Origin of the sequence: Asanoa sp. WMMD1127 (assembly GCF_029626225.1) — a bacterium.
Taxonomy (GTDB): domain Bacteria; phylum Actinomycetota; class Actinomycetes; order Mycobacteriales; family Micromonosporaceae; genus Asanoa.
In genome coordinates, this window is record NZ_JARUBP010000001.1 from 794,558 (window position 1) to 1,020,084 (window position 225,527).

Annotated in this window: 228 protein-coding genes, 2 tRNA genes and 1 pseudogene (2 of these 231 running past the window's edge); 87 read left to right on the top strand and 144 right to left on the bottom strand. The window is 71.7% G+C overall.

All coding sequences use genetic code 11. The features are described 5' to 3' along the window. Positions 1-427: the final stretch of an aminotransferase class V-fold PLP-dependent enzyme gene (locus O7635_RS03895; protein WP_278079029.1), read on the top strand. 1,313 nt of this gene lie to the left of the window's left edge; only the last 427 of its 1,740 coding nucleotides appear in the window; the start codon falls outside the window, past its left edge; its stop codon occupies positions 425-427. A 303-nt stretch (positions 428-730) separates the two neighbouring features. Next, the gene (locus O7635_RS03900) at positions 731-1,690 is read left to right on the top strand and encodes a trypsin-like peptidase domain-containing protein (RefSeq protein ID WP_278079031.1); all 960 of its coding nucleotides are present in this window, start codon (positions 731-733) and stop codon (positions 1,688-1,690) included. A 57-nt stretch (positions 1,691-1,747) separates the two neighbouring features. Here the strand turns inward: O7635_RS03900 and O7635_RS03905 are convergent, their stop codons facing one another. The 3 genes from O7635_RS03905 to O7635_RS03915 all read right to left on the bottom strand — a co-directional run bounded on the left by O7635_RS03905 (position 1,748) and on the right by O7635_RS03915 (position 5,196). After that, on the bottom strand, positions 1,748-3,322 hold the full coding sequence (locus tag O7635_RS03905) for a choice-of-anchor A family protein (RefSeq protein ID WP_278079032.1): 1,575 nt from the start codon (positions 3,320-3,322) through the stop codon (positions 1,748-1,750). A 95-nt stretch (positions 3,323-3,417) separates the two neighbouring features. Beyond that, positions 3,418-4,788, bottom strand: coding sequence for a cystathionine beta-synthase (locus tag O7635_RS03910; protein ID WP_278079033.1), 1,371 nt, complete (start codon positions 4,786-4,788; stop codon positions 3,418-3,420). Between the two features lie 51 nt (positions 4,789-4,839). Continuing rightward, positions 4,840-5,196 (bottom strand): YkvA family protein, encoded by a 357-nt coding sequence (locus O7635_RS03915; protein WP_278079034.1) that lies wholly within the window; start codon positions 5,194-5,196, stop codon positions 4,840-4,842. A gap of 154 nt (positions 5,197-5,350) precedes the next feature. Here O7635_RS03915 and O7635_RS03920 point away from each other — a divergent pair, with 154 nt between their 5' ends. From O7635_RS03920 to O7635_RS03930, 3 genes are all read left to right on the top strand, one after another. Continuing rightward, positions 5,351-6,457, top strand: a complete 1,107-nt coding sequence (locus O7635_RS03920; protein WP_278079035.1) for an SGNH/GDSL hydrolase family protein — start codon at positions 5,351-5,353, stop codon at positions 6,455-6,457. Continuing rightward, entirely contained in the window at positions 6,454-7,248 is a 795-nt protein-coding gene (locus O7635_RS03925) for an SGNH/GDSL hydrolase family protein (protein ID WP_278079036.1), read from the top strand. Before O7635_RS03920 ends, O7635_RS03925 begins: the two co-directional genes overlap by 4 nt. Positions 7,249-7,309: 61 nt before the next feature. Further along, on the top strand, positions 7,310-8,572 hold the full coding sequence (locus tag O7635_RS03930) for an acetyl-CoA C-acetyltransferase (RefSeq protein ID WP_278079037.1): 1,263 nt from the start codon (positions 7,310-7,312) through the stop codon (positions 8,570-8,572). 218 nt (positions 8,573-8,790) lie between these two features. Here the strand turns inward: O7635_RS03930 and O7635_RS03935 are convergent, their stop codons facing one another. Together O7635_RS03935 and O7635_RS03940 are read right to left on the bottom strand one after the other, a co-directional pair. After that, the gene (locus O7635_RS03935; protein WP_278079038.1) at positions 8,791-9,654 is read right to left on the bottom strand and encodes an ABC transporter substrate-binding protein; all 864 of its coding nucleotides are present in this window, start codon (positions 9,652-9,654) and stop codon (positions 8,791-8,793) included. An 11-nt stretch (positions 9,655-9,665) separates the two neighbouring features. Beyond that, positions 9,666-11,504 (bottom strand): hypothetical protein, encoded by a 1,839-nt coding sequence (locus tag O7635_RS03940; RefSeq protein ID WP_278079039.1) that lies wholly within the window; start codon positions 11,502-11,504, stop codon positions 9,666-9,668. 101 nt (positions 11,505-11,605) lie between these two features. Between O7635_RS03940 and O7635_RS03945 the strand changes: the two genes are divergently transcribed. The 14 genes from O7635_RS03945 to O7635_RS04010 all read left to right on the top strand — a co-directional run bounded on the left by O7635_RS03945 (position 11,606) and on the right by O7635_RS04010 (position 22,538). After that, positions 11,606-11,689: transfer RNA gene (locus O7635_RS03945), tRNA-Leu, on the top strand. Positions 11,690-11,812: 123 nt separating this feature from the next. Beyond that, a complete protein-coding gene (locus O7635_RS03950) occupies positions 11,813-12,619 on the top strand; it encodes a Bax inhibitor-1/YccA family protein (protein WP_278085363.1) in 807 nt (268 codons plus the stop codon). Positions 12,620-12,706: 87 nt separating this feature from the next. After that, complete coding sequence (locus O7635_RS03955; protein WP_278079040.1) at positions 12,707-13,468, top strand: Bax inhibitor-1/YccA family protein; 762 nt, start codon at positions 12,707-12,709, stop codon at positions 13,466-13,468. 10 nt (positions 13,469-13,478) lie between these two features. Further along, on the top strand, positions 13,479-13,799 hold the full coding sequence (locus O7635_RS03960; protein ID WP_278079041.1) for a hypothetical protein: 321 nt from the start codon (positions 13,479-13,481) through the stop codon (positions 13,797-13,799). A gap of 45 nt (positions 13,800-13,844) precedes the next feature. After that, on the top strand, positions 13,845-14,177 hold the full coding sequence (locus tag O7635_RS03965; protein ID WP_278079042.1) for a PadR family transcriptional regulator: 333 nt from the start codon (positions 13,845-13,847) through the stop codon (positions 14,175-14,177). Next, the gene (locus O7635_RS03970) at positions 14,174-15,142 is read left to right on the top strand and encodes a hypothetical protein (RefSeq protein WP_278079043.1); all 969 of its coding nucleotides are present in this window, start codon (positions 14,174-14,176) and stop codon (positions 15,140-15,142) included. Before O7635_RS03965 ends, O7635_RS03970 begins: the two co-directional genes overlap by 4 nt. Before the next feature lie 176 nt (positions 15,143-15,318). Next, positions 15,319-16,017 (top strand): dienelactone hydrolase family protein, encoded by a 699-nt coding sequence (locus O7635_RS03975; protein WP_278079044.1) that lies wholly within the window; start codon positions 15,319-15,321, stop codon positions 16,015-16,017. 9 nt (positions 16,018-16,026) lie between these two features. Beyond that, positions 16,027-16,770 carry a uracil-DNA glycosylase gene (locus O7635_RS03980; RefSeq protein WP_278079045.1) on the top strand — a complete coding sequence of 248 codons (744 nt, stop codon included), beginning with the start codon at positions 16,027-16,029 and terminating at the stop codon, positions 16,768-16,770. A 2-nt stretch (positions 16,771-16,772) separates the two neighbouring features. Next, positions 16,773-17,486, top strand: coding sequence for a DUF4129 domain-containing protein (locus tag O7635_RS03985; protein WP_278079046.1), 714 nt, complete (start codon positions 16,773-16,775; stop codon positions 17,484-17,486). After that, entirely contained in the window at positions 17,483-18,112 is a 630-nt protein-coding gene (locus tag O7635_RS03990; RefSeq protein WP_278079047.1) for a hypothetical protein, read from the top strand. The genes O7635_RS03985 and O7635_RS03990 overlap by 4 nt, the downstream gene beginning before the upstream one ends. Next, a complete protein-coding gene (locus tag O7635_RS03995; protein WP_278079048.1) occupies positions 18,109-19,155 on the top strand; it encodes a MoxR family ATPase in 1,047 nt (348 codons plus the stop codon). Before O7635_RS03990 ends, O7635_RS03995 begins: the two co-directional genes overlap by 4 nt. Continuing rightward, a complete protein-coding gene (locus tag O7635_RS04000) occupies positions 19,155-20,498 on the top strand; it encodes a DUF58 domain-containing protein (protein WP_278079049.1) in 1,344 nt (447 codons plus the stop codon). Before O7635_RS03995 ends, O7635_RS04000 begins: the two co-directional genes overlap by 1 nt. After that, a complete protein-coding gene (locus O7635_RS04005; RefSeq protein ID WP_278079050.1) occupies positions 20,495-21,061 on the top strand; it encodes a hypothetical protein in 567 nt (188 codons plus the stop codon). The genes O7635_RS04000 and O7635_RS04005 overlap by 4 nt, the downstream gene beginning before the upstream one ends. Positions 21,062-21,149: 88 nt before the next feature. Then, positions 21,150-22,538 carry an NAD(P)/FAD-dependent oxidoreductase gene (locus tag O7635_RS04010; RefSeq protein WP_278079051.1) on the top strand — a complete coding sequence of 463 codons (1,389 nt, stop codon included), beginning with the start codon at positions 21,150-21,152 and terminating at the stop codon, positions 22,536-22,538. Between the two features lie 41 nt (positions 22,539-22,579). Here O7635_RS04010 and O7635_RS04015 read toward each other — a convergent pair whose 3' ends face one another. From O7635_RS04015 to eno, 6 genes are all read right to left on the bottom strand, one after another. Continuing rightward, entirely contained in the window at positions 22,580-23,314 is a 735-nt protein-coding gene (locus tag O7635_RS04015; RefSeq protein ID WP_278079052.1) for a VOC family protein, read from the bottom strand. Positions 23,315-23,316: 2 nt separating this feature from the next. Continuing rightward, on the bottom strand, positions 23,317-24,237 hold the full coding sequence (locus O7635_RS04020; RefSeq protein WP_278079053.1) for a Ppx/GppA phosphatase family protein: 921 nt from the start codon (positions 24,235-24,237) through the stop codon (positions 23,317-23,319). 10 nt (positions 24,238-24,247) lie between these two features. Continuing rightward, entirely contained in the window at positions 24,248-24,751 is a 504-nt protein-coding gene (locus O7635_RS04025; protein WP_278079054.1) for an amino-acid N-acetyltransferase, read from the bottom strand. Further along, positions 24,751-25,260 (bottom strand): DUF501 domain-containing protein, encoded by a 510-nt coding sequence (locus O7635_RS04030; protein ID WP_278079055.1) that lies wholly within the window; start codon positions 25,258-25,260, stop codon positions 24,751-24,753. Before O7635_RS04030 ends, O7635_RS04025 begins: the two co-directional genes overlap by 1 nt. Next, a complete protein-coding gene (locus tag O7635_RS04035) occupies positions 25,257-25,862 on the bottom strand; it encodes a septum formation initiator family protein (protein WP_278079056.1) in 606 nt (201 codons plus the stop codon). The genes O7635_RS04030 and O7635_RS04035 overlap by 4 nt, the downstream gene beginning before the upstream one ends. 69 nt (positions 25,863-25,931) lie before the next feature. Continuing rightward, positions 25,932-27,218, bottom strand: coding sequence for a phosphopyruvate hydratase (gene eno, locus O7635_RS04040; protein WP_278079057.1), 1,287 nt, complete (start codon positions 27,216-27,218; stop codon positions 25,932-25,934). 99 nt (positions 27,219-27,317) lie between these two features. On the opposite strand from eno, the gene nudC reads away from it, so the two are divergent. Further along, positions 27,318-28,118: an NAD(+) diphosphatase gene (nudC, locus tag O7635_RS04045; protein ID WP_278079058.1), complete on the top strand. Its 801-nt coding sequence runs from the start codon at positions 27,318-27,320 to the stop codon at positions 28,116-28,118. On the opposite strand, the gene O7635_RS04050 is transcribed toward nudC, so the two are convergent. The 3 genes from O7635_RS04050 to O7635_RS04060 are packed head-to-tail and all read right to left on the bottom strand — an operon-like array spanning position 28,067 to position 31,553. Beyond that, the gene (locus O7635_RS04050) at positions 28,067-28,522 is read right to left on the bottom strand and encodes an ASCH domain-containing protein (protein ID WP_278079059.1); all 456 of its coding nucleotides are present in this window, start codon (positions 28,520-28,522) and stop codon (positions 28,067-28,069) included. The two genes, nudC and O7635_RS04050, sit on opposite strands and share 52 nt — an antisense overlap. Continuing rightward, a complete protein-coding gene (locus O7635_RS04055; RefSeq protein WP_278079060.1) occupies positions 28,519-30,141 on the bottom strand; it encodes a DUF885 domain-containing protein in 1,623 nt (540 codons plus the stop codon). Before O7635_RS04055 ends, O7635_RS04050 begins: the two co-directional genes overlap by 4 nt. A gap of 23 nt (positions 30,142-30,164) precedes the next feature. Next, entirely contained in the window at positions 30,165-31,553 is a 1,389-nt protein-coding gene (locus O7635_RS04060) for a PLP-dependent aminotransferase family protein (RefSeq protein WP_278079061.1), read from the bottom strand. Positions 31,554-31,620: 67 nt separating this feature from the next. Here O7635_RS04060 and O7635_RS04065 point away from each other — a divergent pair, with 67 nt between their 5' ends. Then, positions 31,621-32,592: a DMT family transporter gene (locus tag O7635_RS04065; RefSeq protein ID WP_278079062.1), complete on the top strand. Its 972-nt coding sequence runs from the start codon at positions 31,621-31,623 to the stop codon at positions 32,590-32,592. Positions 32,593-32,600: 8 nt separating this feature from the next. On the opposite strand, the gene O7635_RS04070 is transcribed toward O7635_RS04065, so the two are convergent. Genes O7635_RS04070 through mfd form a run of 3 tightly spaced genes read right to left on the bottom strand, consistent with a single transcriptional unit; the run spans position 32,601 to position 37,903 of the window. Then, on the bottom strand, positions 32,601-33,542 hold the full coding sequence (locus tag O7635_RS04070; RefSeq protein ID WP_278079063.1) for a MazG family protein: 942 nt from the start codon (positions 33,540-33,542) through the stop codon (positions 32,601-32,603). Positions 33,543-33,545: 3 nt separating this feature from the next. Further along, positions 33,546-34,286, bottom strand: coding sequence for a hypothetical protein (locus O7635_RS04075; protein ID WP_278079064.1), 741 nt, complete (start codon positions 34,284-34,286; stop codon positions 33,546-33,548). Between the two features lie 38 nt (positions 34,287-34,324). Further along, complete coding sequence (mfd, locus tag O7635_RS04080; RefSeq protein WP_278079065.1) at positions 34,325-37,903, bottom strand: transcription-repair coupling factor; 3,579 nt, start codon at positions 37,901-37,903, stop codon at positions 34,325-34,327. 332 nt (positions 37,904-38,235) lie between these two features. On the opposite strand from mfd, the gene O7635_RS04085 reads away from it, so the two are divergent. Then, positions 38,236-38,982: a DUF6082 family protein gene (locus tag O7635_RS04085; protein WP_278079066.1), complete on the top strand. Its 747-nt coding sequence runs from the start codon at positions 38,236-38,238 to the stop codon at positions 38,980-38,982. Here O7635_RS04085 and O7635_RS04090 read toward each other — a convergent pair. Beyond that, positions 38,979-39,227: a hypothetical protein gene (locus tag O7635_RS04090; RefSeq protein ID WP_278079067.1), complete on the bottom strand. Its 249-nt coding sequence runs from the start codon at positions 39,225-39,227 to the stop codon at positions 38,979-38,981. The genes O7635_RS04085 and O7635_RS04090 overlap by 4 nt on opposite strands. Positions 39,228-39,354: 127 nt before the next feature. After that, a complete protein-coding gene (gene cysC, locus O7635_RS04095; protein WP_278085364.1) occupies positions 39,355-40,857 on the bottom strand; it encodes an adenylyl-sulfate kinase in 1,503 nt (500 codons plus the stop codon). A gap of 205 nt (positions 40,858-41,062) precedes the next feature. Between cysC and O7635_RS04100 the strand changes: the two genes are divergently transcribed. The 4 genes from O7635_RS04100 to O7635_RS04115 are packed head-to-tail and all read left to right on the top strand — an operon-like array spanning position 41,063 to position 44,454. Beyond that, positions 41,063-41,977: an ABC transporter ATP-binding protein gene (locus tag O7635_RS04100; protein ID WP_278079068.1), complete on the top strand. Its 915-nt coding sequence runs from the start codon at positions 41,063-41,065 to the stop codon at positions 41,975-41,977. Beyond that, positions 41,970-42,839 (top strand): ABC transporter permease subunit, encoded by an 870-nt coding sequence (locus tag O7635_RS04105; protein ID WP_278079069.1) that lies wholly within the window; start codon positions 41,970-41,972, stop codon positions 42,837-42,839. Before O7635_RS04100 ends, O7635_RS04105 begins: the two co-directional genes overlap by 8 nt. After that, entirely contained in the window at positions 42,836-43,744 is a 909-nt protein-coding gene (locus tag O7635_RS04110) for an ABC transporter ATP-binding protein (RefSeq protein ID WP_278079070.1), read from the top strand. Before O7635_RS04105 ends, O7635_RS04110 begins: the two co-directional genes overlap by 4 nt. Beyond that, complete coding sequence (locus tag O7635_RS04115) at positions 43,744-44,454, top strand: ABC transporter permease (RefSeq protein ID WP_278079071.1); 711 nt, start codon at positions 43,744-43,746, stop codon at positions 44,452-44,454. Before O7635_RS04110 ends, O7635_RS04115 begins: the two co-directional genes overlap by 1 nt. On the opposite strand, the gene O7635_RS04120 is transcribed toward O7635_RS04115, so the two are convergent. After that, positions 44,451-45,200: a hypothetical protein gene (locus tag O7635_RS04120; RefSeq protein ID WP_278079072.1), complete on the bottom strand. Its 750-nt coding sequence runs from the start codon at positions 45,198-45,200 to the stop codon at positions 44,451-44,453. The genes O7635_RS04115 and O7635_RS04120 overlap by 4 nt on opposite strands. 37 nt (positions 45,201-45,237) lie before the next feature. Further along, positions 45,238-48,030, bottom strand: a complete 2,793-nt coding sequence (gene ppc / locus O7635_RS04125; protein WP_278079073.1) for a phosphoenolpyruvate carboxylase — start codon at positions 48,028-48,030, stop codon at positions 45,238-45,240. Positions 48,031-48,173: 143 nt separating this feature from the next. Here ppc and O7635_RS04130 point away from each other — a divergent pair, with 143 nt between their 5' ends. Further along, a complete protein-coding gene (locus O7635_RS04130) occupies positions 48,174-49,202 on the top strand; it encodes a S66 peptidase family protein (protein ID WP_278079074.1) in 1,029 nt (342 codons plus the stop codon). 4 nt (positions 49,203-49,206) lie between these two features. Here the strand turns inward: O7635_RS04130 and O7635_RS04135 are convergent, their stop codons facing one another. Both O7635_RS04135 and O7635_RS04140 read right to left on the bottom strand, forming a co-directional pair. Beyond that, the gene (locus O7635_RS04135) at positions 49,207-49,467 is read right to left on the bottom strand and encodes a hypothetical protein (RefSeq protein ID WP_278079075.1); all 261 of its coding nucleotides are present in this window, start codon (positions 49,465-49,467) and stop codon (positions 49,207-49,209) included. 165 nt (positions 49,468-49,632) lie between these two features. Continuing rightward, on the bottom strand, positions 49,633-50,181 hold the full coding sequence (locus O7635_RS04140) for a YciI family protein (RefSeq protein ID WP_278079076.1): 549 nt from the start codon (positions 50,179-50,181) through the stop codon (positions 49,633-49,635). A gap of 97 nt (positions 50,182-50,278) precedes the next feature. On the opposite strand from O7635_RS04140, the gene O7635_RS04145 reads away from it, so the two are divergent. Then, the gene (locus O7635_RS04145; RefSeq protein WP_278079077.1) at positions 50,279-50,602 is read left to right on the top strand and encodes a metalloregulator ArsR/SmtB family transcription factor; all 324 of its coding nucleotides are present in this window, start codon (positions 50,279-50,281) and stop codon (positions 50,600-50,602) included. Position 50,603: 1 nt separating this feature from the next. After that, on the top strand, positions 50,604-51,068 hold the full coding sequence (locus O7635_RS04150; RefSeq protein WP_278079078.1) for an SRPBCC family protein: 465 nt from the start codon (positions 50,604-50,606) through the stop codon (positions 51,066-51,068). Between the two features lie 46 nt (positions 51,069-51,114). Here the strand turns inward: O7635_RS04150 and O7635_RS04155 are convergent, their stop codons facing one another. Further along, positions 51,115-53,085, bottom strand: coding sequence for a hypothetical protein (locus tag O7635_RS04155; protein ID WP_278079079.1), 1,971 nt, complete (start codon positions 53,083-53,085; stop codon positions 51,115-51,117). A gap of 185 nt (positions 53,086-53,270) precedes the next feature. On the opposite strand from O7635_RS04155, the gene O7635_RS04160 reads away from it, so the two are divergent. The 6 genes from O7635_RS04160 to O7635_RS04185 are packed head-to-tail and all read left to right on the top strand — an operon-like array spanning position 53,271 to position 61,236. Continuing rightward, positions 53,271-55,124 carry a Wzz/FepE/Etk N-terminal domain-containing protein gene (locus tag O7635_RS04160; RefSeq protein ID WP_278079080.1) on the top strand — a complete coding sequence of 618 codons (1,854 nt, stop codon included), beginning with the start codon at positions 53,271-53,273 and terminating at the stop codon, positions 55,122-55,124. Then, positions 55,102-56,496, top strand: a complete 1,395-nt coding sequence (locus O7635_RS04165) for a hypothetical protein (RefSeq protein ID WP_278079081.1) — start codon at positions 55,102-55,104, stop codon at positions 56,494-56,496. The genes O7635_RS04160 and O7635_RS04165 overlap by 23 nt, the downstream gene beginning before the upstream one ends. Beyond that, positions 56,493-57,752 carry a hypothetical protein gene (locus O7635_RS04170; protein WP_278079082.1) on the top strand — a complete coding sequence of 420 codons (1,260 nt, stop codon included), beginning with the start codon at positions 56,493-56,495 and terminating at the stop codon, positions 57,750-57,752. Before O7635_RS04165 ends, O7635_RS04170 begins: the two co-directional genes overlap by 4 nt. Continuing rightward, a complete protein-coding gene (locus O7635_RS04175; protein ID WP_278079083.1) occupies positions 57,749-58,621 on the top strand; it encodes a sulfotransferase in 873 nt (290 codons plus the stop codon). The genes O7635_RS04170 and O7635_RS04175 overlap by 4 nt, the downstream gene beginning before the upstream one ends. Then, on the top strand, positions 58,618-60,192 hold the full coding sequence (locus O7635_RS04180; protein ID WP_278079084.1) for a polysaccharide biosynthesis C-terminal domain-containing protein: 1,575 nt from the start codon (positions 58,618-58,620) through the stop codon (positions 60,190-60,192). The genes O7635_RS04175 and O7635_RS04180 overlap by 4 nt, the downstream gene beginning before the upstream one ends. Before the next feature lie 42 nt (positions 60,193-60,234). Continuing rightward, a complete protein-coding gene (locus O7635_RS04185; RefSeq protein WP_278079085.1) occupies positions 60,235-61,236 on the top strand; it encodes a glycosyl hydrolase in 1,002 nt (333 codons plus the stop codon). Here the strand turns inward: O7635_RS04185 and O7635_RS04190 are convergent. Beyond that, positions 61,216-62,151 carry a YafY family protein gene (locus tag O7635_RS04190; protein ID WP_278079086.1) on the bottom strand — a complete coding sequence of 312 codons (936 nt, stop codon included), beginning with the start codon at positions 62,149-62,151 and terminating at the stop codon, positions 61,216-61,218. The two genes, O7635_RS04185 and O7635_RS04190, sit on opposite strands and share 21 nt — an antisense overlap. A gap of 45 nt (positions 62,152-62,196) precedes the next feature. On the opposite strand from O7635_RS04190, the gene O7635_RS04195 reads away from it, so the two are divergent. Further along, a complete protein-coding gene (locus O7635_RS04195; protein ID WP_278079087.1) occupies positions 62,197-62,655 on the top strand; it encodes a hypothetical protein in 459 nt (152 codons plus the stop codon). Here O7635_RS04195 and O7635_RS04200 read toward each other — a convergent pair. Further along, positions 62,652-63,389 (bottom strand): WecB/TagA/CpsF family glycosyltransferase, encoded by a 738-nt coding sequence (locus O7635_RS04200; RefSeq protein ID WP_278079088.1) that lies wholly within the window; start codon positions 63,387-63,389, stop codon positions 62,652-62,654. The genes O7635_RS04195 and O7635_RS04200 overlap by 4 nt on opposite strands. 83 nt (positions 63,390-63,472) lie before the next feature. On the opposite strand from O7635_RS04200, the gene O7635_RS04205 reads away from it, so the two are divergent. The 4 genes from O7635_RS04205 to O7635_RS04220 are packed head-to-tail and all read left to right on the top strand — an operon-like array spanning position 63,473 to position 67,392. Further along, on the top strand, positions 63,473-64,420 hold the full coding sequence (locus tag O7635_RS04205) for a sulfotransferase domain-containing protein (protein WP_278079089.1): 948 nt from the start codon (positions 63,473-63,475) through the stop codon (positions 64,418-64,420). Further along, entirely contained in the window at positions 64,417-65,334 is a 918-nt protein-coding gene (locus O7635_RS04210) for a glycosyltransferase family A protein (protein ID WP_278079090.1), read from the top strand. Before O7635_RS04205 ends, O7635_RS04210 begins: the two co-directional genes overlap by 4 nt. Before the next feature lie 31 nt (positions 65,335-65,365). Then, the gene (locus tag O7635_RS04215; RefSeq protein WP_278079091.1) at positions 65,366-66,166 is read left to right on the top strand and encodes an alpha/beta hydrolase; all 801 of its coding nucleotides are present in this window, start codon (positions 65,366-65,368) and stop codon (positions 66,164-66,166) included. Continuing rightward, positions 66,163-67,392, top strand: a complete 1,230-nt coding sequence (locus O7635_RS04220; RefSeq protein WP_278079092.1) for a hypothetical protein — start codon at positions 66,163-66,165, stop codon at positions 67,390-67,392. The genes O7635_RS04215 and O7635_RS04220 overlap by 4 nt, the downstream gene beginning before the upstream one ends. Positions 67,393-67,801: 409 nt before the next feature. Here the strand turns inward: O7635_RS04220 and O7635_RS04225 are convergent, their stop codons facing one another. Next, positions 67,802-68,254: a helix-turn-helix domain-containing protein gene (locus O7635_RS04225; RefSeq protein ID WP_278079093.1), complete on the bottom strand. Its 453-nt coding sequence runs from the start codon at positions 68,252-68,254 to the stop codon at positions 67,802-67,804. A 59-nt stretch (positions 68,255-68,313) separates the two neighbouring features. Between O7635_RS04225 and O7635_RS04230 the strand changes: the two genes are divergently transcribed. Together O7635_RS04230 and O7635_RS04235 are read left to right on the top strand one after the other, a co-directional pair. Further along, positions 68,314-68,907 (top strand): dihydrofolate reductase family protein, encoded by a 594-nt coding sequence (locus O7635_RS04230; protein WP_278079094.1) that lies wholly within the window; start codon positions 68,314-68,316, stop codon positions 68,905-68,907. Positions 68,908-68,920: 13 nt separating this feature from the next. Further along, a complete protein-coding gene (locus O7635_RS04235) occupies positions 68,921-69,304 on the top strand; it encodes a PPOX class F420-dependent oxidoreductase (protein WP_278079095.1) in 384 nt (127 codons plus the stop codon). Between the two features lie 5 nt (positions 69,305-69,309). Here the strand turns inward: O7635_RS04235 and O7635_RS04240 are convergent, their stop codons facing one another. After that, positions 69,310-69,921, bottom strand: coding sequence for an RraA family protein (locus tag O7635_RS04240; protein WP_278079096.1), 612 nt, complete (start codon positions 69,919-69,921; stop codon positions 69,310-69,312). Further along, on the bottom strand, positions 69,918-71,132 hold the full coding sequence (locus O7635_RS04245; RefSeq protein WP_278079097.1) for an MFS transporter: 1,215 nt from the start codon (positions 71,130-71,132) through the stop codon (positions 69,918-69,920). Before O7635_RS04245 ends, O7635_RS04240 begins: the two co-directional genes overlap by 4 nt. A 136-nt stretch (positions 71,133-71,268) precedes the next feature. Between O7635_RS04245 and O7635_RS04250 the strand changes: the two genes are divergently transcribed. Then, positions 71,269-72,291 carry an aldo/keto reductase gene (locus O7635_RS04250; RefSeq protein ID WP_278079098.1) on the top strand — a complete coding sequence of 341 codons (1,023 nt, stop codon included), beginning with the start codon at positions 71,269-71,271 and terminating at the stop codon, positions 72,289-72,291. Here O7635_RS04250 and O7635_RS04255 read toward each other — a convergent pair. The 3 genes from O7635_RS04255 to O7635_RS04265 form a co-directional block, all read right to left on the bottom strand. Beyond that, entirely contained in the window at positions 72,288-73,757 is a 1,470-nt protein-coding gene (locus O7635_RS04255; RefSeq protein WP_278079099.1) for a metallophosphoesterase, read from the bottom strand. The two genes, O7635_RS04250 and O7635_RS04255, sit on opposite strands and share 4 nt — an antisense overlap. 86 nt (positions 73,758-73,843) lie before the next feature. Continuing rightward, positions 73,844-74,449: a pentapeptide repeat-containing protein gene (locus O7635_RS04260; RefSeq protein WP_278079100.1), complete on the bottom strand. Its 606-nt coding sequence runs from the start codon at positions 74,447-74,449 to the stop codon at positions 73,844-73,846. After that, entirely contained in the window at positions 74,446-75,246 is an 801-nt protein-coding gene (locus O7635_RS04265; protein ID WP_278079101.1) for a methyltransferase domain-containing protein, read from the bottom strand. The genes O7635_RS04260 and O7635_RS04265 overlap by 4 nt, the downstream gene beginning before the upstream one ends. Positions 75,247-75,355: 109 nt before the next feature. Here O7635_RS04265 and O7635_RS04270 point away from each other — a divergent pair, with 109 nt between their 5' ends. Next, positions 75,356-76,027 carry a helix-turn-helix domain-containing protein gene (locus tag O7635_RS04270; protein ID WP_278079102.1) on the top strand — a complete coding sequence of 224 codons (672 nt, stop codon included), beginning with the start codon at positions 75,356-75,358 and terminating at the stop codon, positions 76,025-76,027. A gap of 27 nt (positions 76,028-76,054) precedes the next feature. Here the strand turns inward: O7635_RS04270 and O7635_RS04275 are convergent, their stop codons facing one another. After that, a complete protein-coding gene (locus O7635_RS04275) occupies positions 76,055-77,272 on the bottom strand; it encodes an NADP-dependent isocitrate dehydrogenase (RefSeq protein ID WP_278079103.1) in 1,218 nt (405 codons plus the stop codon). A gap of 240 nt (positions 77,273-77,512) precedes the next feature. Here O7635_RS04275 and O7635_RS04280 point away from each other — a divergent pair, with 240 nt between their 5' ends. Then, a complete protein-coding gene (locus tag O7635_RS04280; protein WP_278079104.1) occupies positions 77,513-78,163 on the top strand; it encodes an MBL fold metallo-hydrolase in 651 nt (216 codons plus the stop codon). On the opposite strand, the gene mdh is transcribed toward O7635_RS04280, so the two are convergent. Both mdh and O7635_RS04290 read right to left on the bottom strand, forming a co-directional pair. Then, complete coding sequence (gene mdh, locus O7635_RS04285; protein WP_278079105.1) at positions 78,160-79,110, bottom strand: malate dehydrogenase; 951 nt, start codon at positions 79,108-79,110, stop codon at positions 78,160-78,162. The genes O7635_RS04280 and mdh overlap by 4 nt on opposite strands. Before the next feature lie 69 nt (positions 79,111-79,179). After that, the gene (locus O7635_RS04290) at positions 79,180-80,229 is read right to left on the bottom strand and encodes a peptidoglycan DD-metalloendopeptidase family protein (RefSeq protein WP_278079106.1); all 1,050 of its coding nucleotides are present in this window, start codon (positions 80,227-80,229) and stop codon (positions 79,180-79,182) included. Positions 80,230-80,731: 502 nt separating this feature from the next. Here O7635_RS04290 and O7635_RS04295 point away from each other — a divergent pair. The 5 genes from O7635_RS04295 to O7635_RS04315 all read left to right on the top strand — a co-directional run bounded on the left by O7635_RS04295 (position 80,732) and on the right by O7635_RS04315 (position 86,518). Then, positions 80,732-82,366, top strand: a complete 1,635-nt coding sequence (locus O7635_RS04295) for an ABC transporter substrate-binding protein (protein ID WP_278079107.1) — start codon at positions 80,732-80,734, stop codon at positions 82,364-82,366. Between the two features lie 119 nt (positions 82,367-82,485). Continuing rightward, on the top strand, positions 82,486-83,412 hold the full coding sequence (locus O7635_RS04300) for an ABC transporter permease (protein WP_278079108.1): 927 nt from the start codon (positions 82,486-82,488) through the stop codon (positions 83,410-83,412). After that, entirely contained in the window at positions 83,405-84,352 is a 948-nt protein-coding gene (locus O7635_RS04305; protein ID WP_278079109.1) for an ABC transporter permease, read from the top strand. Before O7635_RS04300 ends, O7635_RS04305 begins: the two co-directional genes overlap by 8 nt. Next, complete coding sequence (locus O7635_RS04310) at positions 84,352-85,524, top strand: ABC transporter ATP-binding protein (protein WP_278079110.1); 1,173 nt, start codon at positions 84,352-84,354, stop codon at positions 85,522-85,524. Before O7635_RS04305 ends, O7635_RS04310 begins: the two co-directional genes overlap by 1 nt. Further along, the gene (locus O7635_RS04315) at positions 85,508-86,518 is read left to right on the top strand and encodes a dipeptide ABC transporter ATP-binding protein (RefSeq protein WP_278079111.1); all 1,011 of its coding nucleotides are present in this window, start codon (positions 85,508-85,510) and stop codon (positions 86,516-86,518) included. Before O7635_RS04310 ends, O7635_RS04315 begins: the two co-directional genes overlap by 17 nt. On the opposite strand, the gene O7635_RS04320 is transcribed toward O7635_RS04315, so the two are convergent. Next, positions 86,508-86,945 (bottom strand): phosphohydrolase, encoded by a 438-nt coding sequence (locus tag O7635_RS04320; protein WP_278079112.1) that lies wholly within the window; start codon positions 86,943-86,945, stop codon positions 86,508-86,510. The genes O7635_RS04315 and O7635_RS04320 overlap by 11 nt on opposite strands. Before the next feature lie 24 nt (positions 86,946-86,969). On the opposite strand from O7635_RS04320, the gene O7635_RS04325 reads away from it, so the two are divergent. The 3 genes from O7635_RS04325 (at position 86,970) to O7635_RS04335 (ending at position 88,478) form a co-directional block, all read left to right on the top strand. Further along, a complete protein-coding gene (locus O7635_RS04325; protein WP_278079113.1) occupies positions 86,970-87,614 on the top strand; it encodes a formylglycine-generating enzyme family protein in 645 nt (214 codons plus the stop codon). 65 nt (positions 87,615-87,679) lie between these two features. After that, a complete protein-coding gene (locus O7635_RS04330; RefSeq protein WP_278079114.1) occupies positions 87,680-88,006 on the top strand; it encodes a plasmid stabilization protein in 327 nt (108 codons plus the stop codon). Positions 88,007-88,049: 43 nt separating this feature from the next. After that, on the top strand, positions 88,050-88,478 hold the full coding sequence (locus O7635_RS04335; RefSeq protein WP_278079115.1) for a hypothetical protein: 429 nt from the start codon (positions 88,050-88,052) through the stop codon (positions 88,476-88,478). Here O7635_RS04335 and purH read toward each other — a convergent pair. Together purH and purN are read right to left on the bottom strand one after the other, a co-directional pair. Further along, complete coding sequence (purH, locus tag O7635_RS04340; RefSeq protein WP_278079116.1) at positions 88,475-90,031, bottom strand: bifunctional phosphoribosylaminoimidazolecarboxamide formyltransferase/IMP cyclohydrolase; 1,557 nt, start codon at positions 90,029-90,031, stop codon at positions 88,475-88,477. The genes O7635_RS04335 and purH overlap by 4 nt on opposite strands. Further along, positions 90,028-90,651, bottom strand: coding sequence for a phosphoribosylglycinamide formyltransferase (gene purN / locus O7635_RS04345; RefSeq protein WP_278079117.1), 624 nt, complete (start codon positions 90,649-90,651; stop codon positions 90,028-90,030). Before purN ends, purH begins: the two co-directional genes overlap by 4 nt. Before the next feature lie 93 nt (positions 90,652-90,744). Between purN and O7635_RS04350 the strand changes: the two genes are divergently transcribed. Next, positions 90,745-91,053 (top strand): hypothetical protein, encoded by a 309-nt coding sequence (locus O7635_RS04350; RefSeq protein ID WP_278079118.1) that lies wholly within the window; start codon positions 90,745-90,747, stop codon positions 91,051-91,053. 22 nt (positions 91,054-91,075) lie between these two features. Here O7635_RS04350 and O7635_RS04355 read toward each other — a convergent pair whose 3' ends face one another. Further along, entirely contained in the window at positions 91,076-92,617 is a 1,542-nt protein-coding gene (locus tag O7635_RS04355; protein ID WP_278079119.1) for a DUF6350 family protein, read from the bottom strand. A 654-nt stretch (positions 92,618-93,271) separates the two neighbouring features. Between O7635_RS04355 and O7635_RS38110 the strand changes: the two genes are divergently transcribed. Further along, positions 93,272-93,478, top strand: a complete 207-nt coding sequence (locus O7635_RS38110) for a hypothetical protein (RefSeq protein ID WP_347405329.1) — start codon at positions 93,272-93,274, stop codon at positions 93,476-93,478. Between the two features lie 46 nt (positions 93,479-93,524). On the opposite strand, the gene sucD is transcribed toward O7635_RS38110, so the two are convergent. The 3 genes from sucD to O7635_RS04375 all read right to left on the bottom strand — a co-directional run bounded on the left by sucD (position 93,525) and on the right by O7635_RS04375 (position 96,326). Further along, on the bottom strand, positions 93,525-94,412 hold the full coding sequence (gene sucD, locus O7635_RS04365; protein WP_278079121.1) for a succinate--CoA ligase subunit alpha: 888 nt from the start codon (positions 94,410-94,412) through the stop codon (positions 93,525-93,527). A 3-nt stretch (positions 94,413-94,415) separates the two neighbouring features. Then, positions 94,416-95,594 carry an ADP-forming succinate--CoA ligase subunit beta gene (gene sucC / locus O7635_RS04370; RefSeq protein WP_278079122.1) on the bottom strand — a complete coding sequence of 393 codons (1,179 nt, stop codon included), beginning with the start codon at positions 95,592-95,594 and terminating at the stop codon, positions 94,416-94,418. 327 nt (positions 95,595-95,921) lie between these two features. After that, positions 95,922-96,326 carry a cobalamin B12-binding domain-containing protein gene (locus O7635_RS04375; RefSeq protein ID WP_278079123.1) on the bottom strand — a complete coding sequence of 135 codons (405 nt, stop codon included), beginning with the start codon at positions 96,324-96,326 and terminating at the stop codon, positions 95,922-95,924. Positions 96,327-96,673: 347 nt separating this feature from the next. Between O7635_RS04375 and O7635_RS04380 the strand changes: the two genes are divergently transcribed. Next, entirely contained in the window at positions 96,674-97,378 is a 705-nt protein-coding gene (locus O7635_RS04380) for a M23 family metallopeptidase (RefSeq protein ID WP_278079124.1), read from the top strand. Between the two features lie 292 nt (positions 97,379-97,670). Next, the gene (locus O7635_RS04385) at positions 97,671-98,534 is read left to right on the top strand and encodes a M23 family metallopeptidase (RefSeq protein WP_278079125.1); all 864 of its coding nucleotides are present in this window, start codon (positions 97,671-97,673) and stop codon (positions 98,532-98,534) included. A gap of 93 nt (positions 98,535-98,627) precedes the next feature. On the opposite strand, the gene O7635_RS04390 is transcribed toward O7635_RS04385, so the two are convergent. From O7635_RS04390 to pcrA, 4 genes are all read right to left on the bottom strand, one after another. Beyond that, positions 98,628-98,700: transfer RNA gene (locus tag O7635_RS04390), tRNA-Gln, on the bottom strand. A 517-nt stretch (positions 98,701-99,217) separates the two neighbouring features. After that, positions 99,218-100,162 (bottom strand): hypothetical protein, encoded by a 945-nt coding sequence (locus O7635_RS04395; protein WP_278079126.1) that lies wholly within the window; start codon positions 100,160-100,162, stop codon positions 99,218-99,220. Beyond that, positions 100,159-100,503 carry a PadR family transcriptional regulator gene (locus tag O7635_RS04400; RefSeq protein ID WP_278079127.1) on the bottom strand — a complete coding sequence of 115 codons (345 nt, stop codon included), beginning with the start codon at positions 100,501-100,503 and terminating at the stop codon, positions 100,159-100,161. The genes O7635_RS04395 and O7635_RS04400 overlap by 4 nt, the downstream gene beginning before the upstream one ends. A 597-nt stretch (positions 100,504-101,100) precedes the next feature. Continuing rightward, positions 101,101-103,527, bottom strand: coding sequence for a DNA helicase PcrA (gene pcrA / locus O7635_RS04405; RefSeq protein ID WP_278079128.1), 2,427 nt, complete (start codon positions 103,525-103,527; stop codon positions 101,101-101,103). A gap of 196 nt (positions 103,528-103,723) precedes the next feature. Between pcrA and O7635_RS04410 the strand changes: the two genes are divergently transcribed. Together O7635_RS04410 and O7635_RS04415 are read left to right on the top strand one after the other, a co-directional pair. Further along, complete coding sequence (locus tag O7635_RS04410) at positions 103,724-105,550, top strand: bifunctional metallophosphatase/5'-nucleotidase (RefSeq protein ID WP_278079129.1); 1,827 nt, start codon at positions 103,724-103,726, stop codon at positions 105,548-105,550. A gap of 279 nt (positions 105,551-105,829) precedes the next feature. Further along, on the top strand, positions 105,830-106,123 hold the full coding sequence (locus O7635_RS04415) for a chorismate mutase (RefSeq protein WP_278079130.1): 294 nt from the start codon (positions 105,830-105,832) through the stop codon (positions 106,121-106,123). Between the two features lie 266 nt (positions 106,124-106,389). On the opposite strand, the gene O7635_RS04420 is transcribed toward O7635_RS04415, so the two are convergent. From O7635_RS04420 to O7635_RS04430, 3 genes are read right to left on the bottom strand one after another with little or no spacing between them, the layout of a single operon-like run. After that, positions 106,390-108,474: an ABC transporter permease gene (locus O7635_RS04420; protein WP_278079131.1), complete on the bottom strand. Its 2,085-nt coding sequence runs from the start codon at positions 108,472-108,474 to the stop codon at positions 106,390-106,392. Next, positions 108,471-109,142: an ABC transporter ATP-binding protein gene (locus O7635_RS04425; protein WP_278079132.1), complete on the bottom strand. Its 672-nt coding sequence runs from the start codon at positions 109,140-109,142 to the stop codon at positions 108,471-108,473. The genes O7635_RS04420 and O7635_RS04425 overlap by 4 nt, the downstream gene beginning before the upstream one ends. Beyond that, on the bottom strand, positions 109,123-109,665 hold the full coding sequence (locus O7635_RS04430) for a PadR family transcriptional regulator (RefSeq protein ID WP_278079133.1): 543 nt from the start codon (positions 109,663-109,665) through the stop codon (positions 109,123-109,125). The genes O7635_RS04425 and O7635_RS04430 overlap by 20 nt, the downstream gene beginning before the upstream one ends. A 30-nt stretch (positions 109,666-109,695) precedes the next feature. Between O7635_RS04430 and O7635_RS04435 the strand changes: the two genes are divergently transcribed. Then, positions 109,696-110,106, top strand: coding sequence for a hypothetical protein (locus tag O7635_RS04435; protein ID WP_278079134.1), 411 nt, complete (start codon positions 109,696-109,698; stop codon positions 110,104-110,106). A 38-nt stretch (positions 110,107-110,144) separates the two neighbouring features. On the opposite strand, the gene O7635_RS04440 is transcribed toward O7635_RS04435, so the two are convergent. From O7635_RS04440 to O7635_RS04470, 7 genes are all read right to left on the bottom strand, one after another. Further along, positions 110,145-111,182 carry a dipeptide ABC transporter ATP-binding protein gene (locus O7635_RS04440; protein ID WP_278079135.1) on the bottom strand — a complete coding sequence of 346 codons (1,038 nt, stop codon included), beginning with the start codon at positions 111,180-111,182 and terminating at the stop codon, positions 110,145-110,147. Then, positions 111,179-112,261 (bottom strand): ABC transporter ATP-binding protein, encoded by a 1,083-nt coding sequence (locus O7635_RS04445; RefSeq protein WP_278079136.1) that lies wholly within the window; start codon positions 112,259-112,261, stop codon positions 111,179-111,181. The genes O7635_RS04440 and O7635_RS04445 overlap by 4 nt, the downstream gene beginning before the upstream one ends. 19 nt (positions 112,262-112,280) lie before the next feature. Beyond that, positions 112,281-113,273: an ABC transporter permease gene (locus O7635_RS04450; protein ID WP_278079137.1), complete on the bottom strand. Its 993-nt coding sequence runs from the start codon at positions 113,271-113,273 to the stop codon at positions 112,281-112,283. Between the two features lie 90 nt (positions 113,274-113,363). Next, positions 113,364-115,112, bottom strand: coding sequence for an ABC transporter substrate-binding protein (locus tag O7635_RS04455; RefSeq protein ID WP_278079138.1), 1,749 nt, complete (start codon positions 115,110-115,112; stop codon positions 113,364-113,366). A gap of 89 nt (positions 115,113-115,201) precedes the next feature. Next, positions 115,202-116,251 (bottom strand): ABC transporter permease, encoded by a 1,050-nt coding sequence (locus O7635_RS04460; protein ID WP_278079139.1) that lies wholly within the window; start codon positions 116,249-116,251, stop codon positions 115,202-115,204. A 485-nt stretch (positions 116,252-116,736) separates the two neighbouring features. Continuing rightward, complete coding sequence (locus O7635_RS04465) at positions 116,737-117,408, bottom strand: response regulator transcription factor (RefSeq protein ID WP_278079140.1); 672 nt, start codon at positions 117,406-117,408, stop codon at positions 116,737-116,739. Positions 117,409-117,415: 7 nt separating this feature from the next. Beyond that, positions 117,416-118,687 (bottom strand): ATP-binding protein, encoded by a 1,272-nt coding sequence (locus O7635_RS04470; RefSeq protein ID WP_278079141.1) that lies wholly within the window; start codon positions 118,685-118,687, stop codon positions 117,416-117,418. A 150-nt stretch (positions 118,688-118,837) separates the two neighbouring features. Between O7635_RS04470 and O7635_RS04475 the strand changes: the two genes are divergently transcribed. The 3 genes from O7635_RS04475 (at position 118,838) to O7635_RS04485 (ending at position 121,976) form a co-directional block, all read left to right on the top strand. After that, the gene (locus O7635_RS04475; protein WP_278079142.1) at positions 118,838-120,298 is read left to right on the top strand and encodes a PspC domain-containing protein; all 1,461 of its coding nucleotides are present in this window, start codon (positions 118,838-118,840) and stop codon (positions 120,296-120,298) included. Further along, entirely contained in the window at positions 120,295-120,612 is a 318-nt protein-coding gene (locus tag O7635_RS04480; protein WP_278079143.1) for a hypothetical protein, read from the top strand. Before O7635_RS04475 ends, O7635_RS04480 begins: the two co-directional genes overlap by 4 nt. Before the next feature lie 116 nt (positions 120,613-120,728). Then, complete coding sequence (locus tag O7635_RS04485) at positions 120,729-121,976, top strand: phosphatidylserine decarboxylase (protein ID WP_278079144.1); 1,248 nt, start codon at positions 120,729-120,731, stop codon at positions 121,974-121,976. Here the strand turns inward: O7635_RS04485 and O7635_RS04490 are convergent. Genes O7635_RS04490 through O7635_RS04510 form a run of 5 tightly spaced genes read right to left on the bottom strand, consistent with a single transcriptional unit; the run spans position 121,973 to position 126,158 of the window. Beyond that, positions 121,973-122,569 carry an energy-coupling factor transporter transmembrane protein EcfT gene (locus O7635_RS04490; RefSeq protein ID WP_278079145.1) on the bottom strand — a complete coding sequence of 199 codons (597 nt, stop codon included), beginning with the start codon at positions 122,567-122,569 and terminating at the stop codon, positions 121,973-121,975. The genes O7635_RS04485 and O7635_RS04490 overlap by 4 nt on opposite strands. After that, a complete protein-coding gene (locus tag O7635_RS04495; protein WP_278079146.1) occupies positions 122,566-123,255 on the bottom strand; it encodes an ABC transporter ATP-binding protein in 690 nt (229 codons plus the stop codon). Before O7635_RS04495 ends, O7635_RS04490 begins: the two co-directional genes overlap by 4 nt. After that, on the bottom strand, positions 123,252-124,370 hold the full coding sequence (locus tag O7635_RS04500; RefSeq protein WP_278079147.1) for a thiolase family protein: 1,119 nt from the start codon (positions 124,368-124,370) through the stop codon (positions 123,252-123,254). The genes O7635_RS04495 and O7635_RS04500 overlap by 4 nt, the downstream gene beginning before the upstream one ends. Beyond that, positions 124,363-125,574 carry a fatty acid--CoA ligase family protein gene (locus O7635_RS04505; protein ID WP_278079148.1) on the bottom strand — a complete coding sequence of 404 codons (1,212 nt, stop codon included), beginning with the start codon at positions 125,572-125,574 and terminating at the stop codon, positions 124,363-124,365. Before O7635_RS04505 ends, O7635_RS04500 begins: the two co-directional genes overlap by 8 nt. Further along, positions 125,571-126,158: a biotin transporter BioY gene (locus O7635_RS04510; RefSeq protein WP_278079149.1), complete on the bottom strand. Its 588-nt coding sequence runs from the start codon at positions 126,156-126,158 to the stop codon at positions 125,571-125,573. The genes O7635_RS04505 and O7635_RS04510 overlap by 4 nt, the downstream gene beginning before the upstream one ends. A gap of 70 nt (positions 126,159-126,228) precedes the next feature. Here O7635_RS04510 and O7635_RS04515 point away from each other — a divergent pair, with 70 nt between their 5' ends. After that, a complete protein-coding gene (locus tag O7635_RS04515) occupies positions 126,229-126,834 on the top strand; it encodes a TetR family transcriptional regulator (protein WP_278079150.1) in 606 nt (201 codons plus the stop codon). A gap of 211 nt (positions 126,835-127,045) precedes the next feature. Here O7635_RS04515 and O7635_RS04520 read toward each other — a convergent pair whose 3' ends face one another. From O7635_RS04520 to O7635_RS04530, 3 genes are all read right to left on the bottom strand, one after another. Beyond that, entirely contained in the window at positions 127,046-127,924 is an 879-nt protein-coding gene (locus O7635_RS04520; RefSeq protein WP_278085365.1) for a CDP-alcohol phosphatidyltransferase family protein, read from the bottom strand. A 342-nt stretch (positions 127,925-128,266) separates the two neighbouring features. Then, positions 128,267-129,175, bottom strand: coding sequence for an NUDIX domain-containing protein (locus O7635_RS04525; protein WP_278079151.1), 909 nt, complete (start codon positions 129,173-129,175; stop codon positions 128,267-128,269). Between the two features lie 12 nt (positions 129,176-129,187). Then, complete coding sequence (locus O7635_RS04530; RefSeq protein ID WP_278079152.1) at positions 129,188-130,147, bottom strand: NUDIX domain-containing protein; 960 nt, start codon at positions 130,145-130,147, stop codon at positions 129,188-129,190. Between the two features lie 146 nt (positions 130,148-130,293). Between O7635_RS04530 and O7635_RS04535 the strand changes: the two genes are divergently transcribed. Then, positions 130,294-130,653 (top strand): PspC domain-containing protein, encoded by a 360-nt coding sequence (locus tag O7635_RS04535; RefSeq protein WP_278079153.1) that lies wholly within the window; start codon positions 130,294-130,296, stop codon positions 130,651-130,653. Between the two features lie 10 nt (positions 130,654-130,663). On the opposite strand, the gene guaA is transcribed toward O7635_RS04535, so the two are convergent. Together guaA and O7635_RS04545 are read right to left on the bottom strand one after the other, a co-directional pair. Continuing rightward, positions 130,664-132,217, bottom strand: a complete 1,554-nt coding sequence (gene guaA, locus O7635_RS04540; protein ID WP_278079154.1) for a glutamine-hydrolyzing GMP synthase — start codon at positions 132,215-132,217, stop codon at positions 130,664-130,666. Positions 132,218-132,292: 75 nt separating this feature from the next. Next, positions 132,293-133,972, bottom strand: coding sequence for a GMC family oxidoreductase (locus O7635_RS04545; RefSeq protein WP_278079155.1), 1,680 nt, complete (start codon positions 133,970-133,972; stop codon positions 132,293-132,295). A gap of 61 nt (positions 133,973-134,033) precedes the next feature. Here O7635_RS04545 and O7635_RS04550 point away from each other — a divergent pair, with 61 nt between their 5' ends. Next, complete coding sequence (locus tag O7635_RS04550) at positions 134,034-135,167, top strand: LCP family protein (protein WP_278079156.1); 1,134 nt, start codon at positions 134,034-134,036, stop codon at positions 135,165-135,167. Here the strand turns inward: O7635_RS04550 and O7635_RS04555 are convergent. The 4 genes from O7635_RS04555 to guaB are packed head-to-tail and all read right to left on the bottom strand — an operon-like array spanning position 135,164 to position 139,931. Continuing rightward, positions 135,164-136,567: a M1 family metallopeptidase gene (locus tag O7635_RS04555; protein WP_278085366.1), complete on the bottom strand. Its 1,404-nt coding sequence runs from the start codon at positions 136,565-136,567 to the stop codon at positions 135,164-135,166. The genes O7635_RS04550 and O7635_RS04555 overlap by 4 nt on opposite strands. Before the next feature lie 26 nt (positions 136,568-136,593). Continuing rightward, on the bottom strand, positions 136,594-137,241 hold the full coding sequence (locus O7635_RS04560) for a TMEM175 family protein (protein WP_278079157.1): 648 nt from the start codon (positions 137,239-137,241) through the stop codon (positions 136,594-136,596). 17 nt (positions 137,242-137,258) lie between these two features. Then, the gene (locus O7635_RS04565) at positions 137,259-138,377 is read right to left on the bottom strand and encodes a GuaB3 family IMP dehydrogenase-related protein (protein WP_278079158.1); all 1,119 of its coding nucleotides are present in this window, start codon (positions 138,375-138,377) and stop codon (positions 137,259-137,261) included. A gap of 15 nt (positions 138,378-138,392) precedes the next feature. After that, positions 138,393-139,931 (bottom strand): IMP dehydrogenase, encoded by a 1,539-nt coding sequence (gene guaB / locus O7635_RS04570; RefSeq protein ID WP_278079159.1) that lies wholly within the window; start codon positions 139,929-139,931, stop codon positions 138,393-138,395. 115 nt (positions 139,932-140,046) lie between these two features. Between guaB and O7635_RS04575 the strand changes: the two genes are divergently transcribed. Beyond that, positions 140,047-140,472 carry a DUF5319 domain-containing protein gene (locus O7635_RS04575; RefSeq protein ID WP_278079160.1) on the top strand — a complete coding sequence of 142 codons (426 nt, stop codon included), beginning with the start codon at positions 140,047-140,049 and terminating at the stop codon, positions 140,470-140,472. Between the two features lie 220 nt (positions 140,473-140,692). On the opposite strand, the gene O7635_RS04580 is transcribed toward O7635_RS04575, so the two are convergent. Continuing rightward, a complete protein-coding gene (locus O7635_RS04580) occupies positions 140,693-141,517 on the bottom strand; it encodes a response regulator transcription factor (protein ID WP_278079161.1) in 825 nt (274 codons plus the stop codon). Positions 141,518-141,732: 215 nt separating this feature from the next. On the opposite strand from O7635_RS04580, the gene O7635_RS04585 reads away from it, so the two are divergent. Next, positions 141,733-142,140 carry a WhiB family transcriptional regulator gene (locus O7635_RS04585; RefSeq protein ID WP_278079162.1) on the top strand — a complete coding sequence of 136 codons (408 nt, stop codon included), beginning with the start codon at positions 141,733-141,735 and terminating at the stop codon, positions 142,138-142,140. A 55-nt stretch (positions 142,141-142,195) separates the two neighbouring features. Here O7635_RS04585 and O7635_RS04590 read toward each other — a convergent pair whose 3' ends face one another. From O7635_RS04590 to groES, 3 genes are all read right to left on the bottom strand, one after another. Then, positions 142,196-143,749 (bottom strand): molybdopterin-dependent oxidoreductase, encoded by a 1,554-nt coding sequence (locus tag O7635_RS04590; RefSeq protein ID WP_278079163.1) that lies wholly within the window; start codon positions 143,747-143,749, stop codon positions 142,196-142,198. 75 nt (positions 143,750-143,824) lie between these two features. Further along, entirely contained in the window at positions 143,825-145,468 is a 1,644-nt protein-coding gene (gene groL / locus O7635_RS04595) for a chaperonin GroEL (protein ID WP_278079164.1), read from the bottom strand. Between the two features lie 78 nt (positions 145,469-145,546). Next, positions 145,547-145,861, bottom strand: a complete 315-nt coding sequence (gene groES, locus O7635_RS04600) for a co-chaperone GroES (protein ID WP_203700089.1) — start codon at positions 145,859-145,861, stop codon at positions 145,547-145,549. A gap of 211 nt (positions 145,862-146,072) precedes the next feature. Between groES and O7635_RS04605 the strand changes: the two genes are divergently transcribed. Both O7635_RS04605 and ybaK read left to right on the top strand, forming a co-directional pair. Further along, positions 146,073-147,314 (top strand): class I SAM-dependent methyltransferase, encoded by a 1,242-nt coding sequence (locus O7635_RS04605; protein WP_278079165.1) that lies wholly within the window; start codon positions 146,073-146,075, stop codon positions 147,312-147,314. After that, positions 147,268-147,720, top strand: a complete 453-nt coding sequence (gene ybaK / locus O7635_RS04610; protein ID WP_278079166.1) for a Cys-tRNA(Pro) deacylase — start codon at positions 147,268-147,270, stop codon at positions 147,718-147,720. Before O7635_RS04605 ends, ybaK begins: the two co-directional genes overlap by 47 nt. Before the next feature lie 1,455 nt (positions 147,721-149,175). On the opposite strand, the gene O7635_RS04615 is transcribed toward ybaK, so the two are convergent. From O7635_RS04615 to O7635_RS04625, 3 genes are all read right to left on the bottom strand, one after another. Continuing rightward, the gene (locus O7635_RS04615; RefSeq protein ID WP_278079167.1) at positions 149,176-150,450 is read right to left on the bottom strand and encodes an ABC transporter permease; all 1,275 of its coding nucleotides are present in this window, start codon (positions 150,448-150,450) and stop codon (positions 149,176-149,178) included. Further along, positions 150,447-151,271, bottom strand: a complete 825-nt coding sequence (locus tag O7635_RS04620; RefSeq protein WP_278079168.1) for an ATP-binding cassette domain-containing protein — start codon at positions 151,269-151,271, stop codon at positions 150,447-150,449. Before O7635_RS04620 ends, O7635_RS04615 begins: the two co-directional genes overlap by 4 nt. A gap of 97 nt (positions 151,272-151,368) precedes the next feature. Beyond that, a complete protein-coding gene (locus O7635_RS04625; protein ID WP_278079169.1) occupies positions 151,369-152,478 on the bottom strand; it encodes a substrate-binding domain-containing protein in 1,110 nt (369 codons plus the stop codon). A 243-nt stretch (positions 152,479-152,721) separates the two neighbouring features. Between O7635_RS04625 and O7635_RS04630 the strand changes: the two genes are divergently transcribed. Then, complete coding sequence (locus O7635_RS04630) at positions 152,722-152,994, top strand: DUF1707 domain-containing protein (RefSeq protein ID WP_278079170.1); 273 nt, start codon at positions 152,722-152,724, stop codon at positions 152,992-152,994. Positions 152,995-153,004: 10 nt separating this feature from the next. Here O7635_RS04630 and O7635_RS04635 read toward each other — a convergent pair whose 3' ends face one another. Genes O7635_RS04635 through O7635_RS04690 form a run of 12 tightly spaced genes read right to left on the bottom strand, consistent with a single transcriptional unit; the run spans position 153,005 to position 164,160 of the window. Further along, positions 153,005-154,795 (bottom strand): ABC transporter ATP-binding protein, encoded by a 1,791-nt coding sequence (locus O7635_RS04635; RefSeq protein ID WP_278079171.1) that lies wholly within the window; start codon positions 154,793-154,795, stop codon positions 153,005-153,007. Further along, positions 154,792-156,489: an ABC transporter ATP-binding protein gene (locus O7635_RS04640; RefSeq protein WP_278079172.1), complete on the bottom strand. Its 1,698-nt coding sequence runs from the start codon at positions 156,487-156,489 to the stop codon at positions 154,792-154,794. The genes O7635_RS04635 and O7635_RS04640 overlap by 4 nt, the downstream gene beginning before the upstream one ends. A gap of 44 nt (positions 156,490-156,533) precedes the next feature. After that, a complete protein-coding gene (locus tag O7635_RS04645) occupies positions 156,534-156,788 on the bottom strand; it encodes a hypothetical protein (RefSeq protein ID WP_278079173.1) in 255 nt (84 codons plus the stop codon). 11 nt (positions 156,789-156,799) lie between these two features. Continuing rightward, complete coding sequence (tsaD, locus tag O7635_RS04650; protein ID WP_278079174.1) at positions 156,800-157,843, bottom strand: tRNA (adenosine(37)-N6)-threonylcarbamoyltransferase complex transferase subunit TsaD; 1,044 nt, start codon at positions 157,841-157,843, stop codon at positions 156,800-156,802. Continuing rightward, entirely contained in the window at positions 157,836-158,276 is a 441-nt protein-coding gene (gene rimI / locus O7635_RS04655; RefSeq protein ID WP_278079175.1) for a ribosomal protein S18-alanine N-acetyltransferase, read from the bottom strand. Before rimI ends, tsaD begins: the two co-directional genes overlap by 8 nt. Continuing rightward, complete coding sequence (tsaB, locus tag O7635_RS04660; RefSeq protein WP_278079176.1) at positions 158,273-158,932, bottom strand: tRNA (adenosine(37)-N6)-threonylcarbamoyltransferase complex dimerization subunit type 1 TsaB; 660 nt, start codon at positions 158,930-158,932, stop codon at positions 158,273-158,275. Before tsaB ends, rimI begins: the two co-directional genes overlap by 4 nt. Positions 158,933-158,970: 38 nt before the next feature. Then, entirely contained in the window at positions 158,971-159,648 is a 678-nt protein-coding gene (ung, locus tag O7635_RS04665) for a uracil-DNA glycosylase (RefSeq protein WP_278079177.1), read from the bottom strand. Further along, complete coding sequence (gene tsaE / locus O7635_RS04670; protein WP_278079178.1) at positions 159,645-160,130, bottom strand: tRNA (adenosine(37)-N6)-threonylcarbamoyltransferase complex ATPase subunit type 1 TsaE; 486 nt, start codon at positions 160,128-160,130, stop codon at positions 159,645-159,647. Before tsaE ends, ung begins: the two co-directional genes overlap by 4 nt. Further along, complete coding sequence (locus O7635_RS04675; RefSeq protein WP_278079179.1) at positions 160,127-161,191, bottom strand: alpha/beta hydrolase; 1,065 nt, start codon at positions 161,189-161,191, stop codon at positions 160,127-160,129. The genes tsaE and O7635_RS04675 overlap by 4 nt, the downstream gene beginning before the upstream one ends. Then, positions 161,188-162,309 (bottom strand): alanine racemase, encoded by a 1,122-nt coding sequence (gene alr / locus O7635_RS04680; protein WP_278079180.1) that lies wholly within the window; start codon positions 162,307-162,309, stop codon positions 161,188-161,190. The genes O7635_RS04675 and alr overlap by 4 nt, the downstream gene beginning before the upstream one ends. A 10-nt stretch (positions 162,310-162,319) precedes the next feature. After that, positions 162,320-163,795 (bottom strand): NAD(P)H-hydrate dehydratase, encoded by a 1,476-nt coding sequence (locus tag O7635_RS04685; RefSeq protein ID WP_278079181.1) that lies wholly within the window; start codon positions 163,793-163,795, stop codon positions 162,320-162,322. Next, the gene (locus O7635_RS04690; protein WP_278079182.1) at positions 163,792-164,160 is read right to left on the bottom strand and encodes a holo-ACP synthase; all 369 of its coding nucleotides are present in this window, start codon (positions 164,158-164,160) and stop codon (positions 163,792-163,794) included. Before O7635_RS04690 ends, O7635_RS04685 begins: the two co-directional genes overlap by 4 nt. A 157-nt stretch (positions 164,161-164,317) precedes the next feature. Here O7635_RS04690 and O7635_RS04695 point away from each other — a divergent pair, with 157 nt between their 5' ends. The 3 genes from O7635_RS04695 (at position 164,318) to O7635_RS04705 (ending at position 167,288) form a co-directional block, all read left to right on the top strand. Continuing rightward, a complete protein-coding gene (locus tag O7635_RS04695) occupies positions 164,318-164,602 on the top strand; it encodes a hypothetical protein (RefSeq protein WP_278079183.1) in 285 nt (94 codons plus the stop codon). Continuing rightward, on the top strand, positions 164,602-166,212 hold the full coding sequence (locus O7635_RS04700) for an alpha/beta hydrolase (protein WP_278079184.1): 1,611 nt from the start codon (positions 164,602-164,604) through the stop codon (positions 166,210-166,212). The genes O7635_RS04695 and O7635_RS04700 overlap by 1 nt, the downstream gene beginning before the upstream one ends. 302 nt (positions 166,213-166,514) lie before the next feature. Continuing rightward, entirely contained in the window at positions 166,515-167,288 is a 774-nt protein-coding gene (locus O7635_RS04705) for a TIGR03620 family F420-dependent LLM class oxidoreductase (protein WP_278079185.1), read from the top strand. A 230-nt stretch (positions 167,289-167,518) separates the two neighbouring features. Here the strand turns inward: O7635_RS04705 and glmS are convergent, their stop codons facing one another. Then, the gene (gene glmS, locus O7635_RS04710; RefSeq protein ID WP_278079186.1) at positions 167,519-169,417 is read right to left on the bottom strand and encodes a glutamine--fructose-6-phosphate transaminase (isomerizing); all 1,899 of its coding nucleotides are present in this window, start codon (positions 169,415-169,417) and stop codon (positions 167,519-167,521) included. A gap of 813 nt (positions 169,418-170,230) precedes the next feature. Between glmS and O7635_RS04715 the strand changes: the two genes are divergently transcribed. Further along, positions 170,231-171,508, top strand: a complete 1,278-nt coding sequence (locus O7635_RS04715; RefSeq protein ID WP_278079187.1) for an MmpS family transport accessory protein — start codon at positions 170,231-170,233, stop codon at positions 171,506-171,508. Here the strand turns inward: O7635_RS04715 and O7635_RS04720 are convergent. Beyond that, positions 171,505-172,269 carry an ABC transporter permease gene (locus tag O7635_RS04720; RefSeq protein ID WP_278079188.1) on the bottom strand — a complete coding sequence of 255 codons (765 nt, stop codon included), beginning with the start codon at positions 172,267-172,269 and terminating at the stop codon, positions 171,505-171,507. The two genes, O7635_RS04715 and O7635_RS04720, sit on opposite strands and share 4 nt — an antisense overlap. After that, the gene (locus O7635_RS04725) at positions 172,266-173,189 is read right to left on the bottom strand and encodes an ATP-binding cassette domain-containing protein (protein WP_278079189.1); all 924 of its coding nucleotides are present in this window, start codon (positions 173,187-173,189) and stop codon (positions 172,266-172,268) included. Before O7635_RS04725 ends, O7635_RS04720 begins: the two co-directional genes overlap by 4 nt. A gap of 72 nt (positions 173,190-173,261) precedes the next feature. Here O7635_RS04725 and O7635_RS04730 point away from each other — a divergent pair, with 72 nt between their 5' ends. Both O7635_RS04730 and O7635_RS04735 read left to right on the top strand, forming a co-directional pair. Next, on the top strand, positions 173,262-174,017 hold the full coding sequence (locus O7635_RS04730; protein ID WP_278079190.1) for a TetR/AcrR family transcriptional regulator: 756 nt from the start codon (positions 173,262-173,264) through the stop codon (positions 174,015-174,017). A 20-nt stretch (positions 174,018-174,037) separates the two neighbouring features. Continuing rightward, positions 174,038-175,183, top strand: a complete 1,146-nt coding sequence (locus O7635_RS04735) for a pyridoxal phosphate-dependent aminotransferase (RefSeq protein WP_278085367.1) — start codon at positions 174,038-174,040, stop codon at positions 175,181-175,183. Here O7635_RS04735 and glmM read toward each other — a convergent pair. From glmM to O7635_RS04755, 4 genes are all read right to left on the bottom strand, one after another. Beyond that, positions 175,170-176,525 carry a phosphoglucosamine mutase gene (glmM, locus tag O7635_RS04740; protein ID WP_278079191.1) on the bottom strand — a complete coding sequence of 452 codons (1,356 nt, stop codon included), beginning with the start codon at positions 176,523-176,525 and terminating at the stop codon, positions 175,170-175,172. The genes O7635_RS04735 and glmM overlap by 14 nt on opposite strands. Before the next feature lie 93 nt (positions 176,526-176,618). Next, entirely contained in the window at positions 176,619-177,107 is a 489-nt protein-coding gene (gene rpsI / locus O7635_RS04745; protein ID WP_278085368.1) for a 30S ribosomal protein S9, read from the bottom strand. A gap of 23 nt (positions 177,108-177,130) precedes the next feature. Next, positions 177,131-177,574 (bottom strand): 50S ribosomal protein L13, encoded by a 444-nt coding sequence (gene rplM, locus O7635_RS04750; RefSeq protein WP_278079192.1) that lies wholly within the window; start codon positions 177,572-177,574, stop codon positions 177,131-177,133. 128 nt (positions 177,575-177,702) lie between these two features. After that, positions 177,703-178,773, bottom strand: coding sequence for a uroporphyrinogen-III synthase (locus O7635_RS04755; RefSeq protein ID WP_278079193.1), 1,071 nt, complete (start codon positions 178,771-178,773; stop codon positions 177,703-177,705). Between the two features lie 119 nt (positions 178,774-178,892). Here O7635_RS04755 and O7635_RS04760 point away from each other — a divergent pair, with 119 nt between their 5' ends. The 3 genes from O7635_RS04760 (at position 178,893) to O7635_RS04770 (ending at position 182,278) form a co-directional block, all read left to right on the top strand. Next, on the top strand, positions 178,893-179,165 hold the full coding sequence (locus O7635_RS04760) for a DUF6364 family protein (RefSeq protein ID WP_278079194.1): 273 nt from the start codon (positions 178,893-178,895) through the stop codon (positions 179,163-179,165). Then, on the top strand, positions 179,155-179,448 hold the full coding sequence (locus tag O7635_RS04765) for a type II toxin-antitoxin system PemK/MazF family toxin (RefSeq protein ID WP_278079195.1): 294 nt from the start codon (positions 179,155-179,157) through the stop codon (positions 179,446-179,448). The genes O7635_RS04760 and O7635_RS04765 overlap by 11 nt, the downstream gene beginning before the upstream one ends. Positions 179,449-179,518: 70 nt before the next feature. Next, positions 179,519-182,278: an MFS transporter gene (locus O7635_RS04770; RefSeq protein ID WP_278079196.1), complete on the top strand. Its 2,760-nt coding sequence runs from the start codon at positions 179,519-179,521 to the stop codon at positions 182,276-182,278. 82 nt (positions 182,279-182,360) lie between these two features. On the opposite strand, the gene thiD is transcribed toward O7635_RS04770, so the two are convergent. Further along, a complete protein-coding gene (thiD, locus tag O7635_RS04775) occupies positions 182,361-183,185 on the bottom strand; it encodes a bifunctional hydroxymethylpyrimidine kinase/phosphomethylpyrimidine kinase (RefSeq protein ID WP_278079197.1) in 825 nt (274 codons plus the stop codon). 95 nt (positions 183,186-183,280) lie between these two features. Continuing rightward, a complete protein-coding gene (locus O7635_RS04780) occupies positions 183,281-184,225 on the bottom strand; it encodes an aldo/keto reductase (RefSeq protein ID WP_278085369.1) in 945 nt (314 codons plus the stop codon). A 194-nt stretch (positions 184,226-184,419) separates the two neighbouring features. Here O7635_RS04780 and O7635_RS04785 point away from each other — a divergent pair, with 194 nt between their 5' ends. Further along, positions 184,420-185,373: a glycosyltransferase family 2 protein gene (locus tag O7635_RS04785; RefSeq protein ID WP_278079198.1), complete on the top strand. Its 954-nt coding sequence runs from the start codon at positions 184,420-184,422 to the stop codon at positions 185,371-185,373. A gap of 13 nt (positions 185,374-185,386) precedes the next feature. Further along, positions 185,387-186,898, top strand: a complete 1,512-nt coding sequence (locus O7635_RS04790) for a hypothetical protein (protein ID WP_278079199.1) — start codon at positions 185,387-185,389, stop codon at positions 186,896-186,898. Between the two features lie 232 nt (positions 186,899-187,130). Here O7635_RS04790 and O7635_RS04795 read toward each other — a convergent pair whose 3' ends face one another. From O7635_RS04795 to O7635_RS04815, 5 genes are read right to left on the bottom strand one after another with little or no spacing between them, the layout of a single operon-like run. Beyond that, positions 187,131-187,868: a methyltransferase domain-containing protein gene (locus O7635_RS04795; RefSeq protein ID WP_278079200.1), complete on the bottom strand. Its 738-nt coding sequence runs from the start codon at positions 187,866-187,868 to the stop codon at positions 187,131-187,133. Continuing rightward, positions 187,865-189,007 carry a glycosyltransferase gene (locus O7635_RS04800; protein ID WP_278079201.1) on the bottom strand — a complete coding sequence of 381 codons (1,143 nt, stop codon included), beginning with the start codon at positions 189,005-189,007 and terminating at the stop codon, positions 187,865-187,867. The genes O7635_RS04795 and O7635_RS04800 overlap by 4 nt, the downstream gene beginning before the upstream one ends. Before the next feature lie 59 nt (positions 189,008-189,066). After that, complete coding sequence (locus O7635_RS04805; protein WP_278079202.1) at positions 189,067-190,074, bottom strand: lysylphosphatidylglycerol synthase transmembrane domain-containing protein; 1,008 nt, start codon at positions 190,072-190,074, stop codon at positions 189,067-189,069. Positions 190,075-190,093: 19 nt separating this feature from the next. Continuing rightward, positions 190,094-191,773, bottom strand: a complete 1,680-nt coding sequence (locus O7635_RS04810) for an ATP-binding cassette domain-containing protein (RefSeq protein WP_278079203.1) — start codon at positions 191,771-191,773, stop codon at positions 190,094-190,096. Between the two features lie 37 nt (positions 191,774-191,810). Further along, a complete protein-coding gene (locus O7635_RS04815; RefSeq protein ID WP_278079204.1) occupies positions 191,811-192,422 on the bottom strand; it encodes a methyltransferase in 612 nt (203 codons plus the stop codon). 108 nt (positions 192,423-192,530) lie between these two features. Between O7635_RS04815 and O7635_RS04820 the strand changes: the two genes are divergently transcribed. Continuing rightward, on the top strand, positions 192,531-193,274 hold the full coding sequence (locus tag O7635_RS04820; RefSeq protein WP_278079205.1) for a hypothetical protein: 744 nt from the start codon (positions 192,531-192,533) through the stop codon (positions 193,272-193,274). Here the strand turns inward: O7635_RS04820 and truA are convergent, their stop codons facing one another. The 9 genes from truA to O7635_RS04865 all read right to left on the bottom strand — a co-directional run bounded on the left by truA (position 193,275) and on the right by O7635_RS04865 (position 198,622). Then, on the bottom strand, positions 193,275-194,090 hold the full coding sequence (gene truA / locus O7635_RS04825) for a tRNA pseudouridine(38-40) synthase TruA (RefSeq protein WP_278079206.1): 816 nt from the start codon (positions 194,088-194,090) through the stop codon (positions 193,275-193,277). A gap of 69 nt (positions 194,091-194,159) precedes the next feature. Beyond that, positions 194,160-194,735, bottom strand: coding sequence for a 50S ribosomal protein L17 (rplQ, locus tag O7635_RS04830; RefSeq protein ID WP_278079207.1), 576 nt, complete (start codon positions 194,733-194,735; stop codon positions 194,160-194,162). A 32-nt stretch (positions 194,736-194,767) separates the two neighbouring features. After that, a complete protein-coding gene (locus tag O7635_RS04835) occupies positions 194,768-195,790 on the bottom strand; it encodes a DNA-directed RNA polymerase subunit alpha (RefSeq protein WP_278079208.1) in 1,023 nt (340 codons plus the stop codon). 90 nt (positions 195,791-195,880) lie between these two features. After that, positions 195,881-196,507: a 30S ribosomal protein S4 gene (gene rpsD / locus O7635_RS04840; RefSeq protein ID WP_278079209.1), complete on the bottom strand. Its 627-nt coding sequence runs from the start codon at positions 196,505-196,507 to the stop codon at positions 195,881-195,883. 14 nt (positions 196,508-196,521) lie between these two features. Further along, positions 196,522-196,929 (bottom strand): 30S ribosomal protein S11, encoded by a 408-nt coding sequence (gene rpsK / locus O7635_RS04845; RefSeq protein WP_030329919.1) that lies wholly within the window; start codon positions 196,927-196,929, stop codon positions 196,522-196,524. 19 nt (positions 196,930-196,948) lie between these two features. Continuing rightward, entirely contained in the window at positions 196,949-197,329 is a 381-nt protein-coding gene (gene rpsM / locus O7635_RS04850) for a 30S ribosomal protein S13 (protein ID WP_278079210.1), read from the bottom strand. A gap of 153 nt (positions 197,330-197,482) precedes the next feature. Next, positions 197,483-197,596, bottom strand: a complete 114-nt coding sequence (rpmJ, locus tag O7635_RS04855) for a 50S ribosomal protein L36 (protein ID WP_012184307.1) — start codon at positions 197,594-197,596, stop codon at positions 197,483-197,485. A gap of 93 nt (positions 197,597-197,689) precedes the next feature. Next, entirely contained in the window at positions 197,690-197,911 is a 222-nt protein-coding gene (infA, locus tag O7635_RS04860; protein ID WP_007073013.1) for a translation initiation factor IF-1, read from the bottom strand. 180 nt (positions 197,912-198,091) lie between these two features. Further along, positions 198,092-198,622, bottom strand: a complete 531-nt coding sequence (locus O7635_RS04865; RefSeq protein ID WP_278079211.1) for a DUF1707 domain-containing protein — start codon at positions 198,620-198,622, stop codon at positions 198,092-198,094. 41 nt (positions 198,623-198,663) lie between these two features. On the opposite strand from O7635_RS04865, the gene O7635_RS04870 reads away from it, so the two are divergent. Continuing rightward, positions 198,664-199,440 carry a class I SAM-dependent methyltransferase gene (locus O7635_RS04870; RefSeq protein WP_278079212.1) on the top strand — a complete coding sequence of 259 codons (777 nt, stop codon included), beginning with the start codon at positions 198,664-198,666 and terminating at the stop codon, positions 199,438-199,440. A 2-nt stretch (positions 199,441-199,442) separates the two neighbouring features. Here the strand turns inward: O7635_RS04870 and map are convergent, their stop codons facing one another. From map to O7635_RS05020, 30 genes and pseudogenes are all read right to left on the bottom strand, one after another. Continuing rightward, complete coding sequence (map, locus tag O7635_RS04875; protein ID WP_278079213.1) at positions 199,443-200,291, bottom strand: type I methionyl aminopeptidase; 849 nt, start codon at positions 200,289-200,291, stop codon at positions 199,443-199,445. Between the two features lie 69 nt (positions 200,292-200,360). Further along, positions 200,361-201,014 (bottom strand): adenylate kinase, encoded by a 654-nt coding sequence (locus tag O7635_RS04880; protein ID WP_089244899.1) that lies wholly within the window; start codon positions 201,012-201,014, stop codon positions 200,361-200,363. Further along, positions 201,014-202,345, bottom strand: coding sequence for a preprotein translocase subunit SecY (secY, locus tag O7635_RS04885; protein WP_278079214.1), 1,332 nt, complete (start codon positions 202,343-202,345; stop codon positions 201,014-201,016). The genes O7635_RS04880 and secY overlap by 1 nt, the downstream gene beginning before the upstream one ends. A 229-nt stretch (positions 202,346-202,574) precedes the next feature. After that, positions 202,575-203,018, bottom strand: a complete 444-nt coding sequence (gene rplO / locus O7635_RS04890; protein WP_278079215.1) for a 50S ribosomal protein L15 — start codon at positions 203,016-203,018, stop codon at positions 202,575-202,577. Beyond that, positions 203,018-203,200: a 50S ribosomal protein L30 gene (rpmD, locus tag O7635_RS04895; protein WP_203700040.1), complete on the bottom strand. Its 183-nt coding sequence runs from the start codon at positions 203,198-203,200 to the stop codon at positions 203,018-203,020. Before rpmD ends, rplO begins: the two co-directional genes overlap by 1 nt. Continuing rightward, positions 203,200-203,814, bottom strand: a complete 615-nt coding sequence (gene rpsE / locus O7635_RS04900) for a 30S ribosomal protein S5 (RefSeq protein ID WP_278079216.1) — start codon at positions 203,812-203,814, stop codon at positions 203,200-203,202. Before rpsE ends, rpmD begins: the two co-directional genes overlap by 1 nt. A 31-nt stretch (positions 203,815-203,845) precedes the next feature. Beyond that, the gene (gene rplR, locus O7635_RS04905) at positions 203,846-204,235 is read right to left on the bottom strand and encodes a 50S ribosomal protein L18 (protein WP_278079217.1); all 390 of its coding nucleotides are present in this window, start codon (positions 204,233-204,235) and stop codon (positions 203,846-203,848) included. Continuing rightward, positions 204,232-204,771 (bottom strand): 50S ribosomal protein L6, encoded by a 540-nt coding sequence (gene rplF, locus O7635_RS04910; RefSeq protein WP_278079218.1) that lies wholly within the window; start codon positions 204,769-204,771, stop codon positions 204,232-204,234. The genes rplR and rplF overlap by 4 nt, the downstream gene beginning before the upstream one ends. Before the next feature lie 15 nt (positions 204,772-204,786). Then, a complete protein-coding gene (rpsH, locus tag O7635_RS04915) occupies positions 204,787-205,194 on the bottom strand; it encodes a 30S ribosomal protein S8 (protein ID WP_278079219.1) in 408 nt (135 codons plus the stop codon). A gap of 73 nt (positions 205,195-205,267) precedes the next feature. Beyond that, on the bottom strand, positions 205,268-205,453 hold the full coding sequence (locus O7635_RS04920; RefSeq protein ID WP_033342853.1) for a type Z 30S ribosomal protein S14: 186 nt from the start codon (positions 205,451-205,453) through the stop codon (positions 205,268-205,270). A 3-nt stretch (positions 205,454-205,456) separates the two neighbouring features. After that, complete coding sequence (rplE, locus tag O7635_RS04925) at positions 205,457-206,023, bottom strand: 50S ribosomal protein L5 (protein WP_278079220.1); 567 nt, start codon at positions 206,021-206,023, stop codon at positions 205,457-205,459. Further along, positions 206,023-206,343 (bottom strand): 50S ribosomal protein L24, encoded by a 321-nt coding sequence (gene rplX, locus O7635_RS04930; protein WP_278085370.1) that lies wholly within the window; start codon positions 206,341-206,343, stop codon positions 206,023-206,025. Before rplX ends, rplE begins: the two co-directional genes overlap by 1 nt. Continuing rightward, positions 206,340-206,708 (bottom strand): 50S ribosomal protein L14, encoded by a 369-nt coding sequence (gene rplN / locus O7635_RS04935; RefSeq protein ID WP_089244879.1) that lies wholly within the window; start codon positions 206,706-206,708, stop codon positions 206,340-206,342. The genes rplX and rplN overlap by 4 nt, the downstream gene beginning before the upstream one ends. Positions 206,709-206,771: 63 nt before the next feature. Beyond that, the gene (gene rpsQ, locus O7635_RS04940; RefSeq protein WP_278079221.1) at positions 206,772-207,050 is read right to left on the bottom strand and encodes a 30S ribosomal protein S17; all 279 of its coding nucleotides are present in this window, start codon (positions 207,048-207,050) and stop codon (positions 206,772-206,774) included. Further along, complete coding sequence (rpmC, locus tag O7635_RS04945; protein ID WP_278079222.1) at positions 207,050-207,283, bottom strand: 50S ribosomal protein L29; 234 nt, start codon at positions 207,281-207,283, stop codon at positions 207,050-207,052. The genes rpsQ and rpmC overlap by 1 nt, the downstream gene beginning before the upstream one ends. Next, positions 207,283-207,708, bottom strand: coding sequence for a 50S ribosomal protein L16 (gene rplP, locus O7635_RS04950; protein WP_088647000.1), 426 nt, complete (start codon positions 207,706-207,708; stop codon positions 207,283-207,285). The genes rpmC and rplP overlap by 1 nt, the downstream gene beginning before the upstream one ends. Before the next feature lie 5 nt (positions 207,709-207,713). Continuing rightward, a complete protein-coding gene (rpsC, locus tag O7635_RS04955) occupies positions 207,714-208,631 on the bottom strand; it encodes a 30S ribosomal protein S3 (RefSeq protein WP_278079223.1) in 918 nt (305 codons plus the stop codon). 179 nt (positions 208,632-208,810) lie between these two features. Beyond that, positions 208,811-209,218, bottom strand: a pseudogene (gene rplV / locus O7635_RS04960) (50S ribosomal protein L22); the annotation flags it as partial. A 35-nt stretch (positions 209,219-209,253) separates the two neighbouring features. Beyond that, positions 209,254-209,535 carry a 30S ribosomal protein S19 gene (gene rpsS / locus O7635_RS04965; RefSeq protein ID WP_278079224.1) on the bottom strand — a complete coding sequence of 94 codons (282 nt, stop codon included), beginning with the start codon at positions 209,533-209,535 and terminating at the stop codon, positions 209,254-209,256. Between the two features lie 3 nt (positions 209,536-209,538). Then, positions 209,539-210,378 carry a 50S ribosomal protein L2 gene (gene rplB, locus O7635_RS04970; protein WP_278079225.1) on the bottom strand — a complete coding sequence of 280 codons (840 nt, stop codon included), beginning with the start codon at positions 210,376-210,378 and terminating at the stop codon, positions 209,539-209,541. A gap of 12 nt (positions 210,379-210,390) precedes the next feature. Then, a complete protein-coding gene (rplW, locus tag O7635_RS04975) occupies positions 210,391-210,693 on the bottom strand; it encodes a 50S ribosomal protein L23 (RefSeq protein WP_278079226.1) in 303 nt (100 codons plus the stop codon). Then, on the bottom strand, positions 210,693-211,337 hold the full coding sequence (gene rplD, locus O7635_RS04980) for a 50S ribosomal protein L4 (protein ID WP_278079227.1): 645 nt from the start codon (positions 211,335-211,337) through the stop codon (positions 210,693-210,695). Before rplD ends, rplW begins: the two co-directional genes overlap by 1 nt. Further along, positions 211,337-211,996, bottom strand: a complete 660-nt coding sequence (gene rplC / locus O7635_RS04985; RefSeq protein ID WP_278079228.1) for a 50S ribosomal protein L3 — start codon at positions 211,994-211,996, stop codon at positions 211,337-211,339. Before rplC ends, rplD begins: the two co-directional genes overlap by 1 nt. A gap of 13 nt (positions 211,997-212,009) precedes the next feature. After that, complete coding sequence (gene rpsJ, locus O7635_RS04990; RefSeq protein WP_007073037.1) at positions 212,010-212,318, bottom strand: 30S ribosomal protein S10; 309 nt, start codon at positions 212,316-212,318, stop codon at positions 212,010-212,012. A 263-nt stretch (positions 212,319-212,581) separates the two neighbouring features. Further along, positions 212,582-213,775 carry an elongation factor Tu gene (gene tuf / locus O7635_RS04995; RefSeq protein ID WP_278079229.1) on the bottom strand — a complete coding sequence of 398 codons (1,194 nt, stop codon included), beginning with the start codon at positions 213,773-213,775 and terminating at the stop codon, positions 212,582-212,584. 113 nt (positions 213,776-213,888) lie between these two features. Beyond that, positions 213,889-215,985, bottom strand: a complete 2,097-nt coding sequence (gene fusA, locus O7635_RS05000) for an elongation factor G (protein WP_278079230.1) — start codon at positions 215,983-215,985, stop codon at positions 213,889-213,891. A gap of 36 nt (positions 215,986-216,021) precedes the next feature. Continuing rightward, the gene (gene rpsG / locus O7635_RS05005; protein ID WP_203700023.1) at positions 216,022-216,495 is read right to left on the bottom strand and encodes a 30S ribosomal protein S7; all 474 of its coding nucleotides are present in this window, start codon (positions 216,493-216,495) and stop codon (positions 216,022-216,024) included. A gap of 1 nt (position 216,496) precedes the next feature. Then, positions 216,497-216,871, bottom strand: coding sequence for a 30S ribosomal protein S12 (gene rpsL, locus O7635_RS05010; RefSeq protein ID WP_014440718.1), 375 nt, complete (start codon positions 216,869-216,871; stop codon positions 216,497-216,499). Between the two features lie 397 nt (positions 216,872-217,268). Beyond that, a complete protein-coding gene (locus O7635_RS05015) occupies positions 217,269-217,718 on the bottom strand; it encodes a hypothetical protein (protein WP_278079231.1) in 450 nt (149 codons plus the stop codon). Between the two features lie 62 nt (positions 217,719-217,780). Next, the gene (locus tag O7635_RS05020) at positions 217,781-218,128 is read right to left on the bottom strand and encodes a hypothetical protein (protein ID WP_278085371.1); all 348 of its coding nucleotides are present in this window, start codon (positions 218,126-218,128) and stop codon (positions 217,781-217,783) included. Positions 218,129-218,156: 28 nt separating this feature from the next. On the opposite strand from O7635_RS05020, the gene O7635_RS05025 reads away from it, so the two are divergent. The 3 genes from O7635_RS05025 (at position 218,157) to O7635_RS05035 (ending at position 219,887) form a co-directional block, all read left to right on the top strand. After that, positions 218,157-218,858, top strand: a complete 702-nt coding sequence (locus tag O7635_RS05025; protein ID WP_278079232.1) for an APH(3') family aminoglycoside O-phosphotransferase — start codon at positions 218,157-218,159, stop codon at positions 218,856-218,858. Positions 218,859-218,929: 71 nt separating this feature from the next. After that, positions 218,930-219,271, top strand: a complete 342-nt coding sequence (locus O7635_RS05030; protein ID WP_278079233.1) for a hypothetical protein — start codon at positions 218,930-218,932, stop codon at positions 219,269-219,271. Positions 219,272-219,341: 70 nt separating this feature from the next. Further along, positions 219,342-219,887: a dihydrofolate reductase family protein gene (locus O7635_RS05035; RefSeq protein ID WP_278079234.1), complete on the top strand. Its 546-nt coding sequence runs from the start codon at positions 219,342-219,344 to the stop codon at positions 219,885-219,887. Positions 219,888-219,936: 49 nt separating this feature from the next. Here O7635_RS05035 and O7635_RS05040 read toward each other — a convergent pair whose 3' ends face one another. Together O7635_RS05040 and O7635_RS05045 are read right to left on the bottom strand one after the other, a co-directional pair. Beyond that, positions 219,937-223,827: a DNA-directed RNA polymerase subunit beta' gene (locus tag O7635_RS05040; RefSeq protein ID WP_278079235.1), complete on the bottom strand. Its 3,891-nt coding sequence runs from the start codon at positions 223,825-223,827 to the stop codon at positions 219,937-219,939. A 79-nt stretch (positions 223,828-223,906) separates the two neighbouring features. After that, positions 223,907-225,527, bottom strand: the 3' end of a protein-coding gene (locus tag O7635_RS05045; protein ID WP_278079236.1) for a DNA-directed RNA polymerase subunit beta. It continues 1,811 nt past the right edge of the window; 1,621 of the gene's 3,432 nt are visible here — the last part of the coding sequence; its start codon lies beyond the right edge, outside the window; the stop codon is at positions 223,907-223,909.

Consider the following 225,527-nt stretch of genomic DNA (forward strand, 5'->3'; position numbering starts at 1 on the left):
CACCGACGCCGTCTGCCGCTACATCGTCGAGGCGGTGGACCTCGTCGCCCGCGACGGCTGGAAGCTGCTCCCGGACTACCGGTTCGACCCCTATTCCGGGCTCTGGCGGCACCATCGCGGGCTGGCCGAGCCGGCGCTGCGACTGACCGGCCTCACCTTCGACGCGGGCGGCGTCCGCTGGACCGACGCGGCGCCCGCCGCACGCGCCACCGAGGACGTGCTGCCCGGCTACCTGACCACGGCCAAAACGATCATGCAGGGGTACGACGGCAGCGGCTGCTCCGAGGGCGGAGCCGCCGTCTCCCCCGGCTTCGAGGCGCTGCGCTGGTTCGACCTGCCCGCCGTCTGCCTCGCGCCGGCCGGGCCCGCGCCGGCCGAACCCGAGCCGGCTGTGGCGGCGCTGGCCGGGCCTGAGCCGACCGCGTAGGCGCGCGCCAAAACCGCGCCGGCTAGGCCGGCGCCGGCCAGGCCCGAGCCCACCGCGTAGGCGCGCGCCGAAGCCGAGCCGGCTAGGCCGGCGCCGGCCAGGCCCGAGCCCACCGCGTAGGCGCGCGCCGAAGCCGAGCCGCGGCTGGGCCGGCGCTGGCCGCGCCTGAGCCCACCCGGGTAGCGGGCCGAAGCCGAGCCGGTGCTGGCCGGCGCGCCGGGCCCGGGCGCGGCGAGCCGTTCGCTCTGAGCGAATCCGCGCGATCGGCGGCATCACCGCCGGTGACCGCGTGTTGTGGAAGGCGTGGATACCGAACGGACCGAACCGGAGCGCGACGACACCGCCGCGCTCGACGCGTACTCGCGGGTTGTCACGACGGTTGCCGCGCAGATCCTGCCCAGCGTGGCCGCGGTGTCGGTGCGGACCGGCCGCGGCGCCGGCGCCGGATCGGCGGTGACCTTCACCGACGACGGATTCCTGCTGACCAGCGCCCACGTGGTCGAGAGCGCCAGTGGCGGCACCGCCACCTTCGGCGACGGGACCGAGGTCGGCTTCGACGTCGTCGGCCGCGACCCGCTCTCCGACCTCGCCGTGCTCCGGGCCCGCAACCCGGGCGCCCCGCCCGCCCCGCTCGGCGACGCCGACCGGCTGCGGATCGGCCAGCTCGTCGTGGCCGTCGGCAACCCGATGGGGTTGGCCGGCTCGGTGACGGCCGGCGTGGTCTCCGCCCTCGGCCGCTCGCTGCCGGCCCGGGAGGGGCGCGCGATCCGGCTGATCGACGACGTGATCCAGACCGACGCCGCGCTCAACCCCGGCAACTCCGGCGGCGCGCTGGTCGACTCCTCGGGGCAGGTGATCGGGGTCAACACGGCGGTCGCGGGCTACGGCCTCGGGCTGGCCGTGCCGATCAACCGCAACACCCGGCAGATCATCGGGGACCTGATCCAGGACGGCCGCGTACGCCGGGCCTGGCTGGGTGTCGCCGGCGTGCCGGTGCCGCTGCCCCCGCCGGTCGCCGAGCGCACCGGGCAGCGCACGGGCCTGCGGGTCGTCGAGGTCGTGCCGGGCAGCCCGGCCGGGGTCGCGGGGATCTACCTCGGCGACATCCTGCTGACCGCCGGCGGCCAGCAGATCCAGAACGTGCAGTCCCTGCAGCGGCTGATGCTCGGGCCGGCGATCGGCAACCGGCTCTCGGTCACCCTGCTGCGCCGTGGCGCCTTCGTCGACGTGGTGACCGTGCCGGCGGAGCTCAGCACCCGTTGACGTGGTCGAGCCGGCTCCCCCTGCCGCGGGGAGCCGGCTCGGCCGGGTGGTGCCGGGTCAGTGTGCGGCGTGCCGGCGCTTCCGGCGGCGGCCGAGCAGCAGCAGGGCGAAGCTGACCACCAGGATCGACAGGCCGGCGATGGCCAGGCGGACGTTGGACGGCCGGGTCAGCGACTCGCCCGACTCCGCGCCGCCCTGGCCGGGCAGCGGGCCGTAGTTCGCGACCACCGCGGGCTCGGTGCTGGCCGACGGGCTGGCGGCCGGGCTCGCCGACCAGCTGGCCACCGCACCGGACGGCGTGGCCGACGGGCTGACGTCCACGGTGCCGGTGTCGCCGCCCACGACGGGTTCGTCACCCGGCAGCAAAGGCGCCTCGCCGACCGGCGGCAATGGCTCCTCGGTCACCGGCCCGCCCGTCGTCGGTTCGGGAGCGGGATCGATCGTCGGGTACGGCGGCTCGCTCAACCACGCCCACGGCAGCCCGCTGTCCATCGGCGCCGGGTCGGTCGCCGCCGGCGGCGTCACCGAGGGAGCGGCGGGGGAAGCGGCGGCCGTGCTCGGCTCACCCGTCTCGGTCGGCAGCGTCGGCAGCTCCGTGGGCAGCCCCAGCCCCGCGGTCGGCTCGACGCTGGCCGGCGGCGCCGTGGCGGGCGTCGCGGCAGCCGCTTTTCCACACTGGACGGTTGTGTTGAACGGCAGGTCGTGCGTCTCGCCGCCGTTGGTCGCGGCCGTGCCGTGGCGGTAGCTGCTCACCACCAGGTTCCCTTCGTTGTTGGCGGTGTTCACGTCGGTGAACGCGGCCCGCGGCGCGTAGATCGTGCCCTCGGCGGTGTCCGCGCCGACCTGCGTGATCGCGGTGGCGTCCGGGAAGTTCATCAGGATGTACGGCGCCTGCGTGTCGCCGACCCCGGCGAAGTTGGTTGTCCGCCACTCGTAGTCGGCGCCGGTCCGCACGTTGACCAGCACCGGCGTATCGGCGCTGGGCTGGGTGTTGAACGTCAGGTCGGACAGGTTGTTGAACTCGTCGCCGGTCAGGTTGAGCACGTTGGTCTGGTTGGCCGTCAGCGACACGTACGCCTTGGTGCCGGGCGTGCTGACCGGCCGGGCGAGCTCACCGCCGCCGGAGTTGCGCAGCCGCACCGTCTGGGCGCAGGTGTCGAACTGGGCCGAGCGCTCGCGGAAGGTGGCGAACACGCCGGCGAAGTCGAGCGCGTCCTGGGCCTCCAGGCTGGCCTTGCGGTCGCCCGGGACGGGCGCGGCCGGGTCGGTGGCCCGCAGGACCAGGCCGTCGTCGCCCTTACCCAGCACGCCGGCGTCCACCACGGGCGGCGCGTCGAGCAGCGCCCGCCCACCGATCACCAGCGGGCTGTCGCGGTCGCCGACGCGTACGCCCCGCTCGGCCGCGATCCGGTAGTCCGGACCGAACGTGACGTCGCCGCCGATCGCCATCGGGCCTTCGCTCTCGGTGCCGGTCAGCGTCGCGTCCCGCTCGACCAGCACGAGGAAGCCGAGGCCGCCCTCGATCGGGTTGACGGGTCCGGTCGCGGACGCCGGCGTCAGCATCCACAGCGACGCGCCGGCCGCGACGGCGCCTACCGCCGCCGCGGCCACCCAGCTGGCTTTCCTGGCCATGCGAAAACCGCCCCCCGAAGCGAATAAACCTCCAAGAGGTAGTATTCACCGCGAATGGGACAGAGTTCGCGTTTTGCCGTTATTGGATCAAATGCCTAGCGAGCGCCGAGGTGCGCCAGCAGGTCCTGCCGCGTGATGACGCCCTTGGGCTTGCCGTCGATCAGCACCAGGGCGGCGTCGGAGGTCTCCAGCAGCGCCACGGCCTCGCTGACCGGCTGGCCACCACCGATCATCGGCAGCGGGGCGTGCATGTGCTTCTCGACCATGTCGTGCAGGTGCGCCTGGCCGGTGAACAGCGCGTCCAGCAGCTCCTTCTCCACGATGGAGCCGGCCACCTCGCCGGTCACCACGGGCGGCTCCGCCTTGAGCACGGGCACCTGGGAGACGCCGTACTCCCGCATGCGGTCGATCGCCTCGCGGACCGGGTCGGTCGGGTGCACGTGGACGAGCTCCGGCATCTGGCCGTCCTTGCCGGCGAGCACGTCGCCGACGGTCGGCTCCGCGCCGCCGGTGGACAGGAAGCCGTAGCGGGCCATCCACTCGTCGTTGAAGATCTTGGAGAGGTAGCCGCGGCCGCCGTCGGGCAGCAGCACGACGATCACGTCGTCGGGGCCGGCCCGGTGCGCCACCTCGAGCGCGGCGGCGACCGCCATCCCGCACGAGCCGCCGACCAGCAGGCCCTCCTCGCGGGCCAGGCGCCGGGTGATGTCGAACGAGGTCTTGTCGGAGACCTCGACGATCTCGTCGCAGACCGAGCGGTCGTAGGTCTCGGGCCAGAAGTCCTCACCGACGCCTTCCACGAGATAAGGCCGGCCGGTGCCACCCGAGTAGACCGAGCCCTCCGGGTCGGCGCCGATCACCTTGACCGCGCCGCCGGAGACCTCCTTGAGGTAGCGACCCACGCCGGAGATGGTGCCGCCGGTGCCCACGCCGGCCACGAAGTGGGTGATCCGGCCGCCGGTCTGCTCCCAGACCTCGGGACCCGTCGTCTCGTAGTGGGAGCGGGGATTCTCCTTGTTGGCGTATTGGTTGGGCTTCCAGGCGCCCGGGATCTCGCGGCTGAGCCGGTCCGAGACGTTGTAGTAGGAGCGCGGGTCCTCCGGCGCGACGGCGGTCGGGCAGACCACCACCTCGGCGCCGTACGCCCGCAGCACGTTGCGCTTGTCCTCGCTGACCTTGTCGGGGCAGACGAAGACGCAGCGGTAGCCCTTGAGCTGGGCGACCAGCGCCAGCCCGACCCCCGTGTTGCCGCTGGTCGGCTCGACGATGGTGCCGCCGGCCTGCAGAAGACCGGCCTTCTCGGCGGCCTCGACCATGCGCAGCGCGATCCGGTCCTTGACCGAACCACCGGGATTGAAGTATTCGACCTTGGCGAGCACCGTCGCGTCGATGCCGGCCGTGACGCTGCGCAGCCGGACGAGCGGAGTGTTACCGATGAGGTCGACGACGTTGTCGTAGTAGCGCACGGCGTTGTGCCCTTCTGGGTCGGCGGGTCGATCCCAGCCTACGTGCGCAGCTCAGGGCGCCACAGTGCCGGGTATGACCGCCCTCTGCCGCGCCTCCCAGGCGAGGAACCGCTCCGTCTCGGACAGCACGCTGCCGGCCAGCCAGGTCACCATGACCAGGTCGTCGACCAGTCCGAACACGGCCAGGAAGGCCTCCGGGACGAAGTCGAGCGGGGAGACCACGTAGACCGTGGCAGCGGTGATCAGGGCCAGCCGCAGGCCGCCGTCGTACTCCCCGCTGGTGGTTGCCTTGATCATCCGGGGTAGGGCCGCCAGCCGGGTGCCGAGCCCTGGGCCGCCCCGGGCGCCGGCCGTCAACGCCCGGCCGAGGGCGGCGAACGCCGCGGTGCGCTTCAACGTCCTAGCCATGTTTTCGACCTCCTCCGCATCATGATGCCCAGAACGCGCCACCTCGAATCGCCGCGAGGTTTGTTCCTGGGAGGGCCTCCGGGTGCGTGAAGCACCTTTTCGGGCGCATCGGCGTTAGCCTCGTAGCCGTACAACACACATGGGGGGCACGCCAATGGGGGCAGCCGAGGCAATAGCCTGGCGATCCGCCGCCCGGACGGTCGCGCGGTTCACGGCGGTCGGCGCGGGGGTCACGGCGTTCGGAGCGGTGGCCGGCGCCGCGCTCATAGTCGGGCAGGCCGAACAGGCCCGCCGCCGCATCCCGCAGGCGCAGGAGCCGCCGCCGCGCGGTGACGGCGTCTACGGCACCCGGTTCCCGGGCCCGGCGATCGAGATGGTGGTGGTCGGCGACTCGTCGGCGGCGGGGTACGGCGTACACAAGCCACGCGAGACGCCCGGCGCGCTGCTCGCGACCGGGGTGTCCCGGCGGCTGCACCGGGCGGTCCGGCTGCACCGGCACGCCGTGGTCGGCGCGCTCTCGGCCGGCCTGCCGCACCAGGTGGAGGCGGCGCTCGAGCGCACGCCCCACCCCGACCTGGCCGTCATCATCATCGGCGGCAACGACGTCACCCACCGCACCAGCACCCACATCGCGGTGCGGCACCTGGTCAACGCGGTCCGCAAGTTCCGCGCCGCGGGCGCCCGCGTCGTCGTCGGCACCTGCCCCGACCTCGGCACGATCCAGCCGATCCAGCCGCCGCTGCGCTGGCTCGCCGGCCGGTGGAGCCGCCAGCTCGCGGCCGCGCAGACCGTGGCCAGCGTCGAGGCCGGCGCCTGGACGGTCTCGCTCGGCGACCTGCTCGGCCCCCGGTTCGCGGCGGAGCCGGCCCGGATGTTCGGTCTCGACCGGTTCCACCCGTCGGCCGAGGGCTACGCGCTGGCCGCCGCGGCGATGCTGCCGACCGTGCTGGCCGCGTTCGGCGCGCCCGACGAGGAGCGCGTGGCGCTGCGGGCCGGCGAGGGCGTGCGCTCGCTGCCGCAGGCCGCGCAGGAGGCCGCCCGGCAGCCCGGCACCGAGGTCAGCGGCACCCAGGTCGCCGGTCGCGACCGGGGTCCGGCGGGCCGCTGGGCCCAGCTCCGGCGTCGCCCGGCCGCGTGGTTCGGCCCCGTACCCGAGGGTGCTCGTCGCCTGTTCGGGAACCTACGCGGCGCCCCACCAGCATTACCCTTGGAGGCGGCGCGCGACGACGCGCAGCCGTCCACGGTGGAGGAGTTGGCATGACGTCACGCGGTCTGGCCGCCCGCATGGGCCGCACGGCCGCGATGACCATGCTGGCCGGCACGCTCGGCGGGGCCGCGCTGCTGGCCGGCGAGTTCGTCGCGGCCCGCAACCGCCGCTACGCGCAGCCACAGCTCGGCCTGGCGCTGCGCACCTCGGTCGGCCGCGAAGGCGCGCCCGAGGTCCGCATGGTGCTGCTCGGCGATTCCACATCGCTCGGTGTCGGCGTCGACAGCGTCGGCGACACCGTCGGGGGCCAGCTCGCGCGGCTGCTCGCCGACGACGCCGGTGTGCGCGTGCACCTGTCGTCCGTCGGCGTCTCCGGGTCCCGTTCGACCGACCTCGCCACCCAGGTGGCCCGCGCGCTGCTCGGCGAGCGGCCCGACCTGGCGGTGATTCTGATCGGCGCCAACGACGCGGCCGCGTTGCGCCGGCCGGGCGAGTCTGCGGCCTACCTCGCCGCCGCGGTGCGCCGGTTGCGCGACGCCGGCGTCGAGGTCGTCGTCGGCACCTGCCCCGACCTGGGCGCGGCCCGCGCGATCGACCAGCCGCTGCGCGAGCTGGCGGGCTGGTGGGGCCGCCAGACGGCGACCGCGCAGGGCCGCGCGGTCCGCGCCGCCGGCGGCGCCGTCGTCGACCTGGCCGCCGAGACCGGCGCGGTCTTCCGGGCCGACGCCGGCACGCTCTGCTTCGACGGCTTCCACCCGTCGGCCGACGGCTACCGGGTGTGGGCGCACGCGCTGCTCCCGGCCGTGTCGGCGCTGGCCGGCCTGGGGCGCTCACCGGCGTCCTGACCCCGACGGATTGAGACCAATCGCATCCTCGCGGGAGGTTGCGCTCAGGTTAACGTTGGTTATGGCCATCCAGTCGGACCGCGACGCCGTCATTGTCGCCACCGCTCGTTCGCCCATCGGTCGGGCTGTCAAAGGTTCGCTGCGCGAGCTGCGGGCCGACGACCTGACGGCCACGATCGTCCGGGCCGCCCTCGACAAGGTCCCCGAGCTCGATCCGACGACGATCGACGACCTCTACCTCGGCTGCGGGCTCCCCGGCGGCGAGCAGGGCTTCAACATGGCCCGCGTGGTCGCCACGATGCTCGACCTCGACGGCCTGCCCGGCGCGACGGTCACCCGCTACTGCTCGTCGTCGCTGCAGACCACGCGGATGGCCTTCCACGCGATCCGCGCCGGCGAGGGCGACGTGTTCATCTCCGCCGGCGTCGAGTGCGTGTCGCGGTTCGCCCGCGGCTCGTCGGACTCGCTGCCGCCCGAGGCCCAGGAGCTGGTCGGCGGCGGCTGGGAGAACCCGCGCTTCGCCCCGGCCCGGTCGCGCTCCAAGGAGCGGGCCGCCGGCGGCGCCGACGTGTGGCACGACCCGCGCGCCGACGGCGACCTCCCCGACATCTACCTCGCGATGGGTCAGACCGCGGAAAACCTCGCCCAGGTCAAGGGCGTGAGCCGCGAGGAGATGGACGAGTTCGGCGTACGCAGCCAGAACAACGCCGAAAAGGCCATCGCCGACGGCTTCTGGGCCCGCGAGATCACGCCGGTGACCACGCCGAGCGGCACGGTCGTGTCGCAGGACGACGGCCCGCGCGCCGGCGTGACGCTGGAGGGCGTCAGCGGCCTCAAGCCCGTCTTCCGCCCCGACGGCCGGATCACCGCCGGCAACTGCTGCCCCCTCAACGACGGCGCCGCCGCGGTCATCGTGATGAGCGCCGGCCGGGCCCGCGACCTGGGCATCCCTCCGCTGGCCCGAATCGTCTCCACCGGCGTCACCGCCCTCTCCCCCGAGATCATGGGCCTGGGCCCGGTCGGCGCGTCGCTGCAGGCCCTGAAGCGCGCCGGCATGACCATCGACGACGTCGACCTCGTCGAGATCAACGAGGCGTTCGCGGCCCAGGTCATCCCGTCCTACCAGGACCTCAACATCCCGATCGAAAAGCTCAACGTCATGGGCGGCGCGATCGCGGTAGGCCACCCCTTCGGCATGACCGGCGCCCGCATCACCGGCACGCTGATCAACTCTCTCGACTGGAACGACAAGACCATCGGCCTGGAAACGATGTGCGTCGGCGGCGGCCAGGGCATGGCGATGGTTCTGGAGCGGCTGAGCTGAGGGATTCGGGTCTGGATGGCTCGGGTCCGCGGTGGGGCGGTGCCCCTCGGGACCCGAGCCAGGATCAAGATCCGGATGACTCGGGTTCGCGGTGGGCGCGACCGTCGCTCCCGCCAGGCACCGCTTCGCTGCCATGCCCGTCCCCGGTCACGCCGAAAACGTTTGGAAGGGACCCTTCCTATGCGGGATGCGCTAAGAAGGGGCCCTTCCTTCGCCGTTTAGGCGACGCGCGTGATGCGGTTCGGGGGTGGGGTCGGGGCGGCGGTCGGGTGGAGGATCGCCGCGAGGGCTTCGACGCCGTCGATCAGGCGGGGGCCCGGGCGGACGATCAGGGCGTCGGCGTCGATCGCCCAGATCGGAACGTCCCGGAAGTGTTCCGCGATCGTGCGAGCCTGGTCCGCCGCGCCCGGCAGGTCGTAGCCGCACGGGGCCACGACCACCACGTCCGGGGCCGCGGTCTGGATGGCCGGCCAGGTGGTGGCCGTGGAACGGGCGCCGGGGTGCGCCGCCACCGGGGCGCCGCCGGCCGCGGCGATCAGGTCCGGAATCCAGTGGCCCGCCCCGAACGGCGGGTCGATCCACTCGATCAGCGCGACCCGCGGCCGCCGAAGGCCCGACACCGCGGCGGCCACCGCCGACAGCCGCCCGCGCAGCGACGCCACCAGGGCGGCGGCCACCGCCGGAGCGCCCGCGCGTTCGCCGACCGACTGGATCGAGTCGAGGACCTCCGCGAGGGTGTGCGGGTCCAGGGTGAGCACGTCCGCCCGGCAGCCCAGGTGGTCCAGGGCGTCCGCGACCCGGCCGGACGGGAGCGCGCAGACCCGGCACAGGTCCTGGGTCAGGATCAGGTCCGGTTCGAGGTCGGCCAGCGCGTCGGCGTGCAGCGTGTAGAGGTCGCCCGGTGGCGTCGAGCGGACGTACGCGTCGATCTCGGCAGGGGTCATGCCCTTGGTGTCGCGACCGCCGACGATCACCGCCGGCCGCGCGGGGGCGGTGACCTCGCACTCGAAGGTCACGCCGACCAGGTCGTCGGCCAGGCCGAGGGCGTGGACGATCTCGGTGGCCGCGGGCAGCAGGGACACGACGCGCAGGGTCAGCCCACCTTCCACGTCGTGGCGTCGGCGATCCGCTTGCCCGGGCCGAGCAGCTGCTCCAGCGTCTGGCGCAGCGTCGCCTCGTTGACCGTGCCGTCCGCCAGGACCACGCACTGCGCCTTCCAGAACGCGAAGTCCGCCTTGGCCTGGGCCCGCTGGAAGTCGCCGATGCCCGGCACCACGCCCTCGGTCGCGGCCTGCTTGAACAGCTGCGACGTCGGCTGCGAGTAGGTGCCCATCGACGCCGTGCCGTTGGCGCCGTAGGGCGCGATGAAGAAGCCCTCCGGGATCGCGAAGCCCGCGCCGGCCGCGGCCGACCAGCGCATCGGCCAGGGTTCCTTGGGGGTGGCCGGCGGCACCGGGATCATCACGCCGCCCGGTGAGACACAATCGCGCCAGTGGCCGCCGCTGATGAACTCCGGGACCGGCGCGCGGTCGACGACCGGCAGCGGCTTGGGGAACAGCGGCAGCAGGGCGATCGCGACCAGGCCCGGCACCAGCACCCGGCCCACCTGCCACTCGAGCTTGAGGGCGGCGTCGACGGCGACCACGAGGACCGTCGCGATCAGCGGGATCAGCGCCAGCGCGAACCGCATCGGCAGCGCGCCGTCGACCACCGGCAGGCCGAGCAGCAGCCGGTAGGGGCCGACCACGTCGGTGCGGGTGCCGGCGACGACCACCTCGGGGCCGAGGGACAGCGCCGCCATCACGACCGCGGCGATCGTGCACGCCAGCACCAGCGGGCGGCGGATCAGCCAGATCGCGCAACCGACCGCCACCAGGATCAGGGGCCAGCCGAGGAACGTGTTGTATTCGGCCGGGCCGGTGCTCAGCCGCGCGTTCTCGTCGCGGCCGAACAGCGACAGCGGCGAGATCGTCTTGAAGCTGGCCAGGTCGGCCGAGAAGAAGTGCGGGCTGAACACACCGTTGGGCACGCTCTGCGGTCCCTTGAACTGGAACCACAGGGGGTACGCCAGCGCCACCACCGAGAGCGCCACGGCGACGCCCAGACCCGCTGCGGCTCCGCCCAGCACCCGGCGGCTGAACCGCGGCCGGGCGCCGGCGTAGACCAGGGTCATGATCACCAGGGTCAGCGCGGTGAGGAACAGGACCTCCTCGCCGATGAACACCTGGACCGTGACGGTGACCGCCAGCACCAGCGAGAAGATCACGATCCGGCGCCAACCGCGGCGGCCCTCGCGGCCCGCGTTGACCGGGTCGCGCGGGTCCGCCGCCCGCAGGATGCCGACCACCGCCCACACCAGCACCGGCACCAGCCAGAGCGCGGTCATGTGCAGGTGGCTGTTGTTCTGCGAGATCATGCCGGGCGCGAACCCGCAGAACCCGCCGCCGATCGCCGCGGCCAACCGGTGTGCCCGCGCCACCCGGCGGAACAGCAGGTAGAACGCGACCGCGGTGAGGCCTAGCGACAGCGTGGCCAGCAGCGCGAACGTGACCGGCGCGCCGAACAGCAGGGTGACCGGCGAGAACAGCGTGCCGAGCGCGATGACCGTGGTGTTGGCCATCAGGTTGACGCCGTCAGGGGCGTTGAGCCGGTCGGTGAGCAGCGAGAAGTCGCCGTGCAGCACCCGCGAGTCGACGGCCAGGAACCACTCGTAGAGCGTCTGGTCCTCGGGGTTGAGGCCGAGCACCTTGCCCGTCGGCGAGGGCCACAGCCCGTGCATGACCCACACGGCGAGCAGCAGCAGACCGAGGCAGATGGCCAGGTCGGGCAGGTCGGGGCGGAACCGGGCCGGCGACCAGCGCGCCGACCGCCCGGGCGCCGGTGGCGGGTCGGCGGGGTCGGCCTGCTGCGCGGCGCGGGCAGTGCTGGTCACGCGCTAGACCCTAGTATGCGAAGTGGCGTGGCAGGTGCCGCCTCCACCGTAGCCGTGCGCGTCCGGTTACCGTGACAGGCAGTTACCGTGAGAGTGACGCTGCCCGGGTGGTGGAACGGCAGACACGGCTGCCTTAAAAGCGGCTGCCGAAAGGCGTGCGGGTTCGAGTCCCGCTCCGGGCACCAGCGTCCACATCGGCGCCGCGGGCGCATATGCGGCGACCGGAGGCGGCCGAACGTGATTCTCCACTTGGCGGCGCATTGCCAGTACCCTTTGGGGACCTAATTCTTCCTCAGGGAGGCGTGACTGTGAAGACGTCCAACCCGGTGCTGGCGGGGCTGGGCCGGGAGGCGGAGCGTTCCGCCACCGGACCTTACGGCCAGCCGGGGCACGCACAGCCGTACCCCGCGGGCACGGGGGCCTACCCGGCCGCACCGCCCGCGGTACGACCGATGTCGATCGACGACGTCGTCATCAAGACTGTCGCACTGCTCGCGATCGTCGGCGTCGCCGCCGCCGCCGCGTGGAACCTCATTCCGGATTCGCTGCTGTTCCCGGCCTGGATCGGCGCCGCGGTCGTCGGCCTCGTGCTCGGCCTGGTCATCTCGTTCATGCGCATGGCCAACCCCGCGCTGATCGTCACGTACGCCGTGGTCGAGGGCGTGTTCGTCGGTCTGGTCAGCAAGTTCTACGAGGAGATCGCCGGCTACCGGGGCATCGTCCTGCAGGCCGTGGTCGCCACGTTCGGCGTCTTCTTCCTGATGGCCATGCTCTACAAGGCCAAGGTCATCCGGGCCACGCCGCGGTTCGTCAAGTTCATGGTCGCGGCGCTGGCGGGCGTCTTCGCGGTCATCATGATCAACCTGCTGCTGTCGCTGTTCGGCTTCAACACCGGTTTGCGCGACAACGGCGCCCTGGGCATCGGGTTCAGCCTGGTCTGCATCGTGATCGCGTCGCTGAGCTTCATCCTCAGCTTCCACGAGGTCGAAGAGGGCGTCCGGATGGGCCTGCCCGAGCGCTACTCGTGGGTGGCGGCGTTCGGCATCCTGGTCAGCCTGATCTGGCTCTACCTCGAGGTGCTCCGCCTCCTGAGCTTCCTGCAAGGCGACGACTGACCGCACAGCTCCAAAAGCGCCCCCGCGTCGGCCGGACGCGGGGGCGCTCCCATTTTGGGCGGCTATGGTCGAAGCCGGGGGTACGCCATGCAGAGTTCGAACCCGGTCCTCAGCCACCTCGACGACACGGCCCGCACGGAGCGCCAGGTGCTCGGGCAGGCACCGGCCACCCGGGCGATGACCGTCGACGACGTGGTCGTCCGCACGGTCGCCCTGCTCCTGCTGACCACCGCCGTCGCCGCGGTCGCCTGGTTCACCATCCACGGCGGCGCGGCGCTGCGCTTCGGCATCATCGGCGGCTCGATCGGCGGCCTCGTGCTCGTCCTGGTGATCAGCTTCCGGCGGATCACCAACCCGTGGGTGATCAGCCTCTACGCGATCCTCCAGGGCGTGCTGCTCGGCGTGGCCAGCCGTGGCTTCGAGGAGCTCTATCCCGGCATCGTGATCCAGGCGGTGGTCGGCACCCTGGGGGTGTTCCTCGGCATGGCGGTGCTCTACCGGGCGCGGATCATCCGGGCCACACCCCGGTTCACCCGCTTCGTGATCGGCGCGCTGATCGGCGTCGTGGTGCTCGGCTTCGCCAACCTGATCGTGTTCTGGGTCAGCGGCCGGCAGGGCCTCGAGGTCTACACCCAGTCCGGCGAGGTCGGCTGGATCCCGTACGTCTTCGCGATCGTCTGCATCGGCGTCGGCGCGCTCACCTTCATCCTCGACTTCAACGCCGTCGAGCAGGGCGTCCGCTACGGCCTCCCGCAGCGCTACGCCTGGTACTGCGCGTTCGGCATGCTGGTCGGCCTGATCTACCTCTACTGGCAGATCCTCCGCCTGCTCAGCTACATCCGGCGCTAGATTCGGGGCCGTGACCGATCAGGATCTCGGACGGATCGTCGACCTGCTCACCCGGCAGGTCTCGCACTGGCAGGCGCCCCGCTGGTCGGCGCCGGCCGCGGCCGGGGAGGGCACCCGCGGCGACGCGGTCTACCACCTGGTCCAGCGCCTCGCCGACCTCGCCGCCGACGTGGAGGGCCGGGTCCGCCAGGCGGTCCCCCGGCTCGACAACGACGCGTCGCTGCCCGACCAGCTCCGGGTGGTCGCGGCCGACCTGGTCGCCGCCGACCCGGCCCCGGAACTGCTGGTCGCCGCGGCCGGCGACGTGGCCGCCGTGCGCGCCCTCCTCTAGTTCGCTCTTGACACTACCTCGCATAGCGAAATAGTGTCCTCCACCGTGGACACCACCCAGCTGCTCAAGGGGGTGCTCGACCTCGCCGTGCTGGCCGTTCTCAAGGACGAGGACGGTTACGGCTACGACATCCTGCGCCGGCTGCGTGCCGCCGGCCTCGACGAGGTCGGCGACGCCTCCGTCTACGGCACCCTGCGCCGGCTCTTCCAGGCCGGGCTCCTCACCACCTATGTCGTGCCGAGCGAGGAGGGGCCGCACCGCAAGTACTACGGCCTCAACGCCGCCGGCCGCGACCAGCTGCACCGCGCCGGCAAGACCTGGCGCACCTTCGCGTCCACCATGGACGCCCTGCTCGACGATCGGGGGGTAGCGGCGTGAACGTCGTTGCGGAGCAGGCGGCCTATCTCGACGCGGTGCGGCGGGCACTCACGGACCTCGACCCGCAGGCCCGCGACGAGCTGCTGGAAGACCTTCCCGAGCACCTCGCCGAGGTGGCCGCCGAGGGCGAGGGCACGCTGGCCGAGCGGCTCGGGCCACCGGAGGCGTACGCGGCCGAACTGCGGGCCGCGGCCGGGCTCGGGACGGCCCGGGCGGCGCGTGGCTTCGACGACCGCCTGGCCGCCGCGAGCCGCACCGCCCGGGGCGCCCTCGGCCGCGCCGACCGCAAGCTCGGCCCGGTCGTCGGCTACGGGCGGGCCAGCGAGTTCCTGCGGCTGCTGCGGCCCGCCTGGTGGGTGCTCCGGGGCTACCTGGTCGCGATGCTGATCACCGTCATGACCACGGGCGGCGGGTTCGGCCTGCTGCCCCGGCTCGGCGGCAGCACGCTCGCCGCCGTGCTGCTGCTCGCCGTCTGCGTGCTGGCGTCGATCTGGCTCGGCCGCCGCGAGCCCACACTGCGCCCCGTGCCCCGGGCCGGCATCGCGCTGGCCGGTGTGGGGCTGTTCATCTTCGGCGCGGTGGGCTTCGGCGAGGCCGACCGGGGCCCGGGGGACCGCGAACCGGTGGAGATCGTCTCGGGGAACCCGTACGAGTACATCCAGGACGTCTACGTCTACGACCAGGACGGCCGGCCGCTGACCAACGTCTTCCTCTTCGACCAGGACGGCAACCCGATCCAGCTCGGCGATCCGTACCGCTGCCAGGAGGCCTACCTCTACCAGACGGAACGCGGCATGACGGCGGCCTACCCGTACTGCCCGAACCGACCGCCCTACCAGATCGCACCCCGGCCGGGCATCGCCGAGACTCCGCAGGAGACGGTCGCGCCGGCTCCGGACCCGACGGCAGAACCCTCCGAGTCGGCACCGGCCACCGCCACGCCGGAGCCCAGCGCGACAAGCTGAACACCGTATCGAACATCATCGACGGCGACGGGGCGTGCACCGAGCGCGAAAAGCGAGGTGTTTGCCACGTCGCCGTCGTCTTTCGTTCGCCCGGTAGGCATGGCAAGGTTTTGGCACCGCTACCCGCGGACCGCAAGAGGCAGCCGACGACGTCTGACCCCGACAGGAGAAGGCCCATGGGTACGAAGATCAGCTACCCGAGCCACGGAACCACCGCCGAGGGCTACCTCGCCCTGCCGGCCGGGGCCGACGCCGGCACGCCCGGAGTGATCGTCCTGCACGAGTGGTGGGGGCTCGTCCCGCACATCACCGCGATCGCCGACCGGTTCGCCGAGGCCGGTTTCGTCGCCCTGGCGCCCGACCTCTATCGGGGCGAGTCGACCGGTGACCCCGAGACCGCGCGGCGGCTGGCGTCCAACCTGCCCCTCGACCGCACGGCCGCCGACATCACCGGCGCCGCCGAGTTCCTCGCCGACCGCCCCGAGGTCACCGGCGAGATCGGCGCGGTCGGCTTCAGCATCGGCGGCAGCTTCGCCCTCTGGGCGCCGGCCCTCTCCGACAAGGTCACCGCCGGCGTCGGCTTCTACCCGTCGCTGCCGTGGTCGCTGCTCAACCCCGACTGGTCCCGCTACGCCGGCAAGCACGCGGTCATCCACTGCGCCGAGGAAGACGGCGCGTCGACCGCCGATGGCGTGCGCACGGCCGCCGACGCGATCCAGGCGGCGGGCGGCTCCGTGAAGCTCTACGACTACCCGGGCAGCCGGCACTCGTTCTTCAACGACGACCGCCCCGAGAGCTACGACCGGGTCGACGCCGTGACGTCCTGGGCGCGCACGATCGAGACCGTGCGGAGGTTGGCACCCACGGTGGTGTAAGAACGAGCGGTGGAGGTGCGCTCCCCCGACGAGGTCGTCACACGCGCGGCCGGCTCGGCCGACCTGGCCGCGCTCGACGCCGCCGTGTGTGACTGCTTCGCCTGCCCGCGGCTGGTCGCCTGGCGCGAGGAGGTGGCCGCGACCAAGCGGGCCGCCTTCCGCGACTGGACCTACTGGGGCCGGCCGGTGCCGGGCTTCGGTCCCGCCGACGCCCGGATCGCGATCCTCGGACTCGCGCCGGCCGCCCACGGGGGCAACCGCACCGGCCGCATCTTCACCGGCGACCGCTCCGGCGACGTGCTGTTCGCGGCGCTGCACCGGGCTGGCCTCGCCAACCAGCCGACCAGCGTCTCCGTCGACGACGGGCTCACGCTGCACGACCTGCGCGTATTCGCGTCGGTGCGGTGCGCGCCGCCGGACAACAAGCCCACGCCGATCGAGCGCGACACCTGCGCGCCCTGGCTCTGGCGCGAGCTCGAGCTGGTAAAACCGACGGTGCGGGTCGTCGTCGCGCTCGGGGCGTTCGCCTGGGCCGCGTGGTGGCCCGCCATGAGCAGGGTCTACGGTCGGACGCCGCCCAGTCCGCGCCCGGCCTTCGGCCATGGGGCACACTGGACGAGCCCGGACGGTGGAGTTCCGCACCTGCTCGGGTGTTACCACGTCAGCCAGCAGAACACCTTCACCGGCCGGCTGACGCCCACCATGCTCGACGAGATCTTCGCTCGGGCCAAGGAGCTGGCCGGGGGGGCATAGGCATGGATCTCGCGTCCCTGCGCCGCTGGTGGCCGCTCGCGCTCGTCGTGGGCCTGCTCGGCCTCGCCGCACTGGCCGCCGGCCACTCGTCGCTGCAGATCGGTCAGGTCGAGGCGAGCACCGAGACGCAGCAGGCGCCCGGTGGGCAGGAAGACTTCAGCACCCCGATCGCGCCGACGTTCCCGCCCACGCCCGAAGAGGTCGCGGCGGCCGAGCCCAACGAGCTGCCCGGCTGGCTCGCGCCGGCCGCCGCCGTGCTGTGCGCGGCGGTCGTACTCGCCGTAATCGTGGTGGTGGTCTGGATCCTGGTCCGCGACGGGCTGCGCCGGTTGCGCCGCCGCCCGGTCAAATACCACGAGGACCAGCTGCCGGCCGCGCCCAACGCCGACCAGGTCGTCGCCGCCGTCGACGCCGGCCTGACCGACCTCTCCGACACCGACGGCGACCCGCGCCGCGCCGTGATCGCCTGCTGGCTGCGGCTCGAGCAGGCGGCCGCCGCGGCCGGCACGCCCCGGCAGGTCGGCGACAGCCCCACCGACCTGGTCGCCCGCCTGCTGCACGCCCACCAGATCAGCGCCGACGTGCTGGCCGCGCTGGCCGACGTCTACCGCGAGGCGCGCTACGCCACCCACGCCGTCGACGACCGGATGCGCACCCAGGCCCGCTCGGCCCTGCAGCGCATCCGCACCGAGCTGACCAGCGAAGTGGCGGCATGAGCACGAGTGCCGACTACGACGACGATCTCGACGAGCGGGTCGACGACCAGACGCTGATCGACGACCTCTTCACGTTCGAGGAGGACGACGAGCCGGGCCCGCTCACCGAACGCTCCGGCACCGACCTGCGCTGGTGGATCAAGGCGATCGTGGTCGGCGCCGCGCTGGCCGCGGTGGCGGTGTTCGGCCTGCGGCTGTTCGGCTACACCGTGCCGATCGCGGCGGTGGTCGGGGTGATGGTCGCGCTGATCGCGCTGCGCCGGGTGACCAGTGCGCTGGCCCCCGTCCAGCTCACCCGCAACCGCCGGCGTGCGCCGTCGACCACCGAGGACGGCACCTACAACTTCTCCGATCGCGACGCGTTGCGTACGGTGGTCGGCCGTTGGGAAAGACTGCTCCAGCGGGCCGGCAACGACGCCGGGTCGGCCCGCGCGGTGCACCGCACCATCGTCGAGGTCGCCGACGAGCGGCTGCGCCAGCGACACGGCGTGACCCGCGCCGGCGAACCCGAGCGGGCCCGCGCCCTGCTCGGTGACCAGCTGTGGAGCTACCTCGGCACCCCGCCCACCCGCAACCTGGCGCCGCGCGACGCGGCGGCGTACGTCCAGCAATTGGAGAGGTTATGAAAGACCTGGTGCCGGTGCCCGTCTACGAGGTCGGCCGGTTGGCCCGGGCGGTGCTCGACTCGGTCGGCAACGTGGTGGTCGGCAAGCGCGACGCGCTCGAGCTGGTGCTGGCCGGCATCCTGGCCGGCGGCCACGTGCTGCTCGAAGACCTGCCGGGCCTCGGCAAGACGCTGACCGCCCGGTCCTTCGCGCAGGCCCTCGGCCTCGACTTCCGGCGCCTGCAGTTCACCCCCGACCTGCTGCCCGCCGACGTGACCGGCTCGTTCCTCTACGACCAGCGGCGCGCCGACTTCAGCTTCCGGGCCGGCCCCGTGTTCACCAACCTGCTGCTGGCCGACGAGATCAACCGGACGCCGCCGAAGACGCAGGCCGCGCTGCTCGAGGCCATGCAGGAGAAGCAGGTCTCGGTCGAGGGCGTCACCTACCGGCTGGACCCGCCGTTCCACGTGCTCGCGACCGCCAACCCGATCGAGTACGAGGGCACCTACCCGCTGCCCGAGGCCCAGCTCGACCGGTTCCTGCTGCGGGTCTCGTTCGGCTACCCGACCCGCGACGAGGAGTGGGACGTGCTGCAGCGGCGGATGTCCCGCCGCCAGGAAGAGGCCGAGCTGACGCCGGTCGTCGACGCCGGCACGCTGCGCGGCATGCAGGCCGCGATCGAGGACGTGGCGGTCGAGGACTCGATCGGGCGCTACATCGTCGACCTGACCGCGGCCACCCGCGAGCACTCGTCGGTGCTGGTCGGCGCGTCCCCGCGTGGCTCGCTGGCGCTGCTGCTGCTGGCCCGGGCGAAGGCGGTGCTGGCCGGCCGCGACTTCGTGGTGCCCGAGGACGTCAAGGAGGTCGCGCTGCCCGCGCTGGCCCACCGCATCACGTTGCGCCCGGAGATGTGGCTGCGCCGGGTCGACCCGTCGTTCGTCGTCGCCGAGGTGCTCGACCAGACGCCCGCGCCGGCCAGTGGCGCGCTGCCGAGCTACAACGCGATGACCGACACCAACCCCGGCGTACGCCTGGCCGAAGTTCCGCCGTCCCGGCACGCGTAATGAGCGAGCTGGAGACGCCGGCGGTCCTCGAGGAGGAGCTGGCCGAGCCGCAGTGGGTGCCGACCCGCGCGCTCGGCCGGGCGGTGCTGCTCACCGGCCTCCTGCTGATCGCCGGCGTGCTGCTGGGCCGGGTGGACCTCGTCGTGCTCGCGACACCGTTCGCGATCGGCACCGCGTACGCCCTCCGCCGCCGGCCGGCCGCGGTGCCCAAGGTCCGGCTCGGGACCGACGACAACCACCACGTCGAGGGGGCCGCGCTGACGGCCGGCGTCCAGGTGGTCAACCGCGACACCGTGGGCTATGACCTGGTCGTCGTGCGTACGCTCGTCTCGCCCTGGCTGGCCGTCGAGAAGGCCGACCGGCCACACGTGATCACCGTGGCCCGCGGCGGCGCCAAGGAGATCGAGCTCGACGGCGAGGCCGTGCGCTGGGGCCGGCACCCGCTCGGCCCGGCGTCCGCCCGGGTCACCGCGTGCGACGGGCTGATCGCCGGCCGCCCGGTGGTCAGCGGTGCCCGTAACGTGCGGGTCTATCCGATGACCGAGCCGTTCGACGCCGACGAGGCGATGCCCCGGGCGGCCGGCCTGGTCGGTGGCCACCGCTCCCGCCGGCCGGGCGAGGGTGGCGAGCTGGCCGGCGTGCGCATCTTCGGCCCCGGTGACCGGCTGCGCCGCATCGACTGGCGGGTCTCGCTGCGCACCGAGCGGCTGCACGTCGCCGCGACGCTCTCCGACCGCGACGCCGAGGTCGTGCTCCTGCTCGACGTGCTCAACGAGGCCGGCCGGTCCGGCGGGGTCAAGGGCACCGCGTCGGTGATCGACACGACCGTCCGCTCGGCCGCCGCGATCGCCGAGCACTACCTGCACCGCGGCGACCGGGTGTCGCTGCTCGAATATGGCCCGATCGCCCGCCGGCTCCGACCCGCGACGGGCCGCCGGCAATACCTGACCGTCCTCGAGTGGCTGCTCGACGTGAAGGTCTACCCGGCCGAGTTCCAGCCCTACGACACCGTGTTCGGCTCGCAGGTGCTCTCCCACAACGCGCTGGTCGTGGTGCTGACCCCGCTGATCGACAACCGCTCGGCCGAGATGCTCGCGCGGCTGGCCCGGTCCGGCCGCTACGTGGTCGCGGTCGACACCATGCCCGAACGCGCGGCCCCGCCGGCCCGCGGGCCGTGGACGGAGATCGCGCACCGGGTCTGGCGGCTCGAACGCGACAACATGATCGGCCAGCTCCGCGAGCACGGCGTGCCCGTGGTGGCCTGGGCCGGCGCAGGGAGCCTCGACATGGTGCTGCGCGACGTCGCCCGGCTGGCCTCGGCGCCCAAGGCGGTGGGTCGATGATCGGCGCGCTGACCGACCGCCTCCGGCGGCTGCAGACCACCGTCACGCGGGCCACGCTGGTCCCGCTGCTCGTCCGCGTCGGCATCTTCGCCGCCTTCGTGGCCGCGATGGGCTTCGCGTTCCCACCCGCGCTGTTCTTCGGCCGTACCGTCGCCGCCCTGATCGTGGTGGCCGCGCTGCCGGCGCTGGCCCCGCGCGGCGCCACCACCACGCTGCTCATCGTGGCGATCGTGGTGGGTTGGGTGATCGTGACCGCCGAGTCCGTCGAGGGCATCCAGCTCTGGCGACTGCTGGGCCTGTCGGCCACGCTCTACCTGGCGCACACCCTGGCCGCGCTCGCCGCGGTGCTGCCGAGCGACGCCGTGGTGGCGACCGAGGTGCTGGTGCGCTGGGTGGCCCGGGCCGCCGCGGTGGTGCTGGCGGCGTCGGTCGCCGGAGTGCTGCTGGTCTCGGTGGCCGGGATCGGCGACGACGAGGCGCTCACCCTGGCCGCGCTGGGCGGGTTGGTCGTGGCCGTCACGGTGACGGCGGTGCTGGGGTGGCTGGTGCGGCGCCGGGCATGAAGAGTCATGGAGGTCACATGGTTGTCCTCCATCACAAATCGCCCTTCTGACCGAGCAATTCCGCGCCGAGAAGAGGATCGTTGATGTCGTGAGACCTCAACGGATTCTCGTGGTCGGTGCCGGGCACGTCGGGCTTTACGCCGCTCTTCGCATGTCGAAGAAGCTGCGTGCCCGCGAAGCCGAGGTGACCGTCGTCGATCCGCAGCCGCACATGACCTACCAGCCGTTCCTGCCGGAAGCCTCGGCGGGCAACATCTCCCCGCGGCACTCCGTCGTGCCGCTGCGCCGGGAGCTGCGTAACTGTCACATTGTCGCGGGGACGGTCACCGACGTCTCCCACGAGCGCAAGGTCGCCACGGTGCAGCCCATCGTCGGGCCGCCCCGGGAGATCGAATACGACCACATCATCGTGGCGCCCGGTTCGGTCTCCCGCACCCTGCCGATCCCGGGCCTGCGCGAGCACGGCATCGGCTTCAAGACCATCGGCGAGGCCATCTACCTGCGCAACCACGTGCTCGACCAGCTCGACGTGGCAGCCGCGACCGCCGACCCGGAGGTACGCAAGCGGGCGCTGACCTTCGTGTTCGTCGGTGGCGGCTACGCGGGCATCGAGGCGCTGGCCGAGATGGAGGACATGGCCCACGACGCGGTCAAGCGCTACTACCCCGAGCTGTCCGTCGACGAGATGCACTGGGTGCTGGTCGAGGCCACCAACCGGATCCTGCCGGAGGTCGACCGCGACATGGGCGCCTACACGGTGCAGGTGCTGCTCAAGCGCAAGCTCGACATCCGGCTCGGCACCCGTCTCGAGTCGTGCGTCGACGGCGTCGTCAAGCTCTCCGACGGCGACAGCTTCCCGGCCGACACGATCGTCTGGACGGCGGGCGTCAAGCCGTCGCCGATGCTCGACTTCGTCGACCTGCCCAAGGACCAGCGCGGCCGGCTCACCACCAACGCGGCGCTGCAGATCGTCGACGGCGACAAGGTGGTCGAGGGCGCGTGGAGCGCCGGCGACTGCGCCGCCGTCCCCGACCTGACCGGCCCGCCCGGTGCGATGTGCTCGCCGAGCGCGCAGCACGCCGTGCGCCAGGCCAGCCGGCTCGCCGACAACATCCGCGCGGTCATCCGCGAGCGCGAGCCGGTCGACTACAAGCACAAGCACGTCGGCAGCGTGGCCAGCCTCGGCCTGCACAAGGGCGTGGCCCAGGTCTACGGCGTCAAGTTGACCGGCCCGCTCGCGTGGCTGATGCACCGGGCCTACCACCTCAGCCGAATCCCGTCCTTCAACCGCAAGGTCCGGGTCCTGATCGACTGGGTGCTGGCGTTCTTCCTGCGCCGCGAGGTCGTCTCCCTGGGTCAGCTGCACGACCCGAAGGAAGAGTTCACCGACGTGACGCCGCACATCGACCCGCCGGCGGCGCCGCCGGCCGCCGCTCCGGTCGCAGCGGAACGACAACCGGTAGCCGCTCGCAGATGACATCGGGGCGCCCCCCATTTCGGGGGCGCCCCTTTTCGTGCTCAGGCCGGGGCGAGGAGGCAGAACTCGTTGCCCTCCGGGTCGGACAGCACCGTCCACGTGACACTCTCGTCGAGCTCGATGATGCTCGCGCCGAGGCTGCGCAGCCGGGCCACCTCGACGTCGACGTCGTCGCCGCGGTACGGGCGGATGTCGAGATGCACGCGGTTCCACCCGGTCTTCACGTCGGGCGTGCGCAGGAACTGCAGATAGGGTCCGACGCCTTTGGCGGAGCGCAGCACCGCGTTGTGGTCGGTCACCCGCAGCAGCGTCCAGTCCATCGCCTCGCCCCAGAACCGGGCCATCTCCCGTGGATCCGCGCAGTCGACCACCACCGAGGCGATCGGCCCCGTGTCCTGGATGAGGGGCCCGGGCTTCAGCACGCAGAACTCGTTGCCCTCGGGGTCGGTCATGACCGTCCACTCGGCGTCGCCCTGGCCGATGTCGGCGCGCGCAGCGCCGAGCTCCGTCAGGCGCGCGATCAGCTCCGCCTCGTGCTGGGTCGAGGTGGTGGCGAGGTCGACGTGCACACGGTTCTTCGCCGTCTTGGGTTCCTGCGAGGCCACGAGGTCGATGCAGACCGCGACGGGGTCCGGATAGGCGAAGTCAGGGGGTTCGAGGTTGGTGATGCCGGGTCCCTCGCTGGAGACCTCCCAGCCGAGCACCTGCGCCCAGAAACCACCGAGCGCCGAGTCGTCCCTGGCCTTCATCGTGATCTGCACGAGCCGCGTCGCCATGCCTAGCCTCCGATGCTGTAGGCGATGCCGTCGAGGATGTCGTGCTCCGAGGCGATCACCGACGTCATCCCCGCGCGTTCCATGATGATGCGCAGCACCAGGGCGCCGGCGCCGATGACGTCCGCCCGCCCCGGGTGCATGATCGGGTTTTCCAGGCGCTCCGCCGGGGTCTTGGACAGCAGGTCCGCGGTCACCTTGGCCACGTCGTCGTAGGAGACGCGGGCGTGGTGGATCCGGCCCGGGTCGTAGCCCGGCAGGTCCAGCGCGATCCCGACCACCGTGGTCACGGAGCCGGCCAGGCCGACCAGCGTCGCCGCCGCGCGGCCCGGGACCGCCTCCAGCGCCCGGTCGACCGCCGCAGCGATGTCGGTCTCCGCGGCCGTCACCTCCGCCGCCGTGGGTGGGTTGCTGTGCAGGTGGCGCTCGGTCATGCGGACGCAGCCGATGTCGACGGAGATCGCCGCGTCGGGTCCGGCGTCCGACGAGCCGGTGACGAACTCCGTGGATCCGCCGCCGATGTCGACGATCAGGTACGGCGCCGGCGCGACCAGGCCCCGCACCGCGCCGGTGTAGGACAGCCGGGCCTCCTCGTCGCCGGTCACCACCTCGGGGGCCACGCCGAGCGTGGTCAGCACCATGTCGGTGAAGTCGGCCGCGTTGGCCGCGTCGCGGGACGCCGAGGTCGCGCACATCCGCACCCGGGACGCACCCAGCGCCCGGATCTGGGCCGTGTAGTCCGCCAGCGCCACCCGGGTCCGCTCGATGGCCTCGGGGGCCAGCCGGCCGGTCTGGTCGACGCCCTGGCCGAGCCGGACGATCTCCATCCGGCGGGTCACGTCGGTCAGCCGACCGTCGGCGCCCACGTCGGCGACGAGGAGGCGGATGGAGTTGGTCCCACAGTCGATCGCAGCTACCCGGGTCACAAGGTCGACACTACGAGAGGTGCAGCAACATCCGCGTGTTGCCCAGGGTGTTGGGTTTCACTCGTTCCAGGTCGAGGAACTCCGCGACACCTTCGTCGTACGACCGCAGCAACTGCTCGTAGACCGTCGCCGGCACCGGCGCGCCGTCGATCTCACGGAAGCCGAACCGGCCGAAGAACTCCGTCTCGAAGGTCAGCACGAACACCCGGCGCACACCGACGTCGCGCGCGGCGGCGATCAGCGCGGTGACCAGCTCGTAGCCGATCTTGCGGCCCTGGTGGTCCGGGTCGACGGCGACCGTGCGGATCTCCGCCAGGTCCTCCCACATCACGTGCAGCGCGCCACAGCCCACCACGGTGGACCCGTCGACCGCGACCCAGAACTCGAGCACGTCCTCGTAGAGCGTGACCGTGGCCTTGCTCAGCAGCCGGCCGCCGGTGCTGAACGTGTCGATCAGCCGGCGGATGGCCCGCACGTCACCCGTGCGGGCCCGGCGGACCGCGATGTCGCCCATCAGTCGGCGACCTCGACACACGGCCCACCGTCCCACCAGGAGCCGATCGCCTCGATCGCCTCGTCGCCGAACGGGTTGACCCCTGGACCGACGGCCAGCGCGTGGGCGACCAGGACGTGCAGGCACTTGACCCGGCCCGGCATGCCGCCGGCCGAGATGCCGTCGATCTCCTCGACGTGCGCGACCGCCTCCCGCCGGGCCAGGTAGTCCTCGTGCGCGGCCCGGTAGTGCGCGGCCAACTCCGGGTCGTCGGCGAGCCGGGCGGCCATCTCCTTCATCAGCCCGGCCGACTCGAGCCGGCTGCACGCCGCCGTGGCCCGCGGGCAGGTCAGGTAGAACAGCGTCGGGAACGGCGTGCCGTCGGCCAGCCGCGGCGTGGTCTCGACGACGTCCGGCAGCTTGCACGGGCAGCGGTGCGCGACCGCGCGGATCGCCCGCGGTGGCCGGCCGAGCTGTGCGGCGACGGCGGCCCGGTCCCGGGCGGACGCCGCCTCACCGACGGGCGTCACGGCGTGCTTTCCGCGTTGGCGGCCTCGACGCTCGACCAGAGCGTGTCGTACCACGGATCGGGCTCGGGCGGCGTCGCGCCCGGCGGCGGCAGGCCCGCGTCACGGGCGGCGCCGTCGGGGTCGGAGAGCAGGATCAACAGCTCTTCGCCGGGGAGGACCATGAAGAAGCGGCTCCTCGCCTGGGTCTTGATGTAGTTGGGGTCTTTCCAGAGCGCGGCCTCGTCCTGCAGGCGCTTGATCTCGGCGCGCTGCGCGGACTGGGCCGACTGCATCTCGGCGATGTCGGACTGCTGGTTGAGATAGACCCGGATCGGATAGGTGTACGCGAGAGCCAGCGCGATCAGCACCGCGACGAGCACCGTGGCCCGGCCGGTGAGCCGGCGTGGCTGTGGCGCGGCGGTGCGCCGGGCGGCGGCGCCGGTGGCTCCGGCGCCGGTGCGGCGCGCGGCGGCCGGCCGGTTGGCCGTGCGTGGCGTGGCCGCCGACCGCGCGGCGACGACCGTCTCCCGTGTGCTGGCCCGGGCGGTTGCCCGACCCCGGCCGGCGCTGCTGCTCGGGCGGCGGGAGGGCCCCTGCCCGCTCGGCATGCGGCGCTGCGTCACAACCCGACACCCCCTCCCCCGAGGTCCCGACGCGCCGAGGCCTCCGTGGAGGCCCCGGCACAGGCGGGGTCAGCTAGCCGAACGGTACCTCGGGAACGCGCCCGCGCCGGCGTAGCGCGCCGCGTCCGCGAGTTCCTCTTCGATCCGGAGCAGCTGGTTGTATTTGGCGACCCGGTCGGACCGCGCCGGCGCGCCGGTCTTGATCTGGCCGGAGCCGACCGCGACGGCCAGGTCGGCGATCGTGGTGTCCTCGGTCTCGCCGGAGCGGTGACTCATCATCGTCGCGAAGCCGGCCCGGTGGGCCAGGTCGACCGCGTCGAACGTCTCGGTGAGCGAGCCGATCTGGTTGACCTTGACGAGGACCGCGTTGGCGGCGCGCTCGGCGATGCCGCGGGCGATCCGCTGCGGGTTGGTGACGAACAGGTCGTCGCCGACGATCTGCACCCGGTCGCCGACCCGCGCGGTGAACGCGGACCAGCCGGCCCAGTCGTCCTCGGCCAGCGGGTCCTCGATCGACACGATCGGGTAGTCGGCGACGAGCTTCTCGTAGTAGGCGCTCATCTCGTCGGCGCTGCGCTTCTCGCCCTCGAACGTGTAGACGCCGTCGGCGAAGAACTCGGTCGCGGCCACGTCGAGGGCCAGCACGATGTCGCTGCCCAGCCGGTAGCCGGCCTTCTCGACGGCCTCGGCGATCAGGTCGAGCGCGGCGGCGTTGGTCGGCAGGTTCGGCGCGAAGCCACCCTCGTCACCGAGGCCGGTGGACAGGCCCTTGGCCTTGAGCACCGACTTGAGCGCGTGGTAGACCTCGGCGCCCGAGCGGACCGCCTCGCGGAACGTCGGGGCGCCGATCGGGGCGATCATGAACTCCTGAACGTCCACGTTGGAGTCCGCGTGGGCGCCGCCGTTGAGGATGTTCATCATCGGCACCGGCAGCAGGTGTGCGTTGGGGCCGCCCAGGTAGCGGAACAGGCTCAGCTCCGCCGACTTGGCGGCGGCCTTGGCGATGGCCAGCGAGACGCCGAGGATGGCGTTCGCGCCGAGCTGCGACTTGTCGGGCGTGCCGTCGATGTCGAGCATCTTCTGGTCGATCAGCCGCTGCTCGCTGGCCTCGAAACCGATCAGCTGGTCGACGATTCGTTCCTCGATGTTGGCGACGGCCTTCTCGACGCCCTTGCCGTTGTAGCGCTGCGTGTCGCCGTCGCGCAGCTCCAGCGCCTCGAACGCGCCGGTCGACGCGCCCGACGGCACGGCGGCCCGCGCGATCGTGCCGTCGTCGAGCCCGACCTCGACCTCGACGGTGGGGTTGCCGCGCGAGTCCAGGATCTCCCGGGCGACGATTCCCTCAATGGTGGCCACTGTTCCGACTCCCTGCCGTGTGTTGATGTCGTGGGCTCACGGCCGCGACGCTGCGTCCCGTCGTCCCCGAGGAGCCTATCGGGCGTTACCCTCGGCTCCGTGAGCCGGTTCGTGCCCGACGCCGTGGCGGCGGGGCCGCCCAGCCCGTCCGACCACTGCGTGCTCGTCGCCGGACGCCGCCTGTTGACGCCCTTTCCCCGCCGCGCCGACCTCGACGACCTGCCCGACGACGTGGCGTGGGTGCCGGTCGGTTCCCTCGACGGCGTGCGGGTCTGGGCCGCCGGGCTGCCCGAGCGGATCGACACGCTCGGTGACTGGCGCGGCTGGCCGTCGATCGCGGCCGCCCTCGACGAGCCGCGGACCGCGCTGGCCGGCCGGGCGCTGCAGATCGTCACCTGGCGGCGCAGTCACCGCTACTGCGGCGCGTGCGCGACCGAGCTGGCCGACGTCCCGGGCGAGCACGCCCGCCGCTGCCCCGGTTGTGACCTCTACGTCCCGATGCAGCTCTCCCCGGCCGTGCTGACCGCGATCCGCCGAGGCGAGGAGATCCTGCTGGTCCGGCACACGTACGGGCCGACCGAGCTGTGGGCCCTGGTGGCGGGCTTCGTCGAGGCCGGCGAGTCGCTGGAGGAGGCGGTGCACCGCGAGGTCGCCGAGGAGGTCGGCCTGACCGTCTCGGGCCTGCGCTACTTCGGCAGCCAGCCGTGGGCGATGTCCGGCCCCGGCGTCGTGCTGACGGGCTTCCTGGCCTCGGCCGCGCGCGACGCCGAGCCGGTGGTCGACGGCAAGGAGCTGGCCGAGGCGCGCTGGTGGCCGCTGCGCGACCTGCCGGAGGCGCTGCCGCCGACCTACTCGATCTCGCGCTGGCTGATCGACGCCGCGGTGGCCGAACTGGCCTGAGACACGACCCGGAACCGCTCGGCGACGATCTGCGTGTCGTCGTCAACCGTGAAGCCCGGGTCGCCCAGCTCCGCCCGCACCTCCGGGCTGTGCCAGAACTCCTCGTGGCCCGCCCGCCACTCGGCCACGGACCGGAAGCCCTCGCCCTCGTCGATCGCGTGCTGGAGGTCGACGTCGCCGCAGCGGACGACGCGTACCTCGGTGAGCTCGATCGCCGCCACGCGCCGGCCGGCCGAGTCGACCACCGCCGAGACCTGGCCGACCACGGGCAGCGGCTCGTCGACGTAGCCCGCCAACAGCGCCGACGTCGAGGTCTTGGCGCCACTGAGGATGGCGGCCACCAGCTTGTCGCGCAGCGGGCCCGGGAAGGCGAACTCGGCCAAGGGCAGGTCGTCGAGGTTCATGACCGCGGCGCCAGGCCGAGCAGCTGCGGGAGGTGGCGCGGCGGCGGCGAGCCGTGGGCGATCATCGCGTCGTGCCACTGCCGGGTGCCGGTGCCGGCCGGGCGGCGCAGCGCGGTGTCCAGGATCTCCTGGTAGCCCACGAAGTAGGTGGACAGCTGCGTCGAGGTGAGCAGCGCGCGGCGCCACTTGCCGGCCGCCTCGCCCTCCTCCTGGAAGCCGGGCCCGGTCATCAGCGCCATCGCCTCCTCCTCGGTCATGCCGTCACAGTGGACGGCCTGGTCGAGGATCGCGTTGATGGTCATCCGGAGCTGCATCTTGAGCTGCTGGAGGCGGATCGGCAGGCCGCCGAACCGCAGGCCGGCCATCACCTCCTCGGTGTAGACCGCCCAGCCCTCCGCGAACGGGCCGGAGACGCCGAGCTTGCGGACCCGGGTGGTGCCCTGGAACCGGCGCGAGTGGGCGAGCTGCAGGTAGTGCCCCGGCATCGCCTCGTGCACGGTCAAGTTGCGGATCATGTGGTTGTTGTATTCGCGGTAGAACGACTCCACCCGCTCCGGCGACCAGTCGGCCGGGGTCGGCGAGATGCAGTAGAAGGTCGGCAGCTCGGCCGTCTCGAGCTGGCCGGGCGAATCGCAGTAGGCCACCGCGACGCCGCGGGCGAACTCCGGCATCTCCTGGATCACACACGGGTCGTCGACGAGCGACACCAGGTCGTGCTCGCGTACGAAGTCCGTGCACTCGACCATCGTCTGCCGGGCCAGCTCGACGATCGTGTCGTTGTCGGGGTGGTCGGCGCCGAGCCGGCCCAGCGCCTCGCGCACCGTGTCGTCGTCGGGCCGGCCGCCGGTCAGCTCGGCCGCCGCCCGGCGCAGGTCCTCGCCGACCCGCTCGAGGTTCTCCCGCGCCCGGTCGAGCACCTGCCCGGCGGTCAGCTCCGTGTCGAGGGTGTGCCAGAGCCGGGCCTCCCACAGCCGACGGCCCAGGCGCGGGTCGCGCTCGGCGGCCGGCAGTTGGGCGCGCAGCCAGTCGGCGAACTCGTCGAGGGCGGCGACCGCGGCGTCGGCGGCCGGCTGCACCGTGCCGCGCATCGGCGGCGCCTCCTCGAGCATCGCCGGCACCTCGTCGCGGACCAGCGCGGCCGTGCCGGCGAACTGCCCGATCGCGGTCTCGACGTGGATCCTGGGCATCGCGGCGAGCGTGGACCGGGCGGTGGCCAGCGCGTCCGGCACGGCCTCGAGTCGCTGGGTCAGGCTTTCCAGGCGTACGTCCACCGGGGCGAACGGGCGCGCGATCAGCTCGTGGATCAGGTCGCCCGGATTGTGCGCCAGCGGGTTCCACTCGTGCTCGCGCACCTCGGACAGCTCGAACATGCCCCGCTCGACCCGCGCCGTCAGGATCGCGTGGTCGACCTGCTCCTGGGTGTCCAGCGCGTCGCTGTCGACCTCGGTCAGGGCGCCGCTCGCGTCGCGCAGCATCGCGAACCGCGTCATGACCCCGTCGGCGGACAGGTCGGGCAGCTCGCCGTCGAGGCGGTGGTCGCCGGCCGACGCGGCCAGGTGCGGGTCGCTGTCCAGCAGCGCGTCGACGATCCGCTCGGCGAGAGGCACGAAGTCGGGCATGGGGTCCAACCTAGACGATCAGCTCAGACCAGCTCGCTCAGCCGGCGGATGCTCGCGGTGATCCGGTCGGGGCTCTGGCCGGCGTACCCGATGACCAGACCCGGTGGTCCGCCCGGGCTCAGCCGCGTGGCGCTCAACGGCACCGGGCCGAGCCCCGCGGCGTGCGCCTTGGCGGCCAGCGCGGCGTCGTCGGTGCCGGGCGGCAGTTCGACCACGAGGTGGAGGCCGGCCGCGACGCCGTGCACCCGGCAGCCGGCCAGGTGGGTGGCGAGCGCGGCGACCAGCGCGTCCCGGCGGCGCCGGTGGGCCCGGCGGGCCTGGCGCAGGTGCCGGTCATAGCCGCCGGTGGCCAGCAGGTCGGCGAAGGCGAGCTGTTCGAGCGCCGGTCCGCCGTAGTCGGCCGCCTCCTTGGCGGCGTGGATCGCCGCGCGCCGGTGCCGCGGCGGGCAGAGCCAGCCGAGCCGCAGCGCCGGCGCGAGCGCCTTGCTGGCCGACCCGAGGTGCGCGACGACGTCCGGTGCAAGGCCTTGGAGGCAGCCGACCGGGTCGCGGTCGTAGCGGAACTCGGCGTCGTAGTCGTCCTCGACGATCAGGCCGCCCGTCTCGCGGGCCCAGGCGATCAGCGCCGCCCGCCGGTGCGGCGCGAGCACGACGCCGGTCGGGTATTGGTGGGCCGGCGTGACCAGCACCGCCGGCACGTCGCTCGCCCGCAGCGCGTCGACGTCGAGTCCGTCGCCGTCGACCGGGATCGGCACCAGCCGCAGTCCCTGCGCGGTCATGTGGGCGCGAATGCTCGGGCTGCCCGGCTCCTCGACACCGAACCGGTCCGCGCCGGCTCTCCGCAGGTGGTGGGCGACCAGCGCGAACGCCTGCGCGGCGCCGGTGGTGACCACCACGTCGTCGGCGGTCAGCCGGGCGGCCCGCACGCGACCCAGATAGTCGGCGAGGGTCGCGCGGAGCCTGGGCGCGCCGGCGGCGCCGGCGTAGCCCAGGTCGGCCGCGGTGGCGCCGGCCAGGGCCCGCTCATAGGCGCGGCGCCAGGCGGCCCGCGGGAACGCGGCCAGGTCCGGCTGCCCGGGCCGCAGGTCCACCGGCAGGTTTCCACCGAACGCGCCGACGTGGGTCGGCTCCGCACCCACATACGCGCCGGCGGCCGCGGCCGGCGGGCCGCTGGGGGCGGCCACGGTCGTGCCGGAGCCGCGCTGGGTCAGCAGGCGACCCTCGGCGACGAGCTGCTCGTAGGCGCCGACCACGACGCCGCGGGAGACGCGCAGGTCGGCGGCGAGCCCACGGGACGATGGCAGGCGGGCGCCGGGCGCGAGCCGGCCGTCGGCGATGGCGGCCCGCAGTGCCGCGGTGAGCTGGTCGCCGAGCCCGGGACGGGAGCGGTCGAGGTCGAGCAACGCCTCCATGTGGTCTCCTCATCTGGGCCGTGAGTGGACCTGTTGACCGGACCATTGTGCTCCTAGCGTCTCGTTCATGAGGATCTCGAAGGGCATGGCCGTCGCCTTCTGCGTGCTCGGCATGACGCTGGTCGGCAGCTCCGTCTCCGTCAGCCAACTGCTGCTCGACTATCCGACGCTGACCGCGCAGGCGATCCGGTACGCCGCGGCGGCCGCGGTGCTGTTCCTGATCGCCCACCGCTTTCCACGGCTCGGCGGCGCCCGGCCCGGGGTCCGCCCGACGGCCCGCGAGCTGGGCATCCTGCTCGTGGTCGCGGCGACCGGGATGGCCGGCTTCAACGCGTGCATCATGCTGGCCCTGCACCACGACACCGAACCGGCCGTGGTCGGCACCGTGATCGGCGCGGCGCCGCTGGGCCTGGCCCTGCTCGGCCCACTGATCGCCCGCGGCCGGCCCAGCTCCCGGCTCATCGTCGCGGCCACCGTCGTGGTCGCCGGCACCGCGCTGGTCGAGGGCACGGGCCGGGCCACCACCGTCGGCCTGCTCGGCGCCGCGGGCGCGCTGGCCGGCGAGATCCTGTTCTCGCTCCTGGCCGCGATCGTCCTGCCCCGCCTGGGAGCGGTGCGGGTGGCGGCCTGGAGCTGCGCCCTGGCGGTGCCGCTGCTGGCGGTCGGCGCCCTGGTGGCCGGCGAGCCGGCGGCCTGGCGCCTACCCACGGCGACCGAGGCCGGCGCGCTGGTCTATCTCGCGGGCCTGATGACGGTCGTGGCGTTCGTGGTCTGGTTCATCGGCCTGGAACGCCTCGGCGTCGAACGGGCCGGCATCCTGGTCGGCCTGATGCCGGTCGCCACCCTGGCCACGGCGGCGGTGATGGCGACGGCGCTGCCGGGGGTCGGGCCGGCGCTCGGGGTGCTGACGGTCGCGGTCGGGCTGGCCTTCGGCCTCACCGGCCGGTCACGCACCGAGGCGCCAGCCAGCGCTGAGCAGCCGCCGAGCGCCGAACAATCGCGGGCCCCCGAGCCGGCCGCCCTGACCGCCACGACGTAGTGGGAAGGTCAGGAGCGTTCGGCTGCGCGGACGGTGTCGGCGTAGCGAAGGGCGGCGGCGCGCAGCTCCGCCTCCGGGTCCTCGCCCGCGGCTCGGGCGGCGGCGACGAGGCGGAGCAACCGCGCGCCGAGGTCGTCGCCCTCGGGCAGCGGCACGGACAGGCCCGCGCGCTCCACCCGCTGGAGGAACTTGGCGGCCAGCGCCAGCGCCGGCTGGGCCAGTGCGACACCGTCCATGGCCGAGTCGCGAGACTTCTCGGCCTTCTTGATCTGCTCCCAGTTGGCGATGATCTCGTCGACCGAGCCGACCTCGGTGCCGGCGAAGACGTGCGGGTTGCGACGGATCATCTTGTCGACGAGGTCGCCGGCCACGTCGTCGATGGTCCAGCGACGGTCCTCGGGCAGCTCCTCGGCCAGCCGGGCGTGCAGGACCACCTGGAGCAGCACGTCGCCGAGCTCCTCCCGCAGGCCCACCAGGTCCTCGGCCTCGATCGCGTCGTAGGCCTCGTAGGCCTCCTCCAGCATGAACTGCGCCAGCGACTGGTGGGTCTGGGCCCGCTTCCACGGGTCGCCGCCGGGCGAGGCGAGGCGGTCCATCACGGTGACCGCGTCGAGCAGGCGGGCGCCGGCCGGGTCCCAGGAACCGTAAGTCACTTCCAGCTCGGCCAGGCCGGGCTCACGGGCGAGGCGTACGCCCAGCTCGCGGGCCAGGTCCGGATCGCCCGTCGGGCCAGCCAGCCAGACCACGTCGGTCTCGCGGGCGTGCGCGAGCAGCGTGTCGACCCGCGGCTCGACGAGTGTCACCGCGCCGCCGGCCTGGCGGATGGCGTCGGTCAGCGGGGTCTCGGCCGCGGCCAGCACGGGCTGGGCGCGCACGGCGTCCCACGCGGCCGCCGTCAACAGACCGGCGGGCAGCCGCGGCGACGTGACCAGGAGCAGGATGCGCGGCATACCTCAGGCGCGGTCGTTGACGGTGTCGCTGCCGGCCAGGTAGGGCAGGTCGTAGAAGACGGCGCCGCCCTGCGAGGAGACCACCATCGGGGCCGACAGCGGCAGGTAACGCGGGTTGACCGTGGTGTCGCTGGCCGAGGCGGCCTTCTCCAGGAGCCCGGTCAGCTGGTACGCGGCCGCCACGAACTCGCCGCCGCCGAACGCCTGCTTGATCTGCGGCAGGTCGAAGCCGGGGTCGATCGCGTTGACCTTGACGAGGGCGTCGTACACCCCGCGCAGCTGGTCGTCGGTCACCGCCGGCACGCTGTTGCCGATCTTGGCGAAGATTCCCTGCGAGAGGTTGACCCACTCGGTGTAGTCCTTGGCGTACTCGCTGCCCGCCGGCACCCCGAGCTCGGCCGCCACCTGGTCCTCGGTGACCGCGTTGACCGGCTGCACACCCTGCTCGCTGGCCACCTTGCGACCCAGGTCGAGGCTGACCTCGAGGTCGACGACCTGCTGCCGACTGACGGCCGGACCGGGCGCCTTGGTCGGCTCGGCGCCGGGCTGCTGCTGCTCCTGCGGCGCCGGCGTCGCCGTCGCGCCCGCACCGGCGCCGTCGAAGATCTGCGTGACCTGGTCCTCGGTCACCTTCCGGTCGCCCAGGTAGGCGGCCACGGACGGCTCGGAACGGCAGGCCGCCAGGCCACCCAGGCCGAGGGCGGCGACGACGGCGATCGACGCGATGCGGCGGGCACGAAGCATGGTCGACACTCTCTCACGCCCCGTGCCCGCGCTGCCTGTCACCCCAGGACGTCGCGGACCAGCTGCTCACACCACTCCAGCAGCGCCTGGTCGCGCAGCGGCTCGCCGCCGATCCGCCGCGTCGTCGGGCGCGGCACGCTGACCTGGTCGATCGCCGACTTGTAGACGGCGTCCGGGTGGTAGCGCTTGAGCCGCAGCTGCCGCGAGTCGGGCAGCGGCATCGGCGAGAACCGCAGGTGCTTGCCCTGCACCGAGACGTCGGTGATCCCCCGCGCCCGCATGACCAGCCGGAACCGGGCGATCGCCACCAGGTTGCGGACCGGCTCCGGCGGCTCGCCGTAGCGGTCGGTCAGCTCGGCCACGATCTCGTCGAGCTTCTCGGTGGTGCGGGCCTCGGCCAGCTTCCGGTACATCTCCAGCCGCAGCCGCTCGACCGCGATGTAGTCGTGCGGCAGGTTGGCGTCGATCGGGAGATCGATCTTGAAGTCGAACTCCTCCTCGGGCTTCTCGCCCTTGAACGCCGACACCGCCTCGCCGACCATCCGCACGTAGAGGTCGAAGCCGACCCCCTCGATGTGCCCGGACTGCTCGCCGCCGAGCAGGTTGCCGGCGCCGCGGATCTCGAGGTCCTTCATCGCCACGTACATGCCGGCGCCGAGCTCGGTGTGCTGCGCGATGGTGGCCAGCCGCTCGTGGGCGTGCTCGGTCAGCGGCTTCTCGGGTGGATAGAGGAAGTAGGCGTACGCCCGCTCCCGGCCCCGGCCGACCCGACCACGGATCTGGTGCAGCTGGGCGAGACCGAGCAGGTCGGCCCGCTCCACGATCAGCGTGTTGGCGTTGGGGATGTCGATGCCCGACTCGACGATCGTGGTGCAGACGAGGACGTCGTACTCCTTCTCCCAGAAGCCGACCATGACCTTCTCCAGCGCGTCCTCCCCCATCTGACCGTGCGCCACCGCCACCCGGGCCTCGGGTACGAGCTCCCGCAGCCGACGGGCGGCCCGGTCGATCGACTCGACCCGGTTGTGGAGGTAGAAGACCTGGCCGTCGCGGAGCAGCTCGCGGTGGATGGCCGCGGCCACTTGGCGGTCGTCGTGCGCGCCGACGAAGGTCAGCACCGGGTGCCGCTCCTCCGGCGGCGTCGCGATCGTCGACATCTCCCGGATGCCGGTGATCGCCATCTCCAGCGTCCGCGGGATCGGCGTCGCCGACATGGTCAGCACGTCGACGGACGTACGCAGGGACTTGAGATGTTCCTTGTGCTCGACGCCGAACCGCTGCTCCTCGTCGACCACGATCATGCCGAGGTTCTTGAAGCGGGTCGCCGACTGCAGCAGCCGGTGGGTGCCGATCACGATGTCGGCGGTGCCGGCCGCGGCCATGTCGAGCGTCTGCTCCGCCTCCTTCGGCGTCTGGAAGCGCGACAGCTGGCGGATCTGCACGGGGAACTGGTTCATCCGGTCGGTGAACGTGTTGAAGTGCTGCTGGGCGAGGAGCGTCGTCGGCACGAGCACGGCGACCTGCTTGCCGTCCTGCACGGCCTTGAACGCCGCGCGTACCGCGATCTCGGTCTTGCCGTAGCCGACGTCGCCACAGATCAGCCGGTCCATCGGGATCGACTGCTCCATGTCGTGCTTGACCTCGTCGATCGCGGACAGCTGGTCGGGCGTCTCCGTCCACGGGAAGGCGTCTTCGAGCTCGCGCTGCCAGGGCGTGTCGGGACCGAACGCGTGCCCCTTGGACGCCTTGCGGGCGGCGTAGAGCTGGATCAGCTGCGCGGCGATCTCGCGGACGGCCTTGCGTGCGCGGGCCTTGGACTTCTGCCAGTCGGTGCCGCCCATCTTGTGCAACGCCGGCGTCTCGCCACCGACGTAGCGGGAGAGCTGGTCGAGCTGGTCGGTCGGCACGTAGAGCCGGTCGCCGGGCTGGTTGCGCTTGCTCGGTGCGTACTCGATCACGAGGTATTCGCGGCTCGCGCCGTTGACGACGCGCTGCACCAGCTCGACGTATTTCCCGATGCCGTGCTGCTCGTGCACGACGAAGTCGCCGTTGCGCAGCTCCAGCGGGTCGATCGTGTTGCGCCGCCGCGACGGCATCTTGCGCATGTCACGCGTGGTCGCGCCGCGCCCGCCGGTCACGTCGTTGCCGGTCAGCACGACCAGCCTGGCCGCCTCGTCGACGAACCCGTGGTTGAGCCCACCGCAGGTGACCAGCACCTCGCCGGGTCGCGGGGGTTCGTCGATCGTCTCGGTGAGGGTGGCGCCGAGGCCGGCGTCCCGCAGCACCTCGACGGCCCGGTTGGCGGGCCCGTGCCCCTCGAAGACGAGCGCGATCGCCCAGCCCTCGGTGCGCCACTGCTCGACGTCCTTGATGACCTTCTCGGTCTCGCCGTGGTAGAGCGTGGTCGCCTGGGCCGCCAGCGCGATCGCGTCGCCGGTGTCGGGGGTGACGGTGACCGCCTCGACCGGGTCCTCCCACGGCTGCGGCTCGGCCTCGACGACGCTCTCGACCAGGCCGAACGGCGACACCGACCACCAGGGCTGGCGCAGTTCTTCGGCCGCGTGGCGTACCTCGGCCAGGGTCTTGAACGCGGCGGCGCCGAGGTCGATCGGCGCCTGCCCACCGACGGCGGCCGCGGACCAGGAGGCCTGGAGAAACTCCTCGCTGGTACGCACGAGGTCGTGCGCCCGGGTGCGGATGCGCTCGGGGTCGCAGAGGAGGACGTGGGTGTTGCTCGGCATGCAGTGCACGAGCAGCTCGAGCTGGTCGGCGCCGACCAGCGCCGGGGCGAGCGACTCCATGCCCTCGACCGGGATGCCCTCGGCCAGCTTGTCGAGGATCTCGAGGAGCTCGGGGTGCTTCTCGCTGAGCGCTCGTGCCTTGCGTTTGACGTCGTCGGTCAGCAGCAACTCCCGACACGGCGGGGCGAACATGCTCTCGACCTTGTCGATCGTCCGCTGGTCGGCGACGGCGAAGGTGCGGATCTCGTCGACCTGGTCGCCCCAGAACTCGACCCGGGAGGGGTGCTCGTCGGTGGGCGGAAAGACGTCGAGAATCCCACCGCGCACGGCGAACTCGCCGCGCTTGGTGACCAGATCGACCCGGGCGTACGCCATGTCGTTGAGGCGGCGCGCGATGTCGTCGAGCTCGGCCTCCTCGCCGGCCTTGAGCTCGACCGGCTCGAGGTCGCCGAGCCGCTTGAGCTGGGGTTGCAGCATGCTCCGGACGGGGGCGACGACGACCTTGACCGGATTGTCGCCGGGATGGGCCAGCCGCCTGAGGACGGCGAGCCGACGCCCCACGGTGTCGGAGCGCGGCGAGAGGCGCTCGTGGGGCAGCGTCTCCCAGGCGGGGTAGCTCACGATCTGGTCCTGGGGCAGCAGGCTGGCCAGGGCCGCCGCGAGGTCGTCGGCCTCGCGGGAGGTGGCGGTGACGGCCAGCACCGGGCGGCCGCCGCCGGTGTCCTGTGCCGCCACGGCGGCGACGACAAAGGGACGCAGGGCAGCGGGCGCGGTCAGATCGAGCCCGTCGGCGTCAGGGAATCCGGCGCGAGCGAGATCGCGCGCACGGGCCAACCCCGCGTCACCCAGGGCCGCGGCCAACAGACCATGAAGCATGGATGATCCTCTCGGGCACGCATGAAGGCCCCCCAGCCGGCAGGCAGGGGGGTGCGACGTGCAGCTCCAAGAGTACGCCGGAGGCCCGACAACCCGCCTCGCCGTTTCCCATGTCGTCGGCGTCGCGGCGGTGAAGAGTCGACTGCAATGTAGTTAAGTAGCTATTCATTGAAGCGACTGAAGTCGAATTGCAATCAGGGTGCACCGGCTTGATCAGGGAGTTCACTCACGTCTTGTCGCATACGCCGACTCTGGTGTCGTTGGCGTTGTAATGCCAACATCTAGGTATGCGGATCCGGTAGGACGGATTCACTCCGACGGCTGGCGGCGACATGGGCGAGGAAATGGGCAGCCGAAAGGCGCTTTCGCGGGTGCGACGTGTGCTGTCGTGGACAGCCGCCCTAGCGGTGGGCGTGACCCTGGCCTTGATTCTTGGCTTGGGCGCCGTGAGCGCCATCGCCGAAACGGCGACCGGCCAGAGGTGGGCCGAACTCTCCAACGTGGGAGAGTCGTTCGGCCTGCTCAATGCGATCTTTTCCGGTTTGGCGCTGGCCGCCGTGGTGGTGACGTTCTGGATGCAGTTCACGGAGCTGCGGTCGCAGCGATCCGAGCTGGCTGTGCAGCGTGACGCACTGATCCAGACCCAGGCCGAACTGCACCGCACCGCCGAGGCCAGCCTCCGGCATCTGCACGTCGATCTCGTGAAGATGTCGATGAACGATCCGCTGTTGGCGGCCGTCTGGCCCCGGACGGTGAGCTCCGACGTCCGCGACCGCCAATATCAGTACGCCAACCTGATTTTGCAGCATCATGTCCTGCGACTTCAGATTTCTGAATTCAGTGAAGCCGAACTCCAGCGCGTTTTCAGGTATCTGTTCCTCAGTCCGATCATGCGCGAGTTCTGGACGGATACCGCCAACGCACGCGCCGCATTGGCTGCGCCGGGCTCGTTCGAACAGCAGATGCACAAGGTCGGCAACGCGGTCTGCGCCGAATACGAACACCTGCTGCAGACCCAGCGCAGCTGCGCGACCACCCAGGCCGAGTGGGATGAACGACCGCTCGCGGAGGCCGCCTAGTCGGGGGTCTGTGATTTCCTGATATCGCCGAGCGCGGCCAACATCACCTCGCGGGGCAACACCACGATGCGCTCGTGAGCGCCCCGGGCGGCTTCCACGTCGATCAGCTCGCCGTCGAGTTCCTCGGTCGCGTCCAGTCCGATGACAGCGAAGTTGCCGTCCGCAAGCTCGAGCACGTCGGGGCAGCTGATGTTGGTGCTGCAGCGCTCCTTGGGCGACGAACCGTGCCGACGAACGATCTTCATGGGTCCGCCAGCCACCGCCACGCTCCGTCTCACGGGAAGATTCGGACAATTCTGACACGGGCCACCGACGTCACCAACTCGACGCGCCCGGTGATCTTCTCGCAGCGAAGCCGCCGCGACAAGACCGTCAATGCCGGGGTTCGACCCAGCCGCTCTCGGTGAGGTGATGGAGGACCGCGCCTACGGCTTCGTCGACGCTCAGGATGCTGGTGTCGATCGTCAGTTCCGCGTCCAACGGCGTTTCGTACGGGTCGTCGATGCCCGTCATGCCCTTGATCAAGCCGGCTCGCGCCTTCGCGTACAGGCCCTTGCGGTCCCGGCGCTCGCAGACCTCCAGCGGCGTCGCGACATGGACCAGCACGAACCCGGCCCCCGCCGCCGTGGCCATGTCCCGAGCCGTCTTCCGCGCCGCCGCGTAAGGCGCGATCGGGCAGCACAGCGCCATCCCCCGATGCCGCGCCACCTCGGCCGCCACCCAGCCGATCCGGCGGATGTTGAGATCGCGGTCCTCCTTGGAGAACCCGAGACCGGCCGACAGCTCCCGCCGCACCACGTCGCCGTCGAGCAGGGTCACGGTGCGGTCCCCGGTCTCCCGCAGGTGATCAGCGACCCCCCGCGCGACCGTCGACTTCCCCGACCCTGAAAGACCAGTCAAGAACACGACCAGACCCCGATGGCGCCGCGCCGGCCGCGCCCGCGCCAGCTCCTTCGCCACCGCCGGCGGGGTGTGCCACTCCGGCAGCGGAAAGCCACGATCCAGGAGGTCGTCGATCTCCTCGTTGGTCAGCGCCAACCGCCGATTACGCGGCGGGATGTCGTCGCGCCACCGCCACTGCCCGTCGCGGTTGTCGTAGGCCAGCTCCCGCGGCACCAGCACCCGCGGCCCGCCGCCCGACAACATCTCGCCCGTCGACAGCAGGTGGGTCACGCCGTAGGCCGCCGCCACCCGGGCCCGCAGCAGCGCGTCCCGGATCTCGTCGCCGCGCCGCACCAGGGGCACCGCGACCAGCGTCGCCGGCGGCATCCGGTCGCGGGCCGCGAACACCGTGCGGACCAGCACCTCCGGCGGCAGACCGCCCGGGCCCGCATCGCCGACGGGGATCAGGACCAACAGGTGCGCCGCCAACGTGCGCGCCGCGTGCGCGATCTGCGCCAACTGCGGCCGATGCAACGGACGGTCGGCGACCACACCCAGCACCCGGCCCGGCGGCAGCAGGTCGCGCACCTCGCCCGGCGTGCGGCGCAACCGCTGGAACGGCCCGTGCCGGCCGTCGCCGATCTGCCGGACCGTGCCGCCGACTCCGTAGAGGGAACCCCGCGACGGCCAGACGTCGTTGACCTCGATCGCCGCGATGGGGGCGCCCTCCTGGTCGGTGAGCACCACCGAGCGCGCGGCCGGGTCCGACAGCTCCAAGCCCAGGGCGAGCGACTCAGGGATCTCCAGGGTCACCGGCAGCGGCCACGGCGTCCCGTCGGCGAGCCGGCCCCGGCGCTGCAGCGCGGTCAGGTCGGCGCGGCCGAGGAAACCGGTGAGCGGCGCGTAGGCCCCCGAGAGCAGCAGCTCCAGGTCGGCGAGCTCGGACGGCCGGGGGTTGTAGGCCGGCGCGTCACGCAGCATCTCGTCGGGCATCAGCCACCCGCGCTCGCTCAATCGAACCCCCTCGGTCAATCCGCGCCCAAGTCTCTCAGTACGGCACGGGCAGGGTCGAGTCGGACCCGCCCCGGGATTCAGATGGCCGCGGAGCTGAGAGGACGCTGAGAAACGGGCCCCCTAGTGGCGAGATCGGGGGTGCGCCGGATCCACGGTGGTGACGCTAAGTCATACGCTGAGCCGCGTGACACTCATCGCGACCGAGTCGCTCACCAAGACGTACGGCGGCCGGGTCACCGCGCTGTCCGACCTGACGGTCAGCGTCGAGCCGGGGATCATCGGGCTGGTCGGCGCCAACGGCGCGGGCAAGTCCACGCTGATCAAGATCCTGCTCGGGCTGCTCCCACCGACCTCCGGCCGGGTGCACGTGCTCGGGCTGGATCCGACCGTCGACCCCATGGGCGTCCGGGCCCGGGTCGGCTACATGCCCGAGCACGACTCCCTGCCGCCCGACCTGTCCGCGGCCGAACTGGTGACCCACCTCGGCCGCATCAGCGGGCTGCCGAAGACCACGGCCCGTGAGCGCGCCTCCGAGGCGTTGCGCCACGTCGGCCTCTACGAGGAGCGCTACCGCCAGGTGGGCGGCTACTCGACGGGCATGAAGCAGCGGGTCAAGCTGGCCCAGGCGCTCGTACACGATCCCGATCTCCTGCTCCTCGACGAGCCGACCAACGGCCTCGACCCGGCGGGCCGCGACGCCATGCTCGCGCTCGTCCAGCGGATCGGCACCGAGTTCGGCATCTCCGTCGTGGTCTGCTCGCACCTGCTCGGCGAGGTCGAGCGGATCTGCGACCACCTGATCGCGATCGACGGCGGCCGGCTGCTCCGCTCCGACAACGTGTCCGCGATGACCACCTCGACCGACGTGCTGGTCGTCGAGGTGAGCGAGGGCGGCAAGGAGCTCGAACAGCGGCTGCTGGAGATGCGGCTGCCGGTCACCCACGACGGGCACGCGCTGCTGGTGCCGCTCGAGGACGACATGACGTACGACCGGATCCTGACCGCCGTGGCCGATCTCGATCTGCCGCTGCACCGACTCGACCAGCGCCGCCACCGGGTGGCCGAGCTCTTCGCCGACCGGGAGGCCGCGCATGTCTAGCCCCGCGGGTGTCATCCACGACATCGGATACCAGCGGTACGAGGGTGAGCGGCTCGGCCGGCGCGACGTCTTCCTGGCGCTCTACACGCAGAGCCTGCGCACCGTGTTCGGCCTCGGCCGCAACTTCAAGGCGAAGATCTTCCCGTGGCTGATCGTCGGCGTGGTCGCGATCGTCGGCATCGTGATGATGGCGATCCGGGCGCAGACCGGCGAGGTCGTCATGAAGTACTCGGAGCTGCCGCAGTTCCTGAGCACGCTGATGGTGCTCTTCGTGGCCATCGCCGCGCCCGAGCTGGTCTCCCGCGACCTGCACAGCGGCGTGCTGCCGCTCTACTTCTCGCGGCCGCTGCGGCCGATGGACTACGGCCTGGCCAAGCTGGCCGCCCTGGTCACGGGCATCGTCATGGTCTGGGGCGGCGGCCAGCTCCTGATCTTCATCGGCGCGGCGTTCTCGGTGAAGGGCTTCGGCAACGTGGTGAACGAGCTCGCCGACGCGGGGCTCGGAATCATCTACACCGCGCTCTACGCGATCGTCTTCGCCAGCATCGCGGTCCTGGTGGCCTCCCTGCTCAAGCGGCGGGCGGTGGCGGCCGCGGCGATCGTCGGCGTCTTCCTCGTGACGGTGCCGATCGTGGGCGTGCTGTTCACCGTGCCGTCGGAGACGGCCCACCAGCTCGCGCAGATCGTCAACCCGGCCACCCTGGTCGGCGGCGTCGGCGACTGGCTGTTCGAGCCGACCAACGCCGACCCGGACCTGGACATCGGCCCGTTCGGACCGCTCTACGCCCTGGTCACGCTCGGCCTGATCGCCCTGTGCGTGACCCTGCTGATCGGCCGCTACCGGAAGGTGTCGAAGTCATGACTCTCGAAGTCGCGGGCGTTTCCCGCTGGTACGGCAACGTGGTCGCCGTCAACGACGTCACCATGTCGCTCGGGCCGGGTGTGACCGGGCTGCTCGGCCCCAACGGCGCCGGCAAGACCACGCTCCTGCACATGATGGCCGGCTTCCTCCCGCCGTCGCGGGGCACGTTGACCATCGACGGCGAGTCGACCTGGCGCAACCCGGAGGTCTACCGCAAGCTCGGCCTGGTCAGCGAGCGCGAGTCCGTGCACGCGTACCTCACCGCGCACGAGTTCGTGCTCGTCAGCGCCAAGCTGCACGGGCTGAGCGATCCGGAGGCGGCGGCCACGCGGGCGCTCGACCTGGTCGAGATGTCGGAGTTCCAGGACCGGCGGATCGGCACCTACTCCAAGGGCATGCGGCAGCGCACCCGGGTCGCGGCGGCGCTCGTGCACGAGCCCGAGGTGCTGCTGCTCGACGAGCCGTTCAACGGCATGGACCCGCGGCAGCGGATGCACATGATGGACCTGCTGCACCGGCTCGGCCAGGCCGGCCGAACCATCCTGTTCAGCTCGCACATCCTCGAAGAGGTCGAGCAGCTCTCCGGCACGGTGCAGGTCATGGTCTCGGGCCGGCTCGCCGCCTCCGGTGACTACCGCACGATCCGCCGGTTGATGACCAACCGGCCGCACGTGTTCGCCGTGCAGTCGACCGACGACCGCCGGCTCGCGGTGGCGCTCATGCACCAGCCGTCGGTCAACGGCGTCGACCTGACCCGCGACGGCCTGACCGTACGGGCCGGCGACTACGGCAGCTTCACCCGGGCACTCCCCCGGATCGCACTCAAGGAAGGCATCCGGGTGCGCCGGCTCCTGCCCTCCGACGAGTCCCTGGAAAGCGTGTTCTCTTACCTGGTGGAGGCCTGATGTCCACGGTCGCCTGGATCACCACGCGCGGCCTGCTCGGCCGGCGCCGGTTCCTGCTGCTCCTGCCGCTGCCGATCCTGATGGTGGGCATCGCGCTCATCCCCCGGTTCGCCGGCGCGACGCCCGAGGAGTGGACCCAGCCGGTCATCGTCGCGCTCGGGTTCACCACCCTGCTGCCGGTGGTCGCACTGATCGTCGGCACCGGCGTGCTCGGCGCCGAGATCGACGACGGCACGATCACGCACATCCTCTCGAAGCCGATCCCGCGCTGGCGGATCGTGCTGCCGAAGCTGCTGGTGGCGATCGGGGTCACGGCCGCGACCGCGGCGGTCCCGTTCTACATCGTCGGCGCCCTGGCCTCCGGTCCCCGGTTGGGTCTCGGCCTGGTAGTCGGCTCCACGGTGGGCGCGATCCTCTACTCGACGATCTTCGTGGCGCTGAGCCTGGTCTCCCGCCGGCCGGTGCTGCTCGGCCTGGTCTACGTGATCGTCTGGGAGGGCCTGCTGTCCAACCTGGTCAGCGGCACGCGGGTGCTCTCGGTGCAGCAGTACGCGCTGGCCATCGCCGACAAGGCGTCCGCCTCCCCGCTGCTCAACGGCAACGTCTCGGTGACCGTAGCGATCGTGATGAGCATCGTGGTGACGGTCCTGTTCCTGGTGCTGGCCATCCGGAAGCTGGGCTCCTTCTCGGTGACCGGCGAGACCAGCTAAGGGAGCGCGCTGGGGATCAGCCATTCCGGCAGGGCGCGTAGCAGCGCCACCACGATCGAGATGACGATCCCACCGAGGATCAGCAGGCCAAGACCGGTCAGCCCGGAGTACCGCTTCGGCTGGCCGGTCTTTCTGTCCGGTGCCGGGTCTTCGGGCTCGGTCCACGGGCGTTCGGCACGGAGCCAGAGCAACATGCCGATTCCGTACGGGAGCCCGCCGAGGAAGAACCAGAACCAACGCGTGCCCAACTTCGGTGCGGGACCCTGGATGAGGATGGCGAGAGAGAGGAGCGCGATGGTCGCAGCCAAGACTGGTGGGAACCATGGGATCGTCGTGCCCTCGTCGAGCCCGAGCACCTGCTCCAGCTGCCTGGCTTCCGGCGGCTTGCCGTCGAGGGGCATCCCGTTCTCGGGTTCCAGGCGAAGCACCTGCGCATAGTGCACCCGCCCGAAATCGGTGCGCCACACTACGAACTCGGTCAGCACGCCTTGCTGCTCGGAGGTGAGCCTGACTGGTGTGAACCAGAGCGACGACCGGTTGGCGTCACCGATCGTCTCGGCGCTCTGGTGCGCGACGATCCGACCGGCCTGCGCGTCGGCGATCGCCTGCTCGACGGTGGACTCCCGGGGCGCAGTCCACCAGGCGGTCACCGCCCACAGCACCCACCCGCCCAGCAGCGCCCACCGCAGCCACGGCTTCACCCGGGGCCAGGCCCCGGCGCCCTGCAACGCATCGACCCCCGCCATGGTGGTGATGGTCGCAGGCCGCCGCACCTCCCGGCAATCAGCCGGTGTTGCGCATCCCGGCCGCGATGCCGTTGACCGTGGTCAGCAGCGCCCGCTCCAGGGCCTGACCGTCGCTCGGCGCCCGCCGCCCACCGGGCGCCGTCGCCACCGCGCGGCCGGCGGCGCCGGAGTCGCGGTACTGCCGCAGCAGGGCGACCTGCAGGTGGTGCAGCGGCTCCAGATAGGTGTCCCGGACGGCCAGCGTGCGCTGCAGCACCGCGTTGTTCTCCAGCAGCGCGGGCGAGCCGGTGATCGCGAGCACCTCGCGCTTCGTCAGCTCGTACTCCTGCTCGATGACCTCGAAGATCCGCCGCAGGGGCTCGGGGACGAGCGTCTCGACGTACCGCCGGGAGATCGTGAGGTCGGTCTTGGTCAGCATCATCTCGACGTTGGACAGGAACGTGCGGAAGAAGTGCCAGTCGCCGTGCATCTCCTCGAGCACCGGCGCGAGACCGGCGGCGCGGGCGGCCTGCAGGCCCGAGCCGACGCCGAACCAGCCGGGCACGATCTGCCGCGACTGCGTCCAGCCGAACACCCACGGGATGGCCCGCAGCCCACCGAGACCGGCGTTGGCGTTGGGGCGCTTGGCCGGGCGCGAACCGATGTTGAGCGCGCCGAGCAGCTCGGTCGGGGTCGAGGCCCAGAAATAGTCGGGCAGGTCAGGGTCTTCGACGAGACCACGATAGGCCGCGAAGGCGGTGGCGGAGACCACGTCCATCGCGTCGTCCCACTTCGACAGCATCTCCTGCGGCTGGCGCGGCTCGGTGTGCAGCAGCGTCGCCTGCAGCACCGCTGCCACGGTCAGCTCGAGGTTCTCGCGGGCCAGCGCGGGCAGCGTGTATTTGTCGGAGATGACCTCGCCCTGCTCGGTGACCTTGATCGAACCGTCGAGCGTGCCGTAGGGCTGGGCCAGGATCGCCTCGTGGGTCGGGCCGCCGCCCCGGCCGACGGTGCCGCCGCGACCGTGGAACAGCGTGAGGCGCACGCCGTGGCGGGCCGCGACGTCGCGGAGGGCGCGCTGGGCCCGGTGGATCGACCACTGCGAGGTGGTGATGCCGGCTTCCTTGTTGGAGTCGGAGTAGCCGAGCATGACCTCCTGCACGTCACCGCGGGCCCGCACGAGGGCGCGGTAGGCGGGCAGCGACAGCAGCTCGTCGAGCAGCTCGCCGCCGGCGTTGAGCTCGGCCGGCGTCTCCAGCAGTGGCACGAACCCGATGTCGGCGCGGTTGCCGTGCACGTCGACCAGGCCGGCCTCGCGGGCCAGCACGGCCGCGGCGAGCACGTCGTCGACGCCGAGCGTCATCGAGATGATGTAGGACTCGATGACCTCGGGGCCGAACCGGTTCTGCGCCTCGCGGATCGCGGTGAACACGTCGAAGGTCTTGCGCGCGCCGTCGGTCAGGGCCGTGCCGACCGCGGCCAGCGGCCGCCGCCCGGACAGCTCGGTGGCCAGCAGCTTGGTGCGCTCGTCACGAGGCAGGTTGCGGTAGTCGGTGACCTCGCCGACGTGCCCGTAGAGCTGCGCCAGCACCGCGTGGTGGGCCTCCGCGTGCTCGCGGATGTCCATGGTGGCCAGGTGCAGGCCGAACGCCGACATGGTGCGGATCGCGCTCGCGAGCTTGCCCACGGCGGTCAGCTGGCCGGCGTTGCGGGCCAGCGAGGCACGCATCAGCTCGAGATCGGCGATCAGCTCGACCGAGCCGCGGTAGTCGCGACCCGGCACATGCGCGGTGCCGGCGGCGAGCCGCGCCCGGGTGTTGGAGAGCTTCGCCTTCACGCAGCGGGCCTTGAGCCGGTAGGGCTCCTCGGCGTTGACCCGGCGGAACCGCTCGGCGACCTCGGGCAGGTTGTCGAGGTCGCGGGCGAGGCTGGCGGACAGGTCCAGGGAGACCCCGCGCAGCCGGCGCGACACCGAGACCTCGTTGATCAAGTGGTCGAGGGCCTGCTCGGTGGCCTGGATGCCGTGCTCGTACTGGATGAGCAGCACGTCCCGGGTGACCGCCGGGGTGACGAACGGGTTGCCGTCACGGTCGCCGCCGATCCAGGTGCCGAAGGTCAGCGGGCGCGCCGTCGGTGAGGTCTCGATGCCGAGCCGGCGCAGCGTGTCGGCCAGGTCGTCGAGCACCTGCGGCGCGGCGTCGGCGTAGAGGTCGCGCAGGTAGTAGATGGCGTTGCGGGCCTCGTCGGTCGGGTCCGGCCGGTCGAGGCGCAGCTCGTCGGTCTGCCAGAGCAGGTCGAGCAGCTCGGCGAGGCGGCGGTCGTCGGCGTGCGGCGGCGCGCCGTAGAGCACGCTCTCGGCGGCCTCGGCGTCGAGCTCGTCGGCGATGCCGCGCAGCTTGGACAAGATCGAGCGGCGGGCCGCCTCGGTCGGGTGCGCGGTGAACACGGGCCGCACCGCCAGCCGCCGGCCGGCGGCCGCGATCTCCTCGGCTGGCACGCCACGCTCGGCGATCAGCTTGGCCGCCTGGTCGAGCCAGCCGCCCTGGGTGGCCCGCTGGCGGCGCAGCTCCCGGGCGCGGTGCACCTGCTCGGTGATGTTGGCCAGGTGGAAGTAGGTGGAGAAGGCGCGGGCCAGCTTGGTGCCGGTGGTGACGTCCATCGACGACAACCGGCCGGCGGCGGCCTCGGCGTCACTGCGGACCAGGGCGCGGATCTCCTCGACCAGGTCGAGCAGCGGGCGGCCCTCCTGGCGGGCCAGCGTGTGCCCCAGCAGCGTGCCCAGCCGGCGGATGTCGGCGCGGAGGGCGGCGTCGGGGTCGTCGGGGGTGGTCGGACCGGCGGGGTCGGACACGGGTGCGCTCCTTACGGCGGTGCAGGGCGGACAGCGCTGTCCCGTGCTTGATGATGCTACCTGCGTCGCCCGGGCCGGCGGGCAGTGTGGGCCGGGGCTGTGGGGTGATTAATCCCGTTTGCGCGGTTGGCTAGCCTCTCAGCATGGAATACCCGCCCAAGCCTCGCCCTGGGTCGCGCGTCGCGGTGATCTCCCCGTCCGCGGGCCTGCCGCAGATCTTCCCCGAGGTGTACGAGCTGGGCCTGCGCCGCCTGCGCGACGAGTTCAAGCTCGAGCCGGTCGAATATCCGACCACCCGGGTCCTCGGCGCGTCACCCGCCGAGCGCGCCGCCGACGTGCTGGCCGCCTTCGCCGACCCGTCGATCGACGCGGTCCTGGCCACCATCGGTGGCGACGACCAGCTGCGCATCCTGCGCCACCTCGACCCGAAGGTGCTGCGCGCCAACCCGAAGCCGTTCCTGGGCTACTCCGACAACACCACGTTGCTCAACTACCTCAGCGGCCTCGGCATCGTCGGCTACCACGGCGGCTCGATCCTGGTGCACTTCGGCCGGGCCGGCGCGATGCACCCGCTGACCCGCGAGTCGCTCGCGGCGGCGCTGTTCGGCTCGGGTTGGCACGACCTGACGCCGTCGCCGGACTACTCGGACGAGCCGGTCTCGTGGCACACGCCCGACTACGCCGACGTCCCCCAGCCGATGTTCGCGTCAGCGGGCTGGCGCTGGCACGGCACCGCCGCCGGCCCGGTGACCGGCCGCCTGTGGGGCGGCAACATCGAGGTCCTGACCTGGCTGCTCGCCGCGGACCTGGTGACACCTCCGCCGCCCGGCGCCATCTTCTTCACGGAGACCTCAGAAGAGATGCCGTCGGCGACGGAGGTCTACTACATGCTGCGCAACCTCGGCGAACGCGGCTGGCTCACCGACTGCCCGGCGATCCTGGTCGGCCGCGCGAAGTGCTGGGACCGCAACAACCAACTGGCCCCGGACGCGAAACGGGCGTACGCCGACGACCAGCGAGCCTCGATCCTGCGCGCGGCCAGCGAATACGCCCCGGGCGCCCTGGTCGTGCTCGACCTGGACATCGGCCACACCGACCCGCAGCTGGTCCTCCCCTACGGCGGCGAGGCCCGCATCGACCCGGACGCCCGCCGCATCGCCGTCCACTACTGACACCTCAAGCCCAGTAGGCGGGGCGCCGCAGCGCCGGCCCGCTGGGCCGACCGACCCGCGACGGAAGTTGCGCCTGGCGCAGCTTCGCGTCGCCGATCGTGAATGACCCGTCGGCCAGCCGACGCAGGGCGTCCGATCGTCGCCGCGGCGGGAACGCGGCAATCACCCGCTTCCCGCCGCCGACCCGGCGAATCTCGTGAATGGCCGGCGCGCGAGGTCCGTGGTACAGGTTGAAACCATCCACGTACGCGATTACGCGGTACACCATTCCACCTCGGATCCGCTAGACTTGGCCTACCCCGCCAGGGTCTAGTCGCCCTGGCCCGACGGCCCCCGTAAGGGGGCCGTTTCTATTGCGGTCAATGCGCCGGCGACGCTAGTTCCGGCCCCGCCAACGCGCTGCCCCGCGGCAGGCAAACTGCGGACAATTTCAGCGGCGCCCGCCGAAATCCCAAAGGTGGACCTCGACGCCGGCGTAAGCGTCGACAGTGAGCAACGCGGCCGCCTCCGAAGCGGAGTCCGCACGAACCAGCCCCGCCGTCCCCAGCCACCGCTCCCCGTCGTCCGAGAGCAGCGGCCCGTAGGCGACCAGATCACCGTCACCCGCCGACGGCGCGAGATCCACGGCCGGCCCTTCCCCGAGACCCAGCACCAGGTAGCGCTGACCGGCCGCACGATCGCCGGGGAAGTCCCACATCGTGCGGCCCAGCACGTTGCGCCAGCGCCGGAGCAGCACGTCCCGATAGACGCCCGCCTGATAGTTCGGCTCGTCGAACGCGAACGCCCGCGCCGCCGCCGCGTCCGGCAGGTCGACGATGTGCACGCTGCCCGACGGCGTCTCGCCATCGGCCGCGAACGTCGGACCCCGGGCGATCATCCGATCCGCGAACTCGTCCATGTAGGACCAGTGAGCCTCACCCAGCGCCAGGCGCAGCGGCAAAGACCCCGGCCGGTCACGGTGGTAACAGAGGAACTCCATGGCCTAGATCTTGGCCGTTCCGCTTGACACGGGCACGCCCCAAGGAGCATATTCAACCTATAAGTTAATTAACCGAGTGGTTGAGGAAGGCGGAGCGGTGGACCGGTTGAGCGAGGTGTTCAGCGCTCTCGCCGACCCGACACGGCGGGCGATACTCGCCCGGCTCGCGGAGGGCGAGGCGACGGTCAACGAGATCGCCGAGCCGTTCCCGATCAGCCTGCAGGCCGTCTCCAAGCACCTGAAGGTGCTCGAGCGGGCCGGCTTGATCACTCGCGGCAAGGAAGCGCAGTGGCGGCCCTGCCGGCTCGACGCGGCGCCGCTGCGGGAGGTGGCCGACTGGGTCACCACCTACCAGCGCTTCTGGGAAGAGCGCTACGACGAACTGGGTGAATACCTCAAACGCCTCCAGAAGGAGAACTGAGATGGCCGAGAACCTGACCGTGACCATGCCGTCCGACCTCGAGGTCAAGATGGTGCGGGTGTTCGACGCCCCGCGCGCCCTGGTTTTCGAGGCCCACTCGAAGTGCGAGCACCTCAAGCACTGGTGGGGTCGCGGCAACCCGCTCGACTGCGAGGTCGACTTCCGGCCCGGCGGCAGCTACCGCATGGTCGAGCACGCACCCGACGGCGACTGGGCCTTCCGCGGCGAATACCGCGACATCCAGGTCCCGCACCGGATCGTGCAGACCTTCGAGTTCGAGGGCATGCCCGGCCACATCTGCGAGGAGACGCTGGAGCTGACCGAAGAGGGCGGCAAGACGACCATCACCAGCGTCACCCGCTTCGACACCAAGCAAGAGCGCGACGGCATGGTCGAGGCCGGCATGTCCGAGGGCGCCGGCCAGTCCTACGACGCGCTCGCCGCGTACCTGGCCACGCTCTCCTGAACCCGCCGACGGGGTGCCCGGAGGAAAGACCGGGCACCCGCCGACATCACTTCAGGTCCACCTGGAAGGTCGGATCAAGACCCAGTCGCCGGTACGCGGCCAGACCGCCGGACGTACGCGTCACCCGTGAGTCCTTCCCGCTCTGGTCCGCCGGGGTGTCGAAGTAGACCATCGCCTTCATCCGCGGGAACAGCGACATTTGCTTGGCGACCGAGTCGAAGAACTCCGCCTGGTGGCCCGGGTTTCCCGACGAATACCAGACGCCCCACTCGGCGAGCATGAACGGCTTGTCGGGATGCCGCGCCGCCGCGTAGTTGTAGAAGCCCGGCCAGTTCGGCGCGCTGCTCGAGGTGCGGTTCATCATCTCCTCGAAGTCGCCGTAGCCGTAACCGCCGCGCTCGCTGTGCGCGTAGACGTCCCAGGCGAGCCAGTCGACCACGTCGTCGCCGGGATACAGGTCCTCCCACCACGACTTCGTCAACCATGGGATGTACGCCATGTGCACCATCACCGACACGATGTTGGTCACGCCCTGGGCCCGCAGCCGGTTGATCACGTACCGGTACATGTTGCGGTAGTCCGTGGCCGTGTAACCCGAGCCGCTGCTGGCCCGCACGTCGTTCTCCGGCTCGTGGTGCACCGTGAAGAAGAACGGCTCGGTGAAGGTGTCACGGATGTGCTCGGCCAGCCGGTCGAGATAGTCGTCGGTGTCCTCGTCACCGCGGGCGATCTGCGCCCAGCTCGCGCCGGTCGGCTTCCAGTTAAGGAAGAGCAGCCGGGGCTTCGCCGGGTCGCGCGCGATCCGCATCTCCATCGCCGTCGGGAAGAGCTCGGTCCCCCGGTGGTACGCGTGATAGATCGCCTGCGTCCGCCCGGTGTCCGCCTCGAACTCGGCCAACGCCTGGTCGCGCGGCTGGTCCGTGTGCGCGCCGGGCGCCACACCCCAGAGCACCCCACACGTGGGTACGAGCTTCGCCCCGAGCGTGCACCGCGGATCGCCGGGATCCGACGGACTGGTGGTCGGCGTCGGCGACGCGGTCGGCCCAGCGGTCGGCGACGTGGTCGGGTCGACGGTCGGCGTCGGGTCCACGGTCGGCGTCGGGCCAACGGTCGGCGTCGCGGTCGGGCCCACCGTCGGGCCGGCGGTCGGCGACGTCGTCGGCGCGGGCGTCGTCGGGTCCGTGGTGGGCGTCGGATCGGGCTCGTCCGGCTCGTCGGGATCTCCCGGCAGATCAGGGAGATCCGGCAGATCGGGAACGTCCGGCACCCCAGGGAGATCCGGCAGCCCCGGCAGGTCGGGCAGGTCCGGCGGGTTCGGCGGCAGCGGCACATCCGGCAACGACGGCAGGCTCGGCCGCGGGAAGCTCGGCACCGGAATGTCCGGCAGCTGGACGCCGCCCGGCAGCCCGCCGCCACCGACCCACGGCCGCACCGCGTCCTGCCACGACACCCGCAGCCGCGGCTCGACCCGCCCGCGGTCCTGGCTCACCCCGTCCGCGTCGAAGAAGTCGGCGAGCCCACCGCCCGGCGCGGTCACCGCGAACGCGTACGTCCCTCGGCCCTTGATCGCCTTGGACACGTCGAACGTCACCGCGCGGTCGGACCGTCCGGGGCGGGCGCTGGCGATCACCGAACCCAGCCGCGGCGCCGACCGCCGGTCGAGCCTGTCCTCCAGCCACGACGTCCCGGGCACCTGGCTCAGCTCCAGCAAGGGCGGCAGCGCGCCGGCCCGCCGGGTCAAGGTGATCTCGGCCCGCGCCGGTTTGCGCGCGGCACGCCGGCTGTCGACGTCGAACTTGAGGTAGGTCACGGCGGCCCCGCCACCGAGACCACCGGCCACCAACTGCATGCGGCCACCGTGGGGACCGACCCCGGCGGTGGTCGCGTAGCCGTCGGCGCTGGCGGCCAGATGGAGGTCGGGATTGGACCCGAGGGCGCCCCCCACGACACCCAGCAGGATCGCGACACCGGTCAGCCCGGCCGCGACCGCGGTGCGTACTGCGAGTGGTCTGGCCATCAGGTCCCCTCCATCGTGACGCCTGTGTACCGGCGTGGCTGATGGTGCTCTTGACCGACTTTATCCAAAATCAGCTACTTGGGAGCATTAGCCGTTTTTCTGGGTGACGGCGAGCCCAGCTGAATGTACGGTTCGTCCCCCCACGGGCGAGTTACGCGAAACCCCGCCCGGCCGTTGAACCACCCGTGGAAACCACCGGCCCCACCGCGCCCGACCTCTCCGACTACCTCGGCCTGTTCCGCAGGCAGTGGTGGCTGGTTGTGCTGGGGTGCGCGCTCGGCATCGGCGCCGCCTTCGCCGCGACCCAGGTCATGCCGAAGACCTACGAGTCGGTCACCTCGGTTCTCGTGCAGCCGGCCGGCCAGGACACCAACGTGGCCGGCGGCCGGACCAAGGGCGACATCAACCTCGACACCGAGGCCCAGCTCGTCGGCTCGACGCAGATCGCGGTCGGCGCGGCCGACCTGCTCCGCTCCGGTGACGCGCCGGGCGTACTGGCCAAGGGCGTCTCGGTCACCGTGCCGCCGAACACCGCCGTCCTGGAGATCACCTACAAGGCGCCGGACCCGGCCCAGGCCCAGGCGGGCTCGCACGCGTTCGCCGAGGCGTACCTGCGCAACCGCGAGGCCAGCGCGCAGGCCGGCATCGACGCCCAGATCGCGGCCCTGACGAGCAAGGTCAAGCAGCTCAACACCAACCTCGCGCAGATCAACACGAAGCTCGCCGACCTGCCGGAGAGCGCCGCGTCGCGGCCGAGCCTGGAGAGCCAGCGCAGCACCAACCAGAGCCAGCTCAACTCGCTGAGCGGCAAGCTCAACGACCTGACCACCGAGACGGTCAGCGCTGGCAAGATCATCAGTGACGCGCAGCTGCCCAGCGCGCCGACCAAGCCCAACAAGAAGCTCAACCTGGCCACCGGCGCGATGCTCGGCCTGCTGCTCGGGCTCTCCGTCGCCGTCGTCCGGGAGCGGGTCGACCGCCGGGTCCGGGCCGCCGCCGACGTGCAGCGGGCCTCGCGGATGCCGGTGCTCGCCGAGCTGACGGTGGCCAGCGGGCCACAGCTTGACGAGATCTTCCAGCCGTACGCCGCCGGCGGCCGCACCTTCAACCGCCTGCGCAACGAGGTGCTGGCCAGCCTGCGCACCGAGGACCGCGTCGTGGTGGTCACCGGGGCCAGCCGCGGGGTGGCCTCCACCCTGGTCGCGGCGAACCTGGCCGCCGCCATGGCCCGCAGCGGCAGCGAGGTCGTGCTGCTCGGCGCCCACCTGCCCGACAGCCTGGTGGAGACCGCGCCGCTGGCCCGGCTGTTCGGCATCGGCGCCACCCCGGGCCTCGGTGACGTGCTGACCGGCAAGGTCCCGCTGCGCGCGGCCGTGCAGCGGGCGCCCCGGGTGCCGTCGCTGCGGGTCATCACGACCGGCGGCACCGGCAGCGCCGGCGGCCTGCTCCAGTCGCAGGCCCTCCGCCAGGTGCTCGCCCAGCTCCGCCGCCGCGACTGGTACATCGTGATCGACGCGCCGTCCACCGCCACCAGCGCCGACGCGCAGAGCCTGGCCCGCCTCGCCGACGCCGCGATCCTCACCGTCGAGCTGCGGCGCACCCGCCGCCCCGAGGTCCTGGACGCGGTCGCGCAGCTCACCCGGGTCGGCACCCCGCTGCTCGGCACGGTGGTGATCCCCCGGCTCGTGCCGAGCACGGACGGCCACGCCGAGCTCGGCGACGACGACGCCGAGTTCAGCCACGACGAGGACACGCCGGACTTCGACGACCTGCGCGACCTCGACAGCTCCGGCGACGTCCTCCGGGCCGGGCCACGCGACCTGCCACGGGCCCGCCCGGCCAGCAAGGAGGACGACTCCGGCGACCTGAGCGTCGCGGGCGTCAACCTGTCCGGCCTGCGCAGCCGGCCCACGTCGCCGCGCCGCTCGCCCCGCGTCAAGACGGAGGACCCGGACACCGCGGTGCTCCGCCGCCTCGACTCCGAGACCCTCCGCGACATGGATCGCGCCGCCAACAATGGTCAGCACACCGCTTCGTGACCGCGGCCGCCCCGCCCGCGCGTGGCGGCCGCTGACCGCGGAGGCCTGGCTGCCGGCCTGGCCGCTGACCGGCATCCTGGTCCTCTATCCACTGTGGTGGGCCCTCGGCCTCGGTGTGCTGATCTTCCCGTTGGCCGCCGTGCCGATGGCCTGGTACCTCGTCAAGGCCTACACCTCCGGCCGCGTCGTGCGGCTGCCACCCGGGTTCGCGTTCTGGGTCGTCTTCCTCGCCGTGCTGCTCGTCGGCGTGGTGGTCCTGGGCGCCGACCCGACCGGCACCGTGCCCGAGCGCGGGATCGAACGCATCCCGGGCGTGCTGTTCCGGCTCGGCGAGTACGCGGCGCTGACCGTGCTGCTCCTCTACGCCGGCAACCTCAGCGAGCGCGAGCTTCCGCTGGCCCGGCTGGTCCGCCAACTGGCCTGGCTGTTCGTGGTCACCGTGGCCGGCGGGCTGCTCGGCGTCTTCGCCGGCACGTTCGAGTTCACCTCGCCGATCGAGCTCCTGCTGCCCGAGCACATCAGGGACAAGGGCTTCATCCGCAGTTTGGTCCATCCGTACGCGGCCCAGATCCACGACATCCTCGGCGACGACCGGCCCCGGCCGGCGGCGCCCTGGGGCTACACCAACACCTGGGGCAACAACTTCTGCCTGCTGATGGTGTGGTTCTGCGCGGCCGTGTTCGGGGCCGCCAACCGCCGCCGCGTCAAGGTGCTGGCCGTGGCCTGCCTCGCCGTCTCGGTCATCCCCGTGGTGATCTCGCTGAACCGCGGGCTCTGGATCGGCCTGGGCATAGCCGCCGTCTACGCGGCCGTCCGCCTCGCGCTGGCCGGCCGCATCTGGGTGATCGGCGTGCTGCTGGCCGCGCTCGCCGGCATCGGTGCGGCCCTGGCGGTCACCCCGCTCGGCGACGTGGTCGACGCCCGGCTCGACAACGGCAAGTCCAACGGCGTCCGCTCGTACCTCGTCGAACGGGCGGTCACCGGCGCGGCCGAGTCGCCGCTGATCGGATTCGGCTCGACCCGGGTCACCATCGGCGGCCGCAACTCGATCGCCGTGGGCGAGAGCCACGACTGCGAGCGGTGCGGCAACTTCACGATCGGGGGCAACGGCCAGTTCTGGCAACTGATCTTCGCCCACGGGCTGATCGGCACGCTGGGCTACCTGGGCTTCTTCGGCTACGGGATCTGGCGTTTCCGGCGCGACCGCAGCCCGGTCGGCATCGCCGGCAGCTGCGCGCTGATCGGCTCGTTCGCCGCGATGTTCTGGTACAACACGCTGGTCACGCCGCTGGCCTTCATGTTCCTCGCGTACGCGCTGCTCTGGCGCAACGCATCGCAGCCCAGTCCCGACCCACCGCGGAGTGACACTTGAGTCCCGTTGCCACGGCGCCGGCCCACCTCCGCGCGCAGGACGCCACACTGCGCGCCACGTACCTGCGCGAGGTGCTCGACCTTCTCTATCCCCCGCCCTGCTTCACCGACGGCGCGCCAGGTGACGACACCGACGGCCGGGTCGCCGGCACACCGGTGGCCGACTACCTGGTCGTGCCGGACGTGCGGCGGCCCCGGCTGCTGGTGCCGGCCCGGTCGCGCCGGATCGCCGCCGCCGCGGTCCGCCGCTACGCCGAGCCGCAGGGCCGGATCGCCAAGCTCAAGCGGGACGCCGTGGTCACCGCGTTGCGCAGCGGCGCCAGCGGCCTGTTGCTGCGCGACCGGATCCGGGCCTACGGGCCGCCGGCCGAGACGATCGACGGCTACCTGCACCGGGTGCTGGGCGCCGAGGTCGCGCTGAGCATCCACATCGGACCGGCGCGAGCCAACCGCAAGCCGGTGCTCCAGCTGATCTCCCGGGACGGCCGGACGGTGGGCTTCGGCAAGCTCGGCACCGGCCCGCTGACCCGGCGGCTGGTGCGGGCCGAGACCGCGGCGCTCAACGCGCTGGCGCACGCGGTGGTCGAGGACGTCACCATCCCGCGCGTCCTGCACAGCGGCGAGTGGCGCGGCCACCAGGTGCTGGTGCAGAGCGCGCTGCCGGTCTGGCAGCCGCGGGCGCCGTTGGCCGCCGACCGGCTGGCGGCCGCGATGCGCGCGGTCGCCCTGTGCTGCGGCACCTCGAAGGGCTGGCTGTCCACCAGCCCCTACTGGTCGGAGCTGCGCGAGCGGCTGGCCGGGGTGACCGACCGGTCCGACGGGGCCGCGCTGGCCGCCGCCGCCCGCGACCTGGCCGCCCGGGCCGGCGACACCGACCTGCGCTACGGGGCCTGGCACGGCGACTGGTCGCCGTGGAACATGGCGCCGCTGGCCGGCTCCCTGCTGGTCTGGGACTGGGAACGGTTCACCCTCGGCGTGCCGCTCGGCTTCGACGCGCTGCACTACGAGCTCCAGCGCCGGATCCAGACCGACCCCGACGCGGCCGCCGCCGTCGAGCGGACGGTCACCCGGGCCCCGCTCCTGCTCGCGCCGTTCGGCGTGCCGGCCGCCGCCGCCGAGCTGACCGCCCTGCTCTATCTGATCGACCTGGCCGCCCGCTACCTCGCCGACCGGCAGGCCGAGGCCGGCGCCCGGCTCGGCGTGCTCGGCACCTGGCTGCTGCCCGTCCTCGTCCGCCGTGTGGAGGCGTTCCGGTGAAGTCGTCGCATGTCCCGGCCCCGGTCAAGCGGGTCGTCCACTTCGGATCCCGGTCCTACGGCCGGATCACCGCGCCGGCCCGGATGCTGCCGTCGTTCCTCATCTGCGGCGGCCAGCGGTGCGGCACCACCTCGCTCTACCGGGCGCTGGCCGCGCACCCGGTGGTGCTCAAGGCCGTGCTGCACAAGGGCGTGCACTACTTCGACACGTCGTACCAGCGGGGAATGGCCTGGTATCGCGGGCATTTTCCGTTGCAGCGCACCGCCGACAAGGTGACCGAGCGCCACGGCGTGCCGGCGCAGACGTTCGAGTCGAGCCCCTACTACATGTACCACCCGCACGCGGTCGCCCGGATCGCCCGCGACCTGCCCGGCGTCAAGCTCGTCACGCTGGTCCGCGACCCGGTCGAGCGGGCCTACTCGCAGCACGCCCACGAGCTGGCCCGCGGTTTCGAGGCGGAGCCCTCGTTCGCCCGGGCGCTCGCGCTCGAGCCGGGGCGGCTGCACGGGCAGGAGGAGCGGCTCGTCCAGGACCCCACCTGGTACAGCTTCGCCCATCAGCACCACGCCTACCGGGCCCGCGGCGAGTACGCGACCTACCTGTCGGCGATGGCCAACCGGATCGGCCGCGACCGGATGCTGGTGGTGGAGAGCGAGCGGTTCTTCGCGACCCCGGAAGAGGTCTACGACGAGGTGCTCGCCTTCCTGGGGCTGCCGAACCTCGGCTATCCCGTGTTCGAGCGGCACAACGCCCGGCCCCGGCAGTCCGCAATGGACGAACGCACCCGGCGCGACCTGACCGCACACTTCGCGGCGTACGACGACCGCCTGACCGAGTGGCTCGGCCGCCCACCGGTCTGGCGCGCATGACGGCGCCGCCCACACTTGTCATCGAGTCGCCGCCCGGCGCGGCGGCGACGAAGAAGGCGATCGGCGGTGTCGCGCGGGGCGGTGTCGCGGGCATCCTCGGCGCGGGGGTGGCCGGGCTCGCCGGGCTCGCGGTCACCTGGCTGGTCGCGCACCGGCTCGGGCCCGAGCACGCGGGCGCGTTCTTCGCCGCCACCGCCGCCTTCGTGCTCACCTCGACCCTGGCGAAGCTCGGCACCCAGACCGGGCTGGTCTACTGGCCGGCCCGGCTGCGCGCCCGCGGGCACGGCTTCCTGCTCGGCGCCTGCCTGCGCACCGCGTTCGCCCCGGTGGTCTGCGCGGCCGCCGCCGTCGGTGTGGCGCTCTACGTGGCGGCGCCGGAGCTGGCCCACGCGACCGCCGGCGAGGCGCCGCCGGCGGTGCACGCCGAGCTGGTCACCCAACTGCGGCTGCTCGCTGCGTTCGTGCCGCTGGCCGTGCTCTCCGACACGCTGCTCGCGGCCACCCGCGGCTACCGGCTGATCCGGCCGACCGTGCTGCTGGACAAGCTGGTCCGGCCCGGCCTGCAGACCGTCGGCGTGGCGGCGGTGGCGGTCAGCGGCACCGCGACCCCGAGCCTGTTCGCGCTCGCCTGGGCCCTGCCCTACGTGCCCACCGCGCTGCTGGCCGCCTACGCGCTGCACCGGGCGCACACGCGGACGATGGCCGACATCACGCCGACCCGGGTGAAGCGCTCGCACCGGGCCAGCATGCGGCGCGCGTTCTGGCGGTTCACCGGGCCGCGCTCGGTCGCCTCGGTGGCCCAACTCGCCCTGCAGCGGGTCGACGTGCTGCTGGTCGCCGCGCTGGCCGGCCTCGGGGCCGCCGGGCTCTACGCGGTCGCCGGGCGGTTCGTGGTGCTGGGCCAGTTCGCCAACCAGGGCATCTCGCAGGCGGTGCAGCCGCGGCTGGCCGAGGCGCTCGCGGTCAAGGACCGCCCGGCCGCCAACACCCTCTACCAGACCGCGACCGGCTGGCTGATGCTGCTCACCTGGCCGCTCTATCTGCTGGTGATGACGTACGCGCCGGCGTACCTGGGCATCTTCGGCACCGCCTTTCGCGAGGGCGCCCCGATCGTGGTGGTGCTGGCCGCCGCGATGCTGGTCGCCACCGGCTGCGGGATGGTCGACATCGTGCTGTCGATGGCCGGCCGCACCTCGTGGAACCTCGGCAACGTGCTGGTCGCGCTGGGGCTGACGATCGCCCTGGATCTCGCGCTGATTCCGCGGCTGGGCGCCCTCGGCGCCGCGATCGGACTGGCTGCCGCCGTGGTCGCCAACAACGTGCTGCCGCTCGCCCAGGTCGGGCTCGGCCTGCGGCTCCACCCGTTCGGCGCGGGCTGGCTGTCGGCGGCGGCCGTCACGGTGCTCAGCTTCGGCGTCGCGCCGCAGGTCGTCGGCGCCGTGCTCGGTGGCGGCGCGGGCGCGACCGTGACCGCGCTCACGGTCGCCGCGGCCATGTATCTGGCCGGCGTCCGCCTCCTGCGCCGGCCGCTCGCGTTGGACGCCTTGAAGTCGCTGCGCCGGAAGCGTTGATGCGCCCCGGGTTTACGGTCCGTCCGACGAAAGAGGAGAAACGTGGTCGCGCGTATCCCCGCCGCCGTTGTGTCCGTCGCCGTCCTGGCCGTGCTGGCCGCCTGCACCACGACCGCACCGACGCCCGCGCCGTCGGCCGATTTCGAGCGGCATCCGGCCGGGGTGGCGACGCGGACCGGTCCGTTCGAGAGCGGGCCGGTGAAGCCGCCGACGGACAAGGTCTGGGTCGGCGCCTGGGTCAAGCCCGACGTGTGGGGACAGGCCGGCCGGCGCGCCGCGGTCGCCAAGGTGGAGAAGTCGCTCGGCCGCCGGTTCGACGTCATCAACACCTACCGGACGTTCGACGAGAAGTTCTGGACCGAGACCGACAAGGAGTACGTCAAGCGGGGCAGCATCGTAATGGTCAGCTGGGCCTCCGGCGACACGCGGTCCATGCTGGACGGTCGGCACGACGACCAGATCCGGGCCCAGGCCAAGCGGGTCGCGCGGGCGAAGCGGCCGGTGATGATGCGGTTCCGCTGGGAGATGGACCGGCCGAACCTGCGGGCCACCATGTGGTCGCCGGAGGACTACATCGCGGCGTGGAAGTACGTCCGCCGGATCTTCACGCAGGAGGGCGCCACCAACGCCTCGTGGGTGTGGTGCCCGACGGCCGAGGGCTTCGACCGCGGTGACGCGCCGCTGTTCTATCCCGGTGACGACCAGGTCGACTGGACCTGCGTCGACGTCTACGCGAGCAGCGACTACCGCCCGCTCGACGAGCTCATGGGCAACTTCCTGAAGTGGGCAGCGCAGCGGCCCAAGCCGATCATCGTCGGTGAGTTCGGGGTGGCGCGGGAATGGGGATCGCAGCGGCGGAGGGAGTGGATCCGCGATGCGACCCGGGTGTTCAAGGCCAACCCGCAGATCCGGGCGGTCGCCTACTTCGACTCCGACCCGAACGACAACCCGTCGACGCTGCATTTCAAGATCTCGGACGACGAGCCCGCCTTCGCCGCCTTCCGCGAGCTGGCCGACGAGCTGTCAGGCGTACCGCGCGGCTAGGCGGTTCGCGGTCTGGCGCATGCGCTCGCGCAGCTCCGGCGGGTCGAGCACCTCGACGTCGACGCCGAGCCGGAGCAGCTCGCCGTGGGCGTGGTCGACCGACTCGATCGGGATGGTCGCGGTGCACCAGCCGTGTTCGCCCTCGACGGCGTCGTCGACCGGCCACCGTGCGCGGCCGGCCGGGGAGAGGCGGATCGTGGCGTGCCCGGTGACCAGCCGCGCCCGGAAGTCGGCGACGCCCGCCTGCCAGTGGGCGGCGAGGTCGAAGTCGGCCGGACGGGCGAACCGCTCGTCCGTGGTGGTCAACGCGACGATCTGGTTGACCCGGTACGTCGCGGGCCGTGCGCTGCCCGGTCGGGCCGCCACCACGTACCACCGGCCGCCTTTGAGCACCAGGCCGTAGGGGTCGACCGTGCGCTCGACGTCGCGCTCCCACCCTCGATAGTGGATGGTGATCCGACGCTCCTCCCAGACGGCGGCGGCCACGGCCGACAGGTGCGGTGACGGATCGCCGTCGGTGTACCAGTTGGTCGCGTCGAGGTGGAACCGCTGCGCGATCGCCTGGGCCCGCTCCCGCAGGGCGACCGGCAGCGCGGCCTCCAGCTTGAGCCGCGACGCGGCGACCAGCGCCGAGAGGCCGAGCTCCGCGGCCGGGCCCGGCAGGGCGTGCAGCGCGAGCGCCCCGGCCTCGGGCTCGGTCAGGCCGGTGAGCCGCGTGCGGAAGCCGTCGAGCAGCTGGTAGCCGCCGTCGTGCCCGGCCTCGCCGTAGAGCGGGACGCCGGCGGCGTGCAGCGCCTCGACGTCGCGGTAGATGGTGCGGACGGATACCTCGAGCTCGGCGGCGAGCTGGCCGGCCGTCAGCCGGCCGCGATTCTGCAGCAGCAGGAGGAGGGAGAGCAGTCGACTCGCGCGCACTTCGCTGACACTAGCTGCCAGGGAAGAGCCCTTAGCGTCGCGGTCATGAGTGACTTCGCTTTCTTCTCCGGCACGTGGGACGTCGTCAACCGCCGCCTGCGCAAGCGGCACGTCGGCAGCGACGAGTGGGACGAGTTCCCGGGCGTGACCGTGGCGCACACGTTCTTCGGCGGCAACGGCAGCTTCGACGAGATCACCTTCCCGACGAAGGGCTTCTCGGGCGCCACGGTGCGGTCCTACGACACGGCCCGCGCCGAGTGGTCGATCTGGTGGCTCAACAGCCGGGACGGCCTGTTGCAGCCGCCGGTCGCCGGGCGGTGGACCGACGGCGTGGGCCTCTTCTACGGCGATGACGTCGACGAGGGCGTCGCGATCCGGTGCCGCTACACGTGGACCCGCGAGGGCGACGATCGGGCCCGCTGGGACCAGGCCTTCTCGACCGACGGGGAACAGACCTGGGAGACCAACTGGATCATGGAGATGACCCGCCGGCCCGCCGGTTAGCGGCGGACGGCCGTCGCCGCGAGCAGACGCAGGGCGTACGGGGCGTCGTGGCGCAGGTAGCGGCGGGCCAGCCGGCGTGGTTCGCACTTGAGGCGGTGCGCCCACTCCAGGCCGGCCCGCTGCATCCACACCGGAGCGCGGTGCTGCTGGCCGGCCACGAAGTTGACCGCCATGCCGCAACCGAGGAACCAGGCGTTCGGCAGCGCGGCCCGCAGCCGGGTGATCAGCCGTTCCTGCCGGGGGAACCCGATGCCGACGAAGACCACGTCGGGCGCGGCGGTCCGCACCGTCTCGACCGCGGCGTCCACGGCCAGAGGGTCCGCGTCGAAGCCGAACGGCGGCGAGAGGTGGCCGGCGACGGCCAGGCCGGGGCACTGCGCGGTCAGCCGGTCGGCCGCCTGCTCGGCGATGGCCGGTGAGTCGCCGCCGAGCACGAACACCGAACGGCGGTCGGTGGCGAGCCCCGCCGAGAGCGACCAGATGAGACTCGACCCGGCCACCCGCTCGGGCAACGGGGTCCCCGTCAGCCGGCTCGCCCAGACGAGTGGCATCCCGTCGGCGACCACGAGCGTTGCGTCATCGAGGAACGACTGCACCTCCGGGCAGACTCTGGCCTGGCGCACGATGTCGACGTTGGGCGTGAGGATCCGCCCGCCGTGCCCGCGCGCCAGGGCCCGCCGCACCACGGTGACCACCCGGCGTTCGGTGATCAGGTGGAGGCGCGAGCCGTCCAAGTGAACTCGGGCAAATCCGTAATGAAGCGACACTTCGGCTCTCCCGCTCGTTATGTGTGTGAAACGAGCGAAGGTGGGTAAAAGTGGCACGGCTACTCTTCGTCGGCGGGCTGGGCCGCAGCGGCACCACGCTGGTCGAACGGCTGCTCGGCGAGCTGCCCGGGGTCTGCGCGCTCGGCGAGGTCGTGCACCTCTGGCAACGCGACATCCGCTCCGACGAGCGGTGCGGCTGCGGCGAGCGGTTCTCCGGGTGCGCGTTCTGGACCCGGGTCGGCGAGATCGCGTTCGGCGGCTGGGCCAACGTCGACGTCTACCGGGTGCTGGCACTCCAGGCCGCGGTCGAACGGACGCGGCACATCCCGCGGCTCGCCTCGCCCCGCCTACCGGACGACTACCGGGCGCAGGTGCAGGAGTACGCCGGCTACTACACCGCCGTCTACCGCGCCGCGGCCGAGGTGACCGGCGCGACGGTGCTCGTCGACTCGTCCAAGCACAGCGCGCTGGCCCACTGCCTGCGCTGGTCGAGCAGCCTCGACCTGCGGGTGGCGCACGTGGTCCGCGACCCGCGCGGCGTCGCGCACAGCTGGACCAAGGTGGTGCAGCGCCCCGAGAGCGACGGCGAGAGCGAGATGACCCGCTACTCCCCCGGCCGCTCGGCCATGCTGTGGAACGCCCACAACGCCGCGTTCGGCCTCCTCGCCCGGCGAGGTGTGCCGCTGCTGCGGGTCCGCTACGAGCAGTTCGTCGCCGACCCGCGGGCTGGACTCACGGAACTGGCCGACTTCACCGGCCTGCGGCTCGGCGAGTCCGATCTGGACTTCCTCACCGAGTCGCACGCCGATCTGGGCGTCGGGCACAGCGCGGCCGGCAACCCGATGCGCTTCCGGGTCGGCCGGATCCCGCTGCGCCGCGACGACGGCTGGATGCGCGGGCTGCCCGCCACCGACCGCCGGCTGGTCGGCGCCGTCTGTGCGCCCCTGCTGCGCGCGTACGGCTATCCGGTCATGGTGTCCCGCGGGAGCACGCGATGACCCGGTGGCCGTCGGTCGGGGTGGTGATCCCGACCCGGAACCGGCCCGAACTGCTGCGGGCGGCGCTGGCGGCGGTGCGGGCCCAGGACTATCCCGGACCGCTGCGCGTCGTGGTGGCGTTCGACCAGACCGAGCCGGACCTGCTGTTGGCCACCACGGACGGCGTACCCGTGCTGGTCATCTCCAACTGGCGCACGCCCGGCCTGGCCGGCACCCGCAACAGCGGGATCCTCGCCCTCGACACCGATCTGGTCGCGTTCTGCGACGACGACGACCAGTGGGCGCCGGACAAGCTGCGGGTCCAGGTGCCGGCGCTGCTGGCCTCCTCGGCGGAGTTCGCCACGTGCGCGATCGCCGTCTCGTTCCAGGGCCGGGTGACGCCGCGGCTGGCCGGCATGGCCTCGGTCGGGGTGGCCGAGCTCGCGCGTTCGCGGATGGCGATGCTGCACTCGTCGACGTTCCTGATGCGGCGCTCGGCGCTGGTCGAGTCCGACCGGATCGGGCTGGTGGCCGAGGACGCGCCCGGCTCGCAGAACGAGGACTGGGACCTGCTGCTGCGGGCCGCGCGCCGGCACCCCATCGTGCACGTCGACGAGCCGCTCGTGCGGGTGCTCTGGGGGCGCAGTTCCCATTACGCGTACGAGTATCAGACCAAGATCTCGTCCCTGCGCTGGATGATGGAGCGACATCCGGAGATCCGCGGGTGCCCGCCCGGCGCGGCTCGGGTCTACGGCCAGCTCGCGTGCTGGAACGCGGCCTCCGGCAACCGGGCCGAGGCCTGGAAGTGGACCCGCGAGGCCGTGCGGGCCAACTGGCGCGAGCCCCGCACGGCAATCGCGGTCGCGGCCATGACGGGCGCGGTGAAGATGGAGAACGTGTTGTCCACCCTGCACCGGTACGGCCGGGGGATCTGATTCTGTCGGTGGGTGTGGCTACCCTCGGCGCGTGAAGGTTGCGGTTGCCGACGGCGTCGGGCTCAACGTGCGACACACGGCGGGCCCGGCGGCGCCCGCGTTCCTGCTCGTGCACGGCCTGGCGTCCAACGCCCGGCTCTGGGACGGCGTGGCCGCTGCGCTGGCCGCGGCCGGCCACCCCTCCTACGCCGTCGACCTGCGCGGCCACGGCGAGTCCGACCTGCCCGACCACGGCTTCGACACCGCGACCGCGGCCGCCGACCTGTCCACGGTGATCTCGTCGCTCGGCCTCGACCGGCCCGTCGTGGCCGGCCAGTCCTGGGGCGGCAACGTCGTGGTCGAGCTGGCCGCGCGGCATCCGTCCCTCGTGCGGGCGTTGGCTCTGGTCGACGGCGGCTGGATCGACCTGCCCGCCTCGTTCAGCTCCTGGTCGGCGTGCGCTTCGGCACTGCGCCCGCCGGCAATCGACGGGTCCCTCGTCGACGACCTGCGGGCCCGCCTGCGTTCGGGGCATCCCGACTGGTCCGCCGAGGCGGTCGAGGCGACGCTGGCCAACCTGCGGGTCGACGCCGCCGGCCGGTTGTCACGGCGACTGCCGGTCGAGCGCCACATGGAGATCCTGCGCAGCATGTGGGATCACCCGCCGCGCCAGTGGTTCCCGGCGCTGACGATGCCGGTGCTGTTGATGCCGGCCGGCGGGTCCAGCGTCGACGGGGCCTCGGCGGCCATCCCGTCCGCGCGCGTGCGGCGCTACGTCGGTGGCGACCACGACCTGCACGCGCAGCAGCCCGACCGGGTGGCCGCCGACCTGCTCACGTTGGTCTCACCATGAGCCGGCTGCTGGTGGTGATGGGCTCGGGCGAGACGGCGCCGACGATGGTCAAGCCGCACCGGGCGGTGTTCGCGCGGTCCGGTGGCCCCGCCGTCCTGCTCGACACCCCCTACGGCTTCCAGTCCAACGCCGACGACATCTCGGCCCGCGCGGTGCGCTACTTCGACCAGAGCGTGGGCCGCGCGGTGTCGGTGGTCTCCTGGCGGCAGCCACCGGACGACCCGGTCACGCGGGAGCGGGCCCTGGCGGAGCTGCGGGAGGCGGGCTGGGTGTTCGCGGGCCCGGGCAGCCCGACCTACACGCTGCGCCAGTGGCGCGACACCGCGATCCCCGAGCTGTTGGCCGACAAGCTGACCCGGGCGGGCGTGGTCCTGTTCGCCAGCGCGGCAGCCCTGACCTTGGGCACCCACACAGTGCCGGTCTACGAGATCTACAAGGCCGGCATCGCGCCGCACTGGGCCGACGGTCTCAACCTGATCGAGGCGGCGATCGGCTTCCCGGCGGTGCTGATCCCGCACTACGACAACGCCGAGGGCGGCAACCACGACACCCGGTTCTGCTACCTGGGCGCCGAGCGATTGTCCTATTTGGAAGCCTTGCTACCGCCGGGCCAGCTGATCATCGGGGTCGACGAGCACACCGCCGTGGTCTTCGACCTCGACGCCAAGACGGCCACCGTGTCGGGCAACGGGGTGCTGACCCTGCGCCGCTCGGGCGTGAGCGCGGTGTTCCCGGCCGGCTCGGTGCTGTCGTTCGGCGACCTGGCCGCGGGCCCGTCGGCGGCGCCTCCCGCTCCACCCGCGGACGTGGCGGCGCCGGTCGTGGCTGCGCCGTCACTGCGCGGGGCGGCCGACGAGCTCGACGCCGCCTTCGCGGCCGCGCTGGCGGCCCGCGACGTCGACACCTGCGTGGCGACGATGCTCGAGCTGGAGCAGGCGATCGTCGACTGGTCGGGCGACACCGAGACCAACGACGGCGCCGACCACCCACGCTCGATCCTGCGCGGCATGGTGGTCCGGCTGGGCGAACTGGCCCGGCGCGGCGCCGCGGACCCCGCGGAATCGGTGGGCCCGTTCGTGTCGGCTTTGGTCGAGCTGCGGGCGCAGGCCCGGCTCAACCACGACTACGCGACCTCGGACGCGGTCCGCGACCGGCTGGCGGCGGCCGGCGTCGAGCTGCGTGACACCCCTGACGGCACGATCTGGCACCTCACCACGCCAGGCTGAGCTCCCCAGCGACTCCCGCCGTTCCGGCGGGGCAGCCAGTGGTCAACGTCGGGCTTCCACCAGCCAGCTTCCGGTCGCCACCCGCGGTTCAACGTCGCGCCGCAGCCAGCCACCCCCGGTCGCCACTCGCGGTTGAAGGCGGCCCTGCCGCCGGCCACCTTCCGGTCGGCACCCGCGGTTCAACCTCGCCCTGCCGCCGGCCGCCTCCGGATCGACAGCCAGGCCTCACGTCGCTCTGACGCCGGCCACCTTCCGGTCGGCACCCGCGGTTCAATCTCGCCCTGCCGCCGGCCGCCTTCGGATCGGCAGCCAGGGCTCAGCGTCGCTCTGACGCTGCCCGTCTTCGGGTCGGCGGCCCGGATCCCGGCGGCGCGGTGGCCACGGTCGATCGGGCGCCCGCCGCCCCAGGTCAGGCGGCCGCGCCTGGGCCTGGCAGCAGGTCGACGTCGTGGGCGTGCATCGGTTCGCCGCAGTGGGTGCAGCGCAGGCCCGCTCGGCTGATCTCGCCGCAGGCGTGGTGCCGGTAGAGGACCGGTGGGCCGGCTTCGCCGGCCAGCCACGTGTCGCCCCACCGGGCCATCGCCATCAAGACCTCGACCAGGTCGGCGCCCTTGTCGGTCAGGACGTACTCGAAGCGTGGCCGGCGGTCGTAGGGCCGCCGCTCCAGCACCCCCCGCTCGACCAGATGGTTGAGCCGCTCGGTCAGCACCTTTCGGGAGATGCCGAGGTCCGCCTGGATCTGTTCGAAGCGCGTGATGCCGGCCCACACGTCGCGCAGGATCAGGGGCGACCAGGGCTCGCCGATCACGTCGAGGGTGCGGGCGATCGAGCACGCCATGTCGCCGAAGTTCGTGCGCTGCATGTCGCCAGTCTAGCCGACTGAAGTTCCCTTAGGGAACTCCAAGTGCTAACGTCGCAAGCATGAGCAAGGTGATCAGCGGGCATGCGGTGTCGGTCGACGGCTACGTCACGGGGCGCGATCCCGGCGCCGGGCGGGGCCTGGGTGACGGCACGATGCTCTTCGACTGGTACTTCGACGGCGACACACCCAGCCACGTCTTCGACGGCTTCCGGCTGAGCGAGCCCAGCGCGCGGGTCTTCGACGCGCTCGCCGCGCGGGTCGGGGCGATCGTCGCCGGGCGCAACACCTATGACGACTCCGGTTGGGCCACCGGCGGCGGTCCACACCCGACCGCCCCGCTGGTCGTCCTCAGCCACCGACCGGCGCCCGCGCGCCACCCCAACCAGACCTTCGCCACCGACATCGCGAGCGCGATCGCCGCTGCGCGCGAGGCCGCCGGAGGCAAGGACGTCGGGCTCATGGGCGGCGGCGTCGTGACCGAGGCGCTGCGGGCCGGGCTCGTCGACGAGGTGGTCCTCCATCAGGTGCCCATCCTGCTCGGCGGCGGCCGCCCCTTCTTCCAGTCGCTTCCCGCGCACGTGCGCCTCCGCCTGGTCGAGGCCGTGCCGGCGCCCGGTGTCACCCACCTCCACTACGCCGTCGAGCGAGACTGAAGGAGACAAACAGATGCTCGATCAGGACGTACGCCGCGTGCTCGACAGCACCGCGGTCGCCCACCTCGCCACCGTGCTGCCCGACGGCGCGCCGCACTCCGTTCCCGTCTGGGTCGGCACCGACGGCGACCACATCGTCGTCCTCACCGGCCCCGGCTCGCGCAAGGCCCGCAACCTGCGCCGCGACCCGCGCGTGGCGATCTCGCTGACCCCGACCGACAACCCGTTCGAGCCGGTCGTCATCCGCGGCCGCGTCGTCGAATGGGTCGAGGGCGACGAAGCCTGGGAGATCATCGACCGGTTGGCCATGAAATACATCGGCAGCCCGTACGAACGCGGTCCCGAACGGGTCGTCGCCCGCATCGCCGTCGAGCACCAGCGGGTCGGGATGAGCTGAGCCGGTCAGCCGACGCCGTTGTCCCGCAGGATCGCGTCGATGCGGGCGCGGTGGGCGGCTTCCCACTCGTCCAGCGACTCCTCCGCCTCGGCGGCGAGCTTGGCGCGCGCGTCGTCGAGCACGGCGTCCCGGCGACCACCAGGCACCACCACCACCCCCTCCTCGTCGGCCACGACGATGTCGCCGGACAGGACGCGCACCCCCGCGCAGTCGACGGGCTCGTCGAGCGGCGCCACCGCCTTCTTGACGCCGGGCTTGGGGATGACGCCGCGCGCGTACACCGGGAAGCCCATCTCCCGCACCTCGGCCAGGTCACGGATCAGCCCGTCGACCACGAACCCGGCGATGCCCCGGCGCTGCGCCACCGCGCACACGTTGCCGCCGGCCACGGCGTAGTCGAGGTCGCCGGCCCGGACCACGACCACCGACCCGGCCGGCGCGCGGTGGATGGCGGCGTGCAGCATCAGGTTGTCGCCCGCGGGGCAGCGCACGGTGAAGGCCGGCCCGGCGATCCGCGGCACCGGAGTCCACAGTGGGCGGATTCCGAAATCCATCACCTGGGCCCGGTCGAGCAGGTCGGCGAGGGTCGTGGTCGGAATGGCGGCGAACTCGGTCAACTCTGCAACCCCCAGGAAGGCACGCGCCGGCGCAGGGCCCAGCGGACGATGGGTGGATAGGCGACGGCGGCGCCCGCGAAGACAGCGGAGAGGCCGAGCCAACCCGGACCACCCCAGCCTATGACCAGCGCGGTCAGCAGCGGCGGCGCCAGCATGTTGCCGATCTGGCGGCCCGTCTGCAGGGCACCCTGATATTGACCTTGCGCCCAGTCCGGCGCGAGGTCGAAGGCCACGGCGAAGGTCGCGCTCGACAGCCACAGCTCACCCAGCACGTGCACGGCCGCCGCGCCCAGGACGAGCACGCCGGCCACCCGGGCGCCGCGGCCGGCGGTCAATCCGAACAGGACACACGACGCCGCCACCACCAGGGCGCCGCGGCGACTCACCGGCACCGCCGCCACGGCGGTGTCCGTGCCGCGGGACGCCCAGACCTGCAGCGTGACGCACCCGATCGTGTTGACCAGCAGGGCGGCCGACACCAGGGCCGCGGGCGCGTGGGTACGGCTGACCAGCCACAGCGGCAGCGCCAACGCCAGCAGGCCGTTGTAGAGCGCGGCGACCAGACCGTCCACCAGCGCGAAGGCCACGAACGGGCGGTCCCGCAGGGCGACCAGACGCGGCCCGGCGGCCGGGCGGGCGACCCGCGCCACCACGCCGACCCGGGTGAACACGGCGGCGGCGAGCAGATAGGTGACGGCGTTGCCCCACAGCACCGCGAGATAGCCCGCCCGGCTGTCGAGCAGCAGCGGCCCGGCGGCGACCGCGGTGCCGAGCGCGATGCCGGCGTTGTTGGTCGAGCGGACGAACGCACGCGTCCGCACCCGCTGCGCCGGCGGCACCGCCCCGGCGATCAGCGCGCCGGTCGCCGCCCGGACGGTCGCGTCGCCCACCGCCACCACGCAGGCCACCACGACGTACGACCAGAGGTGGTGCACGAGGGTGAGTCCCGCGAAGCAGCAGGCGAGCGTGACCAGCGCCGCGACCGCGACCCGCCGCGGCCCCCACCGGTCGGCAAGCGCGCCCATCGGGGTGGCCAGCGCGATCCCCGCCAGCGCGCCGGCGCTCAACCCGGCCGCCACCTGCCCGGCGGTCAGACCGACCGAGCGCGTGAGGAAGAGCGCCGCCGTGGCCAGGTAGGCGCCGTTGCCGAAGGTGTTGACGAACGTCGCGAACATCAGGACACGCGGCGCGCCCGACGGAGGAAGCAGCACGCGACCGATTTAACAGTACGTACGTACGGTTTGCAATAGCGAGGTCCCCGGCACGACGCCGTACGGGCCGATCATGCAGGTGAGTCGGCCTCAGGTTAGATTGGGGCGCGCGCTTCATGATCAGTTGGAGGTCGGCATGCGCTACCGCAGGCTCGGGTCCACGGGGACCGTCGTGTCGACGCTGTGCCTCGGCACGATGACGTTCGGCAACGAGACCGACGAGGCCGGCTCCCACGCCCAGCTAGACCGGTTCGTCGAGGCCGGCGGGACGTTCCTGGACACCGCCGACGTCTACTCCCGCGGCGTCTCCGAGCAGATCATCGGTCGCTGGTTGCGCGACCGGTCCGGCGCGCGTGACCGCCTGGTGATCGCGACCAAGGGCCGTTTCCCGATGGGCGACGGCGCCAACGACGCCGGCCTGTCGCGCGTGCACCTCTCGCGGGCCCTCGACGCCAGCCTGGCCCGGCTCGGCGTCGACACGATCGACCTCTACCAGGCACACGCCTGGGACCCGCAGACCCCGATCGAGGAGACGCTGCGCTTCTTCGACGACGCCGTACGCGCGGGCAAGATCCGTTATGTCGGTGTCAGCAACTTCGTCGGGTGGCAGCTGCAGAAGGCGGTGCTGCTGGCCCGGTTCGGCGGGCTGGCGCCGATCGTCACCGTGCAGCCGCAATACAACCTGCTGGCCCGCGACATCGAGCACGAGGTCGTGCCGGTCTGCCTCAACGAGGGCGTCGGCATCCTGCCCTGGTCGCCGCTGGGCGGTGGCTGGCTGACCGGCAAGTACCGCCGCGACGAGACCCCCACCGGCGCCACCCGGCTGGGCGAGAACCCGAATCGGGGCGTCGAGGCGTACGCCGGTCGTAACGGCTCCGAGCAGACCTGGCAGGTGGTCGACGCGGTGCGCGAGATCGCCGAGGCCCGCGGCGCCTCGATGGCGGCCGTCGCGCTGGCCTGGCTCGCCGACGCGCCGGCGGTCACCTCGGTGATCCTCGGCGCCCGGACCACCGCGCAGCTCGACGACAACCTGACGGCCGGCGACCTCGTCCTCGACCCGGCCGAGCGGGCCCGCCTCGACGAGGCGAGCGCGCCGCGGGTGGCGGACTACCCCTACGGCCGCGCCGGCGTCGACCAGCAGGCCCGCCGCATTCCCTAACGGCAGGCGGGGAACGTCGTGCCGACGAGGTCGCAGTCGGTGCCGTTGACGCGGTCGCCGGTGCGGTCGAAGAAGCGGACGTTCCAGGTCGTGGTGAGGTCACGGAGCACCGCGTAGCCCCACTCGCGCCGGGTGACCAGCTGCGCGATCGGCAGGTTGTCGACCGGCTTGCCGATCAGTTGGGCGTCGACCCACGTCTGCGGGTCCAGCGTCGTCCCCGACGAGCCGACGGTCAGCTGCGGCGGACGCCGGGTCGCAGGCGCGCTGTCGACCGCCAGCATCTGGTAGAGGTGCACGTGCCCGGACAGCACGAAGGTGACCCGCCGGTCGAGCCGGCCCAGCGTGCTCGCGGCCAGCGCCGTGTCGAGGTTCTGGTCGATCCACTCTGGATTGTCGTTCGGCGTACGGCCGTTCACCGTCCACAGGGGGCTGTGGCTGAGCAGGAAGTTGTCGCCGTCGCGTACGAGACTGTTGTTGATCTCGTTGAACTGCGCGGTGTAGCGCCCGACCAGCCCGGCGTGGTCGCAGCTCGGCGGGTTCTCCTCGTCGGCCGCGCAGGACGTGTCCATCAGCAGCAGCCCGAGCGTGCCGGCGTTGATCCGGGCAGGCGGCGTGTAGTCCTCGGGGTTCGGAGCGTCGCAGGCGGTCGCGCTCGGCGTCGTCGCGAGGTAGCGGAACCACACCGCACCGGCCCGGCCGCAGTTCTCGTGGTTGCCCCGGACGAACACGAACGGCGTCTCGGCCAGCAGCTCTTCGGCCGGCTCGAAGAAGTCGGTGACCAGGCAGCCCCAGGTGTGGGCGTTGTTGCCCAGGCCCTGCGCGCCACACAGCGGCCGCGGCTGCCGGGACGGCGACGACCGGTAGAGGTAGTCGCCGACGTGGATCGCGAGGTCGGGCCGGACCGGCCGGCGGGCGGCGTTGCCCGACACCTGCCGGAACGGCCAGCCCGACGCCGTGCACCGCTGCATCGGCCCCGACTGCGGGATGCGGCAACCGCTGTCACCGAGCAGCGCGATGTTCTCGGGCCGCGGCTTGGTCGCGCCGGGCAGGCTCCAGTCGGGCAGCGGCACGGTCCCGTTGGCGGTCGGCCGGATCCGGATGCCCTGCGTGGTCTGCGGGTCGACCCGCGCGGCGGTGGCGCCGGCCTCCACCATGCGACTGCAGACGGTGGCGGTGCTGGGGTACGCGCCCACGACGCTCGACCGCACCATGCTGCGCCGCACCGGCTGCCCGCCGACGGTGAACTCGAGGAACGGGCAGTCGGTGCCGGGCGTGACGTACCGGATCTGCGCGCCACCGGGCACGAGCTGGGTCCACGCCCAGGCGGTCGGGTTGGGCAGGTTCGGCGGCCCGTACCCGTCCGCGACCACGTCCGGCCTGGCCGTCGCACCCGGCGCCGCCGTGAGAACCGCCGCGAATACGAGCGCCACCGCGACCGCGATCCGCCCTCCAAGCCTCAGATCCACGCCGCGGATCATTCCAGGATGGACACCGCCGATGAGGCAGCGACACCCGCTTTGTCCACATTCGCCGGGCCGGCGACACGCAGCCGTCAGGCCTCGACGACGGCGCCGTAGCAGGAGGCGACCAGGGCGGCCTGGGCCAGGTCGATGCGGACGCCTTTCAGCTCGACCTCGTCGAGGTGGATCTCGCGCAGGTCGGCGCCGCGCAGGTCGGCGTCCTTCAGGGCCGCGTGCCGCAGGGTGGCGCCGTTCAGGTCGGCGCCGCGCAGGTCGCAGCGGGTCAGGTCCGCGTCGGTGAATTCGGCGCCGCGCAGCTTCACGCCGGCCAGGGCCACGCCGCTGAGCTTCGCGCCGCGGGCGACGACGAACGACCAGTCGCCGCCCGTGACCGTCAGGGGGCGCAGGTCGCAGTCGTCGAACGTCGTGCCGGTCAGCTTGCAGTCGTCGAGCCGCGCGTTGAAGAACGGCGACTTGCGGATCGTGCAGCGCAGCAGGGCGCACCGGGTCAGCACCGCGCTGCTGAGCTTGACCATCGACAGGTCGCACTCGATGAACTGGCAGCCGGTCAGCTCCGCCTCGGTGAGGTCGACGTCGTCGAAGGCGCAGCCCTCGAAGGTGACCCGTTCCAGCTCGTCGAGGGCCCAGTCCTCGACCGCGAACCGCTCCCCGGCATATGTCGCACCCGCTTCGATCACCCCGACAGCATGCCAACCGGTCCGCCGCCCCGCACACCCGGCAACGCGCGTGCGGTCGCGAGGTGCACCTCGATCGGGGCGGCCACGGCGCCGCTCGGGCTGACGAACCCGGCGAGCGCGGTCCGGCACTCGTCGACGATCGCGCGCCGCGTCCGGTGGTCGACGGCGTCCGCCAGCGGGAGCAGCTCGGCCGCCAGGAACGTGTCGAGGGAGTCCAGCCGGGTCGCGCTCGTCCACGACCGGAAGCGGTCGACGAGCAGCCCGGCCCGGGTGAACAGGCGGAAGAGGTGGGCCGGCTCGCCGACGCTGAAGTACCCGTTCAGCAGCTCGCTCGCCGCCGGGCCCGCATGCCGCCCCACCACCTCGGCCAGGGCCCGGTAACCGGCGCTGGCCGCGAGCCGCCCCGGCACCTGGACCACCACCCGGCCGGCCACCCGCCCCATCTCGCGCAGCGCCGCCACCGGGTCGCCGAAGAACATCAGGCCCGCCTGCGACACGGCCACGTCGAACGTGCCCGCCGCGAACGGGAGCGCGCACGCGTCACCGAGCCGCCAGCTCAGGTCGGGGCGGAGTCGCCTGGCGACCGCGAGCATCGCGGGGTTCGCGTCCAGACCGACCACAGTGCAACCGCGGTCCGCGGCGGCGCGGGCCACCACCCCGGTGCCACAGGCCACGTCGAGCACCGACCGCCCGGGCGCCAGGCCCGCGACCGCCCGCTCGGCCCACTCGGCGAACAACGCCGGCACGAACGTCGACTCGTAGAACTCGGCCGCCTCGGCCGACAGCGCGTAGGTCATGGGCCCAGCACAGCGCTTCCGGCTCCGGCCCAGAAAGTGCGAATTCTGGACCACCGAGGTACGAAGAACGGACTTCCGCTCCCGCCGCCGCGCCCGGGATGGTGGGCAGATGCGCAGCTACGGCCAGTACTGCCCGATCGCGCTGGCGGCCGAGGTGTTCGCCGAGCGCTGGACGCCCATCATCATCCGCAACCTGCACCTCGGCTGCGCCCGCTACAACGAGATCCTCGACGGCGCGCCCGGCCTGCCGCGCAGCGTGCTGTCCCAGCGCCTCCGCGCGCTCGAACACGCGGGCGTGGTGAGCCGCGTGACCACCGGCCGGGCGACCAGCTATCGGCTGACGGAGAGCGGCCGGGACCTGGCCGACGTCGCGATCGCGCTGGGGGCGTGGGGGCACCGCTGGCGTTCGGCCGTCCCGGCCGACCAGGACCCCTACCTCGCCCTCTGGACGATCGCGCGCCTCATCGCGCCGGCGACCCTGCCGCGGCTCCGGATCGTCGTCGAGTTCCACGTCCGGGACCGCCGGGCACCCGACCGCTTCTGGCTCGTCCTGTCGCGCACCGGCAACGAGGTCTGCGCGCGCTCGCCGGGATTCCCGGTCGACGGCCTCGTCAGCGCCGACACCGCGACCCTGGTCCGCTGGTACGCCGGTGAGATCGCGCTCTCGACCGCCCAGCGCGGCGGTGGCATGTCGGTCAGCGGGCCGCGCTGGCTGGTCGAGCAGCTTCGCGCGTGGGGGCGGCTGAACCCGTACGCGACGAAAGGGCCCACCCGCGCCTAGCGCGAGTGGGCCCCGGAGGAGAAGCGGTCAGGCTCCGAGCTTGCGGGCCAGGTTCTCGTCGAGCGCGTTCATGAACTCGTCGGTGGTCAGCCACGGGGCGTCCCGCGAGATCAGCAGGGCCAGGTCCTTGGTCATCTGGCCGCCCTCGACGGTCTCGATGCAGACCTGCTCGAGCTTGTTGGCGAACTCGGTGACCGCCGGCGTGTTGTCGACCTTGCCCCGGTGGGCCAGGCCGCGGGTCCAGGCGAAGATCGACGCGATCGGGTTCGTCGAGGTCTTCTCGCCCTTCTGCCACTGCCGGTAGTGCCGGGTGACGGTGCCGTGCGCGGCCTCGGCCTCGACGGTCTTGCCGTCGGGGGTCATCAGCACCGAGGTCATCAGGCCCAGCGAGCCGAAGCCCTGCGCCACGGTGTCGGACTGCACGTCGCCGTCGTAGTTCTTGGCGGCCCAGACGAAGCCGCCCTCCCACTTGAGCGCCGCGGCGACCATGTCGTCGATCAGGCGGTGCTCGTAGGTGATGCCGGCGGCCGCGAACTCGTTCTTGAACTCGGCGTCGAAGACCTCCTGGAACAGGTCCTTGAACCGACCGTCGTACGCCTTGAGGATCGTGTTCTTGGTCGACAGGTAGACCGGGTAGTTGCGCTCCAGGCCGTAGCGGAACGAGGCCCGGGCGAAGTCGCGGATCGACTCGTCGAAGTTGTACATGCCCATCGCGACGCCGCCGCCGGGGAAGTCCGCGATCTCGAACTCCATCGGCTCCGAGCCGTCGGCCGGGGTGTAGGTGATGGTGACGCGACCCGGGCCGGGGACCACGAAGTCGGTTGCCTTGTACTGGTCGCCGTGGGCGTGGCGGCCGATCACGATCGGCTTGGTCCAGCCGGGCACCAGGCGGGGGACGTTGGACATCACGATGGGCTCGCGGAACACGACGCCGCCGAGGATGTTGCGGATCGTGCCGTTGGGCGAGCGCCACATCTTCTTGAGGCCGAACTCCTCGACCCGCGCCTCGTCGGGGGTGATGGTCGCGCACTTCACGCCGACGCCGTGCCGCTTGATCGCGTTGGCCGCGTCGACGGTGACCTGGTCGTCGGTCGCGTCGCGGTGCTGGATCGACAGGTCGTAGTACTCGAGGTCGACATCGAGGTACGGCTGGACCAGCTGCTCGCGGATCTGCTTCCAGATGATCCGGGTCATCTCGTCGCCGTCGAGCTCGACGACCGGGTTCGCTACCTTGATCTTGGCCATCGGCCGGCGCTCCTCTCGGACTTCTCGTTAGCAGTACGAGCGTACTGCAGCGGTGCGGGGCCGTCGCGCCGGGCCTCACCGTGGGACCATCGGGCGATGCCCCTCCAGCGCCAGGTCGGAGAAGCCACGATCATCGCCCTGCCTGATGGCGAAGGTCCCTTCTTCGAGCCCCGAACGAAGGCATTTCCCACCGCAACTCCGGATGTTTGGCGCAAAGCCGACGAAACCGATCCGGCCTCGGTGACCGCGGGCGGCGACTGGCTGCTGCGCTTCCGCTGCTTCGCGATCCGCCTCGGCCGCCGCACCGTGCTCGTCGACGCCGGCATCGGGCCGGCCGACTCGCCCGCCGCCGCGTGGGCGCCGGTGCCGGGCCGACTACCCGCCTCGCTCGACGAGGCCGGCATCCACCCCGACGAGGTCGACACGGTCGTGCTCACCCACCTGCACACCGACCACATCGGTTGGGCCGTGCGGGCCGGCGAGCCGTTCTTCCGCAACGCGCGCTACCTGATGCAGCAGACCGAGATCAAGGCCATCGAGGAGTACGCGGCCCCGGCCGGCCCCTACGCCCTCGAACCGCTGCGGGCCGCCGGCCAGCTCGACGCCGTCGACGGCGACCACCGGCTCGGGCCGGGGTTGCGGGTGATCCACACTCCGGGGCACACCCCCGGCCACCAGTCCGTGCTGCTCGAGGACGGCGCCGACACGGTGCTGGTCACCGGCGACCTGCTGGTGCACGCGGTGCAACTCGTCGCGCCCGAGACCGCTTATGCCCACGAGATGGATCCGGATCTCGCCCGCACGACCCGGGTCGCCCGGCTGGCGGAAGCCCGCGAAAAAGGGGCCACCCTGGCGGTTTCCCACCTGGGTGACCCCTTCGTAACGCTCTAGAGGTTGGCGACGTCGCCCTGCTTGGCCCGGACGGCCTCGGCGGCCTCGCCCAGCGCGGCCCGCTCCGACTCGGTCAGGTCGGTCTCGACGACCTTCTTGACGCCGCCGGCGCCGATCTCGGCCTCGACGCCCAGATAGACGCCGGAGATGCCGTACTCGCCGTCGACCCAGGCGCAGACCGGCAGCACCGCGCCGCTGTCCTCGGCCACGGCGCGCGCCATGCGGGCGGCCGCGGCCGACGGGGCGTAATAGGCCGAGCCGGTCTTGAGCAGCGCGACCACCTCGGCGCCGCCGTTGCGGGTGCGGACGACGAGCTCCTCGATCTTGTCGGCCGGCAACAGCTCGGACAGCGGCTTGCCGTTGACCGTGCACTGCGACGGCACCGGGACCATCGTGTCGCCGTGCGAGCCGAGGGTCAGCGTCTTGACGGTGCCGACCGGCACGGCCAGCGTCTCGGCGACGAAGTTGCTGAACCGGGCGGTGTCGAGCATGCCGGCCTGGCCGAGCACCCGGTTCTTGGGAAAGCCGGTGGCGATCTGGGCCAGCGCGGTCATCTCGTCGAGCGGGTTGGACACGACGATCACGACGGCGTCGGGCGCGTGCCGGGCCACCTGCTCCGAGACGCCCCGCACGATCTTGGCGTTGGTCTCCAGCAGGTCCATCCGGCTCATGCCCGGCTTGCGGGGGAGGCCGGCGGTGATCACGACGATGTCCGAGCCGGCGATCTGCTCGTAGCCGGAGCCGTCGGTGCCGGTGGTGACGCCGACGATCTGCGTCTCGAAGCCCTCGATCGGCCGGGACTGGTTCATGTCGAGGGCGAGACCCTCAGGCTTGCCCTCGATGATGTCCGTGAGCACGACGGTCTCGAAGACGTCGTACTCGGCCAGCCGCTGCGCCGTCGTCGAGCCGTAGAAACCGGCACCGACGACGGTGACCTTCTTGCCCATGGTCGCCTCAACTCCCTGTTACCGGCAGATTTCCCGCGACCGTATCAGCGCGCAGCGGGCCGACCGGACCTAGGGGCACCAGCCGTTCAGCGGGTCACTGCGGCCGGTCCAGAGGAACGCGTTGCTGACCCAGCTGCCGTCGGAGAGCTTGTCCCACTGGTTCGTCCGGTAGCCGTCGCGGCCGGTGTGCGTGGTGCCGCGGGCCGAGCACACGATGTCGACCGTCGCGCCGTCCGCCGTCTGCCCGACGGTGGCGTAGTTGGTGCCCGGACCCCGCCGGCGGTTGACCTTCGTGCTGCCGTTGGTGTCGACGACGCCCTGGCGGAACCCGAGCTTGCCGTAGTTGTAGAGGCCGCCACCGACGTTGACCCGCTTCGAGCCGTGTAGCGCGTACCCCGCGTAGTTGGCGGCGGTCTGCCGGATCGCCCACTTGCCGACGTTGAACTTGTCGATCGCGATGTACTTGTTCTTGTAGCGCAGCGAGAAGTGCACGTGCGCGCCCGTCGACGAGCCGCCGCAGGAGACGTCGTTGCCGATGTTGCCGAGGAACGTGCCCTCGTCGACCTTCTTGCCGCTGGCCGCGATGTTGCCGGACAGGTGGTAGTAGTCGGTGGCGAACCCACGGTCGTGGATGACCCGCAGCCAACCCCGGCCGGACGAGCACATCGTGTACGCGAGCCCACCGCGCGCCGCCAGCACCCGCCCGTCACCACCGGCCAGATCGATCGAGCTGCGGATCGTGCCGCTCATCTGGTGCGGCCCGCCGGTGAGCCGCCACGTCTGGCCGAGGGCGTAGGGCAGCCGCAGGCCGGTGCGCCGGTCGAGCGCCGTCGCCTCGGCCCGGTTGCGGTTGACGCCGAAGGCCCGCTTCTCGTCGGCGCTCAGGATCGGCGAGCGCGCGGCCAGGTCCGCGAACGTGGGCTCGCCCTCCAGCGCCGCGGTCCAGCCGCGCCGGTCGCGGTAGGCGATGAAGAGCCAACCGTCGGGGTACGCGCCGGCGGTCGCGGGCGCCGGCAGCACCGCGGTGCCGAAGCCCCACGTGCCGGTGGTCCGCTTGGCGAGGTTCACCTGAGGGTCGGGTGCGGCCGCCCGGCTGCGGGCTAGCAGAATCTGGCGCACGACCTGGATGAGATCGTCTTTGGGGCCGGCGTGCGCGGGCGCGACTCCGGCAGATCCGATCAATGCGGTTAGGACGGCAGATGCGGCTATTGCGATACGGAGTCGCATACCCCGATAATCGGAAATTCGGGCATCTCGGTCACGTCGCCACGCCGATCGCCGGTCCGGCAGCCCGTTCGGCCACTAGTCACAGTGGGTAGTCGCGCGCTCGCCGAACCCACCCTCCATTTCCGACATATCGGTCTGAGGGACGGGCCGTTTCGTTCCGGAACCTGAGGCATAATTTTCCCCGGCCACCCTCGTGACCTTGCGCTGCGTGGCCGCTCCACAACAGACGAAGAGCTTGACCCGCAACACTTGCGGACCGCGTCGTGACCCCGCCGTGACCCGCCGGTTTGGGCTGAGGGAGTCCATTGACTTACCTTTGCCGTCGTTGCACTGCGTCACCCGACCGGTGGCGCGTCGACCCGCGCGCGCGAGCAAGTGCCACCAAGGAGGCTCCATGCAGGTTCGCAGGCTGATCGCCGGAACCGTCGTTCCGCTGGCCATCACCGCCGGTCTGGTCGGATGCAACAGCGGTGACCAGGCGAAGGTCGACCCCACCGGCGTGGTCAGCATCCAGATCGCCGAACCGCAGCACCTCACGCCGGCCAACACCAATGACGCCAGCGGCATCCAGGTGCTCTCGGCGCTGTTCGCCCCCTTGGTGAGCTACGACAAGGACTTCAAGCCCGTCCCCGACGCGGCCGCCTCGATCGAGTCGTCCGACGACCACAAGGTTTGGACCATCAAGCTCAAGGACGGCTACACGTTCCACAACGGCGAGAAGGTAACCGCCGACAACTACGTCAACGCCTGGAACTACGCCGCCTACGGCCCGAACGGCCAGAACAACGGCTACTTCTTCAGCCGGATCGCCGGCTGGTCCAACACCCAGTCCAAGGACGAGGACGGCCCGGAGGGCCCGAAGAAGGCGCCGGCGCCGAAGGCCGAGACGATGAGCGGCCTCAAGAAGGTCGACGATCTCACCTTCCAGGTCTCGCTCGCCGAGCCCTTCACCGAGTTCGAGACCATGCTCGGCTACAGCGCGTTCTACCCGCTGCCCAACGCCGCGTTCGCCTCTCCCGGCGTGCTCAAGGAAGACTTCGAGAGCGCCCCGATCGGCAACGGCCCGTTCATGATGAACGGCAAGTGGGACCACGACGCCAAGGTCGAGGTGGCCAAGTACGACGCCTACCCGGGCACCAAGCCCAAGGTCGGCGGCGTCGAGTTCCGGATCTACCTCCAGCCCAGCGCGGCGTACGCGGACGTGCTCTCCGACAACCTCGACGTGATCCCGCAGATCCCGACCGAGAGCATCCCCACCGCGCCCGACGACCTCGGCGACCGCTTCCAGCGCAGCTCCGCCTCGCAGTTCCAGTTCCTCGCCTTCCCCACCTACGAGGCCGAGTTCTCGAAGCCCGAGGTGCGCAAGGCGATCTCGATGGCGATCGACCGTGACGAGATCGTGCGGTCGGTGTTCAAGGGCTCCCAGCAGTCGGCCCGATCGTTCGTCTCGCCGGTGGTCGCGGGTTACCGCGAGAACACCTGCGGCGAGGCCTGCGAGTTCGACGCGGCCAAGGCCAAGCAGCTCTACGACGCGAACGGCGGCCCGAAGAAGTTGCAGCTGTCCTACAACTCCGACGGTCCGCACAAGGACTGGATCGACGCCACCTGCAACCAGCTCAACGCCAACCTCGGCGTCGAGTGCACCACGGTGCCGGAGGCGAAGATCGCCGACCTGCTGACCAAGGTCGAGGAGCGGACGCCGGTCGGCATCTTCCGGCTCGGCTGGATCATGGACTACCCGTCGATGGAGAGCTACCTCGGCCCGCTCTACAGCACCAGCGGTTCGTCGAACTACTACGGCTACAGCAACGCCCAGTTCGACAAGTTGGTCGAGGAGGGCGCGTCCGCCAAGTCGCCGGACGAGTCGATCGCCAAATATCAGGCGGCCGAGGACATTCTCGCCCAGGAGTTGCCGGTGATCCCGCTGCGCTTCGCGCAGAACAACTACGGCTACTCGACCCGCGTGCAGAACGTCGTGGTCGACCTGTTCAGCCGGATCGACCTCGACCAGATCGAGGTGCTCGGCTGAGCTGGCGCCCGGCACGACCGCCGGTCCCCGCAGGGACCGGCGGTCGTCGGCCGTTCGGGAACCCGGGGTAAGTTCACCTTCCGACTCCACCCCACCCGGCGCACAGAGAACTGGCACGCATGGCTCGTTACGTCATCAGGCGTCTGCTCCAGATGGTCGTCACCTTCATCGGGACGACCTTCGTGGTGTATGCGCTGATGTTCGCGAACCAGAACGACCCGATCCAGGCGTTGGCCGGCGACCGCCCCGTCAACGACAACGTGCGCCAGGTGCTCACCGAGCAGTACCACCTCGACGAGCCGTTCGTGGTGCAGTACGGCTACTACATGCGCGGCCTGCTGACCGGCGACTTCGGCAAGACGCTCACCGGCCGGCCCATCGGCGACGTCATGTCCGACGCCTGGCCCAACACGATCAAGCTGGCGCTGCTCGCACTGCTCTTCGCCACCGCGTTCGGCATCGCCGCGGGCCTGGTCGCCGGCCTGCGCCGGGGCAGCGTCTTCGACAACACCACGCTGGCGCTCACCCTGGTCGTCGTCGGCCTGCCGATCATCGTGCTGGCGCCGATCGCCCAGCTCGTGTTCGGCATCAAGCTCGGCTGGTTCCCGACCACGGCCGGCGCCCGACCCAGCCTCTACGGGTTGATCCTGCCCGCGCTCGTGCTCGGCGCCGCGTCGACCGCCACCATGCTCCGGCTGACCCGGGCGTCGGTGGCCGAGAACGTGCGGGCCGACTACGTGCGCACGGCCCGGGCCAAGGGGCTCGCCGTCCGCCGGGTCGTCGCCGTGCACGTGCTGCGCAACTCGCTGATCCCCGTGATCACGCTGATCGGCGTCGACCTCGGGACGCTGATGGCCGGCGCGATCGTCACCGAGGGCGTGTTCAACATCCCCGGCGTGGGCTCCAAGCTGCTCCAGGGCATCCAGACCGAGGACGGCCCGCTGGTGGTGGGCTTCGTCAGCGTGCTGGTCGTCGTCTTCCTGGTCACGAACCTGCTCGTCGACCTGCTCTACGCCGTACTCGACCCGAGGATCCGGTATGAGTGACCTGGAGATGGCGGCGACCACCGAGCTCGGCGCCCGACCGCCCGCCGACCCGCCACCCGCGGGCGGCCCGACGCCCACGCCGAGGTCGCGCAGCCTGGCCGCCGACGCCTGGTACGACCTGCGCCGAAACTGGATCTTCTGGGTCGCCGCCGCCCTCGTCGTGCTCGTCGTGCTGATGGCCGTCGTGCCCGGCCTGTTCAGCTCGGCCGACCCGACCGCCTGCAACACCCGCCGCCAGTTCGCCGGGCCCTCCGGCGGCGCCCTGTTCGGCTACGACTTCCAGGGCTGCGATGTCTTCTCCCGCACGGTGCACGGCGCCCGCGCGTCGGTGCTGGTCGGCGTGTTCGCCGTGCTCCTGACCGGGGTGATCGGTCTGGTCTTCGGCATGCTGGCCGGCTACTTCGGCGGCTGGCTCGACGCGGTGCTCTCCCGGGTGGTCGACGTCGTGCTCGGCATCCCGCTGCTGCTCGCCGCGATCGTGCTGAGCAAGCGGCTGGCCGCCGACCGGCAGGGCTCCGGCATCCTGACGGTGGTCATCGTGCTCGGCCTGCTCGGCTGGACCACGGCCGCCCGGGTGATGCGCTCGTCGGTGCTGGCCGCGCGCAGCCAGGACTACGTCGCCGCGGCCCGGATGCTCGGCGCCGGCCCGCTGCGGATCATGTGGCGGCACATCCTGCCGAACGCGCTCGCGCCGTTCATCGTCGTGCTGACGATCGCGCTCGGCACGTTCATCGCGACCGAGGCGACGCTGTCGTTCCTCAACATCGGCCTGCGACCGCCGGCGATCTCGTGGGGGATCGACATCGCCACCGCCGGCAAGCACGTGCGCGAGGCGGCCATGCCGCTGGTCGCGCCCTCGCTGTTCCTCACCCTGACGGTGCTCGCCTTCATCATGCTGGGCGACGCCATCCGGGACGCCTTCGACCCGAAGCTGCGCTGATGACCTACTCCTCGTATCCGCCCCCGGACTACCACCAGCCACAGAGCTATCCGCCTGCCGAGCAGCCGTCGACCGCGCCCGTCGTGGCCGGCTGGGGCGACGAGCGCACCGGCTGGGACACGCCGACGGCGGCCTGGTCGACCGCGCCGACCCGGGCCCGGGTCACCCCGCCGCGTTCCGGGGAGCACCTGCTCGACGTGCGCGACCTGTGGGTGGAGTTCGGCATCCGGGACGGCGTCGCGCGGGTGGTCAACGGCGTCTCCTTCCACGTCGACCCCGGTGAGACGCTGGCGATCCTGGGCGAGTCCGGCTCCGGCAAGTCGGTCACGGCCCAGGCCGTCATGGGCATCCTCGACAGCCCACCCGCTGTCGTACGCGGCGGCCAGGTGCGCTTCGGCGGCGAGGACCTGCTGACCGTGGCGCCCGAACGCCGTCGCCAGGTGCGCGGCCAGGAGATCGCGATGATCTTCCAGGACGCGCTGTCGGCGCTGAACCCGGTCTACCCGGTCGGCTGGCAGATCACGGAGGCGCTGCGCTCCCGGCGCGGGATCAGCAAGTCCGACGCCCGTCGCCGCGCCGTCGAGCTGATGGACCTCGTCCAGATCCCCGCGGCCAGCCAGCGGGTCGACGACTATCCGCACCAGTTCTCGGGCGGCATGCGGCAGCGCGTCATGATCGCGATGGCGCTCGCGCTGCGGCCCAAGGTGCTGATCGCCGACGAGCCGACCACCGCCCTCGACGTCACCGTGCAGGCCCAGATCATGGACCTGCTGGCGACGCTGCGCGCCGAGCTCGAGATGGCGCTCATCCTGATCACGCACGACCTGGGCGTGGTCGCCGACGTGGCCGACCGGATCACCGTGATGTACGCGGGCCGCGTCGTCGAGCACGCCGACGTGCACACGCTGTACGGCGCGCCCGCCCACCCGTACACCCGTGGTCTGCTTGCCTCGGTGCCGCGCCTGGAATATCGCGGTCACGGCCTGCACTCGATCAGTGGGACGCCGCCGAACCCGGTGGCCATCCCCGAGGGCTGCGCGTTCCACCCGCGGTGCCCGTGGGCGCAGCAGGTGTGCCGGATGACCGAGCCGCCGCTGACCCGGATCGGCCGGCTCGACCGGGCCAGCGCCTGCCACTTCCCGCCGGAGGCCCTCGATGCCCGTCTCGCATGAGCCGATCCTGCGGGTCGAGAACGCCGTCAAGCACTTCCCGATCACGCGGGGCGTGGTGCTGCCCAAGAAGGTGGGCGCGGTCAAGGCGGTCGACGGCGTCAGCTTCGAGCTGCGGCCCGGCGAGACGCTCGGCCTCGTGGGCGAGTCGGGATGCGGGAAGTCGACGCTGGCCAAGCTGCTGATGCGGCTGGAGACGCCGACCGCCGGCCGGGCGTACCTCAAGGGTCATGACCTGTTCCGGATGCGGGCCGGCGACCTGCGGCGGCTGCGGCGGTCGATGCAGATGGTCATGCAGGACCCCTACACGTCGCTCAACCCGCGGATGACCGTCGCCGACATCGTGGGCGAGCCGTTCGACATCCACCCGGACGCGGCCCCGAAGGGCAACCGCGACCTGGCCGTACGCGAGCTGCTCGAGCAGGTCGGCCTGGCGCCGGAACACGCGAACCGCTACCCGCACCAGTTCTCCGGCGGCCAACGCCAACGCATCGGCATCGCCCGCGCGCTGGCCCTGCGCCCCGAGGTGATCATCTGCGACGAGCCGGTGTCGGCACTCGACGTCTCGGTGCAGGCCCAGGTGGTCAACCTGCTGGAGCGGCTGCAGGACGAGCTGGGGCTGGCGTACATCTTCATCGCGCACGATCTGTCGGTGGTGCGGCACATCAGCGACCGGATCGCCGTGATGTATCTCGGCCGCATCGTCGAGACGGGCACGTCCGACCAGGTCTATTTGCGCCCGACCCACCCCTACACCCAGGCCCTGCTGTCGGCGGTCCCGGTCCCGGACCCGAACGCCCGGGCGCGCCGCCAGATCATCCGGCTGTCGGGCGACGTGCCGTCACCGGCCGACCCGCCCAGCGGCTGCCGCTTCCGCACGCGATGTTGGAAGGCCCAGCCGCGCTGCGCGAGCGAGGAACCACCCCTGTCGCAACGCGCCGTCGACCCGCACCCGTCGGCCTGCCACTACGCGGAACTGCACCACGTCATCGCCTGACCGGGTGGCTGGCCTGATAAGCCAGCCGTCGATCCGCCCCCACGGCGATCGCGTCGAGGACGTCGTCGAGCCCCGCGAAGGCCGCCCACCTCTCGATGCCGCAGCTTTCCGCGAGGCGGGCGGTGACCAGGTCGAGCAGCGCGTGGCCGGCGGGCTCGTGGGCGGAGCCCGGGCCGCTCAGCTCCTCGGGGTGGATCACCTTGCCGATGTCGTGGGTGGCGGCGCCGTAGTGGACGGCTTCGCGGTCGAAGATCAGGGCGGGATAGCGCGCCCGTAGCGCGGTGGTGAGCTGGCAGGCGACGTCGTGGACGGCGCGGAGGTGGGCCGCGAGCCGCGGCGGGGCGTCGAGCGCGACCAGCAGGTCGGCGACCTCGACCGGCAACGGTCGCAACAGGGTGTCGTCAGGGTCGAGGGCGCGCGCGAGCATCGGACAACCTTAGGAGGTCTCCCGGTGGAGCTGGTGCCGGTGCCGGCGGGGACGGTGACGCTGGCGGATCGGCGCACGCAGAGCAGCTGGTCGGTCGAGGTTCGGCCGTTCCGGCTCGGGGTGTTTCCGGTGACGCAGGCGGAGTACGCGGCGGTCACCGGCGAGTGGCCGAGCTCCTCGCGGGGCGATCGGCTGCCCGTCGAGAGTGTGTCGTGGCGGGACGCCGCGCGGTTCTGCGTGGCGCTGTCGCGGCGCGAAGGGCTGCCGCCGGCGTACGCCATCGTCGGTGACGTCGTCTCGTGGGATCCCGCCGCTTCCGGGTACCGGCTGCCGACCGAGGCCGAGTGGGAGCACGCGTGCCGGGCCGGCACGACGGGGCCCCGCTACGGGCCGCTCGACGAGATCGCCTGGTACCGCGGCAACTCGGGCGAGCGGATCCACGAGGTGGGCGGGCGGCGCCCGAACGCCTGGGGCCTGCACGACATGCTCGGCAACGTCTGGGACTGGTGCTGGGACCGCTACGACCCCGAGGTCTACGGCACCTACCGCGTCCTGCGCGGCGGCGGCTGGTTCGACGAGCACTGGAGCTGCCGCGCCTCGGTCCGCCGCCGCAGCCACCCCACCTTCCGCGTCGACGACGTCGGCTTCCGGGTGGCGCGCTCCGGATAGCCGGCACCGGTTTGCCGGGAAGGCATGGGGGAATTTCCTCACCATCGGCACGAAAGGAGGCCGCTATGCCGGCGGGATCGAGCCCCAAGCGGGAGCGGCAGTACGAGCACATCAAGGACAGCGCCCAGAAGCGCGGCGCGTCGTCCGGGCGGGCCAAGGAGATCGCCGCCCGCACGGTCAACAAGGAGCGGGCCAGGTCGGGCGAGTCGCGTACGGCCAGCCGGTCCTCGGTCAAGGACATCTCGTCCGGGCAGCGAGGCGGCAAGCGGTCGCACAGCGGCGCCCAGGGCCGCACCAAGGAGCAGCTCTACAACGAGGCCAAGAAGCGCAACATCCAGGGCCGCTCGAGCATGAGCAAGGCCGAGCTGGAACGAGCGCTGTCGAAGCGCTGACGGGAACCACGACCGGGCGCCGCGGCTCTGCCATTACATGGTCATGAGTGTGCGGCGTCCCGGTGTGCTGCTGGCCGGGCTGTTGTTGGCGGCGGCCGGCTGCTCGGGGGACCGGGACGCCGCCCCACCGCCGACGTGCTCCTCCCCCGTCCACAGCGAGCTGCAGGGCACGGGGTCGCTCTGGGCGCTGTTCTTCCCGCGGCCCGGCCAGACCGCGCCGGTGGTCGCCGGCGAGGAGACGAAGATCGTCTGGAAGATCGGCGGCACCGGCGACTTCACCATCGCCGCGACCGGACCCGACGGCGCCACAGCCGAGCTGGTCTGGGGCCCGACCGGCCACGGCGCCAGCACTTGGGAGCGGCCGGGCACCGAGTACGGCACGGGCTTCCTGTTCCCCAGGGCCGGCTGCTGGACCGTGACGGCCGAACGCACCAGCGGCGAACGCGGCGAGCTCTTCCTGACTGTCGCCTAGTGGAAGAAGTGCCGGGCGCCGGTGAAGAACATCGTGACGCCGGCGGCGTTGGCGGCGGCGATGACCTCCTCGTCGCGGACCGAGCCGCCCGGTTGGACCACCGCGCGGACGCCCGCGTCGGCCAGGATCTGGAAGCCGTCGGCGAACGGGAAGAACGCGTCCGACGCCGCCACCGCTCCCTCGGCCCGCTCCGCGCCCGCGCGGGACACCGCCAGCCGGGCCGAGTCGACGCGGTTGACCTGGCCCATGCCGACGCCGACCGAGGCGCCGTCGTGCGCCAGCAGGATGGCGTTGGACTTCACCGACCGCACGGCCCGCCAGGCGAACGCCAGGTCGGCCAGCACGTCGTCGCCCGCGGCCGGGCCGGCGACCAGGCGCCAGGCCGCCGGGTCGTCGCCCGGCGCGTCGATCGCGTCGCGCATCTGCACCAGCACGCCGCCGGTGATGGGGCGCCACTCGGCCGGCAGCGGCGCGAACGGCGGGGCCTGCAGCAGCCGGATGTTCTTCTTGCGGGTGAGCACGTCCAGCGCGCCCTCCGCGAACGCCGGCGCCACCAGCACCTCGGTGAAGATCTCGGCGACCTGCTCGGCCATCTCGACGGTGACCTCGCGGTTGGCCGCGATCACGCCGCCGAACGCGGAGACCGGGTCGCAGGCGTGCGCCTTGCGGTGCGCCTCGGCCACGTCGTCGCCGACCGCGATCCCGCACGGGTTGGCGTGCTTGATGATCGCGACTGCGGGCGCGTCGAAGTCGTGCGCCGAGCGCCAGGCCGCGTCCGCGTCGACGTAGTTGTTGTAGGACATCTCCTTGCCGTGCAGCTGCTCGGCCTGCGCGAGTCCGGGCGGGGCCGCCGGGTTGGTGTAGAGCGCGGCCTGCTGGTGCGGGTTCTCGCCGTAGCGCAGCGGGGTGTCGGCGTGCAGGTTGAGCCCGGCGAAGGTTGGCCATTCGGCGGGCGCGACGCTGGTGGCGAAGAACTCCGCGACCGCGACGTCGTAGTCGGCGATGTCGGCGAACGCCCGCGCCGCGAGCGTGCGGCGCTCGGCCAGGGTGAAGCCCCCGTCGGCCAACGCATTAACGATCATGGGGTACGCCGAGGGCGACGTCACCACCGCGACCGAGGCGTGGTTCTTGGCGGCCGCGCGGACCATCGCCGGCCCGCCGATGTCGATCTGCTCGACGCACTCCTCGACCGAGGCGCCGGAGGCGACCGTCTCCTGGAACGGGTACAGATTGGACACCAGCAGCTCGAACGGAGCGATGTCCAGCGTGGACAGCTGCTCGAGGTGCGCCGGCACGCGGGTGTCGGCGAGCAGGCCGGCGTGCACCCGGGGGTGCAGCGTCTTGACCCGGCCGTCGAGCACCTCGGGGAAGCCGGTCAGGTCCTCCACCCGGGTGACCGGGACGCCGGCGTTCGCGATCGTGGTCGCGGTCGAGCCGGTCGACACGATCTCCACCCCGCCGGCGTGCAGGGCGGCGGCGAGCTCGGTCAGCCCCGTCTTGTCGTACACGCTGACCAGGGCGCGCCGCAGCGGCCGCCGCGCGTCGTCGTTCATGGGATGGTGACCTTCCTTCCGGTGATGGTCCAGCCCTCGCGGACCAGGCGGCCGACGGTGTCGACGAGTTGCTGGCGCTCGGCCACCTTGATCCGCTCGGTGAGCGTCTCCTCGGTGTCGTCGTCGAGGACCGGGACCGCGACCTGGGCGACGATCGGTCCGGTGTCGACACCCGCGTCGACGAAGAACAGCGTCGCGCCGGCCAGCTTGACCCCGTAGGCGAGGGCGTCGCGGGGACCGTGGATCCCCGGGAACGCCGGCAGCAGCGCGTTGTGGGTGTTGAGGTAGCGGTCGCCGAACGCGCCGAGGAACGTGTCGCCGACGAGCTTGAGGAAGCCGGCCGAGATGACCAGGTCGGGCTTGTGCTCGGCGACCCGGTGGGTCAGCGCCTCGTCCCAGGCCGCCCGGGTCGGATGGTCCTTCACCCGTTCGACGAAGGTCGGCAGCCCGGCCGCGGTCGCCCGGTCGAGGCCGGCGATGCCGTCGCGGTCGGCGCCGACGGCCACCACCGTCGCGCCGTAGCCGGGGTCGGCACAGGCATCGAGCAGGGCGGCCAGGTTGCTGCCGGAGCCGGAGATCAGAACCACGATGCGAGCGGACGCGGGCACGTAGACAGACACTACCGGCCGCCCCGCCCACCCCACGCGACCGGCCTTGACGCAGTGATGATCTTCCAGGAGCATCGGCTGGCTGACTAGCTGGAAGGACGTTCGGTGACCAACCCATACCCGCCCCAGGGCTACGGCCCGCCGGCCCAACCCCAGAACACCCAGGGTCTCGTGTCGATGATCCTCGGCATCGCCTCGATCCCGCTCGCCTGCTGCCGCGGCATCGGCACGCTGCTGGGCATCGCCGCGATCGTGCTGGGCTACCTGGGCAAGCAGAAGGTCGCGCAGGGCCTCGCCAACAACGGCAGCCAGGCCCAGACCGGCTTCATCACCGGGATCATCGGCACCGCGCTCGGCCTGCTGATCCTGATCCTGGCCGTGGTGCTCAGCGTCGTCGACCTGCCCGGCCAGTAGGGTCCGGTCCCTCGCCGGATCCTCAGGGTCCGGCGAGGGCCCTGGTCGCGGCCGCGCCCACGGTCGCGCCGATGGTCATCACGAGCGCGCCGGCCAGCGCGACCTGCCAGGCCACCGGCCCCATCTCGGCCAGCCGTGGCCCGCCGACCGGCCCGCGCGACACCTGCGCGGCCAGGCCGAGCAGCAGCCCCGCCACCGGGCCACCGACCGCGGCGGCGCCGACCAGCGAACCCCACGAACGGTGCCGGCCGTACGCGTCGCCCGCCCGCAACCGCAGCACCCGGCGGGCCAGCAGCCAACCGGCGACCATGCCGGCCAGCAACGGCGCCGCCAGCAGCAGCGCGCCCAGCCCGCCGACCGGGCCCTGCGGGATCCCCGCGGCCAACGGCAACGGCAGCAGCGTGCCGACGTCGACCTCGGTGGTCCGGACGATGGTGTCCACACCCACGGCGAACCCCGGACCCAGGAGGTACGCGGCGGCCCAGATGGCGGCGTTCGGCGCGTACGCGAGGCAGATCAGCGTGATGCCCACCTGGCCGGCGACGCCGGTGCGGTAGGCGCCGAGCACGTCCGCCGCGTCGCCGCCACTGAGGGCGACCGACAGGCCGGCCATCGCGGCGCCCGTGCCGAGCACGAGAACGGCCCCGACCACGCCGGTGCGGATCCCGTCGCGCAGCACCGGCGGCATCCGCACCGCCATGACCCGCAGCGCTCCGGTCACCCGCAGGGCGCCGACCAGCGCCGAGAGCGTGCCGAACACGAGACAGTGGACGAACGCGCGCAGGGCGGAGACCTCGAGCCCGGGCTGGTCCGCCAGCAGCGCGGCGGCCGTGCCGACGACGCCGTAGCCGAGGCCCACGGTGCCGGCCACGGTGGCCGCCTGGAGCGGGGAGCCGCGCTGGGCGATGCCGTACGCCCGGCTGGTGTGCACGCCGGCCCGGCTGACCCGCCACGCGGCGAACGCGGCCACGGCGAGCGGCGGCAGGCCGAGCGGGCCGAGCGAGGTGCCCGGCGGCACGCCGTGAGCGAGGAGCCAGCCGGCCAGGCCGGCCCGGACGGCGTCGCCGAGCTCGCTCACACCGGCGGTCAACTGGGCCAGCGCCAGCGCGGCGGCAACCGGCAGGAACGAGAAGGCGGCCGCGAACAGCGCCGCGACCGCGCCCGCGATCAGCAGCGGGGCGCGGTTGGTGGGTGGGGCCGGGCGCTGCCGCGGCAGCCGCACCGTGGGGCGGTTGCCGACGTCGATGGGCTCGGTCGGCCGGTTGCGGACATCGGACGGGTCGGGCCGGTCGGTCGGCCGGTCGCGGACGTCGATCGGCTGGGTCGGCCGGTGGCGGACGTCGTCGAGTCCGGGTTCGGCCCCCGCTGCCGGGTCTGGATCGGTCTCGGGCTCAGGATCGGGTCGAGCGGCTGCGGTGCGCCGGACGAGCGGCGGGTCGTCGTGGCGCGGCAGGTCGATGCCGATCGCCTCCTGGTCCGTGCCCATGCCGCGGACCGGGCCCGCCGGCGGGTCCCGTCGGTCGTCGGCGGCCGGGGTCTGGCCGTCGGGGGTCGGACTGCGCATCGCCGCCTACTTTTTCACGCCGGCCGCGTGGGCCCGGCGCGACACCACGGACCTCGATCATCGCGTCAAGCTCCAAAGCGGACAAGCTTCGTAAATTAGGGGATAACATACGGCGAACCGTGTAATCGGTCTCGAACGACCGGGAGGCGTCGCATGACCGCCGAGTATCCGCCCCGTGGGCAGGAGCCGGACGAGCCGCACCCACCAGCCGGCTCGCCGCCGCCCGGCGGCCCCACGCGGGATCCGTGGGCGCCGCCGGACCCGACAGGACCGTCGTATCCGCCGGGCGGTCCCGTCACGCCCGCGTCGCAGCAGGACCCGCCGGGCGGATATCCACCGCCGCCGTCGGGGTCGCCCGAGAACTATCCCGGGCAGGAGGCCGGCTATCCGTCGTACCCGCCGCCGGGTCAGGAGCCGCCGCCCGGGGGTGGCTATCCGCCGCCGGGCCAGCAGCCGCCACCGGGGTACGGGCCGCCCGGGGGTTATCCGCCCGGCCAGGAGCCGCCGCCGGGCTACCCACCGCCCGGCTATCCGCCGGTCGGGGGCGGTCCGGGCGGGCCCGGTGGTCCCGGGGGGCCGGGTGGTCCGGGCGGGCCGGGTGGTCGCAATCCGTTCGGTCGCGGTTCCGCCTGGGGCGGTCAGGACCACACCACGCTGTGGGGCTGGCTGGGCATCGTCATCGGCCTGATCTGCTGCGGCATCCTCGGCATCCTCTTCGGCGTGCTGTCGATCCGCGACGCCCGCCGGTTCGGCAAGTCCCAGACGATCGGCTGGGTGGCGATCGTGCTCAGCGTGGTCAACATCGTGGCCAGCCTGGTGCTCAACTTCACCCGGCAGTACCCAGGCGTCTACTACAACTGAGAACGGGGGACGGCGCCGAGCGCCGTCCCCCGCTTTCAGCGACCCGTCAGCGGCTTTGGATGATCTCGCGCATCAGGCGGGCGGTCTCGCTGGGCGTCTTGCCGACGCGTACGCCGGCCGCCTCGAGCGCCACCTTCTTCGCGTCGGCCGTGCCGGCCGAGCCCGAGATGATCGCGCCCGCGTGCCCCATGGTCTTGCCGGGCGGGGCGGTGAAGCCGGCGATGTACGCGACCACGGGCTTGGTCACGTTGTCCTTGATGAACGCGGCCGCGCGCTCCTCGGCGTCGCCGCCGATCTCGCCGATCATGACGATCGCGTCGGTCTCCGGGTCGTCCTGGAACGCCGCGAGCGCGTCGATGTGCGTCGTGCCGATCACCGGGTCGCCGCCGATGCCCACGCTGGTCGAGAAACCGATGTCGCGCAGCTCGTACATCAGCTGGTAGGTCAGCGTGCCGCTCTTGCTGACCAGGCCGATGCGGCCGGCGGGGGTGATGTCGGCGGGGATGATGCCGGCGTTGGAGGCGCCGGGCGACGCGATGCCCGGGCAGTTCGGACCGATGATCCGCGTCTTCTGCCCCTTCTCGACGTTGTAGGCCCAGAAGGCGGCGGTGTCGTGCACCGGCACGCCCTCGGTGATCACCACGGCCAGCGGGATCTCGGCGTCGATCGCCTCGACCACGGCCGCCTTGGTGAACTGCGGCGGCACGAAGATGACCGACACGTCGGCGCCGGTCTCCTTCACCGCGTCAGCCACGGACGCGAAGACCGGCAGCGCGGTGCCGTCGAAGTCCAGCGTCTGGCCCGCCTTGCGCGGGTTGACGCCGCCGACGACGTGGGTGCCGGCGGCCAGCATGCGCCGGGTGTGCTTGGAACCCTCGGAGCCGGTCATGCCCTGCACGATGACCTTCGAGTCCTTGGTCAGCCAGATTGCCATGTCTCAGACCCCCGCAGCCGCGAGCTCGGCGGCACGCTGCGCCGCACCGTCCATCGTGTCCACCCGCTCGACCAGCGGGTTGGCCGCGCCGTCCAGGATCGCGCGACCGGCCTCGGCGTTGTTGCCGTCCAGCCGGACGACCAGCGGCTTGGTGACCGCCTCGCCGCGCTGCTCGAGCAGCGCCAGTGCCTGGATGATGCCGTTGGCCACCTCGTCGCAGGCGGTGATGCCACCGAAGACGTTGACGAAGACGCTCTTCACGCTGGGGTCGGAGAGCACGATCTCGAGGCCGTTGGCCATCACGGCCGCGCTCGCGCCGCCGCCGATGTCGAGGAAGTTGGCCGGCTTGACGCCGCCGTGCTGCTCACCCGCGTAGGCGACGACGTCGAGCGTCGACATGACCAGCCCGGCGCCGTTGCCGATGATGCCGACCTGGCCGTCGAGCTTGACGTAGTTGAGGTCCTTCTCCTTGGCGGCCCGCTCCAGGGGGTCGACCGCGCTCTGGTCGACCAGCGCCTCGTGGTCGGGGTGCCGGAAGCCGGCGTTCTCGTCGAGCGTGACCTTGGCGTCGAGGCAGAGGACGCGGCCGCTGGAGACCTTGGCCAGCGGGTTGACCTCGACCAGCGTGGCGTCCTCGGCGACGAACGCCCGCCACAGCTTGATCGCGATCTCGATGATCTCGTCGGCGGCCTCGGCCGGGAACTGCGCCTTGGCGACGATCTCCTTGGCCACCGCGACGTCGACGCCCTTGTTGGCGTCGATGGCGACCTTGGCGACCCGGTCCGGCGTCTCGGCGGCGACCTGCTCGATGTCCATGCCGCCGGCCACGCTCGCGATGCACAGGAACGTGCGGTTGGCGCGGTCCAGCAGGTAGGAGAAGTAGTATTCCTCGGTGATCTCGGCCGTCTCGGCCAGCATCACCTTGTGGACCGTGTGGCCCTTGATGTCCATCCCGAGGATGTCGGTCGCCCGCGCCACCGTCTCCTCCGGCCCGTCGGCCAGCTTGACGCCGCCGGCCTTGCCGCGGCCGCCGACCTTTACCTGGGCCTTCACGACCACGCGGCCACCGAGGCGTTCGGCGATCGCGCGGGCCTCCTCCGGGGTCTCGGCGACACCACCGGCGAGCACGGGCAGCCCGTGCCGCTCGAAGAGATCGCGCCCCTGGTACTCGTACAGGTCCACGTTTACGCGTCCCGTCCTCGTCTCCGCGGCGCACCCTTGCGCCGCGCCCATTCTGGTGTTTGAGGGGAGCCTATCCACGCCACGCGGGTCGGCAACCCGGCCGGGTCACGGGTGTGCGGCACCGCACAGGGTCCGGCTTCCCGGAAATTTCTGAGATGGCGCGTAACCGCCGGATAAGGGCGTCGTTGACTTCAGTGTCGGCACGGAAGCGACAAAGCCGACGAAGACGGCCGATGCCCTGTCGGTCGAGGGGTGGCGGCGGGGCATCGTGCATAGAGAGGCCGGGCGTGTGAGGGGTGCGTCCGGCCTCTCCCCTTTTCTCGTGCTTTAGCCGACCGGCTGAGCGACGTTTTCGCGTACCCAGTCGACGATTGCCTGCGTAGGCGCTCCCGGCGTGAAGATCTTGGCCACGCCCATTTGCTGCAATTCGGGAATGTCCGCTTCAGGAATAATGCCGCCGCCGAACACGACGATGTCGCCGGCGCCGCGAGAGTCGAGCAGTTCGAGTACGCGCTTGAACAGCGTCATGTGCGCGCCGGAGAGGACGGACAGCCCCACCGCGTCGGCGTCTTCCTGGATCGCGGTCTCGACGATCTGCTCCGGGGTCTGGTGCAGCCCCGTGTAGACGACCTCCATGCCAGCGTCGCGCAGCGCCCGCGCGACAATCTTGGCGCCCCGGTCGTGCCCGTCCAGGCCGGGCTTCGCCACCACAACCCGTACGCGTGAGCTCATGTCGGTCCTCCACAAGGGCTTCGTTGCCTGAACGAACGGTAACCCGGTCGGGCCCCTAGGGGCGACACCGGGTGCGGCGTGCCACATAACAATAAGTAATGCTCGATATCACAGAGAGCTATTAACGAGGCTCCCCACAAAAGGTTACGAAATCAGGCATTCCACTGCGGACGGTCGGACTTAATGTCCGCGAAACACTCGTCCAACTTGAGAGTCGCTTAAGGGTTGGCTACCGTGTCCCACGGCTGCCAATCCGTTCCCCCCGGAATGGCACTGCGGATCACCGGCGTTCACCCCCCGTGACAAACGCCGCGTCCGCCCAACTGTTCCGACAACGGAGGGTGTGCGTGCGCCAGCGCTTGTCGTCTGAGAAGGACCGTTATCGCGGTCGGCGACGCGTCCCTACCCCGCCTCGCAGCCGCTACGCGATCGTCGTCACCGGCGCCTTCGTCGGCGCGGGCGTGGTCGCGATGGGCGCGAGCGCGATGCCCGACGCCAAGGCGGTCGACCCTCAGGTCCTGGCCGGCCTCAACGGCACCTCGGTCGACAACGCTCTCCAGGAGCGTGCCGACCAGGCCAGCAAGGCTTCGCGGTCCGAGCGCACCGACAAGATGGAGACCTCGCTCGCCGAGTCTCCCGACGTCTGGCAGCTCCCGCTCTCCGGCTACACCTTCACCAACCCCTACGGCATGCAGGGCAAGCAGCTGCACGCCGGGATCGACCTCGTCGCCCCCGAGGGCACCCCGTTCGCCGCGGTGCACGACGGCGTCGTCAAGGAAGCCGGCTGGATCGGTGGCTACGGGATGGCCGTGATCATCGACCACGGCGACGGCACCGAGGTCATCTACGGCCACGCCAGGCAGGTTCTGGTGCAGAAGGGCCAGCAGGTCAAGGCGGGCGACATGATCGGCCTGGTGGGCAGCACCGGCCACGCCTACGGGTCGCAGCTCTGCATCGAAACCCAGGTCGACGGGGAGTCTACGGACCCGATCCCGTTCTTCAAGGAGCGCGGAGTGGACATCCAGCTACAAGTCGCCTCAATTTACGGCTGAGTAGCCGCCCCTGCACGCAGGGTATTGTCCGTCGAACCGCCCGTCGCGAATGCGATGGGCGGTTTCTTGTTGCCGTAAGGCCGGCAAAGTTTCCTACGCCACAGTGACCGTTGTGACCCCGGTCACTGATCTTGGTGGCGCCCGTACCGGTAAGTAGCGGTTCAGATCGGGACATAGCCTCCCTCACTCAGCGCGGTCATCGACACGGCATACGCATGGCTGTCGCCGCGTTGAACACGGCTCGTACAACCATTTGCCGGTCCGTGCCGCACAACCACGGAGGTTCCCCCTCGTGCAATCGAACTACCCGTACGACCAGCAGCCGGAGCAGGAGTTTCACGCTCAGAACGGCGAGATCGAGCCGACGCCGCAGGCGCCGCTCGGCTTCCGCGACCGCGTGCGCACGTCGCTCGCCGGCCGCGGTCGCGTGGTCGCGCTGGCCGCCGTCGGCCTGCTCGGCCTCGGCATAGCGGGTGGCGCTGTCGCTACTCTCGGTGACGACGACTCGACGTCCCCCACCACCATCGCGGTAGCCGACCAGCAGGCCCGCATCGACGCGGCCGGCCGCGCCGACCGCTCGCTGCGCTCCCCCGTCGCGATCCCGTCCGTGAGCCCGACCACCGAGACCGCCACCCCCAAGGCCTCGGAGTCGCCCAAGGCGCCCAAGGCGGAGAAGAAGGCGCCGGTCACCAAGAAGGCCGCCCCCAAGGCGCCCGCGAAGCCCAAGACCTCCGGCCCGAAGATCTCGAAGGCCGGCTGGACCTCCCCGATGATCGGCGCCGAGGTCACCTCGTGCTTCGGCATGCGCTGGGGCGTCCCGCACCAGGGCATCGACTTCGCGATGCCCGAGAACACCCCGGAGCGCGCCACCGCCGCCGGCACCGTGACCGCGGCCGGCTGGGCGTTCACCGGCTACGGCATCTCGGTCGTCATCGACCACGGCGACGGCTACTTCACCCACTACGCCCACATGAACCGCACCGCGGTCGAGGTGGGCGACACGGTGAAGGCCGGCCAGATCATCGGCTACGAAGGCTCCACCGGTGACTCCACCGGCCCGCACCTGCACTTCGAGGTGCACCAGGGCGCCATGTGGAACCAGATCGACCCCGCGCCGTTCCTGAAGGCGAAGGGCGTGCCGGTCGACGGCTGCTGAGGCTTACCCCGCCCCCCGGAAACGATGGGTCCGGCTCCTTCGGGAGCCGGACCCATCGTCGTCGTGGCGCTTGGTCGTGGCGCTTGGTCGTCGCGCCCCAGGCAGGAGTCGAACCCGCAATCGGCCGCTTCAGCAGCGGATGCCCGACCCGTCGGGCGGCTGGGGCCTGTTGCCCTCAATTGATAATGACGCGCCAGAGCGGGCTGGCGTTGCACGTGTCACTCAAGTGGGCGCAGAGATCGAGGGCCAAGGGCATGGGGCCGGCTCGGTCACGGCGAAGGGCCGTGGATGCGGCCACGCCGGTCAAGAGCGCGACAGCCACGGCCGCCGATCGGTGGCGCGCCGGCCCGCACGGGGCCGGCCCGGTCACGGCGAAGGCCGTGGATGCGGCCACGCCGGTCAAGAGCACGACAGCCACGGCCGCCGATCGGTGGCGCGCCGGGCCGCACGGGGCCGGCCCGGTCACGGCGAAGGCCGTGGATGCGGCCACGCCGGTCAAGAGCACGACAGCCACGGCCGCCGATCGGTGGCGCGCCGGCCCGCACCGGCCGGCCCGGTCACGGCGAACGCCGTGGATGCGGCGCGCTGATCAAGAGCGCGACAGCCACGGCCGCCGATCGGTGGCGCGCCGGGCCGCACGGCGCCGGCCCGGTCGCGGCGAACGCCTGGTTGCGGCGCGCTGATCAAGAGCGCGACAGCCGTGGCCGCCGATCGGTGGCGCGCCGGGCCCCGCGTGCCAGGCCGAGGCCCGCGAAGGGTGCGGCCAGGAGGAGGAGCGCCAGCAGCGTCGGTGGAGGGTCGGAGATGGCGTTGCTGGCCAGCACCACCGCTGCGACCGGAAGCGCCAGCACCGCGGCCCGCCAGCGGACCCCGCGGCGCTGGGCAAGCACGGCGGCCACCAGCAGCGAGCCGACCAGCGCCGCCGCGAGGAGGCCGAGGCCGCCGGCCTCGTATCGCCAGCCTCGGCCGATCGGCAGCCAGGGGACCGTGGCCGCGAACTCCGCGCGCGGCAGCCACCCGGTCAGGATCCCGATCGCCCCGGCGGCCACGGCGGCCGCCAGCGGCCGGCCGCGGAGTCGGGAGCCGGCGCCCACCAGCCACACCGCCAGCGAGCCGGTGGTCACCACCGCGGCCACGACGGCGATCGGCACGCGCTCAACGCCGAAGATCCACACCCCGAAGGCGGTCTCCCCGACCAGGCCGAGCCCGGCGGCGACGACCGCGAGCCCGCGCCAGCCGGCGACGGCGGCCACCGCCGCCAGCAGCCACAGGCCCAGCTGACCGAAGACCAGCACGACGAGCCAGAACGGGATGGGCAGGCTCGCGTCGAACAGCCCGTGCCAGATCCCGGCGCCGCGCAGCGCGCCCGCCGACATCCCGATCGCGCCGATCGTCCCGACGACACCGGCGGCGGCCGGCCAGGCCGACCCGCCGAGCCGCCCGACCGTGTGCGCGGCGAGGGCGGCGCGGGCCAGGTCGGCAACCTCGCCCCGCCGCGGGAAGCGCTGGCCCTCGTCGGCGGCGGCCAGCAGGGCGGCGAGCATCTCGGCCTCGTAGTCGGCGCGATGGCGGCGCGGGAAGAGGCGGAGCAGGCGCCGGTAGCGCCGCTCGAGGTCGGCGGCCGTCACGCCGGCTCACCGCGGGCCAGCGCGACCTTCAAACGGGCCGCCGCCGCAGTGGCGTGGCGGGTGAGCCGCTCGGTCTCGGCCGCGAGCCGGCGCGTGCCGTCGGCGGTGAGTCGGTAATAACGGCGCAGGCGGGAGTCGACGATCTCCTCGCGGTCGACCTCGATGAGGCCGTCGGCGCGCAGGCGGTCGATCGCCGTGTAGAGGGTGCCGACGCCGATGACGACGCGACCCGCGGAAATGTCACGGACGTCCTCGATCACGGCGTAGCCGTGCCGAGGACCGGCGGCCAGCGAGGTGAGGATGAGGTAGGTCGGCTCACGCAACGGCGCGTCGTCCTTCATGGACGAACAATACATCGGTAGCCGATGTATATCAATCGTTGGTCGCGGTTGGTCAGCGGGCGGTGGTCGCCGGCGGCAACGCACCGGTTGCGGCGACGACCGGCACGGGGTTGGCGCGGACGTGAGCCATCGTCGGGTGGTCTCGCTTCCCCTGGCCGCAAGCCCCGCGGTTGCATTCAGCCGCACGTTCCACGGGCACGAGCGCTCAGCACATCGCGAGAAGATGAGGACGCGGGCCCCCTGACCCAGTGCGTCGCATCAAGTCGACCAGCACCGCCCGCACATGATCGTGTGCGCCTTACCATGACGGCTGGCGGCGTCTCATCCAGACGACGTTCACACGATCGCGCCAGATCCCCACCTCAGGCCGGACCCAGCGCACATGATCACCGGCGAAGCCACGCGCTAACCCGCACTGCCCGGGTCGGCCGCGACAAGCCGCAACGTCGCGACCACCCAAGCACAGCGGGCGGGAATGACGGGAACAAGGCGGAGCGCCGAGCCCGACGAACGACCTCGCCCCCATGCGAACAGCATTGTGCGGTCGAGCGAGGACCGGACGAGGAGGTCCGCCCCGGGGTGAAGCGCAGCCGCGGGCTAGAGCTTCTCCACCGGCGCGTGGCGGAGGACCAGCCACATCGTCTGGTCGCCGAAGTCGATCTGGGCTCGGGCGCTCGGGCCCTGGCCTTCGACGGCGAGCACGCGGCCCAACCCGTAGCGCTGGTGGTTGACCCGGTCCCCGACCGCCACCTTCGGCGCGGCCTGGCGCAGCTCGCTGGCCGTCGACAGCTTGCTGCCGTCGATGCCCAGCCGGGCCGCCAGCGCCGCGGCCTTGGGCGTGCCGCCCGAGAAGCCGCCGCCGCGCGCGGCACCGCCGCCGGACGCACCCACGCCGCGGTTCCCCACGCCTCCACCGGTGCCGGACCAGGACGTGTAGGCCCCCTCCGTGCGCTCCCAGCGCACCAGTTCCTCCGGCAGCTCGGCCACGAAGCGCGACGTCGGGTTGTAGGACGGCGCGCCCCAGGCCGACCGCGTCACCGCCCGCGACAGGTAGAGCCGCTGCCGGGCGCGGGTGATCCCCACGTACGCCAGCCGGCGTTCTTCTTCCAGCTCGGTGTTGTCGCCCAGCGCGCGCATGTGCGGGAACACGCCGTCCTCGAGCCCCGTCAGGAAGACGATCGGGAACTCCAGGCCCTTGGCCGTGTGCAGCGTCATCAGGGTGACCACGCCCTGGTGGTCGGGGTCGTCGGCGGGGACCTGGTCGGCGTCGGCGACCAGGGCCACCTGCTCCAGGAAGCCGGCTAGGGTGGCCTGCTCGTCGTTGCCCTCGACGCGTTCGGTGAACTCGCGGGCCACCGAGACGAGCTCCTGCAGGTTCTCGACCCGGCCCGCGTCCTGCGGGTCGGTGCTCTCCTCCAGCTCGGCCAGGTAGCCCGACCGGGTCAGCATGGCCTCGAGGACCTCCTCGGGCGGCGCCGTGTCGGACAGCTCGCGCAGGCCGTCGAGCAGCGCGACGAAGTCGCCGATGCCGTTGAGGGCCCGGCTGGAGATGCCGGGGGCCTCGCTGGCCCGGCGCAGCGCGGCGCCGAACGAGATGCGGTCGCGGGACGACAGCGCCTCGACGGCTCCCTCGGCACGGTCGCCGATGCCGCGGCGCGGGGTGTTCATGACGCGGCGGATGCTGACCGTGTCGTCGTCGTTGACGATCGCGCGCAGGTAGGCGAGCGCGTCGCGGACCTCGCGCCGCTCGTAGAAGCGGACGCCGCCGACCACCTTGTAGGGCAGGCCGACGCGGATGAACACCTCTTCGAAGACCCGGGACTGCGCGTTGGTGCGGTAGAAGACCGCGACGTCGCCCGGGCGGGCGCCGGCGTCGTCGGTGAGGCGGTCGATCTCGCGGGCGACCCAGTCGGCCTCGGCGTGCTCGGTGTCGGCGACGTAGCCGACGATGCTCTCGCCGGCGCCCTGGTCGCTCCACAGCCGCTTGGGCTTGCGGGACGGGTTGCGGCTGATCACCGCGTTGGCGGCGTTGAGGATGGTCTGGGTCGAGCGATAATTCTGCTCGAGCAGGATCGTGCGCGCGTCGGTGTAGTCGCGCTCGAACTCGAGGATGTTGCGGATCGTCGCGCCGCGGAAGGCGTAGATGGACTGGTCGGCGTCGCCGACGACGCACAGCTCGGCCGGCTCCAGCCCCTCGGTGCCGGAGACCAGCTCCTTGATCAGCACGTATTGCGCGTGGTTGGTGTCCTGGTATTCGTCGACCAGCACGTGCCGGAAGCGCCGCCGGTAGGTCTCGGCGACGTGCGGGTGCGACTGGAACAGGTGCACCGTCGTCATGATCAGGTCGTCGAAGTCGAGGGCGTGCGCTTCCTTGAGGCGGCGCTGATAGAGGGTGTACGCCTCGGCGACCGCCCGTTCCATCGGACCCTTGGCCCGCTCGGCGAAGGTCTCCGGGTCGACGAGCTCGTTCTTGAGGTTGGAAACCTGGGCGGCCAGGCCGCGGGCCGGGTGGCGCTTGGGGTCGAGGTCGAGCTCGCGGGCGACGAGCTGCATGAGCCGGCGCGAGTCGTCGGCGTCATAGATCGAGAACGTCGACTTGAGGCCGGCGTGGTCGTGCTCGGCACGCAGAATGCGTACGCACGCGGAGTGGAACGTCGACACCCACATCTGCCGCGCGCGGCCACCCACCAGCGCGGCGACGCGTTCCTTCATCTCGCCGGCGGCCTTGTTGGTGAACGTGATCGCGATGATCTGGCCGGGGTGCACGTCGCGCGCGGCCAGCAGGTAGGCGATGCGGTGCGTCAGCACCCGGGTCTTGCCCGAGCCCGCGCCGGCCACGATCAGCAGCGGTGAGCCGGCGTGGGTGACCGCGTCGCGCTGCGGGCCATTGAGGCCGGTGACCAGCGCTTCGGGGTCGAGCTGGGGTCGCTTCGGCCGCGCGGCGCCGCCGTCGGCCGCGGAGTCGGCAGCGGCGAGCACGGCGGGCCGGCCGTCGGCATCGGAGATTTCGAAGAGAGCACGCATCGCACCGCGAAGTCTATTCCGACCGTCCGACAACTTCCGGCGGCGGCACTGCGCCCGTACCACCCGCTCGTGTCCCTATCCGACACCCTGTCGTCATCGGCCTGGCCTGGCGTCTTGTCACCCGAAAGAGAACGATGGCCTCTGTCGCGTCTCCCCGTCCGGGTGACGCCCCGTTCGATCACACACAGGATGTGAAATGCCGATCACGAGTCGACCTGGCCGGTGGCTGCGCTACCTCGCGGCGCCGGCCCTCACCCTCGGGGTGATCGTCGCCCTGCCCGGCGCCGCCCCGTCCCCCGCGGCCGCGGCGCCCGCCCTGACGCCCGTCTCGGTGTCGTTCGGCCACGGCGGCACGCTGGCCGAGGGCAACCTGCTCGGGTTCAACGACTTCCACGGCTCCATCGACCCGCCCACCGGGTCCGGCGCCGCCGTCAACGGGGTCCCCGCCGGTGGCTCCGAATACCTCACCACCGCCGTCAAGCGGCTGCGGGCCGAGGCCAAGGCCGAGGGCCGCCTGAGCACCACCGTCGGCGCCGGCGACATGGTCGGCGCGACGCCGCTGGTCAGCGCCGCGTTCCACGACGAGCCGACGATCGAGATGCTCAACGTGATGGGCATGGAGATCACCTCGGTCGGCAACCACGAGTTCGACGAGGGCACCGACGAGCTCAAGCGCCTGCAGTACGGCGGCTGCCACCCCGTCGACGGCTGCCAGGACGGCGACCCGTTCTACGGCGCCGACTTCACGTACCTCGCGGCCAATGTCGTCACCAAGCGGCTCAACCTGCCGCTGCTGCTCCCCTTCAACATCCGCATCGTCGACGGCGTGCCGGTCGGCTTCGTGGGCATGACGCTGGAGGGCACCCCGAGCATCGTGAACCCGGCGGGCATCCAGGACGTCGACTTCAAGGACGAGATCCAGACCGCCAACAGGTACGCCGCGCTGCTGCGGCTGTTGGGCGTGAAGTCGATGGTCCTGCTGCTCCACGAGGGTGGTTCCCAGTCGGGCAGCCCGCAGCCGGTGGACGGCTGCAACAACTTCGCCGGCCCGGTGGTCGACATCGTCAAGGGCCTGCGCCCGGAGTACGGCATCGTCGTGTCCGGTCACACCCACCGCTTCTACTCGTGCGCGCTGCCGAACTCGGCCGGTGCCAATGTGGTGGTCACCAGCGCCGGCACCAACGGCCAGCTGGTCACCGACATCGACTACGCGCTCGACAAGAAGACCGGCAAGTTCGCCTCGATCACCGCCCGCAACGTGATCGCGGAGAACGGCGTCCGCAACCCGGACGGCACCTACCAGACGAACCCGGACGGCACGTTCGTCCGCAACGCGGCGCTGGTCGACCCGGCGGCGAAGCGGCTCGCCGACAAGTACCGGACCGCCGTCTCGCCGATCGCCAACGAGGTCGTCGGGGCCATCTCCGCCGACATCGTCCGGGACGTCCGGCCCAACCAGGAGAGCCCGCTCGGTGACGTGATCGCCGACGCGCAGCTGGCCTGGACCCAGGACGACGGCGCGCAGATCGCGTTCATGAACCCGGGCGGCATCCGGGCGTCGCTCTCGTACGCCAACTCCCCCGGCGGCGAGGCGCCCGGCCAGGTCACCTACGGCGAGGCGTTCACCGTGCAGCCGTTCAACAACCTGGTCGTCACCCAGACCTTCACCGGCGCGCAGATCAAGGACGTGCTGGAGCAGCAGTTCGTCGGGTTCGGCGGGCAGACCACCCAGCGGGTGCTGCAGGTGTCGGCGGGCTTCACGTACACCTATGACACGACGCTGCCGGCGGGTTCCCGGGTGAGCGCGATCGCGCTCAACGGCACCCCGATCGACCCGGCGGCGACCTACCGCGTCACCACCAACGACTTCCTGGCCAACGGTGGCGACGGCTTCACCAACCTCAACGTGCGCACCGACCGCACCACGGCGCCCGGCTTCGACGTCGACGCGCTGGTCGCCTATCTGGGCGAGAACGCCCCAGTGGCGCCCGGCCCGGCCGACCGGATCACCCGCGTCGGCTGACCGTTGGTTGCCCGGCCCGTCCCGCTTGTCGGGATGGGTCGGGCGCCACACCCCGGTGGCTCTTGCGCCGGTTTGGGGGCCGCGGGCATACTTGCCCACGTGATCCAGCAGCCGCGATTTTACTTTTACTACGGCACCGGGAGTCCGGCAGCTGTAGGTCGCGCCTGAGCACAAGACCTGCAAAAAGCCCCGGGCTCCTGGAGCCCGGGGCTTTTTCGGCCTCGGGATCCGGCGGCCGCCGAGACGAGAAGACCTGACATGGCCCCCGAGGAGCATGAGATGAGCACCAACGCCGTCGCCCAGCCGACCACCGGCACCGAAGACGCCGCCGCGGCGCAACGCATCCGCGCGATGCGCGAGCGGATCGACGAGATCGACACCGCCATCATCGAGCTGTGGCAGGAGCGAGCCAACCTGTCGCAGCAGGTCGGCGCGACCCGCGTCGCCTCCGGCGGCACCCGCCTCGTGCTGTCCCGCGAGCGGGAGATCCTGGAGAAGTTCCGCACCGCCCTGGGCGCCGACGGCACCCAGCTCGCGCTGCTGATCCTGCGCGCGGGCCGCGGCGCCCTCTAGCGGCCTGCCCGCGATCGGCTCACGGTCGGCTCGCGGCCGGCTTACGGTCGGCTCACGATCGACCCACGATCGACCCGCGATCGGCCCGCGATCGGCCCGCGACCGACCCGCGAGGCCGCGACCGACCCGCGAGGCCGCGACCGACCCGCGAGGCCGCGACCGACCCGCGAGGCCGCGACCGACCCAGGAGGCCGCGACCGACCCACGATCGGCCCGCGTCGACCCGCGATCGACCCGCGATCGGCAACACACCGACGCTTCGCGGCTCACTCGTAGCGGATCGCCTCGTGCCGCGTGGCCAGGCCGAGCAGCGGGAGCGCGAACGACGCGAACACCAGGGCCGCCAGCACGCCGGCGCCGATCATGCCGAGCACCGGCAGGCCCGGCCACGTCCAGACCAGGTTGTCGCCGCGGGTGGTCGCGTAGGCCGCGACCAGGCCGAGCGCGACCCCGACGAGCGAGGTCACCAGCATCGTCGCCGCCGTCTCGACCAGCAGCACCAGGCGCAGCTCGCCCAACCGCACCCCGGATGCCCGGAGCAGGGCGAACGGTCGCCGCCGCTCGGCCAGACCGCCGATCACGCCGCCGGTCAGGCCGAACGCGCCGAGGACGAGCACGAACACCGCGGCCAGGCCGGCCAGGCGGTCGAAGTCGAGGAAGATCGTCTCGAGGTGGTAGTCGACCGGGTCCCGGTCGGTGTTGATGATCGCGTTGGGGACCAGTTTGGCCGCCTGGGTGCGCACCCGGTTCTCCGCGGGCAGGCTGCCGTCGGTCGGCACGTAGAGCTGGGCCACGGTCATGCCGGCGACGTCCGAGTTGGGCTCCACCGGGCCCCACTCGCTGGCGGGGTGCGGGCAGGTCGCGTACCGCACGCGGGCGAGGTCGGCGCACGAGATCACCGACCGGCCGCCCCACCGTTCGGCCACCGCGCCCGCCGCCAGCAGCGGCGCGACGACGTCCGGCGACACTGGACCGGTGTTGATCTGGACCACTCCCGGCCGCAGCCGCTGGTCTTCCTGGTCCGGCGGCGGTCCGGGCCGGTCGGCCGTGCTGGCGAGGAACGTGGCCGCCATCGCGGCGAGCGCGACGACGCCGACCGAGCGGAACGTCGACCGTGGGTCGTGCGCGATCCGCCGTGCGGCGAGCAGCGCGGGCGCCCGCCGGCTGACTCCCGCGACCGCGCGGGCCGCCAGCAGGCAGAGCCAGGGTCCGATCAGGACCGCGCCGACGACCTGGAGGAGCACCAGGATCGGCTGGAGCTGGTCGACCGTCGTCGCGGGCAGCTCCAGCGGGATCAGGGCGAGCTGGCCGACGACGCCGACGGCGAGGGGCAGGGCGGCCCACCGGGTCGGCGCCGGGCGGATCGTGCGCCGGTGCACGGCCAGCGGGGTGGCCTGCACGGGCCAGAGCGAGGCGAACGTCGTGCCGACGGCCAGCAGCGGCGCGCCGACCAGCACCAGCGCGAGCACCCAGCCGGGCACGGCGAGGTCGGCGAGCCAGAAGTGTCCACGTTGGAACACGACGGTGGCGGCGAGCACCCGGCGGCCCAGCTCGTAGCCGCCCCAGGCGAGCAGCGCCCCGGCCCCGGCGGCCAGCGCCGTCTCGGCCGCGGCCAGCAGCGCCGTCTGCGCGCGGGTAGCGCCGACGAGCCGCAGCATCGCCAGGCGCCGCTCCTGTTGGGCGGCCGCCACCCGGGTCATCAGCACAAGGAAGATCAGCACGGGTACGAGGACGAAGACCGCCACGCCCATGCCGAGGCCGGCCGCCTGCAGCGCGAGGATCCCGCCCCGCGGCGAGGTCCGGTAGAAGCCGTGCACCTCGCCGACCGAGCGCACGCCGCGCAGCTGCTCGGGCGTGCGGCCGATGACGGCGACGAGCTCGTCGGCGTGGGCCAGCCCGGCCGGGCCGATCGTCATCGTCGGCCGGCCCGGGAACCGGTCGTCGAGCTGGTCGTCGGGCGTGTCGGCGAGCAGCCGGCGCATGGCCGGTGACACCGCGATCTCGCCCGCGCCGGGCAACCGGTCGAGGCCCGGCGGCAGCGGCGGGTCAGCGCCGAGCGGGGCCACGTACGCCCGGATCATCGGGGTGCCGTCGAAGTAGTCGCTGACGGCGAGGAAGAGGGCGCCGTCGGCCTTCTCGGCCGGCGGGTCAGGAATCTCGTCGGTGACCGCGGCCGTCGCGGCGTCCTGCCAGCCGACGCGGGCGTCGCGCCCGATGGCCGCGAACGGCGCACAGATGCCGAGCAGCAGCAGCGTCGCGCCGACACCGACGCCGGTGGCGGTGAACGCCCGGCGGAGCCAGTGCTCGCGACCGCCGGCCAGCGCCAGCCGCAGCGCCGTCAGCGGGTTCATCCGGCACCGACCAGCACCGTCTCGCGGCCGTCGCGGACCAGCACCCGGCGGTCGGCGTACGCGGCGACGCGCGCATCATGGGTGACCAGCAGGACGCTGGCGCCCTGCGCCCGGGCGGCGTCCACCAGCAGCTCCATCACCTGGTCGGCGGCAACCGAGTCGAGCGCGCCGGTCGGCTCGTCGGCGAACACCACCGCCGGCCCGGCGACCAGCGCGCGGGCCAGCGCCACCCGTTGACTCTCGCCGCCGGACAGCTCGCCCGGCATGCGCTCCTCGAGGCCGGCCAGGCCGAGCCGGTGCAGCCAGTCCCGCCCGGCCGCGAGGGCGTCCCGGCGGCGGCGACCGGCCAGCAGCAGCGGCAGCGCCACGTTCTCCACCGCGGGCAGCTCCGGAACGAGCTGGCCGAACTGGAAGACGAACCCGAACGCGGTGCGGCGCAGGTGCACCCGCTCGCGGTCGGGCAGGTCGTCGACGCGGCGGTCGCCGAGCCACACCTCGCCGGAGTCCGGCCGCAGGATGCCGGCCAGGCAGTGCAGCAGCGTCGACTTGCCGGAGCCGCTGGGCCCCATCACCGCGACGATCTCGCCCTCGGCCACCGCGATCCCGGCGCCGCGCAGGGCGTGCGCGCTGCCGAACGACTTGTGCAGGTCACGGCCGGTCAACAGCATCGCGCACCTCGTCGGCCAGCACGCCGAGCCGGGCCGAGGTGTGGTCGATCCACCGCAGGTCGGCCTCGATGTGGAAGAGCTGGTAGTCGGCCAGGATCGCGTCCTGGTTGCTGGTGGCGGCGCGCCGCGCCCGGGTCAGCGCGGCCATCGCCTCGAGGTGCAGGGCCCGCTGGGCGTCTAGGTAGCGGTCGGCCGGACGCCCGGAAAGCAGCGCCAGCACCACTTTGGTGAACAGCACCGGCTGCAGCAGTGGCTGCGGGGCCTCGGGCTCGCCGAGCCAGGCGCCGAGGTCGGTGACCCCGTCGTCGGTGATCGCATAGCGCTTCCGGTCGGGACCGGCGCCGGCCTCGACACCGACGACCTCGATCAGCCCGTCGCGGGTGAGCTGGGCGAGCGCGCGGTAGACCTGACCGAACCGGACGGGCTTCACCCCACCGAACCGCTTGTCATAGGACTGCTTGAGGTCATAGCCGTGCCGGGCGGACCGTTCGAGCAGACCGAGCAACGCGTACGAGACAGTCACAGGCGTGACTATACCCAGTGAGTATACACAATGGAAGTAGTCGGGGTTGCATCTCCACCCGCCAACCACCGCCGCTGGGACCTCGCGGCGGTCGCCCGCCTCGACCTGGTCCGGACCCTCCGGGATCTCGGCCTCGACCTGCCGACGATCAAGGGCGTGCTGGCCGAGGACCTGACCGTCGCTGACCATCGAGGTGCGCGACCGGGTCACCGAGGCGATCGCCGCCGGCATCGACCCGGCGACGCCGGCGGCGGCCGCAGTGCTGGCCGACGTGGTCACCCGCTCGCCGAGACGTTCGAGACGGCGGACAGCGTCGACTATCGCGGCACGCTGCTGGAGCGGCTGCGCACCGCGAACGACCCACGGGTCGAGCGCTACGTCCGCCTGATCGGGATCATCAACGACTGGCCGGCCACGCCACCGCCGGCGCCGGTTGGCTGATCACCGCTCTCGGCCACCACCGGCGGCCGTGAGCGGACCTACCTGATGACGCCGTCCTCCGGGAAGTGGCAGGCGGCCGCCGCGCCGTTGGGCTTGATGGTCAGCGGCGGCTCTTCGGTCGCGCAGACCTCCTGCGCCTTCCAGCACCGGGTGCGGAAGCGACAGCCCGACGGCGGGTTCAGCGGCGTCGGGACGTCGCCTTCGAGGCGGATGCGGCCCGATGCGCCCATCTTGGTCACGTCCGGCACCGCCGAGAGCAGCGCCCGGGTGTACGGGTGGGCCGGGCGCTCGTAGATCGCGTCGCGGTCACCGATCTCGACGATCTTGCCGAGGTACATGACGGCGATCCGCTGGCAGAAGTGGCGCACCACGGCCAGGTCGTGCGCGATGAAGACGAACGCGAGGTCGAGCTCGCGCTGCAGCTCGCGGAGCAGGTTGATGACCTGGGCCTGGATCGACACGTCGAGGGCCGACACCGGCTCGTCGGCGACGATGATCTTCGGCCGCAGGGCGAGCGCGCGGGCCACGCCGATGCGCTGCCGCTGACCGCCCGAGAACTCGTGCGGATAGCGGTTGTAGTGCTCCGGGTTGAGGCCGACCAGCTCGAGCAGCTCCTGGACGCGCTTCTTCACGCCACCAGGCGGGTTGATGCCGTTGACCTGCAGCGGCATCGCCACGATCCGGCCCACCGTGTGCCGCGGGTTCAGCGACGCGTACGGGTCCTGGAAGATGATCTGCATGTCCTGCCGCAGCTGCCGCAGGCCGCCGCCCTTCGCGTGGGTGATGTCCTTGCCCTCGAAGGTGATCCTTCCGGACGTGGACTCCAGCAGGCGGACCAGCATGCGGCCGGTGGTCGTCTTGCCGCAGCCCGACTCGCCCACGAGGCCGAGGGTCTCGCCCGGGCGCACCGAGAAGCTCACATCGTCGACCGCGCGCACCAGACCGGTCTTGCCGAACATGCCGGACCGCACCGGGAAGTGCTTGGTGAGGTTTTCGACGACCAGCAACGGCTCGCCGGACGGGCGGGACGGCTCGACCGGCTGCGTGCCGGGCTGCTGGACCAGGGTCTCGGTCATTGCGCGACTCCAGCGGACGGTGCGATGTCTTCGGCGTAGAACTTCTTGCGGTCCGCCTCGGACAGATGACAGGCCACCAGGTGACCGCGTTCCTGCACCTGGTGCAGCTCGGGCACGTCGGTGAACGAGCGGTCGCCGTTGCGGCCCGCGTAGCGGCAGCGCGGGTGGAAGGCACAGCCGCTCGGCAGGTTGATCAGCGAGGGCGGGTTGCCCTTGATCGGCACGAGGTCGGCCTCGGCGTTGCCGTGCAGCGAGGGCACGCTGGCCAGCAGACCCCAGGTGTAGGGGTGCTGGGGGCGGCGCATGACCTGCTCGACGCTGCCGAACTCGACGGCCCGGCCGCCGTACATCACCAGCACCTCGTCGGCGACCTGGGCGACCACGCCGAGGTCGTGGGTGATCATGATGATCGCGGAGTTGAACTCGCGCTGCAGGTCTTCGAGCAGGTCGAGGATCTGGGCCTGCACGGTGACGTCGAGGGCGGTGGTCGGCTCGTCGGCGATCAGCAGGTCAGGGTCGTTGACCAGGGCCATCGCGATCATCGCGCGCTGGCGCATGCCGCCCGAGAACTCGTGCGGGTAGGAGTCCGCGCGGCGTGCCGGCTGCGGGATGCCGACCCGGCCCAGCATGTCGATCGCGCGCTTCTTGGCCTCGCTCTTCGACGCGTTGGGGTGGTGGACCTTGTAGGCCTCGGCGATCTGGGCGCCCACCTTGTAATAGGGGTGGAGCGCGGACAGCGGGTCCTGGAAGATCATCGACATGTCGCGGCCGCGCAGCCGCCGGCTCTGCTCCTCGGACATGCCGACGACGTTGCGGCCGCCGACCGAGATCTCGCCGGAGATGCGGGCCCGCTTGGTGTTGTGCAGGCCCATGATGGTCAGCGACGTGACGCTCTTGCCGGATCCGGACTCGCCGACGATGCCGAGGGTCCGGCCGCGCTCGACCTCGAACGACACCCCGTCGACAGCCTTGACGACGCCGTCTTCGGTCGGGAACTGCACCCGGAGGTCCTTGACCCGCAGGTACGGGCCGGTGTCGTTGGTCGTCGGGCTCTGCGGCGCCGAGGCTGGTGCGGTCACTGTTGTTCTCCCTCGCGCTTCAGCTCAGCCGGACCCGTGGGTCGATCACGGCGTACAGCACGTCAACGATCAGGTTGGCCACGACGATGAACACCGCGGCCAGGAGCACCGTCGCCACCACGATGGGCAGGTTCAGGAAGTTGACCGCTTCGACGGTCTCCTTGCCCAGCCCGCGGAGGCCGAAGATGGTCTCGGTGATGAACGTGCCACCGAGCGACGCGCCGATGTCGAGGCCGGCGATCGTCACGATGGGCGTGATCGCCGCGCGCAACGCGTGCTTGGTGTAGACCCGGCGCAGCGGCAGACCCTTGGAGCGGGCGGTGCGCACGTAGTCCTCGGAGAGGGTCTCCAGCATCTGGGCACGGGACAACCGGGCGTAGATCGCCGAGTTGAGGAAGCCCAGCGTGACCCAGGGCAGAATGAGCCCGCTGGCCCACTTGAGTGGGTTCTCGGTCAGCGGGGTGTAGGACGGGAACGGCAGCAGGCCGGTCGCGTAGACGAACGCGTAGAGCAGGATCAGGCCGAAGAAGAACACCTGCATCGACGCGCCGGTCAGCGAGATGCCGATCGCCACCTTGTCGAACATGGTGCCTCTGCGGAGCGCCGAGATCATGCCCAATGAGACGCCTATCAGCAACCACAGGACGGCCGCGCCGAAGACGATGCTGGCGGTGACCGGCAGGGTCCGGCCCAGGATGGCGGTCACCGACTCGTTGTTGCGGAACGAGAAGCCGAGGCAGGGGGCGTCGCAGCGCTGCTCGAAGGCGGTGCCCTCGGCGTACGTGCGCCCGACGAAGACGCCCTTCATGAAGCCGGTGTATTGCTCGACGATGGGTTCGCGCAGACCGAGGCGCGTCTCCACCGCCGCGATGCTGGCCGGGTCGCAGTTCTTCCCGCACATGACCTTCGCCGGCGACGAAGGCACCGCGAAGAACAGCCCGAAGACGATGATGCTGATCGCGATGATCGTCGTGAGGCCGACGAGCACGCGGCGCGTGATGAACCGGACCATTGGGGGCACCTATCCGATGGAGATCGCCGGCCGGGTGCGGGTGGCTGTCCTGGTGGGAAGCCACCCGCACCCGATCAGTAGCGGAACGGGTTACTGCTTGACGTAGATCTTGTTGAGCTGGATCACGCCGAACGCGTCACTCAGGAAGGCATTGCCGACCTTCGAGCCGAACAGCTCGTGAGTGGCGTCGTAGTAGGCCGGGATCTCGGGCAAGTAGTCAGTCATGATCTTCTTGTCGAGAGCCATCCACGCGGCGTCCTGCTCGGCGGCCGGCAGGGTCTTGATCCGGTCGATCTCCGCGTCGACGGTCGGCTCGGCGAAGTAGGCCAGGTTCTGGTTGCCCTCGTCGACGATCTCGCGGCTGTCGTACAGCGGCGGGATGATCGTCGAACCGGTCGGCCAGTCCGAGCCCCAACCGTGCAGGTACAGGTCGAACGGAGTGTTCTTCCGGCCAACCTCGTCGTAGTAGCTGGTCGCCTCGATCGCCTTGAGCGTCACCTGGAAGCCGGCCTTGACCAGGCTGGCCCGGATCGCCTCGGCCTGCGCCGTGCGAAGCGGGGTGTTGCTGTGGGCGAGCACCAGCGGCGGCGGGGTGGTGCCGCCGAGGATCTCCTTGACCTTGTTGACGTCACCGGTCGCCGGAGCGTTGTAGGCGTCGTACTTCTCGAAGCCCGCGGTGGTCGGGGACATCAGCGTGCTGGCCGGCGTGCCGGCCGAGGTGCCACCGATCGCCTTGAGCGCGGCGTCGCGGTCGAGGCCGTAGTAGAGCGCCTCACGGATCTTCTTGTCCTTGATCCGCTGGTTGTTGACACCCAGGTACCAGACGTACTGCGTCGGGCCCTTGGCGACCCGCTCCGCGACACCAGCGGCGGTGGTGCGAGGCAGGACGGCCGGAGGCGTGTCACCCCAGGTCAGCGACGCCTGGTCGGCCGGCGCGTCGGCGACGAGCCGCTCCGCGATCTGCTGCTGCTCGAGACCGAACGAGAACTTGATGCTGTCCGGGTAAGCGGTGCGGATCGGGTCGGTGTTGGCGTCCCAGTTGGGGTTGCGCTCGAGCTCGAGCAGGTTGTCACGGGTGTAGCTCTTGACCTTGTACGGGCCCGAGGAGAACGGACGCAGGTCGTACTGACCCTTGGTGTCCTTCGCCTGCGGAACCGGCGCGGTCGTCGGCAGCGCGGCCGCGTACGGCATGTCGCAGTGCGGGTCCGCGAAGGTGAACTTGATGGTCTTGTCGTCCGGGGTCTCGACGCCGGCCGGCATCTGGCCACCCTCGTAGGGGCCCTTGTAGGTGGCGTTGTAGGTGCCACCCGGGTAGAGCCACTGCTGGATGTAGTGCGGACCCTCGTTGAGCTCGGGGGCGAAGCTACGGGCCAGGCCGTAGGCGACGTCCTTCGAGGTGACCGCCGAGCCGTCCTCGTACTTCAGGCCGTCGCGGAGCTTGAACTCCCAGACCTTGCAGTCCTTGTTGACGTCGGTGCCCGGGTTGGTGGCCAGGTCGCCGACCAGCGTCATCTTGCCGCTGCCGTCCTCCTGGTAACCGTTGAGCGACCGGTAGATCAGGTTGCCCATGACCTGCTGGACGTTGACGTAGTTACGAGCCGGGTCGAGGTGCTCGACGTCCGACAGCTGCATGACCGTGATGGTGCCGCCCTTGGTGGCGCCATCGACGGCCTTGGCCGGGCCAGTGTTGTCGGCGGCCTCGTAGGAGATCGACCCCGTCTGGGTCTTGGCCTCCGTCGAGCCACCGTTCTCACCACCGGACGTGGTTTCAGAACAACCCGCGGCGGTAATCGCCACGGCAAGAGCGCCGACGATCAGCGCCCCTCCCTTAATTCGCACGATCTTCTCCCTTCCCGCCCGGCTGGGGCTCCCTCAGCTCCCGAGATTTCCGAACGAAACGTGCGTGTGCAAAGACTTGTGGTCGCGGGTTATCGCGTGGACTTCGGGTCCAGGGCGTCACGCAGTGAGTCACCGAGCAGGTTGAATGCCAGGACCAGAATGAAGATCGTCAGGCCGGGCCACAGCGTGTAGAACGGGTCGCTGGCGACGTAGGCGATCGAGTTGAAGATCATCCGACCGAGGTCGGGGGTGGGCTCGATGACACCGATGTTGACGAAGGCCAGCGCGGCCTCGGTGGTGATGAAGGCCGGCACGTTGAGCGACAGCGTGACCAGGATGGGCGCCCAGATGTTGGGCAGCAGCTGCCGGAAGAGGATGTGCCGGGTGCCCGCGCCGGCCGCCCGGGCCGCCTCGACGAACTCGCGCTCGCGCAGGGCGATCACCTGGCCGCGCACGAGGCGGGCGGTGTAGGTCCAGCTGAACAGGCCGAAGGTCGCGATGATCAGGCCGACCCGGAAGCTCGCGGGGATCGCGTCACGCTCGCCGAAGAAGCGGTCCTCGACGATCGGGATGACCGCCAGCGCGAAGATCAGGAACGGGAAGGCCAGCGTCAGGTCGATCACCCAGTTGATCGCGCTGTCGAGCCAGCCCCGGGCGTAGCCCGCCATGATGCCGATCAGCACGCCGATGGTCGACGCGACGATCGCCGAGGCGAACGCGATCAGCAGCGACGTGCGCATGCCGTAGACCAGCTGCATCAGGATGTCGCGGCCGTTGCCGGGCTCGAGGCCGAGCCAGTGGGTGCCGTTCATGCCGCCCGCGTAGCCGAGCGGCATCGCGAACTCGTTGAGCCGGTCGGTGAACGGCTGCGTCGGCGTCATGCCGCGCAGCTTGCCGATCAACGGCGCCGCCAGCGCGATGATGCCGAGAATGGCGAGCGTGATCGCGCTGACCTTCGCCGTATTGTCGCGCTTGAGTCGCAGCCAGGCGAGCTGACCGGGGGAGCGACCGACGAACTCCTTCGCCGCCTTCTCGACGGGGGCATCGACCGGGGAATTGACCTCCAACGCGACGGTGCCACCCAAGCCGTCGGTAGCGCCGGCCGCGGGGACGTCGGGCGCCGAGTCGGTCTTCCTCATGGACGGGGGCCTCCTAGATCGGACGAAGGGTCGCTTCGCCTGTTCGGCAAAAGCTAGCCCGCATGAAGCGAGTTCGGAATAGTCGAATGCATCGTTCAGATAACAGTGACGTCTCTGAACGAGCAGTCGGGTGTAACAGCGAGCCGACTGTGCACATCAGACAGAAGGTCGCGCAAACCGGACCAATCGACCTCGATTAGCGTGGTCGATTCGGTCGGTTTTGCGACCTTCCACATGTGAGCCCAGCGCCACCCGCCATCATTCCGGCACGCTCCGTGCAGATGACGAGACGCGACGGCGGAGATTTTAGGTTGCACGATTGGGGGAACATCAGGGTGGAGTCTTGCGGCCACACGGCGGGTCATGCCACCGCGGTGGGACGTCGATCAGATCAACACAGCCGGCGGCGCGGCGCAAGTCGTGGAGCCGGACGAAACAAAGCCTTCACACGGGCGTACGCCGTGATTGCGGTTAAATCCGGAGATTCAGACTAGGCGGCGGTCGGCAGCCCAGCGGGACAGCTCGTACCGGTTCGACATCTGGAGCTTGCGCAGCACGTTCGACACGTGCGTCTCCACCGTCTTGATGGAGATGTAGAGCTCCTTCGCGATCTCCTTGTAGGCGTAGCCGCGGGCCAGCAGCCGCAGCACCTCGCGCTCCCGGTTGGTGAGCTGGTCGAGCTCGGGGTCGGCGACCGCGGTGTCGGACCGGCTGGCGAAGGCGTCCAGCACGAAGCCGGCCAGCCGCGGGCTGAAGACGGCATCGCCGTCGGCGACCCGGCGGATCGCGGCGGCCAGCTCCTCAGAGGAGATGGTCTTGGTGACGTAGCCCCGGGCACCCGCGCGGATCAGGCCGATCACGTCCTCGGCGGCGTCGGAGACGCTCAGCGCCAGGAAGCGGACCTGCGGATGGGTGCGGCGGACGACCTCGAGCACGGCCCGGCCACCACCGTCGGGCATGTGCACGTCGAGCAGGACCACGTCGGGCTCAAGCGCGCCGATCCGGCTGACCGCCTCGGCCACGGTGCTGGCCTCCCCGATGACGTCGACCCGACCGGCCAGCTCGGCCCGGACCCCGGCGCGGAACATCGCGTGGTCGTCGACGACGAAGACCCGCAACGCCTCGGGCGCGTCGGTCGGCGTGGGGTTCTCGCTCATCAGGGGCTCACCTGTCCTTGCTGCTGGCATTGGCCGACGCCGGCGCCGGCGCCGACGCGCGGGCGATCGGCAGGAACAATCGCACCTCGGTGCCGGTGCCGGGCTCGCTGCGGATCTCGGACCGGCCGCCGTGCCGGGCCATCCGACCGATGATCGAGCCGCGTACGCCGTGCCGGGTCTCTTCCACTGTAGAGGGGTCGAAGCCGGCGCCGCGATCGCGGACGAAGACGCTCAGCTGGTCGGGCTCGACCTCGGCGTAGAGCGAGACGGTCTGGACCTTGGCGTGCCGGGCGGCGTTGACCATGGCCTCGCGGGCCGCGGCGACCAGGGCGCCGACCCGCTCGTCGGTCTCCCGGTCGCCGACCACGACGGTCTCGACCGTGATCGCGAAGGTGTCCTCGACCTCGGCGGCCGCCTGCTCGAGCGCGGCCGCGAACCGTTCGGTCGGCGAGGCGGTGGGCTTGTAGAGCCAGTTGCGCAACGACCGCTCCTGGCCGCGGGCGAGCCGCTGGACGACCTTGACGTCGCCGGCGTTGCGCTGGATCAGCGCGAGCGTGTGCAGCACCTGGTCGTGCACCATCGCGGCGACCTCGGCGCGCTCCGTCTCCCGGATGCGGCCCTCGCGCTCGGCGCGGAGCTGGTTGAAGGTGCGCCACAGGGCGGGACCGGCCACCACCGCGACGCCGAACAGGCCGACCAGCGCGAAGATCACGCCGTTGACCACCGCGCCGATGTTGCCGGCCGGCGCGTAGACGGCGACCACGCCGATGATGCCGGTGGCGACCAGCACGCCGCCGCCGATGAAGCGCAGCAGAAAGGCCCGCCGGTCGCTCTCGTCGACCACGGCGGCCAGCCAGGGCATCCGCGGCAACGTCTCGCTCCACTGGCGGCGGCGTTCCGGGTCCGACTGGTGCCAGATGACGCCGGCGCCGACCGCGACCAGCGCGATCAGCCAGCCGCCGGTGGCCGCGGCCCCGACCGAGTTGAACACGATGCCCTGCGTCACCAGGACGCCTATGCCGATGAGCACGAACGGCAGCACCTGGGCGGCGCCGCGGCGGGTGGTGTCACCGGGCGTGCGCGGCCGCTGGGGCAGCACCGCCCAGAACGCCGCGTAAAGGAGCAGGCCGAGGCCGCTGAAGCCCAGCAGCAACAGGAACGCCAGCCGCACCCGGAACGCCGGCACGCCCAGGTGCTCAGCCAGCCCGGCCGCCACACCGGCGACCATGCGTCGGTCACGGGCGCGGTAGAGGCGGGGTGCGGTCTGCGCGGTGGTCACGGGGCTCCTCTCGGTGATTCCGATCGTCACACGTAGGTCGGCCCGGTGACCACGGGGAGGCCCCCTAACCTGGGACGCCGGATTTCTCAGGGTGGGCTCAGGGTCGGCGCCGGAGGCCGCTCGGGCGGGCGCGCCGCCAGTATCGACGCTATGACCGAGACCCCCGAGACACCGGCCGGCGGCCCGCGCCCGGCGGACGAGGCCGCCGCCCCGCCGCCCGGCCCACCACCGCCGCCACCGCCCGGCGCCGGCCCCGTGCCCGGCACGGCCGGCTTCGCCACCCGCTACGGGCTGGTCCGCCCGCACAACGGGCGCTATCTCGCCGGGGTCTGCGCCGCGATCGGGCGCGCCACCAACACCGACCCGATCCTGTGGCGGGTGTTGTTCGCCGTGCTCACCGTGTTCTTCGCGGTGGGTGTGCTGCTCTACGTGACGGCGTGGCTGCTCACCCCGGCCGAGGGCGACACCGCCTCGCCGATCGAGTCGGTGCTCGGCAAGGGCCGGTCCAGCATGTCGCCGGTCACCGCGATCATCCTCGGCGTGGGCTGCACGGTGCTGTTCGGCTTCCTGGTCACCGACCCGTTCCGCGCCGTCCTGCTCGGCGCCGTGATCCTCGTGGGAGGAGCGTTGCTGCTCAACCGCAACCAGCACGGGCCGCAGCCGGTGCCCTCCGGCGGCCCCGTCGACCAGCGGCTGACCTGGTCGACCGTCTCGCCGTGGGCCGGCAGCGCCCCGTGGCAGTCGACGGCGCAACAGCCGGCCCAGGCCGCGCCCGTCACCGCCCCCGCCGCGGCCCCGCCGCCGGTCGCGGTCGACGAGCCGACCCGGGCGTACGAGCAGCCACCGCCGACCGCGCCGTTCCCGCCCGCCACCGGGCCGTTCCCGCCCCGGCAGCAGCCCGGCTACCAGCCGCCGTTCGCGCCCCACGGGCCGTACGGTGGCCCGCCGCCCCCGCCTCCCCCGGCGCCCGTGCGGCCTCCCAAGCCGCCGAAGCCGCCCAAGGAGCGCTCGGCCCTGGGCTTCGCGACGTTCTCCATGATCTTCGTGGCGATGGGCGTCGTGGCGATGCTCGACCTGCTCAACGTGCTGCGCGTGCGGCCGACGACGTACTTCGCCGCCGCCTTGCTCACCATCGCCCTGGGCCTGCTGGTCGGCGCGTGGCTCGGCCGGGCCCGGTGGCTGATCGCGCTCGGACTGGCCGCCGCCGCGGCGCTGGGCATCTCGTCGATCGCGGAATATCAGGTCGACCACGACCGGCTCGGTGGGCGCGACGTCGTCTGGGAGCCGCGCTCGATGACCGAGCTCCGGCCCAGCTACCGCCTGCCGTTCGGCGACGCTCGGCTCGACCTGACCACCCTCGACTTCACCGGCCAGACCCGCGAGGTCGACGTCACCCTCAACGCCGGCGACCTGGAGATCCGGGTGCCCGAGAACGTCGACGTCGTGGCCGACGTCAACATCGACGCCGGTGACGCGGACGTCTTCGACCGGTCGCTGAGCGGCATCGGCCAGCAGACGACCGTGGCCGACAACGGCGCCGACGGCGTCGGCGGCGGCACGCTGCGCCTCTACGTGCACGTCAACACCGGACGGGTGGAGGTGACCCGATGAAGCCGCACCGCACCGACCTGCTCTCGCTGATCTTCGCGATCATCTTCCTGGCCATCTTCGGCTGGTGGGTGTTCGCCCAGGTCGTCCACGTCGACGTGCCGGCCGCCGGCTGGTGGGTCGCCTTCGGGCTGATCCTTCTCGGCCTGCTGGGCCTGGTGGGCGCCATCCGGTCGGCCCGCAACGCGAACGCGGCCCAACAGCCGGCCGTCGATCCGGACACGTCGATCGACCTCGAGCCGGTGTCACCGGCCGAGCCCACGGCCGACCTCGGGGAGCCGGTCTCGACCCCGCCGCGCGGTCAAAGCCACGCCTAGCGCGCCGAGCCACCTATGCTGGCCGGTGGAGGTTCTGCCTCCGCCGGCCAGCGCCATGTTCCGGTCCTGCCGAGCCGCCGGCCTGTTGATCTCGACTGCTGAGGAGCCAGCCCGTTATGACCGCCTCGCCCGCGCACTCGGCCGACCGCGGCCGCGACAGCTTCGGCCCGCGCGCCGCGCGCACGCTCGCCGCCGAGCTCGCCCGCCACGCCGGCCCGAAGACCGGCCTCGTGGTCGGAGCGGCCCCGGGGTCGGCGGTGCTCCAGGCCGCGTTCGACGCGCTGCTGCCCGGCGACGCGCTGGTCGTCACGCCCGGCGCGGGCACCACCAGCGCCGCGCTGCGGGCCCACGTCCACCAGCAGGGCCAGTGGATCGCCGACCGCGTGCGGGTCGCCGAGTCCGTCGGTGAGGCCGACCCGGCCCAGGCCGTGATCATCGCCGAGCCGCTGACCGGGTCCGCCGAGGACGCCCGGGCCACCGTCGACGGGCTGGCCAAATACCTGGCCGACGGCGGCGTGCTCACCGTCGCCGCGCCCGCGCTGCCAGGATTGACCGGTGGCGCCGCCGCCGAGCTCGACCGGCAGGCCGCGCTGTTCGGTGTCGGCTCCGACCTCGTGCTGGCCAACCGGCCGCCGATGCGGGTGCACCGGCTGCGCTTCTCCCCCGCCGACGTCGCGACGGCCGACCGGCTGGCGCCGGCCTACCGGCCGTCGAGCGTCCCACTGACCCGCACGATGCACATCGACTCCAACGGCGTCGCCGCCGCCGGGATCGCCCTCGGTGTGGCCGCGCTGACCCGCCGGGCCCGGCCGCAGTCCAAGCTGTGGCTGGTGCCGGCGCTGGCGGCGCTGCCCGTGGCGGCGTTCTTCCGCGACCCCGAGCGAGACGTGCCGGAAGATGCGACCGCGGTGGTGGCCGCGTCCGACGGCAAGGTGCTGTCGGTCGACCGGGTCACCGACGAGCGGTTCGGCGACGGCGAGTTCCTGCGGGTCGCCGTCTTCCTCTCGGTCCTCGACGTGCACGTCAACCGCAGCCCGGTGGCCGGCAAGGTGGTCGACTACTTCGTCACCGACGGCGGCTACGCGGCGGCGATGAACCCGGCGGCCGAGCACAACGTGGCGGCCTACACCGTGCTCGACACCGCGCGCGGCACCGTCGTGGTGGCCCAGCGGACCGGCCTGATCGCCCGCCGGATCGTGCAGCGGGCGCCGGTCGGCGCGCTGCTGGCCCGCGGCGAGCGCTTCGGCCTGATCCGGTTCGGCTCGCGGACCGACGTCTACCTGCCCGCCGGCACCGCCGACGCGCTGGTGGCGCCCGGCGACCGCGTGGTCGGCGGCGCCTCGGTGATCGCCCGCTGGCGTTAGTCGATGCCGCGGGCGGTGAGCGCGTCCGCGAGGTCGTCGGAGTGCTTGAGCGCCATGATCAATAGAGGCACGACAAAGGCCAACGGCGCCACGGGTACGCCGCGGGCGCGCTGTGCCTCGCGGATCTGCGCGGCGTAGCCGGCGATGACCGGGATCGTCGTGATGGTCATCGAGAGCATCAGGGCGACCCGGCTCGGGTTGACGCCGAACCGGCGCAACGGCGTCAGCGCCCGCTCGATCGCGTCGACGAGATCCTCGGTGCGGGTGGTCAGGGTGACGAGGTTGGCCAGCAGGATCACCACGACCACCCGCGCGACGTTGGCCGCCACGGTCAGCGCCGGCAGGAAGAAGACCTGGCCGAGCACCATCACCAGCACCACCCAGCGCAGCCGCCAGGCCTGCCGGCCCAGCTCCGGCAGGCCGAGGCCGGCGAGCAGATAGCCGGCGGCGACCGCGGCGGCCATCCCGCCCAGCGTCCACGGGCTGGTCGGAGCCAGCGAGACGGCCAGCGCGACGGCCATCACCACGAGCAGCTTCGGCCCGGCCGGCAGCCGGTGCAGCACGCTGTCGCCGGGGCGATAGAGCGAGATCACGCCGCGTCCTGGTCGCGTTCGTAGCGGGCGATCACCGGGCCCGGCTCGCCCAGGTCGACCAGCTTGCCCTCGTCGAACCGGAGCGCGATGTCGCACCGGGCGGCCAGTCGCAGGTCGTGGGTGGCCAGCACGAGCTGCTGGTCCATCTCGTCGAGCAGGAAACGGGCGATCCGCCGGCTGTTGGCCGCGTCCAGGTAGGCGGTCGGTTCGTCCGCCACGACCAGGCTCGGCTCGCCGATCAGCACCGCGCAGAGGGCGAGCAGCTGCTTCTGGCCGCCGGAGAGCGTGTGTGCCGGCGAGTCCGCGTACTCGGTGAGGCCCATCCTCCGCAGCGCCGCCGCGACGCGCGCGCGGACCTCCGGGCGGGACAGGCCGCGCCCGCGCAGCGAGAACGCCGCGTCCTCCGCGACCGTCGGCATGATGATCTGGGTGTCGGGGTTGCTGAACACGAAACCGACCCGCCGGCGCAGCTGCCGCGACTGCCGGCCGGGGTCGAGCCCGTGCACGCGTACCTCGCCGGTGGTGGGGCTGACCAGGCCGTTGAGCGTGCGGGCGAAGGTGGACTTGCCGGAGCCGTTGGCGCCGATCACCGCGATCCGGCGCTGGTCGAGCCGCACCGAGACGTCACGCAGGGCCGTCCGGCCGGGGTACTCGACCGTGACGCCCGTCAGGGCGATGTCCCTCATCTGACCACCTGGAACAGCGCGGCGACCCCGAGGCCCCCACCGACCGCGGCGGTGGCCAGGCCCAGCGTGCCGGCCGGGGCGCCGCCGCGGACCAGCCGGCTGAACAGCCGCACGACGCTGACCGCGGCGCTGGCGCCCCACGGGTGGCCGAGCGCGAGCGCGCCGCCGTCGGCGCAGACGCGGGCGTCGACGTCGGTGCCGTCGGCCAGGCCGAGTCGGGTGAGGGCGGCCAGCGCCTGCGCGGCGAACGCTTCGACGATCTCGATGGCCGCGACGTCGTCGAGGGTGGTTCCGGCTTCTCGCAGGAGGCGCTCGACGGCCGGCACCGGGCCGAGGCCGGGCAGGGCGGGGTCACACCCGACGGTGGCGGCGGCGACGAGCGCTAGACCGGGGCCGCCGGGCGCGAGCATGACCGCGGCGGCGCCGTCGCTGTCGCGGCAGGAGTTGCCCGCCGTGAGGGTGCCGCCATGCGCGGGGAAGAGGGGCGGAAACCGGTCGAGCATCCCGGGTACGCGGGCCCGCGGGCCCGTGTCGGCCGCGACGTCGCCGAGTGGCACCAGTTCGGCCCGGAAGCCGCCGCTGTCCCGGGTGTGCACGGCGCGGCGGTGGCTGCGGGCGGCGTACGCGTCCTGGCGTGCGCGGTCGATGGTGTCGTGGACGGCCAGGTCCTGCGCGGCCCGGACCATGTCGGGGTCGGGATGGCCGGGCGGCGCGAACGGCGCCCGGGCGTAGGGCCGGCCGTCGGCGATCCGGGTCGGCGCGGTCGAGCAGCTCTCGACGCCGCCGGCGATCCGTGGGCGGTGGTCGCCGGCCTGGATGGCCTGTGCGGCGGTGATGATCGCCGCGAGGCCGCTGCCGCACTGGCGGTCGATGGTCATCCCGGGCACCGCGGTGTCGAGGTCGGCGGCGAGGGCGGCGACTCGGGCGATGTTGCCACCGGGACCCATGCAGTTGCCCAGCACCACGTCGGCCACGTCGCCCGGCGCGTCGTCCACGCAGGCCCGGATCACCGGTGCGGCCAGCTCGGCGGCGGTCAGGTGGGCGAGGGCGCCGCCTTTCGCGGCGATCGGCGTGCGCCGGGCAGCGACGACGACAGCGGTGTGCGGCTCAACCAATCCGGGTCACCCGTCCCTCGATGGCGGCGTGCTTGATCTGCTCGCGGGCCGGCTTGCCCGCCGCGGTGCGCGGCAGCCGGTCGGTCCAGAACCAGCGGCGCGGGCGGTGGCTGCCGGTGAGCAGCGAGCCGGCGCTGGCCCGCAGTTCGGCCACGGTCGGCGGGCGCCGGCCGGGCTCGGTCTCGATCAGGGCAGCGACCAACTCGCCGGTCCGCTCGTGCGGGAGCGCGAACACCACGGCGTCGGCGATGCCGTCGATGCCGAGCAGGGCCGCCTCGACGTCTTCGGGCACGACGGTCGCGGCGGCGGTGAGGATCGCGCCGTCGCTGCGGCCGCGCAGCCGGAGCGGTGCGTCGGTGTCCACGAGATCGCCCACGGTGCCCCAGCCGTCGGCGGTGCGGCGGAAAGGGCCGTCGGCGGTGCCCAGGTAGCCGCTGGCGAAATAGGCGGAGCGCACCCAGAGCACGCCGTCCTCGACCCGCAGCTCCACGCCGTCGAACGGGCGGAGCCCCTGCCCGTCGGGGTCGACGGCGACGAACGACAACTCGGCGGCGCCGTAGTAGCTGATCACCTGGATGCCGCCGGCCTCGGCCCGTCGGCGCAGCGCCGGGTCGAGCCGGGCGCCGCCGATCAGCGCGACCCGCAGCCGATGGGTGGCCCGGGACTCGACGACGTCACGCAGCGCGTACGGGGTGCCGTGCAGGACGGTGGCCTCGGTCAGATCCGATGTGGACACCGCGTGTCGGCGGGGCAGCACCACGGTGGCACCGATGCTCCGGGCGTGCGCGACGGAGAACATCGTCACCGAGGAGACCAGCGGCGACGGCAGGTAGACGACGTCGTCCTTCGTCAGCCCGGTCAGCCGCTCGACGCCGGCGAAGGAGGCGGCCCAGGACGCGGCGGTCCGCACGATCATCCGGGGCGCGCCGGTGCTGCCCGAGGTGAACGTGCCCCACCCCATCCCAGGTACGGGCGCCGCGGCCTCGACCCGCCCCCGCAGGCGGGCCCAGTAGTCGTCGTCCCAACGGTCGTCACCGATCAGCGGCACGCCGCCGGCGTCGTGCACCGCGAGCGCCGTCAGCAGCGCCTCGACCCGGTCCCGCGCGCGGATGGGCACCACCCGCCCCGGCACGTCGACGCCGCTCGCGGCCGTGCTCCGGCCAGGCAGGTCGACGGTGGTGTCTCCACACCGCAGCACGCTCATGCGCCGGCTCGCCGGAAGCCGGTCGGATTGCCGAAAGCACGGGGGTACGCGCGCCAGAGCGCCATCGTTATCACCGTGGCGGCGACGGTCTTGAGCAGGTCGCCGGGGAGGAAGGCGGCGCTGGTGACCGCGGTCTTGGCCACGGACAGGCCGGTGATCGCCGACTGCACCGGGATGCCGATCGCGTACACCACCAGCGCTCCGCCCACGAAGCAGCCGAGCGCGGTGCGCCACCAGACCGGCGGCCGGTTGGCGAGCCGCACGATCAGCCCGACCACGAAAGCGCCGAGGATCCAGCCGATCAGGAAGCCGGCCGAGGGACCGACGAAGACGCCGGCGCCGCCGCGGCCGCCGGAGAGCAGCGGCAGCCCGGCCAGCACGAGCACGAGGAAGACGACCACGGCGGCCGCCCCACGCCAGGCGCCGAGCACCGCGCCGGCGAGCATGACACCGAGGGTCTGGGCGGTGATCGGCACCGGACCGCCGATCGGTATCGCGCCCGGAATACCCAGCACCGCCAGGATGGCCGCGAAGGCCACGATCCTGGTGATGTCGCGCGTCTCGAACCTGCGCGCCTCGTCCATCGGCTCCCTCTCCTTGAACGCCGTTCACCTGAACACCGTTCTCCTGAACGGCGTTCACTATAGTGGCGGCATGCCGAGATCGGATAGCGCCCGCAACACGCGCGAGGATGTCGTCAGCGCGGCTCTAGGAATCCTGGACCAGCAGGGCCTCCCCGACCTGACGATGCGCCACCTGGCCACGACCCTCGGCGTCGCCGCCAGCGCCCTCTACTGGCACTTCCCCAACAAGCAGACCCTGCTCGCGGCGGTCTCGGACCGCATCATCGCGGGCGCCCGCCCGCCGGCCCCGGCCGACGACTGGCGATCCGCGGTCCGCGGGGAAGCCGCAGCGCTGCACGACGCACTACTGGCCTACAAGGACGGCGCGGAGGTCGTGTCGAGCACGCTGGCGTTGGGCTTGGGCGGGTCGGGCCTGCAGCGGCGGCTGGCCGTCGCGATCGGCGGGGGCGGCTTCGACGACCAGACCGCGGACCTGGCGGCCGAGACCATGGTCCATTTCATCGTGGGCCACGCCTTCCACCGCCAGCAGCGCATCCAGGCCGACAGCTTGGGCGCGGTCGCCGAGCCCCACTCCCTGGACCATGCGGATCCGACGGCGCCGCAGGCCTTCGACCTCGGCATCACGCTGCTCGTGGCCGGCCTGGAAAGCCAGGCCCGGTTGGCCGGCGGAGGGTGATTCTCGGAGCCGACATGCTTTGGCATGTACGTACGTGCCGAAGCAGGTGCGCTCCCGCGACGTCACCCCGCCCGCAGGCTGTGGATCGCTGGTGTTGATCAACACCAGCTCGCATACCAAACCCAGGTGCCCACGGGTCACCGCATTCGTGGCGCAACGACCGCGGCCCCCGCCCGAAGAAGGGCGAGGGCCGCGGTGTGCGACGGGAAGGTCAGGCGGCGCGGCGCTGGCGGAGCCAGAGGACCGGGCCGCTCGCCAGGTAGGCGACGACGATCGCGAAGAAGGTGATGCGGATGTCGAGCAGGCCGCCTACGACCGGGAGGAGCAGGACCCACGGCGGGAGTTTCACCAGGCGCGCCAGCTTGGCGTAGGGGAAGCTCGAGACCATCGCGAAGGCCAGCAGCGCCACGCCGGCGACGACCACCGTGCCGGAGACGGGCAGGCCGATCAGGACCGCCAGGGCCAGGACCGCGGCCGCCATCGTGGTCGGGACTCCGCAGAAGAAGCGGCCGTCCTTCGGCGAGACGTTGAAGCGGGCCAGGCGGATCGCGGCGCAACCGGCGACCAGGGCGCACGCCACCGCGGCGGCGGCCGTCGAGACCGTGCCGTGCAGGGACGCGTAGACCACCACCGGCGCCGCCAGGCCGAAGGAGCACATGTCGGCCAGGGAGTCCATCTGGGCGCCGAACGGGCTGGCCACGCCGAGGCGGCGGGCGAGGATTCCGTCGAGGCCGTCGAAGACCACGCAGGCGACCAGGCAGATCGCCGCGATCTGCACGTCGCCCTGCATGGCCAGGAAGATGGCCAGCAGGCCGAGGCCCAGGCTGGCCAGGGTGCAGCCGTTGACCAGGGCGAACTTCGCGCGGCGGGCCGCGGTGCGCTCGCCGGGGAGCAGGGGGATCGCCATGCCCGCGGCGGGTGCCGCCTCGCTCGGGCCGACCGCGGGGCTGACCGGCGCGATCGCCTGGATCTCGCGGACCGCCAGTGGGTCGATCGAGTGGCTGTCGGGGTGCACCACGGTCATCCGGGAACGCCGGCCGACCGCTCGCACTCGCATGACCTGCCGGGCGAGGGTGCCGCTGCGTCGCAGGCCCGGCCACCGGCGACCGCCGGGGCGTGGGCTGTCGAACGCGAGTCGCGGACTATCGGTGGTGATACGCCGACGCCAAGGGGCTCTCGGCACGTGGTCCTCCAGGTCCGGAATCGGATCTCCTTCGCCGCCAGAATCGAGCGACGACCGCCCGATCTTGCGGTCTACACCATCGCACAGATGGGGCTGATTGGCGAGACTCGTACACGGTTCAATCGGATGAACCAGCACGAATGAGACAGTTTTCACTTAGACGGCATAGCCGGCGGTTCGAGCTCTTGGCCCAACCACCGATTATACGGCCTAGGCGGCAACATTGGTGATTTGTGACGTCTGAGCAGCTCAGGCCACCCACGACCGCACCGCCACAGCGGCCACATCGGTCAGCGTCAGCGCCGGCAGCTCCCCGGGCGTGAACCAGCGCGCGTCGACCGTCGATCCCCCCACCTCGGCGACGCGCGGCTCGGTGGGCACGGCGACGTCGACCCGATAGACGACCCGCACCGCGTGCCAGTCGATCGGATAGCCCTCAGGACCCAGCGCACGCGGGTTGCGGTGATCCGAGACCGCCAGCAGCTCGACGATCTCGCCGACCTGGCCCGACTCCTCCGCCAGCTCGCGCAGCAACCCGGCCGCCGGCTGCTCACCGAAGTCGGTGCCGCCGCCGGGCAGGTGCCACTTGCCGGCCCCGGGAAAACCTTCAGAGATCCTGGTCAGGAGTACGCCGCGCGGCGAGGTCACCAACCCGTAAGCCGCGAAGCGCTGGCCGCGGTCGGTCCGCAGCGGTGGAGGCGGCAGCCGCCGGCCGAGCGGGTGTGGCGCGGCGAAGTCCAGCGGCACGACCGGCTGGCCGAGCAGCTCGGCGGTGAACGGCATCACGCGCAGGTCGGCCAGGTCCCGCTCGGCCACCCAGGCGACGTCGTCGCTCGTGCCGGCCACCTCGCGCCGCAGGGTGCCGCGGAGCACGCGGGCCTCGTACACGATCAGGTCGAAATGCCAGGAGACCTCGATGTCCCGGAGCTCGCGGACGGACGCCAGCGCGGTCAGCGGCCGGACGATCTCGATCTCCAGCCCGGTCTCCTCGCGGAACTCCCGGACCAGCGCGTCGGACGGCGCCTCGCCGTGCTCGAGACCGCCGCCGGGGATCTGCCATACACCCGGAAAATAAGACTTGTCGGACGCTCGGGCCAGTAGCACCCGATCTCCGTCCCGGCACAGCCCGTACGCGCCGATCCGGCGCCGTTGCTCCATGATCGGACGATCTTACGGCTGCGGCTGCTCCGGGAAGGCGGCGCGGACGGCGTCGGCGGTCACCTCGGTGATCGCGTCGTCAGGAAGGCCGCGGAGCTCCTCGACCGGGAACCAGCGGGCCGCGTCCGTGGAGCCGCCGACGTCGGCGACCTTGGGGATCACCGGGGTCTCGACGGCGACCCGGTAGAACGCGCGGACACCGTGCCAGTCGATCGGATAGCCCTCGGGACCGAGCGACGCCGCGTCGCGGTGGCTGGCCACGCCGAGCAGGGAGACCAAGCGGCCGGCCTGGCCGGTCTCCTCGACGAGCTCGCGGAGCAGGGCCTCGCCGGGCTGCTCACCGAAGTCGGTGCCGCCGCCGGGCAGGTGCCAGCAGCCGGCGCCCGGGTAGCCCGCGGCGACCCGGGTCAGCAGCACGCGGCCGGCCGGGTCGGTGGCGACCGCGTAGGCCGCGAAGCGCTGCGCGCGGTGCAGGCCGTCGGGACCGGGGGCGGCGTAGAACGACGGGAAGTCGGGCGTCTCGTCGGGGCGCATGTCGATCGAGCCGGGCGGCAGGCCGAGCGCGTTGGCCGTGAACGGGCGCAGCGGCAGGCCCTTGGCCTCGTCGAGGGTGTGCCAGCGGGCCAGGTCGGTGGGCTGGCCGACCCGGTCGACCAGGGTGCCGCCGCGCACCGAGGCGGCGTAGATCAACCGGTCGGTGTGGATGGTGACGCCGCGGTGCGGCAGGGCGCGCATGTCGGCGAGCACGTCGCGCAGGCCGGTCACGGTGATGGACAGGCCGGTCTCGGCGGCGCTCTCGCGGACGACCGTGTGGTTGGGGTCTTCGCCGTGATCGACCGCGCCGCCCGGAAGGGACCAGGCGCCCGGCGTGCCCGACCGGGTGGACGCCCGCACGAGCAGCACGCGGCCGCTGCCGCCGGTGCAGACGGCGTAAGCGGCGATGCGGCGGACAGGCTCGAGCGCGGGGGTCACAGAGGGAGATTCTTCCCGAATCACTCGACACCTCCGGGGCTGGAGTCGGATTGCTGACACTTGATCACCCGCAGGGGTCAAGTTTCAGGGTACGGCTCCGGGCGGTTCCCGAGGTAGGACCGTCCTGTCGGGTGGACCGTAGAAGCATGACGACGAGCGTGAACCCACCGTACAAACAGCTACGCCGGACCAGTGACGACAAGATCATCGCAGGTGTCTGCGGCGGCCTCGCCCGTTACTTCGGCGTCGACCCCGTGCTGATGCGGGTGATCTTCGCGGTCACCGTGGTCCTTACCGGCGGCCTGGCCCTGCTCGCCTACCCGGTGCTCTGGTTCCTGATGCCGGAGGCGCCGCCCGGGGCCGACGTGTGGCCGGGCGCGACCGGGCAGAACTGGCAGACCCAGACCCACGGCGCGAGCCCGTACCAGCCGCCGACCTACCAGCCGCCGGCGCCGGGCCCGCAGGCCGGGACCGGGACGAACGAAGGAGATGCGCCCCGCGCCTGACGGCGTGGGGTCACTCCCACTCGATGGTGCCCGGCGGCTTGCTGGTGACGTCGAGGACGACCCGGTTGACCTCGCGGACCTCGTTGGTGATGCGGGTCGAGATCCGGGAGATCACGTCATAGGGCAGCCGGGACCAGTCGGCGGTCATCGCGTCCTCACTGGACACCGGCCGGAGCACCACCGGGTGGCCGTAGGTGCGGCCGTCGCCCTGGACGCCGACGCTGCGCACGTCGGCCAGCAGCACCACCGGGAACTGCCAGACGTCGCGGTCGAGGCCGGCGGCGGTGAGCTCCTCGCGGGCGATCAGGTCGGCCGCGCGGAGCACCTCGAGCCGGTCGCGGCTGACCGCCCCGATGATCCGGATGGCCAGGCCCGGCCCCGGGAACGGGTGGCGCCAGACCATCGCGTCGGGCAGGCCGAGCGCGGTGCCGAGCGTACGCACCTCGTCCTTGAACAGGGTCCGCAGCGGCTCGACGAGTGAGAAGGCCAGGTCGTCGGGCAGCCCGCCGACGTTGTGGTGCGACTTGATGTTGGCGGTGCCGGTGCCGCCGCCGGACTCGACCACGTCCGGGTAGAGCGTGCCCTGCACGAGGAACTCGACGTCGCCCGCGGCGGCGACCTCGCGGGCCGCCTGCTCGAAGACCCGGATGAATTCGCGGCCGATGATCTTCCGCTTCTGCTCGGGGTCGGTCACGCCGTCGAGGGCGGCGAGGAAGCGGTCGGCCGCGTCGACCACCTTGAGCTTGACGCCCGTGGCGGCCACGTAGTCCTTCTCGACCTGCTCCGCCTCGCCGGCCCGCAGCAGCCCGTGGTCGACGAACACGCAGGTGAGCTGGTCACCGACGGCCTTGTGGACGAGCGCCGCCGCGACCGCGGAGTCGACGCCGCCGGACAGGCCGCAGATGACCTCCTTGTCGCCGACCCGTTCCCGGATCGCGGCGACCTGGTCGTCGATGATGTTGGCGGGCGTCCAGCTCGGCTCGATGCCGGCGATGTCGTAGAGGAACCGGGTCAGCACGTCCTGCCCGTGCGCGGTGTGCATGACCTCGGGGTGGAACTGCGTGCCGGCCCGCCGCCCGGCCAGGTCCTCGAACGCGGCCACCTGGGCGCCTGGCGTCGCGGCGGTGACGGTGAAGCCCTCCGGCGCCGCGGTCACGCTGTCGCCGTGGCTCATCCAGACCGGCAACGTCGACGGCAGGTCACGCAGCAGCACACCGGCCTCGGGGGCCACGCGCAGCTGGGTGCCGCCGAACTCCCGCTTGCCGGTGTGGGCGACCGTGCCACCGAGCGCCTGGGCCATCGCCTGGAAGCCGTAGCAGATGCCGAACACCGGGACACCGGTCTCGAACAGGTCGCTGGCGACCTGCGGGGCGCCCACCTCGTAGACGCTGGAGGGGCCGCCGGACAGGATGATCGCGACCGGGTCCTTGGCCAGCATCTCCGCGACCGGCATGGTGTGCGGCACGATCTCCGAGTAGACCTTGGCCTCCCGCACCCGGCGCGCGATCAGCTGTGCGTACTGCGCGCCGTAGTCGACGACGAGAACCGGGCGAGGCGTGGTCATGTGTCCGGAGTTTACCGACCGTGTCGGTGGCCCCGACGGGCGAGGACGGCGTGCGCACCCGGTCGGTAACCAAGGTCACCGCTCGCGCAGCGCCCCCGGTGCGTCGGCCGGTACGGCGGGGCGCACGGGCCACACGCGGGGCACCTGTGCGTAGTGCGAGCCCAGTGGCGGACGCGCGTCCGGCGAACCCTTGTTGGGCCAGAACGACAGCGCCCGCTCGGCCAACGCGGTGATCGTCAGCGACGGGTTGACGCCCAGGTTGGCCGGCACCGCCGCCCCGTCGACGACGTGCAGACCCGGGTGCCCGTAGACGCGCTGGTAGCCGTCGACGACCCCCGTGGACGGATCGGCCCCGAGCGCCGCGCCGCCGAGGATGTGCGCGGTCAGCGGGATGTCGAACGCCTCGGTCAGCGAGCCGCCGGGCACGCCGCCGATCTCCTCGGCCAGCAGCCGGGCGGCCGTGTTGCCGGCCGGCACCCAGGTCGGGTTCGGCGCGCCGTGCCCGGGCCGGCTGACGAGCCGGCCGCCGAACCGCCCCGCCCGCCAGTCCAGCGTCAGCGAGTTGTCGAGCGACTGCATGACCAGCGCGATCACGGTGCGGCGCGACCAGTCCCGCACCGACAGGGCGCGCAGGTAGGTCAGCGGCCGGGCCGCCAGCGTGGCCACCAGCCGCCGGACCCGGTGCGGGCCACCGTCGACCAGCGCCGACTGCAGCAGGCCCATCGCGTTGGAGCCGCGCCCGTAGCGGACCGGTTCGATGTGCGTACGCCCGTCGGGGTGGAACGAGCTCGTGATGGCAGCGCCCTCGGAGTAGTCGACGGCGCTGCGCCCCGGCACCGTGGCGCCGAGGATCGACTCGGAGTTGGTGCGCACCAGCGCGCCGAGCCGGGGCGACAGACCCGGCAGCGCCCCGCTCGCCCGCATCCGGTGCAACAGCGACACGGTCCCGAGCGCGCCGGCGGCAAACACGACCTGGTCGGCGTGCACAGTGCTCCGGCGCCGGCCACCCGTCCGCACGGTCTCGACCGCGTAACCGCCGGACGCGGGCCGCACCGCCACCACGGTGGTCAACGGCCGCACCTCCGCGCCGAACCGCTCGGCCAGCCACAGGTAGTTCTTCACCAGGCTGTTCTTGGCGCCGAGCCGGCAGCCGGTCATGCAGGCGCCGCAGTGCGTGCACCCGGTCCGCGCCGGCCCGGCACCGCCGAAGTAGGGGTCGGCCACCGTCTCGCCCGGCCGGCCGAAGTGGATGCCGACCGGCGTCGGGTGGAACGTCGCGCCGGCGCCCATCCGGTCGGCCACCGCGCGCATGGCCCGGTCGGCGGCCGTCGTACGCGGGTACGTCGCGACGCCCAGCATCCGTTTCGCCTGGTCGAAGTGGGGCGCGAGCTCGGCCTGCCAGTCCGCGATGCCGTGCCACTGCGGGTCGGCGTAGAGGTCGGGCAGCGGCTCGTAGAGCGTGTTGGCGTAGACCAGCGACCCACCGCCGACACCCGCCCCGGAGAGGACGAGCACCTTGTCGCCCCGCGACCGCCGGCCGGCCGGGCGCAGCACGCTGATCCGCTGGATGCCGAAGCAGCGCAGCCGGGGTGCCCAGAGGAAGCGGTGCAGGCGCCAGGACGTGGCGGGCAGCTCGTCGTCGGCGAACCGCCGCCCGGCCTCCAGCACGAGCACCGAATAGCCCTTCTCCACCAGGCGCAACGCGGCCACCGAGCCGCCGAAGCCCGATCCGATGACGACCACGTCGTACCGCATGCCCTCATCATTACCGACCGGTAACTATTGCGCCATCGCGAACTTCCGTCATCATTTCGGCGTGACAGAGGCGGGGAACGGCGCGATCGGTCAACGGTTCGGCGGACGCAGGGCCCTGCTGGTGGTCGCGGCGGCGGTCGTCGCGGTGCTGCTCATCGGCGGCGTGGTGTTCGCGGTGACCCGCGGCGGCGACCCGGCTCCCCCGGCGGCCGCGCCAGGGACGTCGAACCCGCCGGCCGAGAGCGCGCCGACGCCGAGCCCCACGCCGACCGTCCAACCCGGAGCGGACATCAAGGGACCGCTCGACATCCTGCTGGTCGGGGTCGACACCCGGGTCTCCGTGCCCGGCTGGGAGCCACACGCCGACGCGGTGCTGATCCTGCACGTGACCGAGAACCTCGACCGCGGCTACCTGTTCTCGCTGCCCCGCGACCTGGTCGTCGACATCCCGCGGTTTCCGAAGTCGGGCTACAGCGGCGGGCGGACCAAGCTGACCCACGCGATGAGCTACGGCAGCCGGCGCGGCAAGGGCGAGCCGTCGGCGACCCAGGGTTTCGAGCTGCTGCGCCAGACGGTCAGCCGCTACACCGGGATCAAGACGTTCCAGGCCGGCGCGATCCTCAACTTCGGCGGCTTCTCGAAGCTGGTCGACGAGCTCGGCGGCGTCGACATGTACGTGGACCAGAAGGTGGTGTCGCAGCACCGCCAGCCCAACGGCAAGCCGCGGACGCTGCGCGGGGGTGGCTACGTCGGCCCCCAGGCGACCTACAACCCGGGCAACCGGCACTTCGCCGGCTGGCAGGCGATCGACTACGCGCGGCAGCGCTACACGGCCGGCGGCGACTACACCCGGCAGCGCCACCAGCAGCAGCTCATCAAGGCGATCCTGGCCAAGGCCATGTCGACCGGCCTGCCGACCGACGCGGCCGGGATCGAGCGGCTGTTCAAGGCGCTGGGCAACTCGGTCGACGTGATCGCCGGCGAACGCACCCCGATCGAGTACGGCTTCGCCCTGTCGAAGCTGGGCCCGGCGAACCTGACGCTGGTCGCACTGCCCGGCGCGAGCGTCGGTCGGGGCAGCGGCTACCGCGGCGAACAGCTGACCTCGGTCGGCCGCGGGTTCATCAGTCAGCTCCGGGCCGGCAAGGCCGACGCCTATCTCAAGGCCAACCCGAAGCTGGTGGTCAAGCGCTAGCCGGCGGGCTTCGGCGGGGCGGTTTTCGAGGTCAGCCAGGTCATCAGGAACTCGCGCAGCGGCTTGCCGGAGATCCGCTCAGCCAGGGCGATGAACTCGTCGGTGGTCACGCTGGCGTTGCGCTTCTGGGCCGTCCACTCCTTGAGGATCCGGAAGAACGTGTCGTCGCCGACCTCGAGGCGCAGCGCGTGCACGGCGACGCCGCCGCGGACGTAGACGGAGTTGCCGAACAGCCCCGCCGTGCCCGGGTCGTAACTCGGGTCGGTCCAGTTGACGCTGGCGTACGCCCGGTCGAAGGAGGTCTGCACCGGCGTGCCGGTGTCGTGCTCGGCCCACAGCCACTCCGCGTAGGTCGCGAAGCCCTCGTTGAGCCAGATGTCCTTCCAGGCGCCGATCGACACGCTGTCGCCGAACCACTGGTGGGCCAGCTCGTGCGCGACCACCCACTCACTGCTCGAGGTCGAGAAGAACGAGTCGCTGTAGACCGGCCGCGACTGGGTCTCCAGCGCATAGCGGATCCGGTCGTCGTCGACCACGATGCCGCCGTACGCGTCGAAGGGGTAGGGCCCGAACTGGGTGGCCAGGAAGTCGGCGACCTCGCCGGTGCGGGCCATCGCCCGGTCCGCGTCGGAGTCCTTGGCGATCGTGTTGGCGACGGCGTTGACCAGCGGCTTGCCCGCGTGGGTGCCCGTGGTGACCCGGTAGTCGCCGATCACCATCGTGGTCAGGTAGCTGGCCAGCGGCTCGTTCTCGGTCCACCGCCAGGTGGTCCAGCCGCCCTGCGTGGACTTCTCGCCGGGCACGCCGTTGCTCAGCGCGGCGATCCCGTCCGGCACGGTCATCTCCACCGCGAAGGTGGCCTTGTCGCGCGGGTGGTCGTTGACCGGGTACCAGCTGCTCGCCGACTCCGGCTGCCCGAGGGCGATCGCGCCGGTCGGAGTGGCCAGCCAGCCGCCCGTGCCCAGCTCGGGGCTGGTGATCGGCTGCGGCACCCCGGCGTAGGTCACCACCGTCGTGAACGTGGCGTCCTTGCGCAACCCGCTGCCCGGCGTGACGACCAGCTCGTCGGTCTCGCGCTTCTGCTCGGCGGCGGCACCGTCGACGGTCACGGCGGAAACCTCGGGGCCGCGGAAGTCCAGGTTGAACCGCGACAGGTTCTGGGTGGCGGTCGCGGTGATCGTCGTCGTGCCCTCGAGCCGATCGCTGGCCGGGTCGTAGCGCAGCTTCAGGGCGTAGTTGGTGACGTCGTAGCCACCGTTGCCGTAGGTCGGGAAGTAGGGGTCGCCGATGCCCGCCGCTCCCGGGGAGAAGTCCTCCCCGGCCTGGCCGGAGTCGGTGCAGGCGGCCGCGCCGCCGATGGTCAGGGTCGCCAGGACGGCGATGGCAGCTCGCCTGATCATCATCACCAGAGCCTATTCTTCCGGGGTCACGACCGCGTCTCAGGACGCGGCCTCTGCGCGGAGAAGCGTTGCACCACGAACAGCAAGAGGAGCGAAAGCAGCCCGGCGTTGCGGTTGACCAGCGTCAGCAGGATCGCGAGCGCGAACACGGCGGTGGTGCCGACGGTCGGCAGGATCTGGTCGCGCAGCGAGCGGGGGTCGTCGGGGTCGCGCAGTTCCGGGTGCATGGCGATGTACCACGCCTGGCACAGCATCAGCGCGCCGATGCCGAAGAGCACGAGCAGGTAGAAGATGGCCGCGCCCGCGTCGTTGGCCTCCGTGGAGAACAGCCGGGCGGTCGGGTACGGCAGGAAGACGATCAGCAGCAGCCAGAGCGTGTTGATCGTGAGCAGGCGCTCGTCGAGGTCCACCAGGTAGGCCCACAGCCGGCGGTGCGCGCCCCAGAATTGCGCGATCACGAGGAACGAGACCACGAACCCGAACGCCTGCGGCGCGAACCGGTCGAGCTGGTGGAGGATCGGCTCCTCCGGGTCGTCGGTGGCGATGTCCACCAGCGGCAGCACGAGCAGGGTCAGCGCGATCGACATGACGGCGTCACTGAAGCTGACGGCGCGGTCGAGGGTTCGACCGCGCCGTTCGCGTTCCGAGGCCGGGGTGCCCGCTGGATCGGACATAAGCCCCAGTATGGCGGCTACCGGTCGATGACCAGGCCGACCTTCTGGAACTCCTTGAGGTCGCGGTAGCCGCACTTGGCCATCGCGCGCTTGAGGCCACCGAACAGGTTGAGCTGCCCGTCGGGGTCGTCGGCCGGGCCGAACAGCAGCTGCTCGAGGCTGCCCAGGGGCGGTCCGGCCACGCCGAAGGCGCCGCGGGGCAGCTTCGGGTGGCTCGACACGGAGTGCCACCAGGCGCCGTTGGCCGGGGCCTCGCTGGCCTGGGTGAGCGGCTCGCCCAGCATCACCGCGTCGGCGCCGCAGCCCAGGGCCTTGGCGATGTCGCCGGAGGTCTGCACGTCGCCGTCGGCGATCAGGTGCACGTAGCGGCCGCCGGTCTCGTCGAGGTAGTCGCGGCGGGCCGCGGCCGCGTCGGCGATCGCGGTGGCCATCGGCACCCGGATGCCCAGCACGGTGTCGGTGGTCGACCACTCGTCGGCGCCCACCCCGACGATCACGCCGGCCGCGCCGGTGCGCATCAGGTGCAGCGCGGTCTTGTAGTCGGTGCAGCCGCCGACGATGACCGGCAGGTCGAGGTCGGCGATGAACTCCTTGAGGTTGAGCGGCTCGTCGGTGGTCGACACGTGCTCGGCCGAGACCAGCGTGCCCTGGATGACCAGGATGTCGACGCCCGCGTCGAGGATCACCGGGGCCAGCGCCAGCGTGTGCTGCGGCGAGACCCGGACCGCGACCGTGACGCCGCCCTCGCGGATCTCGCGGACCCGCTCGCCGATCAGCTCGGGGCGGATCGGCTCGGCGTAGACCTCCTGGAGGCGGCGGGTGGCCGGCGAGTCCTCGTCGAGCCCGGCCAGCTCGTCGAGGATCTTGCGCGGGTCCTCGTAGCGGGTCCACAGGCCTTCGACGTTGAGCACGCCGAGACCGCCGAGCTGGCCCAGGGCCACGGCCGAGGCCGGGCTCATCGTGGCGTCGCTCGGGTGCCCCACGCAGGGGATCTTGAAGGGGTACGCGTCGAGCTGCCACGCCGTCGACACGTCGTCGACGTCGCGGGTGCGACGGCTGGGCACGATCGCGATGTCGTCCAGGTGATAGCCGCGCTGCGCGGTCTTCCCCAAGCCGATCTCGACCACGTCACGCACGGGGGCTCCTAGTTGTTAGCGGCTGTGGTAGTTGGGGGCCTCGACGGTCATCTGGATGTCGTGCGGGTGGCTCTCCTTGAGGCCGGCCGCGGTGATCCGGATGAGCTGGCCGCGCCGGTGCATCTGCTCGATGTCGGGGGCGCCGACGTAGCCCATGGCCGCGCGCAGGCCGCCGATGAGCTGGTGGGCCACCCGGGACAGCGGGCCGCGGTAGGGCACCTGGCCCTCGACGCCCTCGGGCACGAGCTTGTCCTCGCTGAGCACGTCGTCCTGGAAGTAGCGGTCCTTGGAGTAGGACCGGCCCTGGCCGCGGGACTGCATCGCGCCCAGCGACCCCATCCCCCGGTAGGTCTTGAACTGCTTGCCGTTGACGAAGATCAGCTCGCCCGGGCTCTCCTCACAGCCCGCCAGCAGGCTGCCCAGCATGACCGAGTGGGCGCCGGCCACGATCGCCTTGGCGATGTCGCCGGAGAACTGGATGCCGCCGTCGGCGATCACCGGCACACCGGCGGGGCCGGCGGCCCGGGTGGCCTCCATGATCGCGGTGATCTGCGGCACGCCCACGCCGGCCACCACCCGGGTGGTGCAGATCGCGCCCGGGCCGATGCCGACCTTGACCGCGTCGGCGCCGGCCTCGACGTGGGCCTTGGCGCCCGCGTAGGTCGCCACGTTGCCGCCCACGACCTCGACCTGGGTCTCGCGCTTGAGCCGGGCGACCATCTCCAGCACGTTGCGGCTGTGGCCGTGCGAGCTGTCGACCATCAGCACGTCGACACCGGCGTCGATGAGCAGCCGGGCGCGCTTGTAGGCCTCGTCGCCCACGCCGATCGCCGCGGCGACCCGGAGGCGGCCGGCGTCGTCCTTGGTGGCGTTGGGGTACTGCTCGCTCTTGGTGAAGTCCTTGACCGTGATCAGACCGCGCAGCCGGCCGCTCTCGTCGACCAGCGGCAGCTTCTCGACCTTGTGCTGGCGCAGCAGCCCCAGGGCCTCGTCCTTGGTCACCCCGACGCCGGCCGTGACCAGCGGCATCCGGGTCATCACCTCGTGCACCGGGGTGTTGCCGTTGGTGACGAAGCGCATGTCGCGGTTGGTCACTATGCCCACCAGCGCGCCCGCGTTGTCGACCACCGGGACGCCCGAGATGCGGTAGCGCCCGCAGAGGGCGTCGACGTCGCGGATGGTGTCGTCGGGGCTGCAGGTCACCGGATTGGTGATCATGCCCGCCTCGGACCGCTTGACGAGGTCGACCTGGAGCGCCTGGTCTTCCATCGACAGGTTGCGGTGCAGCACGCCGATGCCGCCGTTGCGGGCCATCGCGATCGCCATGCGGGCCTCGGTGACCGTGTCCATCGCGCTGGACATCAGCGGGATGCCGAGACGCACGTTGCGGGTGAGCAATGTGCCGGTGGACACCTGGCTCGGCACCACGTCGCTCTCGCCGGGTTGCAGCAGCACGTCGTCGAAGGTCAGGCCGAGCGGCACGGCGGCCGCGGAGCCGGCTCCCGGGTCTCCGAAGGTGCCGACCGGCAGGTCGTTGACGGGCGAGTTGTCCATGGTTTGTCCCCTCAGCGGCGCGATAGGTCATCCTACCCGCGCAGGCGTGCGGACCGGCCGGCGCGCCCTCCTGCGGGCAGGCGCGCTGGGCCGGAAAACGACTACGGTGGGAAGGGTGAACGACGAGCCCATCGATCCGTTCAAGGACGACCCCACCGCGGGGCTCTCCGACGACGCGGGCGACGACGACCCGAGCCTCGACCCGTTGACCGAGGTCGAGCGGCAGGACGTGCTCGAAGACCTGGCCGACCTCGAGGTTTACCAGGCCCTGCTCGGGCCGGTCGGGATCCGCGGGCTGGTCATCGAGTGTGAAGACTGCCACGAGCCGCACTACTTCGACTGGGACCTGCTCCGCGGCAACCTGCGCCACCTGCTGACCTCAGGCCGGCCGCGGGTGCACGAGCCGGCCTACGACCCCGACCCCGACCACTACGTGACCTGGGAATACGCCAAGGGCTACGCCGACGGTGTGCACGACACCCTGGCCGACGAGGCCGACGATCCCGAGCCGCCCGGACGGCCGGGCAGCTCGGGATCATGATCGTCACCCGCTAGGGGTGTCTCGTGGATCAGGGTGGTGCCCCGGCGAGGTCCAGACGGCGTCCGGGCGTGCGCGGAGGTGGGGCGGATACCGGTGTTGTATCCGGCCCACCTCCGCGTGCGGTCGGTCGTCGTCTGGGCCCGGCGGGGTGCCGGCCTGATCCACGAGACACCCCTACGGACCGGCCAAGGAGAGGGGTGCGGCCGGTCCGCGCGCGGGATCAGGCCACGAGGCCCGACCGGAAGCCCGCGGCCACGGCGTGCGCTCGGTCGCGCGCGCCCAACTTGCGAAACAGTCGCCGGGCGTGGGTCTTGACCGTGTCCTCCGACACGAACAGCTCACGCCCGATCTCGGCATTGCTCTTGCCGTCGGCCATGCCCCGGAGCACCTGGAGCTCCCGTTCGGTGAGCGCGGCGCGCCGGGCGACCGGCTCCTCGCGCCCGCCGTAGCGGTTGACCGGGTCCGACTGCGGGCCGAAGTAGCGACCCTCCTCGGCGTTGTCGCGGACGTCCATGCCGGGCCCCGCGTCGCCGCGCTGCACGGGCACGACGGCGGACGTGGACTCGGCCAGGCCGATCTGTGGGTGTCCGGCACCCACGCCGGCCTGCATCCGCATGGGCCCGGCGTTGCGGCTGGCGCCCGCGCCGGCGAGCCCGCCGACCGCGGCCGGCACCCGGCCCGCGACGCAGAGCAGCAGCACGGCCTTGGCCACGACGCTGACCAGGTCCTGGTCGCCGCCCTGGATCAGGGCCCGGGCGCCGGCGTTGACGGCGGCGGCCGCGATCCGCGGGTCTTCCGACCCGAAGAGCACGATCGTCGCGCCGGGCGCCCGCCCCAGCACCCGCTGGGTGAATCCGACGGTGTCCGGTCTGGTGACGGCTGTGTCCGCGAGCACCACATCTGCTGGGCGCTCGGCCAGACGGAGCAATACCTCGGGCTCGGATACCGCAGTTCTGACGGCGCCGGCTACTCCGAGCCGGGCCGCCGCCGCATTGACGTTCTGCGCGGCCTGCGATGTCCGAACGCAAACGAGGACAGTACGCACGGTGGTCCTCCTCTCCTCATAGAAGAGGACCACGACGCGCTGAGATCATTACGGCGTTTCAGTGGAAAGAACAGGAAAGTTCCGGACAGTTCGCCACGCCGATGCGGTAGGTGCGCGCAACGAATCGATCAGGCACGTGTGAGGTGACATCCCCGGGGGTAGTGACAGCCCTAGTCCAGTACGGCGCGGAGGCGCGCGGGAAAGGAGGGGTGCCGATGTCCAACGTACGCAGGCTGCCCGGGCCCATCGACGAGCGTTGGGATTGGCAGCGGCTAGGCGCCTGCCGGGGCCGTGACAGTGCCCAGTTCTTCCATCCCGACGGTGAGCGCGGCTCGTCCCGCAACCGACGGGAGATGAAAGCGAAGTCGGTGTGCGTCACCTGCCCGGTGCGCGCCCAATGTGCCGCGCACGCCCTCTCGGTGCGCGAACCCTACGGAGTCTGGGGCGGGTTCTCCGAGTCCGAACGGCTTCGCCTGCTGGCTGTGGGCTGGGAAGACCTGGCCGACCGCCGGCAGACCACGGTCGACGTCGAGCGGCTCGAGGCGCGCCTCGGTCGCCCGCACAAGTCAACGGTGCCGGCTGTCCGGCCGACCCCCGCGCCGGCCCAGCGCCGCGCCAGCTGAACCCCCCTTTCATTCTTCCGGTCCGGGACCCCCGTCAGGGACCCGGACCGGTTTTTTATGCCACGGTGACCGTGACCTCGTGGTAGCCGGTGGCCCCGTCGGGGAGCACGTCGGCCGGCTGCGAGGTCTGCGTCGCTCCCGTCTTGTCGGTCGCCCGCACCCGCAGCGTGTGCTCCCCGGCGGTGGCCTCCCAGTTCCACACCCACTGCACCCAGGTGTCGTCGGAGACGGCGCCGGCCAGCCGGGCCTCGTTCCACGGTCCGTTGTCGACCTGCACCTCGACCCGGGCGATGCCACGGTGCTGGGCCCAGGCCACGCCCGCGACGGTGACCGGGCCGGCGGCGAGGTCGTTGCGGCCGCGCGGAGTGTCGATCCTGGACTGCGTCTTGATCGGGCCCTGCGCCGACCAGCCCCGCGGCACCCAGTAGGCGTCGTAGTCCGCGAAGCTCGTCAGCTCGAGCTCGACCACCCATTTGCACGCTGAGACATAGCCGTACAGGCCGGGCACGACCACGCGTACCGGGAAGCCGTGTTCGACGGGCAGCGGCGCGCCGTTCATGCCGACGGCGAGCATCGCGTCCCGCCCGTCGCGCAGCACTTCCGTCGGCGTGCCACAGGTCCACCCGTCCGCTGAGCGTCCTACCACCTGGTCGGCCCCGTCGAGCGGCTGCGCCTCGTCCAACAGACCTTTCAGGGGTACGCCGAGCCAGCGCGCGTTGCCGATCAGGTCGCCGCCGACCTCGTTGGAGACGCAGGCCAGCGTCACGTAGCGCTCGATCATCGGCCGCGCCAGCAGGTCGGCGAAGCTCAGCCGGATCTCGTTGCGCACCCGCCCGTGGATCCGCAACGTCCACTCCTGGGGGTCGACCTGGGGCACGACCAGCGCGGTGTCGATCCGGTAGAAGGCGTCGTTGGGCGTCACGTAGGACGACAGCCCGGCCAGCCGCAGGTCGGCGCCGGCCGGCACCTCGGGGGCCGGGGTGGCCGGGGCCGGCAGGCGGACCTCGGCGCGGGCTGCGGTCACGCTGCGCCGGGTCGACAGCCACCGGCCGGCGAACCCGAGCGCGGCCGCGCCGGCGATGAACAGCAGCCCGCCGCGCAGGAACCGGCGCCGCCCGGCGACCGCCTCCTCTTCCTCCTGGACGGACGGCGCCACGATCTCGGTCACCTCGGCCGGCGCCAGCGGCCCGACCACCAGCAGCCAGAGCGTGGCGCCGGCGGCGGCCGCGCCGAACAGCGCCGGCAGGGCGGCCGCCGGTCCCGCGTCCGGGCGGGTCAGCGCGGCGGCGACCCCGACCGCGGCGAACAACCCGATGCCGGCGAAGCCGACGGCGAGCCACCGCACGGACAGCGCGCCGATCACCGCGGCGAACAGGCCCAGCAGCACGGCCGTACCGACCAGCAGGGCGGTCTTGTCGTGCACGCCGAACAGGGTGATCGCGAACTGCTTGAGCGGCTCGGGCACGTGGTCGACCACGACGCCGCCGACGGCGACCAGCGGGGCGCTGCGCGACCCGGTCAGCACGGCGACCACCTCGGCCAGGCCGAGCGCGACGGCGGCGGCCGCCACACCGGCCAGCGCGCCGAACTTCCACGACTTGCGTGTCACGCCCGCAAGTGTGGCCCTACAAAAAGATCCGCGCGACCGGGGTCGCCCCCGGTCGCGCGGACCGTAACCGTTTCGTCAGAAGCCCGGGCCGTGCTGGTGGCCGTGGCCGTGACCGTGGCCGTGACCGCCCTCGGCGGGCTCCGCCTTCTCCGGCTTCTCGACCACCAGGCTCTCGGTGGTGAGCAGCAGGCCGGCGATCGACGCGGCGTTGAGCACCGCGTTGCGGGTCACCTTGACCGGGTCGATGATGCCGGCCTTGGCCAGGTCGACGAACTCACCGGTCGCGGCGTTGAGGCCGTTGCCCCAGCCCTGCTCGCGGACCTTCTCCACGATGACGTAGCCGTCGTGGCCGGCGTTCTCGGCGATCCAGCGCAGCGGCTCGTTGAGCGCCTTGCGGACGATCGACACGCCGGTCTTCTGGTCGCCGGTGAGGCCCAGGTCGCCGTCGAGGACCGAGGTGATCTGCGCCAGGGCGGCGCCGCCACCCGGGACGGTGCCCTCCTCGACCGCGGCCTTGGTCGCCGCGATGGCGTCCTCGATGCGGTGCTTGCGCTCCTTGAGCTCCACCTCGGTGGCGCCGCCGGCCTTGATCACCGCGATGCCGCCGGACAGCTTGGCGAGCCGCTCGGCCAGCTTCTCCTTGTCCCAGTCGGAGTCCGACGCCTCGATCTCCTTGCGGATCTGGGAGACCCGCTCGGCGACCTCGGTGTCGTTGCCCTTGCCGTCGACGACCGTGGTGTTGTCCTTGTCGATGACGACGCGGCGGGCCGAGCCGAGCTGGTCGAGGCCGACCTGGTCGAGCTTGTAGCCGAGCTCGGGGGCGATCACCTCGCCACCGGTCAGGATCGCCATGTCCTGCAGCATCGCCTTGCGCCGGTCACCGAAGCCCGGCGCCTTGACGGCGGCGATCTTCAGGGTCTTGCGCACCGCGTTGACCGCGAGCGTCGCGAGCGCCTGGCCCTCGACGTCCTCGGCCACCAGCAGCAGCGGCTTGCCGGCCTGGACGACCTTCTCCAGCAGCGGCAGCAGCTCCTCCACCGCGGAGATCTTCTGGGTCGTGATCAGGATGTACGGCTCGTCGAGCACCGCCTCCTGCGACTCCGGGTCGGTGACGAAGTGCGGAGAGATGTAGCCCTTGTCGAACTGCAGGCCCTCGGTGATCTCAAGCTCGGTGGCCAGCGTCGAGCCTTCCTCGACGGTGATGACACCGTCGCGGCCGACCTTCTCCATCGCCTCGGAGATCAGCTCGCCGATGGTGGCGTCCTGGGCCGAGATGGTGGCGACGTTGGCGATGGAGCCCTTGGTGTCGACGTCGGCGGCCTTGCCGAGCAGGGCCTCCGAGACGGCCTTGGCGGCCGCGTCGATGCCGCGCTTGAGGTCGCTCGGGTTGGCACCGGCGGCCACGTTGCGCAGCCCTTCCTTGACCATGGCCTGGGCCAGGACCGTCGCGGTGGTGGTGCCGTCACCAGCAATGTCGTTGGTCTTGGTCGCCACCTCCTTGACGAGCTGGGCGCCCAGGTTCTCGTAGGGGTTGGTGAGCTCGATCTCCTTGGCGATGGTCACGCCGTCGTTGGTGATCGTCGGAGCGCCGAACTTCTTGTCGAGGACGACGTTGCGCCCGCGCGGGCCGAGGGTGACCTTGACCGTGTCCGCGAGGGTGTTGACGCCGTGCTCGAGCAGGTGCCGGGCGTCGTCCGAGAAGCTCAGGATCTTCGCCATGTATGTCCCTTCGAACGCACGGCGCCCCGGCCCGGGCAGAACCGGTCCGGGGCGCCACGCACTTCAGCTTGTGATCAGTTACTTCTCGATGACCGCGAGGACGTCGCGGGCGGAGAGCACCAGGTACTCCTCGCCGGCGTACTTGACCTCGGTGCCGCCGTACTTCGAGTAGATCACCGTGTCGCCGACCTTGACGTCAACCGGAACGCGGTTGCCGTTGTCGTCGACCCGACCCGGGCCGACGGCGATGACGGTGCCCTCTTGCGGCTTCTCCTTGGCGGTGTCGGGGATCACGATGCCCGACGCCGTGGTCGTCTCAGCCTCGTTGGCCTGGACGAGAATCCGGTCCTCGAGCGGCTTGATCGCAACCTTGGTCGCGGTAGTCACGGGCATACCCTCCTGGGGTATCAGGTTCGTAGCCGGCCGAGGGATCCGGCCGGCGCCAATTTGCCTCATGCCACCAGGGCGGGTCCGTCGTCGCGGGTGCCGGGCCTGCCTGGCGTTGTTGGCACCCTCAGACCGAGAGTGCTAATCGCAGGTTATTCCGCGACTAGCACTCCGTCAAGGAGAGTGCCAACCCGCCACACCCGCGAGAATCGGGTACGTGAGCATCGCTGCCCTGCGTACCCCCGATGGCGAAGCCGCCCTGGCCGCGGCGGCCGACCTGGCTGGCGGCGACCCGCTGGCCGCGGCCGCCAAGCTGCGGTCCCGGGGCGTGCCGCCCGATCTGGCCTCCGCCGCACTCACCCAGGCCACGCTACGCCGCCAGGCGGTCACGAAGTTCGGCCCGGCGGCGGCCGGCCTGTTCTTCACCAGGGCCGGGCTGGAGCAGGCAACCCGGGCGGTGGTGGCGGAGCGCCGGGCCGCGCGCCTGGTCGCCGCCGGCGTGCGGTCGCTGGCCGACCTGGGCTGCGGGATCGGCGCCGACGCGCTGGCCGCCGCCCGGGCCGGGATCGAGGTCGTCGGCGTCGAGATCGACGAGACCACCGCCGCGGCGGCGGCCGCGAACGGGGCCGGCCTCTTCTCGGTCGTCCACGGCGATGCCACCGCCTTCGACGTCAGCGGCTTCGACGCGGTGTTCTGCGACCCGGCACGGCGGTCGACGGGCGGCCGGCGGGTGTTCGACCCGGCCGCGTACTCGCCGCCGTGGGACTTCGTCGAGGCTCTGGCCGCCCGGGTGCCCCGGCTGGCGGTCAAGGTGGCGCCGGGCTTCGACCACGACCGGGCGCCAGCGGGTGCGGAGACGGAGCTGGTCAGCGTCGACCGCGAGGTGGTCGAGGCGACGCTGTGGTGCGGCGCGCTGGCCTCGGTGCCGAGGCGGGCTTCGGTGGTGCGCGGCGGGGTCGCCCGGGAGCTGACGGGTTCGGGGACGGTCGCGGCCCAGGTCGGACCCGTCGGTCGCTTCTTGTACGACCCCGACGGCGCGGTGGTCAGGGCGGGCCTGGTCGCCGAGTTCGCGTCGACGGTCGCGGGCCGGCTGGGCGACCCGACCATCGCGTACGTCTGGACGGACACCGCCGTGCCGACCAGTTTCGCGCGCTGCTTCCAGGTGACCGAGGTGCTGCCGTTCTCCCTGAAACGGCTGCGCGCGTGGCTGCGCGCCCGCGAGATCGGCACGGTCGAGATCTTGAAACGCGGCTCGGCCCTCGACCCGGCCCAGCTCCGCCGCGACCTGCGCCTGTCGGGCCGGGCGTCGACGTCGCTGCTCCTGACCCGGGTGGCGGGTGCCCAGGTGGCGGTGCTGGCGACACCGATAACCTTCGAAGGTGGCCAAGCGAGCCCAAGGAACCCCGGCGACGGTGGTGCTGACCCGCGAGAAGGTTCCGTTCACGACACACCCCTATGACGTCGACCCCAGGACGCCGTCCTATGGGGAGGCGGTGGCGGCCGCCCTCGGCATCGACCCGCCGCGGGTCTTTAAAACCCTGATCGCCACGGTCGACGGCCAACTCGGCGTCGGGGTGGTCCCGGTGGCGAGGTCGCTTGACCTGAAGGCACTCGCGGCGGCGCTGGGTGGGAAGCGGGCTTCGATGGCGGAGCCCGCCGCCGCCGAACGGGCGACTGGCTATGTCACCGGTGGGATCTCGCCGCTGGGGCAGCGGTCGCGGCTGCCGGTCGTGCTGGACGAGTCGGCGATGGGGCACGCGACGATCTTCGTGTCGGCTGGCAAGCGGGGGTTGCAGCTCGAGCTCTCGCCTGGGGATCTCGTGCATCTCACTGGGGCCGCGGTGGCGGCTATCGCTGCCGCTTAGCTTTGGTTGCGGTCCGTATGGGTGGAGCTCCTCGTCGGGCTTCGCTCTAGAGCATCAGGGTCTCCGGATGGGGACAAGGTCGTTCGTCCGGTTGGGCGCTCCACCTTGTCCCCATCCGGAGACCCTGATCTGTCTGGCTACGCCCGACGAGGAGCTCCACCCCCCGCCGCCCCCCGGGGGGGTGGGGGTGGGCATGAGGTTTGTTTTTCGAGGCCGGGTTGTCGCGCCGGTTGCGGGGTCAGCGACACGGGCAACCGCCAGCCCCCGACGGCGGCCAGGTCATCCCGCCAGACCCGCCGACACCGACACAAGCAACCGCCAGCCGCCAACCTCGGCCAGCTCATCGCGCCAGACCCGCCGCCACCAACACGAGCAACCGCCAGCCGCCGATCGCGGCCAGACCATCGCGCGCCAAACCCCCGCCACCAACACGAGCCACCACCAGCCGCCGATCGGCGGCATAGATTGAGCGCCGGAGGAGCCGATGCCCTTGGGCGAGATCTCGCCGATTCGGTCCTCGTGCCGACCGGCCATGATCACGTGCGCCTGGTCTGGCTTCTGAGGGCGTTTCTCCTTGATCGTGTGGGTCGCGACTGGGCGACACGCCGACGCGCGCCCAGATGAGCTGCACATGCTCACGAGCACAGTGCGCTAACGACCCGATGAGCTGTACATGATCGAGGTGGCCGAGGCCTCACCACTCGCACTCCGACCCAGCATCAGCCCACTGCCACCCGCAGCCGGGTGATCCAGCGGGCCCTGGCTCCGACCAGGCATCCGCCGACCGCCACCAGCACGTCCGGGTGATCCCGCGAGTTGGTCATCCGCCAGCGGGCGACCGGCGCCGCGCGGTTGTCGCCTCCTATCGGCCATCACCGGGGACAACACGCGCCTCGCCCCACGGTCTCGCCGCAACGCAAGCGCTCATGTCGGTCGACGCGCAGCAGGCGCGATCGCCTAGACCAGAGACCCACCCCGGCCCAACCGCCGGCCGCCCAACGGCCAGCGCCCGACGGACCGCGCGGTTGTCGCCCCATGGTGGCCCATCACCGAAAGCAACCACGCGCCTCGCCCCACGGTCTCGCCGGAACGGAAGGGCTCGTGTCGGTCAACGCGATCGCCCGGCCCAACCGCCAGCGCCCGACGGACCGCGCCGCCGGATGGCGCCCAGGGCTGTTCGTGGCGCGCGCACCAGGCCCGTCGCAACCGACCAGCTACACACGACGGGCCCCAGGCCCCACCCCCGGCGGGGGGCGGGGGGTGGATCTCGTCGGCGGGCGTAGCCCGACGGCCAGAAGGTCCGGACGGTGACAAGGTGGAGCGCCCCACCGGACGAACGACCTTGTCACCGTCCGGACCTTCTGGCTGCCCTAAGCGAAGACCGCCGTCACCCCATACGGACCGCAACCAAAGAAGGGCCCGGCGGCAAAGCCGCCGGGCCCTTCAACAGAACAGCTAAACCCGACCGGTAGACCGAGCCCGCCGGCGCGAGATCGCGTCGACGCTAGCGGCAACCAGAAGGACCAGGCCGGTCACCATGTAGACGACGCTGGACGGCTGGTTGAGCAGCCCCATGCCGTTGATGATGATCGCGATCACGAGACCGCCCAGGATGGCGTCGACGATTCGGCCCTTGCCGCCGAAGAGGCTGGTGCCGCCGATGACGGCCGCGCCCACGGCGTACAGCAGGGTTGAGGCGCCGCCCGTGCCCGGGGAGATCGAGTTGTCGCGGCTGGCGAGCATGATGCCGCCGACCGCGGCCAACGTCGAGCCGATCATGAAGCAGGCCAGTTTGACCATGCCCACGTTGATGCCGGCGCGGCGGGCCGCTTCGGCGTTGCCGCCGACCGCGTAGACGTGCCGGCCGAACGACGTCTTGGTGAGCAGGAAGGTCAGGCTGACCAGCAGGACGAGCAGGACCAGCACCACGATCGGCACGCCCTTGATGGAGGTGACCGCGGCGTTGCGGCTGCGCTCGATGCTCAGCCAGTAGGTGGCCAGGCCGACCAGGACCGCCAGTGCGACGATCTTGGCCAGGGTGACCTGGACGGCCTCGGCGGTCAGGCCGCTGGCCCGCCGCTTGGCGCCGCGCCGCAGCACGATGAACGCGTAGCCGCCGACCACCAACGCGAACACGACCCAGCCCAGCCAGACCGGCATGTCGTTGTTGTTGATCGCTCGCAGCGTCTCGTCGCGGATCGCGATCGTGCCGCCCTCGCCGATGAGCCGCAGCAGCACGCCCTGCAGGGCGAGGAACGCCGCCAGCGTCACGACGAACGACGGGATGCCCAGCTTGGCCACCAGCAGACCGATCAGCAGACCGATCACGGCGCCGGTGACGAGGCAGGCCAGGATGCCCAGCGGCCACGGCCAGCCCCACCGCGTGACGACGATGCCCATCATGGCCGCCGCCGTGCCGGCCGCGTAGCCGGCCGACAGGTCGATCTCGCCGAGCAGCAGCACGAAGACGAGGCCCATCGCGATGACGATGACGGCCGCCGCCTGGTGGATCAGGTTGGCGAAGTTGAACGCGTTGGTGAACGTGTTGGGCCGCAGCGCGGCGAACACGATGACCAGCGCGATGATGCCGAGCACCGCGGGCAGCGAGCCGGCGTCACCGCCACGGACCCGCGACCACCAGTTGGCGACGGCGGCCCCGAGCGGGTTGCCCGGAGCGGTCGGCTGCTCGGCGACGGGCTCGGTCGCCTCGACCTTGGTCGGGGTGCTCATTTCAACTCCCCGTTTCCGTTGGTGATGCCGCCGATCGCGTCGGACCGACCGGTCGTGATGACCTCGACGACCTGGTTGCTCTTCACGTCCTTGGCCTTCATCTGTGCCGCCATGCGACCCAGGTAGAGGACCGAGATCCGGTCGGCCACCTGGAACACGTCGTTGAGGTTGTGGCTGATCAGCACGACCGCGAGGCCGTTGTCGGCCAGCTGCCGCACCAGCCGCAGCACCTGCTCGGTCTGCGCGACGCCGAGGGCGGCGGTCGGCTCGTCGAGCACCACGAGCTTGGAGTTCCAGATCACCGCGCGGGCGATCGCGACCGTCTGCCGCTGGCCACCGGAGAGGCTGGCGACCACCTGACGGATCGACTTCACCGTGCGCACGGAAAGGCCGGCCAGGGTTTCCTGGGCCCGCCGCTCCATCGTCGCCTCGTCGAGGATCCCGTTCTTCGTGACCTCACGGCCGAGGAACAGGTTGTCGACGATGTCCAGGTTGTCGCAGAGCGCCAGGTCCTGGTAGACGACCTCGATGCCAAGCTCGTTGGCGTGCTTGGGGTTCGTCACCGAGACCGGCCGGCCGTCGAAGACGTACTCCCCGGAATCGAACGGCTGACTGCCGGCGATCCCCTTGATCAGGGTGCTCTTGCCCGCGCCGTTGTCGCCGACGAGCGCGGTCACCTGCCCTGCGTATGCATCGAAGTCCACGTCCTGCAGGACGTGGACCGCGCCGAAGCTCTTGTTGATCCCGCGCAACCGCAGCAACGGCTCGGCGTCGTCCGTCGCCGTCGTCACCGTCCCCGCAGCGCCCTCCGGCACCGTCATGGTCACCTCACTAGTTGTTTCGCGCCCCGGCAGTAACCGTGGCCCTAAGCGCCCAGAGGGCCCGGCAGGTCATGCCTGCCGGGCCCGCTGGCGTTGGTTACTGAACGCCGGCCTCGGTGCAGGCCGCCGCGAACTGGCCGGTGCAGATGTCACTGGCCTTCCAGAAACCGTCGGCGATGACGTCCTTGACGGAGTCCTTGTAGATCGCCTGCGGCACAGCAAGCGCGGACGGGACGTCCTTGTTCAGGACGGTGTCCTTGACCGAGCCGTTGACCAGGTCGCTGCCCGGGGTCTCGCCGTTGATCAGCGCGATCGCGAGCTTGGAGGCGGTGTCGGCCTCCTTCTTGATGGCCTTGTAGACCGTCATGCACTGGTTGCCGGCGAGAATGGCCTGCAGGCCTTCCTTGCTGGCGTCCTGACCGGTCACCGGCACCTTGCCGTTGAGGCCGTTGGCGGTGAGCCGGGCGATGATGCCCTGGGCCATGGTGTCGTTGGCGGAGATGACGCCGTCGACCTTGCCACCGGCCTGGGTGTAGAGCTGCTCGAACGCGGTGCCCGCGACGGTGGCGTCCCACTTACCGGTCTGGTCACCGACGATGGTGTAGTCGCCGGCGTCCACCTTCGGCTTCAGCGCCTCGACGTAGCCCTGCTTGAACAGCGCGGCGTTGTTGTCGGTCGGGTCGCCGTTGATCTGGACGATGTTGGCCTTGGTCTTGCCGGCGTCGGTCAGGCACTTGGTGAGGCCTTCGCCCATCAGCTTGCCGACCTGGACGTTGTCGAAGGAGACGTAGTACGACGCCTCGCCGCCAAGGGTCAGGCGGTCGTAGTCGATCGTCTTGATGCCCGCGCCCTGGGCCTTCTTCAGGCAGGCGCTGCCGGAGTCGGAGTCCAGGTTGACGATCAGCAGGACGGAGACGCCCTCGTTGATCATGCTGTCACACAGGGTGCCGAACTTGGCCTTGTCGCCGTCGGCGTTCTGGATGTTGGCTTCGATGCCGGCGTTCTTGAACGCGTCGGCGAGCAGCGGGCGGTCGTTGGCCTCCCAGCGCGGCGAGGTCGCGGCGTCGGGCAGGATCACGCCGACCTTCTTGGCGGCACCGCCGCCACCGGCGTCGCCGCCGCCCGAGTCATCCGACCCACAACCCGCAAGTGCCAGTGCGCCGACCGCCATAGTGGCGACGGCGACCGACAGAAATCGGTTACGCATAACCTTGGACTCCTTCATGGCCGTTGAGCGGACCGCTCGGGGGCGAACGGCACTGTTGACCTCCCGGACCCTTGCAATCCGAAACACAAAATACTCGCGCATTTGCGCCCCTACCTCGCGCGGTCGACACGCTGCCGTAACGATCCGGTCACGGCACTGGAACCGGCTTCGATGCGTTCGGGCGACCCGAGAAAGCGCTCTCAGAGCGTACGCTTTCGGCCGCGGAGAGGGGATAGGTTGACTTTGGATACTCGTGCGTCGGACCACGATCGACAGCGCGTGGTCGAGCTGTTACAGCAGCACACCGCGACCGGTCACCTGAGCCTCGACGAGTTCACGGAGCGTGTGGGAAACGCCTATGGCGCCCGCACTCTCGGTGATCTCGCGATCGTGACCAGCGATCTTCCTTCGTTGCCGGAGAAGCCCGGCACCGTGCGCCGGGATCTCCTCGTCCTCTTCGCGATCGCAGCTGTGACCTTGTTGTTACTTGGGCTCTACATGGCCGTGACCCGTTAAGGACGACCGGTTACGCCACTGTCGAATAAGGACTTTCGCGCCGAATACGGTCGGAAGGGCCGTCGTCCCCGTGCCAGGAGCGCCAGAGCGCGGCGTACGAGCCTCCGGCCGCGACCAGCTCGGCATGGGAACCCAGCTCTGTGATCCGGCCGTCCTCCACCACCGCGACCCGGTCGGCGTCGTGCGCCGAGAACAGCCGGTGCGCGATGGCGATCACCGTGCGCCCCTGGAGAACCGCGGCGAGTGACCGCTCGAGGTGCCGGGCCGCCCGCGGGTCGATCAGCGAGGTGGCCTCGTCGAGCACCAGCGTGTGCGGGTCGGCCAGCACCAGCCGGGCCAGGGCCAGCTGCTGGGCCTGGGCCGGCGGCACCGAGTAGCCACCCGTGCCGACCACGGTGTCCAAATCGGACGGCAGCGCGGCGACCCAGTCGAGCGCGTCGACCGCGGCCAGCGCCGTCCGGACCTCGTCGTCGGTGGCGCCCGGCCGGGCCATCACCAGGTTGTCGCGGACCGTACCGATGAAGACGTGGTGCTCCTGCGTCACCAGCGCGACGTGCGAGCGCAGCTCGTCGAGCGGCAACGACGCCAGCGGAACCCCGCCGACGGTGATCGAGCCGCCGGTGGGCGCGTGGATCCCGGCCAGCAGGCGGCCCAGCGTCGACTTGCCGGCGCCGGACGGGCCGACCATGGCCAGCCGCTCGCCGGGCTCGATCGTCAGGTCGATGCCGTGCAGGACGTCGCGACCCTCCACATAGGCGTATCGCACGTCCTTGGCCACCAACCGCTCACCGCGCGGCGCCGGCACCGTCTCGGCAGCCGGGGCCGGTTTGCCCGCCACGCCGAGCAGCCGGGCCAGCGAGGCCCCGCCGACCTGGAGCTCGTCGAGCCACGACAGCAGCCGGTCGAGCGGGTCGACGAGCGCCTGCACGTAGAGCGTCGCCGCGGTCACCTGGCCCAGCGTCACCCAGCCCTCCAGGTAGAACCAGCCGCCGATCAGCAGCGTGGCCACCACCGGCACCACGTAGCCGACCTCGACGATGGGGAACCAGACCGTGCGCAGCATCAGCGTGTAGCGCTCGGCCGCGTAGGACCGGGCGATGTCGGTGTCGGTGCGGGCCCGGCGGCGATCCTGCAGACGCAGCGCCTCGGTGGTGCGCGACCCCTCGACCGTTTCGCTGATGCCGTCGGTGATGTCGGAGTAGGCGGCGTTCTCCCGCAGGTAGCCGGCGGGCGCGCGGCGCAGGTACCAGCGGGTGCCGTACCAGAGCATCGGCGCCGCGATCAGGCAGGGCAGCGCCAGCAGCGGGCTGGTGAGGATGATCGCGCCGACCACGAACGCCGCGGTGACAATGGCGATCAGCGTCTCGGGCATGGCGAACCGCACGCTGTGCGACAGGGCCGAGACATCGCGGGACGTACGGGTGAGCAGGTCACCGGTGCCGGCCCGCTCCACGGTGGACAGTGGGATGGCGAGGACCCGGTCGACGAACTCCTCCCGCAGCTCGGCCAGCACCCGCTCGCCCAGCCGGGCCGAGCAGAAGGCGGCGAACCGGGTCAGCACCGCCTGCGTCACCACGAACGCGGCGATGGCGATCGCCACCTCGTCGACGGCTCGGGTGGTGGTGCCGGTGGACAGTCCCTCAACCAGGTTGCCCAGCAGCCGCGGGGCGACGAGGCCCGCGACCGCGGCCAGCCCGTGCAGCCCAATCGCGAGCGCGAGCTGACGGGGATGGCGGCGGACCAGTCGGCGCGCATAGCGCCGCACCTCCCACGCTTCTGCGACAGGGAGCTGTCTTGTCATCCGTCCTCCTCCCTGGTCACGGTGGCGGCGTAGTCGGGGCGTTGGCGCAGGAGCTCGCGGTGGGTGCCGGTGGCGACCACCCGGCCGCCCGCGACGAAGGCGACCTCGTCGGCCCGGTCGAGCACGAGCGGGCTGGTGGTGCAGACGACCGTGGTGCGCCCGGCGCGGGCGGCGCCGAGGCGGGCGGCGATCCGCGCCTCGGTGTGCGCGTCGACCGCGCTGGTCGGCTCGACCAGCACCAGCGTCTCGGGGTCGGCGACCAGCGCGCGGGCCAGCCGCAGGCGCTGCTGCTGGCCGCCGGAGAACTCGCGGCCTCGCTCGGCGACCAGGGTGTCGAGCCCGTCGGGCAGGGCGTCGAGCACGTCGCGGGCGCTCGCGGCGTCGAGGGCCGACGCGACCGCCGCGTCGCCCTTGGCCCGCGGGTCGAGCTCGCCGCGCAGCGGACCGGAGAACAGCCGCGCGTCGTTGTCGGCCACCAGCACCCGGGCTCGCACGTCGGCCAGGTCGAGATCGGCCAGCGGTACGCCGGACAGCGTGACGGCACCGTCGGCGAACCGGCCGAGCCGGTCGGCGATCGTGGCCGCCGCCACCGGGTCGCCGGCCGCGATCGCGGTGAACCGTCCTGGCTGGACGGTCAGCCCCGACTCGGCGTCGACGAGCGGCCCGGGCGGGGCCGAGACCGGCGCCGCCGGCGAAGTGAACTCGGGCTCGATGGTGAACATCCGCACCACCCGGCGGGCGGCGACGTGCCCCTTGGTCAGCCGGTCGATCGCCTCGGTCAGCTGGCGCAGCGGGCTGACCAGGAAGGCGACGTAGCCGTAGAGGGCGACGAGCTCGCCGGCGCTGATCTCGCCGCGCAGGGCGAAGCGGGCGCCGAGCCAGGTGACCAACACCAGGAACATGCCCGGCAGCAGGATCTCGGAGGCGGCGAGGAGGGACTCGATCCGGGCGACGCGTACGCCGGCCGATCGCAGGCCCTGCGACTCGGCGCGGTAGCGGCCGGCGAACGTCGACTCACCGCCGACGCCGCGCAGCACCCGCAGGCCCGCGACGAGGTCGCCGGCCCGGGTGGTCAGCTTGCCCTCCTGTTCGCGGTAGACCTGCTGGCGGCGCTGCAGCGGCTTGATCAGGCTGCCGGCGATCAGCATCATCACCGGCACGCCGATCACGACGACCAGCCCGAGCGGCACCGAGGTGCGCAGCAGGATGACCGCGACGGTGATGACCGCGACCAGCGATCCGGTGCCGCGGGCGGTGATGTCGAGTGCCCCGCCGATGTGGTTGATGTCGGCCGTGCCGATGCTGACGACCTCGCCGGTGGCCAGCCGTTTGGGCAGCGTGGCGCCGACCCGGTTGGCCTGCCGCACGGTGAGCTGGACGGTGCGGTAGGCGGCGGCGAGCCAGTTGAACCCGGCCATCCGGTGGCGCAGGACGCCGGTCGCGCCGGTGACCAGGCCGAGCCCCAGCAGCACCCCGCCCCAGCGGAGCAGGCCGTCGGGGTCGCGGTCGGCGAGGCCCGCGTCGATCGCCCGGCCGACGGTGGCCGGGATCAGCGCCTGGCTGACCATCCAGAGGGTCGCGAAGCCGATCGCGGCCAGCAACGACGGCCAGGTGCGGGCCGCCAGCCACAGCAGGTAGCGGGTGGCCGACCGGACATCGGGATCGCCGGGATCGGCGACGGGTAGGGGGCGCATAGCATGGCCGAAGTTAATTGATCAACTTTGACCGGCGCCACCGATTATCGGTCGACCTGGGTGAAGTCCCACTCGTGCGGTGGCCTGGCCACCAGCAGCGGCGGCGGGGCGCCCAGCGCCTGCGGATCGCTGCGCCATCTGGAAATCACGACGCACCGGTCGTCGGACGACGAGAACACCTCGCTGGCGATGTGCAGCGGGTAGACCTCGATCCGCGGGAGGGCCGTGTCGCAGACCCAGTCGACCAGGTCGGGCAGGCGCCCGGGCTCGGCCCGCGCCTCCCACATGCGCACGATCACGTGGCCGGACACTACACACTCACGAGCGTCAACGGCATCGCGGAGTCGGCCGGAAGATCCAACCGGCTGGGCCGTACGCCGGCCGCGACGAGGTGCGAGCCGAGCGCGGCCACCATCGCGCCGTTGTCGGTGCACAGCTTGGGCCGCGGCACCCGCACGGTGATGCCCACCTTGGCCGCCCGCTCCTCGGCCATCGCCCGCAGCCGGGAGTTGGCCGCGACGCCGCCGCCGATCACCAGCGTGTCCACGCCGTGCTGCCGGCAGGCGTCGATGGCCTTGGCGGTCAGCACGTCGCAGACCGCATCCTGGAAGGACGCTGCCACGTCGTTGACGGGCACCGGCTCGCCGGCCCGCTCGCGCGCCTCGACCCAGCGGGCCACCGCGGTCTTCAGCCCGGAGAACGAGAAGTCGAAGCGGTGCGCGGCCTGGTCCTTGGCCGCGGTCAGGCCGCGCGGGAAGGCGATCGTGGCCTGGCCCTCGCGGGCCGCGCGGTCGATCGGCGGCCCGCCGGGGAACGGCATGCCCAGCAGCCGGGCCACCTTGTCGAACGCCTCGCCGGCCGCGTCGTCGATGGTCGAGCCGAGCGGGGTCACGCCGCCGGCCAGGTCGTCGACGAGCAGCAGCGAGGAGTGGCCGCCGGAGACCAGCAGCGCGATCGCCGGCTCCGGCAGGGGGCCGTGTTCGAGCGTGTCCACGGCGACGTGGGCGGCGAGGTGGTTCACGCCGTAGACGGGCTTCTCGGCCGCGACCGCGTAGCCCTTGGCGGCGGCGACGCCGACCAGCAGGGCGCCGGCCAGGCCGGGGCCCGCCGTGACGGCGATCGCGTCGATGTCGGCCAGGGTCACGCCGGCGTCGTCGAGCGCGCGCTGCATGGTCGGCACCATCGCCTCGAGGTGCGCCCGGCTGGCCACCTCTGGCACGACGCCGCCGAACCGGGCGTGCAGGTCCACACTGGACGCCAACGCGTCGGCCAGCAGCGTCGTGCCGCGCACGATGCCCACGCCCGTCTCGTCGCAGGAGGTCTCGATGCCGAGGACCAGGGGTTCGTCAGTCACGTCTCATCACCAGCGCATCGGTGTTGCTCGGTTGGTAGTACCCACGGCGTACGCCGATCGGCTCGAAACCGTAGGTGGCGTAGAGCTTCTGGGCCGGGGCGTTGTCGACCGCGACCTCCAGCAGCACGGCGTGGGCGCGTTGCCGCTCGGCCTCGCCGAGCAGCGCCTCGACCATGACCCGGCCGATGCCCCGTCGCTGTGCGTCCCGGCGGACCGCGATGTTCTGGATCCACGCCTCGTCGCCGTTGACCGCCAGACCGCCGTACCCGAGGATCCGCTCCTGCTCGTCGAGGGCGACCAGGTAGAAGTGGCCGCTGGACAGCTCGTTCCAGAACATGCCGGCCGACCACTTCTCGTCGCCGAACAGGTCCTGCTCGATCGGCAGCAGCTGCGCGATGTGCCACCAGCGCAGCCGGGTGAGCTTGGCCGTCACCGCAGCACCGGCTTGTGCCCTCCCGCCGCGACGGCGTCCGGGCGGCGGAGATAGAGCGGGGTGAGCGGCTCGCTTGGCGCGCCGGCGCGGATCCGGTCGGCGGCGTGCGCGACGAAGCCGTCGATGGTGGGATAGCGCGGCTCGTCGAGGACCTTGACGCCGAGCCGGTCGGCGTATTTCAGGGCGCCGTCGCCGACCGCGACCGTGGCGGACCGTTCGGCGGCCACGTCGGGCAGGTCGACGTGCGGGCCGTCGACGCGCGCGCCGGCCTGGTCGTAGAGCGCCCAGTAGACCTCGCGCCGGCGGGCGTCGGTCGCCACCAGCGTGACCTGGCCCGGCATACCGCCGATCGCGTCGAGGGAGCACACGCCGTAGGTCGGAATGCCCAGCGCCTGGCCCATGCTGGCCGCGGTGACCAGGCCCACCCGCAGCCCGGTGAACGGCCCGGGGCCGGTGCCCGCGACGATCGCCCGCAGGTCGCGGACGGTGGCGCCGGAGCGGCGCAGGGCCTCGTCGACCTCGGGCGCCATCAGCTCGCCGTGCGCGCGCCCGTCGACCGTGCGCAGCTCCGCTGTCACCGTGTGGCCGGTCGGGGTGACGTCGACCACCGCCGCGGTCACCGCGGGCGTCGACGTGTCGAGGACGAGAACGAGCACGATATGCACCTTATCCGGCGGGCTGCCGTGACTGCCGCTCAGGCCGAGCGGCTCCAGTCGATGGGAGTCAGGCCCGCGTCGGCGAGGGCCTTGTTGGCGGCGCTGAACGGGCGGCTGCCGAGGAACCCGCGCGGGTTGAGCGGGCTCGGGTGGCCGGCCTCCAGCACGACGTGCGCCGGGTTGGTGACCAGCGCCGCCTTCTTGCGGGCGTAGCCGCCCCAGAGCAGGAAGACCACCCGGTCGGGCTGGTCCTGCAGGGCCCGGATGGTGGCGTCGGTGAACGCCTCCCAGCCCTTGTTGGCGTGCGACCCCGCCGCTCCCTCGCGCACCGTGAGCACCGCGTTGAGCAGCAGCACCCCCTGCGTCGCCCAGCCGCGCAGGTCGCCGCCGTCGGGCGCGGGGACGCCGAGGTCCGCGGCCAGCTCCTTGTAGACGTTGCGGAGCGAGGGCGGGACGCGTACGCCGGCCTGGACGCTGAAGCTGAGCCCGTGGGCCTGACCAGCGCGGTGGTAGGGATCCTGGCCGAGGATGACCACGCGGGCGTCGGCCGGCCCGCACAGCCGGTAGGCGGTGAACAGGTCGGTCAGCGGCGGGTAGACGGCGGTCGCCGCGTACTCGGCGGCCACGAAGGCGCCCAGGTCCGCGGTGGCGGCCGGGTCGAGGTGCGGCCCCAGGGCGCTCGCCCATTCGGGTGGCAGCAGGTCGAGCAGGTTCACCGGGCGTCCTCGGTGAGCGTCGCCACGCGGTCGGCCCAGTCGCCGCCGGCCGGTTCGAGCTCGATCACCCGGGTGTCGTCGTCGCGCCGGTCGATGCGTACGCGCAGATGCTCGTCGCGCAGTTGCTCGACGATGCCCTCACCCCACTCGACCACGGTGACCGCGTCGTCCATCGAGGCGTCCAGGTCGAGCCCGTCGATCTCGGCCAGCGGGTCGGCGGCGGCGCCGATCCGGTACGCGTCGGCGTGCACGAGCGGGGTCGCGCCGCCGTTGGCCCGGTCGGGGCGGTGCACCCGGGCGATCACGAAGGTCGGCGAGGTGACGTCGCCCTGCACGTGCAGGCCGGCGCCGATGCCCTGGACGAGCGCGGTCTTGCCGGCGCCGAGGGGGCCGGTCAGCACGACCAGGTCGCCGGGGCGCAGCACCGCCGCCAGCCGCGCGCCGAACGCCCGGGTGTCGTCCACAGTGTCCAGTTGGATCATGCCGAGATCTTCTCCAGGAATGCGAGGACCACCGCGTTCACCTCGTCGGCGTTTTCCAGCATGACGACGTGCCCGCTGTTGTTGACCTTCACGAACTCCGCGTCGGGCAGGTGGCGCAGGATCTCCTCGGAGTGCGCGACCGGAGTGATCATGTCTTTGTCACCGACGATTATCACGGTCGGGGTGCGCTCGAGCGCCGCCAGTGCCGGGTAGCGGGCGTGGGTGTAGAGCGTGCGCAGGTAGCGGGCGACCGTGTCGACCGACGTGCGCGAGTTCATCTTCTCCACATAGGACACCAGCGACGGGCTGGGGCGGGAGTCGCCGAAGCCGTACCGTCGGGTGAGCAGCCAGGCCAGGTCGGTCGCGGCGATGCGGGCGCGGTCGATGGTCGGGCCGGTCAGCCGGGTGGCGCTGTTGACCAGCGGCAGCAGTGGGCCGCCGACGCGGCCGATCAGCGCGGGCAGGCCCAGGCGGGTCTCGTCGATCAGGCCGCCCGAGGTGGCGATCAGCACGCAGCCCCGCACCCGGTCGTCGAAGAACTCCGGGTAGAGCTCGGCGAACGCCATGATGGTCATGCCGCCCATCGAGTGCCCGACCAGGATCAGCGGGCCGTCCGGGACCGTCTCGTCGATCACCGCGCGCAGCGTCTCGCCGAGGGCCGGCAGCTCGTATTCGCCGGTTTCCAGCTTGCCGGAGCGGCCGTGGCCGGGCTGGTCGTAGAAGACCATCCGGTGCTCGCCCTTGGCGGCGAGAGCCGTGCGCTGGAAGTGGAAGGTGCCCATGTCGAGGCAGAAGCCGTGGACGAACACGATGGTCGCCGGGGCCGGCTCGGTCACCGTCGGCTCGACCACCTCGACGTGGATGTCCGTGCCGTCGGCGGTGCTGACGGTGAGGACCTCGTCATAGGGCAGGCGGTCGAACGGCTCGTCCACGTAGGGGTCAGCCACGCCCCGCTTCGAGCGGCGGACGACCGCGCGCTCGACGGCTACTCCGGTGGCGATCCCGGCCGCGGCCAGACCGACCACCGCGCCGATGATGCCCGCGCGGCGTCGGGTGCTCATTCACCTTCCTCGCCGTCGTAAACCCGCGGGACTCTGGTGCTCCCGAATCGGGTGACGATCTCGTAGTTGATGGTGTCGATGGCCGCGGCCCAGTCGTCGGCGGTGGGCGCACCGTCGTCGCCGGGGCCGAACAGGGTCGCCACGTCGCCGGGCGCGACCGGCTGGTCGCCGACGTCGAGGACGATCTGGTCCATGCAGACCCGGCCCGCGATCGTGTGCCGGACGCCGTCGACCGACACAGGGCCGACGTTGGACGCGTGCCGGGGCACACCGTCGGCGTAGCCGAGCGGGACCACCGCGAGCGTAGTCTCCCGGGTGGTCGTGTAGGTGTGGCCGTAGGAGACGCCGGTGCCGGCCGGCACCCGCTTGGTGAGCATGAGGCGGGCCCGGGCGGTCATCGCGGGGCGCAGGCCGAACTGCTCGCCGGGGATGGGCGACAGGCCGTAGACCGCGATGCCGGGGCGGACCAGGTCGAAGTGGGCGTCCGGGCGGGTCAGCGTGGCCGCGGAGTTGGCGATGTGGCGCAGCGGCGGGCGGACGCCGAGCCGCTCGGCCACCGCGAGGGCGTCGCGGTAGGCGTCGAGCTGGCGGTCGATGGTCTCGTGGCCGGGCGCGTCCGCGTAGACGAAGTGGCTCCAGATGCCGACGATCTCGATGGCGCCGTCGGCCTGGGCCTTGGCGGCCGCCTCGACCAGGGCCGGCCAGTCGTCGGCGGTGGCGCCGCCCCGGGACAGGCCCGTGTCGATCTTGAGGTGCACCCGGGTGGGCTTCCTCGCCTCCTGGCCGGCCTTGATCATCTCGTCGAGCTGGCCGAGGCTGGCGGCGCTCAGGTCGATGTCGTTGGCGACGCCCTCGTGCAGCGGCAGGCCCGGGGTCAGCAGCCAGGCCAGGACCGGCGCGGTGATGCCGGCCCGGCGCAGGCCGAGCGCCTCGTCGAGGGTGCAGACGCCCAGCCAGGTCGCGCCCCCGGCCAGCGCGGCCCGGGCGGCCGGGACCATGCCGTGGCCGTAGCCGTCGCCCTTGACGACCGCCATCACCGCAGCGGTGGTGCCGGCCTTGAGCCGGGCCACGTTGGCGCGGATGGCGTCGAGGTCGACGCGCACTTCGGCTTGCCACATGCCTGCCAGGCTACCTGCCGGTAGCGGTGATTTCCGGGTCACCCGGGCGCAGGTCGTTGACCACGGCGCGCAGGGCGGCGGCGACGTCCGGCGCGGTCACCGGGCCGTGCCGGGCCGCTTCCCGCCCCGCGAGTCCGTGCAGGTAGGCGGCCGTGACGGCGGCCACCTCCGGACGCAGGCCGCCGGCCAGCAGGGAGCCGAGGAGGCCGGCGAGGACGTCGCCCGTACCGCCGGTGGCGAGGGCCGCGGTGCCGGTCGGATTGGCGTACGCGTGGCCGCTCGGGGTGGCGACGATCGTGCGATCACCCTTGAGGAGGACCACCGCGTTGGTGTGCGCGGCCAGGCGCAGGGCGGCCGCGACCCGGTCCGTGCCGGGCTCCTCGCCGGCCAGGCGGGCGAACTCGCGGTCGTGCGGCGTGAGCACCATCGGGGCGCTGCGGCCGCGCATCAGGTCGGCCATCCCGCCGTCGACCAGCAGCGTGAGCGCGTCGGCGTCGAGGACGACGGGGAGGCTGGTGGCGAGGACCGTGCGGACGGTGGTGGCGGCGCTCTCGTCCGTGCCCAGGCCGCTGCCGACGACCCAGGCCTGCACGCGGCCGGCGTCGGTGATCCGCTCGGTGGCGACGACGCTGGGGTGGGCGCGGACGACGTACTCCTTGGCGGTGCCGGCGTAGCGGACCATGCCGGTCGGGCCGGCCAGCGCGCCCCAGGTGGAGAGGATGGCGGCGCCGGGGTAGGTGCTCGAACCCGTCGCGATGCCGACGACTCCCCGGTTGTACTTCTCGTCCGTCGGCTTGTGGGTCGGCAGCGCGTCGGCGATGTCGGCGCGGTTCGGGACGAGGACGGCCGGGTCGGCGCGAAGGGTTTCGGCGAGGCCGATGTCGACGAGCTCGATCTCGCCGGCGAGCGGGGCGGCCGGGCCGACGACGTGGGCGGGCTTCAGGCAGCCGAAGGTGACGGTGACGTCGGCCTGGACCGCTTTCCCGGGTACGTCGCCCGTGTCGACGTCGACGCCGCTGGGGACGTCGACGGCGACGACGATCGGGCGCTTTTGGTTGGTGCCGCGGCGCTCGATGGCCCGGTGGAGCGTGGTGGCGGCGCCGCTGCGCAGGCCGCCCTTGGCGCCGATGCCGACGATGCCGTCGACGATCAGGTCGATGACCTGCGGTGGGGTGTCGGTGGCCCGGCCGCCGGCCTTCTCGAGGGCGCTCAGTCCGCCCCGGTGGGTGCGGGCCGGGTCGAGGAGGACGGCGGTGACGGCGGCGCCGCGGCGGGCCAGCAGCGCGCCGGCGTAGAGGGCGTCGCCGCCGTTGTTGCCGGCGCCGACGAGGAGCGTGACGCGCTTGCCGTAGACCTCTTCGAGGATCAAAACGCAGCGGCGGGCAAGGCCGGCGGCGGCGCGTTGCATCAGGGTGCCCTCCGGGAGGCGGGCCATCAGCGCTTCTTCGGCTGCCCGCACGTCGGCGACCCGCCAGGCTCTTCTCATTGCTCGGCCACCACCATCGCGGACGCGATGCCGCCGTCGTGGGAAAGGGACAGGTGCCAGCGGTTGACGCCCCGCTCGGCGGCCGCGGCGGCGACGGTGCCGCTGACCGTGAGCCAGGGTCGGCCGTCGGGGTCGGTGACGATCTCGCAGTCGTGCCAGCGCAGGCCGGCGGGGGCGCCCAGGGCCTTGGCCACGGCCTCCTTGGCGGCGAAGCGGGCGGCGAGGGACTCCGGTGAGCGCGGGTTGCCGGAACCGGTGAACCGCTCCCCCTCCGTGAAGAGGCGGTCGCCGAGCAGCGGTGTGCGGGCCAGTGCCCCGGTGAACCGTTCGACGAGGACCACGTCGATCCCGACAGCGACGATCATCACCACAGCCTATTAGCAGCGGGTGTACGCGGTGGGCAAGCCCTGTGGACGGTTGCCGGGTGTTGGTCTCGCTCCTTGTCCACAGGCGCGCCTGTCGAGGTTGTGGCCGGCCTAGCTTGGGTTTCTCTTCGCTTCGTCGGTCGGGAGGGTGGTCGTGGTGGACGGTGACCTGCGGGTGGAGCCCGGTCTGTTGCGTGCGCGGGCGGGCGAGCTGGAGCTGGTGGCCTCAGCGTTGGCGTCGGTCTCGGCGCAGGTGTGTGCGGCGGCTGATCCGTCCTTTGTCGCCGGGCGGGCTCTTGTTGTGCTGTCTGATGCGGTGTCGGGAGCGTTGGGTTCCGCGGCGGCGCGGGTGGCGCGCTCCGGTGGGCTGTTGCGGGAGGCGGCGCTGTCCTACGAAGACGCCGACTCGCGGGCTGCTCATCGACTCCGGCGGGTGGGGTGATGGTTTCCTACGCACAGTTGTGGCAGGTCGATCCGGCGGTGTGGCGGTCGGCCGGGGCTTCGTGGGCGCGGCTCGCGGTGTCGGTCGGGCGGCGGGCGGCCGAGCTCGGGGCGGTGGCCGGGCGGGTCGCCGACGGGTGGCGGGGTGCGGCCGGCTCGGCGGCCGGCGGGCACGTGCGTGGGCTGCGCGAGCCGCTCGACGCGGCGCGGCTGGCGTTCGTCGAGACCGATCAGGTGCTGTCCGGGTTCGCGTCCGCGCTGGTCCGGGCGCGCGGGATGCTCGCGGCGGCGGTGGCCGCGGCGGCGCCGGCGCATGTCGAGATCGACCGGTCTGGCCGCACGGCGCCCGACGTCACGGTCACGGGGATCGACCGGGTCGCCGCCCTGCGCGCGGCCGACCGGGTCGGGGCCGGGATCGCCGCGGCGCTGGCGGCGGCGTCCGCGGCCGACGAGGCCGCGGCCGCCGACCTGGCCCGGCTCGGCGCGGCGGCCGCCGCCGGGTGGCCGGTGGTGCCCCCGCGGGTCGTGCCGCCGCTCGGCGCGCCACCCGGGGCGGTGCGGCTGTGGTGGTCCCGGCTGACCGACGCCGAGCGACGCTGGCTGCTGGTGCACCAGCCGACCGTCTTCGGCCGCCTCGACGGCGTCCCGGTGGCCGCGCGCGACCAGGCCAACCGGTCCCTGCTGGCGGCGCAGCGGGCCGACCTGATGCAACAGCGGGCCGAGGCGGTCCGCACGGCGATGCCCCGGCACGGTGCGGTCGCCGCCAGCCACCGCCTGGTCGGGCTGATGTCCGGCATCGACGCGGTCGACGCGCGACTGGCGTCGGAGCACGGCGAGCGGGCCTATCTGGTCGGCCTGTCGACGGGCGGCTACGGCCGGCTCGTGCTCGCCGTCGGCGACCCCGACGAGGCTGACAACGTGCTCACCTACGTGCCCGGGATGACGGCCGACCTGACCGGGGTCCGCGACGACCTGGGCCGCGTCGAGGCGCTGGCCGCCCGAGCCGCGGCGGTCGACCCGACCCAGCGCACGTCGACGGTGCTGTGGCTCGACTACGACGCGCCGTCCTTTCTCGACGAGGCGATGACGGCCGGCAAGGCGCGGGAGGCGGCGCCGGGGCTGCACCGGTTCGCGGAGGGGCTGCGCGCCACCCATGAGGGCCCGCCAGCGCAACATGCTGTGCTCGGCCACAGCTATGGCTCGCTGACCGTCGGGACGACGGTCCGGACCCAGGGCCTGGCCGCCGATGACCTGATCTTCGTCGGGTCACCTGGCGTCGGGGCGGACCGGGCGGCCGACCTGGGCGTGCCCCCGGATCGGGTGTGGGCGAGCACGGCGAGCGACGACCCGATCGGCTATCTCGCGCCGGGGTGGAAGGAGCCGTTCGCGCGGCTGGGCGAGGCGGTGGCGGGTCCGTTCTGGATGGAGCGGCGGCCGCATCCCAACGAAGACCTGTGGTTCGGGCGCAATCCGACGAGTCCGTCGTTCGGCGCCCAGGTCTTCACCGGGGACCCGCACGGTCACAGCGGCTACTGGCGCACGGACAACGACGCCCTGACCGACATCGCCCGGATCGCCCTGGGCCCGGAACACCAGTCGCTGGTGGAGTGAGGCGATGCCCTTCGACGAGTAGCGTCGAGCAGATGGAGACGCGGGCGGCGGTCGGTCGGATCGGTGTGTGGAGCCGCGAGTTCCGGGAGGCCGAGTCCGCGGGCGGGTCCGCGGCCAGGGCCGCAGGCGGGTCCGCAGGCGGGGCGGCGGCCAGGGCCGCAGGCGGGTCCGCAGGCGGGGCGGCGGTCAGGGCCGCAGGCGGGTCCGCGGGCGGGTCCGCGGTCAGGGCCGCAGGCGGGTCCGCGGTCAGGGCCGCAGGCGGGTCCGTGGGCGGGTCCGCGGGCGGGGCTGCGGGTGGGGGCGTGCTGCGGGACGCGGCGGCGGAGCTCGAGGCGTTGGGCTACGGAGCGATCTGGATCGGCGGGTCGCCCGGTGTGTCGGCCGCGCTGCCGTTGCTCGCGGCGACGTCGCGGATCGTGGTGGCTACCGGCATCCTGAGCGTCTGGCAGCACGACGCCGACGCGGTCGCGGCGGCCATGCCTGGGGACCGCTTCCTGCTCGGGTTGGGCGTCAGTCACGCGCCGGCCGTGGCGGGCTACCGAAAGCCCTACGAGAAGATGGTCGACTATCTCGACGCCTTGGACGCGGCGGCGCGGCCCGTGCCGGCGGAGCGGCGGGTGCTGGCGGCTCTCGGCCCGCGCATGCTGCGACTTGCCGCCGCGCGCGCGGCCGGCGCGCACCCCTATCTCGCCCCGGTGGAACACACCGCGGCGGCGCGCGAGACGCTCGGTCCTGGACCACTTCTCGCGCCTGAGGTCAACGTGGTGCTCGAGGTCGACGCGGAGCGGGCACGCCGCGCGGCCCGGGCGCATCTGGTGCGCTATCTGGAGCTGCCGAACTACACGAACAACCTGCGCCGCTACGGCTTCGACGATGGCGATTTCGCCTCCGGCGGCAGCGACCGGGTGGTCGACAGCCTTTACCTGTGGGGTGACGAGGGGCGCATCCGGGCACGGGTCGACGAATATCTGGCCGCGGGCGCGGACCACGTCGCCGTCCAGGTCATCCGGGCGGAGCCGGACGCCAATCCGGCGCTGCCGGAATACCGCCGGCTCGCGGCCATCCTGATCGGCTGAGATCCGCCGCTTCGGGCGTGACGTCGCGGCGTCACCTGACCGGCAGCGCCTGTGCCACGGCCGAGGTCCCTCATCGGTGTCAGCCTCTCACCCGCGGTCTGCCCAACTCCCCTCGGCGGACCTGAGGAGGACGATCCAGCTCCGACCGTCCGGAAGCGGATCGCTTGACGCGACAGCCGGGCGGGAGTCGCCGTGCATCGGCGGGCGTTGCGCGGGCGGGTCGTTCGTCCTTATTCGACCGTGACCGACTTGGCGAGGTTGCGGGGCTGGTCGACGTCGTGGCCGCGGGCCGAGGCGATCTCGCAGGCCAGCACCTGCAGCGGGACCGTCGTCACCAAGGGCGCCAGCAGGGTCGGGGTGCGGGGCACGGAGATGAGGTGGTCGGCGTAGGGCAGGACCGCCTCGTCGCCGTCCTCGGCTATGACGATCGTGCGGGCGCCGCGGGCGCGTACCTCTTGGATGTTGGACACGATCTTGTCGTGGAGCATGCCGCGGCCCGCCGGTGACGGGACTACGCAGACGACCGGGGTGCCGTGGTCGATCAGGGAGATCGGGCCGTGCTTGAGCTCGCCCGCCGCGAAGCCTTCGGCGTGCATGTAGGCCAGTTCCTTGAGCTTGAGCGCGCCCTCGAGAGCGACCGGGTAGCCGACGTGGCGGCCGATGAACAGGACCGTGCCCGTGCCGGCGAGGTCGCGGGCCAGGTCGCGGACCGGGTCCATGCGGTCGAGCACCGTGCGCAGCTTGTCGGGCATCTCCTGCAGCTGGGCGACGACGGCGCCCACCTCGTCGGCATATTTGATGCCACGGACCTGCGCCAGGTGCAGGCCGATCAGGTAGCAGGCGACGACCTGGGTGAGGAACGCCTTGGTCGACGCCACCGCGATCTCCGGGCCGCCGTGGGTGTAGAGCACCGCGTCGGACTCGCGCGGGATGGTGGAGCCGTTGGTGTTGCAGATGGCGAGCACGCGGGCCTTCTGGTCCTTGGCGTGGCGCAGCGCCATCAGGGTGTCCATCGTCTCGCCCGACTGGGAGATCGCGACGACGAGCGTCGAGCGGTCGAGCACCGGGTCGCGGTAGCGGAACTCGCTGGCCAGCTCGACCTCGCACGGGATGCGGGTCCAGTGCTCGATGGCGTACTTGGCGACGAGCCCGGCATGGTACGACGTGCCGCAGGCGACGATGAAGATCTTGTCGACGTCGCGCAGGTCCTGGTCGGTGAGGCGAACCTCGTCGAGCTGGATCTCGCCGTGCTCCGTCAGCCGGCCGAGCAGGGTGTCGGCGATCGCCTGCGGCTGCTCGGCGATCTCCTTGAGCATGAAGTAGTCGTAGCCGCCCTTTTCGGCCGCCGACGCGTCCCAGTCGATGTGGAAGTCGCGGCCGCTGGCCTGCGCGCCGTCGAAGTCGGTGATCTCGACGCCCTCGGGGGTGATCAGCACGACCTGGTCCTGGCCGAGCTCGATCGCCTCGCGGGTGTGCTCGATGAACGCGGCGACGTCGCTGGCCAGGAAGTTCTCGCCCCCGCCCCGGCCGACCACGAGCGGCGAGTTGCGGCGGGCCGCGGCCACCGCGCCGGGCGTGCCGGCGTCGGTCGCGAGCAGCGTGAAGGCGCCTTCGAGCCGCCGGCACACGCGGCGCATCGCCTCCGCGAGCGCCTGCGGACCGTCGAGGTCGGGATTCTCGAGGTGTACGGCGGCCAGCGCGATCTCCATCAGGTGCGCCGCGCACTCCGTGTCGGTGTCGCTGGCGAACTCGATGCCCGTCGCTTCCAACTCGGCCCGCAGGACCGCGAAATTCTCGATGATGCCGTTATGGATGACCGCGACCCGGCCGTTGCGCGACAGGTGTGGGTGGGCGTTGCGGTCGGTCGGGCCGCCGTGGGTGGCCCAGCGCGTGTGGCCGATGGCGGTCGTGCCCGTGCCGATGTGGGTGTCGGCGGTGTCGATCGGACGCTCGGCGAGGGCCTTCTCGAGATTCGCGATCTTGCCCGCGCGCTTCTCGGTCAGCAGGCAGTCAGCCCCGACCACGGCGACGCCGGCCGAGTCGTAGCCGCGGTATTCGAGCCGCCGCAGCCCGTCCAGCACGATGCCGAGCGCCGGCCGGGCGCCCACGTAACCCACGATTCCACACATGAGCCAGACTCTAACCGAAAATCGCTCACGGCGCGTGCTCGAAAGTGTGGCTATCAATCATCTGACATGAGCGATACAGCGTGTACGCTACGCGCCTACCGAGCGCTCCCGAGGGTCGGGCGAGACCGACCGTTGTGGACAGCAACCGGTACTGTCGGCGCCGTATCGCCGAGGTCGGGCCGAACCGCAACATGACGGCTATCCGCTTGCCCGCGGCATAGGTTTCCGGAACGCTCAACGGCGTTCCACGCCGCGGGCCGCCGCCCGCAGCCGCCCCCGCTTGGAGCGCAGATGAGCCGTCCCAACCCTCCCGAGCCCGACGAGTCGGCAGGCGAGGAAGCGTCGGACCGGACACAGGCCTATCCGCCTCCACCTCCCTTCCCCGCCACGACGCCGGCACCGCCCGACCCGTCCGGCGACGCGGCGCCCACGGCGCCCCTTGCCCCGCCGCCCGCGGCGGCCGACAGCTCGGCACCGCCGGCGCACGCGCCCGCCCCGGAGCCCCCGGCCAGCCCGGAGCCGCCCACGGTCGCGTCAGCACCGCCTGCGCAAGAGGCGGAGCCACCGGCAGCCGACGCAGACCCACCCGCGGTGAGCTCGGCATCGCCGGCGGATGAAGAGCGAGCCAGGCCAACGGATAGCGCGCAGTGGCCGACACCCCCGGTCGCCTCGCCGCCGAGCTCGGCGCCGCCGGTCGCATCTGCCGGCGCCGAGGCGCCTGGACATCCGGCGCCCGCCGTCACCTCGGCGCCGCCGGCGCCTGCGGCCGCTGCGGAGGCCACGCCGCCGGTCGGATCGACCGGGTCCACGGGCGTGGAGTCGCCGGCGCAGGCCGCGCCGCCGATGACCTCGGCACCGCCGGCGCAGCCGGTGAGTGGCGGACCGGCCCACCCCGCGCCGCCGATCACGTCGGCACCGCCGGCGCAGCCGGTGAGTGGCGGACCGGCCCACCCCGCGCCGCCGGTCTGGGCCCAAAGCGCCGCCACCGCGCCGGACGACGAGCCGCCGACGCTGGCCACGCCCATACCGGGCACCGATACCCGGCCCGAGACCGCGACGCCCGCAGGCTCCTTCAGCGTGCCGCCGGCCACGGCGGCCGACGCGCCGCCGCCGGAACCACCGCGACCCCCGACGTTCGGCGGCCAACCGACCACTCCACTACCGCCGCCCACGGCACCGATGCCGCAACAGCCGCAGCAGCGCGGCAGCACGCCGATCTTCACCCCCGGCTCCGCGCCGGTCTATCCGAGCGCGCCGGCCGGCTACCCGACCAGCGCCCCGCCCGGCTATTCCACCGACACGCCCCCGGGCGGACCGACCTACCCGAAGACCTCGCCGCTCCCCCCGCACGAGGCGGCCCAGAGCAGCCCCTACGCCCGGCCGCCCGGCACCCCGCCGGACGCCCCGTTCGCTCCCCCGGACCCGGCCGCCGCCTACGCGCCCCAGGCCAACCCCTACGCCCCGCCGCCGCCCCAGGCCAACCCCTACGCGCCGAGCGGGCCGGCCGCGCCGTACAACCCGTACAACGCGGCGCCCGCCTATGACCAGCCCGTCAAGCGCAAGCGCGGCAACGGCCCGATCATCGCCCTCGTCGTCGTGCTCGCCCTGCTCTTCTGCGGCGGCGTCGCCACCGCGGGCGTCCTGCTGGTGGCCAACCGCGCCAACGACGACGACCCGGTGGTCACCCAGCCGACCAACCCGAACCTTCCGGACCCGGACCCGCAAGGCCCCGACACCGACCCCGTGCCGCCGACCGACGAGCCGGACGACCCGGGCATTCCGACCCAGCTTCCGGGCCTGCCGGGCGTCGCCGGCAAGACCGTCGTCTACGAGGTGACCGGCAGCGGCCGGGCGGACATCACGTACGTCGACGATCTCGCCGGGCAGACACGCGAGCTCAAGAACGAGAAGCTGCCGTGGAAGCGCCAGTTCACCAGCACCGAGGGCTCGCTGCTGCTGACCGTCAGCGCGACCCGCTCCAACGGTGACAACGAGGACCTCGGCTGCCGCATCACGGTCGACGGCCGGGAGGCCGCGGCCGAGGACGGCAGCATCATCGGCGCCTTCTGCATCGGGACGATCTTCAACTAGGACGTACGCCGGCGGAACAGCACCGCGGCCCAGGTGAACGCGACCACGGTGATGCCGCCGAACCAGAGCAGCGCGATCCACCACGACGACCCGATCGGCGTGCCCATCAGCAGGCCGCGGGTCGTCTCCACGATCGGCGTGATCGGTTGGTGCTCGGCGACGCCGCGCAGCCACGTCGGCAGGGTGTCGACGGGCACGAAGGCGCTGCTGACGTACGGCAGGAAGGTGATCGCGAACGTCGCTCCCCCGGCGGCGTCCACGCTGCGCACCAGCAGACCGAGGCAGGCCGCGAGCCACGAGATCGACAGCATGAACAGCGCCAGGAACCCGGTCGCGGCCAGCCAGCCGCCGACCCCCGCCGCCGGGCGCCAGCCGATCAGCAGGCCGACGCCGATCACGATGGCCATCGCCACCAGGTTGCGGACGACGCTGGCGACCACGTGCCCGGTCAGCACGGCCGAGCTGACCACCGGCATCGAGCGGATCCGGTCGATGATGCCGCCGACCATGTCGTGGGTGACGCTGACCGCGGTCGTCGACGCCCCGAACCCGGCGCACAGGATGATGATCCCGGGCACCACGTAGTTGACGTACGCGGTGCCGGAGTTGATCGCGCCGCCGAAGATGTAGACGAAGATCAGCATCAGCATGATCGGCAGCATGACCGCCATCAGCAGCGCCTCGACGTTGCGGGCCGAGATGCGCAGGCTGCGGCCGATCATCGCGAGCGAGTTGTCGACCGCCCAGTAGGCGCTGGTCATCGCGGGTTACCTCCGGTCAGGGCGAAGAAGACGTCGTCGAGCGTGGGCCGGTGGATGGCGACCTTGTCGACGGTGACGCCGAGCTTGGCCATGCGGTCGAGCAGGTCCCGCACCTCCATGGCGGTGCCGGTGGTCGCGACTGTCACCGATTGCGCGCTCGACGCCGCCACCGCCTCACCGAGATCGGCCAGCGCTTGGGCGCAGTCGGCGGCCGAGGCGAACTCCAGCTCCACCCGCTCTCCGCCGATCTGGACCTTGAGCGCCGCGGCGGTCCCTTCCGCCACCGCGACGCCGTGGTCGATGAGCATGATCCGGTCGGCGAGCTGGTCGGCCTCCTCGAGGTATTGCGTCGTCAGGAAGATGGTCGACCCCCCGTCGGCCAGCTCCCGCACGAACGACCACATCTGCTGCCGGCTGCGCGGGTCGAGGCCCGTGGTCGGCTCGTCGAGGAAGATCACCGGCGGCGAGGTGACCAGGCTCATCGCCAGGTCGAGCCGGCGCCGCATGCCCCCCGAATAGGTCTTGACCAGCTTCCCGCCGGCGTCGGCCAGGTCGAACCGCTCCAGCAGCTCGACCGCCCGCCGCCGGGACGCCGACCGGCCGAGCCGCCGCAGGCGCCCCACCATCGCCAGGTTCTCCCGGCCGGTCTGCAGCTCGTCGACGGCCGCGTACTGGCCCGTCAGACTGATCTTCTGGCACACCTCGAACGCCGACGACACGACGTCGTGCCCCGCCACCGACGCGGTGCCGGCATCTGGCGGAACCAGCGTCGCAAGGATCTTCACCAACGTCGTCTTACCCGCCCCGTTGGGGCCGAGCAGCCCGAACACCGAGCCCGCCGGCACGGTGAGGTCGATGCCGGAGAGCACCCGCTGACTCCCGTACGACTTCTCGATTCCATGGACCCTGATCGCGTCCACGCCTCCCCCTACTCAAACTGTTTATGCCCTACGCTGATTGGTTTAGGCTATACGCAGTTTTAGGATGAAGCAATGCCCGAACTGCCACCCGGCGTCGACGTGCTGTGGGGACGCCGCGAGCCCGCCAAGCGCGGCCCGCGCCCCAACCTGAGCGTCGAGCAGATCGTCGACGCCGCCATCGACATCGCCTCGACCGAAGGGCTCGGCCCGCTGTCGATGAACAGGGTGGCCGAGAAGCTGGGCAAGTCGGCGATGTCGCTCTACCGCTACGTCCGCAGCAAGGACGAGCTCCTGCAGCTGATGACCGACGTCAGCGCGCTCAAGGCGGCGCCGCCCGAGCCCGACGAGTCGCTGGGCTGGCGACCCAACCTCGAGCGCTGGGCGTACGCCCTGGTCGGGCTCTATCGCAGCCACAACTGGGTGCTGCACGTGCCGCTCGGTCCCACGCCGCCGATCGGCCCCGGGCAGCTCACCTGGCTCGACCGCGCGCTGGCCTGCCTGCGCCGGACGCAGCTTCCGGCCGAGGTCCAGATCGGCGTGGTGATGTTGCTGCTCACGTTCATCCGCGGTCAGGTTCGGATGACCCAGGAGATCAACCTGGAGGCCGTCGACCTCGGGTCCGGTCAGCCCACCTACGGCGAGATGGTCCGCATGGTGGTCGACAAGGAGCGCCTGCCTGACCTGGCCCGACTGGTCGACGACGGCGTCTTCGACGGTCCCGACACGGGAATCACCGAGCAGGAGTTCGACCTGGAGGTGCAGTTCGGCTTCATGATGATTTTCGACGGCATCGAACGCCTGATCGCGGCCCACGAGGAGGAACAGTGACGGATCCGTTGGTCGCCCGGATGCGCCCGTTCGGCACCACGATCTTCGCCGAGATGTCGGCGCTCGCCGTGCGCACCGGCGCGGTCAACCTGGGCCAGGGCTTCCCGGACACCGACGGTCCACAGGAGATGCTCGACGCGGCCGCGGCGGCCATCCACGATGGACGCAACCAGTACCCGCCCGGGCCGGGCATCCCCGAGCTGCGGGCCGCGATCAGCGCCCACCAGCGGCGGTTCTGGGGGCTCGACTACGACCCCGACGGCGAGGTGCTGGTCACCGCGGGGGCGACCGAAGCGGTGGCCGCGACGATCCTGGCGCTCTGCGAGCCCGGCGACGAGGTGGTCTGCTTCGAGCCCTACTACGACTCCTACGCGGCCTCGATCGCGTTGGCCGGGGCCGTGCGCCGGCCTGTGACGCTGCGCCCGGGCGCCGACGGCCGCTACGCCGTCGACCCCGACGAGCTGCGCGGCGCGTTCGGTCCGCGTACGCGGCTGGTGTTGCTGAACTCCCCGCACAACCCGACCGGCAAGGTCTTCACGCGGGCCGAGCTCGACCTGGTCGCGGAGCTGTGCCAGGCGCACGACGTCTACGCGGTGACCGACGAGGTCTACGAGCACCTCGTGTTCGACGACGCCGCCACCCCGCACGTGCCGCTGGCCACGCTGCCCGGCATGCGCGAGCGCACGCTGCGCATCTCGTCGGCGGGCAAGACGTTCTCCTGCACCGGCTGGAAGATCGGCTGGGCCAGCGGCCCGCGCGCGCTCGTGTCGGCGGCCCTGCGGGTCAAGCAGTTCCTGACGTTCGTCAACGGCTCGCCGTTCCAGCCGGCGGTGGCGCTCGCCCTGGGCCTGCCGGACGCCTACTTCGACGGTTTCCGCGCCGGGCTGCAGACCCAGCGGGACCTGCTGGTGTCGGGTCTGCGCGACGCCGGGTTCGGCGTGCTCGTGCCCGAGGGCACCTACTTCGTCACCGCCGACATCACGCCGCTGGGCGGCACCGACGGGGTCGAGTTCTGCCGCTCGCTTCCCGAGCGGTCGGGCGTGGTCGCGGTGCCGACGCAGGTGTTCTACGACCACGAGGACGCCGGCCGCCGCCTGGTGCGGTTCGCCTTCTGCAAGCGGCCGGCAGTGCTCAACGAGGCGGTGGCTCGCCTCAGGAAGAACTAGGCGACGCGGTACGCACGGCGGCGGCGAGCCGTTCCGCGACGTCCTGGGCGGTCTCGGCGGTCGCGGCCTCGACCATGACCCGCACGAGCGGCTCGGTGCCCGAGGGGCGCAGCAGCACCCGGCCGGTGTCGCCGAGCTCGGCCTCGGCCGCCGCGGCCGCGTCGCGTACCGCCGGCGCCTCGGCGCCCTCCTTGCGGTCGCCGACCGGGACGTTGATCAGCACCTGGGGCAGCTTGGTGACCACCGACGCGAGCTCGCCCAGCGGCTTGCCGGTCGCGGCCATCCGGGCCATCAGGTGCAGGCCGGCGAGCACGCCGTCGCCCGTGGTCGCGTACGCGGGCATGATGATGTGCCCGCTCTGCTCCCCGCCCAGGGCCAGGCCCGAGGCGCGCAGCTCGTCGAGCACGTAGCGGTCGCCGACCTTGGTCTCGACCAGCGCGATGCCCTCGTTCTTCATGGCGATCTTGAGGCCGAGGTTGCTCATCACCGTCGTGACGAACGTGTCGCTGGTCAGCGTGCCGGCCTCGCGCATCGCCAGCGCGAGGATCGCCATGATCTGGTCGCCGTCGACCTCGTCGCCCGTGGCCGTGACCGCGAGGCAGCGGTCGGCGTCGCCGTCGACCGCGATACCGAGGTCGGCGCCGTTGGCCAGCACGGCCTCGCGGACCGTGTCGAGGTGGGTCGAGCCGCAGCCGTCGTTGATGTTGACGCCGTCGGGCTCGGCGTGGATGGCGATCACCTCGGCGCCGGCCTCCCGGTAGACCACCGGGGCGATGTCGGCGGCCGCGCCGTTGGCGCAGTCGACGACGACCTTGAGGCCGGCCAGCGGCTGGGTGACCGAGCCGACCAGGTGCTGCACGTAGTGGTCGGCCCCGTCGAGCAGGTCGTGCACCCGGCCGACGGCGGCGCCGGTCGGGCGGCTCCAGCCCGCGGTGCCCGCCTCGATGGCGGCCTCGATGCGGTGCTCGATGTCGTCGGGCAGCTTGTGGCCGCCGGCGGCGAAGATCTTGATGCCGTTGTCGGGCATCGGGTTGTGCGAGGCCGAGAGCATGACGCCGAAATCGGCCTTGGTCTCGCCGACCAGGTAGGCCACCGCCGGCGTCGGCAGCACGCCGACCCGCAGCACGTTGGCGCCGGCGCTGGTCAGGCCCGCGACGGTGGCCGCCTCGAGCATCTCGCCCGACGCCCGGGGGTCACGGCCGACGACGGCCAGCGGAGGGTGGGACCGGTCGACTTCGGCGAGCGTACGGGCGGCCGCGACCGCCACGGCCAGCGCGAGCTCGGGGGTGAGGTCGGCGTTCGCCTTCCCGCGTACCCCGTCGGTGCCGAAGAGACGGCCCATCTGGAAACCTCCGCTGTGATGTGTCCGGGAATGCCAACGGCCGGGCCGCCGTCGCACATGGCGATGGCTGATCCCGGCCGTATGGTCAGTGAATCAACGCTTGGAGTACTGCGGGGCCTTACGGGCCTTCTTGAGACCGTACTTCTTGCTCTCCTTGACGCGGGCGTCACGGGTGAGGAAGCCGGCCTTCTTGAGCGCCGGGCGGTCGTCGCTGTCGTTGGCGATCAGCGCGCGGGCGATCGCGAGGCGCAGCGCGCCGGCCTGGCCGGTGATGCCGCCGCCGCGCAGGTTGGCGATGACGTCGAAGGCCTCGGCCTTCTCGGCGGTCACCAGCGGCTCGCGGATCAGCTGCTGGTGGACCTTGCTCGGGAAGTACTCCTCGAGCTCACGGCCGTTGCAGGTGATCTTGCCGGAGCCCGGCACGATGCGGACCCGGACGATGGCTTCCTTGCGCCGGCCGACGGTCTGGATCGGGCGGTCACCGCGCGGGGCGCGGGTCGCGGGAGCGGGCGCCGGAGCGGTGGCGGTCGCGGTGGGGGCCTCGGCGACGGCGGCCGGGGTGGGAGCGCTGACATCGGTCATGTTGGTGACTTCCTCGTCCGCGCTCACTGCGCGATCTGCTTGATCTCGAACGGCACCGGCTGCTGCGCGGCGTGCGGGTGCTCGGCGCCGGCGTAGACCTTCAGCTTCTTGATGAGCTGACGGCCAAGCTTGTTGTGGGGAAGCATGCCCTTGACGGCAAGCTCGATCGCGTGCTCGGGGCGCTTGGACAGCAGCTCCTCGTAGCCGACCTGCTTGAGACCGCCCGGGTAGCCGGAGTGGCGGTAGGCGACCTTGGTCTGCCGCTTGTTGCCGGTCAGCGCGACCTTGCCAGCGTTGACGATCACGACGAAGTCGCCCGTGTCGACGTGGGGGGCGAAGGTCGGCTTGTGCTTGCCGCGCAGCAGCGTGGCCGCGTGGGTGGCCAACCGGCCCAGCACGACGTCAGACGCGTCGATGATGTGCCACTGACGCTCGATCTCACCCGGCTTCGGGCTGTACGTACGCACAGGTTTACCTTGTCTCGTCGTCGGTCTGGGGTCGCACGCCAGAGATTGTCACGTCGCGCACAACAGCAGACAACAATACCTGCTGCGAGCAGGCAGGGTCAAAACGGGGTTTGTGGCCGGGGCCACGGTCATTCTACCGCGAGCCGGTAGCCGCGTTTCACCACCGTCTGCACCACTTTGGGGATGCCCAGTCCGGCCCGCAGCCGGGCCACCGCCATCTCGACCGCGTGCTCGTCGGCGCCCCTCGGCAGCGTACGCAGCAGGGCAGCCCGGGAGAACACCCGGCCCGGCTCCGCGGCCAGCGCCCGGAGCACCGCCATCGGCCCGGGCGCCAGCGGCTTCAGGGCGCCGTCGACCACCGCGGCGTGCCCCCGCAGGGTGAGGTCGTGCCCGCCGACCCGCACGCTGACCGCGCGGGGTGGCAGCTCCTTGATGATCGTGCGGACCAGGGCGCCGACCCGGGCGCGGCCGGGCGCGACGACCGGCACGCCGTGCGCACGCAGCGGGGCCGCGGTGACCGGGCCGACGCAGGCGGCGAGGACGCCGTCGCGGAAGGCGGCCAGCACGTCGGGGCCGCTCGGTCCGGCCGCACGGAGCAGCGCGTGGACCGCGGGGGCGGAGGTGAAGGTGACCGCGTCGACCAGGCGGCCGGCGATCAGGTCGACCATCCGGTCCAACGGGGCGGGGTCGAGCGGGGGCGCCCAGCGGTAGACCGGTATCTCGATCACCGTGGCCCCGGCCGCCTCGAGCGCCGCGGTCCACTCCGGCTGGCGCTCACCGGGCAACTGCATGGCCACCACCTGACCGCGTACGCCGCGGTGGCGCAGGTGGTCGATCACCTCGGCGTAGCTCTCCTCCACGGGTACGCCGTGGTCGGGGCCGCCGCGTACCCGTGGGTCCCGGGTGACGAGATAGGCCTGGGCGAGCACGCCGCGCAGGGGTTCGGCCAGGCCCCAACCGTCGGCGGCCTCCAGCCAGCCGCGCATGCCGATCGAGGTGTTGGCCACGACGATGTCGGGCGGGCGGTCGAGGCAGGCCCGGGTCGCGGCCCGGAGCTCCGTGTCGTCGGCGAGCGGGACGATCCGCAGGGCGGGCGCCAGCACCACCCGGGCGCCGCGCCGCTCGAGCAGCGTGGCCAGGGTGTCCCCGTTGCGGTCAGCGGTGACGCCGACTGTGAAACCCGTCAGTTCGGCCGACACGTCCGAAGCGTGCAGGCGCGCCGTTTCGGCGCCGCGTCCCGTTTGTTTCGAAAGTGCTAAGAGGCGCCGGTCTGTTTGGCGGGCGTACCTTTCTGATGGCGGTTGGTATGGTCTTTGGTATGACCGCAAAGGTGACCCTGTCGTTCTCCGACGAGACGATCGAGGAGGCGCGCCGGTTCGCCGCGCGCGAGGGGATGTCCCTGTCCGCGTGGATGGACCAGGCGGCGCGGGAGAAGGCGGTGCGTGAGCTGTTCACCGCGCACGCCGCCGCGGTCGGCCGGGCCGGGGCCGGCGCCGACGTCGGCTTCGACGAGGCCGCCGCGCTGGCCGACGAAGAGGAGATCGCGATGGTCGACGAGGCCCTCTTCGGAGGCGACGGGCGTGCCGCGTAGGGGCGAGATCTGGCGCATCAACGGCGCCCGTGAACGCCTCGGCCTGGTGATCAGCTCCGACCTCTACAACAGCACCGACGTGCCCATCGTGATCGTGGCCGAGGTGGTCGACTCCGACCTGCTGCGGGACTCGCCGCTGGCCGTACCCATGGGCTCCTATGTGGTCATGCCCGACCGGCTCTCGTCGCCGATGAAGAAGTGGTTCGAAGAAGTGGTCGACGTCGCCGACAGCGACACGATGTTCCGGGTCTCGCGGGCGCTGCGGATACTCCAGAACCTCTGACACTGCGTAGTTATCCACAGTCTCCAATCGGCGGGTGGCGGTCCGCTTGTGAGGGCCGTACCGTGCCCGCATGGCCTATCGGACCTGGGGCAGGGTGCTGCTCGCGGCGCTTGTCGTCGGCCTGCTCGCTGGTGCCGGCCAACTCGGCTTCGCCTACGGGCTGGGCGTGGTGCGGTTCGCCCGTGACTTTTCGCAGTTGTCCGGCCAGTGGACCGCGCACCTGGCCTGGGTGGCCTGGTTCGCGATGCTGGCCGCGGTCGCTGGCGGTGTCGCCGGCAGTTTCTTCGGTGCCCGGGCCGGCCTGACGGCGACCGTCGGCACGCGCGTCGCGGTGTCGGTCGCCGGCGGCGTCGGCGCCCTGGCCGTGGCGCCGCTGGCGATGCTGCCGGCGCGGGGGGCCGTGGCGGCGTCCGGCGATGCGGTGACGATCGCGGGGCTGTCGGCGGCGTTGGGGGCGCTCGTCGGCGTGTTCGCGGCCGTCGCCGTGCTGTCACAGCGCGTGGCCGGCCTCAACCTGGGCGCGATCACGGTCGTGGTCTGGCTGGTCGCGCTGCTGTCGGTGGCGCCGTCGCTGGGCCCCGACGACCCATTGCCCGAGGTACGCCTCGGCGTGCTCGACGCGGCCTGGCTCGGCGACGGTCTGGCGCAGCGGCTGGCCGTGATCCTGATGCCGGCCCTGGCGCTGGCGGTCGGCGCCGGCATCGGCGCGCTGGCCCGGTGGCGCGGGCTGCCGTTGATCCCGGTCGCCGTGTCCGGGGTGGTGGGGCCGGCGATGCTGGCGCTGGCCTATCTCATCGCGGGGCCGGGCGACGGTGGCGATCGTTACCAGGCGGCGCCTTACTGGGGTGCGCTGATCGCGGTGGCGGCGGGCGGGCTGGGGTCGGTGCTGGCCGCGGTGGCCCGGCAACTCACCGGAGGCGAGAGCGGCGCGTCCGTGCCGCGGCACGGTGACCACACGGCCGAGGTCTTCCCCGGAGCCGCCACGGACGACACGGTTGTCGCGACCGGCGCCAAGGCGGAGGCCGACGAGCCGTCCCGAGGCTCCTGGGGCGGCGAGAAGCCGTCGGCGGGCGGGCGCGATGACGATTCGTTCAGCAGCCGGTCGTTCGGTGGCGAATCCGCGGACCGCGACGGTCCCGGTGGCTCGGCGTCGGGCTTCGGCGACCGCGATGCGCTTGGTGGCTCGGCCGCCGGCGGCTTTGGCGGTCGCGGCGACCGCGACCCGCTGGGCGGGTCGGCGTCCGGCGGCGCCTTCGGCGGTCGGGACGACCGCGACCCCCTAGGTGGGTCGACCTCCTCGTTCGAGGGTGGCTTTGGCAGCGGAGCGGCGCTTGGCCGCGAACGCGCGGGCGACGACCGTCCGGGTGCCGCACGCGACGACGACCGGTCGGCGTCCGGTGGCGACTTCGGGTCGTCGCGGGCGCGGGACCTGGGCGACGTCGAGCGCTCCTCGACACCTCGGGTCGGCGACGGTTTGTCGCCGTCGAGCTCGGGGGCGTCGTTGTTCAATCCGCCGACGCCGGTGGCGCCGCCGCGTCAACCCGAGGTCCTGTCGCCGCCGCCCGGGCCTGAGCCGACGCCGATCCGGCCGTTCGACCGGCAGCCGTCCGCGGGCCCAGGCGACTGGCGCACCGACAGGACCTCGACGTTCTCGACGCCGTCCGTGCCCGTCGTGCCGGCCCAGCCGACCGGCGCTTCCGAGCGGCGCGACGACGGTGAGGCCCGTCAGCGGCCGACCGCGATCCGGCCACGGCCGTTGGACCGCGAGCCGCGGGACACCCCCGAGGCGCCCGCGAAGGACGACTGGCGCACGCGCGGCTCGCAGTCCGGCGGTCCGTCGGCGCGGCCCGCGGACGAGATGCCCGACTGGCGGCTCGCGCCACCGGCCTGGACGCCGCCGGCCCCGGTGCAGCCCGGTGAGCCGACCAACGAACCGACCAGCGAGCCGACCGGCGACGCCGGAGCCGACTACGAGGCCGTGCCGGCCAAGGCACCGGAGCAAAAGCGGCGCGGGCTGTTCCGCCGCAAGAACAAGCCGGAGCCGGCCGCTCCGAAACCGGCCGCCGACGGTGACGACGATTGGGTGCAGGTTTCCGAGTCGGCCGCGTCGAACGCCGACGCCGGACCGTCGGCCACCAGCGAGCAGGCGCCGACCGGGCCGCGGGGCTTCGGCTTCGGCGGCCTGGTCACCAGCCGCTTCGGCCAGGAGAAGGAAGATCCGGAGAACGGCGTCGACGCCTTTGGGGAGCGCATCGGGGACAGCGCAGCTGATCGACGGTCGGGCACGCTTCGGGGTGGCGACCAAGGCGCAGCCGCGCCGCGGTCTGGTGGCTCCTACTCGGCCGGTGACGACGGGGCGGCCACGGGCGTCCGGTCGTGGGCCGACCGGGCCGGCGCCCGCGCGGCGGCCCCCGCCGAGCCGGAATCCGACCCGAAGGAGCGCAGCGGCCGGCGGTCCGACCGCCACCTGCGCAGCGTCGACCTGGGCGACTCCGACACGGGCAGCTGGGACATCGACGACCCGGCCCCGGCCGCCGACAAGGACGACGACAAGACGTCGGACGACGCCGACGCCAAGCCGGGCCGGACGGGTCTGTTCCGCCGCAACCGCGCCGCCGCCGAACCGGCCGAAGCGCAGCCCGAGGCGTCGGCCGACGAGACGTCGCCGGAGCCGCCCCGCGGCCGCCGCGGCAAGGCCGAGAAGCAGCGCGACGACGACTACGTCGACTGGGTGGCGGGCCTCAGCGCCCCGGAGCCGGTCAACGAACGCCGCCGCGACGACACCCCACGCCGCAGCCTCCGCTCCACCACCCGCCAAACAGAGGACTGAACGCCGCGCGGCTCCGCACCGCGCGAGGCCCGCGGCGGCCACACGGCGCACGGCGCGGAGCCGCGCGGGCGGGCGCGGAGCGCTAGGCCGAGAAGCCGGCGAAGGTCGACGCCGCGAAGCTCGGCCAGCCGAAGTGGTTGAGCGGTCCGCTCCCGTTGCCGAGCTCCCAGTCGCGGGCGCCGACCAGGCTGCGTGACACGTAGTCCTTGGCCGCCACCAAGGCCTCCAGCACGTCGTCGCCCAGGGCCAGTCGGGCCGCGATCCCCGCTGAGAAGGTGCAGCCGGTGCCGCGGCTGTTGCGGGTCTGGACCCGTGGGTAGCGCAGGAAGCGCGCCCCCGCGTCGGTCCACACGGCGTCGACCGCCTCGTCGCCGGCCACCATGTCGCCGCCCGTTACCACCACGAACTTCGGGCCGTTGGAGGCGATCTGGGCCGCCGCTCCCGCCATGTCGGCCGGGGTCGAGACCTGCCAGCCGACCAGCGCCGACGCCTCGTCGCGGTTGGGGGTGGCGACCGCCGCGTAGGGCAGCAGCCGCTCCAGGGCGCTGACCACGCCGCGCCGCCGGCCCGAGGCTGATTCCAGCACCGGGTCGACGACCAGGTTGGGCAGCACCCCCGAGCGCGCCTTGGCGGTCACCGCGGCGGCCGCCTCGGCCGTGGCCAGCATGCCGACCTTGACCGCGGCCACCGGCAGGTCGTCGAGCACCGCGGTCAGCTGCGCCGAGACCACGTTGCCGGGTAGTTCGAACACGTCCTGGATGCCGCGGGTGTTCTGCGCGGTCACCGCCGTCGCCACCGATGCGCCGTAGAGCCGCATCGCGGCGAACACCTTCAGGTCGGCCTGCAGCCCGGACCCGCCGCTGGAGTCCGAGCCGCCGATCGCGAGCACCGCGAGTGGTGTCGTCATGGATCCTCCCGCCTCTCGTCCTACACGGGTAGCACCCGAGCCGGGACGAGCAACGGACTAAATCGCACTAACGATCGACAGCCGGAGCAACCAAGTCACCCGAGCGCGCGCAGCTCCGCCAGGTCCCCCGCCGACGGCTGCCACGCGACCGCCGCCGCGTTCTCCCGAACCTGCTCCGGCGTCGTGGCCCCCGCGATCACCGACGCCACCGCCCGCTCGGCCGCCAGCCCGCCGATCGCGACATCGAGCATCGACAGGCCACGCGCCGACGCGTACGCCGAAAGCGCGTCGAGCCGATCCCACGGCGCCTCCGCGAGCCGCCGCGCGAACCGCTCCTTCTCCAACCGGGTCCCGGCCGGCGCCGACTGCCCACGCCGGTACTTGCCGGTCAGCAGCCCGCTCTCCAGCGGGAAGAACGGCAGCACGCCCAGCCCGAACCGCTCACAGGCCGGCACCACCTCAGCCTCGATCGACCGGTTGAGCAGGCTGTAGTGGTTCTGCACGCTGACGAACGGCGCCCAGCCGCGGGTCCGGGACACCCAGGCCGCGTCGACGACCTCCCAGGCCGCGAAGTTCGAGCAGCCGACGTAGCGCACCTTGCCCGCGGTGACCAGATCGTCCAGCGCCGACAGCGTCTCCTCGATCGGCGTCGCCGGGTCCGGCTCGTGCATCTGGTAAAGATCGATGTAGTCGGTCCCGAGCCGGCGCAGCGACCCCTCGACCGCCCGCAGCACGTATCGCCGGGCACCGCGCGCCCCGAAATCCGGCCCGTTGATCCCCGACATCGGCTTGCCGAACTTGGTCGCCACCACGACGTCGTCCCGGCGACCTTGGAGAGCGGCTCCCAGAAAACGCTCAGACAACTCGTGGCCCGCGCCGCCATATGTATCCGAGGTGTCGAAGAAGTTAATTCCCAGTTCGAGGGCGGCATCGACGACCGCACGCGCCGCGCGCTCGTCGATATCGCGGCCGAAGGTGTTGCAGCCGACGCCGGCGACCGAGACCACGAGTCCCGAATTGCCGAGCCGGCGGTAGCTCATCGCGCTCACGCCGTACTCCAGAAAAGAGGGTTCTGTCACACCGCGCGCGCATTTACACACCGCGTGCGACGGTGTCGGCCGATAGCCCACGCGGGTTCGCGTGGCACTATCCTTTGCGCGGGCATTGCTAGAGTCTGACACCTTGCGGCGGCCGCCCGTTTCGGTCGCCCCCGATCGGAGAGCGTGGTCCGGAAATGACGGCACCAAACAGGTTCCAGCAGCGGTCTGCCGCGGCGGAGCCAGCTGACGTCACGGCGCCGGAGCGGTTGGACGTGACGGTCGTGCTGCCGTGCTACAACGAGCAGGACCACGTGCTGAAGGAGATCGAGCGCATCTCCGCGGCGATGGACCGCAGCGGCTACAGCTACGAGCTGCTCGCCATCGACGACTGCTCCACCGACAACACCCTGGCCGTCCTGCGCGAGGCGGAGCTGCGGTACCCGAGCCTGCGCGTGATGCCGTTCCACCGCAACGGCGGCTCGGGCACGGCCCGGCGGATCGGCACGCAGCAGGCGCGCGGCGAGATCGTCGTGTGGACCGACGCCGACATGACCTACCCCAACGAGCGCATCCCCGAGCTGGTGCAGCTGTTGGAGAAGGACCAGACCATCGACCAGGTGGTCGGCGCCCGCACCAGCGAGCAGGGCACCCACAAGCTGCTCCGCGTGCCGGCCAAGTGGGTCATCCGCAAGATCGCCGAGCGGCTGACCGGCACGAAGATCCCCGACCTCAACTCGGGCCTGCGGGCGTTCCGCCGCGACGTGTCACTGCCCTACCTGCGCCTGCTGCCCCCCGGCTTCTCCTGCGTGACGACGATCACGATGGCGTTCCTGCACAACCAGCACGACGTGCGTTACGTCTCGATCGACTACGCCAAGCGCGCCGGCTCGTCGAAGTTCCACTTCGTCCGCGACGCCTACCGCTACATCCTCCAGGTCGTCCGCATGGTCATGTACTTCAACCCGCTCAAGGTGCTGATGCCCCCGGCGCTGTGGTTGATCGCCATCGGCCTCGTGAAGATCGTCTACGACGTCATCGCCCACCCGGTGCGGGTCGCCAACAACACGGTGATGCTCCTGATGGCAGGACTGATGATCGCGGCCGTGGCACTGCTGGCCGACCTCATCGTGCGGTCGCGCTCCGAATAGAGGCTGCCCCGCGATGACCGCAACCGACGTTGCCACCCCTGACAAGACCACGGAAGAAGAGCCGCCCCGGCCGACCCGCACCCGGGAAGACCGCTGGGGCTGGCTCGGCGTCGGCGCGATCACGCTGGCCCTCGCGGCGACCTGGATCCCCCGGGTCAACCTGCCCTTCGGCGACAACCACATGGGCCGGATCATCAGCCGGTACGCGCTGCATCTGGCCAACCTGCACGAGAAGGGCATCGTCGGCTCGGACTTCAGCGCCGACTGGGAGCCCTACGCCAACTCGGCGTACGCGCACCACCCGCCGCTGCTCAACATCCTGACCGCGCTGTTCGGCTCGTTCCCCGGCGACCAGCCGATCGAGGTGTGGCTCTCGCCTTACCTGCTGGCCCTGCTGATCGTCCCGGCCGGCGCGCTGCTGCTGCGGGGTCTCGGCCTGCGCTGGTCGGCCACGCTGCTCGCCGTCGGCCTGATGGCGGCGACCACGTTCTTCTGGGTCTACGCCCCGATCATGTTCGACCTCGGCCCGATCCTGCTGATCTCCGCCGTGGTCGTGATCGCCCGCCGCCGCGACTACCAGCCGTCCCGCGGCCTCATCGCCATCGGCGTGGTCGCCGGCCTGCTGTCGACGCTGGTCTCCTGGCCGGGCATCGGCTTCGCCGGCGCGATGGGCCTGTGGCTGCTGATCGGCCGCCGCCGCATCGACCGGGTCGTCCTCTGGATCGGCGGCGCGATGGTCGTCGGCCTGCTGATCAGCCTGACCTTCATCGTCGGCGTCAGCGGCATCGCCGACCTGACCAACCAGGCCGAGTTCCGCACCCAGGGCGGCACGTTCACGGCGCGCGAGTTCGCCAGCCGCCAGGTCCGCTACCTCGACGCCCTGCTCCCGGTCTGGTACCTGGTGCTCCTCGTCATCGGCACCGTCGCCGGCCTGCTCGACAAGCGCACCCGCCTGTTCATGGCCTTCGCGGTCGTGTTCCAGGGCTTCTGGACGATCGTCCTCAACAACGGCGCCTACATCCACGAGTACTGGAACTACCCGGTGCTCATCCTCGGCCTCGTCGGCATGGGCGCGCTGCTGGACCGGCTGATCGGCTGGCTGACCAACCGTGGCCCGGCGCGGGTCGCCCTCGCCGCCAGCGCGGCCGCCGGCCTGGCCCTGGTGGTCGCGCTCGGCGTGATCGTGACGGGCCGCGTCGACCGCAACTACGTGGAGAACCCGACGGACGCCGGCGCGCTCGTCTCGGAGCACGGCCCGGGCCCCGACCAGAAGGTCGCCTGGGTCGCCGGCGGCGGTCTCTCGACCCCCCGCTGGTACGCCTACTACTGGGACCTCGCGCCCAAGGGCGTCACCCCGGAGGTCCTGGACGGCACCGAGGCCAACCCGACCGACCTGGTGCTGATGGACCTCCGCCGCGTCCCGAAGTGGCTGCCCCCCACCATCGGCGACCGCGCGTTCGCCAAGGACGGCACCTACGCCCTGATCCGCATCTCCGACCTCAAGGCCGCGGAGATCACGCCCTAAACGCGAGAAACGACAAAGCCGCCGTCTCCGGGTTCGCCTGGAGACGGCGGCTTCTTCTTGCTCGGGTCCGCGGTGGGCACGACCGTTAGGAAGGGACCCTTCCTATGCGAAACGCGTTAATAAGGGGCCGTTCCTTGCTCTTCGTCAGCGGTTGCGCGTCCACCAGGCCGCGGCCGCGGCGCGAAGGGCGCCGCCGCGCGACGTCTGCGGCGACCGAAGGGCCGCGCCGGGGTCAGGCGGGGCGCTGGGCGACCGCGACCAGGCCGGGGCCCTTACCCGGGCGGAGGCGCTGCAGGCCGATCCAGGGCGCGACCGCGGCCTTGACCAGGGTGCCCGCGGCAGCACCGCTCGGCTGCAGGATGCGGCCCGAGCCCGAGGTGCGCTCCTCGGGCGTCTCGCCCTCGGCGGTCTTCCCACCGGCCAGCCGGTCCCGCACCGAATCGAGCAGATACCCCAACGGCCAGCCGTAGTGGATCATCCGGACGTCGACCGCGCCGGCCTCCGTCAGGCGGGCGGTCAGCGACGCGGCGTCGTAGCGGCGGTAGTGGCCCACCAGCTCGTCCCACGGCCCGAAGCGGTGCGGCTCCGACGGGACCGACAGCACCAGGTGGCCGCCCGGCTTGACCAGGGGCAGCCAGCCGGCCAGCGCGGCCGCGTCGTCGGCGATGTGCTCCAGGACCTCGAAGGCGCAGACGACGTCGTACGTCGTGCCCTCGGGGACCTTGTTGTGGTCGCCGTGGATGACCGTGCCGCCCAGCGGCGTGATGCGGGCGTGCGCGGTCTCGAAGCTCTTGTCGTCGGGCTCGGCGGCCAGATAGGTCCCCATTCGCGCCAGCCGGGTGCCCATCGCGCCCTGGCCGCAGCCCAGCTCCAGGATGGTCGTGGGCGCCAACCCCGACACCACCCGGCGTACGACGTTCCAGCGCAGCGCGGCCCGCGGGGCCAGGGGTGGGGTCTGCGGCGTTGTCATCGGGTCTCCTGCATGGCGGGGGGCGTGGGGGAAGAACTGCCGACCCGGGCCCGGATCGGCTCGACAACGGTGGCGGCGGCGAACTGGTCGGCCGCCCGCGCCGCCGCCGACCGCTGGTACCTGGCCAGCAGCGCCGGGTCGGCAGCCAGCGCCCGCAACGTCTCGGTCAGCGCGACCGCGTCGCCCGGTGGGACGAGCAACGCGTCGTCGCCCAGCGTACGGCGCTGCGGCGCGGTGTCCGAGGTGACGATCGCGCACCCGGCGGCGGCGCCCTGGAACACCTTGGTCGGCACCACGTTCTGGGCCTTGTCGGTCGTGCCGAAGATGCCCAACGAGACGTCGTGTGCGGCGACCAGGCCGGGCAACTCCGCCGCGGTGACCCAGTCGACCCAGGTGACGCGCGGGTTGGCGGCGGCCGCGGCCCGGCAGGCCGCGTAGTCCTGGCCCTTGCCGACCATCGTGACCTGGATGCGCTCGTCGGCCGCCAGCGCGGCCAGCGCCTCACCGAGGTAGGCGGTGCCGTGCAGCGGCGTGAACAGCCCGACGAAGATCACCTTGAGCGGGCCGGCGGGCCGGACGGCGGGTCGGGCGGCCCCGGCCGCGAACCACTGCGCGCCGGCGCCCACCAGCGCGACCACCCCGCGCGGCGCGGCCGAGGCCGGCAGCGCGGCCAGGTGCTCGTCGGTGTCGACGACCACCACGTCGGCCGAGCGCAGCGCGCCCCGGTCGATCCAGCGCATCAGCTTGCTCTTGAGCCCACCGCCGCCGGCGGCGGTCAGGCTGCGGTCGCGGGCCGTGCCGGCCGCCGAGACGAGGTGGTCGAGCACGATCGGCGTGCGGCGGAACAGCCGGCGGGCCAGCCGCACGTCGAAGTGGCCGAGGTAGCCGACCAGCACCGCGTCGGCCGGCGGCGCCTTGCGGGCGCGCAGCGCGAGCAGGGTCCAGCAGCGGCCGAGCAGCCAGGCGAGCTTGGGCAGGCGCCACGGCTGGCGCAGCATGGCCACCCGCCCGGCCGTGTCGAGCTCAAGCGGGACGTTGACCTCGACGACCTCGTCGCCGGCCGCCCGGAGGCCCTCGATCAGGACGCCGACGCGGGGGTGGCGGTGCACGTCGTAGGTACCGAAAGCGAGCCAGCGCACCGCGGTAGCCTAACGGACCCCCGCTCCGCCGAAGGATCCGGGCAACCGGGCGAAATGTCCTATTCGGTAGCGGCCGCGGCCGGCGTCGAGTCCGGCACCGTGTCGATGTCCGGTGTGTTGACCACCGGCCGGCGGCGCTTGCGGTCGGTCAGCAGCGCGATCGCCGGCCAGGCCAGGTCGGCCACCGTCATCAGCAACCGGGAGATCAGCGCGGCGACCAGCGCCACGGGCTCCGTCACCGAACCGGCGAGCAGCACGACCAACGCGGTCTCGCGCGGGCCGAGGCCGGCCGGCGCGATGGCCAGCAGGAAGCCGATCGACCACGCGCCGGCGAACGCGGCCACCGAGCGGATGATCAGGTCGGAGCCACCGGCGCCGAGGTCGAGCAGCAGCGCCCACAGGTGCGCGCCGTAGCAGAGCCAGGTGGCGACCGCCCAGAACACCGCGAGGCCGATCCCCCGCGCCGACAGCGGCTGGGGCATGGGCTCGCGGCGGGCCAGCCGCATCGCCAGCGCCAACAACCGGTTGAGCACCGGCGGGAGCAGCACGACGAACGCGACCGGCACCGTGAACAGCGTCCACCAGTAGTCGTCCCACGCCTGCCCGCCGAGCAGCGGCAGCACCACCGCGGTGAGCAGCAGCCCGGTGCCGAGCGTGATGAACATGGTGATCAGCACGGCGGCGGCCGACGAGCGGCCCGGCACCTGGTAGGCCTTGCCGAGCCGCATCTGGGTCAGCACCGGCCAGACCTTGCCCGGCAGGTATTTGCCGAGCTGGCCGACGAAGAAGATGCGCATCGCGCCGGTCAGCGGCACGTGGCTGCCGAAGTCGGCCAGCAGCACCCGCCACCCGAGGAACGAGCACCAGACGGCGGCCAGCGAGCCGACCAGGGAGAGCGCGATCGCCGTGACCGACAGGTCGCCGATCACGCCCTGCACCTCGGACCAGCGCTTGCTGACCGCGTAGGCGACGTAGGCCAGGAACGCCGCCGTGATGACGATCTCGGCGACCCGGCGCAGCGTCGACTTGCGCTTCTTCACCGGGTTGGCGGCGGCGGTGGCTGACACACGAGCACGATACCCGCGTTCATTCGTCGCCCCAGACCGGCTCCGGCGTCTCGGTCACCTCGCCGTCGCCGGCGAACCGGATGAAGCGGTCGAACGACCGCGTGAACCAGCGGTCGTGGGTGACCGCGATGACCGTGCCGGCGAACGCCCGCAGCCCCTGCTCCAGCGCTTCGGCCGAGGCCAGGTCGAGGTTGTCGGTCGGCTCGTCGAGCAGCAGCAGCGTGCAGCCGGACAGCTCCAGCAACACCACCAGGAACCGGGCCTGCTGGCCGCCCGAGAGCGTGCCGAACCGCTGGTCGCCCTGCCCGGCCAGCTCGTAACGGTTGAGCACCTTCATCGCCTGGTGCCGGTCGAGCCCGTCCCGGTGCTCGTCGCCCCGCCAGAGGATCTCGACCAGCGTGCGGTCCATCAGCTCGGGCCGGTCGTGGGTCTGCGAGAAGTGCCCGGGCCGCACGCGGGCGCCGAGCCGGGCCACGCCGGCGTGCGCGACCGGTGGCAGCTTCTCGCCGCCGTCGACGGGCAGGTTGGCCGGGTCGGGGTCGGTGCCGCCGCGGGCGAGCAGGCGCAGGAAATGCGACTTGCCCGTGCCGTTGGCGCCGAGCACGGCCAGCCGGTCGCCGTACCAGAGCTCGAGATCGAAGGGGTACGTCAGCCCGTCCATCTCCAGCGCGGAGCAGATCACGGCCCGCTTGCCGGTGCGCCCGCCGGTGAGCCGCATCCGGATGTCCTGGTCGCGCGGCGGGGTCGGCGGCGGGCCGGCCTCCTCGAACTTGCGCAGCCGGGTCTGGGCCGCCCGATAACGGGAGGCCATGTCGGAGTTGTAGGCCGCCTTCTGCTTGTACATCAGCATCTGCTCGCGCAGCTTCTGGTGCTCCTCCTCCCAGCGCCGCCCGTCTTCCTCGAGCCTCTCGTGGCGGGCCACCCGGGCCTCGTGCCACGACGCGAAGCCGCCCGGATGCACCCAGGCGCTCCCGCCCTCGACGGCGACCACCCGGTCGGCGGTCTGCGCCAGCAGCTCCCGGTCGTGCGAGACGTAGAGCACCGACTTGGCCGACTCGCGCAGCCGGCCCTCGAGCCAGCGCTTGCCGGGCACGTCGAGGAAGTTGTCGGGCTCGTCGAGCAGCAGCACCTCGTCGGCGCCGCGGAGCAGCAGCTCCAGGGCGACCCGCTTCTGTTGACCGCCGGAGAGCGTACGCACGGGCCGGTGCCGGGTCTCCTCCCACGACTTGCCGAGCACGATCGTCGACACGGTGTCGAAGAGCACCTCCGCGTCATAGCCGCCCGCCTCGCCCCAAGCGGCCAGCGCGTCCGCGTAGGCCACCTGGGCCTTGCCCGCCGCGGTGCTGAACTTGCCGCGGAGCTCGGCCGCGTGCATGGCGGTCTCGGCGCCGGTCAGCCGCTCGCCGGCCGCGCGCAGGGTCGGCGCGGCCAGCGAGAGCACCAGCTGTTGCAGGGTGGTCTCGTCGCCGACCATGCCGATGAACTGGCGCATCACGCCCAGCCCGCCGGAGCGGGCCACCACGCCGGTGCGCACCGGCAGGTCGCCGGCCACCATCCGCAGCAGCGTCGTCTTGCCGGCGCCGTTGGGGCCGACCAGCGCCACCTTGGCGCCCTCGCCGACCCGGAACGACACGTCGGCGAACAGCTCACGCCCGTCGGGCAGCACGTGCCCGACGTTGGCGACGTCGATGTAACCCACGCCGAAATGGTGCCGGACGAGCCCGCCCGGCGTCGCGCTAATTCCGCGCGACCCGGGAGACGCGCAAGACCCGGAAGCCCTTCTGGCTCGCCTGCCGGGCGACCGCCCACCCCTCGTCGACCAGCCACCGGTGCAGCGAGTCGCCACCCAGGTGACGGCCCGCCACCAGCCAGGCCACGCCGTCGGGGGCCAGCCGCGGCAGCCACCGGCCGAGCAGCGCGTGCAGCTCCGTCTTGCCGACCCGGAACGGCGGGTTGGACCAGATCTGCGCGAACCCGACACTCTCGTCGACCTCGTCGGGCGCCGAGACCCGTACGCCCAGCGCCTCGCCGTTGGCCGCCGCCAGCGCCCGGGCCCGCGCGTTGACGTCGACCGCGTAGACGGTTGCCCGGGGCGCCACGGTGGCCAGCACGCAGGCGATCGGCCCGTAGCCGCAGCCGAGATCGAGCAGGTTGCCGGTCGTCGCCGGGTCGGGCAGCGTCGCCTTGCGCAGCAGCACCGCGGTGCCCGGGTCGAGCCGGTCGGCGGAGAAGACGCCGCCCGCCGCGCGCAGCCGGAACTCGTGCCCGCCGGCGGCGAACTCGACGACGCGCTGCGCGCCCGCGCTGGCCGAGGACGGCTCGGCGGTGAAGTAGTGGTCCCCGGTCACGCCCCGCATTGTCGCCCACGACCCGGTCACCCGTACGGGCGCCACCCGTTCGGCGGGCGCCGCGCGGATTCCGTCCGGCGGGCCGCGGCCGATGCCTACCGTGTCGGCGTGCTTCTCGGGCGCATCCTCGAGGCCTGGCGGTCACCGGACTGGCGGCCGGGCCGACGCTGGCGACTGGCCTGCGTGTGCACCGCGCTGGCGGTGCTGGCCGTGTGCGGCTACGGCAGCTGGCTGGTCGCCGCCGACGAGCCACCGGTCACCACCGTCGAGGCCACCGGACAACCGGCGGCCGCCACCGTGCTGCGCGAGCTGGCCTCGCGGGCCGACGACCCGCGCCCGCTGACCACCGCCGAGGTGTTCCCGGGCCAGCTGGTGGTGGCCGGTCCGGAAGCCGCCGGTTACCAGGTGCTGCGGGTGCAGGCGCTGCAGCGCTGTGCGGTGGCGGCGTCGGGCGAGATCGTCGCGCTGCTCGAGACGGCCGGCTGCAGCCAGGTGGTCCGGGCGACGCTGCGCTCCCCCGACGGCCGCTACGTGATCACCGCCGGCCTGCTCAACCTGGCCGATGCGGCCGGCGCGGAGACGGTGCACGGCGGGATCAAGGCGCGGCTCGACGCGGAGACCGGGCGGCTGCGTGGCCTGCCCGCCGGGGCGGGCACGGGCGGGCTCGGCAAGGACACCACCCAGCTCGGCTGGCACGTCCGGGGCCACTTCCTGGCGTACGCGGTGATCGCGCGCAGCGACGGCGGCCGGATCTATGCCGACGATCCGGAGGCCCGGCAGATCCTCTCGGACCTGATCGAGCAGCACCTGCGCACCCGCGTCCTCGACCGCCGCGCCGCGGCGCGGGACTGATCACTCCGCCGGCGTGCGGAGGCGCCGGGTCGCCGCGGCCCGGGCGGCCAGCGCGCCCGCGTCGTCGGGATAGCCCACGGCGACCAGCGTCAGCCCGTGCGGCGGCGCCACGGTCACCGCGCTGCTGCGCTCGCGCCGGGTGAGCTGGCTGGCCGGCCAGTCCGGCGCCCGGCGACCGTCGCCCGCGACCAGCATCGCGCCGACCAGGCTGCGCACCATGGCCTGGCAGAACGCGTCGGCCTGCACGGTCGCCACCAGCACCCCGTCGGGGCCGCGGGCCCAGTCCAGCCGGGTCACCTCGCGCAGCGTTGTGGCGTTCTCCTTGCGCTTGCAGAAGGCCGCGAAGTCGTGCTCGCCGACCAGGCCCGCAGCGGCCGCGTTGAGCCGTTCCACGTCGAGCGGGCGGGGCCAGGCCAGGGTGTCGTGGCGGCGCAGCGGGTCGGCGCCCCAGGGCGCGTCGGTGACCCGGTAGGCGTAGCGGCGAAACGTCGCGGAGAACCGCGCGTCGAACTCGGGCGGCGCCTCGGTCAGCGCCATGACGCGCACGTCGCCGGGCAGCAGGCCGGCCAGCCGGCGCAGCAGGGACGGTCCGGTGCCCGCCCAGACCGCGTCCGGCAGGTCGACGTGCGCGACCTGGCCGGTGGCGTGCACGCCGGCGTCGGTGCGGCCGGCCACGGTCAGGCCGGTGGCCACCCCCGCGCCGAGGATCTGCTCCAGGACGGACAGCAACGAGCCCGCGACGGTACGCCGGCCCGGCTGCACCGCCCAGCCGGAGAAGTCGGTGCCGTCGTAGGCGATGTCCAGTCGCGCGCGCACGCCGTACCCCCAGACGAGACGAAGAAGGCGCCCCGCGAAGGGCGCCTTCTCCGGTGTCGCTGTTACCGCTTACTTGGTGTCGGTGTCGTCGCCCTCGGCCTGCGTGCCGGGGCCCTCGGCGACCTTGTCGCCGGAGGCCGAAACCGGCGCCTCGGCGTCCTGGTCGTCCTGCTCGTCCGCGGAGGAACGAGCCGGCGGCTCCTCCTCGCGGGCGAGCGCCTCGACCTTGTCCCGCTGCGCGGCGGCCTTGCGGGCCGTCTTCTTCGCCGGGGCGGCGGGCGCCTCGACGAGCTCCTCGACGAGCTCGATGATCGCCATCGGCGCGTTGTCGCCCTTGCGGGGAACGGTCTTGACGATCCGCGTGTAACCGCCGCTGCGGTTGGCGTACCGCGGGGCGATCTCGTCGAACAGGTTGAAGACCACGTCCTTATCCCGGACGACGGTCAGCACCCGGCGCCGGGCGTGCAGGTCACCGCGCTTGGCCTTGGTGATCAGCTGCTCGGCGAGCGGACGCAGGCGCTTCGCCTTCGTCTCGGTCGTGGTGATCTTCCCGTGCCGGAACAGCGCCGTGGCCAGGTTGGCCAGCAGCAGCCGCTCGTGCGCCGGGCTACCGCCGAGGCGGGGACCCTTGGTGGGCGTGGGCATCGTTGGTGCTCCTCAGGTGTCGCAGCGGGGTGTCAGAGCTGCTCGGTCTCGCGGTAGTCGTCGGTGTCGTAGTCAACCTCGCCGAAGGAGTCCACGACGTGCGCGGGGTCGAAGTTGGGCGCCGAGTCCTTCAGGCCCAGACCCATGCCGGCGAGCTTCATCTTGACCTCGTCGATCGACTTCTGACCGAAATTCCTTATATCGAGGAGGTCGGCCTCCGTGCGCCCGATGAGCTCACCGACGGTGTTGATGCCCTCGCGCTTGAGGCAGTTGTAGGAGCGGACGGTCAGGTCCAGCTCCTCGATCGGCAGCGCCAGGTCGGCAGCGAGCTGCGCGTCCTGCGGCGACGGGCCGATGTCGATGCCCTCGGCGGTCTCGTCCAGCTCCCGGGCCAGGCCGAACAGCTCGACCAGGGTGGAACCGGCGGAGGCCAGGGCGGTACGCGGGCCGATCGACGGCTTGGTCTCGACGTCGATGATCAGCCGGTCGAAGTCGGTGCGCTGCTCGACACGGGTCGCCTCGACCTTGTAGGTGACCTTGAGGACCGGCGAGTAGATCGAGTCGACCGGGATCCGGCCGATCTCGGCGCCCGCGCTCTTGTTCTGGTTCGCGGTCACGTAGCCACGACCCCGCTCGACGGTCAGCTCCATGTCGAGCCGACCCTTGCTGTTGAGCGTCGCGAGCTTGAGGTCGGGATTGTGCACCGAGACACCGGCCGGGGGCTGGATGTCGCCCGCGGTCACGTCGCCGGGGCCCTGCTTGCGCAGGTACATGCTGACCGGCTCGTCGTGCTCGGAGCTGACGCACAGCTCCTTGACGTTCATGACCAGCTCGACGACGTCTTCCTTGACGCCCGGGATGGTGGTGAACTCGTGCAGCACGCCGTCGACCTTGATGCTGGTGACGGCCGCACCCGGGATGGAGCTGAGCAGGGTGCGCCGCAGCGAGTTGCCGAGCGTGTAGCCGAAGCCGGGCTCGAGCGGCTCGATGGTGAACCGGGAACGGGTCTCGCTGATCGACTCCTCGGAGAGGGTCGGCCGCTGAGTGATGAGCACTTCGTTCTTCCTTCTGTCGGGGACCGCCCACTATTTGACGGTCGCCTGGTGGGTCCCACGCCACCGAAGTGGCGCGGGACCCGCGAGCTCTTACTTGGAGTAGAGCTCGACGATCAGCTGCTCCTGGACCTGGGTGTCGATCACCTGGCGGGCCGGGAGCGTGTGCACCAGCACCTTGTGCTGGCTGGGGATCGCCTCGAGCCACGCGGGGACGGTCTTCGAACCGGCCTCGGCCTGGGCGACGATGAACGGGGTCAGGTCCTGCGACTTCTCCCGCACCTGCACGATGTCGTGCTCCTTGACGCGGTACGAGGGGATGTCGACCTTCTTGCCGTTGACCACGAAGTGGCCGTGCTTGACGAGCTGACGCGCGTGGTCGCGGGACTTGGCCAGGCCGGCCCGGTAGACCACGTTGTCGAGCCGCGACTCGAGGATCTGGAGCAGGACCTCACCGGTCTTGCCCTTCTTCGAGACGGCTTCCTCGTAGTAGCCGCGGAACTGCTTCTCCAGCACGCCGTAGACGCGGCGGGCCTTCTGCTTCTCGCGGAGCTGCAGGAGGTATTCGGTCTCCTTGGTCCGGCCGCGGCCGTGCTGTCCAGGCGGGAAGGGCCGGGACTCGAACGGGCACTTGGGACCGTCGCACTTGCTGCCCTTGAGGAACAGCTTCATCTTCTCCCGCCGGCAACGGCGGCAGTCAGCACCGGTGTAACGAGCCATCTCTCTCTAACCTCTCAGACCCGGCGACGCTTCGGCGGACGGCAACCGTTGTGCGGCTGCGGGGTGACGTCGGCGATCTGGCCGACCTCGAGGCCCACGGCCTGCAGCGAACGGATGGCGGTTTCCCGGCCGGAGCCGGGGCCCTTGACGAACACGTCGACCTTGCGCATGCCGTGCTCCATGGCCCGACGCGCGGCGGCCTCGGCGGCCAGCTGCGCGGCGAACGGAGTCGACTTGCGGGAGCCCTTGAAGCCAACCTGGCCCGCGGAGGCCCAGGAGATGACCGCACCGGTCGGGTCGGTGATCGACACGATGGTGTTGTTGAAGGTGCTCTTGATGTGCGCCTGCCCGTGGGCGACGTTCTTGCGTTCCTTGCGCCGGACCTTCTTGACAGCGGCCCCGGCACGAGCCTTCGGTGGCATAAGTCTTCTGCGCTCCTAGTTACTTTTTGCCGGGCTTCTTCTTGCCGGCGACCGTGCGCTTGGGGCCCTTGCGGGTACGCGCGTTGGTGCGCGTCCGCTGGCCACGCACTGGCAGACCACGGCGGTGGCGGATGCCCTCGTAGCTGCCGATCTCGACCTTGCGTCGGATATCAGCGGCGACCTCGCGGCGCAGGTCACCCTCGACCTTGAAGTTGGCCTCGATGTAGTCGCGGAGCTGGACCAGCTCCTCGTCCGTGAGGTCCTTCGCACGCTTGTCCAGGGAAACGCCGGTCGCGCCGAGGGCTTCCTTGGCGCGGGTCCGACCGACCCCGTAGATGTAGGTGAGCGCGATCTCCATGCGCTTTTCGCGCGGGAGGTCGACGCCGACTAGACGTGCCATGTGCGGGCGTGCTCCTCGTGTGTTCGCGGAGGTCTGTGCCCATCCCGCCCCGCGTGCCCGCGCGGGCCCTGGCCTCCGACCAGGGGTGTGCCACGAGTCGCCTTAGCTCCCGCGGCTGGGACGAGCTTGTTCAGTTTTGGTGCCGCCCGGGACTCAGCCCTGGCGCTGCTTGTGGCGCGGGTCGGTGCAGATCACCATGACCCGGCCGTGCCGGCGGATGACCCGGCACTTGTTGCAGATTCGCTTGACGCTCGGCTTGACCTTCACGGTTTGCCTTTACTTCCCATCAACGCCCGGCGGCGCCGCACTGGCATGCCGGACCGTCGTAACGGACGGGGACTGGAGTCCCGCCGTCAGGTGTCACTTGTAGCGGTAGACGATGCGCCCACGGGTCAGGTCATATGGCGAGAGCTCCACCACGACCCGATCCTCGGGCAGGATGCGGATGTAGTGCTGCCGCATCTTGCCGCTGATGTGAGCCAAAACCTTGTGGCCGTTGGCGAGCTCAACCCTGAACATGGCGTTCGGCAATGGCTCGATGACCCGGCCTTCGATCTCGATGGCCCCGTCTTTTTTCGGCATGTCCTCCGCTGTCCTGACGTCGGTGTTCCGGATCGGTGCACAGAATCTCCCGAGCGAGGGATCACTCAGGCCAGCCGCGGGCCCTGTCGACCGCCGAAGCGCGTGGCGGGCATGACAGAGCGGACGCTGTGCGCCGACAGGTAATACTACGCGGGGGTAAGCATCGACGCCAAACCGGCGTCAGTCCTCGTCGCCCTCGGCGTCTTCCTTGGCCCGTTTGCGCTGCTGCTCGCGGGCCTTCTCGGCCGCCCACTTCTGGGGTTCGCCGCTGGCCAGGCCGCCGATCGTGGAGACCAGCAGGACGGCGCCCCACGGCCCGGCAACCCAGGCGGGCCAGAAATAGAGCCACTCCGCGGTCATCAGGCAGATGACCGCCCAGATCGCCACGACGATCGCGACCGTGGCGAAATAGCCGTCCCAGGTGTGCGCCAGCCAGCGGGCGGTGGCGTTGGGGAACCGGCCGTCCGGCCCGGCCACGAGACCGTCGTTGCCGCTGGGCACCATGAGCTGCGCGCCGGCGGTGGGTGGCACGGTGTCCGGGAGGTCGTCGAGGAGCCCGTCGAGATCGCCGAAGGTCTTGGCCGCGTAGGTCCGCTGCACCCGCTCGTCGTATTCGTGCAGGTCGAGGCGCCCGAGTTCGAGGGCTGTCCGCAGCTGCTCGGCCACGTGCTGCCGTTCCGCGTCACCCGCCCGCATCTGGCGCCGGTCCATAGTTCGAGGATGCCATCAGCGGGCCGCTAACGTGCGGGCACATGAATGTCTCCGCGAATTACGAAACAGACCAGAACCTCCGGACCCGGCAGGGCATCTGGGCGTACGGTGCCGGCGCCCCACTGGTTGATCGGGTGTTGGATCTGGCCGCGGTGGCGGAGACGGCGACCACGGTCGACGTGGGCTGCGGAAACGGCGGTTATCTGGCGCGCCTCCGGCAGCGCGGGCACCGCGGGTCGCTGCTCGGCGTCGACCTGTCGCCCGGGATGGCGGCCAAGGCCGGGGCGGCGTCCGGCGCGACCACCGCGGTCGCGGACGTTCAGTTCCTTCCCCTGCGCACCGGCGTCGCCGACCTCACGCTCGCGCCGCACATGCTCTACCACGTCCCTGACATCCCCCTGGCCATCGCCGAGATCCGGCGCATCACCGCCCCCAGCGGCCGCGCGGTGATCGTCACCAACACCCCCCGGCATGCGTACGAGGTGCACGCGATGTTCGCCGGGGTCACGGCCGATCTTCTGGGTCGCGCGGCCACCATCGCCTGGGACGGCCCGCGGTTCCGCAGCGACCAGGCCGAGGAGCTGCTGCCCGCCGCGTTCGACGTGGTCGAGCGACACGACCTCGGCCGGGTGTCCGCGGTGCCGGCGGCGGCCGCGGTCAGCGGCTATGTGGGCAGCCTGCCGCCCGACGCGTTGGGTGTGCCGGCGGACCGGCGGGCCGAGGTGCTGGCCGAGCTGGAGCGGCGGGTGGCCGCGCACATCGCGGCCCACGGCAGCTTCGAGGTGACCAGCGGAGCGGTCGCTTTCGTCTGCCGGTGAGGTCAGGACGGCTGCGGCGCCGTGGCGCGGGCGGTGAGGAGCTCACCGAGCCGCTCGCGGCCGCCGTCGGCCGCGGTCAGCACCCAGACGCCGTCGTCAAGCAGCGCGATCGAGTGCTCGACGTGGGCGGCCACCGAGTGGTCGCGGGTGATCACGGTCCAGCCGTCGTCGAGCTCCACCGAGCGCGGCGAGCCCATCGTGATCATCGGTTCGATGGCGAGGCAGAGGCCCGGGCGTAGTGCGATGCCGCGGCCCGGCCGGCCGTGGTTGAGCACGTGCGGGTCCTGGTGCATCTCGGTGCCGATGCCGTGCCCGCCGTAGCCGTCGACGATCCCGTAGCGGCCGCCCGCCTTGACCGCCGTCTCCACGGCGTGGCTGATGTCGGTCAGCCGGCCCCGGCCCGAGCGGACCCCGCGGGCGGCGGCGGCGATGCCCGCCCACATCGAGTCCTCGGCGACCGCGGCCATCTTCAGCAGGGCCGGGTCGACGTCGCCGACGGGCACGGTGATCGCCGAGTCGCCGTGCCAACCGTCGAGGATGGCACCGCAGTCCAGCGAGATCAGGTCGCCGTTCTTGAGGACCTGCTGGGGCGAGGGGATGGCGTGCACGATCTGCTCGTTGACCGACGAGCAGATCGAGCCGGGGAAGCCGTGGTAGCCCTTGAAGGAGGGGATGCCGCCGGCGTCGCGGATGACGCCCTCGGCGATCGCGTCGAGGTCGGCGGTGGTCACACCGGGCGCGACGGCGGCGCGCATGGCGGCCAGGGCGTTGGCCACGACCAGACCCGCGCGGCGCATCAGGTCGATCTGCTCAGGAGTCTTCAGCTGAATGTTCAGCTGGTGTCGGCGCATCAATCGAGACTACCTAAGGGTTCGAGGTCCTCAGCCGTCGTGACGCTGCCGCGTCACGACGCCTTCCGGTCAGCCGCCGTAGGACCGAAGTGCGTCGATCGCCCGGACCGTGACGTCTTCGACCGGCCCGGTGGCGTCGATGCCGACCAGCTTGCCCTGCGCGCCGTAGTAGTCGACCAGCGGCGCCGTCTTCTCGGCGTATTCGACGAGCCGCTTTGCGATCGTCTCGGCCTTGTCGTCGTCGCGCTGGAACAGCTCCGAGCCGCAGCGGTCGCAGATGCCCTCGCGGGACGGCGCGTCGAACTCGACGTGCCAGATCTTGCCGCAGCCGCGGCAGGTGCGCCGGCCGGACAGCCGCCGGATCACCTCGTCGTCGTCGACCACGAGCTCCATCACGAGGTCGAGCGCCGTGCCCAGGTCGGCCAGCAGCTTGTCGAGCGCGGCCGCCTGGGGCGTCGTGCGAGGGAAGCCGTCGAGCAGGAAGCCCTCGCCGGCGTCGGGCTCCGCGAGCCGCTCCCGCACCATGTTGATGGTCACCTCGTCGGGGACCAGCTTGCCGGCGTCCATGTAGCGCTTGGCTTCGACGCCCAGCGGGGTGCCCTGGGAGACGTTGGCGCGGAAGATGTCCCCGGTCGAGATCTTGGGCACGGCGAGGTGCGCGGCGATGAACTCGGCCTGCGTCCCCTTTCCCGCGCCCGGAGGACCTACGAGAACAATTCGCACTAGCGGAGGAACCCTTCGTAGTTCCGCTGCATGAGCTGGCTCTCGATCTGCTTCACCGTCTCGAGGCCGACACCGACCATGATCAGCACGGCCGTGCCGCCGAACGGGAAGTTCAGGTACTGCTGGCGGTCGAGCCAGATGAAGAAGAAGCTCGGCAGGATCGAGATGACACCCAGGTAGATCGCGCCGGGAAGGGTGATCCGGCTCAGGATGTAGTCCAGGTATTCAGCGGTCGGCTTGCCAGGCCGGATGCCGGGCACGAATCCACCGTACTTCTTCATGTTGTCGGCAACCTCGGTCGGGTTGAACGTGATCGACACGTAGAAGTAGGTGAAGAAGATGATCAGCAGGAAGTAGAGCGTGATGTAGATGTAGCTGGTCGGGTCGACCAGGTTGTTCTGGATCCACGACTGCCAGTCGTTGAGGTTGTTGCGGTCGTAGAACTGCAGCAGCAGCGCGGGCAGGTAGAGCAGCGACGACCCGAAGATGACGGGGATGACGCCGGCCTGGTTGACCTTCAGCGGTATGTAGGTCGAGGTGCCGCCGTACATCCGTCGACCGATCATGCGCTTCGCGTATTGCACCGGGATGCGGCGCTGGGCCTGCTCGATGAAGACCACGAAGAAGATGATCAGCAGGACGAGCGCGATCACCAGGAAGAACTTCCACCAGCCCTGGCTGATCTTGATCTGCCAGCCTTCGCTGGGGAGGCGGGCCACGATCGAGGTGAAGATCAGGACCGACATGCCGTTGCCGACGCCGCGGTCGGTGATCAGCTCGCCCAGCCACATGACGACGCCGGTGCCGGCGGTCATGGTGATCACGAGCGCGACCAGGGTGACCCAGGTCGGCAGGCCGGTGCCGTCCGGCACGATCGGGAACTGGTCGCACATGTTGTTGAACAGCTGGCCCGACCGGGCCAGGGCGACGAACGCCGACGCCTGCAGGACACCGAGGCCCAGGGTCAGGTAGCGGGTGTACTGCGTGATCTTGGCTTGGCCGGCCTGACCCTCCTTGCGAAGCTGCTCGAGTCGCGGGATCACGACCGTCAGCAGCTGCAGGATGATCGACGCTGTGATGTAGGGCATGATGCCCAGCGCGAAGACCGACAGCGACAGCAGTGCGCCACCGGAGAACAGGTTCAGCAGGTTGAAGACGCCACCCGCGTTGTTCGTCGCCATGAGATCCATGCACTTCTGCACGTTTCCGTAGGAAACGCCCGGGCTGGGCAGCGTGGCGCCCAGCCGGTAGACCGCGATGATGCCGAGTGTGAACAACAGTTTCTTACGCAGGTCAGGCGTGCGGAACGCACTGAGAAATGCGGAGAGCAACGTCTTCCTCCTGCGCGAACGGACCGCCGGGGTCGTGGCGGCCGGGGTGGCTGTCGGTAGTGGCCCGACACCCTTTCGGGAACGGACTCTAACTTATCTGGCTCTGCTCGCGACCGGCTGGCCGCACCCATCCATCGGGAACGATATCTGTCCGGATCGCTCCGGATCAACGCCGGAGGGGCGCGGCTCCCAACGGTCCCTGACCATTGGAGCCGCGCCCCTGCCCGCGCTACAGCTCGGTGGTGGCGCCGCCCGCGGCGGCGATCTTCTCCTTCGCCGACGCGCTGAACGCGTGGGCGGAAACACGGAGTGATACGCCACCCAGGTCGCCGCTGCCGAGCACCTTGACCGGCTGGCCCTTGCGCGCGGCGCCCGCGTCGACGAGCTCGGCCGGGCCGATCTCGCCGCCGTTCGGGAACAGCTGGGCCAGCTTGTCCAGGTTGACGACCTGGAAGACGACCTTGTTCTGGTTGCGGAAGCCCTTCATCTTCGGCAGCCGCATGTGGATGGGCATCTGCCCACCCTCGAACGACGCCGGGACGTTCTTGCGGGCCTTGGAGCCCTTGGTGCCGCGACCAGCGGTCTTGCCCTTGGAGCCCTCACCGCGACCCACGCGGGTCTTCTCGGTCTTGGCGCCGGGGGCCGGACGCAGGTGGTGAACCTTGATGGTCATTACTCGACCTCCTCGACCTTCACGAGGTGGTTGACGGTGAAGATCATGCCGCGAATCTCGGGCCGATCCTCCTTGACCACCACGTCGTTGATCCGCTTCAGGCCGAGCGACCGCAGCGACTCGCGCTGGTTGTGCTTCGACCCGATCTCGGACCGGACCTGGGTGACCTTGAGACGAGCCATCACGCAGTCACCCCAGCCCGGCTGGCCAGCATCGCGGCCGGCGCGACGTCTTCGACCGGGAGGCCACGACGGGTCGCGACCGCCTCGGGCGACTCGAGCGCCTTCAGGGCCGCCACGGTCGCGTGCACGATGTTGATCGGGTTCGACGAGCCGAGGCTCTTGGAGAGCACGTCGTGGATGCCCGCGCACTCCAGCACGGCGCGGACCGGCCCACCGGCGATGACGCCCGTACCGGCCGAGGCCGGCTTGAGCAGCACCACGCCCGCGGCGTCCTCGCCCTGCACCGGGTGCGGGATCGACTGGGCGATCCGCGGCACCTTGAAGAAGTGCTTCTTGGCCTCCTCGACACCCTTGGCGATCGCCGCGGGCACCTCCTTGGCCTTGCCGTACCCGACGCCGACCGTGCCGTCGCCGTCGCCGACGATCACGAGGGCGGTGAAGCTGAAGCGCCGACCACCCTTGACGACCTTGGCAACACGGTTGATCGCGACGACCCGCTCGAGGTGCGGGGTCTTCTCGACGGGCGCGTTTCCGCGGCCGCCCTCACGGCGGTTGTCGCGGCGACCACCCTCGTTGCCACCGGACCCGCCGCCACGGCGCTGTTGACCTGGCATCAGCAGCCTTCCTTTCTCAGATGTGACGGGGTCAGAACTCGAGCCCGGCTTCGCGCGCGGCGTCGGCCAGCGCGGCGATGCGACCCGCGTACTTGCTGCCACCGCGGTCGAAGACGACCTTCGACACACCGGCGGCCTTGGCCCGCTCGGCGAGGAGCGCGCCGACCTTGCCGGCCAGGGCGCTCTTGTCGCCGTCGGTGCCCCGGATCGAGGCGTCCAGGGTCGACGCCGACGCCAGGGTGTGGCCCTTGGCGTCGTCGACGATCTGCGCGGTGATGTTCCGCAGCGAGCGGGTGACGACCAGGCGCGGACGCTCGGCCGAACCCACCAGGTGCTTGCGGACCCGGAAGTGCCGACGCGCCCGGCCCACGGCCCGCTTCGCGGCGACGCCGCGACGGCGCTTGAGTAGCGTGGCGGTCACTTCTTACCTGCCTTTCCGGCCTTGCGGCGGATGACCTCGCCCTGGTACTTGACGCCCTTGCCCTTGTAGGGCTCCGGCGGGCGGATCTTCCGGATGTTGGCGGCCACTTCACCGACCTGCTGCTTGTCGATGCCGGCGATGTGGAACAGCGTGGGCCGCTCCACGGTGAAGGTGATGCCCTCCGGCGCCGGGACGAGAACCGGGTGCGAGAACCCGAGCGCGAACTCGAGGTCCTTGCCCTTGGCCGTGACCCGGTAACCGGTGCCCGCGATCTCCAGGGTCTTGCGGTAACCGTCGGTCACCCCGACCACCATGTTCGCGACCAGCGTACGGGAGAGACCGTGCAGCTCCTTGGCCTTGCGCTCGTCGTTCGGGCGCTTGACCACGAGCTCGTTCTCGGCGCGCTCGATGGTGATCGGCTCGGCCAGCGTGTGGCTGAGCTCACCCTTCGGGCCCTTCACCTTGACGGTCTGGCCGTTGATGGTGATGTCGACGCCGGACGGAACCGGGATCGACTTGCGTCCAATTCGCGACATTTCAGTTCTCCCCGGTTACCAGACGAAGGCGAGGACTTCCCCGCCAACGCTCCGCTTGCGGGCCTGCCGGTCGGTCAGCAGTCCCTGGGACGTCGAAATGATCGCCACGCCCAGACCGCCGAGCACCCGCGGGAGCCCGTCCGACTTGGCGTAGACCCGCAGACCGGGCTTGGACACGCGCTTGATCCCGGCCAGGCTCCGCTCGCGGTTCTGGCCGTACTTCAGCTCGACAATCAGACGCTTGCCGACGACACCCTCGGTGGGATCCTCGACCGACCAGGTGGCGATGTAGCCCTCGCTCTTGAGGACCTCGGCGATGTTCGCCTTGATCTTCGAGTAGGGCATCGTCACCCGGTCGTGGTACGCCTGGTTGGCGTTGCGCAGACGGGTCAGCATGTCTGCGATCGGGTCGGTCATCGTCATGAGTTCTCGTCAACCTTTCTCGCCGTGGTTCCCCGCCAAGGGCCTGCGGCGAAGCGGCATTTCGGGTGGTGAGTTACCACGAGGCCTTCGACACACCGGGCAGCTCACCGCGGTGAGCCATCTCCCGGATGCAGACGCGGCAGAGGCCGAACTTGCGGTAGACCGCCTTGGGACGCCCGCAGCGCTGGCAACGGGTGTACGCGCGGACCGCGAACTTCGGCTTCGCGGCGGCCTTGAGGATCAGCGCCTTCTTAGCCATGTGTCAGTTCTCCTTGAACGGGAAGCCCAGGAGCTTCAGCAGCGCCCGGCCCTCGTCGTCGGTCTTCGCGGTCGTGACCACCGTGATGTCCATGCCCCGCACGCGGTCGATCCGGTCCTGGTCGATCTCGTGGAACACCGACTGCTCGGTCAGCCCGAACGTGTAGTTGCCGTTGCCGTCGAGCTTGCGGGCGTCGAGGCCACGGAAGTCGCGGATACGCGGGAGGGCGATCGACAGCAGCCGGTCGAGGAACTCCCACATCCGGTCGCCGCGCAGCGTCACCTTCGCGCCGATCGGCATGCCCTCCCGCAGCTTGAACTGCGCGATGGACTTGGTCGCCCGGCGGACCTGCGGCTTCTGGCCGGTGATGGTGGCCAGGTCGCGGACCGCGCCGTCGATCAGCTTCGCGTCCCGGGCCGCCTCGCCGACGCCCATGTTGACGACGATCTTGACCAGGCCCGGGGTCTGCATCGGGTTGGCGTACTCGAACTGCTCGCGCAGCTGCCGCACGACCTCTTCGCGGTAGCGCTGCTTGAGACGCGGCAGCGTCTTCTCAGCTGTCGTGGTCATCAGAGTTCCTTACCGGTCGTCCGTGCGATGCGCACCTTGACGCCGTTCTCGTCGATGCGGTAGCCGACGCGGGTCGGCTTGCCGTCGGAGTCCAGCACCATGACGTTCGAGACGTCGATGGGGGCCTCCTGCGTGACGATGCCGCCGGTCTTCGCTCCGCGCTGCGTCGTCTGGATGCGCTGGTGCTTCTTCACCCGGTTGACGCCCTCGACAATGACCTTGTCCTGGCGCGGCATGGCCTGGATGACCTTGCCCTTGGCGCCCTTGTCCTTGCCGGCGATGACGACGACCGTGTCGCCCTTCTTCACCTTCATGGTCAGAGCACCTCCGGTGCCAACGAAATGATCTTCATGAAACGCTTGTCCCGGAGCTCCCGGCCGACCGGGCCGAAGATACGGGTGCCGCGCGGGTCACCGCCATCCTTGATGATCACGGCGGCGTTCTCGTCGAAGCGGATGTACGAGCCGTCGGGGCGCCGCTTCTCCTTCGCGGTGCGAACGACGACCGCCTTGACGACGTCGCCCTTCTTCACACCGGCGCCGGGGATGGCGTCCTTGACGGTGGCGACGATGACGTCACCGATGCCCGCGTAGCGCCGACCCGAGCCGCCGAGCACCCGGATGCACAGGATCTCCCGCGCACCCGTGTTGTCGGCGACACGCAGTCGCGACTCCTGCTGAATCACGTCTATCTCCTCTGTCTGCCAGTCCTCCGGAGAACCGGAGCTTGGAAGAACCGGTCGGCTTACTTACTTCGCGCGCTCGAGGATCTCCACGACGCGCCAGCGCTTGGTGGCGGACAGCGGACGGGTCTCCATGATCAGGACCCGGTCGCCGATGCCACACGAGTTCTGCTCGTCGTGGACCTTGAGCTTGCTCGTACGCCGCATGACCTTGCCGTAGAGCGGGTGCTTGACCCGGTCCTCGACCTCGACCACGACGGTCTTGTCCATCTTGTCGCTGACCACGAGGCCCTCACGGGTCTTGCGGCGCGCCCGCTCGGGAGCGGCGGTGGTGTTCTCAGTCATCACGCAGTCACCTCAGTCGGCGCGGCCGAGAGCCCCAGCTCACGCTCACGCATGATCGTGTAGATCCGGGCGATCTCCCGACGGATGACCTGCAGCCGGCGGTTGTTGTCCAGCTGGCCGGTGGCCGATTGCACGCGGAGGTTGAACAGCTCCGCCTTGGCCTCCCGCAGCAGCGAGATCAGCTCCTCTTCGGGGAGCTCACGCAGCTCGGAGGCCTTGGTGCCCGCTGCCATCAGGATTCACCCACTTCGCGCGTCACGATGCGGCACTTCATCGGAAGCTTGTGGATCGCGCGACGCATCGCCTCTCGCGCGATCTGCTCGTTGGGGAAGGACATCTCGAAGAGCACCCGACCCGGCTTGACGTTGGCCACCCACCACTCGGGCGAGCCCTTGCCGGAACCCATCCGGGTTTCGGCGGGCTTCTTGGTCAGCGCCTGGTCCGGGAACACCGTGATCCAGACCTTGCCACCACGCTTGATGTGTCGGGTCATCGCGATACGCGCCGACTCGATCTGACGGTTGGTGACGTAGGCCGGCTCCAGCGCCTGGATTCCGAACTCGCCGAAGACCACCCGGTTGCCGCCCTTGGACGCGCCGTGGCGGTCCGGGTGGTGCGGCTTGCGGAAGCCCTTCGGGGGCTTACGCGGCATCAGCATCGAAATCAGCCCTCCTGCGCTGAGTTTTCCGACCCAGCAGAAGCTGCTGGCGAAGTAGCCGGCGCAGCCGGAGCCGCGCTGGCGGTGTCGTTCGTGGTGGGCTCGGCGGCCGGGGCGGCCGGCGCCGCCGGAGCGGCCTGCTCGGCCTGGGCCTGCTGCTGCGCGGCCCGACCCGCCTCGGTGCCACCCGCGGTCGTGCCGGACGAGCCGGACCGGCCGCGGCGCGGACGCTCGGGACGGTCGCCCCGCTCGCGACGCGGACGCGGCGCGCCGGCGTCAGCCGGAGCCTCCCGACCCGGAACGGCGTCGCCCTTGTAGATCCAGACCTTCACGCCGATGCGGCCGAACGTGGTGCGGGCCTCGAAGAACCCGTACTCGATGTTGGCGCGCAGCGTGTGCAGCGGAACGCGACCCTCACGGTAGAACTCCGTGCGGCTCATCTCGGCGCCGCCGAGGCGGCCCGAGACCTGCACCCGGATGCCCTTGACGATCGGGTTCTTCATCGCCGACTGCATGGCCTTGCGCATCGCCCGGCGGAAGCTGACCCGGCTCGACAGCTGCTCGGCCACGCCCTGCGCGACGAGCTGCGCGTCCGACTCGGGGCTCTTCACCTCGAGGATGTTGAGCTGCACCTGCTTGCCGGTGAGCTTCTCGAGCTCGCCGCGGATCCGGTCGGCCTCCGCGCCCTTACGGCCGATGACGATGCCCGGCCGGGCGGTGTGGATGTCGACGCGGACCCGGTCGCGGGTGCGCTCGATGTCGACCTTGGAAATGCCCGCGCGCTCCAGGCCCTTGGACATCATGCGGCGGATCTTGACGTCCTCCGCGATGTAGTCCTTGTAGAGCTTGTCCGCGTACCAGCGGGACTTCCAGTCGGTCGAGATGCCGAGCCGGAACCCGTGCGGGTGAACCTTCTGACCCATTACTCGGTCCCCTCCTCGGCGGTCTCGTCCGCCTTGGTGTCCGTCGCCTTGCTCTCGGTGGCCTTGGTCGCCTTGGTGGCCTTGGTCGCCTTCTTCGCGGCCTTCTTGGCCGGCGCCGGCTCGTCGGCGGCGGTCGCCTCGGTCGTCTCGGGCGCCTCGGTCGCCGGAGCGGCCTTGGTCGCCTTCTTGGCCGGAGCGGCCTTCTTGCCCGGGCGGGCGGCCGGAGCCACCGCCTCGACCGCCACGGTGATGTGGCAGGTGCGCTTGCGGATCCGGTACGCGCGACCCTGCGCCCGCGGCCGGAACCGCTTCATGGTCGGCCCCTCGTCGACGAACGCCTCGCTGACGAGCAACGCGTCGGGGTCCAGCCGCTCGTTGTTCTCCGCGTTGGCGATCGCGCTGGCGAGCACCTTGTAGACCTGCTCGCTCGCCGACTGCGGAGCGAACTGGAGCACCGTGAGCGCCTCCTTCGCGGGCAGACCGCGGACGAGGTTGACCACTCGGCGCGCCTTGTTCGGCGAGATGCGCACGTGGCGCGCAACCGCCCGCGCGCCCGGAAGCGCCGGAGCGTCGCCCTTGACTGGCATCGCTGTAACCCCTCTGATCCTCTATCTGCACCGCGTCAGCGGCGGCGGCTCTTCCGGTCGTCCTTCTCGTGACCCTTGAACGTGCGGGTCAGCGCGAACTCGCCGAGCTTGTGCCCGACCATCGCCTCGGTGACGAACACCGGGACGTGCTTGCGCCCGTCGTGCACGGCGATCGTGTGACCGAGCATGTCCGGAACGATCATCGAGCGGCGCGACCAGGTCTTGATGACGTTCTTGGAGCCCTTCTCGTTCTGCGTGTCCACCTTCTTCATCAGGTGGTCGTCGACGAACGGGCCCTTCTTGAGGCTGCGTGGCACGGATTAACCCCGCTTCCGGTTGGCGTAACGACGGCGGACGATCAGCCGGTCGCTCGGCTGGCCCTTACGGCGGGTGCGGCCCTCGGGCTTACCCCACGGGTTGACCGGGTGGCGACCACCGGACGTCTTGCCCTCACCACCACCGTGCGGGTGGTCGATCGGGTTCATCGCGACACCGCGGACGGTCGGGCGCTTGCCCTTCCACCGCATGCGGCCGGCCTTACCCCAGTTGATGTTGCTCTGGTCGGCGTTGCCGATCTCACCCACGGTCGCGCGGCACCGCACGTCGACCCGGCGGATCTCGCCCGAGGGCATCCGCAGCGTCGCGTACTGGCCCTCGCGGCCGAGCAGCTGGATGCCGACGCCGGCCGAGCGGGCCAGCTTGGCGCCGCCGCCGGGGCGCAGCTCCACGCCGTGCACCTGGGTGCCGACGGGGATGTTGCGCAGCGGCAGGTTGTTGCCCGGCTTGATGTCGGCGGTCGGACCCGACTCGACGCGGTCGCCCTGCTTCAGGTCCTTCGGCGCGATGATGTAGCGCTTCTCGCCGTCGGCGTAGTGCAGCAGCGCGATGCGCGCGGTGCGGTTCGGGTCGTACTCGATGTGCGCGACCTTGGCCGGCACGCCGTCCTTGTCGACCCGCTTGAAGTCGATGATCCGGTACTGCCGCTTGTGGCCGCCGCCCTGGTGCCGGGTGGTGATCCGGCCGTGGGCGTTGCGCCCGCCCTTCTTGGGCAGCGGGGCCAGCAGCGACTTCTCCGGCGTCGACCGGGTGATCTCAGCGAAGTCGGCGACGCTGGAGCCACGCCGGCCCGGCGTCGTCGGCTTGTACTTACGGATAGCCATTGTCTATACCCCTCAGCTGACCGGGCCGCCGAAGGCCTCGATGCGGTCGCCCTCAGCCAGCTTCACCATCGCGCGCTTGGTGTCCTTGCGCTTGCCGAAACCGCTGCGGGTGCGCTTGCGCTTGCCCTCGCGGTTGAGCGTGTTGACGGTCAGGACGCGGACGTTGAAGATCTGCTGAATCGCGATCTTGATCTGCGTCTTGTTGGCGGACGGGCTCACCTCGAACGTGTACCAGTTACGGTTCAGCTCGCTGTAGCTCTTCTCCGACACGATCGGCGCGACGATGATGTCGCGCGGATCCGCGATGGTCGCCATCAGTTCTCCTCCTGCGCGGCCTCGGCCGGCACACCCAGGAACTCGTCCAGGGCGTCCTTGGTGAAGACCACGTCGTCGGCGACCAGCACGTCGTACGTGTTGAGCTGGCCGGCCTCGATCAGGTGCACCCGCGGCTCGTTGCGCAGCGACACCCAGTTGTTCTCGTCGGTCTCGGAGAGCACCACGAGGACCCGCTTGGCCGTCGTCACCTTGGCCAGCGTGGCCAGGGCGGCCTTCGTCGACTTGCCGTCGTTGACGAAGGTCTCGACCACGTGGACGCGCCCGCCGCGGGCCCGGTCGGAGAGGGCGCCACGCAGGGCGGCGGCCTTCATCTTCTTCGGGGTCCGCTGGCTGTAGTCACGCGGGACCGGGCCGTGCACCACGCCACCGCCGGTGAACTGCGGTGCGCGCAGCGAGCCCTGCCGGGCGCGGCCGGTGCCCTTCTGCTTGTAGGGCTTCTTGCCGCCACCGCGAACCTCGCCGCGGGTCTTGGCCTTGTGCGTGCCCTGGCGCGCGGCGGCCAGCTGGGCCACCACGACCTGGTGCATCAGCGGGATGTTGGCCTGCGCGTCGAAGATGTCGCCGGGCAGCTCGACCGAGCCGCTCTTGCCACCGTCGACGGTGATCACGTCGACCGAAGTCATCACGCACCACCCTTCGTGACCAGCGTCTTGGCCGCGGAGCGGACCAGGATCAGCGCGCCCTTGGGGCCCGGGATGGCGCCCTTGACGAGCAGCAGGTTGTTCTCGGCGTCGACCGCCTGAACGGTCAGGTTCTGCACGGTGTAGCGGCGACCGCCCATGCGACCGGCCATCCGCACGCCCTTGAAGACGCGACCCGGGGTCGCGCAGGCGCCGATGGAGCCGGGCGAGCGGTGCTTGCGCTCGACACCGTGGCTGGCGCGCAGGCCGTGGAAGCCGTGGCGCTTCATGACGCCCGCGAAGCCCTTGCCCTTGGTGCGGCCGGTCACGTCGATCGCCGCGCCGGGCGCGAACGTGTCGACGGTGACCTCCTGGCCGAGCTCGTAGTCGCCGGCGTCGGTCGTGCGCAGCTCGACGATGTGCCGCCGCGGCGCCACACCCGCCTTCGCGTAGTGACCGGCCTTCGGCTTGTTGGCCTTGCGCGGGTCGATCGCGCCGTAGGCGAGCTGCACGGCCGAGTAGCCGTCCTTGTCACCGGTGCGGACCTGGGTCACGACGCACGGGCCGGCCTGAACCACCGTGACCGGGACGACGCGGTTGTTGTCCCAGACCTGGGTCATGCCGAGCTTGGCGCCCAGGATGCCCTTCACTTGCCTGTCCATGAGTTCGCAGTCCCTACAGCTTGATCTCGATGTCGACGCCGGCCGGCAGGTCGAGGCGCATCAGCGAGTCGACCGTCTTCGGCGTCGGGTCGATGATGTCGATCAGCCGCTTGTGCGTGCGCATCTCGAAGTGCTCGCGCGAGTCCTTGTACTTGTGCGGCGAGCGGATGACGCAGAAACGGTTGATCTCCGTGGGCAGCGGCACCGGGCCCGCGACCTGCGCCCCGGTGCGGGTCACCGTCTCGACGATCTTGCGCGCCGACGAGTCGACGACCTCGTGGTCGTAGGCCTTGAGCCGGATGCGGATCTTCTGTCCCGCCATGGTGGCTTCTGTTCCTTCTCTCGATGCCGCTCTTGTCGTGGGTTAGCCCCACTCCTCCGACCCCCGCGGTCGGGCGTGTCGCGCCCTGTGGCCAGGCTCCGCCGCAAAGCGGCGGTGTCTTCTTCGGGGGCCGGGCACCCCAAAAATCCGGGGCGCCACGCGCGAGGGTGGCTGTCAACCGAGGGCCGACAGCCACCCGTCGCGTACGCAACCTGACTAGTATGCCGGATCCAGTCCGGCAGGTCTAATCGGGGGTTACCTGTTTACTTGATGATCTTCGTGACGCGACCCGCGCCGACCGTACGACCACCCTCACGGATCGCGAACTTGAGGTTCTCGTCCATGGCGATGGGCTGGATCAGCTTGACGGTCATCGTCGTGTTGTCGCCCGGCATGACCATCTCGGTGCCCTCAGGCAGCGTGACGACGCCGGTGACGTCCGTGGTGCGGAAGTAGAACTGCGGCCGGTAGTTCTGGAAGAACGGGGTGTGCCGGCCACCCTCCTCCTTGGAGAGGATGTAGACGGTCGCCTCGAACTCCGTGTGCGGGGTCGAGGTGCCCGGCTTCACGACCACCATGCCGCGCTCGACGTCCTCGCGCTTGATGCCGCGGAGCAGCAGACCGACGTTCTCGCCCGCACGGGCCTCGTCGAGCAGCTTGCGGAACATCTCGATGCCGGTGCAGACCGTCTTCATCGACTTCTCCTTGATGCCGACGATCTCCACCTCCTCATTGGGCTTGAGCACGCCACGCTCGGCGCGGCCGGTCACGACGGTGCCACGACCGGTGATCGTGAAGACGTCCTCGATGGGCATGAGGAACGGCTTCTCGGTCTCGCGCTCGGGCTGCGGGATCGCGGTGTCGACCGCGTTCATCAGCTCCATGAGCTTGTCGGTCCACTCGGGGTCGCCCTCAAGGGCCTTGAGCGCCGAGACGCGCACGACCGGCAGGTCGTCGCCCGGGTACTCCTGAGCCGAGAGCAGCTCGCGGACCTCGAGCTCGACCAGCTCGAGCAGCTCCTCGTCGTCGACCATGTCGCTCTTGTTGAGCGCCACGACGATGTAGGGAACGCCGACCTGGCGGGCCAGGAGCACGTGCTCACGCGTCTGCGGCATCGGGCCGTCGGTCGCCGCGACCACCAGGATCGCGCCGTCCATCTGCGCGGCACCGGTGATCATGTTCTTGATGTAGTCGGCGTGACCCGGGCAGTCGACGTGCGCGTAGTGCCGCGCCTCGGTCTGGTACTCGACGTGCGCGATCGAGATCGTGATGCCGCGGGCCTTCTCCTCCGGCGCCTTGTCGATCTCGTCGAACGGCGTGTACGGGTTCACGTCCGGGTACCGGTCGTGCAGGACCTTGGTGATGGCCGCGGTCAGCGTCGTCTTCCCGTGGTCGATGTGACCAATGGTGCCGATGTTGACGTGCGGCTTAGTCCGCTCGAACTTCGCCTTCGCCACTGGTGTCCTCCTCAAGGACTTCTTGTTCCGTGCGTCCTCGGCACCCTACGGCACCGACGACACTGTCCACTTTGTGGGTGCTGGGACGACGAAGCCCCAGCACCCTCACACAGCTATTCGCCAGTTGCCTTGGCGATGATCTCCTTCGCGACGTTCTGCGGAACCTCGGCGTAGGAGTCGAACTGCATGCTGTAGCTAGCCCGGCCCTGGGTCTTGGACCGCAGGTCACCGACGTAGCCGAACATCTCCGACAGCGGCACCAGGGCCCGGACGACGCGAGCGCCGCTGCGCTCCTCCATCGCCTGGATGATGCCCCGCCGGGAGTTGAGGTCGCCGATCACGTCGCCCATGTTCTCCTCGGGCGTCGTGACCTCGACCGACATCATCGGCTCGAGCAGCGCGGGATCGGCCTTGCGGGCCGCTTCCTTGAGCGCCATCGAACCGGCGATCTTGAACGCCATTTCCGACGAGTCGACCTCGTGGTACTGGCCGTCGACCAGCGTCAGCTTGACGCCGACCAGCGGGTAGCCGGCCAGGATGCCGTACTGCATGGCGTCCTGGGCGCCGGCGTCCACGGAGGGGATGAACTCCCTCGGGATGCGACCACCGGTGACCGCGTTGGCGAACTCGTAGGTCGGGGCGTCGTTGTCGAGCGGCAGCGGCTCGAGGCTGATGATCACCCGCGCGTACTGGCCGGAGCCACCCGTCTGCTTCTTGTGGGTGTATTCGACCTTCTCCACCTTGCGGCGGATCGTCTCGCGGTAGGCCACCTGCGGCTTGCCGATGTTGGCCTCGACGTTGAACTCGCGCCGCATGCGGTCGACCAGGATGTCGAGGTGCAGCTCGCCCATGCCGGCGATGACCGTCTGCCCGGTCTCCTCGTCGTTGAAGACGCGGAAGGTCGGGTCCTCCTCCGCCAGGCGCTGGATCGCGGTGCCCAGCTTCTCCTGGTCGGACTTGGTCTTCGGCTCGATCGCGACCTGGATGACCGGCTCCGGGAACGTCATCGACTCCAGGATGACCGGGTTGGCCGGGTCGCACAGCGTGTCGCCGGTGGTGGTCTGCTTGAGACCCTGCACGGCGATGATGTCACCAGCCTGCGCCGTCCCGCGCTCTTCGCGCTTGTTGGCGTGCATCTGGTAGATCTTGCCGATCCGCTCCTTGCGGTCCTTGGTCGAGTTGATGACCTGCGAACCGGAGTCGATCGTGCCGGAGTAGACGCGCACGTAGGTGAGCTTGCCCAGGTGCTTGTCCGTCTGGATCTTGAACGCGAGGGCCGAGAACGGCTCCGAGTTCGACGGCTTGCGCTGGAGCGGGGTCTCACCGTCGGTGGCCACACCCTCGATCGCCGGGATGTCCAGCGGCGAGGGCAGGAAGTCGACGACGGCGTCGAGCATGGGCTGCACGCCCTTGTTCTTGAAGGCCGAACCGGTCAGCACCGGGTTGGCCTTGCCCGCCACCGTGGCGCGGCGGATGCCGGCCTTGAGGTCCTCGACGGTGAGCTCTTCACCCTCGAGGTACTTCTCGGTGATGGTGTCGTCGACGTCGGCGAGCGTCTCGATCAGCTTCTCGCGCCACTCGGCGGCCTGGTCGGCGAGGTCGGCCGGGATCTCCTCGACCGCGTAGTCCTCGCCCTTCTGGGTCTCCCCACGCCAGGTCAGCGCGCGCATCCCGATCAGGTCGACGACGCCGATGAAGTCGGACTCGTTGCCGATCGGGATCTGCAGCACGAGCGGAGTCGCGTTGAGCCGGTCGATCATCATCTGCACGCAGCGGAAGAAGTCGGCGCCGGTGCGGTCGAGCTTGTTGACGAAGCACATCCGCGGAACGTTGTACTTGTCCGCCTGCCGCCAGACGTTCTCGGTCTGCGGCTCCACGCCGGCGACGCCGTCGTAGACCGCGACCGCACCGTCCAGGACGCGCAGCGACCGCTCGACCTCGACCGTGAAGTCGACGTGGCCGGGCGTGTCGATGATCTGGATCGTGTGGTCCTTCCACTCACACTTCGTCGCAGCCGAAGTGATCGTGATGCCCCGCTCCTGCTCCTGCTCCATCCAGTCCATGACGGCAGCGCCCTCGTGGACCTCACCGATCTTGTACGTGATGCCGGTGTAGAACAGGATCCGCTCGGTGGTCGTGGTCTTACCAGCGTCGATGTGCGCCATGATGCCGATGTTGCGAACCTTGGCGAGCGCGTCTGCGGCGGCCACTTCAATCCCTCTTCGTCGTCGTCGTGCGGTGGGTGGTTACCACCGGTAGTGGGCGAAGGCCTTGTTGGACTCCGCCATCTTGTGCGTGTCCTCGCGTCGCTTCACCGCGGCGCCGAGGCCGTTGCTGGCGTCGAGCAGCTCGTTCATGAGGCGCTCGACCATGGTCTTCTCGCGGCGGGCCTTCGAGTACTGCACCAGCCAGCGCAGACCGAGCGTGGTCTGGCGGGGCGCGCGCACCTCGATCGGCACCTGGTAGGTGGCGCCACCGACGCGGCGGCTCTTCACCTCGATGGCCGGCTTCACGTTGTCCATCGCGCGCTTGAGGATGACGACGGGGTCGGTGCCGCCGCTCTTCTCCCGAGCGCCCTCGAGCGCGCCGTAGACGATGCGCTCGGCGAGCTGCCGCTTGCCGCGCAGCAGGATCTTGTTGACCAGCTGGGTCACCAGCGGCGAGTTGTAAACCGGGTCCGCGACCAGCGGACGGCGCGGGGCTGGGCCTTTACGCGGCATGTCAGCTCTTCTCCTTCTTGGCGCCGTAGCGGCTGCGGGCCTGCTTGCGGTTGCGGACACCCTGGGTGTCGAGCGACCCGCGCACGATCTTGTAACGGACGCCCGGAAGGTCCTTCACACGGCCGCCACGCACGAGCACGATCGAGTGCTCCTGCAGGTTGTGGCCGACGCCGGGGATGTAGGCCGTGACCTCGATCTGGCTGCTGAGCTTGACGCGAGCGACCTTGCGCAGCGCCGAGTTCGGCTTCTTCGGGGTGGTGGTGTACACGCGGGTGCACACGCCGCGCCGCTGAGGGCTCCCCTTCAGCGCGGGGGTCTTCGTCTTGCTCGTCTTCGCCTGCCGGCCCTTGCGGACCAGCTGCTGGATCGTTGGCACCGGGTTTTCCGCTCCCTTCGGCCGCTTCCTCGCGGCCGCGCCGTCGTCGCCTTGGCCGCCCGGGTGGGCGACCCTCCAACACTCCAACCAGGAGCTGGTGCTCCCGGATCCCGCGGTCGGGCGTGTCGGCCCTTCCACGGTCCCCGTGCGCGCTGACGCGAGCCCGGGTTTTCTGCCATTGTCGTGCTCACGCACTCGGCGGCTTGTCGCTGCCTGGCCAGAACGGTGCGCGCACGCACGGATTGCCCGGGCGAGCCCGGGCACGAAAGGAAAGAGTACCCATCGCCGGCGCGCAGGTCAAAACCCCTGTGACACCCGCGGTTGGCCCCTATCTCCATCAATTGTAGCGGCTGCGTCGGCGAGCCGCCGAGCCAGGCGCTTTGGCCGGGTTCGGGCCTTACGCCGCGATCTGGAGGCTCAGCGCGGCGAAGAACGCGATCACGGCGATGACCAGCCCGACGATGCCGCAGATGAACCCCGACGTGGCCAGGCCGCGCCCCTGGAACCGCATGGCCGCGGCGGGCCCCACGCGGCGGATCTGCCGGCGGGCCAGTACCCCGAGCGCCACACCGGCCACTCCGGCCACGACCGCCAGCACGGTGAACGCGCCGGCGGCCCAGGCGCCCCACCCGGCCTCGGAGCCGACCAGCCCGAAGCAGAGCACGATGAACGCCACGACGATCGAGGCGACGCCCGTGATCAGCGCGCCGATCGCCAGCCCGGAGGTGGCCGGCGGAACCTCCAGGTGCACGACGCCGAAGCCGGTGCCCGGCACGGCGTCGACCCGCCGGGTGCGCTGCTGCGCGTCGGTCGGCGGCGGCACCGACACGGGCCGCGGCTGATTCACCGGGTACGACGGTCCGCCCTGCTGCGCCACGCCCACGAGCATGCCATGCCGCCGCGAGCGGATCAGTCGACGCCGGGGGCGAAATCCTGGACGCCGGCCGGGTCGGCGGAGTTGAGGATGCCGATCACGGTGGCGATGACGACCGTGGCGATGCACAGCATGACGCCGATCCAGGCCAGGCGTTCGCCGCGGCGGATCCAGAGGCCGCCGGTGAGGAAACCACCCGATGCGTACGCCTCGCGGCGGGCCTGGCGGGCCAGCACCAGCGCCACCGTGGCCGGGACGATCCCGCCGACGACCACGCCGGTCATGGCGGCCAGCAGCCCCAGACCGAACACCGCGCCGGCCTTCGTCGACCGGACCGGGTCCGGGTCGAGCGGGTGCCGCAGCGCTTCCGTGGGTTGCACGATCCTGACCCTATCCGCCCATCATGGCCGCGTGACCGAATGGCACCTGGTATCCACCGGTAGGTCCGGCGCGCTGGTCTGGCGGGGGCCCGGCGTCTATCGCAAGCGGGGCAAGCCGGACGAGATCGCCGCCGAGGCGGCCCGGCTGAGCTGGCTCGCCGGCCAGGGCTTCCCGTGCCCGGAGGTCGTCGACCACCGCCCGGGCGAGCTGGTCACGACGGCGCTCCCCGGCCGCCCGGGGTCCGCGGACTGGCCCACCGCCCGCCGGCCGGCCCTGGCCGCGGCGATCGGGGCCCTGCTCCGCGACCTGCACCAGCTGCCGGTCGCCGACTGCCCGTTCGACCGCACCCTGGCTACGACGATGGCGCTGGCCGCGGCGAATACCGACGTCGACCTCGACGACCTCGACCCGGCCCGGGCCGGCTGGTCCGCCGATCGCCTGCTGGCCGAGCTGCGCGCGACCCGCCCCCGCGATCCGGAGGACCTGGTGGTGGGCCACGGCGACCCCTGCCTGCCCAACTTCCTCTTCGACGACGACTTGCGCCCCACCGGCGTCGTCGACGTCGTCCGGCTCGGCGTGGCCGACCGCCACAACGACCTGGCCATCGCCACGCGCCACCTCACCGCCCGCTGGTCGTCCGCGTCCGCGGCGGACCTGCTGACGGCGTACGGCCGACCGGACCCGGATCCGGCGAAGATCGCCTTCTACCGACTGCTGGACGAGTTCTTCTGACGCCGCGTGACCTGGATCACTGAAGCGGGAAGACGATCCGCGCCTCCGGGTCGTTCCGCCACGACGTCCCGGTGCACGCGGACGGCGACTGGGGCAACTGGCTGGTGAGCGACGACGCGGTCACGCTGCTGGACTTCGAGCGCGCCCGCTTCGGCGCACCGGCCGACGACTGGATGCTGCTGGCCGTCACCAGCGGCCAGCACCTCGACCTGGTGCTCGACCTGATCGCGGATGCGACGGCCACCGATGTGACGACCCTCCGGACCGCCTGCGAGCTCCGCGACGCCGCCTGCCTCGCCGAGGATCTCGCCAACGCCCTGGCGCAGCCCGAGGCACCAGCCTGGCTGCCGCAACGCCTCGACGACCTCGAAGGCTTGGTCACCGGCCGCCGCTGGTGGCGCGGCGCCGGCTGACCGGCGATAGCGTCCTGTGCAGACCACGACCCGAGGAGGGCAATTGGGAGCGTCCGTACTGTTCATGTCGATGTCCGTGGACGGGTTCATCGCCGACCCGGACGACAGTCTCGGCGGCGCCGACGGCAACCGGCTGCACCACTGGGGGCAGGAGGCCGACGGCGAGACGTTTCGCACCGACGGCGTGGCCGGTCAGCTGATGGCCGAATACAACGCGACCGGGGCCGTCGTGGCCGGCCGGCGGACCGCGGAGATCACCGATCATTGGGGCGGCTCGCATCACGGCATGCCGATCTTCGTGCCGACCCATCGCCCGCCCGGCCCGACCGTGGCCGACCAACCGCTGGTCACCTATGTCCAGGACGGCATCGAGAGCGCGATCGCGCAGGCCAAGGCCGCCGCCGGTGACCGGGACGTGCTCGTGCACGGCGCGTACACCGGGCAGCGGGCCCTCGAGGCCGGCGTACTCGACGAGATCCAGATCCACCAGATCCCGATCCTGCTCGGCCGCGGCCGCCGGCTCTTCGACGTGCTCCCCCGCGAGATCGAGCTCGAGATCGTCCGGGTCATCGACACCCCGGAGGCCACCCACCTGCGCTACCGGGTGAAGCGATAGCGAAAGGCGCCCTCCCCCGAAGGGAAGGGCGCCTTTCGGAACGATCCGACTAGCGGTACGAGCCGAAGTCGAAGTCGTCGAGCGGAACCGCCTGCCCGCCGGCCGGGCCGAAACCGTAGTCGGTCTCGGGGTACCCGGTCATCGAGTAGACCTTGGCCTTCGCCTCCTCGGTGGGCTCGACCCGGACGTTGCGGTACTTGCTGATGCCCGTACCCGCCGGGATGAGCTTGCCGATGATGACGTTTTCCTTCAGGCCGATCAGCGAGTCGCTGCGGGCGTGGATCGCCGCGTCCGTCAGCACCCGGGTGGTCTCCTGGAAGGAGGCCGCCGACAGCCACGAGTCCGTGGCCAGCGAGGCCTTGGTGATGCCCATCAGCACCGGACGGCCGGCCGCGGGCTCGCCGCCCTCGGACACGAGCCGGCGGTTCTCCGACTCGAACAGCGCCCGGTCGACCAGCACACCCGGCAGGAACTCGGTCGAGCCGGAGTCGATCACCGTGACCCGCTTGAGCATCTGGCGGATGATGATCTCGATGTGCTTGTCGTGGATGAGCACGCCCTGCGAGCGGTAGACCTCCTGGACCTCGTTGGTCAGGTGGACCTGGACCGCACGCGGACCGAGGATGCGCAGCAGCTCGTGCGGGTCGATGGTGCCCTCGGTGAGCTTCTCGCCCACCTCGACGTGCGCACCGTCGGCCGCCCGGAGCTTGACGCGGCGGGACACCTTGTCGTGGACGATCTCGTCGCTGCCGTCGTCCGGCACGATGATGATCTTCCGCGAGCGCTCGCCGTCCTCGATCCGGATGCGACCCGGAGACTCCGCGATCGGCGCCTTGCCCTTGGGGACACGGGCCTCGAAGATCTCCTGGACACGCGGCAGACCCTGGGTGATGTCCTCACCCGCGACGCCACCGGTGTGGAAGGTACGCATCGTCAGCTGCGTGCCCGGCTCACCGATCGACTGCGCGGCGATGATGCCCACCGCCTCGCCGACGTCGACGGTCTTGCCGGTCGGCAGCGAACGGCCGTAGCACGCGGCGCAGACGCCCAGCTTCGACTCACAGGTCAGCACGCTGCGCACCCGCACGGTGTCGACACCGGCGGCCACGAGCTTGTCGATCAGGATCGAGTTGAGGTCGGCGCCCCGCTCCACCACGAGCGAGCCGTCGGCGCCCTTGATGTCGTCGGCCAGCGTCCGGGCGTGCACACCGGTCTCGGCGTGCTCGTGGACCATCAGCTTGCCGTCGGGGCCGTTCGTACCCACCTGCATGGTGATCGCCCGGTCGGTCCCGCAGTCTTCCTCGCGGATGATGACGTCCTGCGAGACGTCGACCAGACGACGGGTCAGGTAACCCGAGTCGGCGGTACGCAGCGCGGTGTCGGCCAGACCCTTACGGGCACCGTGCGTGGAGATGAAGTACTCCAGCACGGACAGACCCTCCCGGTACGAGGCCTTGATCGGCCGCGGGATGATCTCGCCCTTCGGGTTGGCCACCAGACCACGGATCGCGGCGATCTGGCGGAGCTGGAGGAGGTTACCGCGGGCACCCGAGTTGATCATCTTCCACAGCGGGTTCTCCTGCGGCAGTGCGGTCTCCATCTCCTTGGCGACCTCGTTGGTCGCCTTGGTCCAGATCTCGATGAGCTCGCCGCGACGCTCCTCGGCGGTCATCAGACCACGCTGGTACTGCTTGTCGATCTGCTCGGCCTCGCGCTCGTAACGCTCCAGGATCTCCCACTTGCGCGGGGGCTGGATGACGTCCTCCATGCCGATCGTCACGCCGGACCAGGTGGCCCAGTGGAAACCGGCCTCCTTGAGCCCGTCGAGGGTCGCGGCCAGCGCCACCTTCGGGAACCGCTCGGCGAGGTCGTTGACGATCGCCGAGAGCTGGCCCCGCCGGATCTCGTAGTTCACGAACCGGTAGCCCTGGGGCAGGGTCTCGTTGAACAGGATCCGGCCCAGGGTGGTGTCGACGGTCAGCTGCTGACCCGGCGTCCACTCCTCCGGCGCCTCCCAGGCGGGCTGGCCGGCGCCGTTGTCGACCTCGACGACGTTCTGCAGGCGGACCTTGATCGGCGCCTGCAGGTGCAGCTCGCCGTTGTCGAACGCCATCCGCGCCTCGGCGTCCGAGCTGAACGCCCGGCCCGCGCCCTTCTCCTCCGGAGAGAAGTGGGTGAGGTGGTAGAGGCCGATGACCATGTCCTGGGTGGGCATGGTGACGGGCTTGCCGTCGGCCGGCTTGAGGATGTTGTTGGACGACAGCATCAGGATCCGCGCCTCGGCCTGGGCCTCGGCGGACAGCGGCACGTGCACCGCCATCTGGTCACCGTCGAAGTCGGCGTTGAAGGCGGTGCAGACCAGCGGGTGGATCTGGATCGCCTTGCCCTCGACCAGCTGCGGCTCGAAGGCCTGGATGCCGAGGCGGTGCAGCGTCGGCGCGCGGTTGAGCAGCACCGGGTGCTCGCCGATGACCTCTTCCAGCACGTCCCACACGACCGGGCGCTGGCGCTCGACCATGCGCTTGGCGGACTTGATGTTCTGTGCGTGGTTGAGGTCGACGAGCCGCTTCATCACGAACGGCTTGAACAGCTCGAGCGCCATCTGCTTGGGCAGGCCGCACTGGTGGAGCTTGAGCTGCGGGCCGACGACGATGACCGAACGGCCGGAGTAGTCGACGCGCTTGCCGAGCAGGTTCTGCCGGAAGCGGCCCTGCTTGCCCTTGAGCATGTCGGACAGCGACTTCAGCGGACGGTTGCCGGGGCCGGTGACCGGCCGGCCGCGACGGCCGTTGTCGAACAGCGCGTCGACGGCCTCCTGCAGCATCCGCTTCTCGTTGTTGACGATGATCTCGGGAGCGCCCAGGTCGATCAGGCGCTTGAGCCGGTTGTTCCGGTTGATCACCCGGCGGTAGAGGTCGTTCAGGTCGCTGGTCGCGAACCGGCCACCGTCGAGCTGGACCATCGGCCGCAGGTCCGGCGGGATCACCGGAACGCAGTCGAGCACCATGCCGAGCGGCGAGTTGCGGGTGTTGAGGAACGCCGCCACGACCTTGAGCCGCTTGAGCGCACGGATCTTCCGCTGGCCCTTGCCGCTGCGGATGATCTCGCGCAGCAGGTCGGCCTCGGCGTCGAGGTCCATGTTCTCCAGCAGGGCCTTGATCGCCTCGGCGCCCATGCCGCCGGTGAAGTACTCACCGAACCGGTCACGCAGCTCGCGGTAGAGCAGCTCGTCGGTGACCAGCTGCTTCGGCTCCAGCTTGCGGAAGGTGTCGAGCACCTCGTCGAGGCGGTCGATCTCGCGCTGCGCCCGGTCGCGGATCTGGCGCATCTCGCGCTCTCCGCCCTCCTTGACCTTGCGGCGCACGTCGGCCTTGGCACCCTCGGCCTCGAGCTCGGCCAGGTCGGCCTCGAGCTTGGCGGCGCGACCCTCGACCGCGGAGTCCCGGCTGTTCTCGGACTGCCGCTTCTCGGCGAGGATCTCGTTCTCGATGGTGCTCAGGTCGCGGTGGCGGGCCTCGGTGTCCACGGCGGTGACGACGTAGGACGCGAAGTAGATGATCTTCTCGAGGTCCTTGGGCGCGAGGTCGAGCAGGTAGCCGAGGCGGCTCGGCACGCCCTTGAAGTACCAGATGTGCGTCACGGACGCGGCCAGCTCGATGTGGCCCATCCGCTCACGCCGGACCTTGGAACGGGTCACCTCGACGCCGCAGCGCTCACAGATGATGCCCTTGAACCGGACGCGCTTGTACTTACCGCAGTAGCACTCCCAGTCCCGCTGAGGACCGAAGATCTTCTCGCAGAAGAGCCCGTCCTTTTCCGGCTTCAGGGTGCGGTAGTTGATCGTCTCGGGCTTCTTGACCTCGCCGTGCGACCACTGACGGATGTCGTCAGCCGTGGCCAGGCCAATGCGCAGCTCGTCGAAGAAGTTGACGTCGAGCAATTTATGTCCCTCGAGTCTGTCGTTGCTCTTTACCTACCGGGCGGGGAGCCGGGACCCCTGTCGGAGCCCCGGCTCCTACTCACACTTCCTCGACGCTGCTCGGCTCACGCCGGGACAGGTCGATGCCGAGTTCCTCCGCGGCGCGGAACACCTCGTCGTCGGTCTCGCGCATCTCGAGGGCCACGCCGTCGCTGGAGAGCACCTCGACGTTGAGGCACAGCGACTGCAGCTCCTTGAGCAGCACCTTGAACGACTCCGGGATGCCCGGCTCCGGGATGTTCTCGCCCTTGACGATCGCCTCGTAGACCTTGACTCGGCCCAGGACGTCGTCGGACTTGATCGTGAGCAGCTCCTGCAACGCGTACGCCGCGCCGTAGGCCTGCATCGCCCAGCACTCCATCTCGCCGAACCGCTGGCCACCGAACTGCGCCTTACCACCCAGCGGCTGCTGCGTGATCATCGAGTACGGGCCGGTCGACCGAGCGTGGATCTTGTCGTCGACCAGGTGGTTCAGCTTCAGGATGTAGATGTAACCGACCGCGATCGGGTCGGGCAGCGGCTCGCCGGAACGACCGTCGAACAGCTGCGCCTTGCCCGAGCCGCCGACCAGCTGCACCCCGTCCCGGTTGGGCAGGGTGCTGCTGAGCAGACCGGTGATCTCCTCTTCCTTGGCGCCGTCGAAGACCGGGGTCGCGACGTTGCTGTCGGGCTCGGAGTCGCCGGCGCCGATCGACTTCAGCGCGGTCTTCCACTTGGCGTCGTCGCCGTCGATCTTCCAACCGGTCTTGGCGACCCAACCGAGGTGCGTCTCCAGGACCTGGCCGATGTTCATCCGGCTCGGCACACCGAGCGGGTTGAGCACGATGTCGACCGGCGTGCCGTCCTCGAGGAACGGCATGTCCTCGACCGGCAGGATCTTGGAGATGACGCCCTTGTTGCCGTGGCGGCCGGCGAGCTTGTCGCCGTCCTGGATCTTGCGCTTCTGTGCCACGTAGACGCGGACCAGCTCGTTGACGCCCGGGGGCAGCTCGTCGCCGTCCTCCCGCGAGAAGGTCCGGACGCCGATGACCGTGCCGGTCTCGCCGTGCGGCACCTTCAGCGAGGTGTCGCGGACCTCACGCGCCTTCTCACCGAAGATCGCGCGGAGCAGCCGCTCCTCCGGGGTCAGCTCGGTCTCGCCCTTGGGCGTGACCTTGCCGACCAGGATGTCGCCCGTGACGACCTCGGCGCCGATCCGGATGATCCCCCGCTCGTCGAGGTCGGCGAGCATCTCCTCGCTGACGTTCGGGATGTCGCGGGTGATCTCCTCCGGGCCCAGCTTGGTGTCGCGGGCGTCCACCTCGTGCTCCTCGATGTGGATCGAGGTGAGGGTGTCCTGCTGCACCAGCTTCTGGGACAGGATGATCGCGTCTTCGTAGTTGTGACCCTCCCAGGGCATGAACGCCACGAGCAGGTTGCGCCCGAGCGCCATCTCGCCCTCGTCGGTGCACGGACCGTCGGCGATGACCTGGCCGGCCTCGACCCGGTCGCCTTCGAAGACCACCGGCTTCTGGTTGACGCAGGAGCCGGAGTTCGACCGACGGAACTTGTGCAGGAGGTACGTCCGGCGGTGGCCGTCGTCCTGGTGCACCGTCACGTAGTCGGCGCACAGGTCCTCGACCACGCCACCGACCTCGGCCACGACCACGTCACCGGCGTCG

Excerpts from the sequence above, each read along its gene's own strand:
- O7635_RS03905 (WP_278079032.1), bottom strand. The coding sequence starts at position 3,322 with ATGGCCAGGAAAGCCAGCTGGGTGGCCGCGGCGGCGGTAGGCGCCGTC.
- O7635_RS03915 (WP_278079034.1), bottom strand. The coding sequence starts at position 5,196 with ATGGCTAGGACGTTGAAGCGCACCGCGGCGTTCGCCGCCCTCGGCCGG.
- O7635_RS03920 (WP_278079035.1), top strand. The coding sequence starts at position 5,351 with ATGGGGGCAGCCGAGGCAATAGCCTGGCGATCCGCCGCCCGGACGGTC.
- O7635_RS03925 (WP_278079036.1), top strand. The coding sequence starts at position 6,454 with ATGACGTCACGCGGTCTGGCCGCCCGCATGGGCCGCACGGCCGCGATG.
- O7635_RS03930 (WP_278079037.1), top strand. The coding sequence starts at position 7,310 with ATGGCCATCCAGTCGGACCGCGACGCCGTCATTGTCGCCACCGCTCGT.
- O7635_RS03955 (WP_278079040.1), top strand. The coding sequence starts at position 12,707 with ATGCAGAGTTCGAACCCGGTCCTCAGCCACCTCGACGACACGGCCCGC.
- O7635_RS03975 (WP_278079044.1), top strand. The coding sequence starts at position 15,319 with ATGGGTACGAAGATCAGCTACCCGAGCCACGGAACCACCGCCGAGGGC.
- O7635_RS03985 (WP_278079046.1), top strand. The coding sequence starts at position 16,773 with ATGGATCTCGCGTCCCTGCGCCGCTGGTGGCCGCTCGCGCTCGTCGTG.
- O7635_RS03990 (WP_278079047.1), top strand. The coding sequence starts at position 17,483 with ATGAGCACGAGTGCCGACTACGACGACGATCTCGACGAGCGGGTCGAC.
- O7635_RS03995 (WP_278079048.1), top strand. The coding sequence starts at position 18,109 with ATGAAAGACCTGGTGCCGGTGCCCGTCTACGAGGTCGGCCGGTTGGCC.
- O7635_RS04000 (WP_278079049.1), top strand. The coding sequence starts at position 19,155 with ATGAGCGAGCTGGAGACGCCGGCGGTCCTCGAGGAGGAGCTGGCCGAG.
- O7635_RS04005 (WP_278079050.1), top strand. The coding sequence starts at position 20,495 with ATGATCGGCGCGCTGACCGACCGCCTCCGGCGGCTGCAGACCACCGTC.
- O7635_RS04015 (WP_278079052.1), bottom strand. The coding sequence starts at position 23,314 with ATGGCGACGCGGCTCGTGCAGATCACGATGAAGGCCAGGGACGACTCG.
- O7635_RS04025 (WP_278079054.1), bottom strand. The coding sequence starts at position 24,751 with ATGGGCGACATCGCGGTCCGCCGGGCCCGCACGGGTGACGTGCGGGCC.
- O7635_RS04050 (WP_278079059.1), bottom strand. The coding sequence starts at position 28,522 with ATGAACCTCGACGACCTGCCCTTGGCCGAGTTCGCCTTCCCGGGCCCG.
- O7635_RS04055 (WP_278079060.1), bottom strand. The coding sequence starts at position 30,141 with ATGCCCGACTTCGTGCCTCTCGCCGAGCGGATCGTCGACGCGCTGCTG.
- O7635_RS04060 (WP_278079061.1), bottom strand. The coding sequence starts at position 31,553 with ATGGAGGCGTTGCTCGACCTCGACCGCTCCCGTCCCGGGCTCGGCGAC.
- O7635_RS04065 (WP_278079062.1), top strand. The coding sequence starts at position 31,621 with ATGAGGATCTCGAAGGGCATGGCCGTCGCCTTCTGCGTGCTCGGCATG.
- O7635_RS04070 (WP_278079063.1), bottom strand. The coding sequence starts at position 33,542 with ATGCCGCGCATCCTGCTCCTGGTCACGTCGCCGCGGCTGCCCGCCGGT.
- O7635_RS04075 (WP_278079064.1), bottom strand. The coding sequence starts at position 34,286 with ATGCTTCGTGCCCGCCGCATCGCGTCGATCGCCGTCGTCGCCGCCCTC.
- mfd (WP_278079065.1), bottom strand. The coding sequence starts at position 37,903 with ATGCTTCATGGTCTGTTGGCCGCGGCCCTGGGTGACGCGGGGTTGGCC.
- O7635_RS04085 (WP_278079066.1), top strand. The coding sequence starts at position 38,236 with ATGGGCGAGGAAATGGGCAGCCGAAAGGCGCTTTCGCGGGTGCGACGT.
- O7635_RS04090 (WP_278079067.1), bottom strand. The coding sequence starts at position 39,227 with ATGAAGATCGTTCGTCGGCACGGTTCGTCGCCCAAGGAGCGCTGCAGC.
- cysC (WP_278085364.1), bottom strand. The coding sequence starts at position 40,857 with ATGCCCGACGAGATGCTGCGTGACGCGCCGGCCTACAACCCCCGGCCG.
- O7635_RS04105 (WP_278079069.1), top strand. The coding sequence starts at position 41,970 with ATGTCTAGCCCCGCGGGTGTCATCCACGACATCGGATACCAGCGGTAC.
- O7635_RS04110 (WP_278079070.1), top strand. The coding sequence starts at position 42,836 with ATGACTCTCGAAGTCGCGGGCGTTTCCCGCTGGTACGGCAACGTGGTC.
- O7635_RS04115 (WP_278079071.1), top strand. The coding sequence starts at position 43,744 with ATGTCCACGGTCGCCTGGATCACCACGCGCGGCCTGCTCGGCCGGCGC.
- O7635_RS04120 (WP_278079072.1), bottom strand. The coding sequence starts at position 45,200 with ATGGCGGGGGTCGATGCGTTGCAGGGCGCCGGGGCCTGGCCCCGGGTG.
- O7635_RS04130 (WP_278079074.1), top strand. The coding sequence starts at position 48,174 with ATGGAATACCCGCCCAAGCCTCGCCCTGGGTCGCGCGTCGCGGTGATC.
- O7635_RS04140 (WP_278079076.1), bottom strand. The coding sequence starts at position 50,181 with ATGGAGTTCCTCTGTTACCACCGTGACCGGCCGGGGTCTTTGCCGCTG.
- O7635_RS04150 (WP_278079078.1), top strand. The coding sequence starts at position 50,604 with ATGGCCGAGAACCTGACCGTGACCATGCCGTCCGACCTCGAGGTCAAG.
- O7635_RS04155 (WP_278079079.1), bottom strand. The coding sequence starts at position 53,085 with ATGGCCAGACCACTCGCAGTACGCACCGCGGTCGCGGCCGGGCTGACC.
- O7635_RS04165 (WP_278079081.1), top strand. The coding sequence starts at position 55,102 with ATGGTCAGCACACCGCTTCGTGACCGCGGCCGCCCCGCCCGCGCGTGG.
- O7635_RS04180 (WP_278079084.1), top strand. The coding sequence starts at position 58,618 with ATGACGGCGCCGCCCACACTTGTCATCGAGTCGCCGCCCGGCGCGGCG.
- O7635_RS04195 (WP_278079087.1), top strand. The coding sequence starts at position 62,197 with ATGAGTGACTTCGCTTTCTTCTCCGGCACGTGGGACGTCGTCAACCGC.
- O7635_RS04210 (WP_278079090.1), top strand. The coding sequence starts at position 64,417 with ATGACCCGGTGGCCGTCGGTCGGGGTGGTGATCCCGACCCGGAACCGG.
- O7635_RS04220 (WP_278079092.1), top strand. The coding sequence starts at position 66,163 with ATGAGCCGGCTGCTGGTGGTGATGGGCTCGGGCGAGACGGCGCCGACG.
- O7635_RS04225 (WP_278079093.1), bottom strand. The coding sequence starts at position 68,254 with ATGCAGCGCACGAACTTCGGCGACATGGCGTGCTCGATCGCCCGCACC.
- O7635_RS04230 (WP_278079094.1), top strand. The coding sequence starts at position 68,314 with ATGAGCAAGGTGATCAGCGGGCATGCGGTGTCGGTCGACGGCTACGTC.
- O7635_RS04235 (WP_278079095.1), top strand. The coding sequence starts at position 68,921 with ATGCTCGATCAGGACGTACGCCGCGTGCTCGACAGCACCGCGGTCGCC.
- O7635_RS04250 (WP_278079098.1), top strand. The coding sequence starts at position 71,269 with ATGCGCTACCGCAGGCTCGGGTCCACGGGGACCGTCGTGTCGACGCTG.
- O7635_RS04265 (WP_278079101.1), bottom strand. The coding sequence starts at position 75,246 with ATGACCTACGCGCTGTCGGCCGAGGCGGCCGAGTTCTACGAGTCGACG.
- O7635_RS04270 (WP_278079102.1), top strand. The coding sequence starts at position 75,356 with ATGCGCAGCTACGGCCAGTACTGCCCGATCGCGCTGGCGGCCGAGGTG.
- O7635_RS04275 (WP_278079103.1), bottom strand. The coding sequence starts at position 77,272 with ATGGCCAAGATCAAGGTAGCGAACCCGGTCGTCGAGCTCGACGGCGAC.
- mdh (WP_278079105.1), bottom strand. The coding sequence starts at position 79,110 with ATGGGCAAGAAGGTCACCGTCGTCGGTGCCGGTTTCTACGGCTCGACG.
- O7635_RS04295 (WP_278079107.1), top strand. The coding sequence starts at position 80,732 with ATGCAGGTTCGCAGGCTGATCGCCGGAACCGTCGTTCCGCTGGCCATC.
- O7635_RS04300 (WP_278079108.1), top strand. The coding sequence starts at position 82,486 with ATGGCTCGTTACGTCATCAGGCGTCTGCTCCAGATGGTCGTCACCTTC.
- O7635_RS04305 (WP_278079109.1), top strand. The coding sequence starts at position 83,405 with ATGAGTGACCTGGAGATGGCGGCGACCACCGAGCTCGGCGCCCGACCG.
- O7635_RS04310 (WP_278079110.1), top strand. The coding sequence starts at position 84,352 with ATGACCTACTCCTCGTATCCGCCCCCGGACTACCACCAGCCACAGAGC.
- O7635_RS04315 (WP_278079111.1), top strand. The coding sequence starts at position 85,508 with ATGCCCGTCTCGCATGAGCCGATCCTGCGGGTCGAGAACGCCGTCAAG.
- O7635_RS04320 (WP_278079112.1), bottom strand. The coding sequence starts at position 86,945 with ATGCTCGCGCGCGCCCTCGACCCTGACGACACCCTGTTGCGACCGTTG.
- O7635_RS04330 (WP_278079114.1), top strand. The coding sequence starts at position 87,680 with ATGCCGGCGGGATCGAGCCCCAAGCGGGAGCGGCAGTACGAGCACATC.
- O7635_RS04335 (WP_278079115.1), top strand. The coding sequence starts at position 88,050 with ATGAGTGTGCGGCGTCCCGGTGTGCTGCTGGCCGGGCTGTTGTTGGCG.
- purH (WP_278079116.1), bottom strand. The coding sequence starts at position 90,031 with ATGAACGACGACGCGCGGCGGCCGCTGCGGCGCGCCCTGGTCAGCGTG.
- O7635_RS04355 (WP_278079119.1), bottom strand. The coding sequence starts at position 92,617 with ATGCGCAGTCCGACCCCCGACGGCCAGACCCCGGCCGCCGACGACCGA.
- sucD (WP_278079121.1), bottom strand. The coding sequence starts at position 94,412 with ATGGCAATCTGGCTGACCAAGGACTCGAAGGTCATCGTGCAGGGCATG.
- O7635_RS04375 (WP_278079123.1), bottom strand. The coding sequence starts at position 96,326 with ATGAGCTCACGCGTACGGGTTGTGGTGGCGAAGCCCGGCCTGGACGGG.
- O7635_RS04400 (WP_278079127.1), bottom strand. The coding sequence starts at position 100,503 with ATGAAGGACGACGCGCCGTTGCGTGAGCCGACCTACCTCATCCTCACC.
- pcrA (WP_278079128.1), bottom strand. The coding sequence starts at position 103,527 with ATGCGTGCTCTCTTCGAAATCTCCGATGCCGACGGCCGGCCCGCCGTG.
- O7635_RS04410 (WP_278079129.1), top strand. The coding sequence starts at position 103,724 with ATGCCGATCACGAGTCGACCTGGCCGGTGGCTGCGCTACCTCGCGGCG.
- O7635_RS04415 (WP_278079130.1), top strand. The coding sequence starts at position 105,830 with ATGAGCACCAACGCCGTCGCCCAGCCGACCACCGGCACCGAAGACGCC.
- O7635_RS04420 (WP_278079131.1), bottom strand. The coding sequence starts at position 108,474 with ATGAACCCGCTGACGGCGCTGCGGCTGGCGCTGGCCGGCGGTCGCGAG.
- O7635_RS04425 (WP_278079132.1), bottom strand. The coding sequence starts at position 109,142 with ATGCTGTTGACCGGCCGTGACCTGCACAAGTCGTTCGGCAGCGCGCAC.
- O7635_RS04435 (WP_278079134.1), top strand. The coding sequence starts at position 109,696 with ATGGAAGTAGTCGGGGTTGCATCTCCACCCGCCAACCACCGCCGCTGG.
- O7635_RS04440 (WP_278079135.1), bottom strand. The coding sequence starts at position 111,182 with ATGACCGAGACCCTGGTCCAGCAGCCCGGCACGCAGCCGGTCGAGCCG.
- O7635_RS04450 (WP_278079137.1), bottom strand. The coding sequence starts at position 113,273 with ATGGTCCGGTTCATCACGCGCCGCGTGCTCGTCGGCCTCACGACGATC.
- O7635_RS04460 (WP_278079139.1), bottom strand. The coding sequence starts at position 116,251 with ATGAGGAAGACCGACTCGGCGCCCGACGTCCCCGCGGCCGGCGCTACC.
- O7635_RS04465 (WP_278079140.1), bottom strand. The coding sequence starts at position 117,408 with ATGAGCGAGAACCCCACGCCGACCGACGCGCCCGAGGCGTTGCGGGTC.
- O7635_RS04475 (WP_278079142.1), top strand. The coding sequence starts at position 118,838 with ATGACCGAGACCCCCGAGACACCGGCCGGCGGCCCGCGCCCGGCGGAC.
- O7635_RS04480 (WP_278079143.1), top strand. The coding sequence starts at position 120,295 with ATGAAGCCGCACCGCACCGACCTGCTCTCGCTGATCTTCGCGATCATC.
- O7635_RS04485 (WP_278079144.1), top strand. The coding sequence starts at position 120,729 with ATGACCGCCTCGCCCGCGCACTCGGCCGACCGCGGCCGCGACAGCTTC.
- O7635_RS04495 (WP_278079146.1), bottom strand. The coding sequence starts at position 123,255 with ATGAGGGACATCGCCCTGACGGGCGTCACGGTCGAGTACCCCGGCCGG.
- O7635_RS04505 (WP_278079148.1), bottom strand. The coding sequence starts at position 125,574 with ATGAGCGTGCTGCGGTGTGGAGACACCACCGTCGACCTGCCTGGCCGG.
- O7635_RS04510 (WP_278079149.1), bottom strand. The coding sequence starts at position 126,158 with ATGGACGAGGCGCGCAGGTTCGAGACGCGCGACATCACCAGGATCGTG.
- O7635_RS04515 (WP_278079150.1), top strand. The coding sequence starts at position 126,229 with ATGCCGAGATCGGATAGCGCCCGCAACACGCGCGAGGATGTCGTCAGC.
- O7635_RS04525 (WP_278079151.1), bottom strand. The coding sequence starts at position 129,175 with ATGGAGCAACGGCGCCGGATCGGCGCGTACGGGCTGTGCCGGGACGGA.
- O7635_RS04535 (WP_278079153.1), top strand. The coding sequence starts at position 130,294 with ATGACGACGAGCGTGAACCCACCGTACAAACAGCTACGCCGGACCAGT.
- guaA (WP_278079154.1), bottom strand. The coding sequence starts at position 132,217 with ATGACCACGCCTCGCCCGGTTCTCGTCGTCGACTACGGCGCGCAGTAC.
- O7635_RS04545 (WP_278079155.1), bottom strand. The coding sequence starts at position 133,972 with ATGCGGTACGACGTGGTCGTCATCGGATCGGGCTTCGGCGGCTCGGTG.
- O7635_RS04555 (WP_278085366.1), bottom strand. The coding sequence starts at position 136,567 with ATGATCAGGCGAGCTGCCATCGCCGTCCTGGCGACCCTGACCATCGGC.
- O7635_RS04560 (WP_278079157.1), bottom strand. The coding sequence starts at position 137,241 with ATGTCCGATCCAGCGGGCACCCCGGCCTCGGAACGCGAACGGCGCGGT.
- guaB (WP_278079159.1), bottom strand. The coding sequence starts at position 139,931 with ATGGACAACTCGCCCGTCAACGACCTGCCGGTCGGCACCTTCGGAGAC.
- O7635_RS04585 (WP_278079162.1), top strand. The coding sequence starts at position 141,733 with ATGTCCAACGTACGCAGGCTGCCCGGGCCCATCGACGAGCGTTGGGAT.
- groL (WP_278079164.1), bottom strand. The coding sequence starts at position 145,468 with ATGGCGAAGATCCTGAGCTTCTCGGACGACGCCCGGCACCTGCTCGAG.
- groES (WP_203700089.1), bottom strand. The coding sequence starts at position 145,861 with ATGCCCGTGACTACCGCGACCAAGGTTGCGATCAAGCCGCTCGAGGAC.
- O7635_RS04615 (WP_278079167.1), bottom strand. The coding sequence starts at position 150,450 with ATGAGCACCCCGACCAAGGTCGAGGCGACCGAGCCCGTCGCCGAGCAG.
- O7635_RS04620 (WP_278079168.1), bottom strand. The coding sequence starts at position 151,271 with ATGACGGTGCCGGAGGGCGCTGCGGGGACGGTGACGACGGCGACGGAC.
- O7635_RS04625 (WP_278079169.1), bottom strand. The coding sequence starts at position 152,478 with ATGCGTAACCGATTTCTGTCGGTCGCCGTCGCCACTATGGCGGTCGGC.
- O7635_RS04635 (WP_278079171.1), bottom strand. The coding sequence starts at position 154,795 with ATGACAAGACAGCTCCCTGTCGCAGAAGCGTGGGAGGTGCGGCGCTAT.
- O7635_RS04640 (WP_278079172.1), bottom strand. The coding sequence starts at position 156,489 with ATGCGCCCCCTACCCGTCGCCGATCCCGGCGATCCCGATGTCCGGTCG.
- tsaE (WP_278079178.1), bottom strand. The coding sequence starts at position 160,130 with ATGATCCAACTGGACACTGTGGACGACACCCGGGCGTTCGGCGCGCGG.
- O7635_RS04675 (WP_278079179.1), bottom strand. The coding sequence starts at position 161,191 with ATGAGCACCCGACGCCGCGCGGGCATCATCGGCGCGGTGGTCGGTCTG.
- alr (WP_278079180.1), bottom strand. The coding sequence starts at position 162,309 with ATGTGGCAAGCCGAAGTGCGCGTCGACCTCGACGCCATCCGCGCCAAC.
- O7635_RS04685 (WP_278079181.1), bottom strand. The coding sequence starts at position 163,795 with ATGAGAAGAGCCTGGCGGGTCGCCGACGTGCGGGCAGCCGAAGAAGCG.
- O7635_RS04690 (WP_278079182.1), bottom strand. The coding sequence starts at position 164,160 with ATGATCGTCGCTGTCGGGATCGACGTGGTCCTCGTCGAACGGTTCACC.
- O7635_RS04700 (WP_278079184.1), top strand. The coding sequence starts at position 164,602 with ATGGTTTCCTACGCACAGTTGTGGCAGGTCGATCCGGCGGTGTGGCGG.
- glmS (WP_278079186.1), bottom strand. The coding sequence starts at position 169,417 with ATGTGTGGAATCGTGGGTTACGTGGGCGCCCGGCCGGCGCTCGGCATC.
- O7635_RS04720 (WP_278079188.1), bottom strand. The coding sequence starts at position 172,269 with ATGACCAGCGCCTACTGGGCGGTCGACAACTCGCTCGCGATGATCGGC.
- O7635_RS04730 (WP_278079190.1), top strand. The coding sequence starts at position 173,262 with ATGCCCGAACTGCCACCCGGCGTCGACGTGCTGTGGGGACGCCGCGAG.
- O7635_RS04735 (WP_278085367.1), top strand. The coding sequence starts at position 174,038 with ATGCGCCCGTTCGGCACCACGATCTTCGCCGAGATGTCGGCGCTCGCC.
- glmM (WP_278079191.1), bottom strand. The coding sequence starts at position 176,525 with ATGGGCCGTCTCTTCGGCACCGACGGGGTACGCGGGAAGGCGAACGCC.
- rpsI (WP_278085368.1), bottom strand. The coding sequence starts at position 177,107 with ATGACCGATGTCAGCGCTCCCACCCCGGCCGCCGTCGCCGAGGCCCCC.
- O7635_RS04760 (WP_278079194.1), top strand. The coding sequence starts at position 178,893 with ATGACCGCAAAGGTGACCCTGTCGTTCTCCGACGAGACGATCGAGGAG.
- O7635_RS04770 (WP_278079196.1), top strand. The coding sequence starts at position 179,519 with ATGGCCTATCGGACCTGGGGCAGGGTGCTGCTCGCGGCGCTTGTCGTC.
- thiD (WP_278079197.1), bottom strand. The coding sequence starts at position 183,185 with ATGACGACACCACTCGCGGTGCTCGCGATCGGCGGCTCGGACTCCAGC.
- O7635_RS04780 (WP_278085369.1), bottom strand. The coding sequence starts at position 184,225 with ATGAGCTACCGCCGGCTCGGCAATTCGGGACTCGTGGTCTCGGTCGCC.
- O7635_RS04785 (WP_278079198.1), top strand. The coding sequence starts at position 184,420 with ATGACGGCACCAAACAGGTTCCAGCAGCGGTCTGCCGCGGCGGAGCCA.
- O7635_RS04790 (WP_278079199.1), top strand. The coding sequence starts at position 185,387 with ATGACCGCAACCGACGTTGCCACCCCTGACAAGACCACGGAAGAAGAG.
- O7635_RS04795 (WP_278079200.1), bottom strand. The coding sequence starts at position 187,868 with ATGACAACGCCGCAGACCCCACCCCTGGCCCCGCGGGCCGCGCTGCGC.
- rplQ (WP_278079207.1), bottom strand. The coding sequence starts at position 194,735 with ATGCCCACGCCCACCAAGGGTCCCCGCCTCGGCGGTAGCCCGGCGCAC.
- rpsD (WP_278079209.1), bottom strand. The coding sequence starts at position 196,507 with ATGGCTCGTTACACCGGTGCTGACTGCCGCCGTTGCCGGCGGGAGAAG.
- rpsK (WP_030329919.1), bottom strand. The coding sequence starts at position 196,929 with ATGCCACCGAAGGCTCGTGCCGGGGCCGCTGTCAAGAAGGTCCGGCGC.
- rpsM (WP_278079210.1), bottom strand. The coding sequence starts at position 197,329 with ATGGCACGTCTAGTCGGCGTCGACCTCCCGCGCGAAAAGCGCATGGAG.
- infA (WP_007073013.1), bottom strand. The coding sequence starts at position 197,911 with ATGCCGAAAAAAGACGGGGCCATCGAGATCGAAGGCCGGGTCATCGAG.
- O7635_RS04865 (WP_278079211.1), bottom strand. The coding sequence starts at position 198,622 with ATGGACCGGCGCCAGATGCGGGCGGGTGACGCGGAACGGCAGCACGTG.
- O7635_RS04870 (WP_278079212.1), top strand. The coding sequence starts at position 198,664 with ATGAATGTCTCCGCGAATTACGAAACAGACCAGAACCTCCGGACCCGG.
- map (WP_278079213.1), bottom strand. The coding sequence starts at position 200,291 with ATGCGCCGACACCAGCTGAACATTCAGCTGAAGACTCCTGAGCAGATC.
- rplO (WP_278079215.1), bottom strand. The coding sequence starts at position 203,018 with ATGACCATCAAGGTTCACCACCTGCGTCCGGCCCCCGGCGCCAAGACC.
- rpmD (WP_203700040.1), bottom strand. The coding sequence starts at position 203,200 with ATGGCTCGTCTCAAGGTCACCCAGGTCCGGTCCGAGATCGGGTCGAAG.
- rpsE (WP_278079216.1), bottom strand. The coding sequence starts at position 203,814 with ATGCCAGGTCAACAGCGCCGTGGCGGCGGGTCCGGTGGCAACGAGGGT.
- rplF (WP_278079218.1), bottom strand. The coding sequence starts at position 204,771 with ATGTCGCGAATTGGACGCAAGTCGATCCCGGTTCCGTCCGGCGTCGAC.
- rpsH (WP_278079219.1), bottom strand. The coding sequence starts at position 205,194 with ATGACGATGACCGACCCGATCGCAGACATGCTGACCCGTCTGCGCAAC.
- O7635_RS04920 (WP_033342853.1), bottom strand. The coding sequence starts at position 205,453 with ATGGCTAAGAAGGCGCTGATCCTCAAGGCCGCCGCGAAGCCGAAGTTC.
- rplE (WP_278079220.1), bottom strand. The coding sequence starts at position 206,023 with ATGACCACGACAGCTGAGAAGACGCTGCCGCGTCTCAAGCAGCGCTAC.
- rpsQ (WP_278079221.1), bottom strand. The coding sequence starts at position 207,050 with ATGACTGAGAACACCACCGCCGCTCCCGAGCGGGCGCGCCGCAAGACC.
- rpmC (WP_278079222.1), bottom strand. The coding sequence starts at position 207,283 with ATGGCAGCGGGCACCAAGGCCTCCGAGCTGCGTGAGCTCCCCGAAGAG.
- rplP (WP_088647000.1), bottom strand. The coding sequence starts at position 207,708 with ATGCTGATGCCGCGTAAGCCCCCGAAGGGCTTCCGCAAGCCGCACCAC.
- rpsC (WP_278079223.1), bottom strand. The coding sequence starts at position 208,631 with ATGGGTCAGAAGGTTCACCCGCACGGGTTCCGGCTCGGCATCTCGACC.
- rplB (WP_278079225.1), bottom strand. The coding sequence starts at position 210,378 with ATGGCTATCCGTAAGTACAAGCCGACGACGCCGGGCCGGCGTGGCTCC.
- rplW (WP_278079226.1), bottom strand. The coding sequence starts at position 210,693 with ATGGCGACCATCGCGGATCCGCGCGACATCATCGTCGCGCCGATCGTG.
- rplD (WP_278079227.1), bottom strand. The coding sequence starts at position 211,337 with ATGACTTCGGTCGACGTGATCACCGTCGACGGTGGCAAGAGCGGCTCG.
- rplC (WP_278079228.1), bottom strand. The coding sequence starts at position 211,996 with ATGGACAGGCAAGTGAAGGGCATCCTGGGCGCCAAGCTCGGCATGACC.
- rpsJ (WP_007073037.1), bottom strand. The coding sequence starts at position 212,318 with ATGGCGGGACAGAAGATCCGCATCCGGCTCAAGGCCTACGACCACGAG.
- rpsG (WP_203700023.1), bottom strand. The coding sequence starts at position 216,495 with ATGCCGCGTAAAGGCCCAGCCCCGCGCCGTCCGCTGGTCGCGGACCCG.
- O7635_RS05035 (WP_278079234.1), top strand. The coding sequence starts at position 219,342 with ATGTCCGTGGACGGGTTCATCGCCGACCCGGACGACAGTCTCGGCGGC.